This window comes from Pseudomonas sp. SWRI68 (genome assembly GCF_014269165.1).
GTDB classification, from domain to species: Bacteria; Pseudomonadota; Gammaproteobacteria; order Pseudomonadales; family Pseudomonadaceae; genus Aquipseudomonas; species Aquipseudomonas capeferrum.
Genome location: NZ_JABWRU010000008.1, coordinates 57,672 through 264,504, shown reverse-complemented (window position 1 = coordinate 264,504; position 206,833 = coordinate 57,672). Strand labels below are relative to the sequence as shown.

General features: G+C 62.9%; 194 protein-coding genes, 5 tRNA genes and 1 pseudogene (1 of these 200 running past the window's edge). 68 read left to right on the top strand and 132 right to left on the bottom strand.

Annotated features, from left to right (window positions below):
• A partial coding sequence (locus tag HU770_RS14890; protein WP_186653653.1) for an IS3 family transposase occupies positions 1–83 on the top strand: 83 nt, incomplete at its 5' end.
• 89 nt (positions 84–172) lie between these two features.
• Here HU770_RS14890 and HU770_RS14885 read toward each other — a convergent pair.
• Positions 173–613: a heme-binding protein gene (locus tag HU770_RS14885; RefSeq protein WP_186656401.1), complete on the bottom strand. Its 441-nt coding sequence runs from the start codon at positions 611–613 to the stop codon at positions 173–175.
• Between the two features lie 257 nt (positions 614–870).
• Between HU770_RS14885 and gcl the strand changes: the two genes are divergently transcribed.
• The 9 genes from gcl to HU770_RS14840 all read left to right on the top strand — a co-directional run bounded on the left by gcl (position 871) and on the right by HU770_RS14840 (position 12,655).
• On the top strand, positions 871–2,646 hold the full coding sequence (gcl, locus tag HU770_RS14880; RefSeq protein ID WP_033699393.1) for a glyoxylate carboligase: 1,776 nt from the start codon (positions 871–873) through the stop codon (positions 2,644–2,646).
• Positions 2,647–2,712: 66 nt separating this feature from the next.
• The gene (gene hyi / locus HU770_RS14875) at positions 2,713–3,495 is read left to right on the top strand and encodes a hydroxypyruvate isomerase (RefSeq protein WP_033699395.1); all 783 of its coding nucleotides are present in this window, start codon (positions 2,713–2,715) and stop codon (positions 3,493–3,495) included.
• A gap of 199 nt (positions 3,496–3,694) precedes the next feature.
• The gene (locus HU770_RS14870; RefSeq protein ID WP_033699398.1) at positions 3,695–4,588 is read left to right on the top strand and encodes a 2-hydroxy-3-oxopropionate reductase; all 894 of its coding nucleotides are present in this window, start codon (positions 3,695–3,697) and stop codon (positions 4,586–4,588) included.
• Between the two features lie 166 nt (positions 4,589–4,754).
• Complete coding sequence (locus HU770_RS14865; protein ID WP_033699399.1) at positions 4,755–6,029, top strand: glycerate kinase; 1,275 nt, start codon at positions 4,755–4,757, stop codon at positions 6,027–6,029.
• Positions 6,026–7,441, top strand: coding sequence for a pyruvate kinase (gene pyk / locus HU770_RS14860; RefSeq protein ID WP_186664029.1), 1,416 nt, complete (start codon positions 6,026–6,028; stop codon positions 7,439–7,441). Before HU770_RS14865 ends, pyk begins: the two co-directional genes overlap by 4 nt.
• A gap of 193 nt (positions 7,442–7,634) precedes the next feature.
• Complete coding sequence (locus HU770_RS14855) at positions 7,635–8,510, top strand: urea transporter (RefSeq protein WP_186664027.1); 876 nt, start codon at positions 7,635–7,637, stop codon at positions 8,508–8,510.
• A 55-nt stretch (positions 8,511–8,565) separates the two neighbouring features.
• Entirely contained in the window at positions 8,566–9,390 is an 825-nt protein-coding gene (locus tag HU770_RS14850; protein ID WP_186664025.1) for an ion transporter, read from the top strand.
• A gap of 92 nt (positions 9,391–9,482) precedes the next feature.
• Positions 9,483–10,481 (top strand): sulfate ABC transporter substrate-binding protein, encoded by a 999-nt coding sequence (locus HU770_RS14845; RefSeq protein WP_186664023.1) that lies wholly within the window; start codon positions 9,483–9,485, stop codon positions 10,479–10,481.
• 149 nt (positions 10,482–10,630) lie between these two features.
• A complete protein-coding gene (locus HU770_RS14840) occupies positions 10,631–12,655 on the top strand; it encodes a mechanosensitive ion channel domain-containing protein (protein ID WP_186664021.1) in 2,025 nt (674 codons plus the stop codon).
• A gap of 56 nt (positions 12,656–12,711) precedes the next feature.
• On the opposite strand, the gene HU770_RS14835 is transcribed toward HU770_RS14840, so the two are convergent.
• A complete protein-coding gene (locus HU770_RS14835) occupies positions 12,712–13,638 on the bottom strand; it encodes a class I SAM-dependent methyltransferase (RefSeq protein ID WP_095063714.1) in 927 nt (308 codons plus the stop codon).
• 48 nt (positions 13,639–13,686) lie between these two features.
• Positions 13,687–14,583, bottom strand: coding sequence for a DMT family transporter (locus HU770_RS14830; protein WP_186656382.1), 897 nt, complete (start codon positions 14,581–14,583; stop codon positions 13,687–13,689).
• 134 nt (positions 14,584–14,717) lie between these two features.
• On the opposite strand from HU770_RS14830, the gene HU770_RS14825 reads away from it, so the two are divergent.
• The 3 genes from HU770_RS14825 (at position 14,718) to HU770_RS14815 (ending at position 17,903) form a co-directional block, all read left to right on the top strand.
• Positions 14,718–15,155: an Lrp/AsnC family transcriptional regulator gene (locus HU770_RS14825; protein WP_033699412.1), complete on the top strand. Its 438-nt coding sequence runs from the start codon at positions 14,718–14,720 to the stop codon at positions 15,153–15,155.
• 470 nt (positions 15,156–15,625) lie between these two features.
• Positions 15,626–17,158 (top strand): NCS1 family nucleobase:cation symporter-1, encoded by a 1,533-nt coding sequence (locus HU770_RS14820; protein WP_186656379.1) that lies wholly within the window; start codon positions 15,626–15,628, stop codon positions 17,156–17,158.
• A gap of 16 nt (positions 17,159–17,174) precedes the next feature.
• Complete coding sequence (locus HU770_RS14815; RefSeq protein ID WP_033699415.1) at positions 17,175–17,903, top strand: aspartate/glutamate racemase family protein; 729 nt, start codon at positions 17,175–17,177, stop codon at positions 17,901–17,903.
• Between the two features lie 121 nt (positions 17,904–18,024).
• Here the strand turns inward: HU770_RS14815 and HU770_RS14810 are convergent, their stop codons facing one another.
• The 15 genes from HU770_RS14810 to ccmA all read right to left on the bottom strand — a co-directional run bounded on the left by HU770_RS14810 (position 18,025) and on the right by ccmA (position 30,230).
• On the bottom strand, positions 18,025–19,215 hold the full coding sequence (locus tag HU770_RS14810) for a D-amino acid dehydrogenase (RefSeq protein ID WP_186664019.1): 1,191 nt from the start codon (positions 19,213–19,215) through the stop codon (positions 18,025–18,027).
• 48 nt (positions 19,216–19,263) lie between these two features.
• Positions 19,264–19,926 carry a histidine phosphatase family protein gene (locus HU770_RS14805; RefSeq protein ID WP_186656375.1) on the bottom strand — a complete coding sequence of 221 codons (663 nt, stop codon included), beginning with the start codon at positions 19,924–19,926 and terminating at the stop codon, positions 19,264–19,266.
• A gap of 275 nt (positions 19,927–20,201) precedes the next feature.
• Complete coding sequence (locus tag HU770_RS14800; RefSeq protein ID WP_047583653.1) at positions 20,202–20,540, bottom strand: FKBP-type peptidyl-prolyl cis-trans isomerase; 339 nt, start codon at positions 20,538–20,540, stop codon at positions 20,202–20,204.
• 449 nt (positions 20,541–20,989) lie between these two features.
• Positions 20,990–21,778 (bottom strand): PhzF family phenazine biosynthesis protein, encoded by a 789-nt coding sequence (locus tag HU770_RS14795; RefSeq protein ID WP_186664017.1) that lies wholly within the window; start codon positions 21,776–21,778, stop codon positions 20,990–20,992.
• A 51-nt stretch (positions 21,779–21,829) separates the two neighbouring features.
• Positions 21,830–22,768 (bottom strand): 2-hydroxyacid dehydrogenase, encoded by a 939-nt coding sequence (locus tag HU770_RS14790; RefSeq protein WP_033699420.1) that lies wholly within the window; start codon positions 22,766–22,768, stop codon positions 21,830–21,832.
• Between the two features lie 107 nt (positions 22,769–22,875).
• Positions 22,876–23,295, bottom strand: a complete 420-nt coding sequence (locus tag HU770_RS14785) for a hypothetical protein (protein ID WP_186664015.1) — start codon at positions 23,293–23,295, stop codon at positions 22,876–22,878.
• A gap of 12 nt (positions 23,296–23,307) precedes the next feature.
• Positions 23,308–24,498 (bottom strand): c-type cytochrome biogenesis protein CcmI, encoded by a 1,191-nt coding sequence (gene ccmI, locus HU770_RS14780; RefSeq protein ID WP_186664013.1) that lies wholly within the window; start codon positions 24,496–24,498, stop codon positions 23,308–23,310.
• Positions 24,491–24,979, bottom strand: a complete 489-nt coding sequence (locus HU770_RS14775) for a cytochrome c-type biogenesis protein (protein WP_033699425.1) — start codon at positions 24,977–24,979, stop codon at positions 24,491–24,493. The genes ccmI and HU770_RS14775 overlap by 8 nt, the downstream gene beginning before the upstream one ends.
• Positions 24,976–25,512 (bottom strand): DsbE family thiol:disulfide interchange protein, encoded by a 537-nt coding sequence (locus HU770_RS14770; RefSeq protein WP_095063717.1) that lies wholly within the window; start codon positions 25,510–25,512, stop codon positions 24,976–24,978. The genes HU770_RS14775 and HU770_RS14770 overlap by 4 nt, the downstream gene beginning before the upstream one ends.
• Complete coding sequence (locus HU770_RS14765) at positions 25,509–27,482, bottom strand: heme lyase CcmF/NrfE family subunit (protein ID WP_186664037.1); 1,974 nt, start codon at positions 27,480–27,482, stop codon at positions 25,509–25,511. The genes HU770_RS14770 and HU770_RS14765 overlap by 4 nt, the downstream gene beginning before the upstream one ends.
• An 11-nt stretch (positions 27,483–27,493) precedes the next feature.
• Complete coding sequence (gene ccmE / locus HU770_RS14760) at positions 27,494–27,949, bottom strand: cytochrome c maturation protein CcmE (RefSeq protein ID WP_186664011.1); 456 nt, start codon at positions 27,947–27,949, stop codon at positions 27,494–27,496.
• Positions 27,946–28,122, bottom strand: coding sequence for a heme exporter protein CcmD (ccmD, locus tag HU770_RS14755; protein ID WP_033699430.1), 177 nt, complete (start codon positions 28,120–28,122; stop codon positions 27,946–27,948). The genes ccmE and ccmD overlap by 4 nt, the downstream gene beginning before the upstream one ends.
• Positions 28,119–28,886, bottom strand: coding sequence for a heme ABC transporter permease (locus HU770_RS14750; RefSeq protein WP_033699432.1), 768 nt, complete (start codon positions 28,884–28,886; stop codon positions 28,119–28,121). The genes ccmD and HU770_RS14750 overlap by 4 nt, the downstream gene beginning before the upstream one ends.
• A 46-nt stretch (positions 28,887–28,932) precedes the next feature.
• Positions 28,933–29,601 carry a heme exporter protein CcmB gene (ccmB, locus tag HU770_RS14745; protein ID WP_027592998.1) on the bottom strand — a complete coding sequence of 223 codons (669 nt, stop codon included), beginning with the start codon at positions 29,599–29,601 and terminating at the stop codon, positions 28,933–28,935.
• Positions 29,598–30,230 (bottom strand): cytochrome c biogenesis heme-transporting ATPase CcmA, encoded by a 633-nt coding sequence (gene ccmA / locus HU770_RS14740; RefSeq protein ID WP_186656347.1) that lies wholly within the window; start codon positions 30,228–30,230, stop codon positions 29,598–29,600. The genes ccmB and ccmA overlap by 4 nt, the downstream gene beginning before the upstream one ends.
• A gap of 132 nt (positions 30,231–30,362) precedes the next feature.
• Here ccmA and HU770_RS14735 point away from each other — a divergent pair, with 132 nt between their 5' ends.
• The 3 genes from HU770_RS14735 to HU770_RS14725 all read left to right on the top strand — a co-directional run bounded on the left by HU770_RS14735 (position 30,363) and on the right by HU770_RS14725 (position 35,120).
• Positions 30,363–31,919, top strand: coding sequence for a flagellar hook-length control protein FliK (locus tag HU770_RS14735; protein ID WP_186664008.1), 1,557 nt, complete (start codon positions 30,363–30,365; stop codon positions 31,917–31,919).
• The gene (locus HU770_RS14730) at positions 31,916–32,260 is read left to right on the top strand and encodes an EscU/YscU/HrcU family type III secretion system export apparatus switch protein (RefSeq protein ID WP_033699435.1); all 345 of its coding nucleotides are present in this window, start codon (positions 31,916–31,918) and stop codon (positions 32,258–32,260) included. Before HU770_RS14735 ends, HU770_RS14730 begins: the two co-directional genes overlap by 4 nt.
• Positions 32,261–32,387: 127 nt before the next feature.
• Positions 32,388–35,120 carry a DUF6543 domain-containing protein gene (locus tag HU770_RS14725; RefSeq protein ID WP_186664006.1) on the top strand — a complete coding sequence of 911 codons (2,733 nt, stop codon included), beginning with the start codon at positions 32,388–32,390 and terminating at the stop codon, positions 35,118–35,120.
• A 33-nt stretch (positions 35,121–35,153) separates the two neighbouring features.
• Here HU770_RS14725 and HU770_RS14720 read toward each other — a convergent pair whose 3' ends face one another.
• The 55 genes from HU770_RS14720 to HU770_RS14450 form a co-directional block, all read right to left on the bottom strand.
• Complete coding sequence (locus HU770_RS14720) at positions 35,154–35,549, bottom strand: DUF2802 domain-containing protein (protein WP_033699438.1); 396 nt, start codon at positions 35,547–35,549, stop codon at positions 35,154–35,156.
• A gap of 1 nt (position 35,550) precedes the next feature.
• Positions 35,551–36,030: a chemotaxis protein CheW gene (locus HU770_RS14715; RefSeq protein WP_003254393.1), complete on the bottom strand. Its 480-nt coding sequence runs from the start codon at positions 36,028–36,030 to the stop codon at positions 35,551–35,553.
• Between the two features lie 42 nt (positions 36,031–36,072).
• A complete protein-coding gene (locus tag HU770_RS14710; RefSeq protein ID WP_186664004.1) occupies positions 36,073–36,939 on the bottom strand; it encodes a CheW domain-containing protein in 867 nt (288 codons plus the stop codon).
• Positions 36,939–37,727 carry a ParA family protein gene (locus HU770_RS14705; RefSeq protein WP_033699440.1) on the bottom strand — a complete coding sequence of 263 codons (789 nt, stop codon included), beginning with the start codon at positions 37,725–37,727 and terminating at the stop codon, positions 36,939–36,941. The genes HU770_RS14710 and HU770_RS14705 overlap by 1 nt, the downstream gene beginning before the upstream one ends.
• 77 nt (positions 37,728–37,804) lie before the next feature.
• Positions 37,805–38,662, bottom strand: a complete 858-nt coding sequence (motD, locus tag HU770_RS14700; RefSeq protein WP_033699441.1) for a flagellar motor protein MotD — start codon at positions 38,660–38,662, stop codon at positions 37,805–37,807.
• 3 nt (positions 38,663–38,665) lie between these two features.
• A complete protein-coding gene (locus HU770_RS14695) occupies positions 38,666–39,406 on the bottom strand; it encodes a flagellar motor protein (protein WP_033699443.1) in 741 nt (246 codons plus the stop codon).
• A complete protein-coding gene (locus HU770_RS14690) occupies positions 39,406–40,527 on the bottom strand; it encodes a chemotaxis response regulator protein-glutamate methylesterase (RefSeq protein ID WP_033699445.1) in 1,122 nt (373 codons plus the stop codon). Before HU770_RS14690 ends, HU770_RS14695 begins: the two co-directional genes overlap by 1 nt.
• Before the next feature lie 46 nt (positions 40,528–40,573).
• Positions 40,574–42,769 carry a chemotaxis protein CheA gene (locus tag HU770_RS14685; protein ID WP_186664002.1) on the bottom strand — a complete coding sequence of 732 codons (2,196 nt, stop codon included), beginning with the start codon at positions 42,767–42,769 and terminating at the stop codon, positions 40,574–40,576.
• Positions 42,770–42,781: 12 nt separating this feature from the next.
• Positions 42,782–43,570 carry a protein phosphatase CheZ gene (locus tag HU770_RS14680; RefSeq protein WP_033699448.1) on the bottom strand — a complete coding sequence of 263 codons (789 nt, stop codon included), beginning with the start codon at positions 43,568–43,570 and terminating at the stop codon, positions 42,782–42,784.
• Between the two features lie 20 nt (positions 43,571–43,590).
• Positions 43,591–43,965, bottom strand: coding sequence for a chemotaxis response regulator CheY (locus HU770_RS14675; RefSeq protein ID WP_161775562.1), 375 nt, complete (start codon positions 43,963–43,965; stop codon positions 43,591–43,593).
• 119 nt (positions 43,966–44,084) lie between these two features.
• Positions 44,085–44,825, bottom strand: coding sequence for an RNA polymerase sigma factor FliA (fliA, locus tag HU770_RS14670; RefSeq protein ID WP_033699449.1), 741 nt, complete (start codon positions 44,823–44,825; stop codon positions 44,085–44,087).
• The gene (fleN, locus tag HU770_RS14665; protein ID WP_027593013.1) at positions 44,822–45,655 is read right to left on the bottom strand and encodes a flagellar synthesis regulator FleN; all 834 of its coding nucleotides are present in this window, start codon (positions 45,653–45,655) and stop codon (positions 44,822–44,824) included. The genes fliA and fleN overlap by 4 nt, the downstream gene beginning before the upstream one ends.
• Positions 45,656–45,748: 93 nt before the next feature.
• The gene (flhF, locus tag HU770_RS14660) at positions 45,749–47,056 is read right to left on the bottom strand and encodes a flagellar biosynthesis protein FlhF (RefSeq protein ID WP_033699450.1); all 1,308 of its coding nucleotides are present in this window, start codon (positions 47,054–47,056) and stop codon (positions 45,749–45,751) included.
• Positions 47,057–47,067: 11 nt separating this feature from the next.
• Complete coding sequence (flhA, locus tag HU770_RS14655; protein ID WP_033699451.1) at positions 47,068–49,197, bottom strand: flagellar biosynthesis protein FlhA; 2,130 nt, start codon at positions 49,195–49,197, stop codon at positions 47,068–47,070.
• Positions 49,198–49,588: 391 nt separating this feature from the next.
• Entirely contained in the window at positions 49,589–50,731 is a 1,143-nt protein-coding gene (gene flhB, locus HU770_RS14650; RefSeq protein ID WP_033699452.1) for a flagellar biosynthesis protein FlhB, read from the bottom strand.
• A gap of 2 nt (positions 50,732–50,733) precedes the next feature.
• Positions 50,734–51,510, bottom strand: a complete 777-nt coding sequence (gene fliR / locus HU770_RS14645; RefSeq protein ID WP_033699454.1) for a flagellar biosynthetic protein FliR — start codon at positions 51,508–51,510, stop codon at positions 50,734–50,736.
• A gap of 7 nt (positions 51,511–51,517) precedes the next feature.
• The gene (gene fliQ / locus HU770_RS14640; RefSeq protein ID WP_033699456.1) at positions 51,518–51,787 is read right to left on the bottom strand and encodes a flagellar biosynthesis protein FliQ; all 270 of its coding nucleotides are present in this window, start codon (positions 51,785–51,787) and stop codon (positions 51,518–51,520) included.
• A 21-nt stretch (positions 51,788–51,808) separates the two neighbouring features.
• Positions 51,809–52,564: a flagellar type III secretion system pore protein FliP gene (gene fliP / locus HU770_RS14635; protein ID WP_186664000.1), complete on the bottom strand. Its 756-nt coding sequence runs from the start codon at positions 52,562–52,564 to the stop codon at positions 51,809–51,811.
• Positions 52,564–52,998, bottom strand: a complete 435-nt coding sequence (gene fliO, locus HU770_RS14630) for a flagellar biosynthetic protein FliO (RefSeq protein WP_047583666.1) — start codon at positions 52,996–52,998, stop codon at positions 52,564–52,566. The genes fliP and fliO overlap by 1 nt, the downstream gene beginning before the upstream one ends.
• A gap of 12 nt (positions 52,999–53,010) precedes the next feature.
• Complete coding sequence (gene fliN / locus HU770_RS14625; RefSeq protein WP_027593021.1) at positions 53,011–53,475, bottom strand: flagellar motor switch protein FliN; 465 nt, start codon at positions 53,473–53,475, stop codon at positions 53,011–53,013.
• 47 nt (positions 53,476–53,522) lie between these two features.
• Complete coding sequence (gene fliM, locus HU770_RS14620; protein WP_027593022.1) at positions 53,523–54,491, bottom strand: flagellar motor switch protein FliM; 969 nt, start codon at positions 54,489–54,491, stop codon at positions 53,523–53,525.
• A 9-nt stretch (positions 54,492–54,500) separates the two neighbouring features.
• The gene (fliL, locus tag HU770_RS14615) at positions 54,501–54,998 is read right to left on the bottom strand and encodes a flagellar basal body-associated protein FliL (protein WP_033699458.1); all 498 of its coding nucleotides are present in this window, start codon (positions 54,996–54,998) and stop codon (positions 54,501–54,503) included.
• A 210-nt stretch (positions 54,999–55,208) separates the two neighbouring features.
• Positions 55,209–56,459, bottom strand: a complete 1,251-nt coding sequence (locus HU770_RS14610; RefSeq protein ID WP_033699460.1) for a flagellar hook-length control protein FliK — start codon at positions 56,457–56,459, stop codon at positions 55,209–55,211.
• Between the two features lie 71 nt (positions 56,460–56,530).
• On the bottom strand, positions 56,531–56,878 hold the full coding sequence (locus HU770_RS14605) for an Hpt domain-containing protein (protein WP_186656334.1): 348 nt from the start codon (positions 56,876–56,878) through the stop codon (positions 56,531–56,533).
• Positions 56,879–56,954: 76 nt separating this feature from the next.
• A complete protein-coding gene (locus HU770_RS14600) occupies positions 56,955–58,646 on the bottom strand; it encodes a fused response regulator/phosphatase (protein ID WP_186663998.1) in 1,692 nt (563 codons plus the stop codon).
• 8 nt (positions 58,647–58,654) lie between these two features.
• Positions 58,655–58,960 carry an STAS domain-containing protein gene (locus tag HU770_RS14595; protein ID WP_186663996.1) on the bottom strand — a complete coding sequence of 102 codons (306 nt, stop codon included), beginning with the start codon at positions 58,958–58,960 and terminating at the stop codon, positions 58,655–58,657.
• A 108-nt stretch (positions 58,961–59,068) separates the two neighbouring features.
• Positions 59,069–59,521 carry a flagellar export protein FliJ gene (fliJ, locus tag HU770_RS14590; RefSeq protein WP_186663994.1) on the bottom strand — a complete coding sequence of 151 codons (453 nt, stop codon included), beginning with the start codon at positions 59,519–59,521 and terminating at the stop codon, positions 59,069–59,071.
• Positions 59,522–59,527: 6 nt separating this feature from the next.
• On the bottom strand, positions 59,528–60,886 hold the full coding sequence (fliI, locus tag HU770_RS14585) for a flagellar protein export ATPase FliI (RefSeq protein ID WP_033699466.1): 1,359 nt from the start codon (positions 60,884–60,886) through the stop codon (positions 59,528–59,530).
• Entirely contained in the window at positions 60,876–61,646 is a 771-nt protein-coding gene (gene fliH, locus HU770_RS14580) for a flagellar assembly protein FliH (protein ID WP_186656325.1), read from the bottom strand. The genes fliI and fliH overlap by 11 nt, the downstream gene beginning before the upstream one ends.
• Positions 61,647–61,816: 170 nt before the next feature.
• Positions 61,817–62,836: a flagellar motor switch protein FliG gene (fliG, locus tag HU770_RS14575; protein ID WP_027593031.1), complete on the bottom strand. Its 1,020-nt coding sequence runs from the start codon at positions 62,834–62,836 to the stop codon at positions 61,817–61,819.
• Entirely contained in the window at positions 62,829–64,607 is a 1,779-nt protein-coding gene (gene fliF / locus HU770_RS14570) for a flagellar basal-body MS-ring/collar protein FliF (protein ID WP_186656322.1), read from the bottom strand. Before fliF ends, fliG begins: the two co-directional genes overlap by 8 nt.
• A gap of 15 nt (positions 64,608–64,622) precedes the next feature.
• Positions 64,623–64,955 carry a flagellar hook-basal body complex protein FliE gene (fliE, locus tag HU770_RS14565; RefSeq protein WP_033699469.1) on the bottom strand — a complete coding sequence of 111 codons (333 nt, stop codon included), beginning with the start codon at positions 64,953–64,955 and terminating at the stop codon, positions 64,623–64,625.
• A 243-nt stretch (positions 64,956–65,198) separates the two neighbouring features.
• Positions 65,199–66,563, bottom strand: a complete 1,365-nt coding sequence (locus HU770_RS14560; protein ID WP_186663992.1) for a sigma-54 dependent transcriptional regulator — start codon at positions 66,561–66,563, stop codon at positions 65,199–65,201.
• Complete coding sequence (locus HU770_RS14555; RefSeq protein WP_033699472.1) at positions 66,560–67,780, bottom strand: ATP-binding protein; 1,221 nt, start codon at positions 67,778–67,780, stop codon at positions 66,560–66,562. Before HU770_RS14555 ends, HU770_RS14560 begins: the two co-directional genes overlap by 4 nt.
• 242 nt (positions 67,781–68,022) lie before the next feature.
• Positions 68,023–69,498, bottom strand: coding sequence for a transcriptional regulator FleQ (gene fleQ / locus HU770_RS14550; protein ID WP_186663990.1), 1,476 nt, complete (start codon positions 69,496–69,498; stop codon positions 68,023–68,025).
• A 168-nt stretch (positions 69,499–69,666) separates the two neighbouring features.
• Entirely contained in the window at positions 69,667–69,960 is a 294-nt protein-coding gene (locus HU770_RS14545) for a flagellar protein FliT (RefSeq protein ID WP_186663988.1), read from the bottom strand.
• Between the two features lie 16 nt (positions 69,961–69,976).
• Positions 69,977–70,372 (bottom strand): flagellar export chaperone FliS, encoded by a 396-nt coding sequence (gene fliS / locus HU770_RS14540; protein ID WP_047583429.1) that lies wholly within the window; start codon positions 70,370–70,372, stop codon positions 69,977–69,979.
• 78 nt (positions 70,373–70,450) lie between these two features.
• Positions 70,451–71,806, bottom strand: a complete 1,356-nt coding sequence (gene fliD, locus HU770_RS14535) for a flagellar filament capping protein FliD (protein WP_186663986.1) — start codon at positions 71,804–71,806, stop codon at positions 70,451–70,453.
• Between the two features lie 80 nt (positions 71,807–71,886).
• Positions 71,887–72,237 carry a flagellar protein FlaG gene (locus tag HU770_RS14530; protein ID WP_186663984.1) on the bottom strand — a complete coding sequence of 117 codons (351 nt, stop codon included), beginning with the start codon at positions 72,235–72,237 and terminating at the stop codon, positions 71,887–71,889.
• A 76-nt stretch (positions 72,238–72,313) separates the two neighbouring features.
• On the bottom strand, positions 72,314–74,005 hold the full coding sequence (locus tag HU770_RS14525) for a flagellin (RefSeq protein WP_186663982.1): 1,692 nt from the start codon (positions 74,003–74,005) through the stop codon (positions 72,314–72,316).
• 372 nt (positions 74,006–74,377) lie between these two features.
• Positions 74,378–75,307 (bottom strand): ketoacyl-ACP synthase III, encoded by a 930-nt coding sequence (locus HU770_RS14520; protein ID WP_186663980.1) that lies wholly within the window; start codon positions 75,305–75,307, stop codon positions 74,378–74,380.
• Between the two features lie 282 nt (positions 75,308–75,589).
• Positions 75,590–77,155, bottom strand: coding sequence for a flagellar hook-associated protein 3 (locus tag HU770_RS14515; RefSeq protein WP_186663978.1), 1,566 nt, complete (start codon positions 77,153–77,155; stop codon positions 75,590–75,592).
• A gap of 13 nt (positions 77,156–77,168) precedes the next feature.
• Positions 77,169–79,211 carry a flagellar hook-associated protein FlgK gene (flgK, locus tag HU770_RS14510; protein WP_186663976.1) on the bottom strand — a complete coding sequence of 681 codons (2,043 nt, stop codon included), beginning with the start codon at positions 79,209–79,211 and terminating at the stop codon, positions 77,169–77,171.
• Between the two features lie 10 nt (positions 79,212–79,221).
• Entirely contained in the window at positions 79,222–80,376 is a 1,155-nt protein-coding gene (flgJ, locus tag HU770_RS14505) for a flagellar assembly peptidoglycan hydrolase FlgJ (RefSeq protein ID WP_186663974.1), read from the bottom strand.
• Positions 80,377–80,385: 9 nt separating this feature from the next.
• Positions 80,386–81,501, bottom strand: a complete 1,116-nt coding sequence (locus HU770_RS14500) for a flagellar basal body P-ring protein FlgI (RefSeq protein WP_162181145.1) — start codon at positions 81,499–81,501, stop codon at positions 80,386–80,388.
• A gap of 6 nt (positions 81,502–81,507) precedes the next feature.
• Positions 81,508–82,203, bottom strand: coding sequence for a flagellar basal body L-ring protein FlgH (gene flgH / locus HU770_RS14495; protein ID WP_033699509.1), 696 nt, complete (start codon positions 82,201–82,203; stop codon positions 81,508–81,510).
• Positions 82,204–82,251: 48 nt separating this feature from the next.
• On the bottom strand, positions 82,252–83,037 hold the full coding sequence (gene flgG, locus HU770_RS14490) for a flagellar basal-body rod protein FlgG (RefSeq protein ID WP_033699511.1): 786 nt from the start codon (positions 83,035–83,037) through the stop codon (positions 82,252–82,254).
• A gap of 46 nt (positions 83,038–83,083) precedes the next feature.
• The gene (locus tag HU770_RS14485) at positions 83,084–83,824 is read right to left on the bottom strand and encodes a flagellar basal body rod protein FlgF (RefSeq protein ID WP_033699512.1); all 741 of its coding nucleotides are present in this window, start codon (positions 83,822–83,824) and stop codon (positions 83,084–83,086) included.
• Positions 83,825–83,983: 159 nt separating this feature from the next.
• Positions 83,984–84,175: a hypothetical protein gene (locus HU770_RS14480; RefSeq protein WP_186663972.1), complete on the bottom strand. Its 192-nt coding sequence runs from the start codon at positions 84,173–84,175 to the stop codon at positions 83,984–83,986.
• Positions 84,176–84,332: 157 nt separating this feature from the next.
• On the bottom strand, positions 84,333–85,655 hold the full coding sequence (gene flgE, locus HU770_RS14475) for a flagellar hook protein FlgE (protein WP_186663970.1): 1,323 nt from the start codon (positions 85,653–85,655) through the stop codon (positions 84,333–84,335).
• Between the two features lie 27 nt (positions 85,656–85,682).
• The gene (gene flgD / locus HU770_RS14470) at positions 85,683–86,384 is read right to left on the bottom strand and encodes a flagellar hook assembly protein FlgD (RefSeq protein ID WP_186663968.1); all 702 of its coding nucleotides are present in this window, start codon (positions 86,382–86,384) and stop codon (positions 85,683–85,685) included.
• Between the two features lie 12 nt (positions 86,385–86,396).
• Positions 86,397–86,840 (bottom strand): flagellar basal body rod protein FlgC, encoded by a 444-nt coding sequence (gene flgC, locus HU770_RS14465; RefSeq protein WP_033699519.1) that lies wholly within the window; start codon positions 86,838–86,840, stop codon positions 86,397–86,399.
• Between the two features lie 2 nt (positions 86,841–86,842).
• A complete protein-coding gene (gene flgB, locus HU770_RS14460) occupies positions 86,843–87,250 on the bottom strand; it encodes a flagellar basal body rod protein FlgB (protein WP_033699522.1) in 408 nt (135 codons plus the stop codon).
• A gap of 296 nt (positions 87,251–87,546) precedes the next feature.
• Positions 87,547–88,374, bottom strand: a complete 828-nt coding sequence (gene cheR, locus HU770_RS14455) for a protein-glutamate O-methyltransferase CheR (RefSeq protein ID WP_047583440.1) — start codon at positions 88,372–88,374, stop codon at positions 87,547–87,549.
• Positions 88,375–88,425: 51 nt separating this feature from the next.
• Positions 88,426–89,355 carry a chemotaxis protein CheV gene (locus tag HU770_RS14450; protein WP_033699526.1) on the bottom strand — a complete coding sequence of 310 codons (930 nt, stop codon included), beginning with the start codon at positions 89,353–89,355 and terminating at the stop codon, positions 88,426–88,428.
• 77 nt (positions 89,356–89,432) lie between these two features.
• On the opposite strand from HU770_RS14450, the gene flgA reads away from it, so the two are divergent.
• The 5 genes from flgA to HU770_RS14425 all read left to right on the top strand — a co-directional run bounded on the left by flgA (position 89,433) and on the right by HU770_RS14425 (position 92,761).
• Positions 89,433–90,185, top strand: coding sequence for a flagellar basal body P-ring formation chaperone FlgA (gene flgA, locus HU770_RS14445; RefSeq protein WP_156310990.1), 753 nt, complete (start codon positions 89,433–89,435; stop codon positions 90,183–90,185).
• Positions 90,186–90,341: 156 nt separating this feature from the next.
• Positions 90,342–90,656, top strand: coding sequence for a flagellar biosynthesis anti-sigma factor FlgM (gene flgM, locus HU770_RS14440; RefSeq protein ID WP_033699529.1), 315 nt, complete (start codon positions 90,342–90,344; stop codon positions 90,654–90,656).
• 50 nt (positions 90,657–90,706) lie between these two features.
• Complete coding sequence (locus tag HU770_RS14435; protein ID WP_033699531.1) at positions 90,707–91,174, top strand: flagellar protein FlgN; 468 nt, start codon at positions 90,707–90,709, stop codon at positions 91,172–91,174.
• Between the two features lie 79 nt (positions 91,175–91,253).
• Complete coding sequence (locus HU770_RS14430; protein WP_186656238.1) at positions 91,254–91,997, top strand: flagellar brake protein; 744 nt, start codon at positions 91,254–91,256, stop codon at positions 91,995–91,997.
• A gap of 185 nt (positions 91,998–92,182) precedes the next feature.
• Positions 92,183–92,761: a hypothetical protein gene (locus tag HU770_RS14425; protein ID WP_186663966.1), complete on the top strand. Its 579-nt coding sequence runs from the start codon at positions 92,183–92,185 to the stop codon at positions 92,759–92,761.
• Between the two features lie 72 nt (positions 92,762–92,833).
• On the opposite strand, the gene HU770_RS14420 is transcribed toward HU770_RS14425, so the two are convergent.
• From HU770_RS14420 to bkdR, 3 genes are all read right to left on the bottom strand, one after another.
• Positions 92,834–94,174, bottom strand: coding sequence for an MFS transporter (locus tag HU770_RS14420; RefSeq protein WP_033699534.1), 1,341 nt, complete (start codon positions 94,172–94,174; stop codon positions 92,834–92,836).
• A 127-nt stretch (positions 94,175–94,301) separates the two neighbouring features.
• Entirely contained in the window at positions 94,302–95,543 is a 1,242-nt protein-coding gene (locus HU770_RS14415) for a glutamine synthetase family protein (RefSeq protein WP_077068544.1), read from the bottom strand.
• A 196-nt stretch (positions 95,544–95,739) separates the two neighbouring features.
• Positions 95,740–96,225, bottom strand: a complete 486-nt coding sequence (bkdR, locus tag HU770_RS14410; RefSeq protein WP_027593063.1) for a Bkd operon transcriptional regulator BkdR — start codon at positions 96,223–96,225, stop codon at positions 95,740–95,742.
• 197 nt (positions 96,226–96,422) lie between these two features.
• Between bkdR and HU770_RS14405 the strand changes: the two genes are divergently transcribed.
• Genes HU770_RS14405 through lpdA form a run of 4 tightly spaced genes read left to right on the top strand, consistent with a single transcriptional unit; the run spans position 96,423 to position 101,384 of the window.
• Positions 96,423–97,655 (top strand): 3-methyl-2-oxobutanoate dehydrogenase (2-methylpropanoyl-transferring) subunit alpha, encoded by a 1,233-nt coding sequence (locus HU770_RS14405; protein ID WP_047583445.1) that lies wholly within the window; start codon positions 96,423–96,425, stop codon positions 97,653–97,655.
• 1 nt (position 97,656) lies between these two features.
• Positions 97,657–98,715 carry an alpha-ketoacid dehydrogenase subunit beta gene (locus tag HU770_RS14400; RefSeq protein WP_033699538.1) on the top strand — a complete coding sequence of 353 codons (1,059 nt, stop codon included), beginning with the start codon at positions 97,657–97,659 and terminating at the stop codon, positions 98,713–98,715.
• Entirely contained in the window at positions 98,716–100,002 is a 1,287-nt protein-coding gene (locus tag HU770_RS14395; protein ID WP_033699540.1) for a dihydrolipoamide acetyltransferase family protein, read from the top strand.
• 2 nt (positions 100,003–100,004) lie between these two features.
• Complete coding sequence (gene lpdA, locus HU770_RS14390) at positions 100,005–101,384, top strand: dihydrolipoyl dehydrogenase (protein WP_186663964.1); 1,380 nt, start codon at positions 100,005–100,007, stop codon at positions 101,382–101,384.
• 72 nt (positions 101,385–101,456) lie between these two features.
• On the opposite strand, the gene HU770_RS14385 is transcribed toward lpdA, so the two are convergent.
• Positions 101,457–102,491, bottom strand: a complete 1,035-nt coding sequence (locus tag HU770_RS14385; RefSeq protein ID WP_186656219.1) for a sensor domain-containing diguanylate cyclase — start codon at positions 102,489–102,491, stop codon at positions 101,457–101,459.
• A 281-nt stretch (positions 102,492–102,772) separates the two neighbouring features.
• Here HU770_RS14385 and HU770_RS14380 point away from each other — a divergent pair, with 281 nt between their 5' ends.
• The 5 genes from HU770_RS14380 to HU770_RS14360 all read left to right on the top strand — a co-directional run bounded on the left by HU770_RS14380 (position 102,773) and on the right by HU770_RS14360 (position 107,129).
• Positions 102,773–103,393 carry a GntR family transcriptional regulator gene (locus HU770_RS14380; protein WP_152604616.1) on the top strand — a complete coding sequence of 207 codons (621 nt, stop codon included), beginning with the start codon at positions 102,773–102,775 and terminating at the stop codon, positions 103,391–103,393.
• Positions 103,394–103,578: 185 nt separating this feature from the next.
• Entirely contained in the window at positions 103,579–104,952 is a 1,374-nt protein-coding gene (gene abaF / locus HU770_RS14375; protein ID WP_272998680.1) for a fosfomycin efflux MFS transporter AbaF, read from the top strand.
• 31 nt (positions 104,953–104,983) lie between these two features.
• Positions 104,984–105,934 (top strand): dihydrodipicolinate synthase family protein, encoded by a 951-nt coding sequence (locus HU770_RS14370; protein ID WP_186663962.1) that lies wholly within the window; start codon positions 104,984–104,986, stop codon positions 105,932–105,934.
• A 128-nt stretch (positions 105,935–106,062) separates the two neighbouring features.
• Entirely contained in the window at positions 106,063–106,806 is a 744-nt protein-coding gene (locus HU770_RS14365) for an AzlC family ABC transporter permease (protein WP_186656191.1), read from the top strand.
• On the top strand, positions 106,803–107,129 hold the full coding sequence (locus HU770_RS14360; RefSeq protein WP_033699548.1) for an AzlD domain-containing protein: 327 nt from the start codon (positions 106,803–106,805) through the stop codon (positions 107,127–107,129). The genes HU770_RS14365 and HU770_RS14360 overlap by 4 nt, the downstream gene beginning before the upstream one ends.
• 24 nt (positions 107,130–107,153) lie before the next feature.
• Here HU770_RS14360 and HU770_RS14355 read toward each other — a convergent pair.
• From HU770_RS14355 to HU770_RS14345, 3 genes are all read right to left on the bottom strand, one after another.
• Positions 107,154–107,230 (bottom strand) — tRNA-Arg (locus tag HU770_RS14355).
• An 87-nt stretch (positions 107,231–107,317) separates the two neighbouring features.
• Positions 107,318–107,947, bottom strand: coding sequence for a phosphonate metabolism protein/1,5-bisphosphokinase (PRPP-forming) PhnN (gene phnN / locus HU770_RS14350; RefSeq protein ID WP_186663960.1), 630 nt, complete (start codon positions 107,945–107,947; stop codon positions 107,318–107,320).
• 12 nt (positions 107,948–107,959) lie between these two features.
• The gene (locus HU770_RS14345) at positions 107,960–108,223 is read right to left on the bottom strand and encodes a hypothetical protein (protein ID WP_186664039.1); all 264 of its coding nucleotides are present in this window, start codon (positions 108,221–108,223) and stop codon (positions 107,960–107,962) included.
• 72 nt (positions 108,224–108,295) lie between these two features.
• On the opposite strand from HU770_RS14345, the gene HU770_RS14340 reads away from it, so the two are divergent.
• The gene (locus tag HU770_RS14340) at positions 108,296–108,622 is read left to right on the top strand and encodes an Arc family DNA-binding protein (protein ID WP_033699552.1); all 327 of its coding nucleotides are present in this window, start codon (positions 108,296–108,298) and stop codon (positions 108,620–108,622) included.
• A gap of 96 nt (positions 108,623–108,718) precedes the next feature.
• Here HU770_RS14340 and mgtE read toward each other — a convergent pair whose 3' ends face one another.
• From mgtE to alaS, 8 genes are all read right to left on the bottom strand, one after another.
• A complete protein-coding gene (gene mgtE / locus HU770_RS14335) occupies positions 108,719–110,161 on the bottom strand; it encodes a magnesium transporter (protein ID WP_033699555.1) in 1,443 nt (480 codons plus the stop codon).
• Positions 110,162–110,562: 401 nt separating this feature from the next.
• Positions 110,563–110,639, bottom strand: a tRNA-Arg gene (locus tag HU770_RS14330).
• A gap of 73 nt (positions 110,640–110,712) precedes the next feature.
• A tRNA-Arg gene (locus tag HU770_RS14325) sits at positions 110,713–110,789 on the bottom strand.
• A gap of 72 nt (positions 110,790–110,861) precedes the next feature.
• Positions 110,862–110,938 (bottom strand) — tRNA-Arg (locus tag HU770_RS14320).
• 107 nt (positions 110,939–111,045) lie between these two features.
• Positions 111,046–111,136 (bottom strand) — tRNA-Ser (locus tag HU770_RS14315).
• Between the two features lie 72 nt (positions 111,137–111,208).
• Positions 111,209–111,397: a carbon storage regulator CsrA gene (gene csrA, locus HU770_RS14310; protein WP_003254503.1), complete on the bottom strand. Its 189-nt coding sequence runs from the start codon at positions 111,395–111,397 to the stop codon at positions 111,209–111,211.
• 163 nt (positions 111,398–111,560) lie between these two features.
• Positions 111,561–112,796 (bottom strand): aspartate kinase, encoded by a 1,236-nt coding sequence (locus HU770_RS14305; protein ID WP_033699557.1) that lies wholly within the window; start codon positions 112,794–112,796, stop codon positions 111,561–111,563.
• Positions 112,797–112,879: 83 nt separating this feature from the next.
• Positions 112,880–115,504 (bottom strand): alanine--tRNA ligase, encoded by a 2,625-nt coding sequence (alaS, locus tag HU770_RS14300; RefSeq protein WP_186657945.1) that lies wholly within the window; start codon positions 115,502–115,504, stop codon positions 112,880–112,882.
• Between the two features lie 424 nt (positions 115,505–115,928).
• Between alaS and HU770_RS14295 the strand changes: the two genes are divergently transcribed.
• Positions 115,929–116,765 carry a hypothetical protein gene (locus tag HU770_RS14295; protein WP_186657947.1) on the top strand — a complete coding sequence of 279 codons (837 nt, stop codon included), beginning with the start codon at positions 115,929–115,931 and terminating at the stop codon, positions 116,763–116,765.
• Between the two features lie 5 nt (positions 116,766–116,770).
• Here HU770_RS14295 and astE read toward each other — a convergent pair whose 3' ends face one another.
• The 13 genes from astE to acs all read right to left on the bottom strand — a co-directional run bounded on the left by astE (position 116,771) and on the right by acs (position 131,281).
• Positions 116,771–117,778, bottom strand: coding sequence for a succinylglutamate desuccinylase (gene astE, locus HU770_RS14290; protein ID WP_186657949.1), 1,008 nt, complete (start codon positions 117,776–117,778; stop codon positions 116,771–116,773).
• 10 nt (positions 117,779–117,788) lie between these two features.
• Positions 117,789–118,079, bottom strand: coding sequence for a topoisomerase II (locus tag HU770_RS14285; protein ID WP_033699561.1), 291 nt, complete (start codon positions 118,077–118,079; stop codon positions 117,789–117,791).
• A 14-nt stretch (positions 118,080–118,093) separates the two neighbouring features.
• Positions 118,094–119,443, bottom strand: coding sequence for an N-succinylarginine dihydrolase (gene astB, locus HU770_RS14280; protein ID WP_186657951.1), 1,350 nt, complete (start codon positions 119,441–119,443; stop codon positions 118,094–118,096).
• 23 nt (positions 119,444–119,466) lie between these two features.
• Positions 119,467–120,930 carry a succinylglutamate-semialdehyde dehydrogenase gene (gene astD, locus HU770_RS14275; protein WP_186657953.1) on the bottom strand — a complete coding sequence of 488 codons (1,464 nt, stop codon included), beginning with the start codon at positions 120,928–120,930 and terminating at the stop codon, positions 119,467–119,469.
• A complete protein-coding gene (gene astA / locus HU770_RS14270; protein ID WP_186657955.1) occupies positions 120,931–121,959 on the bottom strand; it encodes an arginine N-succinyltransferase in 1,029 nt (342 codons plus the stop codon). It abuts the gene before it with no gap.
• Positions 121,960–122,045: 86 nt separating this feature from the next.
• Positions 122,046–123,065 carry an arginine/ornithine succinyltransferase subunit alpha gene (gene aruF, locus HU770_RS14265; RefSeq protein WP_047583454.1) on the bottom strand — a complete coding sequence of 340 codons (1,020 nt, stop codon included), beginning with the start codon at positions 123,063–123,065 and terminating at the stop codon, positions 122,046–122,048.
• A gap of 142 nt (positions 123,066–123,207) precedes the next feature.
• Positions 123,208–124,428: an acetylornithine transaminase gene (locus HU770_RS14260; protein ID WP_186663958.1), complete on the bottom strand. Its 1,221-nt coding sequence runs from the start codon at positions 124,426–124,428 to the stop codon at positions 123,208–123,210.
• 264 nt (positions 124,429–124,692) lie between these two features.
• Positions 124,693–125,673, bottom strand: a complete 981-nt coding sequence (gene argR / locus HU770_RS14255; RefSeq protein ID WP_033699568.1) for a transcriptional regulator ArgR — start codon at positions 125,671–125,673, stop codon at positions 124,693–124,695.
• 102 nt (positions 125,674–125,775) lie between these two features.
• Positions 125,776–126,540 carry an arginine/ornithine transport ATP-binding protein AotP gene (aotP, locus tag HU770_RS14250; RefSeq protein WP_186657974.1) on the bottom strand — a complete coding sequence of 255 codons (765 nt, stop codon included), beginning with the start codon at positions 126,538–126,540 and terminating at the stop codon, positions 125,776–125,778.
• Positions 126,541–126,562: 22 nt separating this feature from the next.
• Complete coding sequence (locus HU770_RS14245) at positions 126,563–127,261, bottom strand: ABC transporter permease (RefSeq protein WP_186657978.1); 699 nt, start codon at positions 127,259–127,261, stop codon at positions 126,563–126,565.
• On the bottom strand, positions 127,258–127,947 hold the full coding sequence (locus HU770_RS14240) for an ABC transporter permease (protein WP_186663956.1): 690 nt from the start codon (positions 127,945–127,947) through the stop codon (positions 127,258–127,260). Before HU770_RS14240 ends, HU770_RS14245 begins: the two co-directional genes overlap by 4 nt.
• Positions 127,948–128,035: 88 nt before the next feature.
• Positions 128,036–128,821, bottom strand: a complete 786-nt coding sequence (locus HU770_RS14235) for an ABC transporter substrate-binding protein (protein WP_033699573.1) — start codon at positions 128,819–128,821, stop codon at positions 128,036–128,038.
• 498 nt (positions 128,822–129,319) lie between these two features.
• Entirely contained in the window at positions 129,320–131,281 is a 1,962-nt protein-coding gene (gene acs / locus HU770_RS14230; RefSeq protein WP_033699574.1) for an acetate--CoA ligase, read from the bottom strand.
• Between the two features lie 32 nt (positions 131,282–131,313).
• On the opposite strand from acs, the gene HU770_RS14225 reads away from it, so the two are divergent.
• Both HU770_RS14225 and HU770_RS14220 read left to right on the top strand, forming a co-directional pair.
• Positions 131,314–131,571 carry a hypothetical protein gene (locus tag HU770_RS14225; RefSeq protein WP_143500693.1) on the top strand — a complete coding sequence of 86 codons (258 nt, stop codon included), beginning with the start codon at positions 131,314–131,316 and terminating at the stop codon, positions 131,569–131,571.
• Positions 131,572–131,687: 116 nt separating this feature from the next.
• Positions 131,688–131,942: a DUF2790 domain-containing protein gene (locus tag HU770_RS14220; RefSeq protein WP_033699576.1), complete on the top strand. Its 255-nt coding sequence runs from the start codon at positions 131,688–131,690 to the stop codon at positions 131,940–131,942.
• Positions 131,943–132,022: 80 nt separating this feature from the next.
• Here the strand turns inward: HU770_RS14220 and HU770_RS14215 are convergent, their stop codons facing one another.
• The gene (locus HU770_RS14215) at positions 132,023–133,582 is read right to left on the bottom strand and encodes a sigma-54-dependent phenylalanine hydroxylase transcriptional regulator PhhR (protein WP_033699577.1); all 1,560 of its coding nucleotides are present in this window, start codon (positions 133,580–133,582) and stop codon (positions 132,023–132,025) included.
• A gap of 251 nt (positions 133,583–133,833) precedes the next feature.
• On the opposite strand from HU770_RS14215, the gene phhA reads away from it, so the two are divergent.
• The 5 genes from phhA (at position 133,834) to HU770_RS14195 (ending at position 141,036) form a co-directional block, all read left to right on the top strand.
• Entirely contained in the window at positions 133,834–134,622 is a 789-nt protein-coding gene (gene phhA / locus HU770_RS14210; RefSeq protein ID WP_033699579.1) for a phenylalanine 4-monooxygenase, read from the top strand.
• A 37-nt stretch (positions 134,623–134,659) separates the two neighbouring features.
• The gene (locus HU770_RS14205; RefSeq protein ID WP_033699581.1) at positions 134,660–135,016 is read left to right on the top strand and encodes a 4a-hydroxytetrahydrobiopterin dehydratase; all 357 of its coding nucleotides are present in this window, start codon (positions 134,660–134,662) and stop codon (positions 135,014–135,016) included.
• Between the two features lie 234 nt (positions 135,017–135,250).
• On the top strand, positions 135,251–135,379 hold the full coding sequence (locus HU770_RS27280) for a hypothetical protein (protein WP_077068497.1): 129 nt from the start codon (positions 135,251–135,253) through the stop codon (positions 135,377–135,379).
• Between the two features lie 151 nt (positions 135,380–135,530).
• Positions 135,531–139,730, top strand: coding sequence for a deaminase domain-containing protein (locus HU770_RS14200; RefSeq protein WP_186663954.1), 4,200 nt, complete (start codon positions 135,531–135,533; stop codon positions 139,728–139,730).
• 103 nt (positions 139,731–139,833) lie between these two features.
• On the top strand, positions 139,834–141,036 hold the full coding sequence (locus HU770_RS14195) for an MFS transporter (RefSeq protein WP_047583456.1): 1,203 nt from the start codon (positions 139,834–139,836) through the stop codon (positions 141,034–141,036).
• A 59-nt stretch (positions 141,037–141,095) separates the two neighbouring features.
• Here HU770_RS14195 and HU770_RS14190 read toward each other — a convergent pair whose 3' ends face one another.
• Positions 141,096–144,116, bottom strand: coding sequence for an FAD-binding and (Fe-S)-binding domain-containing protein (locus tag HU770_RS14190; protein ID WP_186657991.1), 3,021 nt, complete (start codon positions 144,114–144,116; stop codon positions 141,096–141,098).
• Between the two features lie 151 nt (positions 144,117–144,267).
• Here HU770_RS14190 and HU770_RS14185 point away from each other — a divergent pair, with 151 nt between their 5' ends.
• A complete protein-coding gene (locus HU770_RS14185; RefSeq protein WP_186658002.1) occupies positions 144,268–145,152 on the top strand; it encodes a LysR substrate-binding domain-containing protein in 885 nt (294 codons plus the stop codon).
• A gap of 78 nt (positions 145,153–145,230) precedes the next feature.
• Here HU770_RS14185 and HU770_RS14180 read toward each other — a convergent pair whose 3' ends face one another.
• The 6 genes from HU770_RS14180 to HU770_RS14155 all read right to left on the bottom strand — a co-directional run bounded on the left by HU770_RS14180 (position 145,231) and on the right by HU770_RS14155 (position 151,828).
• Entirely contained in the window at positions 145,231–146,652 is a 1,422-nt protein-coding gene (locus tag HU770_RS14180; RefSeq protein WP_186658004.1) for an amino acid permease, read from the bottom strand.
• A 643-nt stretch (positions 146,653–147,295) separates the two neighbouring features.
• Positions 147,296–148,426, bottom strand: a complete 1,131-nt coding sequence (gene rluB / locus HU770_RS14175) for a 23S rRNA pseudouridine(2605) synthase RluB (RefSeq protein WP_186658006.1) — start codon at positions 148,424–148,426, stop codon at positions 147,296–147,298.
• A 275-nt stretch (positions 148,427–148,701) separates the two neighbouring features.
• Positions 148,702–149,487 (bottom strand): SMC-Scp complex subunit ScpB, encoded by a 786-nt coding sequence (gene scpB / locus HU770_RS14170; RefSeq protein WP_186663952.1) that lies wholly within the window; start codon positions 149,485–149,487, stop codon positions 148,702–148,704.
• Entirely contained in the window at positions 149,474–150,232 is a 759-nt protein-coding gene (locus tag HU770_RS14165) for a ScpA family protein (RefSeq protein ID WP_186664033.1), read from the bottom strand. The genes scpB and HU770_RS14165 overlap by 14 nt, the downstream gene beginning before the upstream one ends.
• Positions 150,233–150,324: 92 nt before the next feature.
• A complete protein-coding gene (locus HU770_RS14160; protein WP_186658025.1) occupies positions 150,325–150,954 on the bottom strand; it encodes an L-threonylcarbamoyladenylate synthase in 630 nt (209 codons plus the stop codon).
• Between the two features lie 13 nt (positions 150,955–150,967).
• Positions 150,968–151,828, bottom strand: coding sequence for a PHP domain-containing protein (locus tag HU770_RS14155; RefSeq protein WP_033699594.1), 861 nt, complete (start codon positions 151,826–151,828; stop codon positions 150,968–150,970).
• Between the two features lie 67 nt (positions 151,829–151,895).
• Between HU770_RS14155 and HU770_RS14150 the strand changes: the two genes are divergently transcribed.
• The 5 genes from HU770_RS14150 (at position 151,896) to HU770_RS14130 (ending at position 155,569) form a co-directional block, all read left to right on the top strand.
• On the top strand, positions 151,896–152,489 hold the full coding sequence (locus tag HU770_RS14150) for a septation protein A (protein ID WP_033699595.1): 594 nt from the start codon (positions 151,896–151,898) through the stop codon (positions 152,487–152,489).
• 1 nt (position 152,490) lies between these two features.
• A complete protein-coding gene (locus HU770_RS14145) occupies positions 152,491–152,790 on the top strand; it encodes a YciI family protein (RefSeq protein WP_033699597.1) in 300 nt (99 codons plus the stop codon).
• Positions 152,791–152,935: 145 nt separating this feature from the next.
• On the top strand, positions 152,936–153,613 hold the full coding sequence (locus tag HU770_RS14140) for a response regulator transcription factor (protein WP_186663950.1): 678 nt from the start codon (positions 152,936–152,938) through the stop codon (positions 153,611–153,613).
• A 141-nt stretch (positions 153,614–153,754) separates the two neighbouring features.
• A complete protein-coding gene (locus tag HU770_RS14135; RefSeq protein WP_033699600.1) occupies positions 153,755–154,171 on the top strand; it encodes a Spy/CpxP family protein refolding chaperone in 417 nt (138 codons plus the stop codon).
• 60 nt (positions 154,172–154,231) lie between these two features.
• Complete coding sequence (locus HU770_RS14130; protein WP_186658030.1) at positions 154,232–155,569, top strand: HAMP domain-containing sensor histidine kinase; 1,338 nt, start codon at positions 154,232–154,234, stop codon at positions 155,567–155,569.
• Between the two features lie 39 nt (positions 155,570–155,608).
• Here HU770_RS14130 and HU770_RS14125 read toward each other — a convergent pair whose 3' ends face one another.
• The gene (locus HU770_RS14125) at positions 155,609–156,166 is read right to left on the bottom strand and encodes an NAD(P)H nitroreductase (protein ID WP_033699602.1); all 558 of its coding nucleotides are present in this window, start codon (positions 156,164–156,166) and stop codon (positions 155,609–155,611) included.
• A gap of 102 nt (positions 156,167–156,268) precedes the next feature.
• Here HU770_RS14125 and HU770_RS14120 point away from each other — a divergent pair, with 102 nt between their 5' ends.
• A complete protein-coding gene (locus tag HU770_RS14120; RefSeq protein WP_033699604.1) occupies positions 156,269–157,723 on the top strand; it encodes a TrkH family potassium uptake protein in 1,455 nt (484 codons plus the stop codon).
• Here the strand turns inward: HU770_RS14120 and HU770_RS14115 are convergent.
• The gene (locus HU770_RS14115; protein ID WP_047583458.1) at positions 157,680–158,741 is read right to left on the bottom strand and encodes an AraC family transcriptional regulator; all 1,062 of its coding nucleotides are present in this window, start codon (positions 158,739–158,741) and stop codon (positions 157,680–157,682) included. The genes HU770_RS14120 and HU770_RS14115 overlap by 44 nt on opposite strands.
• Before the next feature lie 153 nt (positions 158,742–158,894).
• On the opposite strand from HU770_RS14115, the gene HU770_RS14110 reads away from it, so the two are divergent.
• Positions 158,895–159,206 carry a DUF962 domain-containing protein gene (locus HU770_RS14110; protein WP_033699608.1) on the top strand — a complete coding sequence of 104 codons (312 nt, stop codon included), beginning with the start codon at positions 158,895–158,897 and terminating at the stop codon, positions 159,204–159,206.
• Positions 159,207–159,246: 40 nt separating this feature from the next.
• On the opposite strand, the gene HU770_RS14105 is transcribed toward HU770_RS14110, so the two are convergent.
• Positions 159,247–160,059: a UDP-2,3-diacylglucosamine diphosphatase gene (locus HU770_RS14105; RefSeq protein ID WP_186663948.1), complete on the bottom strand. Its 813-nt coding sequence runs from the start codon at positions 160,057–160,059 to the stop codon at positions 159,247–159,249.
• A gap of 127 nt (positions 160,060–160,186) precedes the next feature.
• Here HU770_RS14105 and HU770_RS14100 point away from each other — a divergent pair, with 127 nt between their 5' ends.
• Positions 160,187–160,960, top strand: coding sequence for an AraC family transcriptional regulator (locus tag HU770_RS14100; RefSeq protein ID WP_186663946.1), 774 nt, complete (start codon positions 160,187–160,189; stop codon positions 160,958–160,960).
• A gap of 96 nt (positions 160,961–161,056) precedes the next feature.
• Positions 161,057–161,947, top strand: a complete 891-nt coding sequence (locus HU770_RS14095) for a DMT family transporter (protein WP_095063756.1) — start codon at positions 161,057–161,059, stop codon at positions 161,945–161,947.
• On the opposite strand, the gene HU770_RS14090 is transcribed toward HU770_RS14095, so the two are convergent.
• Positions 161,948–162,229, bottom strand: coding sequence for a SelT/SelW/SelH family protein (locus HU770_RS14090; protein WP_156310953.1), 282 nt, complete (start codon positions 162,227–162,229; stop codon positions 161,948–161,950).
• A 67-nt stretch (positions 162,230–162,296) separates the two neighbouring features.
• Here HU770_RS14090 and HU770_RS14085 point away from each other — a divergent pair, with 67 nt between their 5' ends.
• Positions 162,297–164,483: a patatin-like phospholipase family protein gene (locus HU770_RS14085; protein ID WP_186658051.1), complete on the top strand. Its 2,187-nt coding sequence runs from the start codon at positions 162,297–162,299 to the stop codon at positions 164,481–164,483.
• Between the two features lie 30 nt (positions 164,484–164,513).
• Here the strand turns inward: HU770_RS14085 and HU770_RS14080 are convergent, their stop codons facing one another.
• Together HU770_RS14080 and recQ are read right to left on the bottom strand one after the other, a co-directional pair.
• Entirely contained in the window at positions 164,514–164,951 is a 438-nt protein-coding gene (locus tag HU770_RS14080) for a MarR family transcriptional regulator (RefSeq protein ID WP_033699619.1), read from the bottom strand.
• 150 nt (positions 164,952–165,101) lie between these two features.
• A complete protein-coding gene (gene recQ / locus HU770_RS14075; RefSeq protein ID WP_033699621.1) occupies positions 165,102–167,246 on the bottom strand; it encodes a DNA helicase RecQ in 2,145 nt (714 codons plus the stop codon).
• Between the two features lie 246 nt (positions 167,247–167,492).
• Between recQ and HU770_RS14070 the strand changes: the two genes are divergently transcribed.
• The 3 genes from HU770_RS14070 to HU770_RS14060 all read left to right on the top strand — a co-directional run bounded on the left by HU770_RS14070 (position 167,493) and on the right by HU770_RS14060 (position 170,203).
• Positions 167,493–168,080: a YecA family protein gene (locus HU770_RS14070; protein WP_033699623.1), complete on the top strand. Its 588-nt coding sequence runs from the start codon at positions 167,493–167,495 to the stop codon at positions 168,078–168,080.
• Between the two features lie 7 nt (positions 168,081–168,087).
• Positions 168,088–168,453, top strand: coding sequence for a YbaN family protein (locus HU770_RS14065; protein WP_033699624.1), 366 nt, complete (start codon positions 168,088–168,090; stop codon positions 168,451–168,453).
• A gap of 376 nt (positions 168,454–168,829) precedes the next feature.
• Positions 168,830–170,203, top strand: coding sequence for a TolC family outer membrane protein (locus tag HU770_RS14060; RefSeq protein ID WP_186658061.1), 1,374 nt, complete (start codon positions 168,830–168,832; stop codon positions 170,201–170,203).
• A gap of 18 nt (positions 170,204–170,221) precedes the next feature.
• Here HU770_RS14060 and HU770_RS14055 read toward each other — a convergent pair whose 3' ends face one another.
• The 3 genes from HU770_RS14055 to HU770_RS14045 form a co-directional block, all read right to left on the bottom strand.
• On the bottom strand, positions 170,222–170,821 hold the full coding sequence (locus HU770_RS14055; protein ID WP_186663945.1) for a DTW domain-containing protein: 600 nt from the start codon (positions 170,819–170,821) through the stop codon (positions 170,222–170,224).
• 53 nt (positions 170,822–170,874) lie between these two features.
• Positions 170,875–172,440, bottom strand: a complete 1,566-nt coding sequence (locus HU770_RS14050; protein ID WP_186658066.1) for a PAS domain-containing methyl-accepting chemotaxis protein — start codon at positions 172,438–172,440, stop codon at positions 170,875–170,877.
• 135 nt (positions 172,441–172,575) lie between these two features.
• Positions 172,576–173,469 (bottom strand): LysR family transcriptional regulator, encoded by an 894-nt coding sequence (locus HU770_RS14045; protein WP_033699632.1) that lies wholly within the window; start codon positions 173,467–173,469, stop codon positions 172,576–172,578.
• A gap of 224 nt (positions 173,470–173,693) precedes the next feature.
• On the opposite strand from HU770_RS14045, the gene speB reads away from it, so the two are divergent.
• Positions 173,694–174,644: an agmatinase gene (gene speB, locus HU770_RS14040; RefSeq protein WP_027593127.1), complete on the top strand. Its 951-nt coding sequence runs from the start codon at positions 173,694–173,696 to the stop codon at positions 174,642–174,644.
• Between the two features lie 159 nt (positions 174,645–174,803).
• Positions 174,804–176,183, top strand: coding sequence for a sodium:solute symporter (locus HU770_RS14035; RefSeq protein WP_033699635.1), 1,380 nt, complete (start codon positions 174,804–174,806; stop codon positions 176,181–176,183).
• Between the two features lie 76 nt (positions 176,184–176,259).
• Here the strand turns inward: HU770_RS14035 and HU770_RS27275 are convergent, their stop codons facing one another.
• Both HU770_RS27275 and HU770_RS14030 read right to left on the bottom strand, forming a co-directional pair.
• Positions 176,260–176,388 (bottom strand): PA1414 family protein, encoded by a 129-nt coding sequence (locus HU770_RS27275; RefSeq protein WP_256214945.1) that lies wholly within the window; start codon positions 176,386–176,388, stop codon positions 176,260–176,262.
• A gap of 125 nt (positions 176,389–176,513) precedes the next feature.
• Positions 176,514–177,407: a LysR family transcriptional regulator gene (locus tag HU770_RS14030; protein ID WP_033699637.1), complete on the bottom strand. Its 894-nt coding sequence runs from the start codon at positions 177,405–177,407 to the stop codon at positions 176,514–176,516.
• A 105-nt stretch (positions 177,408–177,512) separates the two neighbouring features.
• Here HU770_RS14030 and HU770_RS14025 point away from each other — a divergent pair, with 105 nt between their 5' ends.
• On the top strand, positions 177,513–178,694 hold the full coding sequence (locus tag HU770_RS14025) for an MFS transporter (protein WP_186663943.1): 1,182 nt from the start codon (positions 177,513–177,515) through the stop codon (positions 178,692–178,694).
• 9 nt (positions 178,695–178,703) lie between these two features.
• Here HU770_RS14025 and HU770_RS14020 read toward each other — a convergent pair whose 3' ends face one another.
• Both HU770_RS14020 and HU770_RS14015 read right to left on the bottom strand, forming a co-directional pair.
• Entirely contained in the window at positions 178,704–179,630 is a 927-nt protein-coding gene (locus HU770_RS14020; protein WP_186663941.1) for a DMT family transporter, read from the bottom strand.
• 106 nt (positions 179,631–179,736) lie between these two features.
• A complete protein-coding gene (locus HU770_RS14015; RefSeq protein ID WP_186663939.1) occupies positions 179,737–180,132 on the bottom strand; it encodes a transcriptional regulator in 396 nt (131 codons plus the stop codon).
• A gap of 127 nt (positions 180,133–180,259) precedes the next feature.
• Between HU770_RS14015 and HU770_RS14010 the strand changes: the two genes are divergently transcribed.
• From HU770_RS14010 to HU770_RS14000, 3 genes are all read left to right on the top strand, one after another.
• The gene (locus tag HU770_RS14010) at positions 180,260–180,562 is read left to right on the top strand and encodes a type II toxin-antitoxin system RelE/ParE family toxin (protein WP_095063759.1); all 303 of its coding nucleotides are present in this window, start codon (positions 180,260–180,262) and stop codon (positions 180,560–180,562) included.
• The gene (locus tag HU770_RS14005) at positions 180,555–180,848 is read left to right on the top strand and encodes an addiction module antidote protein (RefSeq protein ID WP_095063760.1); all 294 of its coding nucleotides are present in this window, start codon (positions 180,555–180,557) and stop codon (positions 180,846–180,848) included. Before HU770_RS14010 ends, HU770_RS14005 begins: the two co-directional genes overlap by 8 nt.
• Before the next feature lie 112 nt (positions 180,849–180,960).
• Positions 180,961–181,233, top strand: coding sequence for a hypothetical protein (locus HU770_RS14000; protein WP_033699650.1), 273 nt, complete (start codon positions 180,961–180,963; stop codon positions 181,231–181,233).
• Positions 181,234–181,287: 54 nt separating this feature from the next.
• Here HU770_RS14000 and HU770_RS13995 read toward each other — a convergent pair whose 3' ends face one another.
• Positions 181,288–182,649, bottom strand: a complete 1,362-nt coding sequence (locus HU770_RS13995; RefSeq protein ID WP_033699652.1) for a DEAD/DEAH box helicase — start codon at positions 182,647–182,649, stop codon at positions 181,288–181,290.
• A 104-nt stretch (positions 182,650–182,753) separates the two neighbouring features.
• Here HU770_RS13995 and HU770_RS13990 point away from each other — a divergent pair, with 104 nt between their 5' ends.
• On the top strand, positions 182,754–184,055 hold the full coding sequence (locus tag HU770_RS13990) for a mechanosensitive ion channel family protein (protein ID WP_186658075.1): 1,302 nt from the start codon (positions 182,754–182,756) through the stop codon (positions 184,053–184,055).
• A gap of 50 nt (positions 184,056–184,105) precedes the next feature.
• On the opposite strand, the pseudogene HU770_RS13985 reads toward HU770_RS13990, so the two are convergent.
• The 4 genes and pseudogenes from HU770_RS13985 to HU770_RS13970 all read right to left on the bottom strand — a co-directional run.
• Positions 184,106–184,291: pseudogene (locus HU770_RS13985) on the bottom strand (AEC family transporter); the annotation flags it as partial.
• A 22-nt stretch (positions 184,292–184,313) separates the two neighbouring features.
• Positions 184,314–185,189 carry a carboxylate/amino acid/amine transporter gene (locus HU770_RS13980; protein ID WP_186663937.1) on the bottom strand — a complete coding sequence of 292 codons (876 nt, stop codon included), beginning with the start codon at positions 185,187–185,189 and terminating at the stop codon, positions 184,314–184,316.
• A 420-nt stretch (positions 185,190–185,609) separates the two neighbouring features.
• The gene (locus tag HU770_RS13975; protein WP_033699661.1) at positions 185,610–186,209 is read right to left on the bottom strand and encodes an FMN-dependent NADH-azoreductase; all 600 of its coding nucleotides are present in this window, start codon (positions 186,207–186,209) and stop codon (positions 185,610–185,612) included.
• A 109-nt stretch (positions 186,210–186,318) separates the two neighbouring features.
• Entirely contained in the window at positions 186,319–186,633 is a 315-nt protein-coding gene (locus HU770_RS13970) for a hypothetical protein (RefSeq protein WP_033699663.1), read from the bottom strand.
• A gap of 48 nt (positions 186,634–186,681) precedes the next feature.
• On the opposite strand from HU770_RS13970, the gene HU770_RS13965 reads away from it, so the two are divergent.
• The 4 genes from HU770_RS13965 (at position 186,682) to HU770_RS13950 (ending at position 190,877) form a co-directional block, all read left to right on the top strand.
• On the top strand, positions 186,682–187,605 hold the full coding sequence (locus HU770_RS13965; protein ID WP_033699665.1) for a LysR family transcriptional regulator: 924 nt from the start codon (positions 186,682–186,684) through the stop codon (positions 187,603–187,605).
• A 13-nt stretch (positions 187,606–187,618) separates the two neighbouring features.
• Entirely contained in the window at positions 187,619–188,431 is an 813-nt protein-coding gene (locus tag HU770_RS13960) for an alpha/beta hydrolase (protein WP_186663935.1), read from the top strand.
• The gene (locus HU770_RS13955; protein ID WP_186663933.1) at positions 188,425–188,982 is read left to right on the top strand and encodes a peptidylprolyl isomerase; all 558 of its coding nucleotides are present in this window, start codon (positions 188,425–188,427) and stop codon (positions 188,980–188,982) included. Before HU770_RS13960 ends, HU770_RS13955 begins: the two co-directional genes overlap by 7 nt.
• Before the next feature lie 62 nt (positions 188,983–189,044).
• Positions 189,045–190,877: an ABC transporter ATP-binding protein gene (locus HU770_RS13950; RefSeq protein WP_186663931.1), complete on the top strand. Its 1,833-nt coding sequence runs from the start codon at positions 189,045–189,047 to the stop codon at positions 190,875–190,877.
• A gap of 27 nt (positions 190,878–190,904) precedes the next feature.
• Here the strand turns inward: HU770_RS13950 and HU770_RS13945 are convergent, their stop codons facing one another.
• A complete protein-coding gene (locus tag HU770_RS13945) occupies positions 190,905–192,032 on the bottom strand; it encodes a GNAT family N-acetyltransferase (protein ID WP_186658081.1) in 1,128 nt (375 codons plus the stop codon).
• 262 nt (positions 192,033–192,294) lie between these two features.
• Here HU770_RS13945 and HU770_RS13940 point away from each other — a divergent pair, with 262 nt between their 5' ends.
• A complete protein-coding gene (locus tag HU770_RS13940; protein WP_047583807.1) occupies positions 192,295–193,539 on the top strand; it encodes a putative porin in 1,245 nt (414 codons plus the stop codon).
• A 139-nt stretch (positions 193,540–193,678) separates the two neighbouring features.
• Here the strand turns inward: HU770_RS13940 and HU770_RS13935 are convergent, their stop codons facing one another.
• Positions 193,679–194,800 (bottom strand): beta-ketoacyl-ACP synthase III, encoded by a 1,122-nt coding sequence (locus tag HU770_RS13935; protein ID WP_186663929.1) that lies wholly within the window; start codon positions 194,798–194,800, stop codon positions 193,679–193,681.
• 177 nt (positions 194,801–194,977) lie between these two features.
• The gene (hrpA, locus tag HU770_RS13930; RefSeq protein ID WP_186663927.1) at positions 194,978–198,883 is read right to left on the bottom strand and encodes an ATP-dependent RNA helicase HrpA; all 3,906 of its coding nucleotides are present in this window, start codon (positions 198,881–198,883) and stop codon (positions 194,978–194,980) included.
• Positions 198,884–199,328: 445 nt separating this feature from the next.
• Here hrpA and HU770_RS13925 point away from each other — a divergent pair, with 445 nt between their 5' ends.
• Both HU770_RS13925 and HU770_RS13920 read left to right on the top strand, forming a co-directional pair.
• A complete protein-coding gene (locus HU770_RS13925; protein WP_033700192.1) occupies positions 199,329–200,693 on the top strand; it encodes a glutamine synthetase family protein in 1,365 nt (454 codons plus the stop codon).
• Positions 200,694–200,718: 25 nt separating this feature from the next.
• Positions 200,719–202,026 carry an FAD-binding oxidoreductase gene (locus tag HU770_RS13920; protein ID WP_186658102.1) on the top strand — a complete coding sequence of 436 codons (1,308 nt, stop codon included), beginning with the start codon at positions 200,719–200,721 and terminating at the stop codon, positions 202,024–202,026.
• Between the two features lie 167 nt (positions 202,027–202,193).
• On the opposite strand, the gene fadD1 is transcribed toward HU770_RS13920, so the two are convergent.
• Both fadD1 and fadD2 read right to left on the bottom strand, forming a co-directional pair.
• Positions 202,194–203,891: a long-chain-fatty-acid--CoA ligase FadD1 gene (gene fadD1 / locus HU770_RS13915; protein WP_186658103.1), complete on the bottom strand. Its 1,698-nt coding sequence runs from the start codon at positions 203,889–203,891 to the stop codon at positions 202,194–202,196.
• A gap of 265 nt (positions 203,892–204,156) precedes the next feature.
• A complete protein-coding gene (gene fadD2, locus HU770_RS13910; protein WP_186658104.1) occupies positions 204,157–205,845 on the bottom strand; it encodes a long-chain-fatty-acid--CoA ligase FadD2 in 1,689 nt (562 codons plus the stop codon).
• Between the two features lie 224 nt (positions 205,846–206,069).
• On the opposite strand from fadD2, the gene HU770_RS13905 reads away from it, so the two are divergent.
• A protein-coding gene (locus tag HU770_RS13905; protein ID WP_033699684.1) for an alpha/beta hydrolase crosses the window boundary here: on the top strand, positions 206,070–206,833 show its 5' portion. Its footprint extends 181 nt past the window's final position; 764 of the gene's 945 nt are visible here — the first part of the coding sequence; it begins with the start codon at positions 206,070–206,072; its stop codon lies off the right edge, out of view.

The window sequence follows — 206,833 nt, the reverse complement described above, 5'->3', positions numbered from 1 at the left end:
TCCACTACTACAACCATGACCGCATCAAGCTGAGGCTCAATGGCCTGAGCCCTGTCGAGTACAGGACCCAGGCGGCAGCATAGAACTGTCCAACTTTTTGGGGGCAGTCCACTCCTGTAGGAGCGGCCTTGTGTCGCGATGGGCCGCAAAGCGGCCCCAACAATCTAAGTTATTACGCCACCACCCCCGCATCCGCCGTCAACCCAACCTCCTCGATCGCACTGATCGCGCACTGCTCGTCGATATCCGACGTATCGCCGCTGATCCCTACCGCACCCAGCACCTTGCCGTCCTGATCACGAATCAATACGCCACCCGGCGCCGGCACCACCGGCCGCTCCCCTAACCCATTCAGCGCGGCAAAGAACGCCGGCCGTTGCTGCGCATCCAGTGCCAGCAAACGCGAGCCCTTGCCCAAGGCAATCGCACCCCAGGCTTTACCGGTGGCCACTTCCGGGCGAATCAGGCTAGCGCCATCTTCCCGCTGCAGCGCCAGCAAGTGCCCGCCCGCATCCAGCACCGCCACGGTCAGTGGCGCCGCATTGATCTTGCGGCCTGCGGCCAGCGCGGCATTCACCAGGCTTACCGCGACTTTCAGGTTCAGAACGTTCATGAAAAGGTCCTCTTCTTGTTGTGAGAAGCCCTGAGGGCAGTTGAAAACCGATGACCTAAATAGAACACAACGAAAGATATTTTTGTATACAATATTTTTAAACGATCGTACCAGATCCGACAGAACCCAGTTTTCACGGGCTCTCCGACGAAAGCCACCTTCCCCGATGAAAATCCATTGACCTAGCCCGCCAGGCGTGAATACACTCTGTCGCAAAGCAAGTTGTATACAATTACAAAATCGATGAGGCACAACCCATGAGCAAAATGAGAGCAATCGATGCAGCCGTTCTGGTCATGCGCCGTGAAGGTGTAGATACCGCGTTCGGCATCCCAGGGGCTGCCATCAACCCGCTGTACTCAGCCCTGAAAAAAGTCGGTGGCATCGATCACGTCCTCGCTCGTCACGTCGAAGGTGCCTCGCACATGGCCGAGGGCTACACCCGTGCCAACCCGGGCAACATCGGCGTGTGCATCGGTACCTCCGGCCCTGCCGGCACCGACATGGTCACCGGCCTGTACAGCGCGTCGGCCGACTCCATTCCAATCCTCTGCATCACTGGCCAAGCCCCGCGTGCACGTCTGCACAAGGAAGACTTCCAGGCCGTCGACATCACCAGCATCGTCAAGCCGGTCACCAAGTGGGCCACCACCGTACTGGAGCCAGGCCAAGTGCCTTACGCGTTCCAGAAGGCCTTCTATGAAATGCGTACCGGCCGCCCAGGCCCGGTACTGATCGACCTGCCGTTCGATGTGCAGATGGCCGAAATCGAATTCGACATCGACGCCTACGAGCCACTGGCCGTCAACAAGCCATCCGCCACCCGCGTCCAGGCCGAAAAAGCCCTGGCCCTGCTCAACGATGCCGAACGCCCACTGCTGGTTGCAGGTGGCGGCATCATCAACGCCGACGCCAGCGACAAGCTGGTCGAGTTCGCCGAGCTGACCGGCGTACCGGTGATCCCGACCCTGATGGGCTGGGGCACCATCCCGGACGACCACGCCCTGATGGTCGGCATGGTCGGCCTGCAGACTTCGCACCGCTACGGCAACGCCACCCTGCTGAAATCCGACCTGGTGTTCGGTATCGGTAACCGTTGGGCCAACCGCCACACCGGCTCCGTCGATGTTTACACCGAAGGCCGCAAATTCGTGCACGTGGACATCGAGCCCACCCAGATCGGCCGCGTGTTCACTCCCGACCTGGGCATTGTCTCGGACGCCGGCAAGGCGCTGGACGTGTTCCTCGAAGTGGCCCGCGAGTGGAAAGCCGCCGGCAAGCTCAAGGACCGCAGCGCCTGGCTGGAAGACTGCCAGCAGCGCAAGGCCAGCCTGCAGCGCAAGACCCACTTCGACAACGTGCCGGTCAAGCCGCAGCGCGTGTACGAAGAGATGAACCAGGTATTCGGCAAGGACACCTGCTACGTCAGCACCATCGGCCTGTCGCAGATCGCCGGTGCGCAGTTCCTGCACGTGTACAAGCCACGCAACTGGATCAACTGCGGCCAGGCCGGCCCGCTGGGCTGGACCATCCCTGCCGCCCTGGGCGTGGTCAAGGCCGACCCATCGCGCAAGGTTGTCGCCCTGTCGGGTGACTACGACTTCCAGTTCATGATCGAAGAACTGGCTGTCGGTGCGCAGTTCAACCTGCCGTACGTTCACGTGCTGGTGAACAACGCCTACCTCGGCCTGATCCGCCAGGCGCAGCGTGGCTTCGACATGGATTACTGTGTACAACTGGCGTTCGAGAACATCAACTCGACCGACGCTGCCAGCTACGGTGTCGACCACGTTGCCGTGGTCGAAGGCCTGGGCTGCAAGGCCATCCGCGTATTCGAACCAGGCGAAATCGCCCCTGCCCTGCTCAAGGCGCAGAAGATGGCCGAAGAGTTCCGCGTGCCGGTCGTGGTCGAGGTGATCCTCGAGCGTGTCACCAACATTTCCATGGGTACCGAGATCAACGCCGTCAACGAGTTCGAAGACTTGGCACTGGTCGGCAACGACGCGCCAACCGCGATCTCGATGCTCGACTGATTGCCTGACGCCCCCGTGCATCCCGCCTATGTGGCGCCGGGGGCTTTAATCTGCAAGGAGACAACCATGCCTCGCTTCGCTGCCAACCTGTCCATGCTGTTCACCGAACAGGACTTCCTGGCCCGCTTCAAGGCCGCCGCCGATGCTGGTTTCAGCGGTGTCGAATACCTCTTCCCGTACGATTTCAGCGCTGCCGAAATCAAGCAACAGCTCGACGCTCACGGCCTGACCCAGGTGCTGTTCAACCTGCCGGCCGGCGATTGGGGCAAAGGTGAACGCGGTATTGCCTGCCACCCGGACCGCGTCGAAGAATTCCGCGCCGGCGTCGACAAGGCCATCGAATACGCCAAGGTACTGGGCAACACCCAGGTCAACGCCTTGGCCGGCATTCGCCCGCAGGGCCTGCAGTGCGCCGACGTGCGCAAGACCTTCGTCGACAACCTGCGCTTTGCCGCCGACAAGCTCAAGGCTGCAGGCATTCGCCTAGTCATGGAAATGATCAACACCCGCGACATCCCGGGCTTCTACCTGAACACCACCCAGCAAGCGCTGGACATCCAGGCCGAAGTCGGCAGCGACAACCTGTTCCTGCAGTACGACATCTACCACATGCAGATCATGGAAGGTGACCTGGCCCGCACCATTGAGGGCAACCTGAAACTGATCAACCACATCCAGCTGGCCGACAACCCGGGCCGCAACGAACCAGGCACCGGCGAGATCAACTACCGCTTCCTGTTCGAGCACCTGGACCGCATCGGCTACCAGGGCTGGGTGGGCGCAGAATACAAGCCACTGACCACGACCGAAGCAGGTCTGGGCTGGCTGAAGACCCATAACGCAATTTAAGGGCGAATACGCACTTTGTAGGAGCGGCCTTGCGTCGCAATGGGCTGCGCAGCAGCCCCGGCAATCTTTGCTGTGGCCGAAATTCTGGGGGCGCTGCGCCCCCTTTCCGACCGGTCCGGCGCCCCGGCAAGGCCGCTCCTACAATGGGACGCGTCGCCTGCTCCATCGAGATTCAACAAATACAACGAGGTAATCTCTCATGGCTAAAATCGGTTTTATCGGCACCGGCATCATGGGCAAGCCCATGGCTCAGAACCTGCAAAAAGCAGGTCACAGCCTGTTCGTCTCCACCCACCACGATGCTGCCCCGGCCGACCTGATCGCCGCCGGCGCCGTGGCCCTGGCCAACCCGAAAGAAGTTGCCCAGGAAGCTGAGTTCATCATCGTCATGGTCCCCGACACCCCACAGGTCGAAGCCGTCCTGTTCGGTGAAAACGGCGTGGCCGAAGGTGTGGGCCCGAACAAGGTAGTGATCGACATGAGTTCGATCTCCCCTACCGCCACCAAGGCCTTCGCCGAGAAGATCAAGGCCACTGGCGCCGCCTACCTGGACGCCCCGGTGTCCGGCGGTGAAGTCGGTGCCAAGGCTGCGACCCTGAGCATCATGGTCGGCGGTTGCCCGAAAGCCTTCGAGCGCGCACTGCCGCTGTTCGAAGCCATGGGCAAGAACATCACCCGCGTGGGTGGCAACGGCGACGGCCAGACCGCCAAGGTCGCCAACCAGATCATCGTCGCCCTGAACATCCAGGCCGTCAGCGAAGCGCTGCTGTTCGCCGCCAAGAACGGCGCCGACCCTGCCAAGGTGCGTGAAGCACTGATGGGCGGCTTCGCTTCGTCGAAAATCCTCGAAGTACACGCCGAGCGCATGATCAAAGGCACCTTCGACCCAGGCTTCCGCATCAACCTGCACCAGAAGGACCTGAACCTGGCCCTGCAGGGCGCCAAGGAGCTGGGCATCAACCTGCCCAACACCTCCAACGCCCAGCAAGTGTTCAACACCTGCCAGGCCCTGGGCGGCGGCAACTGGGACCACTCGGCGCTGATCAAAGGCCTGGAGCACATGGCCAACTTCTCGATCCGCGACGAGAAATAAGCTTCAAGCTGTAAGCCTCGAGCGGCAAGCAAAAGCAGGTCTGCTTTTACTTGTGGCTTGTAGCTTGAAGCTTGCAGCTCTGGGGACCGCCCCTGGTTCGGCCTGCACGGAGGCAGTTCCAGGGGCGTTTTCGATTCTGCAGAACAACAATAATTGGGAGCCTGCCATGTCGGTCGATCCGCAAAAAATTCTTCGCGAGCTGTTCGACACAGCCATCGCCGCCGCCCACCCGCGCCAAGTCCTCGAACCCTACCTGCCCGCCGACCGTAGCGGTCGGGTCATCGTCATCGGCGCCGGCAAGGCCGCAGCCGCCATGGCCGAAGTGGTCGAGAAAAGCTGGCAGGGCGAAGTGTCCGGCCTCGTCGTCACCCGCTACGGCCACGGTGCCAACTGCCAGAAGATCGAGGTGGTCGAAGCGGCCCACCCGGTCCCCGATGCCGCCGGCCTGGCCGTGGCCAAACGCGTGCTGGAACTGGTCAGCAACCTGAACGAAGACGACCGCGTCATCTTCCTATTGTCTGGCGGCGGTTCCGCCCTGTTGGCCCTGCCTGCCGAGGGCCTGACCCTGGCCGACAAGCAGCACATCAACAAGGCACTGCTCAAGTCTGGCGCCACCATCGGCGAGATGAACTGCGTACGCAAGCACCTCTCGGCGATCAAGGGCGGCCGCCTGGCCAAAGCCTGCTGGCCGGCCACCGTCTACACCTATGCGATTTCCGATGTGCCTGGCGACCTGGCCACCGTCATCGCCTCCGGCCCCACCGTCGCCGACCCGAGCACCAGCGCCGACGCCCTGGCCATCCTCAAGCGCTACAGCATCGACGCGCCCAAGGCGGTTATCGACTGGCTCAACAACCCGGCTTCGGAAACCGTCAAGGCCGATGACCCGGCCCTGGCTCGCAGCCATTTCCAATTGATCGCCAAGCCCCAGCAGTCGCTGGAAGCCGCTGCGGTCAAAGCCCGCCAGGCCGGTTTCAGCCCGCTGATACTCGGCGACCTGGAAGGCGAATCGCGCGAAGTGGCCAAGGTGCACGCCGGTATTGCCCGGCAGATCGTGCTGCACGGCCAGCCGCTCAAGGCGCCCTGCGTGATCCTCTCTGGCGGCGAAACCACCGTCACCGTGCGCGGCAACGGCCGTGGCGGGCGCAACGCCGAGTTCCTGCTCAGCCTCACCGAGAACCTCAAGGGCCTGCCAGGCGTGTACGCCCTGGCCGGCGACACCGACGGCATCGATGGCTCCGAAGAAAACGCCGGTGCCTTCATGACCCCGGGCAGCTACGCCCGTGCCGAAGCCCTGGGCCTTTCGGCCAGCGACGAGTTGGACAACAACAACGGCTACGGCTACTTCGCCGCGCTCGATGCGTTGATCGTCACCGAGCCGACGCGCACCAACGTCAACGACTTCCGCGCCATCCTGATCCTCGAGACTCCGCAATCATGACGCCTGATAAAAAAGTCAAAATCCTCGCCACCCTCGGCCCTGCGACCCAGGGTATCGACGACATCCGCCAGCTGGTCGAAGCCGGGGTGAACATCTTCCGCCTCAACTTCAGCCACGGCGAGCACGCCGACCACGCCATGCGCTACCAGTGGATCCGCGAAGTCGAGCAGCAACTGAACTACCCGCTGGGCATCCTCATGGACTTGCAGGGGCCGAAGCTGCGCGTTGGCCGCTTTGCCGAAGGCAAGGTGCAACTGCAGCGCGGCCAGGCCCTGCGCCTGGACCTGGACAAAGCCCCGGGCGACAACCGCCGGGTCAACCTGCCACACCCGGAGATCATCGCCGCGTTAGAGCCAGGCATGGACCTGCTGCTCGACGACGGCAAGCTGCGCCTGCGGGTGACCGCCAAGCACAGCGATGCCATCGACACCGAAGTGCTGGCCGGTGGCGAGCTGTCCGACCGCAAGGGCGTCAACGTGCCGCAAGCAGTGCTGGCGCTCTCCCCGCTGACTGAAAAAGACCGTCTCGACCTGGCCTTTGGCCTTGAACTGGGCGTGGACTGGGTGGCCCTGTCGTTCGTGCAGCGCCCGGAAGACATCACCGAAGCGCGCCAGTTGATCGGTGACCGCGCCTACCTGATGGCCAAGATCGAGAAGCCGTCCGCCGTCGAACAACTGCAAGCGATCGCCGAGCTGTCCGACGCGATCATGGTGGCCCGTGGCGACCTGGGCGTGGAAGTGCCGGCCGAAAGCGTGCCGCAGATCCAGAAACGCATCATCGACACCTGCCGCCAGCTGGGCAAACCGGTGGTGGTGGCCACGCAGATGCTTGAGTCGATGCGCTTCTCGCCAGCCCCGACCCGTGCCGAAGTCACCGACGTGGCCAACGCCGTGGCCGAAGGTGCCGATGCGGTGATGCTGTCGGCCGAGACTGCGTCGGGCGATTACCCGCTGGAAGCTGTGCAGATGATGAGCAAGATCATCCGCCAGGTGGAGAACGGCCCGGACTACCAGGCCCAGCTCGACGTTGGCCGGCCAAAAGCCGAGGCCACCGTGTCGGACGCCATCAGCTGCGCGATCCGCCGTATCAGCGGCATCCTGCCGGTGGCGGTGCTGGTCAACTACAGCGAGTCCGGCGCCTCGACCCTGCGCGCCGCCCGCGAGCGACCACGGGCACCGATCCTCAACCTGACGCCGAACTTGAACACCGCGCGCCGCCTGAGCGTGGCCTGGGGCGTGCACTCGGTGGTCAACGACCGTCTGCGCCAGGTTGACGAGATCTGCTCGACCGCGCTGGAGATTGCCCAGGCCCAAGGCATGGCCAGCCGCGGTGACACGCTGCTGATCACCGCTGGTGTGCCTTTCGGCAAGCCAGGCTCGACTAATACGCTACGGATCGAGACCTTGGTCTGATCCCGGGCCCTTTCGCGGGGCAAGCCCGCTCCCACAGGGACTGCATGGCATTCAATTGCCTTGCGCCTGTGGGAGCGGGCTTGCCCCGCGAATGGAGGGCAAAGCCCTCCCCGAACACCGTTACACCAGACCTGCGGAAAACCCGAGGCCCAAAGAGGCCCACCGCTCAACCCTCAACCTTACCGACTGCCCCATGTACACCAAAAATTTCGTCAACCCGTGCCCTGACTGGGCCACGGCGCTGCTCAACGGCTTCAGCCAAGTGCTGCTGCTGCGCAACCCCCTGTGCGGCCTGTGCTGCCTGCTGGCCATCCTGCTGACCGCCCCCAGCCTGGTCGGTGGCGCCCTGCTCGGCGCCCTCGCCGGCCTGCTCACCGCACAACGGCGCGGCTACGACCGCACCGACCGCCAGGCCGGCTTGTACTGCTACAACGGCGTGCTGATCGGCATCCTGATCAGTGCGGTGCTGCCATGGTCGGCCATCCTGCCGCCGCTAATCATTGCCGCTGGCGGGCTGTCGAGCATCATCACCCACCAGTGGCGCAAGCGCGGCGGCAAGTTGCTGGTCGCCTACACCGCCCCCTTCGTCCTGCTCGGCTGGGGTACCCTGCTGCTGGCCGAGCCCTCGACCGCACTCCCTGTCGAAGCCGACCCGCTGTCTGCGCTGCTGCGTGGCGTGGGCCAGGTGTTCTTGCTCGACAAGCCAATGGCGGGCCTGCTGATCGTCATCGGCATGTACCTTGCCAATCCTTATGCAGCAACCTGGGCGGTGATCGGCTCTGCCATCGGCGGTGGCGTCGCATTACTGACCGACCAGACGCAGGTAGCCTGGATGGGTTTGTACGGCTTCAACGCCGCATTGGCAGCGTTGGCGTTCAGCAGGCAAGGCGAGCGACCAGGGGTGACACTGCTGGCGATTGCACTGGCCCTGCTGCTGCAACCCCTGTTCGCCTTGTTGCCGGTGGCCGGGCTGACCGCCCCCTTCGTCACAGCCTGCTGGCTCATGCACCTGGGCAACTACCTGGCTCAACTCAATCAGCGGCGCAATGCATCCCGCTTGCACAGCTGAAACGCAGCCCCTAGGCTCAGCCCATCGCTTTCTTTATCGCTTTGTGGACGAGCCAATGAACAACCCTGCGAGCCTGCGCGAGCGGCTCTACATCATCGTCTTCCAGACCGACACCGTGGCTGGAAGACGCTTCGACAAAACCCTCCTGCTGATCATCCTCGCCAGCCTGGTCACGGTGATCCTCGACAGCATCGACGCTGTCCATCAGGGCTACGCCGGCCTGCTGGCGGGCATCGAATGGGGTTTTACCGCGATCTTCCTGGCCGAATACCTGACGCGCCTGTACTGCTCGCCCAAACCCTTGCGCTACGCCTTCAGCTTCTACGGCCTGGTCGACCTGCTGGCGATCGTGCCGGGCGTGATCGCCATCTATTACAGCGATGCCCAGTACCTGCTGATCATTCGCGTGATCCGCATGCTGCGGATCTTCCGCGTGCTCAAGCTCGGCCAGTACCTCAAGCAGGCCAACTACCTGATGGCGGCGCTGCGCGGCAGCAAGCAGAAGATCATCGTGTTCCTGGTCACCGTGTCGACCCTGGTGACCGTGTTCGGCACCATGATGTACGTGATCGAAGGGCCGGAGCATGGCTTTACCAGCATTCCCAAAGGCATCTATTGGGCGATTGTCACCCTGACCACTGTAGGCTTTGGCGACATTGTGCCGAAGACCCCGCTGGGCCAGGTGCTGTCGTCGCTTGTGATGATTACCGGTTACTCGATCATTGCCGTGCCTACCGGCATCTTCACCGCAGAGCTGGCCAACGCCATGCGTGGTGAACAGTTGCAGCATGACTGCCCCACCTGCCGCAAGAACAGCCACGAACACGGCGCCGCATTCTGCTCGCGTTGTGGCAATGCGCTGTTTCCCAAGCGGGAATAACCAAAGCGTTTTTTGTTCTTTAAACAGCAGCAAGGCACCCGCTATAGTCGCTGGCACTCTGCCCAATACTGTTCAAGAACAAGGAATGCGTCGTGAAAAAACTGCTCACTGCTTCGCTGCTGGCCGCGGGCCTTGCCCTGGGCAACTTCGCCCAGGCGGCCCCGACCCTGCTCAACGTCTCCTACGACGTGATGCGTGACTTCTACAAGGACTACAACTCAGCGTTCCAGAAGCACTGGGAGGCCGAGCACAACGAGAAGGTCAACGTGCAGATGTCCTTCGGCGGTTCGAGCAAGCAGGCGCGTGCAGTCATCGATGGCCTGCCGGCCGATGTCATCACCATGAACATGGCCACCGACATCAATGCCTTGGTCGATCACGGCAAACTGGTGCCGGACAACTGGGTGACCCGCCTGCCGAACAACAGCGCGCCGTTCACCTCGGCCACCGTGTTCATCGTGCGCAAGGGCAACCCCAAGGCACTGAAAGACTGGCCCGACCTGCTCAAGGACGGCGTGCAGGTGATCGTGCCCAACCCCAAGACCTCGGGTAACGGCCGCTATACCTACCTGTCGGCGTGGGGCTATGTGCTCAAGCAAGGCGGTGACGAGGCCAAGGCCCGTGACTTCGTCGGCAAGCTGTTCAAGCAGGCGCCAGTCCTTGATACCGGTGGCCGCGCCGCCACCACCACCTTCATGACCAACCAGATCGGTGACGTGCTGGTGACCTTCGAGAACGAAGCCGAAATGATCGCCCGCGAGTTCGGCCGCGACCAGTTCGAAGTGGTCTACCCAAGTGTGTCCGCCGAAGCCGAGCCACCGGTGAGCGTGGTCGACAGGGTGGTGGCGAAGAAAGGTACCCAGGCAGTGGCCGAGGAGTACCTGAAGTACCTGTGGTCGCCAGAAGCCCAGGAAATCGCGGCCAACAACTACCTGCGCCCACGCGATGCGGCAGTGCTGGCCAAGTACACCGACCGCTTCCCGAAAGTGGACTTCCTGTCGGTGGAGAAGACCTTTGGCGACTGGCGCACCGTGCAAAAAACCCACTTCAACGACGGGGGCGTGTTCGACCAGATCTACACCAATCAGTAATTGACCCAGCCAGTGCCGGCCTCTGTGGCAGCGGGTTTATCCGCGCAGAGGCCAGTGCTGGCAACACACCCCATCGAACTTTCCCCACCCCCACCAATCAGTTCCTTGAGTAACCCTGCCCCGCTCACCCCGGCCGAAGGAGTACTCCAGTGCTGCGTTACCTCTCCACCCTGCTGCTCGGCTGCCTGCTGAGCACCCATCTGCTGGCTGCAGACCCTGCACCTGCCGAAGAACAACCCACCGAACCGGAACCGGTCCTGCAAGGCGGGCTGCTCGGCGCCCTGGCCGACGGCCTGGACAGCGCCGCCCAGGAGCTTGACCTCGATGCCCACCTGGTCGATGCCTGGCGCCTGCGCACCGACCGCGCGGCCAAGGAAATGGAACGCCTGGTCGACCGCCACTCGGCCAGCGATTCGCTGCAGTTGGCGGCCAACTTCATCTTGCTGACCCTCACCTGGGCCGCCAGCTTCGCGGTGCTTACCAGCCTCGGCCGCTGGCTCAGCAAGCGCGCTTCGGCCACCCCATGGCTGAACGAGCGCCAGCGCGCCAGCAGCCTGCTCGGCTACCTGCTGCCCTATACCCTGCCGGCGCTGGCCAGCCTGCCGCTGACCCTCTACATCAGCCGTTTCCTCGACCCCTCGGTAGCCCGTGCCCTGGGCCTGAGCCTGGCCTACGCCACCAGCAGCGGCCTGTTCTCGACCTCGATCATCCTGTGCTTGATTACGTTGTTTGATGCCGGCCACAAGCGCCCGGCCGTGGCCGTGATCAAGCGCCTGGCCCCGCAACCGCTGTTTCTGATCGGCTTCCTGGCGGCCTGGAGCGATGCCTTGACCAGCCCGCAGATCGCCCGCCAGTTGGGCGGTAACATCACCGCCAGCATCGCCGTGTTCACCGGCCTGGCCGCCACGTTCATCTTCGCCAGCCTGGTGATCCGCCTGCGCCGCCCGGTGGCCCATCTGATTCGCAACCGTGCGCTCTGGGACCGCGTGCAACACCGGGCCGTGCAGGAAACCCTGCGGATCTTCTCGGTGCTGTGGTACCTGCCGATCCTGTTGATGATCCTGGTCTCGGCGATTCACCTGATCGGCGCCGGCGAAGAAAGCCAGAAGGCGCTGCAAAAGGCTTTGCTGACTACCGTGCTGCTGGTGTCCACGGTGTTTCTCAGCACCTTGCTACAGCACCTGCTGGCGCCCCGCGAAGCGGATGCCGGGCAACGGGTTCGGCCTTACAAGGAACTGCTGCGCAGCCTCGCCCACGCGCTGTTGCGCATCGCCATGGCGGTGGCTTTCATCGAGCTGCTCGGGCGCATCTGGGGCGTTTCGGTGATCGGCTTCGCCCTGAGCAACAGCCTGGGCCAGGCGATCAGCAATTCGCTGTCGAGCATCGGCCTGATTCTGCTGGTGACCTGGCTGCTGTGGGTGGTCCTCGACACCGCCATCCAGGAAGCGCTGAAACCCGCCGTCGGGCGCCGCGCGGCGCGCCAGCCGAGTACCCGGGTGCGGACCATCCTGCCGATGCTGCGCAATGCCGTAAAAGTGGTGCTGATCGTCATCTGCACCATCACCACCATGGCCAACCTGGGCATCAACGTCGCACCGCTGCTGGCCGGTGCCGGGGTAATCGGCCTGGCCATCGGCTTCGGCTCGCAGCAACTGGTGCAGGACGTGATCACGGGGCTGTTCATCTTGATCGAAGACACCATCTCGATCGGTGACTGGGTAGTGCTCGACTCAGGCCACGCCGGCACCGTCGAAAGCCTGACCATCCGCACCCTGCGCCTGCGCGACGGCAAGGGGTTCGTGCACTCGGTGCCGTTCGGCCAGATCAAGGCAGTCACCAACCAGTCGCGCCAGTTCGCCTATGCGTTCTTCTCGGTGCAGTTCACTTACGACAGCGACGTCGATGAATCGCTGGCGCTAATCCACGAGGTGGGGCAGTCGATCAGCCACGACCCGCTGCTGCGCATCAACCTGCAGGGGCCGCTGCAAGTGTTCGGGGTGGACCGCATGGACTTGAACGGGTTTGTCCTGACGGCGCAGTTCCGTACCATTTCCGGCGGGCAGTATGCGGTTAGCCGGGCGTTCAATGAACGGCTCAAGAAACGTGTGGACCAGACCGAGAAGGTGAGCTTTGCCCAGGTGTACCCGCTGCCGGTGCGTGCCGTTACTGCTTGATGCAAGCAGGCCCGGCCCCTTCGCGGGGAAACCGCGAAGGGGCGCAACAGGAAGACTCAGGCCTGGCGGAATACCAAGGCCTTCAAGCCCCCCGCTGGGTCCGCATCAGGAAACTCCGGCGGGTTCTCCAGCCGCTCGACGAAGGCCAACGTCGGCGCCTGCTCGGCCATGCCCTCGATCAGAAACTCCGGGCCGATTGCCGGGTCGTTCACACATGCCAGCACCGTGCCGCCCTCGTTCAGCAACTCGGGCAAGCGCCGCAAGATCTTCGCGTAGTCCTGGGTCAACACAAAGCTGCCCTTCTGGAAGGTCGGCGGGTCGATGATGATCAGGTCATAAGGGCCGTACTTGCGCACCTTGCCCCACGATTTGAACAATTCATGCCCCAGGTACGCCACCCGCGACGCATCGTGGCCATTGAGCCGGTGATTGTCGCGCCCGCGGGACAACGCCGACTTGGCCATGTCCAGGTTCACCACCTGTTCGGCGCCCCCGGCGATGGCCGCCAGCGAAAAACCACAGGTATAGGCGAACAGGTTCAGCACCCGCTTGCCCGCCGCCTGCTCGCGCACCCAGCGCCGGCCATAGCGCATGTCCAGGAACAGGCCGTTGTTCTGGCGCACGCCCAGGTCCAGCAGGTAGGTCAGGCCATCCTCGACCACCTCGCGTTGCTGGCACGGCTCGCCCAGCAACCATTGGCCGGGGCTGTCCGGCAGGTAGCGGTGCTGGATGAGGATGGCCTGGCCGGCCCATTGCGGGCGCTGGGCCAGGCTCTGCAGCATGGCCTCCAGCTCGGCCAGTTGGCCCTCCGGCGGCTCGCGAAACAGCGCTACTGACAGCACGCCCTGGAGCCAGTCCACAGTCACTTGCTCAAGGCCCGGCCAGCAGCGGCCGCGGCCGTGGAACAGCCGGCGGGTTTCCTGCGGGGCGGGGTCGAGGGCGGTGAGCAGGTGTTGCTCGAGGGTCTGGATCGGCGAGGTCATGGCGGGTCGCAAGCTGGAAAAAGCGGCATTCTACCCTTGTCCGCCTCTTCAATGCTTGACTGCAACCCGTGCAGGGCGGAACCACCAGCCTTGCTGCATCCCTGCCGCCGCCAGCAGGATCAGCGCCACGCCGAGCCATTGCAGGGGTGCCAGCCGATGCCCGAAGGCCACCCAGTCGACCAGGATCGCGGCAATCGGGTAAACGAATGACAGCGCGCCGGTCAGCGCCGTAGGCAAGCGCTGGATGGCGCTGTACAGCAGCACATACATCACCCCGGTGTGCACGATACCCAGGGTCACCAGGCTGGCCAATGCCGAAGTTTCGCCAGGCAGACCGCCCAACTTGACCCACGGCGCCAGCAGCAGCACACCGGTTGCCACCTGGATCAAGGCGATGAGGTGCGGCGGCGTGCCTTTGAGGCGCTTGATGATCAACGCAGCGATTGCATACAAGAACGCCGCGCCCAGCGCCAGGCCGATGCCCAGCAAGTAATCCTCGCCACTGCCCTGCCCCGCACCGTGGGCACTGACAATAGCCAACATGCCAAGGAAGGCGACACTCAGCCAGGTGACCTTGGCCAGGGTGATCTTCTCCCCCAGAAACAACGCCGCCAGCCCCACCAGGATAAACGGCTGCACGTTGTACACCGCCGTGCCGATGGCAATCGAAGCGCGCGAATAGGAGGCGAACAGCAACACCCAGTTGCCAACGATGGCCACGCCGCTGGCAATCGCCAGCAAAAATGCGGTGCGGCCGATCACCCCCGGTTTGAGGAAGCCCAAGGCCGCACAGATCACCAGCAACGTACCGGTGCCGAACACACACCGCCAGAACACCACATCGAGCACCGGCTGGCCCGACACCAGCACGAACCAGCCGATGGTCCCGGAAATCAGCATGGCAGCGACCATTTCCAGCGAGCCACGGCGCAATGAACTGTCCATCTCACACCTCCCGTTGACGATGGCAACAGTATGCAAAGGCCGGAGGGTGACCTTCCAGCGGATATCAAAGGCGTATCAGACAACCTGCCTTTACTATCAAGGCAAATCAATCGAACAGCCTGACGAGGTGAAGCATGACCGATGCAATCGACCAACTGCTGATCAATGCACTGATGGAAGACTCGCGGCGTTCGCTCAAGGCCCTGGCGCAGATCAGCGGGCTGTCCGCCCCCAGCGTCAGCGAACGCTTGCGCCGCCTGGAGGAGCGCGGTGTGTTGCGCGGCTACACGGTGGATGTCGACCCGCGCAGCTTCGGTTATCAACTGCAGGCGATCGTGCGTATCCGCCCGCTGCCGGGGCAGCTGCAGGAAGTGGAGCGGCAAATCATTGCGCTGCCCGAATTCACTGAATGCGACAAGGTGACCGGCGAGGACTGCTTCATTGCCCGCCTGCATGTGCGCTCGATGGAACAGCTCGACACCCTGCTCGACCGGATCAATGTGCTGGCCGAGACCAATACCGCGATCATCAAGAAAAGCCCGGTGAAGCGACGCCTGCCGCCGATGGATTGAATCTGCGTCCTAAAGAAAGCCACAGTGGAAAGCTGACTATTTTTTGTACACAAGAATGTCACCTTAGGTGCCATTTTTGTGTGCACTTTTCTCAACCCTGCCCCAATACGTTACAACCTTTTCAGCGCCATTTCTGACCATTTGATCAACTAACAAGCGCACGCAAAAATAATAGCTGTTCAACTGGTCAACTTATATCGACGTTATTTCATTAACTTACCGTTCAACAAGACAGATTCATAATAGTGGCAACTTCGATGTCGCTATTCGCCTGGCATGGAACTCGCTTTTGTGTGTTCGTGTTTTGTATACAAGTTGAGCAAAACATAAATACACAAGAACTCGCGACGCCGACCAGAACCCGGCCGCCGCGCCCAGAACCCAGTGATGCCAACGCTGCACCGACGAGATGGCGAGCCCGTGCGCATTGCCCGCTCATCGCAGTCCACGTGCATCAGGAGCCTGCCGGAATGAGTACCAGCCTCAACCTTGCCCCTGACCTTTCCGTCGCCAGCAGCAACCCCGCGTCCACCCTTGCCGGGCCTGCGCCAGCACTCGACCTGAGCCCGCGCCTGCACAACCGCGACCTTGCCCCGACACGCCTCGAAGGCCGGCGCTGGGGCGGTTACAGCATCTTCGCGTTATGGACCAACGATGTGCACAACATCGCCAACTACTCCTTCGCCATGGGGCTGTTCGCCTTGGGGCTGGGCGGCTGGCAGATCCTCTTGTCGCTGGGCATCGGCGCTGCGCTGGTGTACTTCTTCATGAACCTTTCCGGCTACATGGGGCAGAAGACCGGCGTACCGTTCCCGGTCATCAGCCGCATCGCTTTCGGTATCCACGGCGCGCAGATACCGGCGCTGATCCGCGCAGTCATCGCCATTGCCTGGTTCGGTATCCAGACCTACTTGGCCTCGGTGGTGCTGCGCGTGCTGCTTACGGCCGTGTGGCCGCAACTGGCCGTGTACGACCATGACAGCATCCTTGGCCTGTCGAGCCTGGGCTGGGTGTGCTTCGTGGCGATCTGGCTGGTGCAACTGGTGATCCTCGCCTACGGCATGGAGATGGTGCGCCGCTACGAGGCCTTCGCCGGCCCGGTGATTCTGCTGACCGTGGCCAGCCTGGCGGTGTTCATGTACTTCAAGGCCGACGCGCGCATCGCCTGGTCGGTGGCAGCGCCCCTGACCGGCTACGAGATGTGGCGCAACATCTTTGCCGGCGGTGCGCTGTGGTTGGCGATCTACGGCACTCTGGTGCTCAACTTCTGCGACTTCGCGCGTTCTTCGCCGTGCCGCAAGACCATCCGCGTCGGTAACTTCTGGGGCCTGCCGGTGAACATCCTGGTGTTCGCGATGATCACCGTGGTGCTGTGCGGCGCGCAGTTCCAGATCAACGGCCAGATCATCGACAGCCCGACCCAGATCGTCGCCAGCATCCCCAGCACACCGTTCCTGGTATTGGGCTGCCTGGCCTTCCTGATCGTCACGGTGGCGGTGAACATCATGGCCAACTTCGTCGCCCCGGCCTTCGTGCTCAGCAACCTGGCACCCCGCCACCTGAACTTCCGCCGTGCCGGCCTGATCAGCGCCACCCTTGCGGTGCTGATCCTGCCCTGGAACCTGTACAACAGCCCGCTGGTGATCGTGTACTTCCTGTCGGGCCTCGGTGCCCTGCTCGGCCCGCTGTACGGGGTGATCATGGCCGACTACTGGTTGCTGCGCAAAGGCTGCATCAACGTGCCGCAGCTGTACAGCGAAGACCCGGCTGGCGCCTACCACTACACCAAGGGCATCAACCTGCGCGCCGTGGCCGCCTTCGTGCCGGCCGCACTGCTGGCCATCGTCCTCGCCCTGGTGCCCAACTTCCACAGTGTGGCGCCGTTCTCTTGGTTGATCGGTGCCGGTATTGCTGCCGCCGTCTATTTGCTGATCGCGCCCCGCAACCGCCATTACCTGGATGTCAGCGGCGAGTGCATCGCCGTCGACCACAGCAGCCACTGATCAGGGAGAACCGTCCATGCGTATTCTGATTGCCAACGTCAACACCACTGAAGCCATCACCGAGGCCATCGCCGAGCAGGCACGCGCCGTTGCCGCGCCGGGTACCGAGATCATCGGGCTGACCCCGTGGTTTGGTGCCGAGTCGGTGGAAGGCAACTTCGAAAGCTACCTGGCCGCCATCGCGGTGATGGACCGGGTGCTGGCCTACGAGGGCCCCTACGATGCCGTGATCCAGGCCGGCTACGGCGAGCACGGCCGCGAAGGCCTGCAGGAGCTGCTGAACGTGCCCGTGGTGGACATCACCGATGCAGCCGCCAGCACTGCCCTGTACCTGGGCCATGCTTACTCGGTGGTGACCACACTAGACCGCACCGTGCCGCTGATCGAGGACCGCCTGAAGCTCTCTGGGCTGTATGACCGCTGCGCCTCGGTGCGCGCCAGTGGCCTGGCGGTGCTTGAGCTTGAAGCCGACCCGCAGCGCGCCGTCGAGGCCATTGTCGAACAGGCCGAACGCGCCGTGCGGGAGGACAAGGCCGAGGTCATCTGCCTGGGTTGCGGTGGCATGGCCGGGCTGGATGAGCAGATTCGCCAGCGTACCGGTGTGCCGGTGGTCGATGGTGTGAGTGCAGCGGTGACCATTGCCGAATCGCTGGTGCGCATGGGCTTGAGTACCTCCAAGGTACGCACCTATGCCACGCCGAGGGTAAAGAAGGTGGTGGGCTGGCCGATGCGCTTCGGGCGGTAAGGGGGCTTCGTCAAGACCAGCCACTTCGCGGGGCAAGCCCGCTTCCACAGGTGCGCGCTATTCTCCAACGCAGCGCAAATACCTGTGGGAGCGGGCTTGCCCCGCGAAGTGGCCGGTGCAGTCAGCGCAACATCCTGGCCAACCGCTCCCCACTGCCACAGGCCAAGGTAAAGCCTAGAGCCCCATGCCCCAGATTCAGCCACAGGTTTCGGTAAGCCGTAGCACCAATGATCGGCACCCCGGTAGGGGTCGCCGGCCGCATCCCCGCCCACTCTACCGCCCGCCCGTAGTCGGCGGCATCGGGCAACGTATCGAGTGCCAGACGGCGCATGCTGTTGAGCCTGCGCGCATCCACCAATTCGTCGAAGCCGACGATGTCCACCATCGCTGCAACCCGCAATTGCCGGTCCAGGCGGGCATAGACGATCTTGCGCTCGTAGTCGGTAAGGCTGAGTTCTGGCGCCCGATGTTCCGTGTTGATCGGCGCTGTCAGGCTGTAGCCCTTCAGCGGATAGACCGGCAGCCTCAAGCCCGGTAGCGCCAGCCCTGCACTGCGATGCCCCGCGCACAGCACCAGGCGCTGAACGTCAACCTGCTCGCCCCCCAGGTGCAGCGCAACGACCTGATCCTGATGGGCGACCAGCCGCGTCACGGGCCTGCCAAGCAGGAACCGGCACTGCCCGGATGCGCGCAAGCGCTCGGCCAGGCGTTCACAAAAACGGTGACAGTCGGCGACTTCCTCGTCAGGCGTCAGAACCCCGCCCACGAACGGCGCCTCGGCCAATGCCGGCTCCAAGGCGCGCAGTTCGGCGGCATCGAGTACCCGTTGGCTGCTCCGATCAAGCAGGCGCTCACGCCCATGGGCGAACGCCCGCTCGCTGCGGAAGGCGACCAGTTTGCCGTTACGCCGCCAGGCGAAATCGGTGAGCCCATCGGCCTCGCGCCAACGCGCCAGGGCGGCCTGGCTTTCCAGCGCCAACGTCAGCAGTTGTGCACCGTTGCGGCGGTTGACGCTGCGCCGGCAGGCCAGCATGAACGCCATCAACCAGCGCCACTGCGCCGGGTCCAGGCGCAACCGCAAGCGCAGCGGCGAGTCCCCCTGCAGCATCCAGCCCAACGCCTGCCAGAGCACACCGGCGTCGGCCAATGGCGCCACATAGCGGTAAGACAGCTGCCCGCCGTTGGCGAAACTGGTGGCAGACGCCAGGCGGTCCCGCGCCTCGATCAGGTCCACAGCCAGCCCCTCGCGCACCAGCGCATAGGCTGTCGCCAGGCCAATCACCCCGCCGCCAATGATCGTGACTTTTTGCATCTTGCAGTGCCCCTGTTTCGGCTTCCCTGCCAAGACAGTAACAGCGGATCAGGTCGGGCAGCTATGCGCGCCGTCGTTGAGGCCTTGGCGCACGTTACGGCTGAGCAGGCTGGCCTTGCCGTCGTGCCAGGTCAGGGTCAGCACGTACAGCGTGTCGAAATCATCGCCGTTCCAGTCCTCGGTGATCACACGCTCTTCACCCAGGGCCTTGCCGGCCACGGTATTGATGAGTTCGGGAAGGTACCCGTGGGACCAGGCCGTGTAGACCGTCGCGTTGCGGTATTTGTCGCTCAGCAGTTCTTCGGCCAGCTCGTCGGTATCGTTGGCGCCGTAGTCGATGTTCACCGGCAGGCCCTGGCGGATGGCGCTGGGGGTGATGGTCATCAATGGGCGGATATAACTGTAGCTCTCGTCCTTGCTGCCTTCCTCGACATGCCGCGACGGGTTGGCGGCGAATACGTAGTCGGCATTGCCGAAACGCTCCGGCAGCAACGTGGCCAGGTCCAGTGCACGGTTGAGGCCTTGGCAGTTCAGTTGCCCCAGCCCTTCGCCGGGTTTCTCGGCATGGCGCAGAAACACCAGGGTCTGCGTGCCATCGGCCGGCTGGGCGCGGCTTTCGACAGCTTCCAACGCCAGCGGTATGGCTACGGCTGTGAGCACTAGGCTTAGCAGCAGGTGGCGACGACGGCGGAGAAACGTTGGCAGCTTCATCAAGGCAGGCTCATGTGGCAGAGAGAATCGAGTTGACCCGCCACCTTGCCCGGCGCCGCAGCCGCGAGGCGTCCTTGTAGTGAGTGCCATCCTTGGCAACGAGTGAGAGTCAGAGTGCCTTCAACCCGTTTGGTTCCTCCCTGGCGTGTGATTGCCGATCCTTGAGCAAGGCTTAGGTTAGGGGATGGGTGTTGCTGAAATATGTATTCCTTGCGAATTTTTCGGGGGTGGTGTGCATGCCTTGAGGTTTGCACACCGAAAACCACATCAATCACTCAATCATCCCGCGTCAGCACTTCCAGCAGTTCGATCTCAAACGTCAGGTCCGAATGCGGCGGAATCGCACCCACACTGCGCTCGCCATAGCCCAACTGCGCAGGCACCTGCAATTTGCGCTTGCCGCCAACGCGCATGCCCATCAGGCCTTGGTCCCACCCTTTGATCACCCGACCGGTACCGATCACGCACTGGAAGGGCTTGCCGCGCGACCAGGACGAATCGAACTCGCTGCCGTCGGCCAACCAGCCGGTGTACTGAGTGGTGATGAGGGCGCCTTTGACGGCGGCCTTGCCGTCGCCTTCGACGAGGTCGATGATCTGCAGTTCGCTGCTCATGGCATGCTCCAACGCTGAAAAATCAAAGCCGCCCTTTTCTCAGGAATGCACAGGTTTGGCAAGCGCAGTCGGTGTTTCATGCTGGCGCATTGACTGCATATTCGCCCGAGAGACAATGACTGGGGATGGCTTTGGGGTTTATAGGTGCATGTCTGGGGTTTTGCAGCGCCTATGAGATCGAGCGCCGCCCGCGCGGCGCATCGCGACGCAAGGCCGCTCCTACATTTGTTTCGGGCCAGTTATTCCTGGGGGAATGGCGCGCGGCCTCTTGGTGCCCACCTCGATATCGCGTCGTACAAACAAGGCGGTCGCGCGCCAATGGCACAGGCCTCACTGGCCCGAAACAGATGTAGGAGCGGCCTTGCGTCGCGATGCGCCGCGCGGGCGGCGCTCGATCTCATAGGCGCTGCAAACCCCAAGGCCTACACCTTTAAACCCACACACCCAACTCAGATAAACACACTCCCCCGCAGGTACAACGCCCCCCGCCCGCTAATGATCACCCGGCCATTGCCCGGCACTTCGCAACGCAGCTGCCCCTTGCGCGCCCCACCCTGCTCACAGCTCAAAACACCCTTGCCCAACCGTTCGGCCCACAACGGCGCCAGCGAGGTATGCGCCGACCCCGTGACCGGGTCCTCATTCACACCAACCCGCGGACCAAACCAACGGGTGACAAAATCATACCCGCGCCCCGGCGCAGTCACGGCGATACCGCGCACGGCAAAAGCCGACAGCGCAACGAAGTCCGGCTTCAGCGGGTCAAGCAGCGAGGCGTCATCGATCATCACCACATAGTCGTCGGACTGGTACACCGCCCCCGCACCGCTCAAGCCCAACGCCTCCAGCAAGCCTGCCGGCACCTCCACCGCAACCGGCTGCTTGGCCGGAAAATCCATCGCCAAAAGCCCATCGACACCTCGGCTGACGCGCAATTCGCCACTGCGGGTATTGAAACGCAGCACTGGCGCCTGTTCACCCAACTGCTCGAACAGCACATACGCCGAGGCCAGGGTGGCATGGCCACACAGGTCGACTTCGACCGTCGGGGTGAACCAACGCAGGTCGTAACCCTCGCCGGTGCGCACGAAATAGGCGGTTTCGGACAAGTTGTTCTCTTCGGCGATACGTTGCAGCACATCGTCTGGCAACCAGCTTTCCAGCGGGATCACCGCCGCCGGGTTGCCACCGAAGGGTTCAGCGGAAAACGCATCGACCTGGAAGATCTCGAGTTGCATGCACACACTCCTTGTTGGCCGGGCCGCTGCCGGGCACCTGTATGAAAAGGGTCAGTCGCGTACCGGGGTCAGCACCGGCTCGCCGGCGAAGAACGCCTGCAGATTGCCCAGCACCAACATCACCGTGTCCCGCGCAGCCTCTGGCGACTGGCCAGCCACGTGCGGGGTCAATACGGTGTTGCCGAGGGCCTTGAGGGCATCGGGCACCTCGGGTTCGTCATCGAACACGTCCAGCGCAGCGCCGGCAAGCTGCCCGCCCGCCAGCGCCACCACCAGGGCCTGGGTGTCCACCACGCTGGCACGGGCGATATTCACCAGGTAACCCTCGGCACCCAGGGCTTCAAGCACCGCAGCATCGACCAGATGACGAGTAGTGGCGCCGCCAGGCGTGGCCACCACCAGGATGTCGACGGCATCGGCCAGGTGCAGCGGGCTGTCGTACCAGGTGTAAGGCACGCTCTGACGAGGGGTGCGGCTGTGGTAGCTGATGCTCATGTCGAACCCGAGGTTGGCACGTTTGGCGATCGCCAGCCCCACTGCGCCCAGGCCGAGAATGCCCAGGCGCTTGCCGCTCACCGAAGGGCTGATTACCCGGTTCCACTCGCCGCGGCGGGTACTGGCGTCGGCACGGGGAATGTCGCGCAGCAGCGCCAGCAGCATGGCCAGGGTATGGTCGGCGACTGCGCTGGCATTGGCCCCGGCGCCGTTGGTGACGGTAATACCACGGGCGGCGGCGGCGGCCAGGTCGACCTGCTCGTAGCCGGCCCCGATCACGCAGATGATCTGCAATGCGGGCAGCGCATCGATCTCTGCGGCAGTCAGGCCCAGCGGGCCACGGGTGAGCACCGCATCGATTTCATGGGCGTGGCGCTGGATGGCATCGGCACGCAGTTGCGGCGAGGGGGCGCGAATCAGCCGATAACCCGCCTGTTCCAGCAAGGGCAGGTAATCGTCGACGGTTTCTACCAACACCAGGACTGTCTTGCTCATGCCACCTCCGCGTCTGATCGAAGGGGCATTATGCGGAGTCAGCGGTCGGTACAGTCAATCGGTAATTGAGCAGGCAACTGTACTGTACCGGGAGGGCATCTCTGAGCCTATTGGGCGAAGGCGCGCCCGAGGCCACCCGGCACACCGCTGCTGTCGGTGCCCTGCCATGGGCCATCCGGGCTCAGCGACCAGCTCCAGCCGCCGTCGTAGCGGTAATAGGTGCGCTGGCGATAGAAGGTGTTGGGCTTTTTCTCCAGCACGTATACGCCCAGTTTCGGGTCCCAGTGGCTGGCACCCCCTGGCGGCGGGGCGAAGCTGGCAGAGGTGCGTGGCATCGGCTTGGGGGTGGCCGCAGGTTTGCTTGGCGAGGTCGAAGGCTGCCCGCCCGGCAGCGGCTTGACCACCGGCCCCTGGTGCGGCGGCACCCGCTCGATCGGCGGCGCCGGCTGGTCATAAGGCTCATGCACCGTACACGCGGACAAACCCAGGGCAAGGGTGATCAGGGTCAGGCGGACGGTGCTGTGCATGGCAATGCTCTCTTACGGGTCAGGGCTGTCGATGGTGAGGTGTTGCGTGGCTTGGGTGGCAGTGGCCAGTGGCGAACCCTGGCCGATCCACTCGCCGTGGGTCGGTTGGCCGGCACGCGAGACACGGGCAACCAGTTGGACTTCGGTAAAGTCCGACAGTTTCATCTGCGGCATCATGGCGTCGGCGTCAGACAACTCCACCTCGATCGGCAACTGCGCCACGGTCACCCGCTTGGCCGCCAGCGGCATGGGCGGGCCGTTGCTGGCACGGGCGAAGATGAACACCGTGTCGTCAGGCTTGACCTTGTCCTTGAGCGCCGCAGCCAGCTCCACCCGCACCGTCAGGCGGGCAGCCACCGGCGCCACGGCCGGGCCAGGCTCACTTCCCAGGCGCTCGGCAGCACGGTCGATACCCCCCTGCAAGGCGGCACGCGATGCATCGCCTTCGGGCAGTTGCGCCAGCAGGCGCTTCCAGTAGTCGATGGCTTCCTGGTAGCGCTCCCCCTCGAACGCGGCAATACCGCACAGCCCCAGGCTGGTCACTTCGTTGGGGTCGGCCTTGAGGGCTTCGTCGGTCAGTGCCTGCAGCTGCGGGCTCCATTGCTTGTCGGCAGCGAAGTACTGCGCCTGGGCCCACTGCCCGAGCAACTCGGGCTGGCGCCCGGCCAAGGCCACCGCACGCTCGAACGTACGCGCCGCATCGGCGGGACGCTGCTCGGCCATGTAGGCACGGCCCAGGAAATACAGGGCCTCGGCCGAATCTGGCTGGGCCTTCACGACCCGTTCAAGGCGTGTGGTCATCTCCTCCATGGTCTTCGGCGCCTGGGCAAACTCCTGGGTCAGCTCAACCTTGTCGGCCGCGCCAAAATGCAGGTACAGCCCCAATGCCATCAGTGGCACCAGCACCGCCGCCAGCAGCGGCAGGGTTTTGCCCAGATGGCCCTGGCGTGGGGGCTCGCTGCCTTCGGTGTCGGCCAGCAGCTCGCGGGCCGCCTCGTCACGGCCCTTGGCCAGTTGCGCCTCGTCGAGCACGCCAGCGGCCTGCTGGGCCGCCAGTTCGGCAACGCGTTCCTGGTACAGGGCAACGTTCAGGGCGGTGCGGTCTTCCTCTTGCTGACGGCGACGGCCACGCAGGATCGGGATCAGCAGAAAGCTGAGGGCAGCGAGCAGCAGGAGGCCCGCGCTAAGCCAGAATTCAATCATGGGTCTGTTCTTTTTCCAGCAGTTTGGCGAGACGCTCGCGTTCTTCGACGGACAGCTCATTGGCACCGTGGGCCACCGTGGCGCGGCGGCGACGCACAATCACCGCCAGCACCACGAAACCGCCGGCCAGCAAGACCCCCGGGCCGAACCACAACAGCCAGGTACGCGCGCTGAGCGCCGGCTTGTACCGCACGAAATCGCCGTAGCGGTCGACCATGAAGTCGACGATCTGCGCGTTGTTCTTGCCTTCGCCCAGCATGCGGAAGATCTCACGGCGCAGGTCGGCGGCAATCGGCGCGTTGGAATCGGCAATGTCCTGGTTCTGGCACTTGGGGCAGCGCAGTTCCTTGGTCAGTTGCTGATAACGCTCACGTTCGGCGTCGTCACGGAACTGGTAGGTATCGATGGCCGCCCTGGCCACACCGGCCAGGCCCAGGCCAAGGGCCAACCCCAGCACCACGGCTGCCAGCCCCCGCCTCATGGCTTGGCCTCATCGACCAGGCCCTGGTAAAGCGGCGCCAGCTGTTCGCGCCAGACGCTGGCATCGACGATACCCACGTGCTTGTAGCGGATGATGCCCTTGGCGTCGATCAGGAAGGTTTCCGGCGCGCCATACACGCCCAGGTCCAGGCCCAGGGTGCCCTGCTCGTCGCGGATGTCCAGCTGGTACGGGTTGTGGTATTCGGCCAACCACTTCAACGCGGCACCATTGTCGTCCTTGTAGTTGACCCCATGAATCACCACGCCTTGCTCGGCCAGCTGGTTCAGGTACGGGTGCTCGACCTTGCACGACGGGCACCAGGTGCCCCACACATTGACCAACGCCGGGCGGCCCAGCAGGTCGGCCTGGGTCAGGTTGCGGTCACCCTGCACCGAGGCCAGGGCAAACGCCGGGAAGGGCTTGCCGATCATCGCCGAGGGCAGCTCGTCGGGCTTGAGGAACAGCCCCTTGTAGAGGAAAACCGCCACCAGCAGAAACACCGCCAGTGGCACCACCATGATCCAACGCTTCATGCAGCTGCTCCAGACACGCCCAGGACATCACGCACCCGGGTCTTGACCTTGACGCGGTAACGCCGGTCGAGGGCCGCCAGCAACCCGCCCAGGCCGGTCAGCAGACCGCCCAGCCAGATCCAGCGGACGTATGGCTTGATATGCACGCGCACCGCCCAGGCACCGTTTTCCAGCGGCTCGCCCAGGGCGACGTACAGGTCGCGGGTGAAGCCTGCGTCGATGCCAGCTTCGGTCATCATCGACTGCTGCACGGTGTACAGCCGCTTCTCGGGGTGCAGCGTGGTCACTTCACGGCCATCGCGGGACACCACCACGGTGCCTTTGTCGGAGATGAAGTTCGGCCCCTCGAAGTGCTTGGCGCCCTGGAACAGGAAGTGATAACCACCCAGCTCGACACTTTCGCCCGGCGCCATGCGCAGGTCGCGCTCGGCACTGTTGTTGCTCGACAGCACCACGCCCAGTGCGCACACTGCCAGGCCAAAGTGCGCCAGCTGCATGCCCCAGTAGCTGCGGGTGAGGCCACGCATGCCCTTGGCCAGGCCCTTGTGACGGGTTTTTTCGAGCACATCACGCAGCCCGCTGAGCACCACCCAGGCCGCGAGGGCAAAGGCGGTCAACGTGGGCCAGTCGAAGTCGTCGACGATAAAACCGGCGACCGGGGCCAGTACCGCACTGCCGATCAGCACCGGGGTCATCATGCTCGCCAGCCACTTGCCGGGGGTGTCCTTCCAGCGCACCACCACACCGAAGCCGAGCACAATCATCAACAGTGCCATCAGCGGCAGGAACAACGCATCGAAGTACGGCGGGCCGACCGACAGCTTTGCCCCGGTCAGGGCATCGAGCACCAGCGGGTACAGGGTGCCGAGCAAAATCATCGACGCCGCCACCACCAGCACCAGGTTGTTGGCCAGCAACAGCGTCTCACGCGACCACAGGGCAAAGCCGACCTGGCTCTTGACCACCGGCGCGCGCAGGGCGAACAGGGTCAGCGAGCCGCCCACCACAAACAGCAGGAAGATCAGGATGAACACGCCGCGTGACGGGTCGGCGGCGAACGCATGCACCGAGGTCAGCACCCCGGAACGCACCAGGAAGGTGCCCAACAGGCTCAACGAGAAGGCTGCGATCGCCAGCAGCACGGTCCAGCTCTTGAACACCCCGCGTTTCTCGGTCACCGCCAGCGAGTGGATCAATGCCGTGCCCACCAGCCAAGGCATGAACGAGGCGTTTTCCACCGGGTCCCAGAACCACCAGCCACCCCAGCCCAGCTCGTAGTAAGCCCACCATGAGCCCAGGGTGATGCCCACACCGAGGAAGGCCCAGGCGACGATGGTCCACGGCCGCGACCAGCGCGCCCAGGCAGCGTCAAGGCGCCCGCCGAGCAACGCGGCGATGGCGAAGGCGAAGGCCACCGAAAAACCGACATAGCCCATGTACAGCATAGGCGGGTGGACGATCAGGCCGATGTCCTGCAGCAGCGGATTGAGGTCGCGACCGTCGGTCGGCACTTGCGGCAGCAGGCGCTGGAAGGGGTTGGAGGTGATGATCAGGAAGCTCAGGAAGCCCACGCTGATCATGCCCATCACCGCCAGCACACGGGCCAGCATCACTTGCGGCAGCTGGCGCGAGAACACCGACACGGCGAAGGTCCAGCCCCCCAGGATCAACGCCCAGAGCAGCAGCGAGCCCTCGTGCGCGCCCCACACGGCACTGAACTTGAAGTACCAGGGCAAGGCGCTGTTGGAGTTGCTGGCCACATAGGCGACCGAGAAGTTGTCGGTCATGAAGGCATGGGTGAGGCAGGCGAAGGCAAAGCTGAGGAAGGCAAATTGCCCCCAGGCCGCCGGCCGCGCCAGGCTCATCCACAGGCTGTCACCGCGCCACGCGCCGAGCAGCGGCACGCTGGCCTGCACGGCGGCAAAACAGATGGCCAGGATCATCGCCAACTGGCCGAGTTCGGGAATCACCAGCGCCGCGTTCATGGCTTGGCCTCCACGCCCGCAGCGGCCTGGCCGCTTTCCTTCAGGGCCTTGGTGACCTCGGGCGGCATGTACTTCTCGTCGTGCTTGGCCAGCACTTCATCGGCCACCACCACACCTTCACCATTGAGCTTGCCCAGGGCAACGATGCCCTGCCCTTCACGGAACAGGTCGGGGAGGATGCCGCGGTAGGTGATCGGCACCGACTTGCTGAAGTCAGTGACCACGAAGCGCACGTCGAGCGAGTCAGCCGAGCGCTGCACCGAACCTTTTTCGACCATGCCGCCAGCCCGAATACGGGTATCCAGGGGGGCTTCGCCATTGGCGATCTGAGTCGGCGTGTAGAACAGGTTGATGTTCTGCTGCAATGCGCTCAGGGCAAAGCCGACGGCAATCCCGACACCGACCAGCAGGCCGGCAATGAGCAACAGGCGTTTCTTGCGCTGCGGATTCACTGGTTGTTCTCCCGGCGCAAGCGGCGCGCCTCATCTTGCAGGTAGCGACGGCGGGCCAGCAGTGGGGTGGCGACGTTCAGCGCCAATACCGCCAGGCAAATGCCATAGGCCGTCCACACGTACAGGCCGTGGTGGCCCATGGCGAGGAAATCACCGAACGAGGCGAAACTCATTGCGCGGCCCTCCGCCCCAGGCTGTTCAACACTTCCTCCTTGACCCAACTGGCGCGTGCCTCGCGCTTGAGCACCTCCAGGCGCATGCGCAACAACAGCACCACGCCGAAGAAGCAGTAGAAGCCCAGTGCCGTGCACAGCAGCGGCAGCCACATCTCGGCAGGCATCGCAGGCTTTTCGGTGAGGGTGAAGGTGGCGCCCTGGTGCAGGGTGTTCCACCACTCCACCGAGTACTTGATGATCGGTATGTTGATCACCCCGACGATGGCCAGCACCGCGCAGGCCTTGGCCGCGCTGTCACGATTACTGATTGCCTGGCCCAGCGCAATAATGCCGAAGTACAAGAACAGCAGGATCAGCATCGACGTCAGCCGCGCATCCCACACCCACCAGCTACCCCAGGTCGGCTTGCCCCAGATAGCGCCGGTGACCAGCGCCACGGCGGTCATCCAGGCGCCGATGGGCGCGGCGCATTGCAGGGCGACGTCGGCCAGTTTCATCTTCCACACCAGGCCCACCACCCCGGCCACCGCCAGCAGCACGTAGCACGATTGCGCCAGCATCGCCGCCGGCACATGGATGTAGATGATGCGGAAACTATTGCCCTGTTGGTAATCCTGGGGCGCGAACGCCAGGCCCCAGGTGACGCCCACCAGCAACAGCACGATGGCGCAGACCGTCAGCCATGGCAGCATGCGGCCGCTGATGGCATAGAACCATTTGGGAGAACCGAGTTTGTGGAACCACGTCCAACTCATTTTCATCAGGGTACATCCAGGGTATTAGCCGGGCTTGAGAGCCCAGGACTCGTTATTCGCCGACGCTGATCTTCAGGCCGGCCGCTATCGCAAAGGGTGCCAGTGTCACCGCCAGGGCCGTGAGGCTGGCAAGCCAGAGCAGGTGGCCAGTGGCGGGCATATTCTGCAACGCCGCCTGCAACGCACCACTGCCCAGGATCAATACAGGGATATACAACGGCAGAATCAGCAACGCCAGCAGCAACCCACCACGTTTGAGACCGACCGTCAGCGCCGCACCCACTGCACCCAACAGGCTCAGTACCGGCGTGCCCAGCAGCAAGGAGGCGAGCAGCACCGGCAGGCAATGGCTCGGCAACCCCAGCATCAGCGCCAGCAGTGGCGCCAACAATACCAGCGCCAGGCCGGAAAAGATCCAGTGCGCCAGCACTTTGGCCAGCACCAGCAACGCCAGTGGATGCGGCGACAGCACCCATTGCTCCAGCGAGCCATCCTCGAAATCGCTGCGGAACAGGCCGTCCAGCGATAACAGCACGGCCAGCAAGGCCGCAACCCACACCAGGCCAGGTGACAAGGTTTGCAACAATTGGCTTTCAGGGCCGACCGCCAGCGGGAACAGGGCAACGACGATGGCGAAGAACACCAGCGGGTTGGCCAGTTCTGCGGGGCGGCGGAACAACAGACGCGCTTCGCGACGCAGCAACAGGATGAATACGCTCATGCTGCCCATTGCCCCAGGTTCAGTTCACGGTAGCCCGACGGCTTGCGTTCAAGGCTGTGGTGGGTGGTCAGCACCACCGTGCCACCCTGCTCGCAATGCGCCGCCAAGTGCGCTTCGAGCTGCGCCACACCTTGCTTGTCGAGGGCGGTGAACGGTTCGTCGAGAATCCACAAGGGCGGGCTGTCCAGGTACAGCCGGGCCAGGGCTACACGGCGCTGCTGGCCGGCCGACAAGGTATGGCACGGCACGTCTTCGAAGCCGCGCAGGCCGACTGCCGCCAGCGCCGCCCAGATGCGCTCGGCGCTGGCGGGCTGGTGCAGGGCACAGAGCCAGGTGAGGTTCTCCTCGGCGGTGAGCAGGTCTTTGATGCCCGCAGCGTGGCCGATCCACAGCAGGATGCTGGCCAAGGCATGGCGCTGGTCGGCCAACGGCTTGCCGCCCAGCAGGATCTGCCCGGCGGTCGGCTGCATCAACCCAGCCAACAGGCGCAGCAAGCTGGTCTTGCCGCTGCCGTTGGGGCCGCTGATCTGCAGCATATCGCCGGGCCGCAGCTCGAAATCGAGCTGCTCGAACAGCAGGCGCCAGTCGCGCTCGCAGGCCAGGCCTGCGGCTTGGAGATGAAGGGTCACGGTTTCGCCTTATCCAGTTTACGGCTCAAGTCGCCCCCCTCGCTGCCGTTATACTGGCAGTGGCGGGCGGGCGGCATTATTACATGCACGGCCTCGCTGCCAAGAGGCGGGTTCGACAGGTTGTATACAATCATGACTGAAATCAATAGTCTCGGCGCACAAACCGCGATCAGCGCCCAGGCCATCAAGGCGGGCATGACCGGCGAACTGCTGCGCCTGACCCAAGCACAGCCCGGCTTGCTCGCCCCTGGCGAAACGGCGCAAGCCGAGGTCGTGTCGCTACGCCAGCTGGGCCGGGAGTTCCAGGTCGTTCTGCGGCTGATCCAGGCCAACGGCGCCCAGACCCAATTGCAGGCCAGCGCCAGCCAGCCGTTACCCCCCGGCAGCCAAGTCACCGTCAGCCAGACCGAGGGCAATCGCCTGGCGATCATGCTGCAACAGGCCAGCGCCAGCAACATCGCCACCCTCACCCGCCTGGACACGGCCAAGGTGCCGGTCGGTACCCTGCTGCAAGGCAAGGTCCTGACCAACCAGCCCATCCTACAAGCGCCGGGCCAAACAGCCGGTTACCGGGCACTGGTGAGCCTGCTCAACAGCGCGCAGGCCGGTGCCACCCTGACCATCGACAGCCCGCGCCCGCTGCCCGTAGGCAGCCTGCTCAGCGCGCGGGTGCAAGGCGACCAGTCGCTGCAATTCGTGCCGCTCAGCGGTCGGCAAGACCAGCTCAGCATCGCCCAGCAACTGCTCACCCAGCAAAATCGCCAGGCCTCGTTAACCGGCCTGCTCAGTGCATTGCAGCAGGTCGCCCGCGACCCCGGCGCCGACGGTAGCCTGCGCAGCAGTGCCGAGCGTTTGCTGGCCAGGCTGCCGGACGTGCGCCAGCTCGGCGATGCCAAAGCCGTCGCCCAAGCCCTGAGCAACAGCGGTACCTTCCTCGAAGCGAAGCTGCTGGGTGGCTTCCCAGCCAGCGTGGCCACTGATCTCAAGGCCCACCTGCTCAGGTTGATCACCCAGGCCTCGGTCACCGCGCCCGGTGCACCGGCCCTGATGCCAAGCACCTTGGCCCTGACCCTGCCGGCCCTCGCCCGTGGCGCCCTGGGCATGCTCGACCGGGTCAGCCCGAAACCACAGCCAGGGGCGTTTCCGCTGCCTTCGCGGCTACTCAAGGCCATGGAAGACGAAGGCGACCTGCAACAGTTGCTGCGCCTGGCCGCGGCGGCCGTTTCACGCCTGCAGAGCCATGCCATGAGCAGCCTGCAGCAGAGCGGCAACCTTGAAAACGGCAACCTGCAGACCACCTGGCAGACTGAAGTGCCGATCCGCCATGGCCAGGAGTTCATCCCGCTGCAGGTAAAGCTGCAACGCGAAGAAACGCCGCAACAGCAAGCTGACCGCCAGCACCAAGAGCATGACCCGCTACAAGCGCTGTGGCGTATCGAGTTGGCCTTCGACCTCGCTCCGCTTGGCCCTTTGCAAGTGCAGGCACAACTGAGCCAGGGCCGCCTGAACGGGCAACTGTGGGCAGAACAGGAACAGACCGCGCGGCTGATCGACAGCCAGCTTGGCACCCTGCGCGAGCGCCTGCTGGCCAGGGGCCTGGACGTCGGCGACCTGGAATGCCACCCCGGCACCCCACCCCAAGGCCCCCGCACGCGGGTCGAACAACGCTGGGTGGACGAAAACGCATGAGTGGCAAAACACCGCGCCAGGCCATTGCCCTGAGCTACGACGGCCAACAGGCCCCCACGCTCAGCGCCAAGGGCGACGATGCCCTGGCCGAAGCCATTCTTGAACTTGCCCGCCAACACGAGGTGCCGATCTACGAAAACGCCGAGCTGGTAAGCCTGCTGGCACGGCTGGAGCTGGGCGAGCAGATACCCGAGGCGCTGTACCTGACCATTGCCGAAATCATTGCCTTTGCCTGGCAGTTGCGCGGCAAGGTGCCCGTTGGGTTCAGCGACGTACCGGCCGGCGAACGGGACATCACCCCCAACCCCGCTCGCCTGCCGTTTGGCAACAGCATCGAGTAACGCAGCAGCAGCTACCACCACCTGCCAGGCGAGGTGCCTGCCTCGCCACGCCAGCCATAGCACTATGTAGCCCCCGCATGCACAACCCATCGCCATCCTGCGCTTCTCACTCCCCCAGGAACACAGCATGCACCCCATCCCCCTTTCCAACCTCAGCCTGGTGCGTCAGGCACTGCAGGACTTCCCTCGCCCCGATACCCTGGCCGTGGAACTGCTGAGCGGTTGGCTGCGCCAACACGGCATCACCGATTCGCCACTACTGATCGATGTGGTGACCCTTCACTACCAGGCTGCGCCTCGCGCCGACAGCCACACTGGCGCTGCGGACAATGCCGTCATTACCCAAAGAATGAACCTGGTCGAGGCATTGCTGGCCAACTGGCAAGGTGAAACCGCAGCCGGCTATGGCGGTTTCCACTACGGCAACTGGGCAGGGCTGCCACCGGCTGGTCAAGTGCTATTGGTCGACCGCCTGGTACCGCTGAGTATGTTGTCCAATGCCGCGCCCTACCTTGTCTTCAACGGCCTCTACCGACGCACCCAACCCAGCCGCTACGCACCGGACAACTGCCTGCCGATTCGCGCCGAGAATTTCCAGAGTTTTCTGTGGAACCTGCATTTTCACAACAGTTTCAAGGCCCGCCTGGATACCTATTGGGACAAGCGACAAGGGCACTATCAGCGCGCCCTGAAGATTGCCTTCATCGCCGCCTGCAACAAGCAGGTGTTGCTCAACAGCCTGTCCGGGCCTGGCCGCCAACTGCTGTGGGAGGCGGCGCAGTTGATCGCCCGCAGCAACGCGCGGTTAAGCATGCTCAATATCTACGGCTACATTTCCACTAGCATCGTGCAGATCCGTCACGCCAGCCAGCCGTTGGTAGTGCTGTACTTGCCTGGCAATACTTCGCCTTTCCATGAGTTCGCCGACTCTTCGGCGATGAAGCGCTGGCTGGCCATGCAATGCCAGGACGTCGCCAAACGCGATGCACTGATGGCCTGTTTCGCCCGTACCGACTGGCCGGACGGCCTCGATTTCAGCGGCCTGCGCACCGCACTGACAGGCCTGGGCCTTTACCCCAAAGCGCACCGCCTGAGCCATGACCATCCAGGCTTTGCCACCAGTGGTTTCTGGGACCCGCAATACATTATCGATTTTCGCCCCGACAAGTACGACAGCACCCTGGAGGGCGACCTGTTCACCCACCTGACCTTGCTGCAAAAGCGCCGTGCCTACGCCGATGCCGATAGCCAGATCACCAGCAACCATGCCGTCAACAAGGCCAAATGGGCCAACTACCTGAACCTTGCCACCAACCTGCTGCTACCCCTGATGGTGGTACTGCCCGAACTGGCCCCGTTGCTGGTAGCTGGCGGCCTGGCGCAGTTCAGCCTGGGCCTGGATGCCGCCATCAATGGCAAGACCCTCGAGGCAAAGGCACAAGGCGTGACAGACCAGGTGTTCGGCCTGTTCAATGCCCTACCCACCGGCACTGGCCAGGCGGTCAGGTACGCCGAGGTATTTCGCACGACCCGCCCAGGCTTCTTCCGTTCCCAACTGTTGGACACCTTGCTCAATGCCCGCGTCGGTGCGGCACCGCTGCTGGAGCAAACGGCACTGGAGCCCGCTGAACTGGCGTTCCGCGAGCCGTCGGTACAGGCGTCGACCCATGCAGCCGTGGTGACCACGATCGAGGAAAACCTTCGGCACCGTTTCGCCGCCTGGCTCAGCACCCGACAAGGCCTGGTCAACGAATGGGTTCAATACGAATTCGCCACCAACTGCTTCATCCGCACCCGGGATGCAAAGTTGATCAGCCCGCCGCGCTGGGCGCTGGGCACCGAAGGCGACCCTGCTTTGGTGCTGTCATCAAGCCAGAGCAGGGCCACCCCCACCCACCACCAGCGCATGGCCACGCTGCGCGCCTTGGGCATCAATATCGAGCTGCCGATCGACTACGAGCCTTACAACGGCCTGCAGCGCATGCCGCTGCCCAAGGTAGTCAGCAGTATCTGGGTGGGCGACCAGCCCTTGCAGGGCGAATACCTCGAGGCGCTGGTGCATAACGCACAGGTGATACGCAGCAGCGGCTATCGCTTCCAGATCCTGCTGTCGCGGCAAAACAACGCAGCCTACCTGCACAATCTGAAAACCCTGCGCGCGCGGAGTGAAAGCGCCCTGCTCATGCCCCTCGAAGACCAAGAGTTTTACCAGCATTTCACCCTGTCGCCCTACTACCCGCAGTATCGCGCCGCCCTTGACGGCAACCAGGGTCAGGGGCGCAACTTTGCCTCGGCCTGCGACATCCTGCGCTACCGACTGCTCGAACACTACGGTGGCCTGTACCTGGATGCCGATGACCGCTTGCTGGCGGCGAGCGGCGCGGAGGGCACCGCGCCGCTGGCCAGGCTCCAACTCAAGACCACAAGGGATGGCCTGCTGTTGTCACCGCCTGTTTCCAACGACCAGTTGGGCATGTACATCCAGTTCAACAGCAGCATGATAGGCAGCCACCCAGGCAATCCAAACCTGAGTGCCATCTCGGACGAAATCCTTCGCCGCTACCAGCTGGTGCCCGACTTCTATGCCAGCCGGCCGGACGCGCGCCTGGCGCCGCTACCTTTCCAGGCCTATGCAAGGCGGCTCAACCTGCTGACCGGCCCAGGCGTGCTCAACCATGTAATCGACGAGCGCCTGCCCTGGCTCAAGCAACTGCGCGAGCTCTGCACCCTGATGGTATCGCCGCTGTACGACCTCCATGCGACCCTGGAGTTGAGCGAGCTTCATCGGGTCATCCGTGACCATGTACCGCTGGATCAGGTAGCCGAGATGGGCCACGCCCACAGTTGGCAAGGCCCGTGAACTGGTCAATGACCGGGGCAGTGCAGCGCCGTACTACTCGCTGCGGTGCAGCTTGCTCATCAACTCCGCCTCGGCCCGGGTCAGGCCGCAGGTTTCAGTCAGCTCCGACACACTTGCGCCCATGCCGACCAGCTTGGCCGCCTGGCTGAAGGTGACGCTGCTGGGGTCGCGCTGCTCCAGGCGTTCCAGCCGGTCAGGCAGGGTGGCCAGGGTTTCGCGTAGGTCATGGATGGCCTCACCCATGCGCACCGTACCGTTCTGGTAGTCGTCCAGGCGCTTGCTCAGGTCTTTGATGCGTTGATCGCGCAGGGCATCGCCCTCGGCCTGTTGCGCGGCCAGCTCGCGCTGGCGCTTGCTGTGGTTGAGGAACATCCACAAGCTGAGCGCCCACAGCAGCGCCAGGAAGATGACAGCAACCTCGAAGATCAACTCAGATGTTCTCAAGCTCGGACCACTCTTCCTCGGTCATCATCTTGTCCAGCTCGACCAGTATCAGCAGTTCGCCGTTCTTGTTGCACACGCCCTGGATGAACTTGGCCGACTCTTCGTTACCCACGTTCGGCGCCGTCTCGATCTCGGACTGACGCAGGTAGACCACCTCGGCGACGCTATCGACCAGGATCCCGACCACTTGCTTGTCCGCCTCGATGATGACGATACGGGTGTTGTCGGTCACCTCGGTCGGCATCAGGCCAAAACGCTGGCGGGTGTCGATCACTGTCACCACGTTGCCGCGCAGGTTGATGATGCCCAGCACATAGCTCGGTGCGCCCGGTACCGGGGCGATCTCGGTGTAGCGCAGCACTTCCTGCACCTGCATGACATTGATCCCGTAGGACTCGTTGTCCAGACGGAAGGTTACCCACTGCAGAATCGGATCTTCGGAACCTTGTGCAGACGACTTTTTCATTCCCCTACCCCTTAAAGTCCGCCATAGGCGGTGTGTGCGGTGTCATTTGTGTTTGGCGTGCATCTGCTTGACCGCGCCACTGGCGATCAGCTCGGCCAGTTCGGCGACGTCGAGCAGGGCACACATGTGTTCGATCACCGTGCCGGCGAGCCACGGGCGTTGGCCACGCTGGCTGCGCCACTTGATCTCGGACGGGTCCAGGCGCAATGAGCGGCTGACCTGGTGCACGGCCAGCCCCCATTCGTAGCCCTGCACGGAAATCACATACTGCAGGCCCTGGCGGAAGTCGTCACGGTAGCGGTCGGGCATCACCCAGCGCGCGGTGTCGAGGACTTTGAGGTTGCCGGCCTGGCAGGTCAGGATGCCGAGAAACCAGTCAGGTTGGCCGAACAGCGGCGTCAGTTCCTGGCCGGCCAGGTTGTAAATCGAGCCCAGGCATACCAAGGGCACCGCCAGGGTCAAGCCGGCGACATCGAACAGCAGGCACTCGAACGGCTCCGCCGCCCAGGCCGGGCGGCCGTCGATGCTTGCCGGGGGCACCGGCAGGTTCGGCGCGGGCAGGTGCACATCCACCAACGGCACTGCCGGTTCCACGCTCTGTTCTTCGGTCAGGACCGGGACGCTGGCCTCGGCCAGCACTTCGCTCTCGACTACCGTGACCACCGGTTCTTCCACCGGCAGCACGCTGGGCAACACCTTCAGCCGCGGCTCGGCAAAGGGCCGCTGCGCGACAGCGGCGGGCTGCGCTGGCTGGCGTGCTTCAGGTGCCTGTTCCACGCGCACCGCATCGGCGACGTCTGCCGCCGGCTCGATCAGATCGTCGGCCTCAGTGGCCTCCTGCAACAGGCCATCGAGGTAGGATTGCAGGGCCATCTGCGGCCGCGTGCCGGTTTGCCGGGTCTGGGTCATCAGGCCACCTGCACTGCGTTTTTGTAAGTGAGCAAGTGCTTGAGCAGCGCCCGGTAGGCAATCAGGCCACGGCTCTTGCCATCGAACTGCGACGGCGTGACGCCCTTGCGGCTGGCATCGCGCAAGCGGGTATCGACCGGGATGTAACCCTGCCAGACATTCTGCTCATAGGTGTCGCGCAACAGTTTGAGCGTGCCCAGGGAAGCCTGAGTACGGCGGTCGAACAGGGTCGGCACGATCTGGTAAGGCAAGGCCTGTTTACGCGAACGGTTGACCATGGCCAAGGTCCCAACCATGCGCTCCAGGCCCTTCACCGCCAGGAACTCGGTCTGTACCGGTATCACCAACTGCTGGCTCGCGGCCAGGGCATTGACCATCAGCACGCCCAGCAAGGGTGGGCTGTCGATCAAGGCGAAGTCGAAGTCCTGCCACAGCTGCGCCAGACTCTTGGCGATCACCAGGCCCAGGCCGTTCTTGCCCGGCGACTGGCGCTCCAGCACCGCCAGCGCGGTGCTCGAAGGCAGCAGCGAGATACGCTCATCACTGGTCGGCAATAGCAACTGCCCAGGCAAACCCTCCGGCACGCTGCCCTGGTGCAGGAACAGGTCATAGCAGCTGTGCTCCAGCGCATCGGGGTTGTGCCCGAAATAACTGGTCATCGAACCGTGCGGGTCGAGGTCGACGACGACCACGCGCTTGCCCGCCTCAGCCAGCAGCCCAGCCAGGGCGATGGTCGTGGTGGTCTTGCCGACGCCACCTTTTTGATTGGCTACTGCCCAGACTCTCATCGTTCGTTGCTTCCTCCCGGTGTGGCCGCCTGCCCTGCCGGGAACGGTATGGTATTTGGTGACGGAGAATTGACGAGTTACTGCCCCGCCGCCATTGCTGGCGTAGCCGGTGCACTTTGTGTGCCAGCCCGGCGCAACGCAGCATCTGGCGTGGCATTGGCGCTGCCAGAGCCGGTCAGGCTGCGGCGCACTTCGAGGTTACGGGAAATCACCAGTACCACACGACGGTTGCGGGCACGGCCTTCGGCACTGTCGTTGCTGGCGACCGGCTGGTACTCGCCATAGCCCACCGATGCCATGCGCGCCGGGTTCACCCCCTCCATGGCCAGCAAGCGGACGATGCTGGCCGCCCGTGCCGACGACAACTCCCAGTTGGTCGGGTACTGCGCGGTGCGAATCGGCAGGTTGTCGGTAAAACCTTCGACATGCACCGGGTTGGCGAACGGCTTGAGGATGTTCGCCACCTTCTCGATGATCGCGAAGGCCTTGTCGCTAGGCATGGCATCGCCGCTGCCGAACAGCAGCGAGGAGTTGAGCTCGATTTCGATCCACAGCTCATTGCCGCGTACGGTCATCTGGTCGGTCTTGATCAGGTCGCCAAAGGCGTCGCGCACATCGTCACTGATGGTCTTCAGCGGGTCGACATTGGTTTGCGCAAGGCCCGCCTCGGTCTGCTCGCTTTCCCTCACCAAAGGCTCGGCCGGGCGCACGCTCAGGGGTTGCTCATCCCCGACCGGGATCGGCTTCATGCTCCGTTCAGGGTCGTTGAACACCCCGATCAAGGCCTGCGAGATGACCTTGTACTTGCCCTCGTTGATCGAGGAAATCGAATACATGACCACGAAAAACGCGAACAGCAAGGTGATGAAGTCAGCGTACGACACCAGCCAGCGTTCGTGATTCTCGTGTTCCTCGGTATGACGACGGCGACGCATGGGTTACTCCATGAAGCCTTGCAGCTTCAGTTCGATCGAGCGCGGGTTCTCACCCTCGGCAATCGACAACAGGCCTTCGAGCAGCATCTCGCGGTAGCGCGACTGGCGCATGACGATGGCCTTGAGCTTGTTGGCGATCGGCAACAGGATCAGGTTGGCGCTGGCCACACCGTAGATGGTGGCGACGAACGCCACGGCGATGCCGTTACCCAACTGCGACGGGTCGGCCAGGTTGCCCATGACATGGATCAGGCCCATGACCGCACCGATGATGCCGATGGTTGGCGCATAGCCGCCCATGCTCTCGAACACCTTGGCAGCCTGGATATCACGGCCCTCCTGGGTCAGGAAGTCGACTTCAAGGATGCTGCGGATGGCTTCTGGCTCGGCGCCGTCGACCAGCAGTTGCAAGCCCTTGCGCGCATACGGGTCGGGCTCGGCATCGGCCACCCCTTCCAGGCCCAGCAGGCCTTCCTTGCGCGCCGTCAGGCTCCAGCTGACCACCCGATCGATACCACCGGCCAGGTCGACGCGGGGCGGAAAGAGGATCCAGCGCAGGATCTGCAAGGCCCGCTTGAAAGCCGGCAATGGCGACTGCAGCAAGGCCGCCGCCAAGGTACCGCCCAACACGATCAAACCCGCCGGGCCGTTGATCAGCGCGCCGACATGCCCGCCTTCGAGGAAGTTGCCGCCGACAATCGCGACGAACGCCAGGATCAGGCCAATCAGGCTTAGTACATCCATCAGACGCAGGCCTCGACCAGGTGCTTGCCGATCTCGTCCAGGCTGTACACCGCGTCGGCCAGGTTAGCCTTGACGATGGCCATGGGCATGCCATAGATCACGCAGCTGGCTTCATCCTGGGCCCACACGGTACTGCCACCCTGCTTGAGCAGGCGCGCACCTTCACGACCATCGGCGCCCATGCCGGTCAGCACCACCGACAGCACCTTGTCGCCGTACGACTTGGCCGCCGAGCCGAAAGTGATGTCCACGCACGGCTTGTAGTTCAGGCGCTCGTCGCCGGGCAGGATCTTCACCGTGCCGCGGCCATCGATCATCATCTGCTTGCCACCTGGGGCCAGCAGCGCCAGGCCTGGGCGCAGCACGTCACCGTCCTCGGCTTCCTTCACGCTGATCTTGCACAGCTTGTCCAGGCGCTCGGCAAAGGCCTTGGTAAAGGCCGCCGGCATGTGCTGGATCAGCACGATCGGCGCCGGGAAGTTGGCAGGCAGTTGCGTCAGTACCCGCTGCAGCGCCACCGGGCCACCCGTGGAGGTACCGATGGCCACCAGTTTGTAGGGTTTGCGCTTGGGTGCCGGGGCATGTGCCGCTGGCGCTGCCGCCGCGCGCACCGGCGCGGCAGTGCGCACCGGTGCGGGGCTGGCGAAGCTGCTGGTTGGCGCAGCGCTGCTCGCGGCGGCCGGTGCGGCGGCTGGCGCGGGGCTGTAGCTGCCGAAACGGCGGTTGCTGCGCGACAGGGTGTGCACCTTCTCGCACAGCAGTTGCTTGACCTTCTCCGGGTTGCGCGAGATGTCCTCGAAGTTCTTCGGCAGGTAATCCACCGCACCGGCATCCAGTGCGTCCAGGGTCACCCGGGCACCTTCGTGGGTCAGCGAAGAGAACATCAGTACCGGCGTCGGGCAGCGCTGCATGATGTGCCGCACCGCCGTGATGCCATCCATCATGGGCATCTCGTAGTCCATGGTGATGACATCGGGCTTGAGCGCCAGCGCCTGGTCGATTGCTTCCTTGCCATTGGTCGCGGTACCCACTACCTGGATCGTCGGGTCCGCCGAGAGGATTTCCGAGACGCGGCGGCGGAAGAAACCGGAATCATCCACCACCAGGACCTTGACTGCCATAAACACTCCATTAGGCGGCGCAACCCGCCAGGGTGCGCCACCGAAATCAAATACGCCGCGCGGCGTAACGCTTGAGCATGCTCGGGACGTCGAGGATCAACGCGATGCGACCGTCGCCGGTGATAGTGGCCCCGGACATGCCCGGCGTGCCCTGCAGCATCTTGCCCAGCGGCTTGATTACCACTTCTTCCTGGCCCACCAGTTGATCGACGACAAAGCCAATGCGTTGGGTACCAACCGAGAGGATCACCACGTGGCCCTCATGCTGCTCTTCGTGCACCTGGCCCTGCACCAGCCAGCGCTTGAGGTAGAACAGTGGCAGCGCCTTGTCGCGCACGATCACCACTTCCTGGCCATCGACCACATTGGTGCGCGACAGGTCGAGGTGGAAGATCTCGTTGACGTTGACCAGCGGGAAGGCGAAGGCCTGGTTGGCCAGCATCACCATCAGGGTCGGCATGATCGCCAGGGTCAGCGGCACCTTGATGACGATCTTCGATCCCTGGCCCTTGGCCGAGTAGATGTTGATCGAGCCATTGAGCTGGGAAATCTTGGTCTTCACCACATCCATGCCGACACCACGGCCGGACACGTCGGAAATCTCGGTCTTGGTCGAGAAGCCCGGGGCGAAGATCAGGTTGTAGCAGTCCGACTCGCTCAGACGCTCAGCGGCGTCCTTGTCCATCAAGCCCTTCTCCACGGCCTTGGCGCGCAGGATGTTGGGGTCCATGCCCTTGCCGTCATCGGAGATCGACAGCAGGATATGGTCGCCTTCCTGCTCGGCTGACAACACCACCCGGCCGGTCCGCGCCTTGCCGGACGCTTCACGCTCGTCGGGCATTTCCACGCCATGGTCGACCGCGTTGCGCACCAAGTGCACCAGCGGGTCAGCCAGGGCCTCGACGAGGTTCTTGTCGAGGTCGGTCTCTTCACCGACCAGCTCCAGGTTGATCTCTTTCTTGAGCTGGCGGGCCAGGTCGCGAACCAGACGCGGGAAGCGGCCGAAGACTTTCTTGATCGGCTGCATGCGGGTCTTCATGACCGCGGTCTGCAGGTCGGCGGTGACCACGTCGAGGTTCGACACGGCCTTGGACATGGCCTCGTCGCCGCTGTTCAGGCCCAGGCGGACCAAGCGGTTACGCACCAGCACCAGTTCGCCGACCATGTTCATGATCTCGTCCAGGCGCGCGGTGTCGACGCGCACAGTGGTTTCGGCCTCGCTGACGGCATGCTTTTCTGCCGCAGGGGCCGGCGCCCGTGGTGCAGGCGCAGGCTTGCTGACAGGCGCCGGTGCGGGCTTGGCCACTGGCTTGCTTTCGACCTTGGCAGCGACAGGCGCTTCGACCGCGACGGCGTCGCCAGAGAACTTGCCCTTGCCGTGCAACTGGTCGAGCAAGGCTTCGAATTCGTGCTCGCTGATAGCGTCACTGGCCGTGGCGGCCGGTGCAGTGCTCACGGGCGCAACTGCAGCGGCGGCGGGCAAGGCGTCGGCCTGGAACGTGCCCTTGCCATGCAGTTGATCGAGCAACGACTCGAACTCTTCATCGGTGATTTCGTCGCTGACCGGCGCCGGGGCGCTGGCCACTGGCTCAGCGACGACTTCGGCGCTGAACTGGCCTTTGCCATGCAACTGGTCGAGCAGCGATTCGAACTCGGCGTCGGTGATCTCGTCACTGGCACCGCTGATGCTCTCGCCTTGCAACTGCTCATCGGCAGCGGCCTGGGCCTTGACCGCGTCAAGCGAGTCGAGCAACTGCTCGAATTCGCTGTCGGTGATGTCCGGCTCTTCGACAGGCGCCGCGGCCAGCGGTTCAGCGGCCGCAGGCTCGGCAGCGGCGACTTCGTCAGCAGCGGCAGGCTCGGCCAGGCGCGACAACGCGGCCAGCAGCTCCGGGGTGGCCGGGATGACTTCGCTGCGCTCGCGGACCTGGCCAAACATATTGTTGACCGTGTCCAGCGCTTCGAGCACCACGTCCATCAACTCGGCGTCGACCCGGCGCTCACCTTTGCGCAGGATGTCGAACACGTTCTCGGCGATATGGCAGCACTCCACCAGCTCGTTGAGCTGGAGGAAGCCGGCGCCCCCTTTTACAGTGTGGAAACCGCGAAAAATGGCATTGAGCAGGTCGGCATCATCCGGTCGGCTTTCCAGCTCGACCAATTGCTCGGACAGTTGCTCAAGAATTTCGCCGGCTTCTACCAGGAAATCCTGAAGGATTTCTTCATCGGCGCCGAAGCTCATTAAACGTGCTCCTTAAAAACCCAGACTGGACAGCAGATCATCGACATCGTCCTGACCGGACACGACGTCTTCACGCTTATCGGCATGAATCTGCGGACCTTCACCCCGAGTCGGATGTTTTTCTTGATCTTTTTCAGCGCGAAGCTGCTGGTGGTCATGTTCGATGCCGGCAAAACGGTCGACCTGACTGGCCATCAGCACGAGCTTGAGCAGGTTGCTTTCCACCTCGGTGACCAACGCGGTGACCCGCTTGATCACCTGGCCGGTCAGGTCTTGGTAGTCCTGAGCCAGCAGAATGTCGTTGAGGTGGCCGGAAACCTTGCGGTTGCCTTCGGCACTGTGCGTCAGGAAACTGTCGACCCGTTTGACCAGGTCACGGAATTCTGGCGCAGCGACTTCGCGGCGCATGAAGCGCTGCCAGTCCACGCTCAGGGCCTTGGCCTCACCCGCCAGGTCGTTGAGTACCGGCGTGCTTTCCTCGACCAGGTCCATGGTGCGGTTGGCCGCACCCTCGGTCAACTTGACCACATAGGACAGGCGCTCGGTGGCGTCGGTGATCTGCGAGACTTCCTCGGCCTGCGGCATGTTCGGGTCGATCTGGAAGCTGACGATGGCGCTGTGCAGCTCTCGGGTCAGCTTGCCGACTTCCTGGTACAGGCCACGGTCGCGGGTCTGGTTCAGCTGATGAATCAGCTGCACCGCCTCGCCGAAGCGACCCCGCTCCAGGCTCTCGACCAATTCCTGGGCATGTTTCTTCAGGGTCGTTTCGAACTCCCCCAAAGACGTTTGTGATGAATCCATGGCGCGCCCCCTGACGTGACTCAGCCGTTGACGCGTTCGAAGATCTTCTCGATCTTTTCTTTGAGCACCTGAGCGGTGAACGGCTTGACCACGTAACCATTGACGCCGGCCTGGGCCGCTTCGATGATCTGGTCGCGCTTGGCTTCGGCGGTCACCATCAGTACCGGCATGGTTTTCAGCTTCTCGCTGGCGCGGACTTTACGCAGCAGGTCGATACCGGACATGCCCGGCATGTTCCAGTCGGTCACCAGGAAGTCGTAGTGACCGTTTTCCAGCATCGGCAACGCCGTGGTGCCGTCATCGGCTTCTTCGGTATTGGTGAAGCCCAGATCACGTAGCAGGTTCTTGATGATCCGCCGCATCGTCGAAAAGTCGTCAACGATGAGGATTTTCATGTTCTTGTCCAATTAGACCTCCAAGCAGTCTCAAACGCGCTCGGCCCCCGAGCACGCATTCATTCAATTCGGCACAACGTGAAACGACTGCAGCGTCTTCAAAGGCGAACGGTTGGCACTCAGCGCGCCCGCCATTCACCCAGACGGCTGCGCAAACGTGCGGCGCACTGGCTGTGCAGCTGGCTTACGCGCGACTCGCTGACCCCCAGCACCTCACCGATTTCCTTGAGGTTCAGCTCTTCGTCGTAGTACAGCGCCAGCACCAGCCGCTCGCGCTCTGGCAGGTTGGCAATGGCATCGGTCAGGGCAGCCTGGAAGCGCTCGTCTTCAAGATCGCGCGACGGCTCGACCTGGCCACTGGCGCCGTCCTCGTGCAGCCCTTCGTGCTCGCCGTCCTGCAACAGGTCGTCGAAGCTGAACAGCCGGCTGCCCAAGGTATCGTTCAAAATCCCGTAGTAATCGTCGAGACTCAATTGGAGTTCGGCCGCAACCTCGTGATCTTTAGCGTCGCGACCGGTTCTTGCTTCAACAGCGCGCATTGCGTCACTGACCATGCGTGTGTTGCGGTGCACCGAACGCGGTGCCCAATCGCCTTTGCGCACCTCATCGAGCATCGCGCCGCGGATGCGGATACCGGCGTAGGTTTCGAAGCTGGCGCCCTTGCTGGCGTCGTACTTGTTGGCCACTTCCAGCAGGCCGATCATGCCGGCCTGGATCAGGTCTTCGACCTGGACGTTGGCCGGCAGCCGCGCCAGCAGGTGGTAGGCAATGCGCTTGACCAGCGGGGCGTAGCGTTCGATCAGCTCGTACTGGGCGTCTTTCGACGCCCTGCTGTACATCTTGAAGCCGCTCGCACTCATAGTACCGGTCCTGCGCTGGTGGGCTGCACCAGACGCTCGACGAAGAACTCCAGGTGCCCGCGCGGGTTGGCCGGCAACGGCCAGCTGTCGACCTTCTGCGCAATGGCCTTGAAGGCCAGCGCGCACTTGGAGCGCGGGAACGCTTCGTAAACTGCCCGCTGCTTCTGCACCGCCTTGCGCACGCACTCGTCGTACGGCACGGCGCCGACATACTGCAGGGCCACGTCGAGGAAGCGGTCGGTGACCTTGGTCAACTTGGCGAAGAGGTTGCGCCCTTCCTGCGGGCTCTGGGCCATGTTGGCCAGCACGCGGAAGCGGTTCATGCCGTAATCGCGGTTGAGCAGCTTGATCAGCGCATAGGCGTCGGTGATCGAGGTGGGCTCGTCGCAGACCACCAGCAGCACTTCCTGGGCCGCGCGAACGAAGCTGACCACCGAGTCACCAATACCTGCAGCGGTGTCGATCACCAGCACGTCGAGGTTGTCGCCGACATCGCTGAAGGCCTGGATCAGGCCGGCGTGCTGGGCCGGCGCCAGGTGCACCATACTCTGGGTGCCGGAGGCCGCCGGCACGATGCGCACTCCGCCCGGCCCCTGCAGCATCACATCGCGCAGCTCGCAGCGCCCTTCGATGACATCGGCCAGGGTGCGTTTGGGGGTAAGCCCAAGCAATACGTCGACATTGGCCAGGCCCAGGTCGGCGTCCAGCAACATGACCCTGCGGCCAAGCTCGGCCAGCGCCAGAGACAGGTTCACTGAAACGTTAGTTTTGCCGACGCCACCTTTGCCACCGGTCACGGCGATCACCTGTACGGGATGCATGCTACCCATGTCTGTTCTTTACCTTGTCTCGCTGGGACTCAGGCCACACGTGAGGCAATTCTGCGTGCCCCTTGGCATAGCTACTTTGCACACGCTTCATCATCAACCCGCTCGCCGTGGGTTGTGGTAGAGATCAGCGAACATGTCGGCCATGGCCTCTTCGCTGGGCTCATCCTGCTGTTGCACATTGACCGCGCGCGTTACCAGTTGGTGCGCCCGTGGCAAGTGCAAATCGTCAGGAATACGTGGCCCATCGGTCAGGTAGGCCACCGGCAATTCATGACTGATGGCAAGGCTCAGCACATCGCCGAGGCTTGCCGTTTCATCGAGTTTGGTCAGGATGCAACCGGCCAGGCCACACCGCTTGTAGCTGTGGTAGGCGGCCGTCAGCACCTGCTTCTGGCTGGTGGTTGCCAGCACCAGGTAGTTCTTCGAGGCGATGCCGCGGCTCGCCAGGGTTTCGAGCTGCATGCGCAGGGCCGGGTCGCTGGCCTGCAGGCCGGCGGTATCGATCAGCACCACGCGTTTGCGCAGCAGCGGCTCCAGCGCTTGGGCCAGCGACTGGCCCGGGTCGACGTAGGTCACCGGCACGTTGAGGATACGCCCCAGGGTCTTGAGCTGCTCCTGGGCACCGATGCGGAAGCTGTCCATGCTCACCAACGCCAACTGCGGGGCGCCGTACTTGAGCACGTAACGCGCGGCCAGCTTGGCCAGGGTGGTGGTCTTGCCCATGCCGGCCGGGCCGACCATGGCGATCACCCCGCCCTCTTCGATCGGCTCGACCTCGGGAATCTCGATCATCCGCGCCAGGTGCGCCAGCAGCATGCGCCAGGCCTGGCGCGGCTCTTCGATCTCGGTGGTGAGTTCGAGCAGCTCGCGGGCAATCGGGCCGGACAGGCCGATGCGCTGCAGGCGGCGCCAGAGGTTGGCTTGCTGGGGCTTGCTGCCTTGCAGCTGGCTCCAGGCCAGCGAGCCGAGTTGCACTTCTAGCAGCTCGCGCAGGCCCGACAGCTCCGAGCGCATGGCATCGAACAGCCGTGGGTCGACCGGCGCCGGGCTGGGTGCAGCGGCAGGCGCCGGTGCATCCACGTGCGGCTCGACCAAGGGTTCCGAGGCGGTCAGCGACTGCCCGGCGAACAATTGGCGGTTGTTGTCGCTGCTGTCGCTGCGCTGGTCCAGTTCGGCCTGGGCCGTGGCGATACGCGTGTGGGTCTTGCGCAGCTCTTCTTCAAGCTCGGCGTTGGGTACGCGCGGGGCCAGTGCGGACAGCTTGTAGTCCAGCGCCGCCGTCAATTCGACACCACCGGCAATGCGGCGGTTACCGATGATGGCGGCATCGGAGCCAAGCTCATCCCGGACCAGCTTCATGGCCTGACGCATATCGGCGGCGAAAAATCGCTTAACTTGCATTATCCACTACCTCAGCCGTTAGGGCCCACGGTGGCAACGATGGTGACTTGCTTGTTGTCAGGTATTTCCTGATACGCCAGAACATGCAAATTCGGTACAGCCAGGCGACCGAAGCGCGACAGCATGGCGCGGATCGGGCCGGCGACCAGAAGAATGGCCGGCTGGCCCTGCATCTCTTGGCGCTGGGCCGCGTCAATCAGCGAACGCTGCAGCTTTTCGGCCATGCTCGGTTCCAGAAGAACACCGTCTTCCTGACCCTGCCCGGCCCTTTGCAGACTATTGAGCAAAATCTGTTCCAACCTTGGCTCCAGGGTAATCACCGGCAGCTCCGACTCAACGCCGACAATGCTTTGCACGATGGCGCGACACAATCCGACGCGCACCGCCGCGACCAGCGCGGCGGTATCTTGACTCTTGCCGGCGTTGTTGGCGATAGCCTCGGCGATGCTGCGGATGTCGCGCACCGGCACCTGCTCGGACAACAACGCCTGCAAGACCTTGAGCAAGCCCGACAAGGAAATGACACCCGGCACCAGCTCTTCTGCAAGTTTAGGCGAAGCCTTGCCCAGCACCTGCAGCAGTTGCTGGACCTCTTCGTGGCCGATCAGTTCGTGACAGTGCTTTTGCAGGATCTGGTTGAGGTGGGTGGCCACCACGGTACTGGCGTCCACCACGGTGTAGCCCAGCGACTGCGCCTGGGAGCGCTGGCCAACGTCGATCCACACCGCCTCCAGGCCAAACGCGGGGTCGCGCGCGGCAATGCCGTTGAGGGTGCCAAATACCTGGCCAGGGTTGATCGCCAGCTCGCGGTCCGGGTAGATCTCCGCTTCGGCCAGAATCACCCCCATCAAGGTCAGGCGGTAGGCACTGGGCTGCAGGTCGAGGTTGTCGCGAATGTGCACGGTGGGCATGAGGAAGCCCAGGTCCTGGGACAGCTTCTTGCGCACGCCCTTGATCCGCGCCAGCAACTGGCCACCTTGGTTGCGGTCGACCAGCGGGATCAGCCGATAGCCCACTTCCAGGCCGATCATGTCGATCGGGGTAACGTCGTCCCAGCCCAGCTCCTTGGTTTCCAGCGCACGCTGCGGCGAGGGCAGCAGGTCCTGCTGGCGCTGCACCTCTGCCTGGGCCTTGGCCTTGACCTGCTGCTGTTTCTTCCACACCAGGTAGGCGCCGCCGCAGGCCATCAGGCCGAGGCTGAGGAAAGCCACGTGCGGCATGCCCGGCACCAGGCCCATGACGATCATCAGGCCGCCGGACACCGCCAGCGCCTTTGGCGAATCGAACATCTGCCGGTTGATCAGCTTGCCCATGTCTTCCGAGCCCGAGGCGCGGGTGACCATGATGGCTGCGGCGGTGGACAACAGCAGTGATGGCAATTGCGCCACCAAACCGTCACCGATGGTCAGCAGGGCATACACCTTGCCGGCTTCGCTGAACGGCATGCCGTGCTGGAGCATGCCGATGAGCATGCCGCCGATGAGGTTGATGAACAGGATCAACAGGCCGGCGATGGCATCGCCGCGCACGAACTTGCTGGCACCGTCCATCGAGCCGTAGAACTCGGCCTCCTGGGCCACCTCGGTACGGCGCGCCTTGGCCTGGGCCTGGTCGATCAGGCCAGCGTTGAGGTCGGCGTCGATGGCCATCTGTTTGCCCGGCATCGCATCGAGGGTAAAGCGTGCGCTTACCTCGGAAATACGCCCGGCGCCCTTGGTGACCACCACGAAGTTGATGATCATGAGGATGGCAAACACCACCGCACCGACCACGTAATTGCCGCCGATGACCACTTCACCGAAGGCCTGGATCACCTTGCCTGCGGCGCCGTGGCCCTCCTGGCCGTGGAGCATGACCACCCGGGTGGACGCCACGTTCAGCGCCAGGCGCAGCAATGTCGCCACCAGCAGGATGGTGGGGAATGCGGCGAAGTCGAGCGGGCGCAGGGCGTACACGCAGACCAGCAGCACCACGATCGACAGGGCGATGTTGAAGGTGAAGAACACGTCGAGCAAGAACGGCGGTATCGGCAACATCATCATTGCCAACATCACCAGCAGCAACAGCGGCACGCCCAGGTTGCCCCGACCGAGACCGGCCAGGTTGTGGCGGGCGTTGCTGATTAACTGAGTGCGATCCACCGCGAGTCCTCTTGATGCAAAACTTTGACGCCCAGGGGGCGCCTGGGCGTGGCTCTGCAAGAAGCCTTCCAACTTTGCTATTTGGATGTACGCCGGGGATTTGGATGTATGCCGTGGGATTTCCGAATGCAGTTAGATCGAGCGCCGCCCGCGCGGCGCATCGCGACGCAAGGCCGCTCCTACATTTGTTTCGGGCCAGTTATTCCTGGGGTATTGGCGTGCGACCCTTTGGCGCCCGCCTAAATATCGCGTCGTACTAACAAGGCGGTCGCGCGCAAATGCCACAGACCTCACTGGCCCGAAACAAACGTAGGAGCGGCCTTGCGTCGCGATGCGCCGCGCGGGCGGCGCTCGATCTCACAGGCGCCAAAACCCCATCGCCTGGCGCCTGTCAGCCATCACGCCGCAAATCCGGCGGAATCGGCAAATCGTCTTTCAAAGGCTCCGGCCGCTTGCCCTTGCCCGACCGGTACTGACGTATCTGGAACACATACGCCAGCACCTGCGCCACCGCCAGGTACAACCCCGCCGGGATCTCATGCTCAAGCTCGGTGGAGTAATAGATCGCCCGCGCCAGCGCCGGCGACTCAAGAATCTGCACCTTGTGCGCAACGCCGATTTCGCGAATTTTCAATGCCATGAAATCAGTACCCTTGGCCAGCAACAGCGGCGCCGCCCCGCCCTTCTCCGGGTCGTATTGCAGCGCCACCGCATAGTGCGTCGGGTTCGTGATGATCACGTCCGCCTGCGGCACCGCGGCCATCATGCGCCGCTGCGATGCTTCGCGCTGCAACTGGCGAATACGCTGCTTGACCTCAGGCTTGCCCTCCGAGTCCTTGTACTCGTCACGCACTTCCTGCTTGGTCATCTTCATTTTCTTGTGCGTCTGCCACAGCTGGAACGGCACGTCCGCTGCCGCGATCAACAGCAACCCTGCCGACATCCACAACGCACTCCAACCCACCACCTGCAAACTGTGGATGATCGCCTGCTCCAGCGGCTCGTTGGCAATCGACAACAACGCCTGGCGGTCACTGACCAGCACCACCACCGCCACAATCAGGATCGCGAAGAACTTGACCAGTGCCTTGAGCAATTCGGTCAGGGAATTCATCGAGAACATCCGTTTGATCCCCGACAGCGGGCTCATACGGCTGAATTTCGGCTGTAGCAGGCTGCCGGAAAATACAAAACCGCCCAGCGCGATCGGGGCAACGAACGAGATCACGAACAGCAAAATCAGCACCGGCTGCACCGCCCAGATCGCCATCTTGCCGGAGGCCAGCAGGAATGCGCCCATCGACCGCTCGTCGACGATGATCTCGCGGGTCAGGCTGAAGTTCATGCGCATCAGGTTCAGCAGCGTCTCGGCCAGGTGCCCGCCAAACATCAGCAGGCCACCGGCACCGGCCAGGGTCACCGCCACGGTGTTCAGCTCCTTGGAGCGGGCAACCTCGCCTTTTTCACGCGCGTCGCGTTTGCGCTTTTCGGTGGGGTCTTCTGTTTTGTCCTGACCGCTCTCGCTTTCAGCCATGCTCAGCGCGCCCTCGCCAGATCACGCAGCCATTGCAGCGCATCGCTGGCCAATGCCTGGTAGTGGGAAAGAATATCGGCCAGGCCTATCCAGAAAATCCCCATGCCCATGACCAGGGTCAGCGGGAAGCCGATAGAGAAGATGTTCAACTGCGGCGCCGCCCTCGTCATCACGCCAAAGGCGATGTTCACCACCAGCAAGGCTGCGATCACCGGCAAGATCAGCAATAGCCCGGCGCCAAACACCCAGCCCAGGCGCCCGGCCATTTCCCAGAACTGATTGACCACCAGCGCGTTGCCCACCGGCAAGGTGGTGAAGCTTTCGGTGAGCACCTCGAACACTACCAGGTGCCCGTTCATCAACAGGAACAGCACGCTGATCAGCATGGTCATGAACTGGCTGATCACCGTGACGTTGACACCGTTGGCCGGGTCGACCATCGAGGCGAAGGCCATGCCCATCTGCACCGCGACGATCTGGCCGGCGATGACGAAGGCCTGGAACAGCAACTGCAACGAGAAACCGAACAACGCCCCGACGATGACCTGCTCACCACACAGCAGCAGCCCCTGCAGGCTCAACGGGTCGAATTCGGGCAACGGCGGCAGCGCCGGCACGATCACCACGGTGATGGCCACCGCCACGTACAGGCGCACCCGCGCCGGCAGCATGCGCGTGCCGAAGATCGGCATGGTCATCAGCACCGCCGTCACCCGGAACAACGGCAGGATGAAGGTGGCGACCCAGGTGCCGATCTGCGCGTCGGTCAGCTCCAGCATGGCCGTGTCAACCGATCAACTGCGGGATGCTGGTGTAGAGGGTGGTGATGTACTCCATGAACTTCTGCACCAGCCACGGCCCGGCGACGATCAGCGTAACCAGCATCACCAGCAGGCGCGGCAGAAAGCTCAGGGTCTGTTCGTTGATCTGCGTGGCAGCCTGGAACATCGCCACCATCAGGCCCACCAGCAGGCTCGGCACCACCAGGATGGCGACCATCAGCGTGGTCATCCAGAGGGCATCGCGGAACAGGTCGACAGCAACTTCAGGGGTCATGCGTGGCTCTCCTTGGCAGCGTCAGACGCCGCCGAAACTACTGGCCAGGGTGCCCATGATCAGCGCCCAGCCATCGACCAGGACGAACAGCATGATCTTGAACGGCAGCGAAATGATCAGCGGTGACAGCATCATCATACCCATCGCCATCAGCACGCTGGCGACCACCATGTCGATGATCAGGAACGGGATGAAGATCATGAAACCGATCTGGAACGCGGTCTTGAGCTCTGAGGTGACGAAGGCCGGTACCAGGATGGTCAGCGGCACCTGGTCGGGGCCGGCGATGTCGGTGCGCTTGGACAGGCGCATGAACAGGTCCAGGTCGCTCTGCCGGGTTTGCGCCAGCATGAAGTCCTTGAGTGGCCCCTGGGCTTTGTCGATGGCCTGCTGGGCGGTCATCTGTTCCTTCAGGTACGGCTGCAGGGCATCCTGGTTCACCCGGTCGAACACCGGCGCCATGATGAACATGGTCAAGAACAGCGCCATGCCGGTCAGGATCTGGTTCGAAGGCGTCTGCTGCAAACCCAGGGCCTGACGCAAAATCGAGAAGACGATGATGATGCGAGTGAAGCTGGTCATCAGGATGACGAACGCCGGGATGAAACTCAGCGCCGTCATGATCAGCAGGATCTGCAGGCTGACCGAATACTCCTGCTGCCCGTCCGCCCCATTGGACAGGGTAATGGCCGGGATCGACAGCGGGTCGGCGGCCAGGGCCAACGGCGCGGCCAGCAGCAGCGCCATAGTCAACATCATGCGCAGCACGCCGATCATCACTTGTTGTCCTTAGGGTCCTTGCCCATCAGCTCCATCAGCCGCTGGGCGAACTCCGGCGTCGCCTGACGAGCAGTGGCGGGCACTTCCACGGGTTCGGCCAGCACATGCAAAGCCTCGATACTGCCTGGGGTATGGCCGATCAGGATCTGCTCCTTGCCGACCTGCACCAGCAACAGCCGGTCACGCGGGCCGATGGCCCGGCTGCCGACGATCTCGATCACCTGCCCACCCTTGACCGCCGTGCCTTGCATACGGCGCAACAACCAGGCCAGGAAGAAGATCAGGCCCACCACCAGCAGCAGGCCAAAGACCATCTGCGCCAGTTGCCCACTCAGGCTGCCGGGTGCGGCGGCGGTGGTCGCCGCAGGGCTGGCCGCCGCACAGGCCAACTGGCTGGCGAACAGCCCGGCAAAGGCGGCGCTGGCGCGCATCGAGCCCTTCACTCAGCGCAGCTTCTTGATACGTTCGCTGGGGCTGATCACGTCGGTCAGGCGGATGCCGAACTTTTCGTTGACCACCACCACTTCGCCATGGGCGATCAAGGTGCCGTTGACCAGCACGTCGAGCGGCTCACCGGCCAGGCGATCGAGCTCGATCACCGAACCCTGGTTGAGCTGCAGCAGGTTGCGGATGTTGATCTCGGTGCTGCCCACTTCCATGGAAATGTTCACCGGGATATCCAGGATCACGTCCAGGTTGGGGCCTTCCAGGCTGACATTTTCGTTCGGCCGCGGCGAGCTGGCGAACTCTTCCATCGGCAGGCGGCCCGCGCCGCTGTTGCCGGTGTCACCGCCCAGCAGCGCATCGATATCGGCTTGGCCGGCGTCACCGGTTTCCTCCAGCGCCGCGGCCCATTCGTCGGCCAGGGCCTGATCCTCTGGGGAGGTGATCTCGTTTTCGTTAGCCATGATTTCCTCGACAGGCATTCAATTCGTAGTGAGCGACCGGCACGCCGTCAGCGGCGTTCGATCGGGTCGATGATCTGCAGCGCCAGGTTGCCCTTGTGCGAGCCCAGGCGCGCCTTGAACGACGGCACGCCGTTGGCGCGCAACACCAGGTGTTCGGGCAGCTCCACCGGGATCACATCGCCCGGCTGCATGTGCAGGATGTCACGCAGCTTCAGCTGGCGGCGGGCGACGGTGGCGGTCAAGGGCACGGCAACGTCCAGCACGTCCTCGCGCAGGGCCTTGACCCAGCGCTCGTCCTGGTCGTCCAGGTCAGACTGGAAGCCGGCATCGAGCATCTCGCGCACCGGCTCGATCATCGAGTACGGCATGGTCACGTGCAGGTCGCCGCCACCGCCGTCCAGCTCGATGTGGAAGGTCGACACCACCACCGCCTCACTGGGACCGACGATGTTGGCCATGGCCGGGTTGACCTCAGAGTTCATGTACTCGAAGTTGACCGGCATGATCGCCTGCCAGGCTTCCTTGAGGTCGACGAAGCACTGGTCAAGGACCATGCGCACCACCCGCAGCTCGGTCGGGGTGAACTCACGGCCTTCGATCTTGGCGTGACGGCCGTCACCCCCGAAGAAGTTGTCCACCAGCTTGAACACCAGCTTGGCGTCGAGGATGAACAGCGAAGTGCCACGCAGCGGCTTGATCTTGACCAGGTTGAGGCTGGTCGGCACATACAGCGAATGCACGTACTCGCCGAACTTCATCACCTGCACGCCGCCCACCGCCACGTCGGCGGAGCGGCGCAGCAGGTTGAACATGCTGATGCGGGTGTAGCGGGCAAAGCGCTCGTTGATCATTTCCAGGGTCGGCATGCGACCGCGCACGATCCGATCCTGGCTGGTCAGGTCGTAGCTTTTGATACTGCCTGGCTCGGAAGCGCTTTCGGTCTGCACCAGACCGTCGTCGACACCGTGCAACAGCGCATCGATTTCATCCTGGGACAGCAGGTCCTGTACGGCCATTGCGGACTCCTACTGCAATACGAAATTGGTGAACAGCAACTGGTCGATGACCGGCTTGCCGACTTCCTTCTGTGCGACTTCCTGGACCACGGCGGTGGCTTTCTGACGCAGCATTTCCTGCCCGACCGGGCTGCTGGCCAAGGTATCGAAGCCTTGCCCGGAGAACATCATCACCAGGTTGTTGCGAATCACCGGCATGTGCACCTTGAGGGCGTCCAGGTCGGCCTGGTTGCGGCCTTGCAAGGTGATGCTCAGTTGCATGTAGCGCTGGCGACCGTTCTGGTTGAAATTGACCACGAAGGCTGGGGTGAGGGCTTCGTAGAGGGCCGCGGGCTTGGCGTTGGCCGCGGCCGGGTCGGCTGCGGGGGCCGGCTCGCTCTTGTGCATGATGAACCAGGTGGCGCCCACCGAAAGGCCGATTGCCAGTACCAGGCCCAGCACCAACAGCAGGATCAGCTTGAGTTTGCCTTTTGTGGCGGGGTCTTTTACTGCTTCGGTTTTCGCCATGCCAATAATCCGTCGTCCATCGGGGGTTCACAGGAGGATGACGTGGCTTGAGCAAGTGTTATGCCAGGTTTTGGGGAGGAGGATGGAATGAGGTTCGGAGGGATTTGTCGTTGGGCTTGTCGTTGGATGTGCAGCGCCTGTGAGATCGAGCGCCGCCCGCGCGGCGCTCGATCTCACAGGCGCTAAAACCTAACGACATGCACCCTGCTCTCACGCGTAATAATCAACCGCACTGTCGCCAATCACCACCTGCTGTTCAACCGCGCCAGCACTCTCGCCCTGTTCTACGCCGCCCTGCCCGGCCCCCTGCCGCGCCGCAACCCCCGACAGATTACTGCCCTGCTCCTGCGCCTGCTGGTGTTGCTGCTGCCCCCGCGACTGGTCAGCAACGTTGACATCCGGCTGCGCCAAGCCCTGCTGGGCAAACAACTCCCGCAGCCGGTGCAGCTGGCTGTCGAGCGCATCACGCACGCCGGCGTGGCCGCTGATGAACGTCACCTGGGTCGACTGGTCCGTCGCCACATTGACGCGAATGTCCAGCCGCCCCAACTCCGCCGGCTCCAACTGGATATCCGCCGATTTGAGGTTCTGGCTGGACAAGTACATGACCCGATTGACCAGGCCCTCGGTCCAGGCGCTCTGGTTCATTGGCAGCGGCTGGTGCAATGGGCTGGCATTCGCCGGCACGGCATTGGCGGTCTTCGCCGTGGCCGCCTGGGTCAGGCTGGCCAGGCGATCGGCAAAATCGTCGATGCGCGTGTCGCTGCTGGCAGCCTTGGTGTCTTTCAAGCCATCTTCGAGCAGCGCGCCAAAGGCCTTGCCACCCGGCTCGCCCGCCTCACCCTCGGCGTTGTCGATCAGGTTCGCCAAGGTATTGACGCTAGCCTCGTCGCCCTGGGCCTGCGAAGGGTCCACAGCGTGTGCCGAGGTGGTGCCCTTGGCCTGAGCGCTCTGCTCCAGCGCCAGGCGCAAGGTCGGCAGGTTGGCCAAGGGGTCGGCGTCAGGGTCGAAGGCTTCTTCGGCGGGCGCCTCTTCTGGCAGCGCGGCGCTCGCCAGCGACTGCGCAGCGGCAGCTTGCAGCACCGGCGCGACCGCCTCGGCCTGGGCTTGAATCAATTGCGCACCGGGTTGCGCATCGGTGACCTGGCCGGCCACCAGGTTGGCGTCGCTCAGCCCCGTATCGGCCTGATCATCGCTTGGCAATTTGTTGCCGTCATCGGCAACCGCTGGCTTGTCGGCAGCCTCTTTTTTGCCGCCTTGCGCCGGCTCTGGCTTGTCCTTGGGCTTGGCCTGGGCGACCTTGTCGTCCTGCCCGAAGGTTTTCTGTTTGGCCATGACCTGATCGAAGCCGCCGCCCGCGCCGCCCAGCGCCTGTAACGGCTTGTCCGCCATCGAGCTGGCCGCTCGCGACGACTTGCCTACGGCATTTGCTTGCAACAAAGGATTGGGTGCGACAGGCATTGAGCGGTCTCCGCGCCAGAAACTGAGTAATCATCCGGGCAAAGACAGGCAAGACTCAGGCCAAGTGTGCATCAGCCTGCCGAGATGCGGTGTTCCTCACCGCGGTAGAAGCGCCGAACCTCCACATATTCAAGGTCGATGCGGTTGATCAGGTCCTCGATGCCATACAAGGGTGGCTGCCGTACGCGGTCTTCCAGTTGCTGACACAAACCGGCCAGGGCGACAGCCCCCATGTTGCTGCTGCTGCCCTTGAAACTATGCGCGGCCGAACCCAGCTCGTCGGCACTCTTGGCGGCGTGCAGTTCGCTCAGGCGCCGCTCGGAGTCATCCAGGAATGTCTGCACCAGATGCAGGTAGCCATCCTCCATGACCTCACGCAGATCACTGAGCACCTTGTGGTCGATATGAATCTCAGTCACTTGTTCACTCCTTGATCAAGCCAGATTATGCCTGAGCCAGGGCGTGGCCCTCTACAAAACCGCTCACCCCAAGCACTCACCAGACAAACTCGACCCGCGCACAGCGGCCACCTTCGCACCACTGAGCGTCGCTGCCGAGCCGCCGCACCAGGTTCACACCCCGGCCACTCAAACACTGCTCCTGCGCTGGCCGCGACAATACCTGCTGTACATCGAACCCTGCGCCACTGTCACGCACCTCAATCATCAGACGCCCGCCTTGGGCATGGGGTTCAACCTTGAGGTCGATGCGCACGAAGCCGTCAGCCAAAGCCCCCAATCGCCGGGCACGCTCTCGATAGTAGTCGGCAAAGCCCTCAACATCGCGCTTGAGCCGCGAATCCAGGCCCAGCACCCCATGCTCCAAGGCATTGGAAAACAGCTCGCTGAGCACACTGTGCAGGCTGCCGGTGCGCGAGCGCAGCGGGTGTATCTCTTGCAACAGTTGCACCAGGTACGGCACCGGGTTGAACCACCTCAGGCTTTCGCCGCGCAGTTCGAAGCCGAGCGACCAGTCGAGCGGGCTGGGCCGGCCGCGTTCAGCGTAGATCATTGGCGCCGGCACCCGCTCATCCGCCGTGAACATGCGGATGTCACACAAGCTGATGTCGTCCCGAGGCCGCCCACCGAAACGCTCAAGGGCCTGCATCACCTCATCGAACAGGCGCACAGGGTCTCGGTTGCCGGCCAACACCTCATGCAGGCGCTCGACACCGAACAAGCGTTCTTGGTCATCGGCCGTGTCGAGCACCCCGTCCGACAACAACAGCAAGCGCTCCCCTGCCGCCAACGGCAGCACTTCGGTGCTGTCATCGAAGCGCTCGGGCGCAAGAACGCCCAGCGGCAGATGGCGCGAGACCAACGCCGACAGCACCTCACCGCCCGCCGACAAGCGATAGCCGTCAGGCATGCCGCCGTTCCACACCTCCACCGAACCGCGCTGCACGCTGAGGTTGAGCATCAACGCACAGCAGAACATGTCCACCGGCAGGATGCGCTTGAGCTTGGCGTTCATCTCGCGCAGGGTCTGCGCCAGGCCATAGCCCTTGGCCGTCATGCCGTAGAACACCTCGGCCAGGGGCATGGCGCCGACGGCGGCAGGCAGGCCGTGGCCGGTGAAATCGCCCAGTAGCACCTGCATGTCCCCAGACGGCGTGAACGCTGCCAGCAGCAGGTCACCGTTGAACAGCGCATAGGGCGATTGCAGGTAGCGGATATTGGGCGCGGCCAGGCAACCGGCATGGGCCACCTTGTCGAACACGGCCTTGGCCACCCGCTGCTCGTTGAGCAGGTGGTGATGGTGGCAAGTGATCTCGTCGCGCTGGGCCAGCACGGTCGCCTGCAACCGGCGTAGGCGGTCCATGGCGCGTATCTTGGCGGCGAGGATCACCGCCCGGTAAGGCTTGGCCATGAAATCATCGCCGCCAGCCTCCAGGCAGCGCACCAGGGCGTCTTCCTCGTTCAGCGAGGTCAGGAAAATGATCGGCACCAGCGCTTCGCCGGCCAGGGCCTTGATCTGCCGAGCCGCCTCGAACCCGTCCATCACCGGCATCAACGCATCGAGCAGTACCAGTTGCGGCCGCCGCTCGACAAACAGCGCCACCGCCTGCTCGCCGTTTTCGGCCGTGAACACCTGGTGCCCTTGGCGCCGGACGATCTGCGCAAGCAGCAGGCGGTCGGCCGCCCCGTCTTCGGCAACCAGCACGGTCAATGCCTGTTCGGCAGCCATCACACGGCTCAACTGATATCGAACAGTTTGTCGAAATTGGAGATGGCGAGGATCTTGCGAACGTCGGAGCTGGCATGAATGACGCTCACGTCGGCCTCGTCGCCGCCTGCATGGTCACGCAATAGCAACAGCATGCCGAGCGCGGAGCTATCGAGGTAGGTGGCGTCCTTCAGGTCGACCACCACCGAGTCAGGCTGGTCGTTCTGGCGCTCGTAGGCATCACGAAACTCCTGATACTTGCCGAAATCGAAGCGCCCTGTGATCTTGATCGTCAGCTTTTTCCCGTCCTGCGAAAAATCAGTTTCGACTGCCATGCTAGCGATTCCTTCGATGATGGCGGATGCAACTCTTCTAAGGTTTAGCAGGCGATGGCATGGGTGGCAAGCACACGGCCCCGCCTGCGGCGCGCAGGCCGGTGCAAGTTAAAAGTGGCTTTGCCGCGGCAGGCGCTGGGACAGTTCGTCGAGCAGTCGCTGTTCGCGTTTGTCTTCGGCCCGCCGTGCTTCGTCCAAGTAACGTTGCACCAACTTGCGCAACCCCTCCACCCGGGCGTAGGCCTGTTGCCAGGCGCCGCGGGCGTTGTTCAGGTTGTTCTGGTGCCAGGTAAGGCTCTGGCGCTGCTGGGTCATGGCCGTTTCCAATTGCCCGAGGAAGCGCTGGTAGTTGACCAGCCAGTTGCCATCGACGCCCTGCCCGCCGCGGTTGATCCACTGCAGTTGGTAGTCTTCACGAAAGCGCTCGAGCTCGGCCAGCTTGACCTGCGCCTGGGCCACCTGCAGCTGGAAGTGCCCAAGGCGCTGGGCAGCCTTGCGCTCGGCCTCTTCGGCCATGGTCACCACCGGCGCCAGGCGCGCAGCACGTCCAGGCAGCGCCATGGCCTATCAGCCCGCCGCCGGAGGCGTGAAGATCGCCCCCAGCTGCTCGCGGCTCTGCGCCATGCCGACGTTCTCGTCCAGGCCTTGGCGCAAAAAGTCCACCAGCCGCGATTGCAAGGCGATGGCCAGGTCCGTCTCCGGGTCGCCACCCGGCACATAGGCACCCACGCTGATCAGGTCGCGGCTCTGCGACAGGCGCGACCACAGTTGCTTGAATTTTTGCGCCTGGCGCAAATGGTCGCTATCGACCACCTGGGGCATGACCCGGCTGATCGAGGCTTCGATGTCGATCGCCGGGTAGTGGCCTTCCTCGGCCAGGCGGCGCGACAGCACGAAGTGGCCGTCGAGCACACCCCGCGCCGAGTCGGCGATTGGGTCCTGCTGGTCATCGCCTTCCGACAAGACCGTGTAGAACGCGGTGATCGAGCCGCCACCGGCCTCGCCATTACCGGCGCGCTCCACCAGCTTGGGCAGCTTGGCGAACACCGACGGCGGGTAACCGCGGGTGGCCGGCGGCTCACCGATGGCCAGGGCGATTTCACGCTGGGCCTGGGCAAAACGGGTCAGCGAATCCATCAACAACAGCACATTCTTGCCCTTGTCGCGGAAGTACTCGGCGATACGCGTGCAATACATGGCAGCACGCAGGCGCATCAGCGGCGCATCATCGGCAGGCGATGCGACCACCACCGAGCGCTTGAGGCCTTCTTCACCGAGAATATGCTCGATGAATTCCTTCACCTCGCGGCCCCGCTCGCCGATCAGCCCGACGACGATGATCTCGGCTTCGGTGAAGCGCGTCATCATGCCCAGCAACACCGACTTACCCACGCCGGTACCGGCGAACAGGCCCAGGCGCTGGCCGCGACCGACGGTGAGCAGGCCATTGATGCTGCGAATGCCCACATCCAGCGGCACGCTGATGGGGTCGCGGTTGAGCGGGTTGATGACCGGGCCGTCCATCGGTACCCAGTCTTCGGCCTTCATGCCGCCTTTGCCATCGAGGGCGCGCCCGGCGCCGTCCAGCACCCGCCCGAGCATGCTCATGCCCATCGGCAGGCGGCCGCCGTCATCCAGCGGCACCACCCGTGCGCCGGGGGCGATACCGACGATGCTGCCAACCGGCATGAGGAACACCTTGGTGCCGGAAAAGCCCATGACTTCGGCTTCGACCTGCACCGGGTGGTAGCTGTCGTCGTTGATCACCAGGCAGCGGCTGCCCACTGCGGCGCGCAGGCCTTCGGCCTCCAGGGTGAGGCCGACCATGCGCAGCAGGCGGCCTTCGACGATGGGTTGCGCCGGCAGTTCGATCGCCTCGGCGTAACTGCCCAGGCGCTTGCCGAAACTGGTGCGATCAAGGCGCATCGGGGTGGTCCAGGTCGATGGACATATCCGCTGGCGCCGGGTGCAGGGAATGGTCGTGAAGCTGGTCGAACAACTGCGCCACGGCCTTCTCGATACGCGTCTCCATGCTGGCGTCGATGCGGCTGTGCGCCGTCTCGATGCGGCAGCCACCCGGCAGCAGGGCTTCGTCTTCAAGCAGGCGCCAGTTTTCTTCATGGCGTTCGCGCAGGGCCTTGGCCAGTTCGAAATCCTGGGGGTTGAGATGGATGCGGATGTTGTCGGCGCCCATCGGCAGCAGCTTGAGGGCTTCGCGCAGCACCTGGGTGATCTGGCTGGAGTCATTGCGCAACTCGCGGCCGATCACCTGGCGGGTCATGTGCGCGACCAGGTGCACCAGGGTTTTCTCGATTTGCGTGTCCTGCTCGGCAATGGGCTCCATCAGGTTCGCCATCAACTGCTCGAGGCTGCCCAGCTTGGCTGCCAGGGCCTGTTCGGCCTCCTGGCGCACCTTCAGCTGGGTGCTGTGAAAGCCCTCGCGCTCACCGGTGGCGAAGCCTTCGTTGTAGGCCTCCTGGCGAATCGCTTCGAGCTCTTCGAGGGTCAGCGGCTGGACTTCTTCCAGCGGCACTTCCTCGACTTCTTCCTCGATGGCTACCGGTTCCGGCTCAGGCTCGGGTTGCGGCTCAGGCTGCGGGTCGAAGCTGGGAAGCGCCCAGACGTCGACGCCCTCGAGGTCGCGGGCGCGAATCAGGTCGCTGGGGTGGTGCTCTTTGCTGGACATGTTCTCAGGTACTCAAAAACCATCTGCAAGCAACGCGGCCCCGTGTAGGAGCGGCCTTGCGTCGCGAAAGGGCTGCGAAGCGGCCCCTGGATCTCAGCGTCGCAACCTATATCGCCGGGTCCGCTCTGCGGCCCTTTCGCGACGCAAGGCCGCTCCTACACGAGGATGGATCAGATCATTTCCTCGGCGCCCTTGCCACCGAGCACGATCTCGCCAGCCTCGGCCATGCGGCGAGCGATGGTGAGGATTTCCTTCTGCGCCGTTTCCACGTCGCTGACCCGCACCGGCCCCTTGGCCTCCAGGTCGTCGCGCAGCAGTTCCGAGGCACGCTTGGACATGTTCTTGAAAATCTTGTCCTTGACCCGCTCGTCGGCACCCTTGAGCGACACCACCAGCACGTCGGAGGACACCTCGCGCAACAGCGCCTGGATACCGCGGTCGTCGACATCGGCCAGGTTGTTGAAGACGAACATCAGGTCTTCGATCTGCTCCGACAGGTCGTTGTCGACCTCGCGGATCGAGTCCATCAGCGCACCTTCCACCGAGCTGTCGAGGAAGTTCATGATGTCAGCGGCACGCTTGATACCACCCAAGGTGGTCCGCGCGGCATTGGAGTTGCCCGAGAACTGCTTCTCGAGAATCTGGTTCAGCTCCTTGAGCGCTGCCGGTTGCACGGTGTTGAGCGAAGATACGCGCAGGATGATATCCAACCGCACCTTGTGGTCGAAGTTGCTCAGCACTTCACCGGCCTGGTCAGGGTCCAGGTAGGCGACCACGATGGCCTGGATCTGCGGGTGCTCGTAGCGGATCACATCGGCCACGGCACGCGGCTCCATCCACTTGAGGCTGTCCAGGCCGCTGGTGTTGCCGCCCAGCAGGATGCGGTCGATCAGGCCGTTGGCCTTGTCTTCGCCCAGGGCCTGGTTGAGCATCTTGCGGATATAACCGTCGGAGCCCACACCCAGGCTGGTCTGGTCGCCAACGATGTCGACGAACTCGCTCATCACCTGCTCGACCTGATCGCGGTGCACGTTGCCCATCTGCGCCATGGCCACACCCACCCGCTGCACTTCCTTGGGCCCCATGTGCCGCAGAACCTGGGCAGCATCGGTTTCGCCCAGCGAGAGCAGGAGGATCGCCGCTTTGTCGACACGGCTCAGCTTGGCGGTAACGGCTCGGTTATCACTCATCGGCGTTGATCCAGTCTTTCACGACCTGGGCCACGCGGCCCGGGTCTTCGGCCACCAGGCCTTTGATTGCGTTGAGCTGTGCCTCGTAACCCTCGCTCGGGCTTGGCAACAGAATGCTTGTCGGGCCACCCAGACTGACGCGGTCGTTGGCCAGTTCGCCATCCAGACCGATCATGCCGCCCAGCTCCATGTCGCTATCCGAGGCAGCCTGCTTGCCGCCCCCGGTGATGTTGTTGAGCACCGGCCGCAGTACGCCGAACACCAGCACCAGGATGAACACCACGCCCAGCACTTGCTTGACGATGTCCCAGAACCACGGCTGCTGATAGAAGGCGATGTCGGCGATTTCTTCGCCACGGTCGGCGGCGAACGGCACGTTGATTACCGTCACGCTGTCGCCGCGGCTGGCATCGAAGCCGACCGCGTCCTGCACCAGGCGGGTAAAGCGTGCCAGGTCCTCGGCACCCCATGGGGCACGGGTGGCTTCGCCGCTGGTAGGGTCGACCTTGAGCTGGTCGTCGACCACCACCGCTACCGACAGGCGGGTCATGCGGCCCTGCTGCTGACGGGTGTGGCTGATGGAGCGGTCCAGCTCGAAGTTCTTGGTGCTCTGCTGACGCTTGTCCGACGGGTACGGCGCGAGCATTGGCTGGCCGGTGGCCGGGTCCATGATCTGCTGGCCGTTGGCATCCACCAGCGGTTGGCCAGGCTGGATGGCAGGGGCCGGGGTGGCGGCTGCGGCGGTGGTTTGCGGTGCAGAGGCAGCACCCGGTGGCTGGTTGCTCAGTGCACCCGGCACGCCTTGTGGGCCCTGGCTGCTGGCGCGCTGCTCGTCGACCGACTGCTCGCTGCGCAGCGCCGGCTGGTCCGGGTTGAACTGCTCGGACGTCGATTCCACCGCACTGAAGTCCAGGTCGGCGGACACTTCGGCCTTGTAGCGGTCATTGCCCAACACCGGCTGCAGGATATTGTGCACGCGCTGGGTGAGCATGCTTTCCATGCGGCGGCTGTAGTCGAACTGCTTGCCCGCCATGGTCAGGGCGGTGTCCTGCAACTGCTCGGACAGCAGGTTGCCCTTCTGGTCGACGACGGTGACCTGCGACTTGTCCAGCTCTGGCACGCTGGTGGCGACCAGGTTGACGATCGCCATCACCTGCCCGGCTTCCAGCGCGCGGCCTGGGTACAATTCGACCAGTACCGAGGCGCTAGGCTTGCGTTCGTCACGCACGAACACCGAGCTTTTCGGGATCGCCAGGTGCACGCGTGCGCCCTTGACGTTGTTCAGGCTGGACACTGTGCGCGCCAGTTCACCTTCGAGGCTGCGGCGATAGCGGGTGGCCTCCATGAACTGGCTGGTGCCCAGGCCCTGCTCCTTGTCGAGCAGTTCGAAACCGACATTGCCATCGCTCGGTGCCACGCCTGCGGCCGCCAGTTTCAGGCGCGCACGGGAGAGGTCGTCGGCCTTGACCAGCAGAGCGCCGGAATTGGGCTCGACGTTGTAGGGAATGTCTGCAGCGGCCAGGGTTTCCATGACCTGCTTGGTGTCCATGCCCGACAGGCTGCCGTACAGCGGCCGGTAGTCGGGCTGTTGCGACCACAGCACCACGGCAAAGCCGATGGCCACGCTCGCGGCCAAGCCGACCATGAGGCCGACCTGACGCAGCATGGGCATCTGCGAGATGTTTTCCAGAAACGCCATACCGAACAGCGGCGGCTTGGACGCTGGCTGGCCGCTCTTGGCGGGGGCGTTGTCGACGACTGCTTCAGCCATGGGTTACGTCCGTCCTCAAACCGGCATCTGCATGATGTCCTGGTACGCCTGGACCAGCTTGTTGCGCACCTGGGTCATCGCCTGCATGGAAACGCTGGCCTTTTGCGAAGCGATCATCACGTCGGTCAGGTCGACGCCGCTCTTGCCAATCTCGAAGGCGTTGGCCAGCTGGGTGGAGGCCTGCTGGGTCTCATGCACCTTGCCGATGGCCTGGCCGAGCATGTCGGCAAAGCTGCTCTGGCCCGGCGCCAGCTCAGGCGCGGCGGACACCTTGGGCAACGACATGGCGTCGGCCTGCATGGCCCGCATGTCCAGCATCAGACGATTGAATTCAACACCTTGGCTCATGACCTTCTCTCTCCGGCGGCCGCATTTTTTTGACACTCATGCGGCGGATAGCTCGTGTAAAGCAACAAAGGTGCCAGCCTTGCCACCCTTCTGATTTGACGCGCCGTTGTAGGAGCGGCCTTGTGTCGCGAAAGGGGCGCGTAGCGGCCCCAGGTGCTGTGGCGCAGCAAAAATCGCCGGGGCCGCTACGCGCCCCTTTCGCGACACAAGGCCGCACCCGACATAGCCCGCACCTGCGGCTTATCAGCCGAAGAGGCTGGCCTCGACGTCAAACCCGGCATCGCGCATTTGTGCCAGCTTGTAACGCAAGGTGCGCGGGCTGATGCCCAGCCGCTCGGCGGCCTCCTTGCGGCGGCCACGCTCGGCGCGCAAGGTGTCGATGATGGTCTGGTATTCATGGCGACGCAGGTCATCACCCAGGCCACCCGCCTCGACCGCCACTTCGGGCAATGAAGGCGCCGCGCTCGCCGACAAGGGAATGGCGCCGGCCAGACAAAAATCCGCCGCCTCGATCACCCCGCCCTGCTGCAGGATCAACGCCCGCTGCAAGGCGTTGTCCAGTTCGCGCACGTTACCCGGCCAGGCATACGCCTGCAGGCAGGCCCGCGCTTCGGCAGACAAGCGCACCGGCGCATGCTTCATCTTGCCGACATGGCGGGCCAGCAGGCGTTCGGCCAGTTGCAGGATGTCGCCCTTGCGCTCGCGCAACGGGCACCAGGCCAGGGGGAACACCGACAATCGGTAATACAAGTCTTCACGGAACCGCCCCGCCGCCACTTCGCCCGCCAGATCGCGGTTGGTGGTGGCCAGCACGCGGATGTCCAGGCTGATCGGCTTGCGCCCGCCTACCCGCTCCACCTCACGCTCCTGCAACACCCGCAACAGCTTGGCCTGCAACGTCAGCGGCATCTCGGAGATTTCGTCGAGCAGCAAGGTGCCGCCCTCGGCCTGCTCGAACTTGCCGGCCTGGGCCGCGATGGCGCCGGTGAAAGCGCCCTTCTCATGGCCAAACAAGGTGGCTTCGAGCATGTTGTCGGGGATCGCCGCGCAGTTGATCGCCACGAAGGGCTGGCCTGCCCGCGGGGACTGCTGGTGAATGAAGCGTGCCAGCACTTCCTTGCCGGTACCCGACTCACCCGAGATCAGCACCGTCGAGTCGCTGCGCGCCACGCGCGCGGCCAGCTCCAGCAATTGTCGGCTGGCCGGCTCACAGGCTACCGGCCCCTCCTCGTCCACCGCACTCACGCGCCCGGCAGCATGGCGCTGCACCAAACACAGCAGCGCCTTGGGCTCGAACGGCTTGACCAGGTAATCGGCTGCGCCCTGGCGCATCGCTTCCACGGCACGTTCCACCGCAGCATGCGCGGTCATCAGCAACACCGGCAGTTGCGGCTGCTGGCGGCGCAACTGCGCCAGCAACTGGTGCCCATCCATACCCGGCATGTTCACGTCACTGACCACCAGGCTGAACGCTTCGCTCAGCACAGCCTCCAGTGCCTCTTCGGCACTGCCCACGGCGCGGTAGGCGAAACCGCCGATTTCCAGGGTATCGCCAAGCGCCTGGCGTAACACGCGGTCATCCTCGACCAGCAGCACCTTGATGGTCATCCGTGCGCCTCCGCCAGTTGCCCATCGATCAACGGCAGCTCGACCCGCACGCAGGTGCCGCGCCCGACCTTGGAACGCACGCTGAGCGTACCCTGGTGCGCCCGCACCACGGCCTTGACCACGGCCAGGCCCAGGCCGGTGCCGGTGGCCTTGGTGGTCAGGAACGGCTCGCCCAGGCGGCCCAGCACGTCGGCGTCGATGCCGCTGCCGGCGTCACTCACGCACAGGTGCAACACCTGCTGGCGACGGAACACGTGCACCTTGAGCCGCGCCGGCGCCTCGCTCGCTTGCAGGGCATTCTCGATCAGGTTGAGCATGGCGCCGACCAAGGTGTCGCGGTTGCACAGCAGCTCGCCCAGGTGGCTGTCGCACTGCCAACGCACGGCATGCCCTTGCACGTGCGACTGCGCGGCCTGCTGCAAGGCCTGGAACAGCCCTTTGGGGCTCACCCGATCGCCGAGCGGCAGCTCGCCACGGGCGAACACCAACATGTCGCGCACCTGGTGCTCCAGCTCGTGCAGGCGCTCCTTCAAGGTACCGGCGAAGCGCTGGCGGGTTTCCACGCTCAGGTCTTGCTCGCTATCGGCCAGGTGGCTGGCGTAGAGCATGGCTGCCGACAGGGGCGTGCGGATCTGATGGGCCAGCGAGGCGACCATGCGCCCCAGCGACGACAAGCGCTCGTGGCGAGCCAACTGGTCTTGCAGGCGACGGGTTTCTGTCAGGTCGTTGAGCAGCACCAACTGGCCGGGCTCGGCATCCAGCGAGCGGGTGGCGATGGACAGGCGGCGGCCGTCGCGCAGCGAGACTTCATGGCCGTCGTCCTTGCGCGGGGCGAAGCTGCGGGCAATCACCTGGCGCCACAGCTCGCCGATCAGCGGCTCGCCGAGCAGTTCGCAGGCGGCCGGGTTGGCTTCGCGCACCAGGCCGTGGCCATCGATCACGATCACCCCGCCGGGCAGCAGGTCCAGCAGGTTCTGCAGGCGGTTGGCCAGGCGTTCCTTTTCGCTGAGTTCGGCGATGCGCTGGGCGCTGACCACCGCCAGCTCGCCCTTCAGTTCGCTGACCCGCGCTTCAAGCAGGCTATAGGACTGGCTCAGCTGGCTGGAGACCTGGTTGAACAGGGCGAAGGCTTGCTCGACACCCTGTCGGCTTTCCTGCTCGATCAGGGCATGCCCCTGCGGATCGGGGGCTCGGGAAACGTGGGCGGCCTGGGGCATCGTGCTCTCTCGCGTGGCTGACCGTCATAAAAACGGTATGTTGCCAGCGGTGTAGCAATAGCCGTGCCGGAGATAGGGTTTTACCGCACTGTGATGCCTATCGCGCGACCTGCGTAGGAGCAGCCTAGTGCTGCGAAGAGGCCGGCGCATGCACAGACCCTTCCTGTGCTGCCACCGGCCTCTTCCCAGCAAGGCTGCTCCTACACGGGTTTACCGACTGCCTGAAACAGGCGAAAAGGGGGTCAATCCTCCGCCTGCTCCTCGCCACCCTGACGGCTCATGCCGTACTTGCGCATCTTCTCGACCAGGGTAGTACGGCGGATACGTAAACGTTCAGCCGCGCGTGCAACAATACCGTTGGCATCGTCCAGCGCCTGCTGGATCAGGCCCTGCTCCAGGCTGCCCAGGTAGTCCTTGAGATCAAGGCCTTCGGGCGGCAGCATCGCCGGGTTGGCGAAGTTTGGTGCATGGCCGTTGATGGCCACGCGCTCTTCGAGATCACTGCGCAGGTGGTCGACCATCTGCTCGTCTTCATCATCGACGTAGCGGAATTTTTTCGGCAGTTCGGACACGCCGATCACCCCGTACGGGTGCATGATCGCCATGCGCTCGACCAGGTTAGCCAGCTCGCGCACGTTGCCCGGCCAGCCGTGCCGGCACAGCGACATGATCGAAGCGGAATTGAAGCGAATGGAACCGCGCTTTTCATGCTCCATGCGCGAAATCAGCTCGTTCATCAGCAGCGGGATGTCTTCTACCCGCTCACGCAGCGGCGCCATCTCGATGGGGAACACGTTCAACCGGTAGTACAGGTCTTCGCGGAAGGTACCGTCCTCAATCATGCTCTCGAGGTTTTTGTGCGTCGCGGCGATGATGCGTACGTCGATGCTTTGGGTCTTGTTGCTACCCACGCGCTCGAACGTACGCTCCTGCAGCACCCGCAGCAGCTTGACTTGCATCGGCAACGGCATGTCGCCAATTTCGTCGAGGAACAGGGTACCGCCATTGGCCAGCTCGAAACGCCCGGCACGGCTGGTGATTGCCCCGGTAAAGGCGCCCTTCTCGTGGCCGAACAGTTCGCTTTCGAGCAGCTCTGCCGGGATCGCGCCACAGTTGACCGGCACGAACGGCGCTTCGCGGCGCTTGGAGTGGTAGTGCAGGTTGCGCGCCACCACTTCTTTGCCAGTGCCCGACTCGCCGAGGATCAACACGCTGGCATCGGTGTCGGCCACTTGCTGCATCATCTGCCGCACATGCTGGATGGCACGGCTGGTGCCGACCAGGCTGCGGAACAGATTCGGCTCGCGCTGGCGCCCGCGCTCGCGTGCCTGGTCGTACATCTCGCGATAGACCTGGGCACGGTGCAGCGAATCGAGCAACTGGCTGTAGCTCGGCGGCATCTCGAGGTTGGAGAGAACCCGACGGCGAAGCTCTTCCGGCAACTCTGCAGGAGAAATTTCACCTAACAGCAGCACCGGAAGGAACTCATCCCACCCGGCCACTGTCTTAACGAGCCCAAGGAGATTGCCCGGAGCATTTACGGCACCGACAAGCACGCACAGCACTTCCCGACTCGAAGACAACGACTCCACCGCTTGCTGCCAGTCCTGGCTTGAGCACGCGAGGTTTTCTTCGCCTAGAAAATTCAGGACCACCGCCAGATCGCGGCGGCGGGCGCTGTCGTCATCGATCAGAAGAATCTTGGTTTCACGCCACATGCAATAGCAACTTCCCTAGTCATATCGGCGCCCAGTTGGGCGTGCTCGACATCATTCCGACTGAATGGTCAGTGTTAGGACGTCTGAAATTCGAAAACAGCCACTAGTAAAGTCAAAAACTTAGAAGCAGTCAAATTTATGGCGCCGAGCTTTGCGTTCTGCTCAGCGTCAGCTGAACAGATGGTATACCTTTGTGGCCTGTTTCGCTTGATTGATGTTGGTCATTTGCTCGACCAACGATTGACGTTCGTCACTTGCAACGTGGATTAGCTGGCGATAAACGTCCATCAACGCTTCCAGGTTCACCCGAACCGCTGCTTCATCATCCACCGCACCTTGCAGCAGCTCGTCCATCTGCGCCCTGCAGGCCAGGTCTAGCTCGCCAATGGCGGCCCAATCGCGCGCTTGCAATGCCTCGTTCAGGGCCTGACGGGTATCTTCGATTTGCTGCAACGCGTTCATGTGGCCTCCTGGCGTTTCACTGCTGGGCTGTGGCGATGGCGTCCCAACCGCTTTTTACGGTGATCATCAACTGGGCGACTTCGTCGATGATGGCGGGGTCGCTGTCCAGGTTGGCCTGGATCAGACGGGTGGCCATGTAGGCATACAGGCTATCGAGACGATCCAGCTCGTCTGGGTTGTCGGTCTTGTCCTTGTCCAGCCCTTCACGCAGGCCACCGATGATGTCGATGGCCTTGCCCAGCATCACACCCTTCTGCGCCACGTCGCCACGGCTGATCGCGCCCTTGGCCTGGGCCATACGGTCCAGCGAACCTTCCATCAGCATCTGCACCAGGCGGTGCGGGGTCGCTTCGGAGATCTGGGCATGGGAATTGACCTTCTGGTACTGGCGAAGGGCTCTCATCGGGTGCATGGGGGATCCTCAGTGAACGGGGCAGAACAGTGGCCGTATACCTAGGTAATCGGCCCTGGCCTGGGTTTCTTTAGGCGATCAATCGTCGCTGTTGGATTTGTTCAGCGCGTTTAGGGTGGCCATCACGCTGTCGCTACTAGCTTTGAGCTGAGCCACCAACGCATCCATGGCATTGTACTTTTTGGTCAGGGTATCGGTCAGCGACTCGATGCGCCGGTCCAGGGCAACCTGCGACTCTTCCAGCTGCTTGAGCTGCGTGGTCAGGCTAGCCTGGCGCGACGCGAGGATACCATCGGTCTTGACGTATTCGTCGGTGGCAGCCGTCATGCGGCTGAGCAAGCCTTCCTTACCGGTGAACAGGCCGCTGATGTCAGCACCCATCGTTTTGACGGCGGCATCCCACTTATCGTTGTTAAGTTCAAGCAACCCCGTCTTCTGTACGGTGTTGATACCCAGCTGCGACAGCGTGCGCAGGCCGCCAGTACCGACACTGCGCGTGAGCTCGCTACGGATCGAGCTGACCAGCGAACGCATGGTCGCATCCCCTGTCAGCGATGCGCCCGAGGCACTGCTGTCGTCGGCGCCGGTGGTGACCTTGGTCTGGCTATTGATAGAGGTCATCAAGGCGTTGTAGGCGGTGACAAACGATTGCACCGAAGTTTTCAGCGTGTCGTTGTTGCTCGCCACCACCAGGCTCGACTTGCCTTCTTTGGCCAGAGTGATATCCACGCCACTGACCGCACCTGTTACGGTATTGGAGGCCGATTCCAGCTCCAGGCCGTCGAGCTTGTACTTGGCATTCTGCGGTTCGGCGATGGTCGTCACGCCGGTGGCCATGTCGGCAGTGCCACCCAAGGTCAGCTCGGTGCCATCGCCCATTTTGGTCGACGAGAAGATCAGCCGCGAACCACTGGCGTCAGTGACGATGTTGGCAGTGATGCCCTTGGACTGCAGCTGATCGTTGATCGAGTCGCGCGCCTGCTGCAGCGTTGCGCCCGTTGCGATCGAGACGCTGTGCGTGGCGTTGCCCTGGCTGATCGTCAGGGTTTGCGACTCACCCGAATCATTGACGATGGTCGAGGTGTTTTTGTAGACCTGAGTCGAAATCTTGGACGCAGTCGCCAGCTGGGTCACTTCAAGCGAATACGTGCCTGACGACGCGCCATCGCCCAGCTTGATCTTGGCGATAGCCTCGTCAGACGACGAACCGGACAAGCCATTGAAGCTCGCTGCGGTATTAAGCTTGGTCAGTGCCGCGCGGTACGTTTCCAGCGCACTTTTGACCGTACCGATGGCCGACAAGGTGGTGGTGGCGGTGGCGGTCTGCTTATTGATCTGGCTTTGCTTGGGCGCCTTCTCGGCATCAGCCAGTGCCTTGACCAACTCGCCAATTTTTAGACCCGAACCCAGTCCGGTAATAGTAGAACTCGCCATCTTCACACTCCTTATCCGGTGACCGTCGAAAATCCGACGAAAACGCGTCCGTGCGGCTTTACAACAAAAGCCGTGCCAACTTAAGCCTTCAGATCGAACAACAGGCTGTTGGCATCCTTCAGGTTTTCCGCCAGTTTCAGTGCCACTTCGGAGGGCAGCTGGCGGATGACTTCGCCGCTCTGGCGGGCGATGACCTTGACTACCACCTGGCCGGTGGAGTCATCGATCGAAAAATCGAGTTGTCGCTCTGAAGCCTTGACGAAGTCCTGGATGGCATTAACGGCCGTTTCCAGGGTTTCTCGTGCTACAGGTTGGGATTCTTGCTTGGCCGGCTCGTTGGCCGCCAGCTCGTTCTCTTGCCGCTTGCTCGCTGTTGCTTCGGGAGCAGCGGAGGCGGGATAGGACATGCCCAGTTTCACGCTCATATCCATTTCTGGCACCTCTTGTTCTCGGAAAGACGAAAGGGTACGTCACCGTACCCTTCGTCAAACTACTTAGCGATCAGGATCAGCCCAGCAGTTTCAGTACCGACGACGGCAGCTGGTTAGCCTGGGACAGGATCGCGGTGGAAGCCTGTTGCAGGGTTTGCTGCTTGGTCAGCTCGGCGGTTTCCGAAGCGAAGTCGGCGTCCTGCACACGGCTGCGGGCAGCGGTGGAGTTTTCCGAGATGCTGTTCAGGTTGGCAACGGTGCTGTCGAAGCGGTTTTGCACAGCACCCAGCTGAGCGCGCTGGCTGTCGATTTGGGCGATAGCGGCATCCAGAGCCTGGATGGCTTTCTGCGAATCGGCAGCACTGGTGATGCTCAGGTTGGAAACGGTGGTTTCCTGGGTGATGGCTACGGTGCTGTTGGTGGTAGCCAGGCCCAGAGCGGCCAAGCCGGTGCCTTGGCTGCCGTCGGCAACGGTGATGTTCTCTTTCGAGAACAGCTTCAGGGTGTTGTCGGCGTTCTTGCTGGCGGTGACGCCGGTGCTCGCGGTGTTGATCGCCGAGATGATGCCGTCCAGGGTATCGCCCTTGGTGAACTTGACTTCAGTGCCGTTCAGGGAGATGGAGGTATCAGCGACCAGCTTGGCTTCGGTAGTACCGGCAGCCAGACCAACCTTGGCCAGCGCGCCTTGGCCAGCGGCACCGGTGCCGTTGGTCAGGTTGATGGCTTTGCCATCGGCGGAGCTCAGTTGCAGACGGCCTTCGGAGCTCAGGGTTGCCGCGACGCCGGTTGTAGCAGTTTCAGCGTTGATGGCAGCGAGCACATCAGTCATATCCTGGCCAGCAGTTGCGCCGATTGCGGTGCCATTGATATTGAAGGAAATGTCGCTGTCGAAGCCCGCTGCAACGGTCGCAGTGGCGGCGAAGCCAGCAGTACCGCCAGCGGTGGCGGCTGCAGTTGCAGTGAAGGTTGCCGACGAGCTCATGACGATATCGCCGTTGCCATCGATGGCCGCGGTTACGCCAGTGTTGGAGGCGGTGTTGGCAGCGTTGATCTTGCCGACAGTGGTAGCTGCAGTGTCGGTGTCATCGAGCGCAACAGCAGTGCCATTCAGGGTCAGCGTAACAGTTTCACCAGCAGCAACGGGTGCGAAGGTTACAGGGTCAGCGCGGAAGGTCGAGGCGCTGGTAGCGACTGCACCAGTAACAACTGCGGACAGGTCAGTAGCAACACCATCAGTCTTAGCTTCGCTGAACGAACCTTTCAGGCCAGTCGAGCTGATGTCGGTCATGCCGAACGAGATGGTTTCGTTAGCGCTGGAACCGATCTGGAAGCTGACGTTCTGGAACGAACCGTCGAGAATTTTACGACCACCGAAGGTGGTGGTGTTGGCGATACGGGTCAGTTCGCCCGACAGCGCGGTGAATTCTTGTTGCAGGGAAGTACGGTCGTCATCGCTGTTCGAGCCGTTGGCGGACTGCAGGGACAGTTCGCGCATACGCTGCAGGATGCTGGTCGATTCTTGCATCGCGCCTTCAGCGGTCTGGGCGATGGAGATGCCGTCGTTGGCGTTTTTCACGGCAACGCTCAGGCCTTTGATTTGGCTGGTCAGACGGTTGCCGATCTGCAGGCCAGCGGCGTCGTCTTTGGCGCTGTTGATTTTCAGGCCGGAAGACAGGCGGGACATCGAAGTACCCAGCGCGTCGGAAGCACGGTTCAGGTTCTTCTGAACGCCCAAGGAGGTGATGTTAGTGTTAACGGTCAAAGCCATGACGAATTCCTCGTTGAATGGATACAGCGGCTTCCGGCCCTGGCAACCGCCGGGTGTGGCCTAGAGAACCTTCGTAATGGTTATCGTCGGGTGCGCGGGTTGCTTGAGGGGTTTTTCAAAAAAAAAATGGTGGCACGCTGCCAGCCCAGTGAAATCAGGGGGTTAAGGGCGAATTTCTGACGTCAAAATCTGTGCACAAAAACCTGTTGGCACTTCCAAGCCCGCTCCCACAAAGATTGCGCAGGCTTCAAAAACTGGCCCCTGCAGCTGGATCTACAAGGATCTTGAGTCATCCACGGCTCTACACTAGATCGGCATAAAAAAAGCGCCGGGCAGTGGCCGCCGGGCGCTTTTTCTTGAGGCTGCTGAGGGTCAGTCGCGATAAAGAATTGCCGAACCCCACGACAGGCCCACACCGAACCCGCTGATCGCTACACGCTTCCAGCTGCCGTCAAGCATGTGTTTCTGTAACAGCAACGGCACGCTGGACGACACGGTATTGCCGGTCTCCAGCATGTCCTTGACGAACTTCTCCGGGTGTTGCTCTTCGAAGCGCCGGGCCACGGCATCGACAATCGCCGCACTGCCCTGGTGAATACAGAAGGCGTCGATATCCGCCGACGTCAGACCACTGGCATCGAGCAGCTCATGCAAATGCGCCGGCACTTTGACCAAGGCAAAGTTGAACACCTGGCGGCCGTTCATGAAGAACTTGCCGTCACTGATCTTCAAGTGCTCAGCGCCGGAACCATCGGTACCGAAACGTGCCTGGCCCAGGTTCCACACTGCATCTTCGCCCATCCAGGTGGCCGTGGCGGCATCGCCGAACAGCATGGTGGTGTTGCGATCTTCCGGGTCGACGATTTTCGAGTACGGGTCGGCGGTGATCAGCAAACCATTCTTCAGCCCTGCTGCTTCCATGAAGCCCTTGATCGCATACAGGCCGTATACGTAACCCGAGCAGCCCAGCGACACATCGAACGCCGCCACGCGGGTCGACAGGCCGAGCTTGCTCTGGACGATGGCGGCCGTGTGCGGCAGGCCTTCTTCGTCACCGTTCTGGGTGACCACAATCAACGCATCGATCGATTGCGGATCAAGGTCAGGGTTGGCGGCGAACAGCGCTTGGGCCGCTTCGACGCACAGGTCCGAGGTTTCTTGGTCTTCGGCCTTGCGCGGCAAGAACGACGCGCCGATCTTGCCGAACATGAACTCTTCGTCCTTGCCGAACTTCGCACCCTGGACATAGTTGTCCAGGCCAGCGGTGGGCACGTAACTCGCGATGCTTTTGATGCCAATCATTCTGGCTTCCCAATGAAAACAGCCAAAGACCACCACTCGATAAATTGAGGGCGCCAAATACCGGAGCGTCACCGCCAAGGGTTGAAAACAGAGCTCGCCTGCGCACCGGTAACAAAATGCTGCAACAGCTGCTGCATAGAATACAGGGAAGATGAGCGTTTTGACTCATTGGTCACATTGAAATGCTACGAAAGCCAGGCAGGAGGATGTGGGGACAAGGAAGTTTTGCGGGGAGATTAAGCGCCCGGGGGCGCTTGACGCCCCCAGACTTGCACAGCCAACTCAAAGCTTGTTGAACAGGCTCAACTGCGAAATCCGCGCAAATGCCAGCTGCGAGGCTTCGAGCATCGCCTGCTGCAGGGTCAGCTGGATGGTCGCCGACGCCATGTCGGTATCGCCAATGGCGCTCTGGGTGGTCTTGTTGGCCAGGCCCAGGCTGATGTTCTCCTGCTCCTGGATCTCCAGCGAGTTACCGCGCGCACCAATCGAACCGCGGGTAATGTCGATACGCTCACGGGCACTGGCCAGGTTGGAGATCGCCGAGTCGGTCGCCGTCTTGAGTGCTGCCTGCGCCTCTGGGCTGTCGACCGGCTTGCCCAGCGCCGTGCGCAATTGACCGAGGCTGTCGAGCACGTTCTGCGTGCGGTGCGTGTTGGTCGTCACCGAGAACTGGTCGCCTTCACCAGGTGCACTGTCGAGCTGGAAGGTCACGCCCGCCACCGTCACCGCGTTATCCGCCCCGACCGTGCCCGAAGCCACCGGCTTGCTGTCGGCACTGTACGGCTGCGCATACAGCGAATACTCGGTCGCACTGGTGAACTTGATCACCGCACCATTGCTGGGGAAGGTGCTGCGATAGGCATCGGCATCGGTGATGCTGCTGCCGGTAACCTGCGCGGTCGATGGGTTACCCGCACTGCGCGTGGCATTCAGGGTGTCGGGCTTGGCTTCGAGGGTGAACACATGGCCCGCCACCGCCGCGTCGGCATCGTCACCTTCCTGCAGGTTCAGGTTGATCTCGAAATCGACACCGCGCAGCGAAATCATCTTGCCGCCTTCGGTGTTGACGTCGAACTTGCCGTTGCTCGCGGTTTCGCTGGTGATGTCCTTGCCGGTGGCATCCTTGACGCTGTACTCGGTGGCACTGGTGAAGGTGATGGTGTACGGCTGGCCGCCAGAGAACTGGTTGTTGTAGGTGTTCGCCGAGGTCATCAGGCCACCGGACAACAGTACTTTGCCATCGTCCGGGGTCGGCGCCTGCAGGCTCGACTGCGTACGACTGTTGTTGGTCGCCTGGTCGAAGATGCTGAAACCGCTGTCATTGGTAGCCAGGCTCAAGGTATCGGACACCTGCAGGCTAAGCTGGGTCTGGTCACCCTGGTAGCTGTAGGTACCGTCGCTATTGCGCACATAGGGCGGCGTTGACGACTTGGAGCCGCCGAACATGTAGTCGCCATTGGCGTCGCGGGAATTGAGCAGGCCGAAGACGTTCGCCTCGATCTCTTTGATCTCGCTGGCGATCGATGCGCGGTCGGCATCGCTTTTGCCACCGTTACCCGCCTCTAGCGCCAGCTCGCTGGCACGCTGCAGGGCATCGTTGATGGTCGAGAGCACGCTCTCTTCCTGCAGCAGGGCATTCTTGACCGTGGTCATGTTGCCGTTGTACTGGTCCAGCAGGGCGCTCTGCTGCTGCAACAACAGCAGGCGCGCGGCGCCGACCGGGTCGTCGCCCGCCGTCTGGATGCGCGACTTGGAGGTGATCTGCTCGGTGGTCTTGGCCGTGTCCGAGAAGTTCTTCGAGTAGGTGTTGGCGCTGGTCTCATAAAACTGAGCAGTAGAAATACGCACGGCCAGCTACTCCTTAAAGGGCGTTGATCAAGGTCGAAAAGGTTTCTTGCGCCGCCTTGATGATCTGCGACGACGCGGTGTAGTAATGCTGGAACTTCACCAGGCTGGCCGCCTCGTCATCGAGGTTGACCCCCGACACCGCACTGCGGCTTTCGGCGGCGGACTTGAGCACTGCCTGGGTCGCCGTGGTGTCGATGGTGGCCTGGCTGGCCTTGGCCCCCACGCGCTCGACCAGCGAGGCATAGGCCGAGGTGAAGCTGGTGCCACCGCCGGAGCCGGTGGCCACGGTCGACTTGGTCTGCAGGTCCAGCAGCGAGGTGGCGTTGCGGTTGTCGGCCTTGCCGTCGGCATTGAACGACAGGGTGAAGCTGTCGTTGGCAGACGGGCTGCCGCCGATGGTGGTCTCGACATTGAAGCTGCGCGGCTTGCCGTCGCCATCAAGGATCGGCTTGCCAGCGGCATCGAGCATTGGCACGGCGATGGACAATTTGTTGTCCTGGCCGGGCACCACGCTGCCGGTGCCGATCTGGGTGCCCTTGGCATCGAACAACTTGTAGCCCTGGGAACCGCCGTTGGCGGCATCGAACACCACACGTACCGGCATCGAGTCACGAATCGACTGCTGCACCAGGGCGGTGTCGGCACCCCCGTAGATATCCAGCGAATCACCCAGCACCGGCTGAGTGATGGTGCCGGTGCCCCCGTTGCCGCTGCCCGCCGCGGCGCTGATCGGCCCGGCGAAGGCCAACTTGTTGGCATCGGTCATGATGGTTGTGATGTTGCCCGCCGCGGAGCGGGTCGGGATCACCTTGAAGCTGTCACCTGCCGCCAGGCCGCCGCCCTTGAGCGACAGGCTGAAGCCGTCGATCACCGGGGCCGGGTCGGCGCTCAGGTCGAAGCTGCCCATGTCGGTGCCATCAGAGCGGCGCACGCTGTACTGGTTGGCGCTGGTGAACTTCACTTCGTAGTCGTAGGTGGTCAGCGCGCCGCTGTCGGCAATGGTCACATCGAGGTTGCCGGACCCGGCACTGTTGCTCGACGAAGCCAGGCTGCGCTGGGCCAATGCACTGGCGCTGTTGATGCTGGAGAACAGCGCGCTGCCGAATTGGGCGTTGGCATCAAGGCCTTGGCCCAGTTGGCTGTTGATGCTGTCGGCGACCACCAATGCCACGCGGCCGAGTTCGTTCATCGATGGCATCAGCACGTCCTGGCGGTAGCGCAGCAGGCCGCCGATCGTGCCGCCGGTCACCACCGAGGTCACATCGGAGCTGAACGACTCGTAGTTGATACGCAGGCTCGCCTGGCTTTTGTCAGCCACACCCGGCTGCACCGACAAGGTGTTGGCCTTGACCCCGGTGACCAGTGACTGGCCACTGCCCAGGTAGACGTCGTAGTTGCCGTCACGTTCCTGCACCGTGACCCCGACCAGCTCGTTGAGCTGGCGCACGGCTTCGCTGCGCGCATCCAACAGGCTGTTAGGGGTATTGCCGGTGGCGGTGGCCGCAACGATCTGTTTGTTGTACTCGGCGATGTTGGCGGTGAGCTTGTTCACCTGGCCTGCGAGCGTGCCGAGCTGAGAATTGATCGTTTCGTTTTGCTGGGTCAGCTGAGTGCCCACCGCGTTGAAACGGTTGCTCAGGGTTTGCGCCTGGGTCAGCAGCAACTGCCGCGAGGCGACATCACCCGGCTTGGCCGAAGCGGTCTGCAAGGCCGAGAAGAACGCGGTCAGCACCGAGCTGATACCGGTATCACGGTCGGCCAGCAATTTGTCGACGCTGGTGATCTGGTCCTGGAACGCCACCGAGTCGGCCTGCAACGAGGTCGCGGTCTGCAACTGATTGTCCAGGTAGGCGCTGTAGATCCGGCGCACATCCGAAAGCGTGGTGCCTGTACCCAGAAAGCCCGCGCCGATGTTGTGCGAAGGGCCCGCGACCTGAACCGCCTGCTGGCGCGAGTAGCCACTGGTTGCGGCGTTGGCAATGTTGTTACTGGTTACCGACAATGCCGCCTGGCTGGCACCAAGGCCACTCAGACCGATCGAAATCAGACTCGACATGTTTTAGTCCTTATAGATTCGTAGTTCTGCCAGCCATGGCGTATTGCGGGGTTGCTTGCATTTGCTGGGCGATGCTGATGATCTTCTTCGCATAGCCCGGGTCGGTCGCATAACCTGCTTTTTGCAGCTCTCTTGCAAACTGCTCAGGGTTATCGGCCGCGTCCAGCGCACCTTGATAGCGGGAATTGCCCTGTAACAGGTTCACCAGATCATGGAAGCTGTCCTGGTAGGAATCGTACGAGCGGAACGCCGCCGTTTCCTTGACGAATTGGCCATCACGGAATTCGCTGGTGATCGCCCTCGCCTGCTCGCCCTGCCAGTTGCCACTGGCCTTGATGCCGAACAAGTTGTGGCTGCTGCTGCCATCGGTGTTGCGCATGACCGACTTGCCCCAGCCCGTTTCCAGGGCCGCCTGGGCCACCAGATAGCGCGGGTCGATACCGATGCGCTTGGCGGCCTGCTCGGCCATCGGCAGCATGGTGGCGACAAAGGCGTCGCTGTCGGCGAAAGCCTTGTTCGGCGCCAGCGGCGGCTGGGCCACGGCACGCCCGACAATGCGCAGGCCGTTTTCCGGCACGGCAAAGGCCTTGGCCACTTGCTGGCCGTCACGGGCCGGCACGGCGGCGCCGTTGCTGGTCGCGGCCGACGGCACGATGCCGGCCAGCAGGCGGTCGGTGAGCTTGCTCGGCAGCGCCAGGCGCCGCGCATTGAGGGCCGCGACGTCGTTGCGGGTGGCACCCGACTCGGTGGCATGCACCGGCTCAGCCACCTTGTTGCCCCACAGCGCCGGGCCACTGCCCTCGCCGCGCGCAAACGGGCTGCTGGCGCCTGCCGTGCTCTTGCTCTTGGTCAACTGGCGCACCAGCACGTCCTGCAGGCCGATACCGCCACCCTCGCGGGACATGCTCACCGCCAGTTGCTGGTCATACATGTCGCGGTACTGCTTGACCGTCTCGGTGTTCATCGGGTTGTCGGCGGCCAGCACATCGCTGGCCTTGCGCGAGGCCTTGAGCATTTCGCTGATGAACAGCGACTCGAACTCCTGGGCCACCTTGCGCACGTTGGCTTCGCTGTCGCGGTCGCCGTGCTTGAGCGAGTTGAGGCGGTTGAGGTCGGTGTAGGCGCCGCTGTCGACGCTGCCGGATACCAGGCTTTTGCTGTTCATCCTGCGTCCTCAGATCACGATCAGGTCGGCTTGCAAGGCGCCGGCCTGTTTCAGGGCTTCGAGGATCGCCATCAGGTCGCTGGGCGCCGCGCCAACCTGGTTCACCGCGCGGACGATTTCATCCAGCGTGGTCCCTGGGCCGAACTTGAACATCGGCTTGGCTTCCTGCTCGGCGTTGACCCGCGAGCGTGGCACCACGGCAGTCTGGCCATTGGAGAACGGCCCCGGCTGGCTGACGATCGGGTCTTCGGTAATGGTCACGGTCAGGCTGCCGTGGGTCACCGCGGCCGGCGACACCTTGACGTTCTGGCCAATGACGATGGTGCCGGTACGCGAGTTGATGATGACTTTCGCCACTGCCTGGCCCGGGTCGATCTCGAGGTTTTCCAGGATCGACAGGTAATCCACACGCTGGCTTGGGTCCATCGGCGCACTGACACGTACCGAGCCACCGTCCAAGGCCTGGGCGACGCCCGGGCCGAGCAGTTCGTTGACCTTGTCGACGATGCGCTTGGCGGTGGTGAAGTCTGGGCGGTTGAGGTTCAGGGTCAGGCTGTTGCCCTGGTTGAACCCGCTCGGCACGGCCCGCTCGACGCTGGCGCCGCCCGGGATACGCCCGGCCGACGGAACGTTGACGGTGATCTTCGAGCCATCGCGGCCTTCGGCATCGAAGCCGCCGACCACCAGGTTGCCCTGGGCGATCGCGTAGACGTTGCCGTCGATACCCTTGAGCGGGGTCAGCAGCAGGCTGCCGCCGCGCAGGCTCTTGGAGTTACCGATCGACGAAACGGTGATGTCCACCACCTGGCCGGGTTTGGCGAAGGCGGGCAGGTCGGCATGCACCGACACCGCCGCGACGTTTTTCAACTGCACGTTGCCGGAACCGGCCGGCACCTTGATGCCGAACTGCGACAGCATGTTGTTGAAGGTCTGCAGGGTGAACGGCGTCTGGGTGGTCTGGTCACCCGTGCCGTTGAGCCCCACCACCAGGCCATAGCCGATCAACTGGTTGGAACGCACGCCAGAGATGCTGGCGATGTCCTTCAAGCGCTCGGCCTGGGCCGCGAAGGCACAGGACAGGAGCAGGGTTGCGGCAATCAGCTGCCTCACGTTGAACATGGTCATCCGTACTCAGAAAGGCCAAAGCGGGCTGATGAAGAAGCGGTCCAGCCACCCGGGCTGGCTGGCATCGGCAAACGAGCCAGTCCCCGAATAGGTGATGCGCGCATCGGCCACGCGGGTGGACGGCACGGTATTGTCGGTGGCGATGTCGTCGGCGCGGATCATGCCGGCAATGCGCACCAGCTCTTCGCCGGTGTTCAGGGTCAGCCACTTCTCGCCGCGCACGGCGATGATGCCGTTGGGCAGCACTTCGGCCACGGTCACGGTGATCGAACCGGTCAGGGTGTTGCCCTGGGTGGCCTTGCTGTCGCCCTTGGTGGCACGTTCGCCGCTGTAGCCGGCCTCCAGCGAAAGGTCACCGCCGCCGAACGGGTTGTTGGTGTTGGGTGTGCTGCCGAACAACGAGCTTAGGCCGATGTCGGCCTTGCTGTTTTTCTGGATCTGCGAACCGGCGTTCTTGCTGGCCGAGGTGCGCTCGTTGAGGGTGATGGTGATGATGTCACCGACCCGGAACGCCTTGCGGTCGCTGTACAGGTTCTGCTCGAAACCGGCCTGGTAGATCGAACCGTTGTTGGCCGCCGACGGCAACGGGGTGCGCGGCAACACCGGCGCATAGTACGGGTCGTTGGGCTTGGGCGTCGGCGCGACGCAACCTGCCAGCAACACCGCCCCCCCCAGGGCGAAGACGGACAACAGACGATTCATGACGCTACCTCACGGTGTAACTGGGCTACGTGGATCAGGTTCAGGGTGTTACAGCTGCTGGGTGACGAACGACAGCATCTGGTCGGCGGTGGAGATGACCTTGGAGTTCATCTCGTAGGCACGCTGGGTGGTGATCATGTTCACCAACTCTTCCACGGTGCTGACGTTGGAGTTTTCCAAGGTCTGCTGCAGGGTGGTGCCGAAGCCGTTCAGGCCTGGGGTACCGACTTGCGGCGCACCGCTGGCGGCGGTTTCCAGGAACAGGTTGTCGCCGATTGCCTGCAGGCCGGTCGGGTTGATGAAGTCAGCGGTCTGGATGTTGCCGATGACCTGGGCCGCCGGGTTGCCGGCAGTGGTGATCGACACGGTGCCATCCTGGCCGACGGTGAAGGTCTGCGCGTCGTTCGGCACCACCACCGCAGGCTCCAGGGCAAAACCGTTGGCCGTGACGATCTGGCCATCGGAGTTCAGGTGGAAGGTGCCGTCACGGGTGTAGGAAACCGTGCCATCGGGCTGCAGAATCTGGAAGAAGCCACGGCCGTTGACCGCCATGTCCAGCGGGTTTTCGGTGGTCTGCAGGCTGCCGGCGGTGAAGTTCTTCTGGGTGCCGACAATGCGCACACCGGTACCCACTTGCAGGCCCGAAGGCAGCTCGCTGTCCTGGGTCGACTGGGCGCCAGGCTGACGCTTGATCTGGTAGAGCAGGTCCTGGAACTCGGCGCGATCACGTTTGAAGCCGGTGGTCGAGACGTTGGCCAGGTTGTTGGAAATGACCGTCAGGTTGGTGTCCTGGGCGGACAGGCCGGTTTTAGCGACCCAAAGAGCCGGAAGCATGCTGTTCTCCTCGTGCGCCTGTTTTACGGCACCCGTTCAAATGTGATTAGCCGATTTGCAAAACACGCGCCATGGCTTCGTCGCCTTCCTTGGCCGTGTTCATCATCTTGACGTGCAGCTCGAACTGACGGGACAACGCCAGCACCGAGGTCATTTCCTCGACGGCGTTGACGTTGCTGCCTTCCAGGAAGCCCGACACCACGCGCACATTGACGTCGGCGTCGGCCGGTTGGCCATTGCTGGTATGGATCATGCCGTCCAAGCCCTTGGTCAGGCCTTTGGTGTCGGGGTTGACCAGCTTGATACGGTCGACCTCGGCCATTACCCGCGGGTCTTCACCCATGGCGCGGATGCTGATGGTGCCGTCGGCGCCCACTTCAACCTTCTGCTCCGGGGGGATGGCAATCGGGCCACCGTTGCCGATCACCGGCATGCCGTTGCCGGCACGCAGCACGCCCAGGGCATCGATGTTCAGGCTGCCGGTGCGCACGTAGGCTTCGCTGCCGTCCGGGGCCTGCACGGCGATGAAGCCCTTGCCGGTCACGGTGACGTCCAGCTCGCGACCGGTCTCGATCATCGGGCCTTCGCTGAAGTCAGTGGCCGGGCGCTCGGTCATGGCAAAGGCGCGCGCCGGAAAGCTGTCGCCAAACACCGGCATCGAGCGCGCCTGTTCCAGGTCGCGCTGGAAGCCGTTGGTGGAAATGTTCGCCAGGTTGTTGGCATGGGCCTTCTGCGCCAGCGCGTTCTGGCTGGCGCCGGTCATGGCCACGTAAAGCATCTTGTCCACAGCATCTCCTCTGCGCGTACCTGCCGCGCTGTCACTGAGCAGGGATAAGCAATAATCGAACCAGGTCTTAAGCCCAATGATTACAGGGGTTGTAGCACGCCGAGAGGCAAAAACCGTCAGTTTGTCGGCGGATGTTTGCCGCCAGCGGCAAGGCAGTGCTCAGTACGCCCGGCAACCGGCGTTGTTGTAGGGGCCGGAAAAGCGCACCCAGCCTTCGCCTGGGTTGGTGGCCGAGCACATGAAACGGCCGGTGGTCAGGCTTTGCCATTGGTAGAAGGGGGCGGGGGCAGCGGCGAGCAAGGGGGCCATGGCGAGGACGGGGAGAATCGCTAGTAGCAGCAGCCTTTTCATGGGGTAAACCTTTGGGATTTTGGGGCCGCTTTGCGGCCCTTTCGCGACGCAAGGCCGCTCCTACAGGGATCGCGTCGACCTGTAGGAGCGGCCTTGCGTCGCGAAAGGGCGCGAAGCGCCCCCTATTGCAGACAACACTCCACCAAACCAACCACCATCAGCTCATCTGGATGATGGTCTGCATGATGGTGCTTTGAGTGGAAATGGTCTTGGCGTTTGCCTGGTAGTTGCTCTGCGCCTTGATCAGGTTGACCAGCTCGCCGGTCAGGTCGACGTTCGAGTCTTCCAGCGCGCCGCCGGTGATCTGCCCCAGCGTCCCGGTATCCGGCTGGCCGACAACAGGCACGCCCGATGTGTAGGACTCTTTCCAGGCAGTGCCGCCCACCGGCGTCAGGCCTTGGAGGTTGGCGAAGTTGACCAGTGCGACCTGGCCGATCACCTTGTTCTCACCGTTGGTGAAATTGGCGAACATGTTACCGCTGGCATCGATGCTCAGCCCAGACAACTCACCCGTCGCAAAACCATCCCCGCTCTTGGCGGTGGTGGCGGACGCGGCGTTGTATTGCGTGGTGGCGATCATGTCCAGCTTAACCCCGGAGGCATGCGCGTTGGCGCCGTTGGCGGCCCACACACCTGCAACAGTCTTCTGCGCCGGCACCCAGCCGTCCAGATTGAAGGTCTTGTCAGCGTTGATGGTGAGCCCACCTGGCACCGCACCTGCGCTCATGCCAGCGGTGTTCAAGGTGCCGTCACTCTTGAATGGCAGCGTGTTTGCCAGCGGGGTGGTCGAAGTCGGGTCGGCTGGGTTGCGGCCGTCGATGGTGGTGTACATGGTCCAGGAGTTGGTACCAGCATCCTTCATGAAGTACTGGTTCATCTGGTGCAGGTTGCCCTGGCTGTCATACACATCGGTGTTGAAGGTGTAGTTGTAGGTCTTGACGTTGCCCGGGTCGAACGGCGCCTCGGCCGGGGCGGTATCGCTGGACTTGAGGTTGAGCGTCTCAGTGATGAGACCGGTAGGGTTGGGCGTCAGGTTGGACGTGTCGATCTTCAGGTCGGTCAGCGCACCCGGGACAACATTGCCATTGCCATCAACGCCATAACCTTGCAGCTTGGCGCCCGACGAGCTGATGACATTACCTTCCTTGTCGCTGTAGAACATGCCGGCACGGGTGTAGATCTTCGAACCATTGTCATTCAGGGCGAAGAAGCCGTTACCATCAATCGCCATGTCCAGAGCTTGGCCGGTACCATTGATATTGCCCGGCGTAAACATCTGCGACACCGCAGCCGTTCTCACGCCAGTGCCGACGACCGTCTTGCCGCCGCTGGTGCCGCGAATGGAGTTGGAGTACTGATCAGCGAACTCGGCACGCGATGCTTTGAAGCCGGTAGTGGCGACGTTGGCAATGTTATTGCCAGTGACGTTCAGGGCCTTGTTTGCTGCATTGAGGCCGCTAAGGCCGGTATTGAAAGACATGTGCTACTCCTGTCGTTAGCTTAGGCCCTAGATGCCAATGGTTTGAACTTTGGACAGCGCAACGCTGCCCAGCCCGGCGAGATTGAGCGTCATTTCTGCGCCGTTGGTACCCATGGTCACACTGGTGACCGTGGCCGGCAGGTTGGTGGTCATGGCTTTGGCAGTGCCATCGATGCTGGCGGTAGCCTTGAAGGTGTAGGTACCCTCCTCCAACGCCTCGCCATCGTCGTCCAGCCCATCCCAGGTGAAGTCGGCCTTGCCGGCGGCCTTGGAGCCCAGGTCCAGGGTGCGCACCAGCTTGTCGTCTTTGTCATAGATGCCGACAGACGTTGCAGTACTCGACGATGTCAGGTTGACCGACCCTTTCATCTCTTTGCTGGTGTCGACCAAGGCCTTGTCGGTCTGGACGATCACATTACGCCCTACTAGCGACGACGCCTGCAGCGCCTGCGAGGACTGGAACGACCCGGCGATGTAGTTCACCGTATCGTTCAACGTCTGCATGCTTTCAAGGCTGCTGAACTGCGCCAGCTGCGCCACGAACTCGCCGTTTTCCTGCGGGTCGAGCGGGTTCTGGTTTTTCATCTGCGTTACCAGCAACTGCAAGAACGCATCCTTGCCCAGCGCACTGCCGGCAGCGCCGGTGCTGCTGTCGGTCTTGCTGGTCTGCTTTTGCAGCGAGGTCAGGTACGCGCTGCCGACGTCACTGGTGGAATTGGTCGTGGTCATGTCGGCTTCCTATCACTGACCCAAGGTCAAGACTTTCTGCATCATGCTTTTGGCGGTGTTCATCAGCTCGGCGTTGGTCTGGAACGCACGGCTGGCAGAGATCATGTCAGCCATCTCCTCGACCACGTTGACGTTCGGGTAGTAGACGTAGCCGTCCTTGTTCGCCGCCGGATGGTTGGGCTCGTAGCGCGCTTCCAGGTTGCTCTGGTCTTCGACGATACCTTTGACCTGCACGCCCTGCCCGGCTTCGCCCTGGTCCTCGAACAGCGACTGGCTGGTACCGCCTTGCGCGTCCTGGAAGGTGGTGGCGAATACCGGATGGCGTGCGCGGTAGGTCTGGTCGATGCTCGACGACACGGTCTCGGCGTTGGCGATGTTCGAGGCCACGGTGTTGAGGCGAGTGTTTTGCGCGCTCATGCCGCTGCCGGCAATGTTGAAGACACTGGATAGGGACATGGTTACTCTCCGCGCAGGGCCGAAACCAGCCCTTTGAATTTACTGTTGAGCAAGGTGAAGCTGGCCTGGAAACCGATGGCGTTTTCCGTGTAGTTCGATTGCTCGATCTGGGCGTCCACGGTGTTCTGGTCGATCGACGGCTGCAGCGGCGTGCGGTACTTGAGCGCCTCGTCGCTCAGGGCCAGGCCATCGGCCTCGATGTGCCGGCTGTTGGTCCGATCCAGAGCGAAGCGGCCGCTTTGCTGTTTTTCACTTTCGGCGGCGAGCACCGAGGAGAAGTCCATGTCACGCGCCTTGTAGTTGGGCGTGTCGGCGTTGGCGATGTTGTTGGCCAGCACTTCGGCGCGCTGGGCGCGGAAGTCCAGGGCCTTTTCGTGAATGCCAAGCGCCTTGTCGAAGCTGATGCTCATGTCGGGGAAACCTTCGAAGGTTGACCGGAGTGTCGTTGAGCAAGGCATAGCAAGGGCTGTGCCAACCAGCGGAAAGGCCCGGAAATACGGGCTAGCAAGACGGAATGCTGTCAGGGTGATGCCAGAAAAGCGGCAAAGGTCTTCCGCTTGAAGGGGCGCAAGCGGCAATTGCCGGTCGGCATAGGCGGCAAAACAAAAAATTGACGTGTTTGGCGATAGCGGTGTGGCGCCTACAAGATCGAGCGCCGCCCGCGTGGCGCTCGATCTCGTAGGCGCCACAACCCTCAAGGCAAACCCTACTTGGCCTGGTAGATAATCCCCGGGCTGCACTGCACCATCTGGTAATGGTCCGGCAACCCGTTCAGCGCCTCGGAGGCGCCAAGGAACAGGTACCCGCCCGGCTTGAGCGTGCTGTGGATACGCAGCAGGATGTCTTTCTTCACCTGGGCCGAAAAGTAGATCAACACGTTGCGACAGAACACGATGTCGAACTTGCCCAAGCTCGCGTAACTGTCGAGCAGGTTGAACGAGCGGAACTCGACGCGGCTGCGAATGGCCGGCTTGATCGCGTAACGCCCCGCCCCCTTGGGGTCGAAGTAGCGCTGCAGGCGCTCCTGCGATAGGCCGCGGGCAATCGCCAGGCTGTCGTATTCGCCGGTCTTGCAGTTGGTCAGCATGGTCCCGGACAGGTCGGTCGCGACAATCTGCGCGCCCATCTTCAACTGGCCCAGGTTGCTGCGCTCGAACTCATCGATAGCCATCGAGATGGAGTACGGCTCCTGCCCCGACGAGCAGGCCGCCGACCACATGCGCAGGCGCTGGCCCGGGTTGTTCTTGATGAACTCGGGGATGACCTTGTTCTTCAGCACCTCGAACGGGTAGGTATCACGGAACCACAGGGTCTCGTTGGTCGTCATCGCGTCGACCACCTGTTCGCGCAAACCGCTGCGCGGCTGGGTCTGGATGCGCTGCACCAGCTCGCCCAGGCTCTTGATACCTTGTTGCTCCATCAGCTTGTTGAGACGGCTGGAGACCAGGTACTGCTTATTCTCGCCCAGCAGGATGCCACAGGCTTTCTCCAGGAAGACCCGGAACTGTTCGAAATCCAAATTACCCGTAGACACTACTGCCGCCTCTTTTCAATCGCTGGTGCCGGGAGCGGGCTCCCGGCTGCTTCAATGTGTTGCCTTGATCCGGTCGACCACGCGCTGCGCCAGGTCGTCCGGTTTGAACTTGGCCAGGAAATCATCGGCGCCGACTTTCTTGACCATCGCCTGGTTGAATACCCCGGACAGCGAAGTATGCAGGACGATGTGCAATTTTTGCATGCGCGGATCGCTGCGGATCTCCGCGGTCAGCGTGTAACCGTCCATTTCTGGCATTTCAATGTCCGAGATCATCATCAGGAACTCTTCTTCCGGCCTTTTGCCCTCCTCCACCAATTGCCGGAGGTAGTTGAGCGCCTGGCGGCCATCGTTGAGCGCCACCACTTCGACGCCGACGGTTTGCAGGCAGCGGCTGACCTGCTTGCGCGCCACCGATGAATCGTCGACGGTCAACACCCGCAGCAACACGGCCTTGTCCTGCACCTCGGCATCGACCACACCGGCAGACACCTGCTCGGACGACGGCGCCACTTCGGCCAGCACCTTTTCCACGTCGATGATCTCGACCATGCGGTTATCCACCCGGGTGACCGCAGTCAAGTAGTGGTCACGGCCGGTGCCCTTGGGTGGCGGATGGATTTCTTCCCAGTTCATGTTGACGATGCGCTCGACCGAGTGCACCAGAAAGCCCTGGGTCTTGGTGTTGTACTCGGTGATGATCACAAAACTGTTGCGCGTGTCCTCCTGCAGTGGCGCCAACCCAGTAGCCATCGACAGGTCGAGGATCGGGATGGTCGCCCCGCGAATGTTGGCCACGCCGCGCACCACCGGGTGGGACTTGGGCAGCACGGTCAGCGCAGGGCACTGCAGCACCTCCCTGACCTTGAACACGTTGATACCGTAGAGCTGGCCGCCATTGAGGCGAAACAGCAACAATTCCAGGCGATTCTGCCCCACCAGCTGTGTGCGCTGGTTGACCGAATCCATAACACCCGCCATGCCAGACTCCTTTACGTTTCAGCCTTTCGTTGCAAATCAGGTACCGAGTCGGCACGGGCTTTGCTTTTTTGAGCGCCATGTACACGAAAACGACATTTTTCCGACGATTGACGCACCTGCTGACTGGCTCGCTGGCCACGCTGTGCCTGCTGGTGCCCGGCGTTCGCACGCTGGCGGACGCGTTTACCTTGCCTGAACAGCTTATCGGTGTCACCCAAGGGTTTCTTGAATTCACCGTAGAAGATTATCTGGCCACCACCCAAACCGTCGGCCGTTACGAGATCCAGGTCAGCACCCTCGACCCGCGCTTGCGCATGCCATTGTGCAGCCAGCCACTGGACGCTTCGCTGGAAAGCCCCGCGCAGCCACTGGGACGGGTCACGGTGCGGGTGCGTTGCGACAGTGCGGCACCGTGGACCGTGTTTGTGCCGGCAACGGTGCGGCTGTTTCGCGATGTGGTGGTGGTCACCCGCCCGCTCAAGCGTGACAACGTGGTCGGCGAAGGTGACGTGGCCCTGCGCGAGCGTGATGTCGGCACCCTCGGCCAGGGCTTTCTCAGCGAGCTGGACCAGGCGGTGGGCATGAAGATGCTGCGCCCTACGGTCATCGACCAGGTGCTCACCCCGCAGCACCTTGAGCAAGCCGAAGTGGTGCGCAAGGGCGACCACGTGGTGATCATCGCCCGCAGCGGCAGCCTGAGCGTGCGCATGCCAGGCGAAGCGCTGAGCAAGGGTGGCCTGAGTGAACAGATCCGGGTGCGCAACCTCAACTCTAAACGGGTGATCAAGGCCCGGGTGACCGGCCCCGGCCAGGTTGAGGTGACGATGTAGCAGGATTGCGCTGGCAGTGTGGAACCGCTTTTCCTAAACTGTGTCAGAACACGGGTTCGCGAGCTTGCTGACAGGCGGCTATGCATTTGTGCCTAAAGTTTCTTTCGGGGTGGCCGAAAACAAGGCAAGCGTCCAAATACCCAGGGGTTTCTGATCATGGTCATCGACTTCAGTCGTTTGAATAACTCTCCGTCCGTCACGGGCGGCGTTCGCGGCAATGCCGCGCCCGGCACCGCCGAAAAGCCCGGCGCGAGCCAGGAAGCGCCTAAAAGCACCAGCGCCAGCGGAGAAGCCGTACACCTCAGCCAAGAGGCACAGCAGTTGCAAAAGATCAGCGACACGCTGCGCGAACAGCCCGTGGTCAACAGTGCCCGCGTGGCCGAGTTGAAACAGGCGATCGCCGATGGCAGCTACCAGGTCGATGCCGGCCGGGTCGCCAGCAAACTGCTCGATTTCGAAGCCCAGCGCTGACCGTTCGGCGCGCTGACTTCACGGACGCTTAACAAAGCCAAGAGTTAGCCATGCACGACACCACCTTGCTGCAACTGATCGAAGATGACATCGCCCCGATGCAGGAACTGCTCGACCTCCTTCATAAAGAAGCGGTCGCCCTGCATGGCCGCGAGATGGCACTGCTGGAACAGATCCTGGCCCGCAAGCAGTCATTGATCATCTTGCTCGAGCAGCATGGGCAGCGGCGCAGCCAGTTGCTCACCGGCCTCGGCCTTAGCGCCGACCGCGCCGGTGTGCAGGCAGTGGCAGCGCAGTCGCAGCATGGCGAAACAATGCTGCAACGGCTCGATATGCTCTCGCAACTGATGGACACCTGCCAGCAGATCAACGAGACCAACGGGCGCATCATCCAAGTGCAGCAACACGTCACCAACAACCAGATCAGAATCCTCATGGGTGGCGATTCTCCGTCGCTCTACGACAGCCGTGGCGGCACCTCGCTGCTGGCCAAGCCGCGCGCCCTCAGCCAAGTGTGATACCTCTATCAAGGCACGGAACATACTGGCAAAATGCCGTTACTTGCGTGTGTCGTTTTTGCCTGGAGATTGATTAGCCGTGTTCAATGAAGCCGATGCCCCGCAGCCGCCGAAGGTGCTGAGTACACCTTTGGAGATCGCAGCCAACCTGCGACAGCTGCAGGAAAGCCATGACCCCCTGATCATCACCTTCCATGATCGCAACCAGCGGTTCCAGAGCTACGTGGTGAATGTTGACCGCGACAGCAATACCCTGGCACTGGACGAAATGATCCCCCGCGACGGCGAAAAATTCATCGAGAACGGCGAACCGTTCCGCGTCGAAGGCTTCCATGATGGCGTGCGCATCGCCTGGGAATGCACTGCCCAGCTGACCATCAGCGAAGTCGACGGCCACCGCTGCTACCGCGGCGCGATGCCGGAAGAAATGACCTACCACCAGCGCCGCAACGCCTTTCGCGCCGCGTTGAAGCTGTCGCAGCTGGTCGATGTCATCCTCGACGGCACCCACCTCAAAGGCAACGGTGCCCTGCGCGGCAAGCTGCTGGACATCTCTGCCACCGGCTGCAAGCTGCGCTTCGAAGGCAACGTCGAGGACCGCCTGCAACTGGGCCAGGTGTACGAGCGCTTCAAGGCCGGCAACCCGCTGGGCCTGATCGACACCATGGTCGAGCTGCGCCACCTGCACTTCGAGGAGCGTATCAACACCACCTTCGCCGGCGTGCGCTTCCATAACCTCAACGGCCAGGCGCAACGCAAGATCGAAAGCTTCGTCTACCAGTTGCAGCGTGAAGCGCGACGGTTCGATAAAGACGACTATTGAGGTCATCGCCTGATGCGCCAACGCCACCCAAACGGGTGGCGTTTTTGTTGGCGCCCATTACCCGACCTTGCATGCGGGCAACCGGGTTTGCTGACCAGCAAGGTTTCCCGCTTACCGCTGTTTTGGCGGCTGCTTAATGTGGTTTTGTACCGCCCGGCTGGGCGGGTCAGAGGAGCAGACAGCGCATGATTCGTTCCACATTTACCGCAGAATTGCATAGCCAGTTTGGCCGGATCGGGGTGGTTGATACACCTTATTGGGCCTATCCGCCTTTTGCTGCAAACCAGGACGGCTGGTTGTGTACCGACGACGAACGAGGTGATTCAGTCAGTTTCAAACCGCTCACATTCAAATTCACCTTCATCGAAGAAACGGCGAACCGCCTCATTTATCGAATCAACAGCACCGCAGACGCCAAGTTCAATAACGCAAGGCTTGAGCAAAACAGCAACGGCTGGCTGGGTATGTACGGGTACGGGCTGACATATGAGCTCACCAGCGGACTCAATCCTTCGGCGCTGCTGAACAAGGCCCCCTTCTTCCAGGATCAATGGAAGATTGAATTACTCGACAAATGGGACGGCAACCTGACGGGCGCCGAAGACGTCGAGTTTTACTTACGTGACAAAGACGGCCATCGGGTCTCGCAGGTTATGTCGGTCTACAAAGACCGATTCGAGACACTCCGTCACTGGTTCTTGCACGCAGGCACCAAGGACGGAACGATACTGAAATTCCACCTGCACGCCATCAAGGTGTTGTGATCTGCGGTGAGTCACCGCGACGCCCAGCGACGGATACGGCTCACTCGGCCTTCAACGCTGGGCGGCCTGACCTCACACAGACTTGTCGACTTCAGGTTGCGCCTTGGCTTCGCGCTCTACCGAGCCTTGGTCCGCTTCCGTATCCTCCGCCGCCACCGGCGCCTGCATCACATCCTGCACCGTCTGCTCATCGACCCGTGGGTCGAGCGCTGCCGACAACGGCGAACCGGCCGCCGGCATTGCCACGTGGCCCAGCGGCGCGTCCTGCACCTGGTGCAGCCCGGTGACCGCTTTCGGCCGAATGCGCCACACCAGCACCAGCGCGAAGAACGTGAAGAACGCATACAGCATCTGCGCCCCCAGCACTTTCATCAATACGCCCGCCGCCAGAGGGCCGATACAAGCGCCCACACCATAAGTGACCAGCAGCATGGCGGTCAGCGAGACCCGCCGCTCGCTTTCCACGTGGTCATTGGAGAACGCAACTGCCAAGGGGTACAGGCAGAACTGCAACAATGAAATGACAAAGCCGATACCGAACAGCAACTCCAGCGGCACGCTGGGCAAGAGGGCCAGCGGCGCAGAGGCCACTGCCAGGCCCACGGCAGCACTGCGGATCAGTAACGCGCGGTCGTAGCGGTCGGACAGCCAGCCCAACGGCCACTGCACCAGCAGCCCGGCAAAGATGCAGCTACCCATGAACAGACCAATCTGCTCGGTGGACAGCCCCTGATTGGAAGCGTACAGCGGCGCCAGGCCGTAGAACGAACCGACGATCAGGCCCGAACCGAGCACCGTGCTCAACGACTGCGGCACCCGCTTGATGAAGAACTTCGGCTCCATCGGGGCCGGGCGCAAAGGCGCCGGGTGAATGCGCCGGGTCATCGCCACCGGCACCAGGCACAGGGCGAAGCACATGGCGACCAGCATCAGCAGTTCAGGGCCGAGCTCGGGGTGCACCACCAGAATCAGCTGGCCGAGCACCAGCCCCAGGTAGGAGGCGATCATGTAGCCACTGAATACCGCACCGCGGTGCTTGGCATCGGCCTGTTCGTTGAGCCAGCTTTCGATGACCATGTACTGGCACATCATCCCCAGGCCCACCACCATCCGCAGCCCGACCCAGGCCGGCAACCAATTGGTCATGCCATGGCCGAGCACCGCCGCGCAAACGATACCGGCGCAGGTGGCATACGCGCGAATGTGCCCTACCCGGCCGATCAGCCGGTGGCCGACCTTGCCGCCCACGGCCAAGCCGAAGTAGTTGGCCGCCATCAACGCACCGACCCACAAGCTGTCGACATGGTCGGCCGCCAGGCGCAGTGCCAGGTAGGTACTGAGCAGGCCTGAGCCGATAAGCATCATCAAGGCAGCGAAATACAGCGACTGAAACGGCTTCCAGATGTTTCGCATACGTCCCGTCGGGCTCCCTGGTCAGGTGGCGTTGGCCTGGCAAGCATAAAAGCAATTGTGTTGCAGCGCAGTCCCTTGCCTGCGAAATAGCGTGCAGGGGACGCGTCCAGTAGCGGTTGTGTCGCGATCAGGCCTGTGCTGCCAGCACCCGACGCTCCCACGGCGTGATCTCGTCGAAGAAGTCGGTCAGCTCCAGCGTCTTGCTGGCAACGTAGCCTTCGATGAACTCGTTGCCGAACAGTTCCCGCGCCAGCGCGCTGCGCTTGAGGCGCTGCAGTGCTGCGTGCAGGGTGCACGGCAGGCTCAGGTGCTCTGGCACCTCGAACTCACCCTGGATGGCCGGCGCCGGCTGCAAGCGTTGCTCGATGCCGTGCAACCCGGCAGCCAGGCTTGCGGCAATCGCCAGGTACGGATTGGCATCGGCGCCGGGCAAGCGGTTTTCCACGCGCCGGGCCACGGGGGCGCTGGCCGGTATGCGCAAGCCCGCCGCGCGGTTATCCTCGGACCAGCAAGCGTTGTTGGGCGAGGCGTACGGGTGGCACAGGCGCTGGTAGGAATTGACATTGGGCGCAAACAACGCGGTGAAGTCCGCCATGCACGCCTGCAGGCCACCGATGAAGTGCAGGAAGGTGGCGGTCGGCTGTCCCTGCTCATCGCTGAACACGTTACGCCCGCTGCCGATCTCCACCAGGCTCTGATGAATGTGCATGGAACTGCCGGGGGTCTTGGCCAGGGGCTTGGCCATGCACACCACGGTCAGACCATGCTTGAGCGCTACTTCCTTGAGCAGGTGCTTGAACAGGAAGGTCTGGTCGGCCAGCAGCAGCGGGTCGCCGTGCAACAGGTTGATCTCGAACTGGCTGATGCCCATCTCGTGCATGAAGGTGTCACGTGGCAGGCCGAGCGCTGCCATGCACTGGTAGACCTCGTTGAAGAACGGCCGCAAGCCATTGTTGGAGCTGACACTGAACGCCGAATGGCCAAGCTCCCGGCGGCCATCCTTGCCCAGGGGCGGCAGAAAGGGCTGCACGGGGTCGGTGTTGGGTGCAAAGACAAAGAATTCGAGTTCGGTGGCCACCACCGGGGCCAGGCCCAAAGCTGCGTAGCGGGCGATCACCGCCTTGAGCTGGCCGCGGGTGGACAACGCCGACGACCTGCCATCCAGTTCGTTGGCGTCGCAGATGGCCAGGGCGCGGCCATCCTCGCTCCAGGGCAGGCGGTGGATTTGCGTGGGCTCGGCCACCAGCGCCAGGTCGCCGTCATCACTGCCGTAGAACCTTGCCGGCGGGTAGCCGCCCATGATGCATTGCAACAGCACGCCACGGGCCATCTGCAGGCGCCGGCCTTCGAGGAAGCCCTCGGCAGTCATCACTTTGCCGCGCGGCACACCGTTGAGGTCGGGGGTGACGCATTCGATTTCATCGATGCCGTGAAGGTGTTCGGCAAGGGTGTTCTGGCCTGCGGTGGTCATGACGCTTGTCCTTGTTGTTATTGGCTGACAACAACATAGGCTGGGGGTGTTTAAAATATCAAGCACCTACTGGGTTGCCAGTGCTGGCAACCCTTTACTCGCGCAGGGTCATGCCATTGGCCGGCAACGGCAAGGCGGTCTTGTAGCGCACCTGCTTCAAGGCAAAACTCGAGCGAATGTTCGCCACTCCCGGCAACCGCGTCAGGTAATCGAGAAACCGCTCCAGCGCCTGAATGCTCGGCAACAGCACCCGCAGCAGGTAGTCCGGGTCGCCGGTCATCAGGTAGCACTCCATCACCTCGGGGCGCTCGGCGATCTCCTCCTCGAACCGGTGCAGCGACTGCTCCACCTGTTTTTCCAGGCTCACATGGATGAACACATTCACATCCAGCCCCAGCGCCTCCGGTGACAACAAGGTCACCTGCTGGCGGATCACCCCTAGTTCCTCCATGGCCTTGACCCGGTTGAAACAGGGGGTGGGCGACAGGTTAACCGAGCGCGCCAGCTCTGCATTGGTGATGCGGGCGTTTTCCTGAAGGCTGTTGAGAATGCCGATATCGGTACGATCGAGTTTGCGCATGAGACAAATTCACCGGTTTTTTGTGTTTATGCGGAATGTTTATCTGCGCTCGTCGGCAAAGGCAACCAACTTGAGAGAAATATTCTTCTGCCGTGCCACTAAGATGTAGGGGACGCTGACTTGCCAGTCACGAGCCGGTACTCAGCGGCGGCCGCTTCAGAGCTCACAAAAACAACATTCGAGCGAGCGTAAAAAGCATGAACGAGTACGCCCCCCTGCGTTTGCATGTGCCCGAGCCAACCGGCCGGCCAGGCTGCCAGACCGATTTTTCCTACCTGCGTCTGAACGATGCAGGTATTGCCCGTAAACCTTCGATCGACGTCGACGCTGCCGACACCGCCGAGCTGTCCAACAGCTTGATCAGGGTGCTGGACGAGCATGGCGACGCACTCGGCCCGTGGGCCGAGGACATCGACCCAATGGTCCTGCGTCAAGGCATGCGCGCCATGCTCAAGACGCGTATCTTCGACAGCCGCATGGTGGTTGCCCAGCGCCAGAAAAAGATGTCCTTCTACATGCAGAGCCTGGGCGAGGAAGCCATCGGCAGCGCCCAGGCCCTGGCGCTGAACCGCACCGACATGTGCTTCCCCACCTACCGCCAGCAAAGCATTCTCATGGCCCGCGACGTGTCGCTGGTGGAGATGATCTGCCAGCTGCTGTCCAACGAGCGTGACCCGCTCAAGGGCCGCCAACTGCCGATCATGTATTCGGTGCGCGAGGCAGGTTTCTTCACCATCAGCGGCAACCTGGCGACCCAGTTCGTGCAGGCGGTCGGCTGGGCCATGGCCTCGGCGATCAAGGGCGATACCAAGATCGCCTCGGCCTGGATCGGCGACGGCGCCACTGCCGAGTCGGACTTCCACACCGCCCTGACCTTCGCCCATGTGTACCGCGCGCCGGTGATCCTCAACGTGGTCAACAACCAGTGGGCGATCTCCACCTTCCAGGCGATTGCTGGCGGTGAATCGACCACCTTCGCCGGCCGTGGCGTAGGTTGCGGCATCGCCTCGCTGCGCGTCGACGGCAACGACTTCGTCGCTGTCTACGCCGCCTCGCGCTGGGCTGCCGAACGCGCCCGCCGGGGTCTGGGACCTTGCCTGATCGAGTGGGTCACCTACCGTGCCGGCCCGCACTCGACCTCCGACGACCCATCCAAGTACCGCCCCGCCGATGACTGGAGCCACTTCCCGCTGGGCGACCCGATCGCCCGCCTGAAGCAGCACCTGATCAAGATCGGCCACTGGTCCGAGGAAGAACACCAGGCCGTCACCGCCGAGTTCGAAGCTGCGGTCATCGCGGCGCAGAAGGAAGCCGAACAGTACGGCACCCTGGCCAACGGCCACATCCCGAGCGCAGCCTCGATGTTCGAGGACGTGTACAAGGAAATGCCCGAACACCTGCGCCGTCAACGCCAGGAACTGGGGGTTTGAGATGAACGACCATAACAACAGCATCAACCCGGAAACCGCCATGGCCACCACTACCATGACCATGATCCAGGCCCTGCGCTCGGCCATGGATATCATGCTTGAGCGTGACGACAATGTCGTGGTCTACGGCCAGGACGTCGGTTACTTCGGCGGCGTGTTCCGCTGCACCGAAGGCCTGCAGAACAAATACGGCAAGTCGCGCGTGTTCGACGCGCCGATCTCCGAAAGCGGTATCGTCGGCACCGCCGTGGGCATGGGTGCCTACGGCCTGCGCCCGGTGGTGGAAATCCAGTTTGCCGACTACTTCTACCCTGCGTCCGACCAGATCGTCTCGGAAATGGCCCGCCTGCGGTATCGCTCGGCCGGCGAGTTCATCTCGCCGCTGACCCTGCGCATGCCGTGCGGGGGTGGTATCTACGGCGGCCAGACCCACAGCCAGAGCCCGGAGGCGATGTTCACCCAGGTGTGCGGACTGCGCACGGTCATGCCGTCCAACCCCTATGACGCCAAGGGCCTGCTGATCGCCTCGATCGAATGCGACGACCCGGTCATCTTCCTCGAGCCCAAGCGCCTCTACAACGGCCCGTTCGACGGCCACCACGACCGCCCTGTGACGCCGTGGGCGAAGCACCCGCACAGCGCCGTGCCGGATGGCTATTACACCGTGCCACTGGACAAGGCGGCGATCACCCGCCCGGGCAATGATGTCACCGTGCTGACCTACGGCACCACGGTCTACGTGGCCCAGGTGGCCGCCGAGGAGACCGGCGTCGACGCCGAAGTCATCGACCTGCGCAGCCTGTGGCCGCTGGACCTGGAAACCATCGTCGCGTCGGTGAAGAAGACCGGCCGCTGCGTGGTGGTGCATGAGGCCACCCGTACCTGTGGTTTCGGTGCCGAGCTGGTGTCGCTGGTTCAGGAACACTGCTTCCATCACCTCGAAGCGCCGATCGAGCGCGTCACCGGCTGGGACACCCCCTACCCCCACGCACAGGAATGGGCTTACTTCCCAGGGCCTTCGCGGGTAGGTGCGGCATTGAAACGGGTCATGGAGGTCTGAATGGGCACGCACGTCATCAAGATGCCGGACATTGGCGAAGGCATCGCACAGGTCGAGTTGGTCGAGTGGTTCGTCAAGGTCGGCGATGTGATCGCCGAGGACCAGGTAGTGGCCGATGTCATGACCGACAAGGCGACCGTGGAAATCCCCTCGCCGGTCAGCGGCAAGGTGCTGGCCTTGGGTGGCCAGCCGGGTGAAGTGATGGCGGTCGGCAGCGAGCTGATCCGCATCGAAGTAGAGGGCAGCGGCAACCATGTCGACGCGCCGCAGGGCAAGCCGGCCGACACCAAGCCGGCCGAGGCAGTTGTCGCGCCAGTCGCGAGCACGCCGCAGCCGCGTGCCGCAGTGCCAGCGCCCGCCTGCCAGGGCGCAGCCCCCCACACCGCCGCGCCCATCGTGCCGCGCCAGGCCGGCGACAAGCCACTGGCCTCCCCAGCCGTGCGCAAACGTGCGCTGGATGCCGGTATCGAACTGCGCTACGTACACGGCAGCGGCCCGGCCGGGCGCATCCTGCACGAAGACCTCGACGGTTTCATGAGCAAACCGCAGACCGCAGCCGGGCAAGCCCCGAGCGGCTACGCCAAGCGTACCGACAGCGAGCAGGTGCAAGTCATCGGCCTGCGCCGCAAGATCGCCCAGCGCATGCAGGACGCCAAGCGCCGGGTCGCGCACTTCAGCTATGTCGAGGAAATCGACGTCACCGCCCTGGAAGCCCTGCGCCAGCAGCTCAACCAGAAGCACGGCGACAGCCGTGGCAAGTTGACCTTGCTGCCGTTCCTGGTCCGCGCCCTGGTCGTGGCCCTGCGCGACTTCCCGCAGATCAACGCCACCTATGACGACGAAGCACAGATCATCACCCGCCATGGCGCGGTGCATGTGGGCATCGCCACCCAGGGTGACAACGGCCTGATGGTGCCGGTGCTGCGCCATGCCGAAGCCGGCAACTTGTGGGGCAATGCCAGCGAAATCTCGCGCCTGGCCACGGCCGCGCGCAGCAACAAGGCCAGCCGCGAAGAACTGTCCGGCTCTACCATCACCCTGACCAGCCTCGGTGCGTTGGGCGGCATCGTCAGCACGCCGGTGGTCAACACCCCGGAAGTGGCGATCGTCGGCGTCAACCGCATGGTCGAGCGGCCGATGGTGATCGACGGCCAGATCGTCGTGCGCAAGATGATGAACCTGTCCAGCTCGTTCGACCACCGGGTGGTCGATGGCATGGATGCCGCGCTGTTCATCCAGGCCGTGCGTGGCCTGCTTGAACAACCCGCCTGCCTGTTCGTGGAGTGAGCATGCAACAGACTATCGAAACCACCCTGCTGATCATCGGCGGCGGCCCTGGCGGCTATGTGGCCGCCATCCGCGCCGGGCAACTGGGTATCCCCACCGTGCTGGTCGAAGGCCAGGCGCTGGGCGGCACTTGCCTGAACGTCGGCTGCATTCCGTCCAAGGCATTGATCCATGTCGCCGAGCAGTTTCACCAGACCTCGCGGTACACCGCGCCGTCGGCACTGGGCATCAGTGTCAGCGCGCCGCGCCTGGACATCACCCAGAGCGTGGCCTGGAAAGACGGTATCGTCGACCGCCTGACCAGTGGGGTTGCGGCCTTGCTGAAAAAGCACGGGGTCAAGGTGATCCACGGCTGGGCGAAGATCCTCGACGGCAAGCATGTCGACGTCGATGGCCAGCGCATCCAGTGCGAGCACCTGCTGCTGGCCACAGGCTCCAACAGCGTCGAACTGCCGATGCTGCCGCTGGGCGGGCCGATCATTTCCTCGACCGAGGCACTGGCACCGGCGGCCTTGCCGCAGCACCTGGTGGTGGTAGGCGGTGGCTATATCGGCCTGGAGCTGGGTATCGCCTACCGCAAGCTGGGCGCACAGGTGAGCGTGGTGGAAGCACGCGAGCGCATCCTGCCAACCTACGACAGCGAACTGACCAGCCCGGTGGCCGAGGCGCTGAAGAAGTTGGGCATCGCCGTGCATCTGGGCCATAGCGTCGAAGGTTACGACAATGGTTGCCTGCTGGCCCGCGACGGCCAGGGCGAGCAACTGCGCCTGGAAGCCGACCGGGTACTGGTGGCCGTGGGCCGCCGCCCCCGCACCCAGGGTTTCAACCTTGAATCCCTGGCGCTGAAGATGAACGGCGCCGCCATCGCCATTGACGAGCGCTGCCAGACCAGCATGCACAATGTCTGGGCCATTGGCGACGTGGCCGGTGAACCGATGCTCGCGCACCGGGCCATGGCCCAGGGCGAGATGGTCGCCGAGATCATCGCCGGCAAGGCGCGGCGCTTCGAACCCAGCGCAATCGCTGCGGTGTGCTTTACCGACCCGGAGATCGTGGTGGTTGGCAAGACGCCTGAGCAGGCCAGCCAGCAGGGCCTTGACTGCATCGTCGCGCAGTTCCCGTTCGCCGCCAACGGCCGGGCCATGAGCCTTGAGTCCAAAGCCGGCTTCGTGCGCGTGGTAGCGCGCCGCGACAATCACCTGATCCTGGGTTGGCAGGCGGTGGGCGTGGCCGTTTCGGAATTGTCCACGGCCTTTGCCCAGTCACTGGAAATGGGCGCATGCCTGGAAGATATCGCGGGCACCATCCACGCCCACCCGACGTTGGGTGAAGCGGTGCAGGAAGCGGCATTGCGTGCGCTGGGCCACGCCCTGCATATCTGACGCTGAAAGGGCTCAGGCCGATTGAGTCCCTGGGGGTGCGGGTAAACCCGCTCCCCTCAGGCACCCGCTAAATCAGCAAGATCCGTGTTGTTCTGCAAGCGCAGTCAGGTCATCCGCTATTGCGTTCTTGCCCGCCCCCTTGGCCCGGTACAGGGCCTTGTCGGCACGGGCCAGCAGGTCATCCGGCGCATCACCGTCCTGCCACTGCACCACCCCATAGCTCATGGTCAGGCGACACTCGCCGACCGGCTCCACCTTCTCCATCACCTGGCGCAACCCTGCAGCCACTTCAAGCGCCTCGTCCAGCAGCGTCTGCGGCAGCACAATGACGAACTCATCGCCGCCCCAACGCGCCAGCAGGTCATATTCGCGCAGGCAGGTACGCAGGTTGTCGACCACCTGGACCAGCGCCGCATCGCCACGGGCATGGCCATAGCGGTCATTGATCGGTTTGAAGTCATCCACGTCCATGGCAATCAGCGACAACGGCTGGCGGAAGCGTTGGCTCCGCTCGCATTCCTGCTGCAGCACCTTGTCCAGCCGATAGCGATTGGCGATCCGGGTCAACGCATCGCGCTCGGCTAATTCGCGGTTTTCATCCAGCTGGCGCTGCAACTGCTGGTTGACCCAGGACAACTCACGGGTGCGTTCGGCCACCAGGCTTTCCAGCGACAGGTTCTGTTGCTCAAGCTGCGCTACCCGCCGCTTGCCGGCATCGATGTTGCGGTGGGCGCCAAGCATGCGCGCCACCGAGCCGTCGCTGTTGCGGGCGATGATGTAGCCGCTGTCTTCGACCCACAGATAACTGCCATCCTGGCAACGACATCGGTACTCGATCAGGTAGCGCTCGTTGCGTTGGGTGATGTAGGCCTCGAAGTGCGCCATTACCCGCGGATAGTCCTCCGGGTGGATCACGCTTTCCCAGGTCAGCACCGAGTTGGCCATGGAATGGCTGGCGTAGCCGAGCATGGCGTACCAACCCGGGTTGCGATAGACGTAGCCGGTGTTGGCATTCCAGTCCCAGATGCCGTCGCTGATCAATTCGAACAAGGTATGCAGCTGCTGCTCACTGAAGCCGGCGGGTGCCGGCCTGGTGTTGTGACTCATGGACGCTCTCCCTGATGTCCAGCAACTGCGCCCCGGTCAAGGAGCTGCCGACAGTTTTGATAGGTGCCGCAGGCGGCAAGGCAATGCCGCTGACGGGCAAGCATATGCCCGCCAGGGGGCAACCGGAATAGGACCAAGGGGCTATTTCTCGATGGGCCTCGCGGCGGCGGCTGGTTTGGCTGGCATTGCGTTTCGTATAAGATATCCACAAAGCCTGATTGCTGGAAAATCCCGTGCCGCTGCCGTCGTTCAAAGCTACCAACCTGGGTGCCACACCTTCGATGTCCGAAATCATCGCCAAGCACCTGCGCGAGGCGATCATCTCGGGGCAGCTCGCCGAAGGCGAACCGGTGCGCCAGGACGAGGTGGCGCAGGCCTTCAATGTCAGCAAGATTCCGGTGCGCGAGGCGTTGAAACGCCTTGAAGCGGAAGGCCTGGTGGACTTTCATCGCAACCGTGGCGCCCTGGTTACGCGCATTTCCGAGCCTGAGCTGGCGCAGATGTTCGAGGTCAGGGTGCTGCTGGAGGTGAAGGCGATTCGCCTGGCGATCCCCAACATGACCGAAGCGCACTTTGCCCGTGCCGAAGCCATCTGCGCGGAGTTCATCGGCGAGGACGATATCGGCCGCTGGGCCGACCTCAACTGGGCGCTGCATGCGTGTTTGTACGAGCCCGCAAAACGCCCCTACCTGATCGGCCTGATTCGCTCCATCCATGACAAGGTCGAACGCTATCTGCGCATGCAGATGAGCTTGTCGGCCGGCAAGGACCGCGCGGATCACGAGCATCGCGACATTGTCGCCGCCTGCCGCGCACGGGACGTGGAGCTGGCTGCCCGGCTGATCGAGACGCACATCAATGGGGTGTGCCAAAGCCTTTACGATCATCTGCCCCATAACTGAGCAGCCCTGCCTTGATTTTTAGGGTGGCGTATAGCGAGCGCCGCCCGCGCGCGACCGCCTGTCCTTGGCTTCGTTTTTGCTTATCTAGATATCGTATACGAAATACAATATAAGGAATGGGCGGCACACAACGATGCCGAACTGCCTACTCCTTCTTCCAATAATACGTATCGGAGTGCAAAACGATGGCCACACCCACAACTGCGGCATCAGTGAGTGCCGCGAACACAGCAGAAAAGGCGCCTGCGGGCATCAAACGCGTGGTGGCAGCCGCCATGGCGGGCGCCGTTGCCGAGTGGTACGAATTCTTCCTGTATGGCACCGCGTCCGCGCTGGTCTTCGGCCAGTTGTTCTTCCGCCAGACCGGCAGCGCGATGGACGGCATCATCGCGGCATTCGCCCTCTATGCCGTGGGCTTTCTCGCCCGCCCCATCGGCGGCCTGGTATTTGGCCACTACGGTGACAAGGTCGGGCGCAAACACTTGCTGCAGATCAGCCTGATCGTGGTCGGGGTGACCACCTTCCTCATGGGCTGCCTGCCCACCTTCGAACGCATCGGCTATGCCGCCCCCATCCTGCTGGTGGTATTGAGATTGATCCAAGGCTTTGCCTTTGGCGGCGAATGGGGTGGGGCCGTGCTGCTGGTGTCCGAACACAGCCCGGACAACCGTCGCGGCTTCTGGGCCAGCTGGCCGCAAGCGGGCGTGCCGGCTGGCAACCTGATTGCCACGGTCATCCTTCTGCTGCTCTCGACCAACCTGTCCGAAGCGCAATTTCTCGACTGGGGCTGGCGCGTCGCCTTCTGGTTCTCGGCCGTGGTGGTGCTGATTGGCTACTGGATCCGCACCCGGGTCGATGATGCCCCCATCTTCAAAGAGGCCCAGGCCCGCCAGCAGCGGGTGGAAAGCCAGCAACTGGGCGTGGTCGAGGTGGTCACCAAATACTGGCGCGAAGTGCTGATCGGCATCGGCGCCCGGTTTGCGGAAAACATCCTCTACTACATCGTCGTCACCTTCTCCATCACCTACCTGAAGCTGGTGGTGCACAAGGACACGTCAGAAATCCTGCTGCTGATGTTTGGCGCTCACCTGCTGCACTTCTTCATGATCCCGCTCATGGGCTACCTCTCGGACATCATCGGCCGCAAGCCTGTGTACCTGATCGGCGCCGTGCTCACCGCGTTCTGGGGCTTCGTCGGCTTCCCGATGATGGACACCGGCAACGACTGGCTGATCATGGCGGCCATCACCCTGGGCCTGGCCATCGAGTCGATGACCTACGCGCCCTACTCCGCCCTGATGGCCGAACTGTTCCCGACCCATGTGCGCTACACCGCCCTGTCGCTGTGCTACCAGGTGGCGCCGATCCTGGCCGGTTCGCTGGCGCCGCTGGTCGCCGTGACCCTGCTGAAGGAATACAACAGCTCAACGCCGATCGCCTGGTACCTGGTGGCCTCCGCCGTGATCTCGATCATTGCCGTCGCCGGTGCCAGGGAAACACGTGGCAAGTCGCTGCGGGCGGTGGATGAAGAATCCCTGGCACGCACCGCCGACCGCTGACAGACCAACAAGAACGATAACCCTCGAGGTAATGACCATGAGCAACATCTTCACCGGCACCATCCCCGCACTGATGACCCCGTGCACCCCCGAGCGCAAGCCCGATTTTGACGCCCTGGTGAGCAAAGGCGGCGAACTGATCGAAGCTGGCATGAGCGCCGTGGTGTATTGCGGCTCCATGGGCGACTGGCCGCTGCTCACCGAGGCAGAGCGCCAGGAGGGGGTGGCACGCCTGGTAGCGGCCGGCATCCCGACCATCGTCGGCACCGGTGCGGTCAACTCCCGCGAAGCCGTGGCCCATGCCGCCCATGCGGCGAAGGTTGGCGCCCAGGGGTTGATGGTGATCCCCCGTGTGCTGTCCCGTGGTGCGTCGGCAGTGGCCCAAAAGGCCCACTTCAAGGCCATCCTCGATGCCGCCCCGCAGCTGCCGGCGGTGATCTACAACAGCCCGTACTACGGGTTCGCGACCCGCGCCGACCTGTTTTTCGAACTGCGCCGCGAGCACCCCAACCTGATCGGCTTCAAGGAGTTCGGCGGCGCTGCGGATATGCGTTATGCCGCAGAGTTCATCACCGCCAAAGATGATGACGTCACCTTGATGGTGGGCGTCGATACCCAGGTGGTGCACGGGTTCGTCAACTGCAATGCCACCGGCGCCATCACCGGCATTGGCAATGCGCTGCCGCGCGAGGTGCTGCACCTGGTGGCGCTGGCCAAACGTGCAGCCCAGGGCGATGCCAAAGCGCGGCGCCTTGCCGGGGAACTGGAAGCAGCCCTGGCCGTGCTGTCGTCCTTCGATGAAGGCTGCGACCTGGTGCTGTACTACAAGCACCTGATGGTGCTCAACGGCAACCCGGAATACGCCCTGCACTTCAACGAAACCGATGCATTGACCGACGCCCAGCGCCGCTATGCCGAACAGCAGTACGCGCTGTTCCGCGCCTGGTACGCCGACTGGTCGGCGGCCAACAACGTAGACTGACAACGCGCAGCCATGCCCCCTTCCCCTGGGCAGGGGGGCAGTGTGCAAGATCTACCCTTGCGGCCAGCTTTCACGGGCATTACCTTGGCAGCAACCCTCGCCCTCCCGGACATCGTCAAGGACTTCAAATGCCGTACCCCAGCGCGACCCAAGCGTTCAGACAGGGCGCCCACAGCGTCCTGCCGTTGACCTCCGGGGTCGTGCCGTTCGGCTTGATCACCGGGGTCACGGCCATCGGCATGGGCCTGTCGCCCGCCGATGCCATCGGCATGACCTTGCTGTTCTATTCAGGCTCGGCGCAAATGGTGGTGATGCAGTTGATGCAGAACAGCGCCCTGCCGGTAACCATGGTGGTCACGGCGCTGGTGATCAACCTCCGCTTCCTGATGTACAGCGCCAGCCTGGCCCCGCACCTTGGCCACCTGCCGCGGCGGCGCAAGTGGCCGATGGCCTACCTGCTTTCGGACCAGTCCTTTGCCTTGTGTTCGTTGAAAATGGCCTCGGGGGAACTGGGCCGTTTCGCCTTCCACTACTACGCCGGCACGGCCATCACCATGTGGTTCGGCTGGAACCTCTCGGTGCTAGCCGGCATATACCTGGGCGCGGGCATCCCGGAAGACTGGTCCCTGGGCTTTGCCATCCCCTTGTCGTTCCTGGCGCTGCTGATCCCCAGCCTGCGCAGCCCGGCGACCATTGGCGCGGCATTGACCGGTGGTGTACTCGCCGTGCTGGCGGTAGACCTGCCCTATAACCTGGGCCTGTTGGCAGGTGCACTGGGCGGGATCATCGCCGGCCTGCTCCTCGAGCGCCTGCAAAAAGGCAGAACCGTGCAGCCTGTGGCTGATGAACACCGCGAACAGGAAGCATCATGAGCGAAATGACCCCATGGATGACCTTCTTGCTGATCGGCCTGGGCACCTTCGCGGTGCGCTTGTCGTTCATCGAGTTCTACGCCGTGCTGCGCATACCGCCGCTGTTTCGCCGCGCCCTGGCGTATGTGCCGGCCAGCGTGCTGGCCGCACTGGTACTGCCGGCCGTGGTGCTGCCTGACCGGCAGGCCGACTTCGACTGGCTGAACCCGCAGATACCGGCCGCGATACTCGCGGGCCTGGTGGCCTGGCGAACGCGCAGCACGCTGCTGACGCTGGGCGTGGGCATGGGCGCGCTGTGGGCGTTGAAGCACTGGGGGCTGTAGGCTTTGGCGAAGGGCGTGAAGAAATGGCGTCCCAGGCAGGAATTGAACCTGCAACCTTCCCCTTAGGAGGGGGATGCTCTATCCAATTGAGCTACTGAGACGCAAACACCGGCAGTGAGCACTGCACGGTTGGACGGCCAGCATGTTAACCAGCATGCTGGCGTTTGTCATGCTGCAACAGGCCTTTTTCACGTAATCCTTTTCTGTGGGCCGGTGCCGGGCGCGTCTGGCCCGGCAATCACGCCTTCATCGTGCAGCAGTTTGAACAACTTGGTCACCGCCGCTTCGAGCGTAGTGGAGTTGTCCAACACATGCACTGACGAATCGGCGACCGCCTGCAGCCCGCTGTTACGCGCCAGGCGCTGCTCGATCTCTTGCGCGGTCTCCCGGCCTCTGGCAAGCAAGCGCTCGCGCAGCACCTGCGGTTTCACGTCGATGAGCACCGGCAGAAGGCCCGGGTAGCGCCGCCGCGCTTCGCTCAGGTAGGCCCGGGAACCGTTGACCAGTACCGGCCTGCCCGCCTGCAGCCATTGATCGACCTGTAGCGGGATGCCGTAACCCAGGCCATTGGCACGCCAGTGCATGGCGAAAGCACCTTGGGCACACAGCGCTTCGAACTGCTCGGCAGTGACGCCATGGGCAGCTTCACCCTTGGCTTCGGCCGAACGGGTGATGACGCGACGGGCGATTTGCACCCCGGCTGCAACAAGTTGTTCGCGCGCGGCATCGATCAGGGAATCTTTCCCGGAACCCGAGGGTCCTATGAGAAATATCAGCCGGCCTGTCGCTGATCGACGAGCGCTTGCGTCATGTTGCATAGCCACTATGCTCTAAGGAAGGAAACCCGCGCATTCTAGGTGTTTTCTTGGCCTTTTGCTGCGTTTTACCAGTTTTTGACGGCAGAAGAATGACAGCAGGGCAAGTTGGGGCAGGTAAAACTTTTCAAACCAGTGCTCATTTCTGATAATTGGTACTGGCATAAAGCCTTTATCCAGCTCACTATTTGTCACAGAATTGACGCCAAGGAAACGGCGAGCATGAGGCAAGATGAGCATCCAATTTTCCATGTCGGTTGAACATTTTGTCGTCGTCACGGTCGTACTTCCACCCCCGTGCGGCCAATTTGACAACCGCGTCCCCTGAACCAGAAAATCCGGTCAATTTATATGCGCCCATTGAAACAGGCTATTTATTCGAGCCGCACTGCTGACAAGTTTGTCGTCCGCCTGCCAGACGGGATGCGTGAGCGCATTGCCGAGGTAGCGCGCAACCATCACCGCAGCATGAACTCCGAAATCATCGCGCGCCTGGAACAGAGCCTTATCCAGGAAGGTGCGTTGGGTGACGAGCTGAGCATGCGCCTGGACAGCCCTGAACTGTCCCTGCATGAGCGCGAGCTGCTGCAGCGCTTCCGCCAACTGTCGCACCGACAGCAGAACGCTCTGGTCGCCCTCATCGCTCACGATGTGGAAATGGCCGCAGACGCTTCCTGACGTCAGCTTGCAATCGAGTACAAAAAAGCCAGCGTAAGCTGGCTTTTTTGGTTCTGCCTGTGGGAGCCGGGTTCACCCGCCCCCACACGCCGGGGTTCAGAGCAGGAACAGCGTCGCCAGCCCGAGGAAGATGAAGAACCCGCCACTGTCGGTAACCGCAGTGATCATCACACTCGACCCCATCGCCGGATCGCGCCCCAGACGCGTCAGCGTCATCGGGATCAACACGCCCATCAGCGCGGCCAACAGCAGGTTAAGCGTCATCGCCGCGGTCATCACCAGGCCCAGCGACCAGCTGTCATACAGCCAGAACGCCACCACGCCGATTACGCCACCCCAAATCAGGCCGTTGAGCAGCGACACCGCCAGCTCCTTGCGCATCAACCGACTGGTATTGCCTGGCGACACCTGGTCCAGCGCCATGGCGCGCACGATCATGGTGATGGTCTGGTTGCCCGAGTTACCCCCAATACCTGCCACGATCGGCATCAGCGCAGCCAGCGCCACCAGCTTCTCGATCGACCCCTCGAACAGGCCGATCACGCGCGAGGCCAGAAACGCCGTGATCAGGTTGATGGCCAGCCATGCCCAGCGGTTGCGCAGCGAACGCCAGACCGAAGCGAAGATGTCTTCTTCTTCGCGCAGACCTGCCATGTTCAGCACTTCGCTCTCGCTCTCCTCACGGATCAGGTCCACCATTTCGTCGATGGTCAGACGGCCGATCAAGCGATCGCTCTTGTCCACCACCGGGGCGGATACGAGGTCGTAACGCTCGAAGGCTTGAGCAGCGTCGTAGGCATCTTCATCGGGGTGGAAGGACACAGGGTCGGTCGCCATGACCTCCGCCACCTTCTTGTCCGGGTCATTGACCAGTAGACGCTTGATAGGCAGCACGCCCTTGAGGATGCCGTCATAGTCGACCACGAAGAGTTTGTCGGTGTGGTTCGGCAACTCTTTCAGGCGGCGCAGGTAACGCAACACGACTTCGAGGCTGACGTCTTCGCGGATGGTGACCATCTCGAAGTCCATCAGCGCACCCACCTGCTCCTCGTCGTAGCTCAACGCCGAGCGCACACGCTCGCGTTGCTGGGCATCGAGGGTTTCCATCAACTCGTGAACGACGTCGCGCGGCAGCTCCGGCGCCAGGTCGGCGAGTTCGTCGGCGTCCATTTCCTTGGCAGCAGCGAGCAGTTCGTGATCGTCCATGTCGGCGATCAGCGACTGACGAACCGAATCGGAAACTTCAAGCAGGATGTCGCCGTCGCGGTCCGAGCGCACCAGCTGCCAGACCGTCAGGCGGTCTTCCAGGGGCAATGCTTCGAGGATGTAGGCGACGTCGGCGGGGTGCAGGTCATCGAGCTTGCGTTGCAGCTCGACCAGGTTCTGGCGGTGGACCAGGTTTTCCACCAGGTCGTGGTGAGCACCCTCCTGGCGGTGGGTGAGGTCTTCGACCACACGCTGACGCTGCAGCAGTTCGACCACCTGGGCCAGGCGATCCTGCAGGCTCTCTTGCGCTTTCTTTACTTCTACTTCAGTCATAGGCGAGCTCCACTCCCAGCAGCGGAGCACGCCGGGGGAATCAATCGGTCAGATCTTTCTGTATGAAACTTGTTAAGGAGTAACTACTGGGTAAGTCCATGGTGGTATTCCACAAGCCCCGGCGGGGCTGACGGGCGCAATCATACACTGCCTCGGCGGGCAGATCGCTTAAATTTTTGGCCAGAACAATCGTTTGCGAGATAAAGCTAGGACAACGCTCGAAGCTATCAGTGCGACGGCTGTACTGGATCAGGAAGCACATTTGTTTTCTTGGCAGGCGGCGCGCCAGCTTCTGGCGGCACCCCAGCGATTACAGAAAAGCTTAGTTGGACATCGCCGACAATTCAGCGAAACAGAAAAACAAAAAGCCCGCTTGAATAAGCGGGCTTCTTGTTTGTGTGTGGCGGACTCAGCAGGATTCGAACCTGCGACCGCTCGGTTCGTAGCCGAGTACTCTATCCAGCTGAGCTATGAGTCCGCAATGGGTAGTTTTAGACCAGATTACCACTGGTTGTCTGAAGTAGCTTTGCAAGCAGAGCCACTTCAAAAAGTGGCGGACTCAGCAGGATTCGAACCTGCGACCGCTCGGTTCGTAGCCGAGTACTCTATCCAGCTGAGCTATGAGTCCGCAATAGGTAGTTTTAGACCAGATTACCACTGGTTGTTTGAAGTAGCCTTGTAAGCAAAGCCACTTCAAAAGTGGCGGACTCAGCAGGATTCGAACCTGCGACCGCTCGGTTCGTAGCCGAGTACTCTATCCAGCTGAGCTATGAGTCCGTGTCTTGCCGCGCATTATAGGCCGCTGAATCATTTTAGCAAGAACTTTTTTCGTTTAATTTCAACGACTTAGCGTTCTTACCGATTACAGCGCCCTAAGCGAATAATGGCGGTGAAGGGGGGATTCGAACCCCCGATACCCTTATGAGGTATACTCCCTTAGCAGGGGAGCGCCTTCGGCCACTCGGCCACCTCACCGCAACACGAGGCGAATATTAAAGAACCTCTTTCACCTTTGCAACCCTTTTTTTGAAAAAAACTTCAAAAAAATTAAAGGCTTGGCTCTTCATCCTTCTCCTTCTTGATCCGCAGGTAGATTTCCTCGCGGTGAACAGCCACTTCTTTAGGGGCGCTGACGCCAATACGCACCTGGTTGCCTTTGACGCCAAGCACCGTCACGGTGATCTCGCCGTCTCCAATGATCAGGCTCTCGGCGCACCGACGAGTCAGAATCAACATAGCTTTCTCCTTACGCATAACTTTCAGGGGTAACAGTCTTGGGTATCAGGGCCTGGCCGTGGACGACGACCCAGGCCCTGGTTGTTCGCCACGCAGGGCAAGCGCCTGCCTGGCGAGCAGAAACGCGAAGGGCGCGGCAAGCCGCGCCCTTCCAGGCAGCGCCTTACTCGCCCTGTCGGGCAGGAGCGTCGAGCTCGAACGCGGTGTGCAGCGCGCGTACGGCCAGCTCCAGGTACTTCTCTTCGATCACTACCGACACCTTGATCTCGGAGGTGGAGATCATCTGGATGTTGATGCTCTCCTTGGCCAGGGCTTCGAACATGCGGCTGGCAACGCCGGCGTGTGAGCGCATGCCAACGCCAACGATCGAGACCTTGGCGATCTTGATGTCGCCGATCACTTCACGGGCACCGATTTCGCGGGCGGTGTTTTCCAGCACGCTTTGCGCCTTCTCGTACTCGTTGCGGTGTACGGTGAAGGTGAAGTCGGTGGTGTTATCGTGCGCAACGTTCTGCACGATCATGTCGACTTCGATGTTCGAGGCGCTGATCGGGCCGAGGATCTTGAAGGCCACGCCCGGGGTGTCCGGCACGCCGCGAATGGTCAGCTTGGCTTCATCACGGTTGAAGGCGATACCGGAAATGATCGGCTGTTCCATGGATTCCTCTTCATCAATGGTAATGAGGGTACCTGGACCCTCCTTGAAGCTGTGCAGCACGCGCAGCGGGACGTTGTACTTGCCGGCGAACTCCACCGAACGGATCTGCAGCACCTTGGAGCCGAGGCTGGCCATTTCCAGCATCTCTTCGAAGGTGATCTTCTCCAGGCGCTGCGCCTGCGGCACAACGCGCGGGTCAGTGGTGTAGACGCCATCGACGTCGGTGTAGATCTGGCACTCGTCGGCCTTGAGCGCCGCCGCCAGGGCCACGCCGGTGGTGTCGGAGCCACCACGGCCAAGGGTGGTGATGCTGCCGTGCTCGTCGACGCCCTGGAAGCCTGCAACCACGACCACGCGCCCTTCCTTGAGGTCGTTACGAATCTTCTGGTCGTCGATCTGCAGGATGCGCGCCTTGTTGTGCGAGCTATCGGTCAGAATGCGTACCTGATTGCCGGTGTAGGACACCGCTGGCACACCACGCTTGATCAAGGCCATGGTCAGCAGGGCAATGGTGACCTGCTCACCGGTCGACACGATCACGTCCAGCTCACGTGGAACCGGCTGATCGGTGATCTGCTTGGCCAGATCGATCAGGCGATTGGTTTCACCGCTCATGGCCGACAGCACAACCACCAGGTCGTCGCCTGCCTCACGGTGTTTCTTGACCTTTTCGGCTACCTGCTCGATCCGCTCGATGGAACCGACAGAGGTGCCGCCAAATTTCTGTACGATCAACGCCATTTCAATGGTGCCTCAGCCCATACAGGGCCCCAAAAAACAATCCAACATGAAGGGGCCGGCGACTACCCGCCGGCCCCCTCATCTCAAAGTCCCTGCTCTGCGAACGGCACGGCCAGCGCCAGGGCCTGGTCCAGCGCAGCGACGTCGACGCCACCACCCTGGGCCATGTCCGGACGGCCACCGCCCTTGCCACCCACTTTTGCTGCGGCTTGTTTCATCAGATCGCCAGCCTTGAGTTGGCTGGAGAGGTCTTTGGTCACGCCGGCCACCAGCACGACCTTGCCCTCATGCTCGCTGCCCAGCAGGATCACTGCGTGGCCGAGCTTGTTCTTCAGCTGATCGACCAGGGCCAGCAGGGCCTTGCCATCCTGCCCATCCAGGCGAGCGGCAAGTACCTTGGCACCTTTGACCTCAACGGCCGCGTTGGAGAGATCATCCCCGGCGGCGCTGGCGGCTTTGGCCTGCAGCTGTTCCAGCTGCTTCTCCAGCTGACGGTTGCGCTCGAGCACAGCCGACAGCTTGTCGATCAGGTTGTCACGATTACCCTTGACCAGTTGCGCGGCTTCCTTGACCTGCTCTTCGGCAGCGTTCAGGTAGGCCAGCGCAGCCGCGCCGGTAACCGCTTCGATACGACGTACGCCAGAGGCCACGCCGCCTTCGCTGATGATCTTGAACAGGCTGATATCACCCGTGCGCTTGGCATGGATACCACCGCACAGCTCCACCGAGAAATCGCCACCCATGCTCAGCACACGCACGGTGTCGCCGTACTTCTCGCCGAACAGGGCCATGGCGCCTTTGCGCTTGGCGGTTTCGATGTCGGTCACCTCGGTCAGCACTTCGGTGTTGCGGCGCACTTCACGGTTGACGATCTCTTCCAGCGCCTTGATTTGCTCTGGCTTGACCGCCTCGAAGTGGCTGAAGTCGAAACGCAGGCGCTGGCTGTCGACCAGCGAGCCCTTCTGCTGTACGTGGTCGCCCAGCACCTGGCGCAGCGCTTCGTGCAGCAGGTGGGTGGCCGAGTGGTTCAGCGAAGTGGCGTGCTGCACTTCGGCATCGACCTTGGCCTCGACCTCGGCACCCACGCTCAGCGCACCGCTGGCCACCACACCGTGGTGCAGGAAGGCACCGCCGGTCTTGGTGGTGTCGCGCACGTCGAAGCGCACGGCGCCAGCCTGCAGGTAACCGCAGTCACCGACCTGGCCACCGGACTCGGCGTAGAACGGCGTGCGATCGAGGACCACTACACCCTGTTCGCCCTCGCCCAGTTGCTCGACGGCCTGGCCGTCCTTGTACAGGGCGATGACCTTGGCCTGGCCTTCAGTGGTGGTGTAGCCCAGGAAGTCAGTGGCGGTGTCGACCTTGACCAGGCTGTTGTAGTCCATGCCGAAGGCACTGGCAGAGCGGGCACGCTCACGCTGGGCGTCCATTTCGCGCTCGAAACCGGCTTCGTCGATGGTCAGCTCGCGCTCACGGGCGATGTCGGCGGTCAGGTCCATGGGGAAGCCGTAGGTGTCGTACAGCTTGAACACCACGTCACCCGGGACCACGTCACCCTGCAGTTGCGCCAGGTCCTGTTCGAGGATGCGCAGGCCTTGCTCCAGGGTCTTGGCGAACTGCTCTTCTTCAGCCTTGAGCACGCGTTCGATATGCGCCTGCTGGCTTTTCAGTTCAGGGAAGGCTTCACCCATTTCGGCCACCAGCGCGGCAACGATCTGGTAGAAGAAGCTGCCCTTGGCACCCAGCTTGTTACCGTGGCGGCAAGCGCGGCGGATGATGCGGCGCAGCACGTAGCCACGGCCTTCGTTGGATGGCAGCACGCCATCGGCAATCAGGAAGCCGCAAGAACGGATGTGATCGGCGACCACTTTCAGCGACGCCTGGCTGTCATTGCTGCAACCGATGGCCTTGGCCGCCGCGCTCAGCAGGTTCTGAAAGAGGTCGATCTCGTAGTTCGAGTGAACATGTTGCAGTACCGCACTGACCCGTTCCAGGCCCATGCCGGTGTCTACCGACGGGGCTGGCAGCGGGTGCAAGACGCCATCGGCGGTGCGGTTGAACTGCATGAAGACGTTGTTCCAGATCTCGATGTAACGGTCGCCGTCTTCTTCCGGGGAGCCGGGTGGGCCGCCCCAGATGTCGGCGCCGTGGTCGTAGAAGATCTCGGTGCAGGGGCCGCACGGGCCGGTATCGCCCATGGTCCAGAAGTTGTCGGACGCGTAGGGGGCGCCTTTGTTGTCACCGATGCGCACCATGCGCTCGGCCGGCACGCCGATTTCCTTGGTCCAGATGTCGTAGGCTTCGTCATCGGTGGCGTACACGGTAACCCAGAGCTTTTCCTTGGGCAGGTTAAGCCACTTGTCCGAGGTCAGGAAGGTCCAGGCGTAGGTGATCGCGTCACGCTTGAAATAGTCGCCGAAGCTGAAGTTGCCCAGCATCTCGAAGAACGTATGGTGACGCGCGGTGTAGCCGACGTTTTCCAGGTCGTTGTGCTTGCCGCCGGCGCGTACGCACTTCTGGCTGCTGACCGCGCGGGTGTAGGCGCGTTTTTCCTGGCCGAGGAAGCAGTCCTTGAACTGGTTCATGCCGGCGTTGGTAAACAGCAGGGTCGGGTCATTGCCCGGAATCAGGGAGCTGGAGGCGACTCGGGTATGCCCCTGCTCCTCGAAGAAGCGAAGGAAGGCTTCACGGATTTCTGCGCTTTTCATAGGTTCTTCCACGGAAACGGCGGCCCTGATGGGCAAACGCGTCGACGAAACGACGGCAAAGGGCCGCATTATATCGGTCCTGCAAGCTCGGTGCAGTGTGTTTATGCGATGGAAAACGTCGATTAGACGGTTTTCAGGCGGTTGCAAACGAAAATGACATGACCGGATGCTAATTGCAGCCTTTCGCCACTGGCAAGCCCATTACGGCCGAAGGGAAGGGAAAATGGAATAGACGGTGAATTAAAAGGTTTTCATTCGAAATCGGATCCAAACCGACTCTCTCACTGGCGGCGGGTTGGCCGCGCCGACCGGCAAGCGGCACCCTCCATAGCACACTGAAGAATGTCTCAGCGCTATCTGTGTAGCGCCCTGTGTCCTGCGTTCATACCTAGTCTGGCCAACCCTTTTCCCAGAGCACATGCACATGACTACCCATGCAGTAACTGCGCAGCGCGTGGACGGTAATGACAGAAGCAAAGGCGCCGGTTTCGGCGAAATGGATGAAGCAATCGGCTATGACAACCCGTCGCCTTCAGGGCTCGGCGTCTCACGGGTGTATTTCAATTACGAGCTGTTCGATCTCTACAAGGCGCCCTTGGTACATTTTCAGCGCAGGGTCATCGAGGCCATCGATGACGAGGAAAACGTCGGTAACCTGGACGAGATTCTGGTCTGGTTGAGTACCGCCAATGTGAAATTGAGCCAGGGCAGCGATATCACCCTGGAAGTCGAAGGCGAATCTTTCATCATTCAGCAGGCCTCACCTGAGCAGCGGCTTCATTTGCTGTTCATGGGCACAACGCTGCCAGAAACGATTGGCGCTGGCGTCACGTGCCCGCTGCGCATTGACGCCAGCGCCGACCCGGACAGGCATTTTGAAATCACCGCCATCGAAAACCTGTACCTCTACGGCACCCCACAGTTCCTGGCACGCGTCTTCGAACAGCTGGCCCTTCTGCCGGGCTACCCCGAACTCAAGCGGCTTCTGGATACAGCGCGCCAACAGTACGCCAGCGTGCCTGATATCGTGCTCATGCAGCGCCATGCCGGGCCGCCGCAACAGGGCCCGGGCTTTGACCTGCAACGCGTGATCCCTGCCAAGTATTCACATCTGCTGCCGGGCAGCTACACCGCTGTGCTTTACGACCCCTATGACGCCAGCGGCCTCGACGGACTGACCACGTTGGCGAGAATCCTGCAGCAGGCCTATGACGCACTGGCACCAGACATGCTGGCCCCTGCCCCAACGTCAGCCGACTGACCGGTTCAGGCCAGACTACGCCCTTCATCAGGCACGATGAGAATCCCTGCCCTGAGGCCATTCCTGACCTTGGGGTTGGGGAAGATGATGCGCGCACCCTCCTCTTCGACTACCCAGCGCATCTCGGCCAGGTCTTCAGCCAACAGGTAACCTTTGCTCAACTCGGAGAAGTTTTCGATATCCGCCGGCAAGTGCAGGCGGAAGCCCTCGCTGTGCTTGATGATCTCGCGGGCGACACTGAACAGTTTCAGGCCATCGAGCGAGTCTTGCGCCTCGGGTTCGGTGCCTTCGATGATCTGGATCAGGCGCTTTTCCAGCTTGTCCAGATTGACCTCTTCGTTCTGCCCGAACGGCCGCGCCCTGCCCAACTCCAGGGTAAACGCCTCGGCATCGAGCTGCTCATAGGTGAATGCACTGAAGGTGATGGACGACTTGCTCTGCAGCAGCACCGCCTCCATGCCGGCTGCCGCCAGGCGCGCCAGCTCTCGACGAGAATGTTTGCGCCCTTCCTTGTACGGGTACAGGGCGAACTGCTCGATCTTCGAACCACGGATGGCGGTATGCAGGTCGTAATGCAAGCGCAAGCGCTCGGGCTTGCTGAAGAACACCCGGGCAAACTGCTCAAGCTCCGCGGCGCGCAGCGCCTCGAAACCACTGGAAAGCTCGTGACGGCCATTGAACAGGCGGTTGATGTCCTGCTCGATGAAGCGCTCGCCCTTGCGGATGGCCGCCGGGTTACCGAACAGGAACAACACCCGCGCGCACGGTTTGATCTTGCCATTGGCCACGCCATGCAGCAGCCGTTCGAGCAATTCGATCGGCGCTGTTTCGTTGCCATGGATGCCGGCCGACAACAGCAGGTCGAGCCCGCAATCTTCAGCCTCGGTCGGGCGCACTTCGAGTGCGCCCTCCCCCAGCCAGCGCAAACGCACGCCCTTGGGTGTAACTTGGGTCTTCTCGGCCGGTTCGTGATCGGTCAAGGTCAGCTCAAGCAATTTGCCGAGGGCGAGCATAGGCACTTCCTTAGTGTTGGTGGCCGCAGTCTGGGCCATGGACGTGATCGTCGCCGTCAGCGACTTCGGCCGGCTCCATCTCCAGCTGCAGGCTGACCAGGTTGGTGGCCATCGGGCGCAGCAGCAGGTTGGCGTACTCGGTGTCGTCTTCCTCGACGTCCACGCCAATCAGCAACTGGCCGCGGCCGTCCTGCTGAATCCACACTTCCTTGCCTTGCCAGACAACGGCAAAGCGAGTGCAGGAAGTTTCCAGCTGGGTGCCGTCTTCGTCTTCGAGGATCAGGCGCAGGGCATCGGTCATTACTTAGTCTCTCTTCAAGGTTGGCGTTGGAACGGATAGACCGAACCCAATTGCAGAATCTGAGTCAACTCATCCAGTGCCGTACGGCATTCGACCAACAACTGCGGGTCGGCAAGGTCCGCTTCGCCCATGCGGTCGCGGTAATGCTTGTCTACCCACTGCAGCAGCGTGTCGTACAGCGGCGCGGTCATGATAACGCCTGGATTGACCGCCGCCAGTTCCGATTCCTTCAACGCTACGCGAAGACGCAGGCAAGCAGGGCCCCCGCCGTTCTGCATGCTTTGCTTGAGGTCGAACACCTTGACCTCGCTTACCGGGCCGCCCTGCTGGGTCAACTGGCCAAGATAAGCCCAGACCCGCTCGTTGCTCCGGCATTCTTCCGGCACCACCAACAGCATGGAGCCGTCATCGCGGCTGAGCAGCTGACTGTTGAACAGGTAGGAACGCACCGCATCCTCCACCGCCACTGCCGCACGCGACACACGGATGGCCTGGAAGTTGCCACCCTTACTGGCCAGTTTAGCTTGCAGCTGGCCAAGCACCGCATCGGTCTCGAGGAAGGCGTCTTCGTGGTAGAACAGCACCTCGCCGTTACCCACCGAAATCACGTCATTGTGGAACACGCCCTGGTCGATCACCGCCGGGTTCTGTTGAGCGTAGACCACGCCGTCGTCGCTCAGGCCGTGCAGCCGGGCCACGGCTTGGGACGCTTCCAGGGTCTGGCGCGCCGGGTACTTCTGCGGCGCGGGGTAGCGGCTGTCGAACGCGCTGCGGCCGTAGACGAAGAATTCGACGCCCGCTTCGCCGTAGCGACGGCAGAAGCGTGTGTGGTTGGCCGCACCCTCGTCGCCGAACTGCGCCACCGCCGGCAACGCCGGGTGGTGAGCGAAGTGCCTGTCATCGGCGAACATCGCACCCAGCACACGGCTGGTGGTCGGGTGCTCGATACTGCGGTGGTACTTGCAGTTGAGGTTGGCGGCCGTGAAATGCACGCGACCATCGGCCGTGTCGGCACTGGGGCTGACCGTGGCGGCATTGGCCACCCACATGCTCGACGCCGAGCAACTGGCGACCAGCAAGGGCATGGCTTCCCTGGCTGCGCGCTGGATCACCTCGGCATCGCTGCCTGAGAAGCCCAGGCGGCGCAACGCGGCCACGTCTGGCCGTTCCTGCGGGGCCAGCACGCCCTGCTTGAAGCCCATGTCGGCCAGGGCCTTCATTTTTGCCAGGCCCTGGCGCGCGGCTTCGCGCGGGTTGGACGACTGCTGGCTGTTGCTCTGCGAAGCCACATTGCCGTAGGACAAGCCGCCATAGTTGTGGGTTGGCCCCACCAGGCCATCAAAATTCACTTCGTAGGATTTCATCGGCTAGGCTCCGAGACCGTTTGTTATAGGGTGACGCCCGGCGTCAGGGTTGCCGGCAAGGCGAGGCTGGCGGTCTCCAGCGAGGCCACGGGGTAAGCGCAGTAATCGGCTGCATAGTAGGCACTGGCGCGGTGGTTGCCGCTGTTGCCGACGCCACCGAACGGCGCGCTGCTGGCGGCACCGGTCAGCTGCTTGTTCCAGTTGACGATGCCCGCCCGGCTGCGCAGCCAGAAATACTGGTAGCGCGCGCGGGAGTCGGAGAGCAACCCGGCGGCCAGGCCGTACTGGGTGTTGTTGGCCTCATCGATGGCGGCATCGAAGTCGGTGTAGCGAATCACCTGCAGCAACGGGCCGAAGAACTCTTCGTCAGGGCGCCCGGCAACGGCGCTGACATCGAGGATGCCAGGCGTCAGCAGTGCGGCGTCGGCCTGCGGCTGAGTCATCTCCAGCAACTTCACGGCGCCCTTGCCCACCAGGTCGGCCTGGGCTGCAAGCAGCGCCTGGGCCGCCTGCAGCGATATCACCGAGCCCATGAACGGCGCTGGCTGCTGGTCGAATGCGCCCACCGTGATGCTTCTGCACACCTCGACCAGCCGCGCGATCAGCGTATCGCCCCAGGCCCCTTGCGGCACCAGCAGGCGACGCGCGCAGGTACAGCGCTGGCCAGCGGAAATGAATGCCGACTGGATGATGGTGTACACCGCAGCGTCGAGGTCCTTGACCTCGTCCACCACCAGCGGGTTGTTACCGCCCATCTCCAGCGCGAGAATTTTGTCCGGGCGCCCGGCGAACTGCTGGTGCAGCAGGTTGCCGGTGCGACTGGAGCCTGTGAAGAACAGCCCGTCGATCCCCGGGTTGGCCGCCAGCGCCACACCGGTTTCGCGCGCGCCCTGCACCAGGTTGAGCACACCGGCGGGCAGGCCGGCAGCGATCCAGCAGTTGACGGTCAGCTCGGCAACCTTGGGCGTCAGCTCGCTGGGCTTGAACACCACGCAGTTACCCGCCAGCAGCGCCGGCACGATATGCCCATTGGGCAAGTGGCCCGGGAAGTTGTAAGGCCCGAACACCGCCACCACACCATGTGGCTTGTGCCGCAACACGGCGGTGGCATCGGCCAGCGGGCCGCTTTTTTCGCCGGTCCGCTCGCGGTAGCTCTGCACCGAAATCGCCACCTTGTTGACCATGCTGGTGACTTCGGTCGCAGACTCCCACAGCGGCTTGCCGGTTTCTTCACCGATGCAATGCGCCAGCGCCTCGGCATGCTGCTTCAGCTGTTCGGCAAATTTTTCCAGCACGTCGATACGCGCTTCCAGGCTCAGTTGTGCCCAGGCCGGAAAGGTCTGGCGAGCGGCCCGCACGGCGGCATCAACCTGGCTGGCATCGGCACCCTGCCCTTCCCAGACTACGGCCTGGCTCACCGGGTTGAGCGATTGCAGGGCGGCGCCCTGGCCGGCCTGCCAGTTGCCGGCGATGTAATGCGTGGTCATTTACTGGGCCTCCCGGCTAGCCGACAGCGGCACGGCCCGCACGTTGTCGCCAGCCCCCATGCGCAGGCGCTTGGCGGTCAGCGGGTCGACCACCAGAGTGCCTGCCGCCAGGCGTGCGGGCGCGGCGGTGATGCGGCAGTCGTCGCGTTTGCGGTTGTGGATGATGTAAGGCGTCGCGTCATCGCCGGGGGTGCCGACCGCCAGCACCAGGGTCTGGCTTTCGCGCACGGCGCGAATTTTCGCGGTCTCGCATTCGATGGCAGGGCCGGCGTCGAAGATGTCGACATAGCCTTGGTAGCTGAACCCTTCCTGCTTGAGCATGGCCAGCGCAGGCTCGGTGTCGGTGTGCACACGGCCGATCACATTGCGCGCCGCCTCGGACAGGAAGCAGGTGTACAGCGGGAACTTGGGCATCAGCTCGGCGATGAACGACTTGTTGCCCACCCCGGTCAGGTAGTCGGCCTGGCTGAACTCCATCTTGAAGAAGTGCCGGCCCAGGCTTTCCCAGAACGGCGAACGCCCCTGCTCGTCGGACATGCCGCGCATCTCGGCGATGATCTTCTTGCCGAACAGCTCCGGGAATTCGGCGATGAACAGCATGCGTGCGCGTGACAGCAAGCGGCCGTTGAGGCCAGAGCGGTGGTCGCTACGCAGGAACAGCGAGCACAGCTCGGAGTTGCCGGTCAGGTCGTTGGCCAGGAACAGGGTGGGGATCTCGCGGTAGATGTTCAGCTCCTGCGAGGCGCTGACGGTCAGGCCGACCCGGTAGTTGTACCAGGGCTCACGCAGGCCGACGGCACCGGCGATGGCGCTGATGCCCACCACCATGCCTTCGTCATTCTCCAGCACGAACAGGTAGTCGGTATCGCCACGTTCAGCTTCACCACGGAAGCTCTTTTCGGCCCAACCCACGCGATGCCCGAGGCGTTCTTCGTTGGCCGGCAGCGTAGTCAGCCCAGTGGTGCCGGTGCTGCGAGCCAGTTCGATCAGCGCGGGTAAATCGCTGCTGCGTACGGGACGAACGATCATGCTATCTCCTTGAGCGGCGACCTCTGCCACCGCGAAACGCTTCGTTTCGAGCTTGCTGTTACGAGCGGTCTGCGCAGGCTCGCGCCTCAGACGGCAACCAGACGCACACTGCCACCCTCACCAATGCCCAGGGCGTCGGCCGCATCGCGCCCCAGGCTGACCGGTTTGCCGGGCACCCAGTCGAGCTCCAGCAACACTGCACGGTAGTCCTGCAACTGGCCGTTGCACACCAGGTACGGGCGCCCGCCCTTGACCGGGGCATCTTCAAGCTTGACCGGCACCACACGGCTCTGGGCAATCGAGCGAATGCCCGAAGCCCGCGCATGCAAGGTCGGCCCGCCGTCGAAGATGTCGATGTAGTGCTCGGTCTCGAAACCTTCACGCATCAGGATGTCGAAGGTGATCTGCGCCCGCGGATGAACCTGGCCCATGGCTTCCTGGGCTTCGTCGGGCAGCAGCGGCACATAGATCGGGTAGTGCGGCATCAGCTCGGCCAGGAACGTGCGGCTCTTCAACCCGCACAGGCGCTCGGCGTCGGCGTAGTTGAGGTCGAAGAAATTGCGCCCTATGGCATCCCAGAATGGCGATTCGCCCTGATCATCGCTGTAGCCAACGATCTCGGTCACCACCGAGTCGGCGAAGCGCTCCGGGTGCGCGGCCATGAACAGCAGGCGGCCACGCGAGTTGAGCTCGGCCCAGCCACTGCCGACCAGTTCAGGCAAGACGTAGAAGCTGGTCAGCAGGCTGTTGCCGGTCAAGTCATGGCACAGCGACAGGACATGGATCTTGTTGTGGATCTTCAGCTCGCGCGAGGCGTGCACGAAGGTCTCGTTACGGAAACTGTAGAACGGCTCGGAGTAGCCGGCCGAGGCGACGATGGCCGAACAGCCGGCAAGCTTGCCGGTGACGCTGTCTTCGAGCACGAAGAAGTAGCTTTCTTCGCCATTGAAGCTGACCTCGGCGGCGAAGGAGGTTTCCGACGCGGCGATCTTGTCGCCCAGACGGGCAGAATCGTCCGGCAGCGAGGTGACACCAATGGGGCTGTCGGCAGCCATGCGCTGCACTTCGTTCAGGTCAGCCATTTGCGCGGGGCGCATCACCAGCATGGTGTCACTCCTTTGGTAAAGCGGGCCGCTTAAGGCGGCACGAAAAAACGGCGGGCGCGCGATTGACACTGCAAGCACGCGCCCGCGCTGGAATTCAGGTATCGCCGGCCCCTTCTGGGCCGACGACAGGACCGCAGGCTTATCAGCCCTGGGTCAGTGTGGCCACGGCGCGTTCGAAGCGGTCCAGGCCTTCATCGATGTCGGCGTCTTCAACCACCAGGCTAGGCGCGAAACGCACCACGTCCGGGCCGGCTTGCAGCACCATCACCCCTTCTTTCTCGGCGGCGTTGAGCACGTCCTTGGCCTTGCCCTTCCAGGCGTCGGTCAACACGCAGCCAATCAGCAGGCCAACGCCACGCACCTGGGTGAACAGGCTGTACTTCTGCCCGATCTGCTCCAGACGGGCCTTGAAACGCTCGTGCTTGGCCTTGATACCGGCCAGGGTTTGCGGGGTGTTGATCACGTCCAGCACGGCGCAGGCAACGGCGCAGCCCAGCGGGTTGCCACCATAGGTGGTGCCGTGGGTGCCGACAGCCAGGTGCTTGGCCAGCTCGGTGGTGGTCAGCATGGCGCCGATCGGGAAACCGCCGCCCAGGCTCTTGGCGCTGGTCAGGATGTCGGGGGTCACACCGTAGTGCTGATAGGCGTACAGCGAACCAGTACGGCCGACGCCGGTCTGCACTTCGTCGAAGATCAGCAGTGCATTGTGCTCATCGCACAGCTTGCGTGCGCCTTCCAGGTAAGCCTTGTCGGCCGGGACCACACCGCTCTCGCCCTGGATCGGCTCGATCACCACGGCGCAGGTCTTGTCGGAAATCTGTGCCTTGAGCGCTTCCAGGTCGTTGTACGGCACATGGCTGATGCCGGTGATCTTCGGCCCGAAGCCGTCGGAGTACTTCGGCTGGCCGCCGACGCTGACGGTGAACAGGGTGCGCCCGTGGAAGCTGTTCACGGTGGCGATGATTTCGTGCTTTTCAGGGCCGAAACGGTCATGGGCAACGCGACGGGCCAGCTTGAAGGCGGCCTCGTTGGCTTCGGCACCGGAGTTGCAGAAGAAGGCTCGGTCGGCAAACGTCGCGTCCACCAGTTTGTGGGCCAGGCGCAGCGCCGGCTCGTTGGTGAATACGTTGGATACGTGCCAGAGGGTGTTGGCCTGCTCGGTCAGTGCCTTGACCAGTGCCGGATGGCAGTGACCCAGGGCGTTGACGGCGATACCGCCAGCGAAGTCGATCAGCTCGCGACCCGACTGGTCCCAGACTCGGGAACCCTCGCCTCGCACAGGAATGAAGGCCGCCGGCGAATAGTTGGGGACCATGACCTGGTCGAAATCGGCACGTTGCACCGGGGCTTGCTCAACGGACATCTGAGTCTCCTGAAGAGGAACGCTGGCCTGGAAGTGGCGAGCGATGGGGGGATTGTAAGGACTGATGGGCGCCTGTCCTTGCGGCCAAGCGACAACTTGTTACAGCGCAAAACCCTGTTTTACCCAGGCTTTCGGCAATGCGACAAACACTGTCGCAATCGCGCAGTGTAACGGGAGTGGGTGGCTGGGTGAACGGGTGTTCACACCGGGATTGGATGCTGCCGGCACCGACCCATTCGTGGGGCCTGCACCGTCAGACAAGCGTCAACCCTTCTCGGCGGGCGCCGAACTCAACTCGAACGGGCTGCTGTTACGCCGCTGGTTGCGGTCTTCACGCGGCGTCGCGCCAAAGAAATTGCGGTACGCACTGGAAAAATGCGGCCCCGAGGAGAACCCGCACGACAAGCCGATCTGGATGATCGACTTGCTGGTCTGCATCAGCATCTGCCGCGCTTTGTTAAGCCGCAGCTCGAGGTAATACTGGCTGGGTACCCGGTTCAGGTACTGCTTGAAGATGCGCTCCAGCTGCCGACGCGACACGCACACATGCTGAGCGATCTCGTCGGTGGTCAGCGGCTCTTCGATATTGGCTTCCATCAGCAATACGGCCTGGGTCAGCTTGGGGTGGCTGGAGCCCAGGCGGTTCTGCAACGGAATACGCTGACGCTCGCCCCCCTCGCGGATACGCTCGACCACCAGTTCTTCAGACACCGCCCCCGCCAGCTCCGCACCATGATCACGGGCCAGCACGGCCAGCAACAGATCAGTCACCGCCATGCCACCACAGGCGGTCAGGCGGTCACGGTCCCAGTCGAACAGGTGGCTGGTGGCGATGACCTTGGGGAAGCGCTCGGCAAAATCGTCCTGCCAGCGCCAGTGCACCGCCGCACGATAACCGTCGAGCAGGCCAAGCTGGGCCAGCGGATACACACCGGCCGACAAGCCACCGATCACGCAACCACTTCGCGCCTGCTGCTTGAGCGCGGTCGACAGCACCGAGCCGACGGCCTGCGGTGGCTCGTCGGCCAGCAACAAGAGCTTCTGACAGCCCTCCAGGCGGCCATTCCACGGCTCGCCCGGCAGGCGCCAGGCACCCTCAACGGCAGGCTCGGCCTGAAGAAAGGCCAATTCGTAGACCACATCCGGATGCACCCGCTGGGCCACCTGCAACACTTCCTCGGCCAGCGCCAGGGTCAAGGGCTTGGTGCTGGGCCAGATGAGAAAACCAATTCGCTGGGTGGTCATAGGGTGCGGTCCGAAACCTGGGGTCGTTCGAGTCTGTGGCGCAGGGTCAGGCTGCGCTCGCTGCGCAGCATGCCCTATTCTGGTGCAAAGATGCAGCGTTCTTTACTTGAGGCTGCCGGAGAGGAACTGCTTGAGCCGCTCCGATTGCGGGTTGGCCAGCACCTCGCGCGGGCAACCGGTCTCTTCCACCAGGCCCTTGTGCAGGAATACCAACTGGTTCGACACCTCGCGGGCAAAGCCCATCTCGTGGGTCACCACCACCATGGTCCGGCCTTCCTGGGCCAGTGCCTGCATGACCTTGAGCACATCACCCACCAGCTCGGGGTCGAGCGCCGAGGTCGGTTCGTCGAACAGCATCACTTCAGGCTCCACGGCCAGGGCACGGGCAATCGCCACGCGCTGCTGCTCGCCACCGGACATGTGCCCCGGGAAGGCATCCTTGCGGTGGGCGACACCGACTTTGGCCAGGTAGTGCTCGGCCTTTTCCAGGGCCTCTTTCTTGTTCATCCCGAGCACGTGCACGGGGGCCTCGATGACGTTTTCCAGCGCAGTCATGTGCGACCACAGGTTGAAATGCTGAAACACCATCGACAGGCGCGAGCGCATGCGCTGCAACTGACGCGGGTCGGCCGCCTTGAGTGCGCCATCCTTGCCGGCGACCAGCTTTAACTCTTCGTTGTTGAGCAGGATCTTGCCGGCGTGGGGCTGCTCGAGCAGGTTGATGCAGCGCAGGAAGGTCGACTTGCCCGAACCGCTGGAGCCGATGATGCTGATCACATCGCCAGCCTTGGCCGCCAGGGACACGCCCTTGAGCACTTCATGGCTGCCGTAGCGCTTGTGCAGGTCTTGGACTTCGAGTTTGTACATGCTGTCGATTCTCACAGAGCGGTCAGTGCTTGCGCGGCGCCAGGTAGCCGAGCCAGCGGCGTTCGGCCATCTTGAACAGGCGCACCAGGATGAAGGTCAGGCACAGGTAGAACACGCCCGCCGTGATGTAGGCCTCGAAAGGCAGGTAGTACTGGGCATTGACCGTGCGCGCCGCGCCAGTGATGTCGATCAGGGTAACGATCGAGGCAAGGCTGGTGGTCTGCAGCATCATGATCACTTCGTTGCTGTACTGCGGCAGCGCCCGGCGCAAGGCCGACGGCAGCAGGATGCGCCGGTACATCTTGAAGCGCGACATGCCCATGGCCTTGGCTGCCTCGATCTCGCCATGGGGCGTGGCCTTGAGGCTGCCGGCGATGATCTCTGCGGTGTAGGCACTGGTGTTGACGGCAAAGGCCAGGCAGGCGCAGAAGGTGGCACTGGACAGCATCGGCCAGAAGATACTCGCGCGCACCGCTTCGAACTGGGCCAGGCCGTAGTAGATCAGAAACAGCTGCACCAGCATCGGCGTGCCGCGAATCACATAGGTGTACAGCCAGGCACTGAGGTTAACCAGCGGCTGCTTGGACACCCGCATCAAGCCCAGCGGAACCGCTGCGAGCAGGCCGAAGAACAGCGACAGCGCCAGCAGCTTGAGGGTGGTCAGCAGCCCGCCGAGGTACAGCGGCATGGCCTCCCACACCACGTTGTAGTCGAAGATCATAGTTCAACCACCTTGACGCCCACCGAGTAGCGTTTTTCAAGATACTTCAAGGCCAGCAGCGAGACACTGGTCAGTACCAGGTACATGGCCGCCACCGCCAGAAAGAAGGTGAAGGGTTCGCGGGTGGCGTCAGCCGCCTGCTTGGCTTTGAACATCATGTCCTGCAGGCCGACCACCGAGATCAGCGCCGTGGCCTTGGTCAGCACCAGCCAGTTGTTGGTGAAGCCCGGAATGGCCAGGCGGATCATCTGTGGCACCTGGATGCGGAAGAACACCTGAAGGTTGCTCATGCCATAGGCCACGCCGGCTTCGGCCTGGCCCTTGGGGATGCCGAGGAAGGCGCCACGGAAGGTTTCCGACAGGTACGCGCCAAAGATGAAGCCCAAGGTGCCGATGCCCGCAGCCAGCGGGTTCAGGTCGATGTAGTCTTCGTAGCCAAACAGCGGCGCTACCCGGTTGATGATGTCCTGCCCGCCGTAGAACATCAGCAGGATCAGTACCAAATCCGGAATACCACGGATCACCGTGGCATACATATCGCCCAACCAGGCCAGCCAGCGCACCGGCGACAAGCGCAGCGCCACGCCAATCAGGCCGAGCACGATGGCCAGGGCCATCGACGACAGGGCGAGCTGCAGCGTCAGCCACGCCCCGTCGAGGATGACTGCCCCGTAGCCTTTCAACATGATGAGGTCCTCGACCTAAAGAATGAAAAATGGTGCAAACCTCAGAGCCTCTGCTGTTTGCACCATTGCACAGGTGAAACCCGACGTCTTAGTTCGAGTCTGGACCGTAGATGTCGAAGTTGAAGTACTTCTTCTCGATTTCTTTGTACTTGCCATTGGCACGGATGGCGTCGATGGCCGCGTTGATGCGGTCGACGTTGGCCTTGTCACCCTTGCGCACGGCAATGCCAATGCCGTCGCCGAAGTACTTGGCGTCGGTGAACGCTGGGCCAACGAAGGCGAAGCCTTTGCCTGCGTCAGTTTTCAGGAAGCCGTCTTCCAGCAGGGTGGCGTCAGCCACCGTGCCATCGAGGCGGCCGGCAGCCACATCCAGGTAGATTTCGTTCTGGGTGCCGTAAGGAACCACGGTGGCACCTTTGGCGCCCAGCACTTCCTTGGCGAAGCGGTCATGGATCGAGCCGCGCTGCACGCCGATCTTCTTGCCCTGCAGTTCGCCCAGGCTGTCGCTGACGGTGGTGCCTTCCTTCATCACCAGGCGTGCTGGGGTCAGGTAGTAGCGGTTGGTGAAGTCGACCGACTTCTTGCGGTCTTCGGTAATCGACATGGACGACAGAATCGCGTCGATCTTGCGCACCTTCAGTGCCGGGATCAGGCCGTCGAACTCTTGCTCGACCCAGGTGCACTTGGCTTTCATCTCTTCACACAGGGCATTGCCGATGTCGTAGTCGAAACCGGCAATGCTGCCGTCGGGCTGCTTGAAGGCAAAGGGTGGGTAGGCGGCTTCGATACCGATTTTCAATGGTTTTTCATCGGCCTGCGACACCAGGGAAAACACGGACAGCGCCAGGGCGCCAAGCAGTGCGAGCTTCTTCATCAGGTAACTCCATCGGTACGGGGCAATACAAGGCAGGTAACGGCTGCCCGATATGCGAATGGGTACAACGCGAGCCGCGCAGGGTCGGTCGGAGACCACGAGCGAGTGAGTGGCATTTTAACGACAGCCCGGTAGTCGATATTTCTTCAAAGCGACAACTACTTACAGAAGCGCTTGAAACCGCTGCGGGCGATGTTGACAGCCATTGCAAGATATGCAAGAGCGCAAGAATTAGAACCCATTGAACTAGCAAATACTGGGCCTATTATTGGCAAAGCCTTGTGTCACGGCAAGTGCAGCGTACCACCCAGGCAAAAATGCCTGCAAAAATGCACCGAAAGTGGGCCGAACTGTTTCCTCGCGCCCCGTTTGCGATCACCCAAGGTGACAGAAGAGTTACCGATGAATGTCGGGTAACAGTAAAGCAAAAACCCCGCCGGTTGCCCGAGCGGGGTTTTTATCAGGGCCTCAGGGGGGCGTGCTACAACCCCCTGCGCATCACGCCGAAGCCAGGTTCATCGCTTTGTGCGTGTCGATCAGGTGCTGCACCACACCCGGGTCGGCCAGGGTCGAGATATCCCCCAATGAGCCGTACTCCGCCGTGGCGATCTTGCGCAGGATACGCCGCATGATCTTGCCCGAGCGGGTCTTCGGCAGCCCAGGCGCCCACTGGATCACGTCCGGCGAAGCAATCGGCCCGATCTCCTTGCGCACCCAGTTTTTCAGCTCCAGGCGCAGTTGCTCGCTGGGCTCCACGCCGGCATTGAGGGTGACATAGACATAGATGCCCTGCCCCTTGATGTCGTGCGGCACACCCACCACGGCCGCCTCGGCAACCTTGGCGTGGGCAACCATGGCACTTTCGATTTCGGCAGTGCCCATGCGGTGGCCGGACACGTTGAGCACGTCATCCACACGGCCGGTGATCCAGTAGTAACCATCTTCGTCGCGGCGCGCGCCGTCACCGGTGAAGTACATGCCACGGAAGGTCTTGAAGTAGGTGTCGACGAAACGGTCGTGATCGCCATACAGCGAACGCGACTGGCCCGGCCAGGAATCGAGGATCACCAGGTTGCCTTCGGCGGCGCCATCGATGAGGTTGCCCAGGTTGTCCACTAGCGCCGGCACCACACCGAAGAACGGACGGGTTGCCGAACCCGGCTTGAGGCCGGTGGCGCCTGGCAACGGGCTGATCAGGATGCCGCCAGTTTCGGTCTGCCACCAGGTATCGACGATCGGGCAACGCTCTTTGCCGACCGCCTTGTAGTACCAGTTCCATGCCTCGGGGTTGATCGGCTCGCCGACCGAACCCAGCAGGCGCAAGCTGGAACCATCGGCGCCGTCAACGGCCGCCTGCCCTTCGGCCATCATGGCGCGAATCGCGGTAGGCGCGGTGTAGAGGATGTTGACCTTGTGCTTGTCGATGATTTTCGACACCCGGGTGATGTCCGGGTAGTTCGGCACACCCTCGAACAGCAAGGTGGTGGCGCCGTTGGCCAGCGGGCCGTAGACGATGTAGCTGTGGCCGGTGACCCAGCCCACGTCTGCGGTGCACCAGTAGACCTCACCCGGGCGGTAGTCGAACACCCGCTCATGGGTCAGCGCGGCATACACCAGGTACCCCCCCGTGGTGTGCAGCACGCCCTTGGGCTTGCCGGTGGAGCCGGAGGTATAAAGGATGAACAGCGCTTCCTCGGCACCCATTTCTTTCGGCGCGCAGTGGCTGGAAGCCACTTTCATCAGGTCTTCGTACCAGATGTCGCGGTGCTGGTGCCAGGCAATCTCGCCACCGGTGCGCTTGCACACGATGATCTTCTGCACGCTGTTGGTTTCAGGGTTGGTCAGGGCCAGGTCGACGTTGCCCTTGAGCGGGGTACGACGGCCGCCGCGCAAACCTTCGTCGGCGGTGATCACCACCTTGGACTTGCAGTCGATGATTCGGCCGGCCAGCGCCTCGGGGGAGAAGCCGCCGAATACCACCGAGTGGATTGCACCGATGCGGGCACAGGCCAGCATGGCGACCACGGCCTCGGGGATCATCGGCATGTAGATGGTCACCACGTCGCCGCGGTGCACGTCCTGGCCACGCAAGGCGTTGGCAAACTTGCAGACCTGCTCGTGGAGCTCGCGGTAGGTGATGTTGCGGTGCTCGGAAGGGTCGTCGCCTTCCCAGATGATCGCCAACTGGTCGCCACGCTCTTCAAGGTGGCGGTCCAGGCAGTTGGAGGAAACGTTCAGAGTGCCATCGGCAAACCACTTGATATCGACATGGTGGTCATCGAAGGAGGTCTGCTTGACCTTGGTAAACGGCTTGATCCAGTCCAGACGCTGGGCCTGCTCGCGCCAGAAGCCGTCCGGATTGATCACCGATTGCTGGTACATGGCCTTGTAGGTGGCCTCGTCGGTCAGGGTAGTGGCCGCAACCTCGGGACGAACGGGATACAGTGGAGCCGCACTCATCTGTGTTACCTCGGTGTAATAGTTGTTTTTGTATGGAACCGTTTGTAACTGTACCAGAGCGACAAAAGCCATTCGACGTTGGTAGTAAAGCGGCCGAATTTGGTACTGACGTACGAGCAGAGCGCTCTAGCTCGCGGCTCGTAGCCCTGGCCCGAAAAAAGCAGGGTGCTTTTGGGGTGATTGTTACAGATTCTGTCAAAACACTTTATCAAAAGGCCTACTGTTTCAGCGCAAGCCGCCCCCCTAAAATTCATCTCGCCAACAACGGCAAGGCGATTAACTTCTGGTAACAGCCCCCACGAAGGCAAGCGTTAATCCCCCTCTACTTCGATAGTTAAAACCCGCAGCACGTGCGGCGTTACAAACGCCGCGCACCCCCTCACGACCTTAGACAGGTAAATAGAAAATGAAAGCTTTACTGGTATTGGTACTTGGCAGTCTTTGCGGCGCGGCAATGGCCGGCGAAGCAAACGATGCCGAGCAGATTCCGGTTGAACAGTACAGTTATTCGCAGCACCTGGACATTGCCCGCGTCATCTCCATGAGCGAAGTGCCCAACGTCTGTGAAGTCGTGCCCGCCCGCATGACCTACGAGGACTCCAAGGGCCAGACGCACATTCTTGAATACCGCGTGATGGGGAATGGCTGCTCTAACGGCTAACCCTTGAGATCAGGGCCCCGCTGGGGCCCTTCGCGGGCAAATCCGCTGCCACCCGCCATTCAAACTTACATCGACGACTATTATTCTGGCGTCTTGCCCAGCGAATAATCGCGCAACTTGTTGGCAATGGTCGTGTGCGAAACACCCAATCTTTTGCCCAATGCGCGGCTACTTGTAAATTCCCCCATCAAACTTTCCAGTACGGCCTTTTCAAAGCGCCCGACAATCTGCGAAAGGTCCCCTTCCAGGGAAAATTCCCCCAGCGGTTGACGCACGCCATAATCAGGCAAACGAATATGCTCGCTTTTAACCACACCGCCTTCACATAACGAAACCGCCTGGAACAATACGTTTTCCAGTTGCCGTACATTACCGGGCCAGTGGTACTGGCTGAGTTTATCCATCGCTGCCGGCAGCAGGCGTGGCAACGCACAGCCAATTTGTCGGCTGGCCTGATCGAGAAAGTGCTGCACCAGCCCTTCCAGCCCATCCATGCACTCACGCAAGGGCGGAATGTGCAAAGACAACACATTGAGGCGGTGATACAGGTCCTGGCGGAACTCGCCGCGTGCGCACAACTCGGACAAGTCCACCTGGGTCGCGCAAATGACCCGCACATCCAGGTACACCTCTTCATCACTGCCTACCCGGCGAAAGCAACCGTCCTGCAGAAAACGAAGCAGCTTCACCTGCAGCCGCGGGCTCATCTCCCCGACCCCATCGAGAAACAGCGTACCGCCAGCCGTCAGCTCCAGCAGCCCCAGCTTGCCTTCGGCCCGCGCCCCTTCGAAGGCACCGGGCCCGTAGCCAAACAGCTCGGTCTCGGCCATCGACTCGGGCAACCCCGCGCAATTGAGCGCCATCAGCGGCGACTGCCCACGCGGGCTGGCCAGGTGACAGGCGCGCGCCAGCAGCTCTTTACCGGTGCCCGTCTCGCCTTCGATCAGCAAGGGTGCATCCAGGGGCGCCATGCGCCGCGCCTCACGCACCACCGCCGCCATCACCCGCGAGCTCTGGAAGATACTGTCAAAGCCGCGCAACTCCTGCTTGCGCACGTTATAGATACGCTCACCGATACGGTCGGCGCGGTGCAAAGTCAGCACCGCGCCGGCCAGCGCCTCGCTGTCGTCATGCTCGGATTGCAACGGCGCGATATCGGCGAGAAACACGTCGCCCTTGACCTTGACTCGCAAGCCGTTGATGCGCGACTTGTTGGCCCGCACCAGTTCGGGCAGGTCGAAGTCTTCGACATAACGCGCCAGCGGCATGCCCGGCACCTCGTCGACGCGCACCCCGAGCAACTGCGCCGCCGTGCGGTTGGCGGCAACGATGCTGCCGCCCATGTCGATCGACAGCACAGGGAAGTCCAACGCGCCCAGTAAAGCATTCAGCTCCATGTGCCGACGCTCACTGGGCATCAAACCCACGCGCTTGACGCCAAACACCCCGGCAATGGCCTCGAATTTCGGCCGCAGGGCCTGGAACTGCAGGTTGATCAGGTTCGGGCAGTGCAGGTAGATGGCATTGCCATGATCCCCCCCCACCTCGCCGCGCAGCACGTTGATGCCGTACTCCACCAACAGGTTGAGGATGTCGCGAAGGATGCCGATGCGGTTCTGGCAATGCACTTTGATACGCATGAGAGCTCTCTAAGCGCCGATGTTTTTCACCTGGGCGCGGAAAATTCGTAAAGATAAGCTGACAAAAACAGGCAAACCATCAGCCCTATGCCCCGGATTTTCCGTCACGCGCGTCGTTTTGTAAAATTTTCGTTACGAACAGCTGCCAACCCAACACCTGACAGAAACACCTACCCCCGTGCAAATTGCCGGATGAGGGGATATTCCTAGGGTAAGCACATAACAAGAAAAGCCCTCACCAGGAGAGCCACATGAAACAGACGCAATACGTGGCACGCGAGCCCGATGCGCATGGTTTTATCGACTACCCGCAGCAAGAGCATGCGGTGTGGAATACGCTGATCACCCGTCAGTTGAAAGTCATCGAAGGCCGTGCGTGCCAGGAATACCTGGACGGCATCGACCAGCTCAAGCTGCCCCACGACCGCATCCCGCAACTGGGCGAGGTCAACAAGGTGCTGGGCGCCACCACTGGCTGGCAGGTCGCCCGCGTACCGGCACTGATCCCCTTCCAGACCTTCTTCGAATTGCTGGCCAGCAAGCGCTTCCCGGTTGCCACGTTCATCCGCACCCCGCAAGAACTGGACTACCTGCAGGAACCGGACATCTTCCACGAGATCTTCGGCCACTGCCCGCTGCTGACCAACCCCTGGTTCGCCGAGTTCACCCACACCTATGGCAAACTCGGCCTGGCCGCGAGCAAAGAGCAGCGCGTGTACCTGGCACGCCTGTACTGGATGACTATCGAGTTCGGCCTGATGGAGACCCCGCAAGGTCAGAAGATCTATGGCGGCGGCATCCTTTCCTCGCCGAAAGAAACGGTCTACAGCCTGTCGAATGAACCGGAACACCAGGCGTTCGACCCGATAGAGGCGATGCGCACGCCGTACCGCATCGACATCCTGCAGCCGCTGTACTTCGTCTTGCCCAACCTCAAGCGGCTGTTCGACCTGGCCCATGAAGACATCATGGGCATGGTTCAGCAGGCCATGCAGCTGGGCCTGCACGCCCCCAAGTTTCCACCCAAGGTTGCTGCCTGAAGCCACCCTGATAACAACTCGAACTGGAAAAGTAATCATGAATGCCTTGAACCAAGCCCATTGCGAAGCCTGCCGCGCCGATGCACCGAAAGTCAGCGACGAGGAACTGGCAGAGCTGATTCGCGAAATCCCGGACTGGAACATCGAAGTGCGCGACGGCCACATGGAGCTGGAGCGCGTGTTCAAGTTCAAGAACTTCAAGCATGCCCTGGACTTCACCAACGCCGTGGGTGCAATCGCTGAAGCCGAAGGCCATCACCCTGGCCTGCTGACCGAGTGGGGCAAAGTCACCGTGACCTGGTGGAGCCACTCGATCAAGGGCCTGCACCGCAACGACTTCATCATGTGCGCGCGTACCGACAAGGTTGCCGAGTCGGCTGAAGGCCGCAAGTAACACCTGAAGACGGGGCCGCTGTGCCCCCCCTATACGGCGTTCCGGCGCGAAGGGGGGGGGCACAGCGGCCCCGTTTTTTTGTAAGACAAATGTCCGTTATTCGCCCGTAAACCCGACAAGCGAACGGGAAAAAGTTCAAACTGTCATCCAGACTGCTGTATCCTGCCCCAGCTTTCCGAAGCCCTAAACGCGCCTGGCGCAGCCTTTTCACTCACACTTGCGAGGAACGACGAGATGCATGAAATCCCGAATCTTCCCTTCCCAAGCTTGAACCCAGAAGAGCAAACCGTTTCCGTCCACGCCGAGCCGACGCCTGCCGTCGACCAGGATGGTGACGATCAATCCAGCGCTGATCAGGAATAAACCGCGCATCACAACTGTGTGAAAACGGCTGACCTGCGGGCCACCGCGGTCAACACGTTTTCACACCGTTCAGCCTCAGGCAGTAGCCTGCTACCCCCCGCTCACCTGCCAGGCTATGCATCGTTGCGGCTCCCTTACCGGAGATTGCACCATGCATTCACCCTCCCCCGCTCCCGACGAGTACCGCCGCCGCATAGAGGCGATCACTGCCCAGGACATCCTGCTGGCGAATGATACGTCCGGCCCCCTCGACCTGAAGACTTCGCTGAGCCTGCACTTTGACCGGGCATTCGACTTGGACGACCTGTTTCCGCGTCAGCTCCAGGACCATGAGTTGCGCGACGCCCTGAACCAGGCTTTTGCCAGCCAGGCAGCCGCGAGCCACCTCAACGCCTTTTTCAAACGCCCGCCAGCCACCCCCTTGGCCACCGGCGAGTGTGCCTATTTTTTCAGAACCTTGGTGGCACGGGCACTTCCCGACGACCTTACTAGCCCATCGGGTGCCGCTGCCTATCAAAGCTGCAGCCTGGCCCAGACACTCTGGGCCAGGCACCTTTGCCACAAGCGCCGTGACGCCTTCCTCATGGCGGCCCTGCTGCTTCACAACGACCTGCCCGACGAGGCCCCGCTACCCCTTGCGCCGGCAACGACAGTGGAACTTGCGCATGCCCTGGACCTCAATGCCTTGTCACACCACCTGCTGGCCACCCCGGCCGGCACCAACCCAGCCGAGCACCTGTTCGCGACACTTGAGGCAGACGTCTACTACCAGGGGCTGCGCTATCGCCCCCCGACCCTGCGTGAACGCGAAGCCGGCCATGAGCCCAACCAATACGGCAAAGTCACCTTGCCGGGTGCAGCATTGAATGCCCCCGTCGCCCATGTACTGGATGCATTGCTGCACGCCCAAGCGTTCAGCCAGTGGGCCGCTCGCCTGGCACAAGCCCTGCAATTGCCCGAGGCAATCAACAGCCGTGACCTTGCCGAGCAGGCCATGACCGATTGGCTCTACCCACCGCATGCGCGACGTGCCGGCTATGTATTGGACTTCGAACTGTTCAACCCGCAGAACCAGAGGCTGCCCTATGCCGACATACGCCTGGACCTGACCAACAGTGTGCAGGCAAGCCTCGGCTGCCGCCCCGCCGTTGCCGAACTGGCCGCCGAGTTACTGCTGCGCCATTTCGCCCCCGAACTGCTGCTCGACGACACCCCCACAGCGATACCTTATCGGCCCGACCTGAACTGGGCCATTCTGCGCCAAGGGGTCATGCTGCTGCGCGACCTGCAGCGCCCGCTGAGCCATGAACAGGCAGAGCAGATACTCAGCCAGACCGTCCAAGACTCCGCTGGCAGCAGTGAAGCCCTGCGCGACACGCTCGCCCAGTGGGGGCCGCTGCAAGGTCACATCGCGTACATGCCGCCGTGGTCGGCCCAGCAATGGCGCACGGTCTACGATCACTACCTGATTGCCTGGGATGTGGCGCAACTGCAGCAGCGGCCAGACCGCATTGCCGAAGCGTGCAGGTTGCTGGAGGCGGCCAACATCGACCCGGCCGGGCACAACGCCGATGGCCAGCTTCACCTTGAAGCGTATCTCGATCTACAAACCCGCTACAGCGCGAAAGGCCTACCAGACGTCACGCAATGGTTCGAAGAGGCATTTGACCGCTGGCTGGCCTCAGCCCGAATACTCCATGAAGGCCTGATGCAACGGCTGCTCAGGCATCTACCGGAAGATTATCTGCAGGCACTGCGCGAAGGCCCGTGGACCTGTTACGCCGCGACCTGGCCACGTTATCGGCAACCTGGCCCGGTCCCGCCCTATGGTGACAGCCCCGAGGAACACTGGCAGCAAGAGGTAGGCACACTGGGCATGCTGGTTTTGTTGCAAGGTGAACACGACCACACGTTGCTGGAACTGTTCCCGCAGCGCTTGACATGGCACGAGCGCGCCATCCCCTCGGCTGCCGCCCACCGCCTCTCAGACATTGTGACACTGCCCTATCAGGCCTATAACGAAGCGCCCCCTACCTGGGATGTCGCCACGTTCCATTCCAGCCCGAGCACCATCATCCAAGCGCCGGCGCAGCACAGACTGGAGGCGCTGACCAACGCCTACGTCCAATACGTCGGGCTAGGTAACAGCGCAGCGTTGCATGCCGTCAGCAAAGGCGCCACGCGACACGAGGCATTTCTTGCCGAAAAGCGCCAAACCAGCAACTGGGGTTACCTGTGGAAGCTGATCAAGCACACTGTGCCGGGGGCTGCGTGCATCGATGCCCAGAACGGGCAGGATGCAGTGAGTTGCATACTGGACGTGGTGGCCGGCGCAGGCTCGGCAACCCGTGCGATCCGTCGCGCAGCCAACCCACTGGCGCGCCTGTCCGCTGCCAACAGCCAAGCCGCTCAGGCGATGCGCCTAGGGCTGGTCAAATCAGCCAGGCGCTGGTCCGAGTTATCCGAATTGCCGCCTGCGGTCTATGCCCGAACCGTTGGGCCCAGGCGCTGGCACAGTCAGCCTGAACTTCCCACTCATGCCACTTGGCCGGACAACTTCAGGCTCGATCAGCCGCCCCCGCCCGGCCTGACCCCCGGCCAGTTCATGCGCGACCGCCTGACACCGCCGGATGCACCTTTGGCGTGGCAAGGCCATCCCCGCCCCCTGTCAATTGCCAGGAGCGATGGCCAGGTGGATACACTCATCAACGGCGCTACCTATCGCCATCACCCCGGCGAACTCAGCAATACGCTTCGCCGCATCGACAACCAGAAGTTGTCGTCTGCACCTGCCCCAACCCTGCAAAACGCGCCGTACCGTAACGAAGGTGACAGGCATATCGCCTTGAGCTTCTCCCCGGCCGCCAACGAAGCGCATACCCCCCTGTTCGGCCAGCAGGTAAGCCATGCCTTCCAGCATGTGCGTATCGAGCCTGCGCCCATACGCATGCACGGAGGCGACAGCCGGTTTGACGCCTGGACACAGGCCATGGTGCATGAGGGCAAGGTGGTGAACTACACCGGCCAGCCGTCCAAACCGCTCGCCCCGATAAAGGCACTGGAGGCTCAGGTTCGCCTGGGCATCATCACCCCCCCAGTTTACCACCGACGCATCACTGCCGACCCTTTGGCGGAATTCTGGTTTGGCTTGCCCGAAACGTTTTCAGCCGCCCAAGTGCAACTGATCGCCCGCGTCTGCCCACCGGTGCGCCTGGGCGGGCTGGCCAGAACCGTGCCCGACCGCCGCACGTTGAGGGCGGCAATCATCGCGTGGCAAGGCCGCGACTGGATAATCGTCGAGGCCGATGTCGGCGTCTTCTATGCAGCGCAGTGGGTGATATCGCCCTGGCAAGCACGCCAGTTGAACGCGCTTGCAGCCGGTACATTGCGGCCAGGTGACCTGCCCACGCCACCCTCCAGCACGCGACAAACCCTGTCGCGGGTGCGCGACGACAAGATGATCGAACGTTATCTGCAGGTCAGCGAAACCTACCGGATCGTCGCGACTCGCCCCAATCTGCAGCGTGACATCGACAACCTGACCGCCCTCCTGCGCGACTGGCTTGAACACAGCCGCGCCAGCCACCCGCCCGCGCCCAGCGTGTTCAAGGAAGTACTCGATGCCGCCGAGGCGCGCATGCTGCCGGAATACGCCAAGAGCATTCTCACGGCTCCCAACGCCCAGGATGCCCTCACCGGTGTCGCCAAGCTCAACCTGGCAGGTCTGAACCGGGAAATCATTCCCGCCTGGCGGCCACTGCGCCAAGCCGCGCTGACTGAGCAGGATCACGTAGCCCTTGTCCTCAATACCTTGCTGCCCGCCACCGGCACCGACGCGCCCTTCATGCCGATGAGCGTGGCCGAACTACTCAGCGAAGCTGGCGCGCTGCAACTTCGCCGACACTTGCCTGGTGCTAACCTGGCTTTCGCTACCGCGACACTGGAAGATGGCAGCCGCCGGGTCTACTTTTCGCTGTCCGGTGGCTGGAAAAACCGCAAGGTAGGCATACCAACACCGCCAGCCGAACCGCACACACGCGTTACCTACATCGATGCACGCGCGCGCATGGAGGGCCAGCCACCGTCCCCCCGCTTTACTGAGCTGCCCACATTGCGTCGCCCCGACCACTTCAATATCGTCGAGCATCATAGGCACCTGGACTCCGAACGCTTGATCGCCACAGTGCTCAACGACGACCTGCTTGCCACGCACGCCAGCGTGCGCAGCATATACGTCTTCACCCTGTTCAGTACTTGCCGCTCATGCGGAGGCTACGTGCTGCCGCGGCTGCGACTGGACCATGGCGCAGCATCCTTCAGTGTCAGCTGGCTGGTGGACTACAAGGAGTAACCGTGCGCCGTGGGCAGGCTTGTTCATCAAAGACCTGCCCACAGGCCGGGCCAGGGTGGATATGATTACACCGTTCTCGCCCGTCTAGCCCAATGGATCTGCCATGCCCGCCAAATCCACGTCACACCTTGCGATCACCGCGCAGGTGGTGTCCATCGTCCTTTTCACGTTCATCGGCTACCTGAATATCGGCATCCCCCTGGCCGTGCTGCCGGGTTATGTGCATAACGACCTGGGCTTCAGCACCGTGATCGCCGGCCTGGTGATCAGTGTGCAGTACCTGGCCACATTGCTCAGCCGCCCTACGGCCAGCCGCATCATCGATAACCTCGGCAGCAAGAAGGCAGTGATGTACGGCTTGGCCGGATGCGGGCTCAGCGGCGTATTCATGCTGGCCTGCGCCTTCCTCACCCACTTGCCCTGGCTGAGTTTGACCTGCCTGCTGGTCGGCCGCCTGGTGCTGGGCAGCGCCGAAAGCCTGGTGGGTTCTGGCGCAATTGGTTGGGGGATCGGCCGAGTGGGCGCCGAAAACACGGCCAAGGTGATTTCCTGGAACGGCATCGCCAGCTACGGCGCGCTGGCCATCGGCGCCCCACTGGGTGTGCTGATGGTCAAGAGCCTGGGGCTGTGGAGCATGGGCGCAAGCATCATCCTGTTGTGCGTGCTCGGCCTGCTGCTGGCCTGGCCGAAGCGCGCCGCGCCAGTGGTCAGCGGGGTGCGCCTGCCGTTCCTGCGGGTGCTGGGCAAAGTGTTCCCGCATGGCTCGGGGCTGGCACTGGGCTCGATCGGCTTTGGCACCATCGCCACCTTCATCACCCTGTACTACGCCAGCCGTGGCTGGGCGAATGCGGCACTGACCCTGAGCCTGTTCGGGGCCAGTTTCATCTGTGCGCGGCTGCTGTTCGGCAACCTGATCAACCGGCTGGGCGGCTTCAGGGTGGCGATCGCCTGCCTGGCGGTGGAGACGCTTGGCCTGCTGATGCTGTGGCTGGCGCCCAGCGCCGAGCTGGCATTGGCCGGGGCGGCGCTCAGTGGTTTTGGCTTCTCGCTGGTGTTCCCGGCACTAGGGGTCGAGGCGGTGAACCAGGTGTCGGCGGCCAACCGCGGGGCGGCGGTGGGCGCGTATTCGCTGTTCATCGATTTGTCGCTGGGCATTACCGGGCCGTTGGTGGGCGCGGTGGCGGCGGGGTTCGGGTTTGCTTCGATGTTCTTGTTTGCGGCGGGGGCTTCGGGGTGCGGGCTGGTGTTGAGCCTGTACCTGTATCGGCAGGCGCGACATGGCCGCAAACAGGCCCAGGATGCTTGAGCTTGCAAGGCCTGGACTGCCCTCTTCGCGGGCAACACCGCGAAGAGGGCCTTACAGGTTTACCGCTGCGCGTATTGCAACACCACTTCCAGCGGATGACGCATCTGCCGCTCGGTCATGCGCTTGACCTGGCTGCGGCACGAGTAACCTGTCGCCAGCGCCTCGCCTTCCTTGTCCAGCTTGGTCGCCCAGGACTGCTCGAAGATGGTCCGTGAAGTCGCCTGGTTACGCGCTTCATGCCCGTAGGTGCCGGACATGCCGCAGCAACCGGTAGCCTCGGTCACCAGCTTCAGGCCCAGGCGCGCGAACACCTGCTCCCACTGCCGGGTACTGGCCGGTACGTTGGTTTTCTCGGTGCAGTGGGCCATCAAGCGGAAATTGCCGGGTGCGGTCGGCGCCTGCTCGGGCAGCACATCCATCAGCCACTCCTGCGGCAACAGCACGTTCGGGCAGCCTTCCAGGCCCGGCACCTTCTGGTACTCCTGGCGGTACACCAGGGTCATGGCCGGGTCCAGCCCCACCAGCGGCACGCCGCAATCGGCCAGGGCCTTGAGCTGGGTACCGTTGCGGATCGCCGCCTTGGCGAAGGCCCCCAGGAAGCCCTGCACATGCAAGGGCTTGCCGTTGGCACTGTATGGCGCCAGGAATACCCGGTGGCCCAGGCGGTGAGCCAGGTCGATGAAGGCAGCCAGCAGCGGCGTCTCGAAGTAACGGGTGAAGGCATCCTGCACCAGTACGATGCTGCGCTCACGCTGGGCCGGCGTCAGCTCGCGCAGGGCCGGCACGCTGGCCACGCCGACGCGGCAGCGGGTCAAGGTGGCCTGGAAGTTGAAACGGCTGATCAACGGGCTGTCGACCATGCCGACCTTGTCGGCCAGCAGCTTGCTGACCCACTTCGAGCCCATTACCGCGTTGTACAGCCCCGGCGCATGCGCCAGGTACGGGATGGTGAACTCCAGCGAGCCGATCAGGTAATCACGCAGCGGGCGCTGGTAGCGGCCGTGGTAGAGCTCGAGGAAACGCGAGCGGAAGTCCGGCACGTTGACCTTGATCGGGCATTGCCCCGCGCACGACTTGCACGCCAGGCAACCGGCCATGGCGTCGTAGACTTCGTGGGAGAAGTCTGCCTGCCCCTGGTCGCGCCCGCGGTTGTTGCGCAGCCGCGCCGGCAGGCCCTTGAGCCAGGACACCTTGTTGCGCGCTGCCGCCAGCACATCGATATCCGCCGCACCTTGCAGGCGCAACCATTCACGCATCAACGAGGCACGGCCCTTGGGTGAGTGCTGGCGCTCACGGGTGGCCTTCCACGACGGGCACATGGCGTCGTTGGGGTCGTAGTTGTAGCAGGCGCCGTTGCCGTTGCAGTGCACGGCGCTGCTGAAGTTCTGCCAGACGCGCTCGTCGATGGTGCGGTCGAGGTCACCGCGCAAGGTCACGCCATCGACCTTGGTCAGGCCTTCGGCGCTGTCTGGCGGTGTGCAGATTTTTCCGGGGTTGAGCTGGTTGCGTGGGTCGAATGCACCCTTGAGGCGCTGCAACGCCGGGTACAGTTCGCCAAAGTAATCGGGCACGTACTCCGAACGCAGGCCCTTGCCGTGCTCACCCCAAAGCAGCCCGCCATAGCGCTGGGTCAGCGCCGCCACGGCATCGGAAATCGGCTTGACCAGTGCGGCCTGGGCCGGGTCTTTCATGTCCAGCGCCGGGCGCACGTGCAGCACGCCGGCGTCGACGTGGCCGAACATGCCATAGGCCAGGCCATGGCCGTCGAGCAGCGCGCGGAAGTCGGCAATATAGTCGGCCAGTTGCTCTGGCGGTACTGCCGTGTCTTCGACGAATGGCTGCGGGCGCACCTCGCCCTCGACGTTGCCAAGCAGGCCCACCGAGCGTTTGCGCATGGTGTAGACGCGGGTGACGGCCTCGGCGCCCTCGGCCAGGGTGTGCCCAAGGCGCTCGACGCTGGTGTCGCTTTGCAGGTGCTGGATGAACGCCTGCACCCGCGCATTGACCTCGTCAGGCTGATCGCCACAGAACTCCACCAGGTTGATACCCAAGGTCGGGCGCTCGGGGTCGGCGGGGAAATATTCGGCGACGCTGTGCCAGACGATGTCCTTCATCGCCAGCATCAGTACCTTGGAGTCGACGGTTTCGATCGACAAGGGTTTGTGCGCCATCAAGGCATTGGCATCACGCAGGGCATCCATGAAGCTGGTGTAACGGACGTTGACCAGTACCGCGTATTTCGGGATCGGCAGCACATTGAGCTTGGCTTCGACGACGTAACCCAGCGACCCTTCGGCACCGCACAGCACGCTGTTGAGGTTGAAGCGCCCCTGCTCGTCGCGCAGGTGCGCCAGGTCGTAACCGGTCAGGCAGCGGTTGAGCTTGGGGAAGGTGCTTTCGATCAGTTCGGCCTGGGTTTCCTGGATTTCGCGGGCCACCCGATAGACTTCGCCAACCCGCCCCGGCGCGGCGCAGGCCTGGGCCAGCGCGGCGTCATCGATGGGCAGGCTGTGCAGGCGTTCGCCGCCGAGCAGTACGCTGTGCAATTCGAGCACGTGATCGCGGGTCTTGCCGTAGGTGCAGCTGCCCTGGCCGCTGGCGTCGGTGTTGATCATGCCGCCGACGGTGGCGCGGTTGGAGGTGGACAGTTCAGGCGCGAAGAATAGCCCATGGGGCTTGAGCGCGGCATTGAGCTGGTCCTTGACCACACCGGCCTGGACCCGTACCCAACGCTGTTCGACGTTGATTTCGAGGATGCTGTTCATGTGCCGCGACAGGTCGACCACGATGCCGTCGGTCAGCGACTGGCCGTTGGTGCCGGTACCGCCGCCACGCGGGGTCAGCTTGACCTGCGCAAAGCGCGCCTCTCCCATCAGCGCGGCGACCCGCGCCACGTCATCGGCGTCACGCGGGAACACCGCCGCCTGGGGCAGGCGCTGGTAAATCGAGTTGTCGGTGGCCAGCACCGTACGGGTCGCGTAATCGGCACTGATCTGGCCACGGAAGCCGCTGTTGCGCAGGGCTTCGAGGAATTCTGGGTAGTTCGCGGACGGTGCACTGGTCGGCAGCTGGGCGATCATCGAAGGATGGCCTCTTGATATGGGCTAATTCACGGAAATCCTGTCACACCGGCATGAGTCGTTTCACACCTGATGACGAATAGGCCAATGTTCCTGTACTTTCGCGCCAGGGGCAAACGGATAATCCTGCCGCTATCGATGACTTTTATGAATGAATTACCGCCACCTGACACCGTCCATGTCACTGCTGCTGGCATTCGAAGCCGCCGCGCGGCATGAAAGCTACACCCGCGCCGCCGCCGAACTGTCACTGACCCAGAGCGCCGTCAGCCGCCAGGTGCAGGCGCTGGAGCAGCAATTGGGGCTGACGCTGTTCCGCCGCGAGGGCCGCCAGGTGCAGTTGACCGACGTCGGCCGGCTGTACCAGCGCGAGCTGAGCGAGGCATTGGGCCGCATCCGCAGCGCCACGCTGCAGGCGCTGGCCTACCAGTCGGGCGTCGGCACGCTGCGCTTGGCCACCCTGCCCACCTTCGGCTCGAAATGGTTGCTGCCGCGGCTGCATGCGTTCTACAGCGCCCACCCGGGCATGTTGGTGCATATTCATTCACGGATCGAAGCGATCAACTTCGACACCAGCGAGATCGATGCGGCCATCGGGGTGGCGAGCCACGACCTGCCAGGGCTGATCTGCCACCGCCTGCATGCCGAGGAGCTGCTGGTGATCCTGCCGCCAGAGGCAGCCGCCGACCCGCATGGCTGGAGCCCCGCCCGGGTCAGCGAGGAAGTGCTGCTCAATGTCGCCAACAACCCGCATGCCTGGGGCGAGTGGTTCTCGCATCACCAGCTGCCGCATCGGGCGATGCGCCTGGGGCCGAGTTTCGAGCTGACCTCACACCTGATCCAGGCGGTGCGGGCCGGCATCGGCATTGGCCTGGTGCCGCGGATTCTGGTGCAAGAGGAGCTGGCCAAGGGCGAGCTGTTCAGCCCCGGCGCAGCATTTGCCAGCCAGCGCAGCTATTACCTGATCTACCCGCCGCGCAATGAAGCGCTGCCGTCGTTGCGGGCGTTTCGCAGCTGGTTGCTCGAGCAGATCTGAGTTTTTGACAGCTTTATTGGCAACAAAAAACCCGATGCCAATGACCTGACATCGGGTTTGCGTTATCGCCTGCAGCGCTTACTTGGCAACAGTACCGGCAGCGGTGCCATTGGCCTGTGCATCACGCTTGGGCTTGAAGATGTAGAAGATGAACATCACCAACAACCACACCGGGATCGCATACACCGAAATATTGATACCCGGAATCTGCAGCATGATGCCGAGGATCAGCACCACGAACGCCAGGCAGATGTAGTTGCCGTAGGGGTACCACAGCGCCTTGAACAGCGGCTTCTGGCCAGTGCGGTCGAGGTGCTGGCGGAATTTCAGGTGCGAGTAGCTGATCATCGCCCAGTTGATCACCAAGGTCGCCACGACCAGCGACATCAACAGCTCCAGCGCATTCTGCGGAATGAAGTAGTTGAGCAGCACTGCAATCAGGGTCACTGCAGCCGACACCAGGATCGAACGCACCGGCACACCGCGCTTGTCGACCTTCGCCAGGGCCGCCGGGGCGTCACCTTGCTCGGCCATGCCCAGCAGCATGCGGGCGTTGCAGTAGGTACCGCTGTTGTACACCGACAGCGCTGCGGTCAGGACCACGAAGTTCAGCAGGTGGGCGGCCACGTCGCTGCCCAGCAGGGAGAACACCTGAACGAACGGGCTGCTGCCGTAGCTGCCGCCAGAGGCGTCGATGCTGGCGACCAGGTTGTCCCACGGGGTCAGCGACAGCAGCACGACCAGCGCACCGATGTAGAAGATCAGGATGCGGTAGATGACCTGGTTGATGGCCTTGGGAATCACGGTCCTCGGCTTGTCGGCCTCGGCTGCGGTGAAGCCGAGCATTTCCAGGCCACCGAAGGAGAACATGATGAACGCCAACGCCATCACCAGGCCGCTGACGCCATGCGGGAAGAAGCCGCCGTGCGCCCACAGGTTGGTAACCGAAGCCTCGGGGCCACCGCTACCGCTGGTCAGCAGGTACGCACCCAGGCCGATCATGCCGACGATGGCCACGACCTTGATGATGGCGAACCAGAATTCTGCCTCGCCGAAGACTTTCACGTTCATCAGGTTGATGAAGTTGATCAGCAGGAAGAAGCCCGCCGCCGTGACCCAGGTCGGGATCTCTGGCCACCAGTAGTGGATGTACTTGCCGACCGCCGTCAGCTCCGACATGCCCACCAGGATGTACAGCACCCAACAGTTCCAGCCCGACATGAAGCCGGCGAAGCCGCCCCAGTACTTGTGGGCAAAGTGGCTGAACGAACCGGCCACCGGCTCTTCGACGATCATCTCGCCCAGCTGGCGCATGATCATGAAGGCGATGAAGCCGCAGATGGCATAGCCAAGAATCATCGACGGGCCGGCGGATTTCATCACGCCTGCCGAACCCAGGAACAGGCCGGTACCAATCGCTCCGCCGAGGGCGATCAACTGGATATGGCGGTTCTTCAGGCCCCGCTTTAGCTCGCCTGAATGCATGTTTTGTCCACTCATGAACGAAGTCACCTGCATTGTTTTTATCTGTGACGAAATCGGACCCACCGCGCTCGTGGCGCAGCGGAATGGGCAAGGTGGTTACCTTGGGTTTCTTGAACGCGGGCGCCGCCAGGGCGGGTCAGCCGGGTGTGATCAAGAGTGCGCGGTACGCAAGAGGGTCACAGGTAAAACGCGGCGCACTGTATACCCCTGCAAGCGCGCAGGCGTCAACGCGTTGCGTCATTTCCCCGGGGAAAAACGCAGCGATCCTGTGGTAAAGGCCTTGAAAGGCGAAGTGATCGGCGTACATGGCGCCTCCATTTGTTGTTTTGTCAGCACGCCTCTCTGGGCGGGCTTTTGCACACGGCAATGGCCGCTATATCAGCGTGCGGCGGGGGTTTGGGCAATAGGGGGCGCGAGCGACAGGGGTGCCTCGCCGCGCGGGGTGCGGCAAGTTATGTTTACACAGGTAGGGGAAATCTGAATTCAGGGCGTATTTTGCCTGCATCCGTATAAATTTCTTTACAGGCCGGTTTGAAAACTTGCCAGTCGTCAGAAAAATTCTTTTTGTTCAATATCTTGGCGACAGCCTAAGGTGCCGCCGCTGAATCCAAAGCAAAAAAAACCAGCCCGGAGGCTGGTTCTTATCTAGCGCTGCTGATCAACCGCGCGGCTTGCCGCGACCACGGCCTGCCGGCTTGTCGCCGTCTGGCTTGGCGGTACGCTTGCGCATCTCGCTCGGGCGCTCGGCCACCGCGCTGCCACGGTTGCCTTTACGCGCGTCGTCACGCGACTGGCGCGCAGGGCGCTCACCGGTGGTATCACGCGGTTGGCGGGCTGGGCGCTCACCCGCGCTGTCACGCGGTTGGCGTGCTGGGCGCTCGGCAGCCCCTTCGCTGGCAGGGCGCAGGTTGCGCACGCGCTCGCCACGGCCCATCGGACGGCTCGACTTGCGCTGCATGCGCTCCATCTTGTCCTTGGCCTTGAGGTTCAAGGTCGGCAGCGCAACTGGCTGCAGGCCCACTTCAGCGGCCAGGATGTCGATTTCACCCTGGGTCATTTCGCGCCAGCGGCCCATCGGCAGGTCGGAGTTGAGGAACACCGGGCCGAAGCGCACGCGCTTCAGGCGGCTGACCACCATGCCCTGCGACTCCCACAGGCGACGCACTTCACGGTTACGGCCTTCCATCACCACGCAGTGGTACCAGTGGTTGAAGCCTTCGCCGCCCGGTGCCTTCTGGATGTCGGTGAACTTGGCCGGGCCGTCTTCGAGCATCACGCCAGCCTTGAGGCGATCGAGCATCTCGTCGTCGACCTCGCCCCGCACACGTACCGCGTACTCACGGTCCATCTCGTAGGAAGGGTGCATCAGGCGGTTGGCCAACTCACCGTCGGTGGTGAACAGCAACAGGCCGGTGGTGTTGATGTCCAGGCGGCCGATGTTGATCCAGCGCCCTTCTTTCGGCCGCGGCAGGCGGTCGAACACCGTCGGGCGGCCTTCCGGGTCGTCACGGGTGCAGATCTCGCCGTCGGGCTTGTTGTACATGATCACCCGGCGGGTGGCCTCGGCGGCTTCTTCGCGCTTGATCAGCTTGCCATCGACAGCGATGGCGTCGTGCAGGTCGACGCGCTGGCCGAGGGTGGCGGCCACGCCATTGACCTTGATGCGGCCCTGGCTGATCCAGGCCTCGACGTCACGGCGCGAACCGACGCCAATGCGCGCCAGTACTTTCTGCAGCTTTTCGCCGGATGGAGGGGTAATTTCGGTATTTTGCAGGTCTTGCTCACTCATCTGGGCACCTCCCGGTGTAGGAATGAAAAAGGGGTCTTGGCGACGAACGCGCCAAAGGGCCGCGCATCATACGCGGTTCGTATCAGGAACGCACTCGAGCGTAGTGGGTTTTGCGGGGGCCGGCAGGGTTTTCTGCCCAGTGGTTTTGCGCTGTTAGTGCGGGCCTCTTCGCGGGGCAAGCCCGCTCCCACCGGTTTGTGGGCTCTGACGGTGAGCGGCCAAACCTGTAGCAGCGGGCTTGCCCCGCGAAGAGGCCCGCACTGCCAGCATAAGCCTCAGGTCTGCAACTTGCCCTCGTCGTCCAGTGAAGCCTCGGGTTCAACCACCTCCTCTTCTTCACGCAAATCATCGAAATCGGTCTTCAGCCCCTCTTCCATCGCATCCAACTCCACCAGCAGGCTGCGGAAGCTGGTCTCATCCTTCGGCACCTCGGCCTCGGCTTCGCCCTCGCCAAGGCTGGCATCGGCCAGCGCCTGCAGGTGCGCAGGTACTGGCGCGTCATCGGGGTCGAGCAACGGCTCCGGTTCCATCTCGCGCAGTTCGGCCAATGCCGGCAGCTCCTCAAGGCTCTTGAGATTGAAGTGGTCGAGAAATGCCTTGGTGGTGGCGAACATCGCCGGCCGCCCCGGCACTTCGCGATAACCCACGATGCGAATCCACTCGCGCTCCATCAAGGTCTTGATGATATTGCTGTTCACCGCCACGCCGCGCACGTCCTCGATCTCGCCACGGGTGATGGGCTGGCGGTAGGCAATCAGCGCCATGGTTTCAAGCAGCGCACGGGAATAGCGCTGCGGCCGCTCTTCCCACAGGCGCCCAACCCACGGAGCAAAGGTTTCGCGGATCTGCAGGCGATAGCCGGTGGCAACTTCCTTGAGCTCGAAGGCACGCCCGCTGCAGGACTTGCCGAGCACTTCCAGGGCCTTCTTGAACACCTTGGGCTCCGGGCGCTCGGCCTCCTCGAACAGCTCGTACAAGCGCTCCAGGGACTGCGGCTTGCCCGAAGCGAGCAAAAAAGCTTCGATCAGCGACGCCAGGTCGCGGGGTTCATTCAGGTTCATCAGGTTCTTCAACAAACTCGGCGCGAAGCCGGACGTGGATCGCGGCGAAAGGCTCATTCTGCACCAGTTCGACCAGTGATTCCTTCACCAGCTCAAGAATCGCCATGAACGTCACCACCACCCCCAACTTGCCCTCTTCTGCGCCGAACAGCTCGACGAAGGGCACGAAGGCGCCGCCCTTGAGGCGTTCGAGTACTTGGCTCATGCGCTCACGGGTAGACAGCGTTTCGCGGGTGATCTGGTGGCTTTCGAACAGGTCATTGCGGCGTATCACCTCGGCCATCGATACCAGCAGCTCCTCCAGGCTGACCTGGGGCAGCAGCTTGCGCACCTTAGCCTGCGGTGCTTCCAGGCGCGGCACGACAATGTCGCGACCCACCCGTGGCAGTGTATCGATCCCTTCTGCAGCGGCCTTGAAGCGCTCGTATTCCTGCAAGCGGCGGATCAGCTCGGCGCGCGGGTCGCCCTCTTCCTCTTCGATCTCGGCCGAGCGGGGCAGCAACATGCGCGACTTGATCTCGGCCAGCATGGCCGCCATGACCAGGTACTCGGCTGCCAGTTCCAGGCGCACGCTCTTCATCAGCTCGACATAGCCCATGTACTGGCGGGTGATCTCCGCCACCGGGATGTCGAGGATATCGATGTTCTGCTTGCGGATCAGGTACAGCAGCAGGTCCAGCGGGCCTTCGAACGCCTCGAGAATGACTTCAAGCGCATCCGGCGGGATGTACAGGTCTACCGGCATCTCGGTCAGGGCTTCGCCATAGACCAGGGCCAGTTGCAACTGTTGAGGCGACTCGGCCTCCTCGGCCGGCGCCTCGGGCGCCTCCACCTGGCTCACGCATTGACCATGAATGGCGTGGGGTCGCCACAACCTTCGCGGATCAGCTCGGGCTCGTCGCCGGACAGGTCGATGATGGTCGATGCCTTCAGATCACCGAAACCGCCGTCGATCACCAGGTCCACATGATGCTCCAGCCGCTCACGGATCTCGTAGGGGTCGGTCATCGGCTGGTCGTCGCCCGGCAGGATGAGGCTGACACTCATCAGTGGCTCGCCCAGTTCAGCCAGCAGCGCCAGGGTGATGGCGTGGTCCGGCACGCGCAGGCCGATGGTGCGGCGTTTCTCGTGCAGCAGCAGGCGCGGCACTTCACGGGTGCCGTTGAGAATGAAGGTGTACGGCCCCGGCACATGCGCCTTGAGCAGGCGGAAGGTACCGGTATCGACCTTGGCATACAGCCCCAGTTGCGACATGTCGCAGCACATCAGGGTGAAGTTGTGGGTCTTGTCCAGGCCACGCAGGCGCCGTACGCGCTCCACCGCGCCCTTGTCGCCAATCTGGCAACCCAGCGCATAGGCCGAATCGGTCGGATAGACCACCACCCCGCCCTTGCGGATGATCTCCACCGCCTGGCGGATCAGCCGCTGCTGCGGATTCTCCGGATGTATCTGGAAAAATTGGCTCACGTAGTCTTCCTGTTCATACCGCCAAAGGCTGTTCATGGCTGAATCGGCGCCACAGAGGTGGCAGGTCCTCGGGCAAAGGCCGGTAGGCACCGATTTCGCCCCAGGTGCCGGGGCCGTGGAAGTCACTGCCAGCGCTTGCCAGCAGGCCGAACTCGCGGGTGAGGATGGACATCGTGCCCACCTGCTCGGCCGGCATCATCCCGTTGACCACCTCAAGCGCCTGCCCGCCTGCCTGAATATAGTCGGCAATCAGCCGTCTGCGCTTGCTGCGGGTCAGATCGTAATGCATCGGATGCGCCAAGCTTACCCAAGCGTTGGACTGGCGCAGCGTGGCGACAGTTTCATCCAGGGTCGGCCAGTGCTGCTTGACGTCACCCAGCTTGCCGGCGCCCAGCCACTTGCGGAACGCTTCGCCGCGGTCCTTGACGTGACCGGCACGCACCAGAAACTCGGCAAAGTGCGGGCGCGCCGGGGCGTTGCCACTGTCGCCCAACGCTTGCTGCACGGCCCTGGCACCCTCAAGCGCGCCGGGCATGCCCTTGGCAGCCAGCCGTTTGTCGATTTCCTCGGCACGCAGCCAGCGGCCACGGTGCAGGGCTTCGATGGCTTCGAGCAACGGCGGTGCGTCGAGGGGGAAGTCATACCCCAGCACATGGATGGTCGCCCCACCCCACGTGCACGACAGCTCTACCCCGCTAACCCAGTGCATGCCGCGCTCGCGGCAGGCCTGGCGCGCTTCGGCCAGCCCTTCGAGGGTGTCGTGGTCGGTGAGTGCCAGCGTTTGCACCCCGTGCTCATGGGCCCGGGCGACCAGGACCGTGGGCGACAGGGCGCCATCGGAGGCCGTGCTGTGACAGTGCAGATCAACATTCATGGAGGAGCGCTTTCGCTGGAATCGATGTTTGTTATTATGCCGTCACATCCCGATTCTGGCTGCCATTGTGAAACAATTCATCGATTTCATCCCGTTGCTACTGTTCTTCATCGTCTACAAGCTCGACCCGCGGCCCCTGGAGGTTGCCGGCCACAGCTTCGAATTCGGCGGTATCTACAGCGCCACGGCCATGCTCATCGTCAGCTCCCTGGTGGTCTACGGTGCCCTGTTCCTGCGCCAGCGCAAGCTGGAAAAGGGCCAATGGCTGACCCTGATCGCCTGCCTGGTGTTCGGCGGCCTGACCCTGACCTTCCACAGCGAAACCTTCCTCAAATGGAAAGCGCCGGTGGTCAACTGGCTGTTCGCCCTGGCCTTCGCCGGCAGCCACTTCATCGGCGACCGGGTGCTGATCAAGCGCATCATGGGCCACGCCCTGACCCTGCCCGATGCCATCTGGGCCCGCCTGAACCTGGCCTGGATCTGCTTCTTCCTGGTCTGCGGTGCGGCCAACCTGTTCGTCGCCTTCACCTTCCAGGCCTTCTGGGTCGACTTCAAGGTGTTCGGCAGCCTGGGCATGACCGTGATCTTCCTGGTGGCCCAAGGTGTGTACCTGTCACGCCACCTGCACGACGACCCTACTACCTCCAAACCCAAGGATTGACATGCTCTACGCCATCATCGCCAGCGACGTCGCAAACTCCCTGGAAAAGCGCCTGGCTGCCCGCCCGGCACACATCGAGCGCCTGCAGCAGCTCAAGGCCGAAGGCCGCGTGGTGCTGGCAGGCCCACATCCGGCCATCGACAGCAACGACCCAGGTGAAGCCGGTTTCAGCGGCAGCCTGATCGTGGCCGAGTTCGACTCCCTGGCTGCGGCACAGGCCTGGGCCGATGCCGACCCGTATATTGCTGCGGGCGTGTACGACAACGTCATCGTCAAACCCTTCAAGCAAGTCCTGCCTTGACCCGACACCGCGCGGCCCTTTTCGCGGGTAAAGCCGCACCCACAGGGCCGCGCGGTACTGGCGGTTATACGCTTGCCATCAGTCTGCGGTATCTTTGCCACTGGCGGGCCGAATACTCGCCGTCAATGGTTGAATTGAGTGAGTCATGAGCGAGCTGTTACTGATTGATGATGACCAGGAGCTGTGCGAGCTGCTCGGCAGCTGGCTGACCCAGGAAGGGTTTACCGTCCGCGCCTGCCATGATGGCCTGAGCGCACGCCAGGCCCTGGCCGAACATGCCCCGGCCGCCGTGGTGCTGGATGTGATGCTCCCAGACGGCAGCGGCCTGGAACTGCTCAAGCAATTGCGCAGCGAACATGCCGACCTGCCTGTGCTGATGCTCTCGGCACGGGGCGAACCCCTGGACCGCATCCTCGGCCTTGAGCTCGGCGCCGACGATTACCTGGCCAAACCCTGCGACCCGCGCGAGCTCACGGCCCGCCTGCGCGCCGTGTTGCGCCGCAGCCACCCGGCAGCCACCACCACCCAGGTAGAGATCGGCGACCTGGCCTACAGCCCGGCACGTGGCGTGGCCAGCATCGATGGCCGCGAGATGACCCTGACCCTGTCCGAAAGCCGCATCCTCGAAGCCCTGCTGCGCCAGCCGGGTGAGCCGCTGGACAAGCAGGAACTGGCGCAGATCGGCCTGGGCCGCAAGCTGACCCTGTACGACCGCAGCCTGGACATGCACGTCAGCAACCTGCGCAAGAAGATCGGGCCGCATGCCGATGGGCGCCCGCGCATCGTTGCGCTGCGCAGCCGCGGCTATTACTACAGCCTGTGACGTGCCGGGGCCGCCTCGCAGCCCCAACACGCTCGGCAACTCATCTTTACCCAGCCTTTACCCTCCCCTGACCGCCCTTGACGGTCAGTTGCGTAGACTGTGCTCATCCGGTAACCACCGGCCTATGAAAGGAGAGACACCATGCGCAAGACCCTTATCGCCCTGATGTTCGCCGCCGCCCTGCCGACCGTGGCCATGGCCATGCCTGAAGGCGGCCCGCGTCACGACGGCCCGCATCATCGCGGTGATGCGCCTTTCGCCCAACTGGACCTGAGCCGCGACCAGCGCCAGCAGATTGGCAAGCTGATGGGCGAGCAGATGAAGCAACGCCGCGACATCACCGAGCGCTACCTGTCCAAGCTGCCGGCCGCCGACCAGAAGGCCATGAAGGACGAACTCAAGGCCAGCCGCGACAAGACCGACAGCCAGGTCCGCGGCCTGCTCAAGCCTGAGCAACAGAAGCAGTTCGACGAGCTGCAAAAAGAACGCGCCGCGAAGAAAGCCGAATGGCAAGAGTTCCAGGCCTGGAAAGCTGAAAAAGGCGGCAAGGCCCAGTAAGCTGTCCGCCCCACGCCCGGCCCGCACCCCTGCGGGCCGGGCTTTTCCCGTTTGCAGGAGGTGCACTTGCGTTCACTGTTCTGGCGCATCCTGGCCAGCTTTTGGCTGGCCATTACCCTGGTTGCGGGCCTGTCGATCCTGCTCGGCCACATGCTCAACCAGGACGCCTGGATCCTCAGCCGCCACCCGGGCCTCAACACCCTGGCCAGCCATTGGGCCAAGCACTACGAACAGGAAGGCATGGACTCGGCGCAGCACTTTCTCGAACGCCGCAAGCAACGCTTCAAGATCGACGTGCAGGTGCTCGACGACAGCGGCGACGCTGTCGTGCCCGGTACCTTCCCGCGCCGCGCCGCCGCGTTCGAGGCACGCCAGCACAATGACGAGCGGCGCCTGCCGTGGCGCCGTCTGACCGAGGAATACACCAGCCCCTACAGCGGTGAAACCTACCTGCTGATCTACCGAATCCCTCATCCCGAACTGGACGCCTGGCACCGTGAGAGCCTGCTCTGGCCGCTCAGTGCGCTGGGCATCGCCCTGGTGGTACTGACCCTGTTCAGCCTGCTGGTAACCCTGTCCATCACCCGCCCTTTGAGCCGCCTGCGCAGCGCCGTGCACGACCTCGGCCAGACCAGCTACCAGCAGAACAGCCTGGCCCGCCTGGCCGCCCGCCGCGATGAGTTCGGGGTACTGGCCAACGACTTCAACAAGATGGGCGCCCGCCTGCAGAGTACGATCGGCAGCCAGCGCCAGTTGCTGCGCGATGTGTCTCATGAACTGCGCTCACCGTTGGCACGGCTGCGCATTGCCCTGGCATTGGCCGAGCGTGCCGAGCCCGAGCAGCGCCAGGCCTTGTGGCCACGGCTGACCCGTGAATGCGACCGGCTCGAAGACCTGATCAGCGAAATCCTCGCCCTGGCCCGCGTCGATGCCGAGCAGGCCCACGCCGAGCCGGTCGACCTCAACGCCTTGCTGGGCGGCGTGCGCAAGGATGCGTTGCTCAGCGCACCGGAGCAGGAGGTGCGGCTGCAGGCGCAAGCAGGGCTGACCTTGCAGGGTTGGCCAACCCTGATCGAGCGCGCCGTGGACAACCTGCTGCGCAATGCCTTGCGCTTCAACCCGGCCGGGCAGCCGATCGAAATCAGCGCCGAGCGTGAGCAGGACCGTATCGTGTTGACAGTACGCGACCATGGCCCCGGGGTAGCGGCTGAGTACCTCGCGCAGCTGGGTGAGCCGTTCTTCCGTGCGCCGGGGCAGCAAGCAGCTGGGCATGGGCTGGGGCTGGCGATTGCGCGCAAGGCGGCGGAGCGCCATGGCGGCAGCCTGGTACTGGCGAATCATCCGCAGGGCGGGTTTGTGGCCAGGCTGGAGTTACCTGTAACGGAGGTCATGGTTTGAGATTGCCGGGGCCGCTACGCGCCCCAGCATTCTCAGCGGTTACTCACCCCAGGCACTGACGAAATCAGCAGTCTCCAGCACTGGCGCCGTACGCGGCTCGTTCACCGGCGTGCCCACATACAGGTAACCGATCAACTCCTCGCTCTCGGCCAACCCCAGCCCCTTGTGCACATGCGCGTCAAAGGCCATGTCACCGGTACGCCACACCGCGCCAACCCCCTGGGCATGCGCCGCGATCAGAATGCCATGGGCCGCACACCCCGCCGCCAGGCGCTGCTCGGACTTGGGCACCTTGAAGTGGTCCTGCAGCTTGGCGATCACCACGATCAGCAACGGCGCACGCAGCGGCATGGCGCGAGCCTTGTCCAGCGCTGCCTGGCTGGCATCACCCTTGTTCTGTACCGCTTCGGCGAACAACTCGCCGAGCTTCTCGCGGCCCTGGCCTTCGATGGTCAGAAACCGCCACGGGCGCAGCTGGCCATGGTCCGGTGCACGCAATGCGGCCTGGAATAACGCCTCGCGCTGGGCATCATTGGGCGCGGGGTCGGTCAGGCGTGGCACGGAAACACGGTTGAGCAATGCGTCGAGAGCCTCCATCGGCTACCCTCCTGGCAGGTGAATGTGCGGCCATTCTAGCGTTTACATCACCAGACCCATAGGTAGAATGGCGCCCTTCCGTTTCGAGTCAGAGCAGATCACATGGCGTTGCCGACCTTAAGGATCATTGGTTTCATCATCGGCATCTTTCTGATCACCCTGGCCGTCAGCATGGTCGTGCCCATGGCCACCCTGGTGATCTTCGAGCGCACCGGCGACATGCCGTCGTTCCTCTGGTCCAGCCTGATCACGTTCATTGCCGGCCTGCTCATGGTCGTACAGGGCCGCCCCGAGCATGTGCACCTGCGCCCGCGCGACATGTACCTGCTGACGGTCAGCAGCTGGCTGGTGGTGTGCGTGTTCGCCGCCCTGCCGTTCCTGCTGACCCAGCACATCAGCTACACCGACGCCTTCTTCGAGAGCATGTCCGGCATCACCGCCACCGGCGCCACGGTGCTCAGCGGCCTGGACAGCATGTCGCCGGGGATCTTGATGTGGCGCTCGATGCTGCACTGGCTCGGCGGCATCGGCTTCATCGCCATGGCGGTCGCGATTTTGCCGCTGCTGCGCATTGGTGGCATGCGCCTGTTCCAGACCGAGTCCTCGGACCGTTCCGAGAAGGTCATGCCCCGTTCGCACATGGTGGCCAAGTCGATCGTCGGCGTGTACGTCGGCTTCTCCGTGCTCGGCGCGCTGGCCTTCTGGTGGGCCGGCATGCGGCCGTTCGATGCCATCAACCATGCCATGTCGGCGATTTCCACCGGCGGGTTCTCGACCTCCGACCAGTCGCTGGCAAAATGGGATATCCCTGCCGTGCACTGGGTCGCGGTGGTGGTCATGATCCTCGGCAGCCTGCCCTTCACCCTGTATGTGGCGACCCTGCGCGGCAACCGTAGGGCGTTGCTCCGCGACCAGCAGGTTCAGGGGTTGCTCGGCATGTTGGTGGTCACCTGGCTGGTGCTGGGCTCCTGGTACTGGGCCACCACCAACCTGCACTGGCTGGATGCCTTGCGCCACGTGGCGCTGAACGTGACCTCGGTGGTGACCACCACCGGCTTCGCCCTGGGCGACTACAGCCTGTGGGGCAATTTCTCGCTGATGCTGTTCTTTTACCTGGGCTTCATCGGCGGCTGCTCTGGCTCGACCGCAGGCGGTATCAAGATTTTCCGCTTCCAGGTCGCCTACATCCTGCTCAAGGCCAGCCTCAACCAACTGATCCACCCGCGCGCAGTGATCAAGCAGAAGTACAACGGGCACCGCCTCGACGAAGAAATCGTGCGTTCGATCCTGACCTTCTCGTTCTTCTTCGCGATCACCATCTGCGTGATGGCGTTGCTGTTGTCGCTGCTGGGCGTGGACTGGATGACCGCACTGACCGGTGCTGCCGGCACGGTATCGGGCGTAGGCCCGGGGCTGGGCGAAGTGATCGGCCCGGCCGGCAACTATGCCACGTTGCCGGACGCCGCCAAGTGGATCCTCGCCGGCGGCATGCTACTGGGCCGCCTGGAGATCATCACGGTGCTAGTGTTGTGCATGCCGGCGTTCTGGCGTCACTGAGCCCCTCAGGCTCCGCGCCCAGACGGGCGCGGTACTCGCTGGGTGTGGCATCGAACCAGCGACGGAACGCCCGGTAGAAATTACTCGGGTCGGCAAAGCCCAACAGGTAGGCGGTTTCCAGCAAGGTCATGCCCGGCTGGGCGAGGTACTGCTCGGCCAGCTCACGCCGGGTATCGTCGAGCAAGGTCTGGAAGCTGGTACCTTCTTCTTGCAGGCGCCGCTGCAAGGTACGTTGAGACAGGTGCAGGGCCTGGGCCAGGGTTTCGCGCTTGGGCTCGCCCTGGGGCAATATGCGGCACAGCACCTGGCGGACCCTGTGGGTCACCCGGCTTTCCGAGAAGCGCGCCAGGTACTCACCGGCAAAACGGTCATGCAGCACCGCCATCGCCTCGTTGGCAGTCGGCAGCGGCGCCTCCATGTCGGCACGCTCGAACACCAGTGCATCGTGCGGTGCGTCGAACACCAGCGGTGAGTGGAACGCCACCTTGTAAGGTTCGACGTTCTTGGGCTGCGGCCCCTGAACCAGCACACGTCGTGGCTGAATGTCACGCCCGCTGAGCCAGGTGCACAACGCAAGCGCACACGCCAACGACGCTTCGGCGCTGTGCCGGGTTGGCGGCAGATGGTCGCCATGCACGGTCAGAACCAGCGAATAGCCCTCTGGGCCAAGGCGAAAGCTGAGGTCGGAACTTTCGGCAATGATGCGCTGGTACCGCACCAGCCGCTCGAAACCTTCGGCCAGGGTGCGGCTGGACATCAACGCATAACCCACCACATGGAACGACGCCGGGCGCACCACCCGCGCCATGTTCAGGCCGATGGCTTCGTTGCCCGACAGCTCTACCGCCAGTTGCCAGAGCCGGGTCATGGCGTCCTGGGGGAAACGCGCGTCGGGGTCATCGAGGGCAGCGAAGTCCAGCCCTAGCTGCTTGAACATGGCCGGGCAGTCGAGCCCTTCCAGCTCGAGTGCCTTGACGATCCCTGATGCCCAGCTGGCTGACGTGGTTCTTTCACTCATGACAGGCTTCTTATGCTGACCGCTCCTGCGGTGAACCCCAAGGATACTCAATTGGCGCCTATTGTCACTGGTAGGCCCCGCCAATGACTCTAGACTCGATTCAGGCTCCACGCCGTGCATCTTATCCACAAGTATTAATCCCGGAGCACTGCCATGACCCGCACAGCGCAGTTTCGCAGTTTTGCCGAGTTCTACCCCTACTACCTGGGCGAGCACAGCAACCCCACGTGCCGCCGCCTGCACTTTGTCGGGACGAGCCTGGTAATTGCCCTGCTGGCGTACACCATCGGCAGCGGCAAATGGTTGCTGCTGCTGGCCGTGCCGCTGTTCGGCTATGGGTTTGCCTGGGTCGGGCATTTTTTTTTCGAGAAGAACCGGCCGGCGACGTTCACCTACCCGTTCTATAGCCTGATGGGTGATTTCGCCATGTTCCGCGATATTCTGCTGGGCAAGATCAGCCTGTAAATCGCCGGGGCCGCATCGCGCGCCCCATGCCCCTCAAGCCTCACGCCGATTCGCGCACCGTCGCCACCTTCTGCGCGCTCTGCGCCTGCACATCCGCCAGCCGATACAATTCGATGCTGCCATCCCAGTGCTCGATCAACGCCGTGCACGACTCCACCCAATCCCCGCAATTGAGGTACTCGACCTCCCCCACCTTGCGCATTTCGGCATGATGAATATGCCCGCAAACCACCCCATGAAAGCCTCTGCGGGTGCACTCATGGGCAATGGCAGCCTCGAAGTCACTGATGAAGTTCACCGCGCCCTTGACCTTGTGCTTGAGGTAGGCCGACAACGACCAGTAGCCATAGCCGTAACGGGCACGCCAATGGTTGAGCCAACGGTTGAGCACCAGGGTGGACTCATACGCGCGGTCCCCCAGAAACGCCAGCCAGCGGTGGTAGCGGGTAATCACATCGAACTGGTCGCCATGGATCACCAGCAGGCGTCGGCCATCGGCAGTCAGGTGCTCGGCCTCGTCCACCAACTGGATATTGCCCAGCATCAGCTTGGAATAGCGGCGCAGGAATTCGTCATGGTTGCCGGTGACATAAATCACCTCGGTGCCCCGCTTGCTCATGGTCAACAGGCGTCGGATCACGTTGGTGTGGGCCTGCGGCCAATAGATGCCACCGCGCAGCTTCCAGCCATCGATGATATCGCCCACCAGGTAGATGCGGTCGGCCTGGTAGCCCTTGAGAAACCGCGACAGATGCTCGGCCTGGCAGTCACGGGTGCCCAGATGTACATCGGATATCCATAAGGTGCGCACGCGCTGCTTGCGCGAAGGACGGGAGAGTTCGGCATGGGTCATGGGCGGGCTCCGGCGCAGTTTGCTGGAGCCTGGCAGGTGCAGATGACAGTGCAGTGGCAAAACGGTTACCGGTGATGGCCTGCCGTGAATGAGGCACAATGCGCACCTGCCCTGCGAGGACGCCCCCATGACCACCGGCCCGATTCTCTCGCTGCGCCGTTACCGGAACAGCCTGATTACCCACAGCCACGAACATCCGCAACTGGTGTTCGGCTTGGCTGGACGCTTGCACTTCGAGGTCCAGGGCCACGGGGCACGGGTTGATCGCCAGGGCCTGATGGTGGTGCCGGCAGGCGCACATCACACCTGCGCCAGCGATGCTGGCAGCGATTGCCTGGTGCTGGATGTGCCCGGCGAGCACTGGTTGCGTGAACAGCTGGGCGAGCATGCCGATGCCAGCCGTCGCCTGCTCGATCGCCCCGCTGCCTTGGGCCTGGATAGCCGCCAGCAGCAGCTGGTCGACTGGCTGGCGACCAGCCCCATCGACGACCCGCTGATTGCCCGGCAAGGCGCGGCGCTGCTGTTGGCCAGCCTCAACCCCGCAGCAGCCGCAAGCATCCGGCCCAGCCAGCGCCTGCCTTATGCCGCCTTCGATGCGCATATCGAGCAACATGTCGCCCACCCCTTGCAGGTGGCCGACCTGGCGCGCCTGGCCGGCCTGTCCACTGCGCGGCTGCATGCGCGCTTCATCGCCGAATGCGCGATGACGCCGATGGACTACATTCGCAAGCGGCGCCTGCTTAAGGCGCGGCAGCTGGTGGAGCGGACCTTGCTGCCGTTGGGCGAGATTGCGGCGCAGGTGGGGTACAGCTCGCAGAGTGCGTTTTCGGCGGCGATGCTACGGGCGTTTGGCTGTACACCGCTAGCCTTGCGGCGAGCGTCTGGCGACAACGGACGCTAGGTGCGCGACAGATCCTATTGGCCTGAGGACTTACACTGTGCCTGCACTGGCCCTTTCGCGGGGCAGTGCTGACCTGCTCTTGCTCAAGGACCCACCATGAACCACCGCACTGCCCTAGGCGCCCTGCACATCGGCGCGCTGTTTTTCGGCCTCACCGGGGTGTTTGGCAAACTGGCCGCCAGCGCCAGCCCGGCGATCATCGTCTTCGGCCGCGCGGCCTTCGCCGTCATCGCCCTGGCGCTGTTCGCCCAGTTCGCCCGCAAAGGCTGGCACCGGCTGACGGGCCCGGATGTGCGCCGCTTGCTGCTAGGCGGGGTACTGCTGGCGGGTCACTGGGTCAGCTTCTTCATTGCCGTCAAGGTCGGCGGTGTAGCCATCGCCACCCTGGGCTTTACCAGCTTCCCGGCCTTTACCGTGATCCTTGAAGGGGTGCTGTTCCGCGAACGCATCCGCCGCAACGAAGCCGTGCTGGTCGTGCTGGTGTGCATCGGCCTGGTGCTGGTCACCCCGGCATTCGACCTGGCCAGCCAGGCCACCGGGGGCCTGCTTTGGGCAATGCTGTCGGGGCTGCTGTTCTCGCTGCTGTCGCTGACCAACCGCGCCGGCTCCGGGCGCTTGCCAGCAGTGCAGGCAGCGCTGTGGCAGAACCTGGTGGTCAGCCTCTGCCTGTTGCCGTTCGCAGCGTCGGGGCTGGCGGCGGTGACGCCGATGGACTGGGTGTGGATCGCCCTGCTCGGCATCTTCTGCACCGGCGTGGCCCACAGCTTGTTCGTCGCCAGCCTGGCCGTGATCAAGGCGCGTACCGCCGCCGTGGTGTTCGGTATGGAGCCGGTGTATGGCATCGCCGTGGCCTGGGCGGTGTTCGCCGAGACCCCTACTGTGCGCATGCTGCTGGGGGGCGCGCTGATCATTTTCGCCATCGTGCTGTCCAGCCGCCTGGCTGCCGAACAACCCGCCAAGCCCCGGCCTTTGGCAGAGGGTACGTAATCAGCGGTCGTTGTGGCCCAGGTCGCGCTGCGGGTCGATCTGGTCGCGTACCCGCTGCTTGAGCACCTTGGCCTCCGGGAACCCACCGTCGGCCTTGCGCTCCCAGATCTGCACGCCATTGCAGGTGATGCGGAAGATGCCACCGGTGCCAGGCTCCAGCGCCACCCGGCCGAGGTCGTCGGCAAAGGTACTGAGCAGCTCCTGGGCCAACCAGGCGGCGCGCAGCAACCACTGGCACTGGGTGCAATAAATGATGACGATTTCCGGCTTGCTGATGGCCATGGTGAAGCATCTCCAGGTAAGGGGCCGCTTATACTAGCGGTCTTTCGCCCACGGTTTGAGACTCACGATGCGCCGTTTGCTGTTCTGTTTGTTGTCGATATTCGTTGCTATTACGGCACATGCCGCCGAACAGGCTCGGCCCAAGGTCGGCTTGGTGCTGTCTGGCGGCGCGGCCCGTGGCCTGGCCCATATCGGCGTGCTCAAGGCCCTGGAGGAACAGGGCGTGCGCATCGACGCCATCGCCGGCACCAGCATGGGCGCGGTGATCGGCGGGCTGTACGCCTCCGGCTACAGTGTCGAAGAACTGGAAAAGCTGGCCACCACCCTGGATTGGCAGCAGGCGCTGTCCGACGCGCCCCCGCGCAAGGACATCCCCTTCCGGCGCAAGCAGGACGACCGCGACTTTCTGGTCAAGCAGAAGCTGAGCTTTCGCGACGACGGCAGCCTGGGCCTGCCCCTGGGCGTGATTCAGGGCCAGAACCTGTCGCTGCTGCTTGAAAGCAAACTGGCCCACACCGCCGACACCCGCGACTTCGACAAGCTGCCGATCCCTTTCCGTGCGGTAGCTACCGACATCGCCAGTGGCGAAAAGGTGGTGTTCCGCCGCGGCCACCTGCCCCAGGTGATCCGCGCCAGCATGTCGATCCCTGCCGTGTTCGCCCCGGTCGAGCTGGATGGCCGGCTGTTGGTGGATGGCGGCATGGTCGACAACATTCCGCTGGACGTGGCCCGCGACATGGGGGTGGACCTGGCCATCGTGGTCGACATCGGCACGCCACTGCGTGACCGCAAGCAACTGGCCACGGTGGTCGATGTGCTGAACCAGTCGATCACCCTGATGACCCGGCGCAACTCCGAAGAGCAGCTGGCCAGCCTGCACCGTGATGACATCCTGGTGCAGCCACCGCTGGCCGCGTTTGGCGTGACCGACTTCGGCCGGGCCCGCGAAATGATCGAAGCCGGCTACCGTGCCACGCGCCTGCTCGACCCGCGTCTGGCGGCGTTGCGCCAGCCCGAAGGTGACAGCAGCCTGGCCATTGCCCGCTCGCCGCACCAACGCACCCCGGTGATTACCGCCATCAGGGTAGAGAACGACTCCAAGGTCAGCGACGACGTGATCCGCTCCTATATCCGCCAGCCGATCAATGCGCCGCTGGAGCTGGACCGCCTGCAGACCGACATGGGCACGCTGTATGGCCTGGACTACTTTGACCGGGTGCAATACCGTGTGGTGCACAAGGGCGCCGACAACACGCTGGTGATCAATGCCCGTGGCAGACGCGGCGGCACCGACTACCTGCGCCTGGGGCTTAACCTCTCGGACGACCTGCGCGGCGACAGTGCCTTCAACCTCGGCGCCAGCTACCGGGTCAACGGCATCAACAGCCTGGGCGCCGAATGGCTGACCCGCGCGCAGATCGGCGACCAACAGGAGCTCTACAGCGAGTTCTACCAACCGCTGGACGTAGGCTCGCGCTTCTTCATTGCCCCCTACCTGGACGTGGGCTCGCGCAACATCGAGGCGACCCTGGACAACGACCCGGTCGCCGAGTACCGCCTGGAGCGCTACGGTTTCGGCCTGAATGTGGGCCGGCAGATCGGCACCTACGGCGAGGTGCGACTGGGTGCGGGCAAGGCCTGGGGCGAAGCCGAAGTGCGCATCGGCGACCAGGACCTGCCCAAGGTCAGCTTCAATGAAGGCTTCTACGAGCTTAAGTACTCGTTCGACACCCTCGACAACGTGTACTTCCCGCACAGTGGCGAAGACATCGGCCTGACCTTGCGCAAGTACGACAAATCGCTCGATTCCGACCAGGACTATCGCCAGTGGCTGTTCAGCCTGGACAAGGCCATCAGCAGTGGCCCGAACACCTGGGTGCTGGGCGGGCGCTACGGGCGCACACTGGATGAAACGGAGGTGGTGACGTCGAGCTTCGTGATGGGCGGCGCACGGGAGCTGTCAGGGTTCCGCCAGGACTCGGTGTCGGGGCAAAACGTCAGCTTGCTGCGCATGGTCTACTACCGCCGCCTGACCCCGCGGGCCTACGTGCCACTGGACTTCCCGCTGTATATCGGCGGGTCGCTGGAGCGTGGCCGGGCGTGGAACAACGACAACGAATTTGACAGCGGCTATATCAATGCAGCGAGCATCTTCCTGGGGATGGAGACGCCGCTGGGGCCGCTGAACCTGAGCTACGGGGCCAACAGCGCACATGAGCAGGCGGTGTATCTGAACCTGGGGCATACGTTCTGAAACGAGGGGCCGCTGTGCGGCCCACAAAAATCAGGGCTTTTCGAGGTTGCCGAGGATTTTCGCATGCACGCGCATGCACACCTCCAGGTCCGCTTCATCCACGCCGGTGAACAGCTCAAGCCGCAATGCATTGGCAATGGTCTCGATCTGTTCGATCAGCGGCTTGGCCGGTGGGCATAGCAGGATTTTCTTCGCCCGCCGGTCTTCAAGCACCGCTTGGCGCCGCACCAGGCCCTGCGCCTCTAGGCTGTCGAGCAAGCGTGCCAAGGTCGGGCCTTCGACCCCAACGCTCTGGGCCAATTCACGCTGAGTGGGGGCCTCCTCGAAACGGGCCAGGTGCAGCAACACCAGCCAGCGCGCCTGGGACAGGTTGAGCCCGGCCAGGCGGCGATCCAGCTCGGCACGCCAACCCCGGGACATCTGGGCCAGCTGCATGCCGAAGCGGTGTTGGTTGTCGGTCAGGGGCATAAGCAACTCATTGGATAGATCTAATTATTAGGCAGCTAACCATGACCCGGACCACGTGGCAAGGCTCGGGCCCTTGCCAGTGTCCGATAATCGTCAAAAAACATGACAAAGGTCAGCAGTTGGCGGGTCTGGCCTGGAACCTTGTCGCGCTCAGAGCTCGAACTCCGCCGCCAACGCGGCGCGCACGCAATACAGCACACCTTCAGGTATGCGCGACCCGAACAGCGGCGCGATGGTCGATACCGGCGGCAGTTCGCCCTCCCCGTCAAGGAAGGCGTCCTGCACCTCCGCCAGCAAGTCTTCTGGCAGGTCGATGGCTTGATCAAGGCTCAGTTCCTGGCGGCCGAGCGCCTCGGCCAGCAGGCTATAGACGTTCTTTTCACTGCAATTGAGTTGCCCGGCGATCTGCGCCGGGGTCATCCCCGCGCGTGCCAGGCTGACCAGCTCGTGACGCAGGTCCAGCACCACTTTCGGTGCCTCGTCAGTGCCACCGCTGTTGTTGAGCACCTCAAGGAACGCCTGGCCATAGCGCTCAAGCTTGCGCGCGCCCACGCCGCTGACCTGGGCCATGTCGCTGAGGCTGGCCGGCTGGCTGCGTAGCATCTCGAGCAGCGTCGAATCGGGGAAGATGACGTAAGGCGGCACGCTGTGCTCCTCGGCCAGCTTGCGCCGCAGGGTACGCAGTGCTTCCCACAGTTCGCGCTCTTCGGCACGCACCAACTGGCTGGCCGGGCTGCCGCCGCCTGAGGCGCTCTTGGCTACGGTCTGCGGCTTGAGGTCACGGCGCAACTGCAGGTTCACCTCGCCGCGCAGCAGCGGCCGGCAGCTGTCGGAGAGGCGCAAGCCGCCGTAGCCTTCCAGGTCGATATCCACCAGGCCGCGCGCGACCAACTGGCGGAACAACGAGCGCCACTCGGCTTCGGCCAGCGACTTGCCGACACCGAACACCGAGAGCTTCTCGTGGCCGAAATTGCGCACCTTCTCGGTGTCCTTGCCCAGCAACACATCGACCAGGTGCCCGACCCCATAGCGCTGACCGGTACGGAACACCGCTGACAGCGCCTGGCGAGCCGGCTCCGTGGCGTCCCAGGTCTGTACCTGGTCGATGCAGTTGTCGCAATGCCCGCAGGGCTGCTCCAGGGTTTCGTCGAAGTAGGCCAGCAGCGACTGGCGGCGGCAGCGGGTTTCTTCACACAGGGCCAGCATGGCATCGAGCTTGTGCTGCTCGATGCGCTTGTGGCGCTCGTCGCCTTCAGAGTTCTGCAACATCTGCTTGAGCATCACCATGTCCTGCAGGCCGTAGGCCATCCAGGCATCGGACGGCAAGCCGTCACGCCCGGCACGGCCGGTTTCCTGGTAGTAGGCCTCGAGCGACTTGGGCAGGTCGAGGTGGGCGACAAAGCGCACGTTGGGCTTGTCGATGCCCATGCCGAAGGCGATGGTGGCGACCATGATCAGCCCTTCCTCGTTGAGGAAGCGGTGCTGGTTGGCAGACCGCGTCTCGGCCGCCAGGCCGGCGTGGTAAGGCAGCGCAGGGAAGCCTTGATCGCAGAGAAAAGCAGCGGTCTCGTCGACCTTCTTGCGCGACAGGCAGTAGACGATGCCTGCGTTGCCACGACGCTCGCCGAGGAAGGCCATCAGCTGCTTGCGCGGCGCTTCCTTGGGCACGATGCGGTAGAAGATGTTCGGCCGGTCGAAACTGGAAAGGAAACGCTCGGCGCCCTGCAGGTGCAGGCGCTGGACGATCTCTTCGCGGGTGCGCATGTCGGCGGTGGCGGTCAGGGCGATGCGCGGCACATGCGGGAACAGCTCGGCCAACTGGCCCAGTTGCAGGTATTCCGGGCGGAAGTCATGGCCCCATTGCGACACGCAGTGGGCCTCGTCGATGGCGAACAGCGAGACGTCCAGCTCGCGCAAGAAATCGAGCATGCGCGGCTGCACCAGGCGCTCGGGTGCCAGGTACAGCATCTTCAGCTCACCGCGGCGCATGCGCCCGGCCAGCTCACGTTGCTGCTCGGCGTTCAGGGTGGAGTTCAGCGCGGCCGCAGCCACCCCAAGCTCATCGAGCGTGGCGACCTGGTCGTCCATCAGCGCGATCAGCGGCGAAACCACCACCGTGAGGCCGGGGCGCAACAGCCCAGGCACCTGGAAACACAGCGACTTGCCGCCGCCGGTGGGCATCAGTACCAGCGCATCGCCGCCGTTGGCCACGCATTCGATGATTGCTGCCTGGCGCCCACGGAAACTGTCGTAGCCGAAGATATCCTTGAGAACGCGCTGAGCCTGTTCGAGCATGTGCAACTCCACAAATCGCCGTACCATCCTGGATACAGGCTGGACGAAAAACCCGCCCCGCACACGCCGAATGCGTAAGCGGTTTTTGCCAGACGGCCGCAACAGCCCGCCCCTGGATGAAAAATCGCGGATTATACCCCAGTGCCAACCCCCGCAGGAGGCTGCGGTGACAGACGTTCCCTTTGCCCTGCTTTCGCCGCAAGATGCTAGAATTCGTTATCGTTTATTCCCCAAGGTAGCCCTGTAATGTCCTTCGCCGAGCAACTCACCCGCCTGCAAGCCTTCCTCGACGCCGACGAGCTGCACGAAGAAGCGCTGGACTACGTCGCCGCCCACGGCTACCTCACGGCACTTTCGATCAATGCCGAGGACGTTCCCGAGCGCGAGTGGATCGACGCCCTGTTCGCCGAAGAGCCGCACTACGCCAGCGATGCCCAGCGCACCGAGATCGAAGCGACCCTGGTGGCGCTCAAAGCTCACATCGCCCGCCAACTGGCCAGCGACGAGGAGTTCGACCTGCCATGCGACCTGGACCTGACCGACGAGCCGGACGATTCCGACCTGCGCGGCTGGTGCATCGGGTTCATGGAGGGTGTGTTCCTGCGTGAAGAGGCCTGGTTCGAGAGCGCCGAGGAAGAAGTCAGCGAGATGCTGCTGCCGATCATGGTCGGTTCGGGCCTGTTCGACGAACAGCCAGAGTTTGCCGACATCGCCAGCAATGCCAACCTGCAGGACGACATGATCGTGCAGATCCCAGAGGCACTGAGCGCGCTGTTCCTGCTGCTGCACGCCCCTGACGAGAAGCCGGCGCTGCTCAAGCCACGCCACCACTGAGTCGGCTGTGCGCTACCTGCTGCTGGCCATCGGCTGGCTCAGCGTCGCGCTGGGGGTGCTGGGGATATTCCTGCCGGTGTTGCCCACCACCCCTTTTCTGCTACTGGCGGCAGCCTGCTTTGCACGCAGCTCGCCGCGCTTTCATCACTGGCTGGTCCATCACCCGAAGCTCGGGCCGTGGATTCGCGATTACCTCAGTGGCGAAGGCATCCCCCTCAAAGGCAAGGTCTACGCTATCGGCCTGATGTGGGCCAGCATCGGCCTGTCGTGCTACCTGGTACCGCTGTTCTGGGCACGCGCCTTCATGCTCACCAGTGCGGTACTGGTGAGCCTGTATATCCTCAAGCAGAAGACCCTGCACAGACCACGCTGAATGCGGCGCGCCAGTAAAGGCACCCTCGCAGGGCGTGCCGTGGCCGTTGAAAAGCACAGGCAGTCAATTTTTTGTCGCCAAATATCTATTTCGCCTATCCAGGCTTTTTTTTAGCTACAAAAGTTCTGGAACTCGCTGTAAACCTTGAAAAACGAGACTTTCAGCAGCTTTCAATTTCGCTGTTGTGGATCAGCTCCCGCTTGTTCTTAGACCACATAAATCAGATAACAGCATTTGTTATGAGAAAATCTTCTTACGACTTTGATTGAATGTTCTTAGCTCTGTTGTTAAAAACCTGACACGATTTGCAGGATAACTATATCGTCATTTTTTTGGCGACAAGCAGGACTTATTTTAGGATCAGGGAGAGGTACCCATGCGCGTTTTGAACCCCATCACCAGTGCATTACTGTTGGCCATGGCGTGTGCCAACGTACAGGCGATGTCGATTACCGAGGCTGTCCAGAGCGCCGTGGATTACCATCCGCAGATCAGCTCCAACCGCAACAGCAAGCTGTCCGCTGATGAAGACGTGAAATTCGCGCGTGGCGGCTACTACCCTTCCGTGGACCTGGTTGCAGGTTATGGTCGCCAGCGTTCGGACAACCTCAGCACCCGCGGCACCAATGCCGACGGTACGCGCAGCCACGACAAGGCCACCCTCAGCTACACCCAGTCGGAACTGCGCCTGCGCCAGATGCTGTTCGACGGCTTCAACACTTCGAACGAAGTAGGCCGCACCGAAGCGGTCGCCACCTCGCGCGCCTACTACACCCAGGCCGTCGCCCAGGATGTTGCCCTGCGCGCGGTAGAGGTGTACCTGGAAGTACTCAAGCGCCGTGAGCTGGTGACGCTGGCCAAGAACAACCTGCAAGCGCACCTGCGGGTCAACGACCAGATCGGCCTGCGCACCGAGCGCGGCGTCGGCAGCACCGCCGACCTCGATCAGTCCCGCGCCCGTCGTGCACTGGCAGAAAACAACCTGGACACCGCCGAAGTCGACCTGGCCGATGCCGAGGCCAACTTCTTCAGCGTCATCGGCCGACAGCCCGATGAACTGGAGGGGCCGCAATCGATCAAGGTAGAGATCCCCGGCACCCTCGACGATGCCCGTGAAGGCATGCGCCAGAACAACCCGTACATCAAGTCTGCCCAGGCCGACGTCAATGCTGCCGAGCAGCAGTACGAAGTGGCCAAGTCGACCTTCTACCCACGCCTGGACGCGATACTGGCCACCGGCGCCAACAACAACCTCGGCGGCGAGAAAGGCCACAGCAACAACGACTGGCAGGCCGGTGTCGAGCTCAACTACAACGTGTTCCGCGGCGGCAGCGACAAGGCCCGCCTGCAGTCCGATGCCCACAAGATCAACCAGGCACTGGACATTCGCAACAACGCCCTGCGCGAGCTGACCGAGAACCTGAGCCTGGCCTGGAACGCCATGAACAACGCACGCAAGCAGACCCCGACCGCGCGTGAATACGCCGAGACCACCAAGCGTGTGCGTGCTGCCTACCAGGACCAGTTCGGCCTTGGCCAGCGTACCCTGCTCGACGTGCTGGACAGTGAGAACGAGCTGTACAACGCCGACCGCCGTTACACCGAAGTGCGCTACACCGAGGAGTTCTCGATGTACCGGGTACTGGCAACCATGGGTGAGCTGCTGAGCAAGCAACGTATCTCGCTGCCGCCGGAAGCCATTGCCAGCAATGAGGTGAAGACCGAAGCCAGGCTGCCTGACATGCGCTGAGTGCAAGCCTCAGAGCGCCTATGAAGGGCCGTGATTGCGCTGGAAGGTCTCGGCGCCCATGGCCTTTATCTGCCCCTCGATCAGCGCGTCGAACGGTTTGAGCAGCGCGTCAAAGCTGACTGGCTGCTCCAGCACGTTCAGCGCCTCGACCACCGCCTCCAGGGTCGACAACGCCCCCGCCTCCGGCGCCTTGCGCAGCCGGTAGCGCGAAGGCGCAACCGCGCCCAGCGTCACCCGCGGCAATGCCGCAAGCATTGGGTTCAGGTACAGCAGCTTGCGGGCCTTGCGCCAGGTACCGTCGGGTACGATCAACAGCAACGGCTGGTCATCCACTTCGGTATAAGCCGTCAGCACCTGGGCTTGATCGCCCGGGAACAGCAACGCGGCACGGTAACCGGGCGTGGCAAGCAGCTCATCCAGGCCCTCGAACACCTCCCCGACCCGCAACTCGGCATTGTTCAGCCCCAGGGCCGCCAGGCGCGCGGTATTCAGGGCATGGGCGGTTTCACTGGGGTGCTGCAGCAGGACGATACGGGTGCGGCTGCCGAGCGAGGGGATCAGTGGGCATAGGCAGTGGTCAAGCGGGCGCTGGCAGCGCTCGCAGCGGGGTCTGGGCATAGGGCTCTCCTTACCGGGCGCAGTGTGCCACAGCTTGTTCGGAATCCCCTGCCTCAGCGGTTGAAGCGCTCAGCCAGGCTGTGCAGGTATTCGGCCATACGCTCCAGGTCCTGGCTGATTTGCGCACCCTGCCTGGCCTGCCCCGCGCTCTGGTCACACAGGTGTGCAATCCTCACGATCTGCTGGTTGATATCCTCGGCAACATGACTTTGCTGCTCCGAAGCCGTCGCCATCTGCTGGCTCATGCCGGTAATGCGGCTGACCGCCTGGGCGATACCGGCCAACGCCACTTGCACCGCCTCGACACTGTGCACGCTGTCGCGCGAAATCTGCTCGCCGCGGGTGGCGGTACTCACTGCCCGCTCTGCCCCCACCCGCAACGAGGCGATGATCTGATGAATCTCTTCGGTCGAGGCACGGGTGCGCTGGGCCAACGAACGCACCTCATCAGCCACCACGGCAAACCCGCGCCCCTGTTCACCGGCCCGCGCTGCCTCGATGGCGGCATTGAGTGCCAGCAGGTTGGTCTGGTCGGCAATCGAAGTGATCGTGTCGACCACGCTGCCAATCGACTGGGTCTGCTCGGCCAGTGCATTGACTGCCTGGCCGATATCATTCACCGCATCGCTCATGCTCCCCATCGCCTTCAGGCTCTGCTGGGCCAACTCGCTGCCATGCTGCGCCAACTGGTCGGCATCGCCTGCGGCATGGGCGGTGCTTTGCACGTTATGGGTAACCTCCTGGATGGTCGCTGCCATTTGCGCGATCGCCGTGGCGGACTGGTCGGTTTCGCTGCGCTGGCGGTCAAGCATCTGCGCCTGGGCGTCTGACAGGTCGGCCGACTGCGCCGCACGTGACTTGACCCCGACTCCTGCATCCACCAGGCGGGTCAAGGCGGTTTGCAAGCGCGCCTCTTCACTGATGATGGCCAGGTCCAGCTGGCCTTGCAGCCCCGGGTTGTCGCTGTAGGTCAACGCCACCAACGGGCTGGTGAAGGCTTTCGGGTGCTCGCCCAGGGTACGCCGGATGGCCTGGCTCTGCCGGTGTTCGATCAAGTACCAGGCCAGCAGCAGGCTGGCCATCAATACCCCCAGCGCCGCATACGGCGGCAACCACAGATAACCTGCGGCCGAGAGCAGGCCTGCGCCAATCAGCGGCCAGCCGCGGCCCAGCTGATGCCCTAGCCGCGCGGCCCAGGGTACCGCTGAGCGGCCGGCACGCAGGCGCGCGTATAGCGCTTCGGCACGGCGAATCTGCTCGCGCGTCGGCACCGAGCGTACCGACTCGTAGCCGCTGACCCGCCCTTGCTCGTACACCGGGGTGACGTAGGCGCTGACCCAATAATAATCGCCGTTCTTGGCGCGGTTCTTGACCACGCCCATCCAGGGTTTGCCTTGTTTGATGGTGTCCCACATGTGGCCGAAGACGGCCGGAGGCATGTCGGGGTGGCGCACCAGGTTGTGGGGCTGGCCGACCAGTTCGTCGTAAGTGAACCCGCTGATCGCCACGAAGGCGTCATTGCAGTAGGTGATGCGGCTGTTGAGGTCCGTCGTGGAGATCAGGCGTTGATCGCTGGAGAAGGTTCTTTCGTGCTCAGTGACGGGCAAATTCATGCGCATCTTGGGCGATCCTTGCAGGATGAAGAGGGGGAAATCATCAGCGCAAGTTGATATTTAGCAGAGCGCTATCAGGTTAGCGGTCCTGTTTTGTAGGAATTGAGCCCGTCCCGACGGAATGCATGAACACACTGTGCATCAGCCGACGTTGAGTTGGCTTTTAAGCAGGTCGCGGAAGGTTTGAATCAACGGTTCGCGGCTACGGCCGCGGCGAACGATCAGCGAAAATGGCGCCTGATAGCCGAAGGTAGACGGCGACAAGACGCGCAGGTCGCCCTTGTCCACCCATGCCTGGGCGTAGTGCTCTGGCAGGTAGCCGATGTAGGCACCCGACAGGATCAGAATCAGCTGCGCCTCCATGCTCTCCACGGTCGCCGCACTGTGCTTGAAGCCGTGCCGGGCCAGTTCTGCCTGGCTCCAGTAGCCGCGCCCGACCATGCGCTGCTGGGTCACCACCTGCTCGGGGATGCGCCGCTCGGCGAACAACGGGTGGCGGCTGCTGCAGTACAGCCAGTGCTGCTCACGGTACAGGGGCTGATAGACCAGGCCACTCATGCGCGACGAAAACGCCCCGATGGCCAGGTCGAGGCGGTTGTCCTGCACCCCCAATTGCAGCTCGTAGGGGCTGGACACCGACAGGTGCAGGTGAACCCCCGGGTGCTCCTGGCTATAGGCACCGATGGCTTCGGCCAGTGGCAACGCGCGGTCACCCACGGTCGAGTCAATCACCCCCAGGTTGAGCGTGCCCCGCAGCTCGCCCTTGAGCGCCGCGGCATATTGCTCGAAGCCATCCAGCTCGGCCAGCAGGCGCAGGCTCTCCTGGTGGAACAGTTCACCTTTGCTGGTCAGGCTGAAACCGCCGCGCCCACGGTGACACAGGACAATCCCCAGCCCGCCCTCCAGCTGGCTCATGTAGGTGCTGATGGCCGACGTCGACAGGTTCAGCTCGCGCTGGGCGTTGGCGAAGCCCTGGTGGCGCACCACGCTGACGAAGATGCGCAGCAGTTTCAGATCGGGCAGGGTCGAGGCCATGGTGCAACGGTTCCGCAAAGTTAATGGCGGCAAGTCTAACCGGTTGCGCAGGCATTAGTTCAGAAATTCCTGAAGTAAGTATTTGCCGGTAGCGATTCTTCCCGGGCACTACCTTGCGCAAACTCGGCCGAAATGTCCTGCCCGCCGGCACAACCAAAGCAAACAGGCGCGCCGCGGCACAGGTTCGAACAAACACAACAATCGACCGACTGATGAGGCCCACCGTGGACAAGACTCTCCACCAACCACTGGGCGGCAACGAAATGCCGCGTTTCGGCGGCATCGCCACCATGCTCCGCCTCCCCCACCTGCAAAGCGCCGCCGGCCTGGACGCCGCGTTCATCGGCGTGCCGCTGGACATCGGCACCTCCCTGCGCTCCGGCACCCGCTTCGGCCCACGGCAGATCCGCGCCGAATCGGTGATGATCCGCCCGTACAACATGGCCACCGGTGCTGCGCCGTTCGACTCGCTGTCGGTAGCCGACATCGGTGACGTGGCCATCAACACCTTCAACCTGCTCGACGCCGTGCGCATCATCGAAGAAGCCTACGACGAGATCGTCGAGCACAACGTCATCCCGATGACCCTGGGTGGCGACCACACCATTACCCTGCCAATCCTGCGCGCCCTGCATAAAAAGCACGGCAAGATCGGCCTGGTGCACATCGATGCCCACGCCGACGTCAACGACCACATGTTCGGCGAGAAGATCGCCCACGGCACCACCTTCCGCCGCGCCGTGGAAGAAGGCCTGCTCGATTGCGACCGCGTGGTACAGATCGGCCTGCGCGCCCAGGGCTATACCGCCGACGACTTCAACTGGAGCCGTCGCCAGGGCTTTCGCGTAGTTCAGGCCGAGGAATGCTGGCACAAATCGCTGGAACCGCTGATGGCCGAAGTACGCGAAAAGGTCGGCGGTGGCCCGGTTTACCTGTCGTTCGATATCGACGGCATCGACCCTGCCTGGGCACCGGGCACCGGCACGCCGGAAATTGGGGGCTTGACCACGATCCAGGCGATGGAGATCATTCGCGGCTGCCACGGCCTGGACCTGATCGGCTGTGACCTTGTCGAAGTCTCCCCGCCTTACGACACCACCGGCAACACCTCGCTGCTCGGCGCCAACCTGCTGTTCGAAATGCTCTGCGTGCTACCTGGCGTAGTGCGTCGCTGAACCAGGCCTGCGCCGCGCCAACCGCGATACCCGCTATACCCTGGCAGGAGCCATGAGGGAGGGCCATTGAGGCCCGTCAACACAAGACAAGACCGCCAGGTGCCGTAAGGTGCCCGGACGGTCGATCTCGCCATAATAAAGATAATCGGGAGACTCCCAATGGCCTTGGACATCATTGTTGTAATGATCTATACCGCCGGCATGCTCGGGCTTGGCTGGTATGGCATGCGGCGTGCGAAAACCCACGAAGACTACCTGGTGGCCGGACGCAACCTCGGCCCCACCCTGTACATGGGCACCATGGCCACCACCGTACTGGGCGGCGCGTCCACCGTCGGCACCGTGCGCCTGGGCTATGTCCACGGTATTTCGGGCTTCTGGCTGTGCGCTGCGCTGGGCCTGGGCATCATCGCCCTCAACCTGTTCCTCGCCAAACCGCTGCTGCGCCTGCGCATCTTCACCGTCACCCAGGTGCTGGAGCGTCGGTACAACCCCATGGCACGCCAGGCCAGTGCAGCGATCATGCTGGCCTATGCGCTGATGATCGGCGTCACCTCGACCCTGGCCATGGCAACCGTACTGCAGGTGCTGCTGGAATTGCCGTTCTGGATGTCGTTGCTGCTCGGCGGTGGCGTGGTGGTGCTGTACTCGACCATCGGCGGCATGTGGTCGCTGACCCTGACCGACATCGTCCAGTTCGTGATCAAGACCGTCGGCCTGATGTTCATCCTGCTGCCAGTCTGCCTGTACAAGGCCGGCGGCTGGGACACCCTGGTGGCCAAGCTGCCAGCGTCGAGCTTCCAGCTGACCAGCATCGGCTGGGACACCATCATCACCTACTTCCTGATCTACTTCTTCGGCATCCTCATCGGCCAGGACATCTGGCAGCGGGTGTTCACCGCCCGTGACGAGAAGGTCTGCCAGCGCGCCGGTACCACCGCAGGTGTGTACTGCGTAGTGTACGGCCTGGCTTGCGCCCTGATCGGCATGGCTGCACACGTGCTGATGCCAGACCTGGCAAACCCGAACAATGCCTTTGCCGAGATGATCAAGAGCACCCTGCCCGATGGCATCCGCGGCCTGCTGATGGCGGCGGCCCTGGCAGCCATGATGTCCACCGCCAGCGCCGGCCTGCTGGCCGCGTCCACCACCCTGACCGAAGACCTGCTGCCCAAGCTGCGTGGCGGCAAGCAATCGAGCCTGGGCATCAGCCGCCTGTTCACCTTGCTCACCGGCCTGGTGGTGCTGGGTATCGCCCTGGTGGTGAACGATGTGATCAACGCCCTGACCCTGGCCTACAACCTGCTGGTCGGCGGCATGCTGATCCCGCTGATCGGTGCGATCTTCTGGAAGCGCGCAACCACCGCAGGCGCAATCGCCAGCATGTCGCTGGGCTTCGCCACCGCGCTGTTGTTCATGTTCAAGGATGGGTTGGAAGCCAACACGCCGATTTACTACAGCCTGACGATCGGCCTGGTGAGCTTTGTGGGGATCAGCCTGATGACGCGTAAATCGGTGGCAGCGATGAAGCTGGCCTGATAGCCGATACACCCTTAGATAACACCGGCAACAAAAAGGCCGCCGCATCAGCCATGATGCGGCGGCCTTTTTCATTTCAGCGACGACGCGGCTGGCGCTTGCGCTGCTCTTCGTCAGTCGGGATCGGCACCGGCTGCAAGGGTGGTGGTATCAGCCCCAGTGCGACAGCCAAGTCGTGGAGCCAGTTGAACAGTGGTTTCTTCATAGTGCCCCCTTTGACGGGTCAGCCTCACGGTCAATCAATCCAGTCATGTTTCATACAGATCATAGCCCGATGTCCTGTATTGCGCTTGTATCTGTTCCTAGAGATAGGGGCCATTTTGACGCGGATCAAGGGGAAACGCCGCATTCCGACGACTGGCTAATCGTTTCGCTTTGTTGCAGATCGATCCACGCCTGCAAATTCGCCCCTCGCATCCCTTGGCGCCACATCAACCAGGTCACCGCCTGATCGAACGGCGCCTGCAAGCGATGAACCCGCACCCGGTCACGCCCCGGCAGGCTGTCGAGCATGGACTGCGCCATCATCGCCACGCCGGCGCCGGCGATGACGCAGGCCAGCATACTCTGGTAGGACTCGATCTCCATCACCCGCCCCATCGGCGTATGCGCGTGGGCATACCAGGCTTCAAGGCGCATGCGGTACGAGCAGCCTTGGCGGAAGGTGAACACCGCCTTGCCTGCCACGTCTTTTGCCGTGTGCACGGGCGGGTGTTCGGGGCTGGTGATCAACACCAGTTGCTCTTCGCACAGTGGCACGCCATCCAACCCGGCCAGGCTCGGCGGGCCATCCACCAAGGCCGCGTCCAGGCCATGGCTGAGCAAACCCTCGAACAACTCGCCGCTGGGCGCCGCGCGCACCTGCAGGTTCACCGCCGGGTACGCCTGGTGGTAACGCGCCAGCAAGGCCGGCAGGTGGGTCGCTGCAGTGCTGTACATGGTGCCCAGCACAAACTCCCCGGCCGGCTGGCCACCCTGCACAGCCGCCATCGCCTCGTCACGCAGGGCCGACAGGCGATTGGCGTAGTCGAGCAACACCTTGCCCGCAGGTGACAGCTGCAAGCGCTGGCGCTCGCGCAAAAACAGCTCGACGCCCAGTTGGTCTTCGAGCTGGCGCAGGCGCGTCGACAGGTTCGAGGGCACCCGATGCAAGCGCTCGGCGGCGCGGGTCACCGAGCCTTCCTCGGCAACCGCCTGGAAGATGCGCAGTTGGCTGAACTCCATACCATTCTCCAAAACAGAATAACTTCATCATCATTATTCAATTTTATTGAATATAAAAGCCCCTTAACCTGCCAGCCATCGCTTACCTCGTGCAGGAGTCCTTCCATGTCACCGCTCATACAACTGCTGGCCAGCGCCGTGGCGCTGATGATGGCCATGGGCATAGGCCGCTTCGCCCTGACCCCGCAACTGCCGCAATTGATCGCTGAAGGCCAGTTCGACCTCACGGCCGCTGGGTTGGTCGCAGCAGCCAATTACCTGGGTTACTTCCTGGGTGCAGTGGATGCCATGTTCGCCCGCACCCCTGCCCAGGTTCGCCTGCGTCTGCATGGCGGGCTGTGGCTGTGCGTGCTGTTGACCCTGGCCTCTTGGGCCGCCGGTGGCTTCTGGAGTCACCTGCTGCTGCGTTTCGGCACCGGCGTGGCCAGCGCCTGGGTACTGGTGATGATCACCAGCCTCAGCCAGCAGGTCGCCAATGCACACCAGCGCCAGCGCCTGGGCGCGCTGGTGTTCGCAGGGCCCGGGGTGGGTATCGCCGTTAGCGGACTGTTGGCGCTGGGTGCGCATGTGCTGGGGCTGGGTTCGGCAGCGCTCTGGCTGATCTATGCCACCGCCGCGTTGCTAATGCTGCTGGCAGCAAGGCCTTGGTTGCCACGACCGCAGGCGCCGGCAATGATCCCGGCCACTGTGCAGCCAGGTACAAGGCACGGTGCCGGTATTGGGCGCCTTGGGCTGGTGTATGCCTTGTACGGCGTCGGTTACATCCTGCCGGCCACCTTCTTGTCACAGATGGCCAACCAGCAGTTTCAAGGACAATGGCTGGCCGACCTGTTCTGGCCTGCGTTTGGCGTGGCGGCAGCGCTGGGCGTGGTGCTGGTGAGCCTGCGCCGGGGCGGCCGGACCTCTGCCTGGCTGACCGCCACCCTGTGGCTGCAAGGGCTGGGCGTGCTGGCTTGCTTGTGGGGCGGCGGCCTTGGCCTGGCCTTGGGCGTGGTGCTATGCGGTGCGCCGTTCCTGGCCTGCATGCAGCTGGTGATGCAACGTTCGCGGGAGCTGGCGCCGCAGGCGACGCAGCGTAATGCCGGGCTGCTCACTGCGTGCTTTGCACTCGGGCAACTGAGCGGGCCGTTGTTGGCGGCCGTCAGTAACCACTACACGGGGAGTTTGCAGCCCGCATTGCTGCTGGCCGCCAGTGGTCTGGCAGTGGCCGGGGGGCTGGTGCTGGCTGGCGCCCAAGCCCATCGCACCTGCCCTGCCCAACACTCGGCGGATGCGCGCTCGGTGTAGGTGCAACCGTCACCCCACCCACTTACGCAATTGCTGCTTTACCCAGGGCTCGGCACTCACCAGCACCACCCCAAGCAACACCATCACTGCGCCGAGTACGAAGTTCACGCTCAGTGGCTCATCCAGCAGCAGCACTCCGAACGTCACGCCGAACAACGGCGTGATGAACGAAAACACCGCCAGGTTCGACGCCAGGTATTTGCGCAATAGCCAGAACCAGGTCAGGTAGCTGACAAACGACACCACGATCCCCTGGAACAGCACACTGCCAATCGCCAACGGCGTCAGCGACACCGCCCCGATCTGGCCACTGAGCAAGGCAATCAGCAGCAACCCGGCAAAACCGACGGCCAGCTGATAGAACAAGGTCAAGGTCGCTGGCGCTTCCGACAATCGCGAACAGCGCACCACCACCGTCGTCGCGCCCCAGGCCAACCCTGCCACGACGCCGAAGGCATCGCCCAGCAAGGTGCGGCTGTCCATCTGCTCGAACGACATACCGCCGGCAAATGCCGTGGCAATCCCCCCGAACGCCAGCAAGATCCCCAACCACTGCAGCAGGCGCAGCCGCTCGCTGGGCAGCATGAAGTGCAGGCCCAAGGCAGTAAACACGGGTGCCGTATACAGGAACACAGACATGTGCGCTGCCGACGTCAGCTTCAGGCCCTCGGCGATGAACAGAAACTCCACCCCGAACAGCCCGCCGGCCAACAGCCCGGCGCGCCAGGTAGTGCCCACCTGCTCCCAACCACCGCGCCAGCAGATCATCAGGCCCACCAGCACTGCAGCAATACAGTTACGCAGGGCGGCCTGCATCACCGGTGCGATGTCGACCGCGGCCGTCTTGATCAGCACCTGCTGGCAGCCCCAGATCAGGCACAGCCCGAGCATGACCTGGAAAGCAAAGGCGTCGGGGTTCTTCCGGGCCGCGCTCATGAGCGGGCCTTACGGATAATCGATGGCATCGGCGTCAACTCGGCAGTCTTCAAGAATTACCGATTATCGGTTTTCCTTGGCCACCCGTGCCACCCTCAAAACGACCTCAAGCAATCTGCGCCTTGGAGGACACCTGCTCAAAGGTCGCCTCATCCAGCGCGTCTTCCTGTTCTTCAAGCACTTGGCGGGGGTGCTCGAAGCCTGGGATGCTGCTGTCGATCAGGCTCAACAGGCGTGATCCGCGCTCGGTGAGGACAAAGTTTTCACCGTTGCCACCGTCTTCTGCTGGCCGGGTTTCGATGAAGCCGCGCTCGAACAGCAGCTTTTCATACTCGCAAGCGCGGGTCTTCAGGTGGTCAAGGTCGCCAACTGGCTGGCCTTCGGCGGCCAACGCTGCGGCGTGCTGCTCGGCATAGGGGCGTGGCGTGAAGCTGTGACCGGCGCTGTTCTGGGCTTCATGCAGCAAGCGCTCGATCAGGTCCCAGTCGTAGGTGATGCTCATGGCGGCAGGCTCCTGCTGTGGACGGAAGGGGTACACAGGGTGGACCTGTCGACAGTGAGCCATGTTCAGAAAAAACAGAAACCATTTGATGCGTTGCTCCGTGTGATTTATAAACTACATTCGCCCAATGAAGAAAATCGAATCCAGCAGTTTCAGGCATTGGGTGCATGGACTCCGGGACGACACGGCGCGTATCCGGATTATTGCTCGTATCAACCGCTTGATGGAGGGCCTGCCTGGCGACGTTTCAGCAGTTGGCCATGGTGTAAGTGAATTGAGAATTCACTATGGGCCGGGCTACCGCGTGTACTTTCACCAATCAGGCGATACGTTGGTAATTCTGCTCTGCGGCGGGCACAAAAGCAGCCAACGGCGGGACATCAAAGCGGCTCACGAAATCCTGCGCTCCTGGAGGATGCAACATGACTGAAACATTTTTTGACTTCGATGCGGCTGATTACCTGACCACCCCGCAAGCCATCGCGCAGTTCATGTCCGATGCGCTTGAAACGGGCGATGCCAGCTACGTGGCCAAGGCCGTTGGTGTGGTAGCACGTGCCAAAGGCATGAGCGAATTGGCGAAAGAGACGGGTTTGTCACGTGAACAACTTTATCGCTCGTTCAGCGAGCACGGTAATCCGACGTTAAAGTCGTTTCTTGCCGTCATGAAGGCGCTGGGAATAGACATGACCGCCAAACCTCATCTTGCCCACTGACAACATCAGTTGTACTGCAGGTACGGATTGCAGAGCCCGCCGGTCGCTGAAGCTGAACTTCGATGCATCGACTGCCCTCCATCACGCATAGCCAACGCGAGAGGTAAGAAGGATGAAACCGCTGCTAAGCATTGCCTGCGCCACCGCCCTGCTCTGCGCCCTACCCGCCTGGGCCTGCACACCGGAAGAGGCCACGCAGAAGCGTGAAGAACTGGCCGGCCTGGTCAGCCAGCTCACTGAGCAGAACCCGCAGAAGGCCAAGGAAATCAATGATGAGCTCCAAGGGATGGAGCTGGGGACGGCGAGCAAGGACTTGCCCGACAAATGCCAGTTGATCGATACACGGATCAAGGAACTGAAGACAGCGGAGAAAAAAGCTGACTGATGCGAGGTTGTGAAGCCCTATCGCCGGCAAGCCGACGATAGGGCACAAGTCGATTTACTCAGCTGCAGGCTGACGCTTTCTCAGCGGAGCCATGCCGTCGGAACTGGCCAGTGGCGCGTTGGCCTTTGGCTTGGCGGTTGGCTTGCGCTTGGCGGCAGCCTTCTTGTCACCCGACTTCTTCTCGACCTTTTTCTTCTTGGTCCCGGCAGCCTTGCCCGAGGCCTTGACCTTTTTCGGCCCGTTGTAGGTACCTTTGACTTCCTTGATAACCCGGCGCTCGAACTGCTGCTTGAGGTAGCGTTCGATGCTCGACATCAAATTCCAGTCGTTGTGGGTGATCAACGAGATGGCCAGGCCTTCGCCCCCGGCACGGCCGGTACGGCCAATGCGGTGCACGTACTCGTCGCCACTGCGCGGCATGTCGAAGTTGATCACCAGGTCCAGGCCGTCGATGTCCAGGCCACGGGCCGCCACGTCGGTCGCCACCAGCACCTTGGAGCTGCCCTGCTTGAAGCGGTCGATGGCCAGCTTGCGGTCTTTCTGGTCCTTTTCACCGTGCAGTACGAAGACCTTGACGTCCTTGGCCACCAGGTGACCATAGATGCGGTCTGCCAGGGCACGGGTGTTGGTGAAGATGATCGCCTTCTGGTAGGTCTCGTTTTCGAGCAACCACTGGACGATCTTCTCTTTGTGCTGGTCGTGGTCAGCCATGATGATCTGCTGACGCGTGCCCTCGGCCAGTTGCGAGACGCTGTTGAGCATCAGGTGCTCAGGGTCTTTCAACACTTTGCCGATGATGTCGCGCAGTGCTGCGCCACCGGTGGTGGCGGAGAACAGCAGGGTCTGCTCGCGGTTCTCGCACTCCTTGCACAGGCGCTCCATGTCTTCGGCAAAGCCCATGTCGAGCATGCGGTCGGCTTCGTCGAGGATCATCACCTTGACATGGGACAGGTCCAGGTTGCCGGCATTGAGCTGTTCGAGCAGACGGCCCGGGGTGCCGATCAGCACGTCCGGTACCTTGCGCAGCATGGCGGCCTGTTCCTTGAAATCTTCACCGCCGGTGACCAGGCCAGCCTTGATGTAGGTGAACTGGGAGAACAGCTGCACCTGCTTGAGGGTCTGCTGCGCCAGCTCGCGGGTAGGCAGCAGGATCAGCGCGCGGATTTCCACGCGTGGGCCGCTCAGGTCGACCAGGCGGTTGAGCATCGGCAGGACGAATGCCGCGGTCTTGCCGCTGCCGGTTTGCGCGGTCACACGCAAGTCACGCCCTTGCAGGGCCAGGGGGATGGCCGCTGCCTGCACCGGGGTCGGCTCGACAAATTTAAGCTCGGCCACGGCTTTAAGCAGGCGTTCGTGCAGGGCGAATTGGGAAAACACGGAGGTAACCTCAGGCAAGTGCGGGAAATTCAGTTGCATAGGGTAACGTTTTCTGCCGCCATAGCCGAATTTCTTTTGGCAACTTTATCGGCTTCCGCGCTCTAATGGCGCTTCGTTTGGCAATACAGACCGCTCACAACCCCATGGATATCCAACGAATCTGGCGTGACTCCCTCGACCTCTGGGGCACCCTCGACCAACATCCCATGCTCCACGCCGCGATTGGCCTGGCCGTCCTGCTGCTGATTTCCCTGGTGGTCGGCCGCCTGGCGCGCTTCCTGATGCTGCACGGTACCCGCCTGCTGGCACGCCAACAGGCGCTGAAATGGCTGGATGACCTGCGCCACAATAAAGTCCTGCACCGGCTGGCCCAGACCACACCGTCGCTGGTGCTGCAGTTTGGCCTGAAACTGGTGCCGGAGTTGTCCGACACGGCGCAGCACTTCCTCGGCAACGTCGCCCTGGCCTTCACCCTGCTGTTCATGACCATGGCCCTGTCGTGCCTGCTCGATGCCCTGCTCGACATCTACGCCCGCACCGAGCACGCCCGCACCCGCTCGATCAAGGGCTATGTGCAACTGGCCAAGATGATGCTGTGGATTTTTGCCTCCATCGTCATCGTCGCCACCCTGATCGACCGCTCGCCATTGCTGCTGCTGTCGGGCCTGGGTGCCATGTCGGCGGTGCTGCTGTTGGTCTACAAGGACACGCTGCTGTCGTTCGTGGCCAGCGTGCAGCTGACCAGCAACGACATGCTGCATGTGGGTGACTGGATCGAAATGCCCCAGGTGGGCGCCGACGGTGACGTGGTGGACATCACCTTGCATACAGTGAAGGTGCAGAACTTCGACAAGACCATCGTCTCGATCCCGACCTGGCGCTTGATGAGCGAGTCGTTCCGCAACTACCGCGGCATGCAGCAGTCGGGCGGCCGGCGCATCAAGCGCAGCCTGTTCATCGACGCCGCAGGTGTGCGCTTTCTCACACGCGAAGAGGAGCAGCGCCTCACCCAGGTGCGCCTGCTGGGCGACTACCTGGCCAGCAAGCGCCAGGAACTGCAAACCTGGAACGAAGCCCTGGGGCCGGTGGCCGAACTGTCCGCCAACCGGCGCAAGCTGACCAACATCGGCACCTTCCGCGCCTTTGCTCTGGCTTACCTGAAGAACCACCCCAACGTGCATCAAGGCATGACCTGCATGGTTCGCCAGATGCAGACCACCGCCGAAGGCGTGCCGCTGGAGATCTACTGCTTCACCACGACCACGGTGTGGGCGGAGTATGAGCGGATCCAGGGGGATATCTTCGATTACCTGTTGGCGGTGTTGCCGGAGTTCGGGTTGAGCTTGTACCAGCAGCCTAGCGGTAATGACATGCGGGCGGGGTTGGCGGGGCGACTGTCAGCTGAACCTGTGCCGCATCGTCTGGAAGACCTGAGCGAGGCTTGAGATTGCCGGGGCCGCTTTGCGGCCCATCGCAGGCAAGCCAGCGCCTACTCGAGTTTCAGCCCCACCAACGGCCACGGGCTGGCTTGCCCCATGCCCCGTTTCTCGGCCAGGAACGCCCCCAGTGAAATCAACGCGCACGGGGTGGTCGCCAGCGCCAGCATGTCGAGAAAATGCAGCACCGGCTGCGCCAGGCCCAAACCAGAAACCGCCCAGGCCGCCGACGCACAAGGGGATACCGATGTAGCCATGCGGGTTCATTCACGCCTTGTTGCCAAGCGGTACCTGAGCACGGCTGCCCAACCGGCTCAGCCACACCGATGCCAGAATCACTGCACCGCCGATGAACAGCCGCCCTAGCGGCTCGTGCTGGCTCCAGATCAACAGGTTGAGCAACAGCCCCACCGGCACATGCAGGTTGTTCATCACCGCCAGTGTCGCCCCGGAGACCAGGCACGCGCCCTTGTTCCACCAGTACAGGCCCAATGCAGTAGGGCACAGCCCGAGGAACAGCAGCACCAGCCATTGCACATCGGTGCTCGGCAAGTGCTGGGCATTGCCGAACAGCACAAACGCCGGCAACACCACGATCAAGGCCCCCAGGTAGAAGTAGCCGAAGCGCGTGTAGTGCGGCAGGTTGCTGGGGTTTCGGGCGACCAGATGGCGGTACAGCACCTGGCCGGCGGCATAGGTGAAGTTGGCCAGCTGCAGCAGCAGGAAGCCGATGAAGAACTCGCCGCTGATGCTGTCGAAGCGGATCACCGCGGCCCCGGCCACCGCCACCAGCGCCGCGAGCAACGCCCACGGGTTGAAACGCCGGTTCAAGGCGTCCTCGATCAAGGTGACGTGCAACGGTGTGAGGATGGTGAACAACAGCACTTCCGGCACGGTGAGCACGCGAAAGCTCAGGTACAGGCACACATAGGTGATGCCGTACTGCAGCGCGCCGATCAGCAGCATCGAGCGCATGAAGCGCGGCTCGACCTGGCGCCAGCGGGTCAGCGGCAGAAACACCAGGCCCGCCAGCAGCACCCGCGCGAGCACGGCAAAGTAGCTGTCGACGTGCCCGGCCAGGTACTCGCCGATCAAGCTGAAGGAAAACGCCTGGATCAGCGCGACGATAATCAGGTAGCCCATGGTTGCCTCTCGTGGATCAAGGCGGCGACCTTAGCGGGTTGCGGCCGCTGTGTTCAACCATGAGGAATGTAGGGATGGCAGCGCACGCGGCCGTTCCGGCACTAAAAGCAGACCGCCTTGGCCACGGCAAAATAGGTTCTTCACAGAATGTTGGGGAAGTGGGGCTGCTATGCGCTTGTCGGGAGATAGGGTGATGGCGGCTAGCTGCCTGTCTTGGATTTGGAGGTGGGGCGGAAATCGAGCGCCGCGCGGGCGGCGCTCGATCTCATAGGCGCTGCAAAACCCAAGACGGGCACCTGGTGGCCCCGAATCCAATCTCCAGGCATCCACAACCTCCCCCCAAAAAAAAGCCCGGCCATTGGCCGGGCAGATACACCCAAAGGAGCAAACAAGGTGTCAGGGTTGGGAATTCGTTGACGCTCAGGCCACCGCAGCCAGTTTGGCCTTGGCCTGGTTGAGGCCCTTCTCGAAGAAGTCGCCGCTCATGTTCAGGCCCTCGGCATGGATGAAGTTCACATCGTGAATGCCGATGAATGCCATCACCTGGCGCAGGTACGGTTCCTGATGGTCGCTGGTGGCGCCGGCATGAATACCGCCGCGGGCAGTCAGGACGATGGCGCGCTTGCCGGTCAGCAGGCCTTGCGGGCCGGTCGGGGTGTACTTGAAGGTGATGCCGGCGCGCAGTACATGGTCCAGCCAGGCCTTGAGGGTGCTGGGGATGGTGAAGTTGTACATCGGCGCGGCCATCACCAGCACGTCGGCCGCCAACAGCTCATCGGTCAATTCGTTGGAGCGGGCCAGCGCGTCCAGTTCGGCGGCGCTGCGCTGCGCCTCGGGTTTCATCCAGCCTCCGAGCAGGTTGGCATCCAGGTGGGGCACCGGGCTCACGGCCAGGTCACGTACGTTGATCTCGTCGGCCGGGTGGGCCGCCTGCCATTGCTGGATGAAGTCGCGGGTCAGTTGACGGGAAACGGAATCCTGCTGGCGGGCGCTGCTTTCGATGATCAGTACGCGGGACATGGGGTGCCTCCATCGGCAAATAGGGTGCGATTCGATGGAGGTGAGATTAAGGCTTGACCTATCGATAAAAAAGCGTAAAAAGTGGGTTCAATCAATCGATTAATCAGTTTTATTCGGCCGCGCAGTTCACGCCGATCCGCAGCTTGATGATCTGGCGATTGAACTTGGCGGTCACATCGACGCTTTTACCTGCCGGTACGTTCACCCGGCGCACCCGCGGCGCTTCCGGGCCGTTGCGGAACGTTACCTTGCAGGCTGCCGGTACCTGCCCGTAGTTGTTGAGGGTGATGGCACCAATATCGTAGGCAGTGTCGTAGGCGGTGTAGTCGAGTTTGACCCCGTCCAGCTGCTTCTCCACATCGATGGGGTAAGCCATGGCCCCGAGGGGCAGGCACATCAGTATTGCCGCACAACATTTCTTCATGGGGCGCTCTCCTTGGAAGAGCGCAGCTTAGGACAACAGGAGCGAAACATGAAAGCGCCGCGCGTAACCCTTGATCAGTGGCGAACCCTGCAAGCAGTGGTCGATCACGGGGGGTTTGCCCAGGCCGCCGAGGCACTGCACCGTTCGCAGTCATCGGTCAGCTACACCGTGGCACGCATGCAGGAGCAGCTCGGTGTACCGCTTCTGCGCATCGATGGGCGCAAGGCCGTGCTCACCGAAGCCGGCAACGTGCTGCTGCGCCGTTCGCGCCACTTGGTCAAGCAGGCCAGCCAGCTCGAAGACCTTGCCCATCACATGGAGCAAGGCTGGGAAGCCGAAGTGCGCGTGGTGGTCGATGCCGCCTACCCCAGCGCCCGGCTGGTGCGTGCCTTGAGTGCATTCATGCCGCAGAGCCGTGGCTGCCGGGTGCGTCTGCGCGAAGAGGTGCTGTCGGGCGTCGAAGAAGTGCTGCGTGAAGGCATCGCCGACCTTGCCATCAGCAGCTACAGCATCGGCGGCTACCTGGGTGCCGAACTGAGCGCGGTGGAGTTCATCGCCGTTGCCCACCCCGAACACAGCCTGCACCGCCTGGGCCGGGACATCACCTTCCAGGACCTGGAAAGCCAGCTGCAGGTGGTGATCCGCGACTCCGGCCGCGCGCAACCGCTCGATGTCGGTTGGCTGGGTGCCGAGCAGCGCTGGACCGTCGGCAGCCTGGGCACCGCCACCACCTTCGTCAGCAGCGGCCTGGGCTTTGCCTGGTTGCCCCGGCACATGATCGAACGGGAGCTGCGCGAGGGGGTGCTCAAGGCGCTGCCGTTGGACCAGGGTGGCAGCCGCCACCCACTGTTCTACCTTTATTCGAGCAAAGAGAAGACCCTGGGCCCGGCCACGCAGATTCTCATCGACCTGCTGCGCAACTTCGACACCGCGCCCCTGGACGTGCCCTTCGCAGCCCCCCCGCAAGCCTGAGAGGACCGCGCCCATGGCCTATTTCGAACACGAAGGATGCTTGCTGCATTACGAGGAATATGGCCAGGGCGAACCCTTGGTGCTGCTGCATGGCTTGGGCTCCAGCTGCCAGGACTGGGAGCTGCAGATACCCCTGCTGAGCCATCACTACCGGGTGATTGCCATGGACATCCGCGGCCACGGCCGCTCTGACAAGCCCCGCGACGGCTACCAGATCGCCACCTTCAGCGAAGACCTGCTGGCTTTACTCGAACACTTGCAGACCGGACCGGTGCACTTCGTCGGCCTGTCGATGGGCGGCATGGTCGGTTTCCAGTTCGCCGTCGACCACCCGCAGTGGCTGCGCAGCCTGTGCATTGTCAACAGCGCCCCCGAGGTCAAGCGCCGCACCCGCAGTGACTGGGCCTGGTGGGCCAAGCGTTGGGGCCTGGCACGCCTGCTCAGTGTCGAGACCGTTGGCAAAGGGCTGGCCCAACGGCTATTCCCCAAGCCCGGGCAAGCCGACCTGCGCCAGAAGATGGCCCAGCGCTGGGCACGCAACGACAAGCGCGCCTACCTCAAGAGCTTCGACGCCATCGTCGACTGGGGCGTGCAGGAACGCATCGGGCAAATCCGCTGTCCCACGCTGGTGATCGCCGCCGACCACGATTACACGCCGATACAACTCAAAGAGCGCTACGTCGCCCTGATGCCCCAGGCCAGGCTGGTAGTCATCGACGATTCCCGGCACGCTACGCCCCTCGATCAACCCGAGGTCTTCAACCAGACCCTGCTGCAATTCCTTGCAGCCGCTTCCACCTCTCAAGGATCTTTGAGCCCATGCTGAAAAAACTCCTGCTCACCGCCTGCTCGGTTGCCTTCGCCACCAGCGTCATGGCGTCCGACAAGACCCCTCACGTATTGCTGGACACCAGCTTCGGTCAGGTCGAAATCGAGTTGAATGCCGAGAAGGCGCCGATCAGTACCAAGAACTTCCTCCAGTACGTCGACAGCGGTTTCTACAACAACACCATCTTCCACCGCGTGATCCCGGGCTTCATGGTTCAGGGCGGCGGCTTTACCGACCGGATGGCGCAGAAAGACACCCAGGACCCAATCCGTAACGAGGCCAGCAACGGCCTGCTGAACACCCGCGGCACCCTGTCCATGGCCCGCACTTCGGACCCGAACTCGGCCACCAGCCAGTTCTTCATCAACGTGGCCGATAACGACTTCCTCAACCCCGGCCGTGACCGCGGCTATGCGGTGTTCGGCAAGGTGACCAAAGGCATGGAAGTGGTCGACCAGATCGTCAACTCACCGACCACTGTCAAGAACGGTATGCGCGACGTGCCGGCCGATCCGGTCTACATCAAGTCCGCCAAACGCATCGACTGACCGCAGGCTTCACAGGGATGTGAAACCGCCTGAGGGTCGGACGAACAGGAGTGTTGTCACCCATGCTGTACCGCCGTTTCGAAAGACTGATCGATATTTTCCGCGAGGCACCGAGCGAAGCGCCGCCGAGCACGGTGTGGCCGTTCTACCTGTATTACCTGCGCCAAGTCTGGCCCAGCTTTGTCGCCCTGCTGGTGGTAGGGCTGATTGCCTCGCTGATCGAAGTGGCGATGTTCAGCTACCTGAGCCGCATCATCGACCTGGCCCAGGGCACGCCCAATGCCAACTTCTTCAGCGAGCACAGCGGTGAGCTGATCTGGATGCTGGTGGTGGTGCTACTGTTGCGCCCGCTGTTCTTCGGCCTGCACGACCTGCTGGTGCACCAGACCATCAACCCAGGCATGACCAGCATGATCCGCTGGCAAAACCACACCTATGTGCTCAAACAGAGCCTGAATTTCTTCCAGAGCGATTTCGCCGGGCGCATTGCCCAGCGCATCATGCAGACCGGCAACTCGCTGCGTGATTCGGCGGTACAGGCGGTGGATGCGCTGTGGCACGTCCTGATCTACGCCGTCAGTGCACTGGTGCTGTTCGCCGAGGCCGACTGGCGCCTGATGCTGCCACTGCTGGCGTGGATCGCCTGCTACATCGGCGCGCTGTTCTACTTCGTGCCCCGGGTCAAGGCGCGCTCGGTGATTTCGTCCGACGCACGCTCCAAGCTGATGGGGCGCATCGTCGACGGCTACACCAACATCGCCACCCTGAAGCTGTTCGCCCACACCGATTACGAGCAGCAGTACGCCCGCGAGGCGATCCGCGAACAGACCGAGAAAACCCAGCTGGCCTCCCGCGTCATCACCAGCATGGACGTGGTCATCACCACCCTCAACGGCTTGCTGGTGGTCGGCACCACGGGCCTGGCGCTGTGGCTGTGGAGCCAGTCGCTGATCACCGTGGGCGCAATCGCCCTGACCACTGGCCTGGTGATCCGCATCGTCAACATGTCGGGCTGGATCATGTGGGTGGTCAACGGCATCTTCGAGAACATCGGCATGGTCCAGGACGGCCTGCAGACCATCGCCCAGCCGGTTACCGTCACCGACAAGCCCAATGCGCCTGCGCTGAAGGTAAGCCGTGGCGCGGTGCACTTCGACGACGTGGACTTCCACTACGGCAAGGCCAGCAACGTGATCGAGGGGCTCAACCTGGACATTCGCCCGGGCGAGAAGATTGGCCTGATCGGCCCGTCAGGCGCGGGCAAATCGACCCTGGTCAACCTGCTGCTACGCCTGTACGACGTGCAGGGCGGGCGCATCCTGATCGATGGCCAGGACATCGCCGAAGTGAGCCAGGCCAGCCTGCGCGCACAAATCGGCATGATCACCCAGGACACCTCGCTGTTGCACCGCTCGATCCGTGACAACTTGCTGTACGGCCGCCCCGAGGCCAGCGAAGCGGCACTGCACGAAGCGGTGCGCCGTGCCCGCGCCGACGAGTTCATACCACAGCTGTCCGACGCCCAGTGGCGTACCGGCTTCGATGCCCATGTGGGCGAGCGTGGGGTCAAGCTGTCTGGCGGCCAGCGCCAACGTATCGCCATTGCGCGGGTGCTGCTGAAGAATGCGCCGATCCTGATCATGGACGAGGCCACCTCGGCGCTGGACTCGGAGGTCGAGGCAGCGATCCAGGAAAGCCTGGAGACCCTGATGCAAGGCAAGACGGTAATCGCTATCGCGCACCGGCTTTCAACCATTGCCCGGATGGACCGCCTGGTAGTGCTGGACAAGGGGCATATCGTCGAAAGCGGCAGCCACAGTGAACTGCTGGCGCAACAAGGGTTGTATGCGCGGTTGTGGCATCACCAGACCGGGGGGTTCGTCGGGGTGGATTGAACCCGGCCGGTGCAGCCGAGGCAGGTTTCAATCCCTGCGGTAGGGCAACATCCCCCGCGCCTCCTCGGCATACCCCCGCACCCCTTCGCGCTCCTGCAACAAGAACCCCTCGACCGCCCGCCGCAACCCCGGGTGCAACAGGTAATGCCACGACCGCGTCAGCACCGGCTCGAACCCACGGATCAGCTTGTGCTCGCCCTGGGCCCCCGCATCAAAGCGCTGCAAGCCTTCAGCAATGGCAAAGTCCATGCCCTGGTAGAAGCAGGTCTCGAAGTGCAGCCGGTCGAATTCATCCAGGCACCCCCAGTAACGGCCATACAGGCTGTCGTCGCCCACCAGGCTCAGGGCCATGGCCACGTCACGCCCACCCTGCCTCGCCATCACCACCCGCAGTGCCTCGGGCATGCGCTCGGCCAGCAGGCTGAAGAATTCACGGGTCAGGTACGGGGCGCGCCTGCGTACCGCATACGTGTTGGCGTAGCACAGGTAGACAAAATCCCACTGCGCCTCCGTCAGTTGCTCCCCCCGGTACCACTGGAAGTCGATGCCCTGCCCGGCCACCTGTTCGCGCTCCTTGCGCATCTGCTTGCGCTTGCGCGAGCTGAGCGTGTCGAGGAAATCCTGGAAGTCTCGATAACCGCGGTTACGCCAGTGAAACTGGCAACCAAGGCGCTCCATCCAGCCTGGCAAGCTGGCCATCTGTTGGTCCAGGGCCGGGTCGGTGAAGTTGATGTGCGCACCAGAAAGCCCGCCCTTGCCCAGGTATTCGGGTAGCGCTTGCAACACCAGCAGGCCGTCGGCGGGGTCGGCAGCCAGCAGGCGCGGGCCGCTGACCGGGCTGAACGGCACCGCGCCGAGCAACTTGGGGTAATAGGCGATGCCTGCCCGCTCACAGGCATCGGCCCAGCCGTGGTCGAACACATACTCGCCAAACGAATGCCACTTGCGGTAGGCCGGCATGACCGCGCGCACCTGCCCTTCCCGTTCCAGCACCAAGTGCTCGGCCGCCCAGCCGGTCGACGGTGCAACGCTAGCGCTGTCCTCCAGCGCAGTGAGGAAGGCGTGGCGCAGAAACGGCTGGCCAGCGGGCACCAGGGCATCCCAGGTGGCCGCCGGAAGATCACGCAGATGAGCAAGGCTGTACAGGCTGGTCACGGTTTCGACTCGCTTTCTTGAGGCACTCAGTATCCCGGAAGAAGGGCCCATCACTCAAATGACGATCGCCCGGCCAACTCATTCATGCCCGATGGCTTAACAACAGTGCCACTAATTCGACATTAATCTGTAATCCCCCCTCGCAATACTTGCGCCTGTTTTCCGGAACCCCAGAACCTGTCTATTCAGGCCCTTTCCGAAGACATGCCAACACAGGGGCGGGCGCTGAGCCTCCCCCATTTTTTTCAGTAGGGAGAACCTTATGCGTCTTGTTTCCACACTTACCGGAGTGAGCCTCACCGGCATGATGCTGGCTCTGAGTACTCCGGCCAGTGCTGCTGTCGACGCCAAGTTGCTCGAAATGCTCCGCGCCAATGGCTCGATCAACCAGGCGCAGTACAACGAACTGCAAGGCGATCTGGCAAAAGAGACCAAGGAAAAGGCCGACCAGAAAGCTCAGTCCGAACGTATGAGTTCCTTTGAACAGAAAGTGGCATGGGCCGCCAAGACCCAGATCAAGGGTGATGTGCGCCTGCGCTACGAAGACGTCAACGTCGACGAGCCGAACAGCAGCAGCGGCAACCAGGACCGCCAGCGCGTTCGTGCCCGTGTCGGCTTCTACAGCGAGATCAACCCGCAAGTCGATGCCGGCGTACGCATCGCCACCGGCAGCAGCGCCGACCGCCGCTCCACCAACCAGAGCCTTGACAACTACTTCGACAAGAAGTCGCTGTGGGTCGACCTGGCCTACCTCGACTGGCACCCGACGGCGGTGCCGAACTTGCACCTGATCGGCGGCAAGATGCCCCAGCCATGGGTGAGCATGGGCGATATCATCTGGGACAGCGATATCAACCCCGAAGGCGTAGCAGCGACTTACAAGGCCGACCTGGGCGGCGCCGAAGTGTTCGCCAGTGCGGGCCAGTACACCCTCAAGGACAACGTCGACGGCGACGGTGTGCAGTACAAGCATGACGCGCAGGTCTACCACGGCCAGCTGGGTGCCAAGTTCGCCCCCGCCGACGTGCTGAAGGTCACCGTGGGTGCGAGCATCTATGGCTACGACAACGACAAGGAAGCGGCCATTCTGCAGTCGTTCGGCAACACCACCAACGAGTTCAACCTGGTGGAAGGCTTCGGCCAGCTGGACTTCACCGGCTTCGCCATCCCGCTGTCGGCCTACGGCCAGTACGTGAAAAACACCGAGAGCACCGACGGTGAAGACCAGGCCTGGCTGGCCGGTCTGAAGACCAAGGTTGGCGCCTGGAGCCTGGACTACAACTACCGCGATGTTCAGCGCAACGCCGTGGTCAGCCTGTTTACCGACTCCGACTTCGGCAACGGCTTCACCGGTTCGCGCGGGCACAAGTTCAAGGTCGGTTACGAAATCGACAAGAACTTCTCGCTGGGTGCGGCTTACCTGATGGCCAAGACCGATCTGTCGCAGTTGCCGAACAGCAATGCGGATGTCGATACGCTGCAGGTCGACCTGGAAGCCAAGTTCTAAGCAACCGCTTCTCTGTTTCACTCAAGGCGGGAAATGCCGACCCCATCCGGCATTTCCTGCCTTTTTTCGTCTGCCAGAAATGCGCCGGCCCCTTCGCGGGTAAAACCGCGAAGGGGCCGGTACAGGTCCTTACAAAAACCTAGCGCTTGCGCAGAATCACACTCCCCACCGAATACCCCGCACCAAACGAGCTCAGCACGCCCACCGCCCCCTCGGCCAAGTCATCCTGGTACAGGTGGAAGGCAATCACCGACCCTGCCGAACTGGTGTTGGCATAACGGTCCAGAATCACCGGTGCTTCTTCCTCGGTGGCTTCACGCCCCAGCAGCTTCTTGACGATCAGGTGGTTCATGCTCAGGTTGGCCTGGTGCAGCCAGAAGCGCTTGACGTCGCTCGGCTGCAGGTCGTTCGCCTCCAGGTGCTCACCGATCAGCTCGGCGACCTTCGGGCACACTTCACGGAACACCTTGCGCCCTTCCTGGATGAACAGTTTGTCTGCCGCCCCTTCACCCTCCTCCGCCGCGCGGTTGAGGAAGCCGAAGTTGTTGCGGATGTTATTGGAGAACCCCGTCCACAACTTGCTGCTGACAATCTCGAACTGGTGCTTGGACGTGGCCAGGTCGGCCCGCTCGATCAGCACCGCAGTGGCGGCATCGCCGAAGATGAAGTGGCTGTCGCGGTCGCGGAAGTTCAGGTGCCCGGTGCAGACCTCGGGGTTGACCATCAGCACCGAACGCGCCTGGCCCAGTTGCACACTGTTGGCGGCGGTCTGGATGCCGAAGGTGGCTGACGAGCAGGCCACGTTCATGTCGAAGGCGAAGCCCTCGATGCCCAGTTCCTTTTGCACTTCGATGGCAATGGCTGGATACGGGCGCTGCAGGTTGGAGCAGGCGACGATCACGCCATCGACATCGGCAGCGGTGCGGCCTGCACGCTCCAGTGCCTGGCGCGCTGCGGCCACGGCCATTTCGCACAGAACCGACGGCTCGTCATTGGAGCGTTCTGGCAGGCGCGGTTTCATGCGTTGCGGGTCGAGAATGCCGGCCTTGTCCAGCACGAAGCGGCTCTTGATACCCGAGGCCTTTTCGATGAAAGCAGCGTCGGACAGCGGCGCTGCCTCAATCTCACCGCGCTCGATGGCGGCGGCGTTGTCGCGGTTGAACTGCTGCGACCAGGTATTGAAGGACTCCACCAGTTCTTCGTTGGAAATGCTCTGGGCCGGGGTATACAGGCCGGTGCCGCTGATCACGACGTTATGCACGGTCGTTCCTCTGGTCAAAGGCCATCGCCACGGGGCGCTGGCTGGAAACATGACTGAATAATGGCACTTTAGTGCCAATTCAAAGGCGAGGGCCGCGCCCTTGTGGGCACGGGTTTACCCGCGAAGGGCCGCAATGCGGCCCCCAAACGCCTTGAAGTGTGCCACAAATCAAGGCAGTTAGCCTTCCACCTGGCTCCACTGTTTGCTCAATCGCTTGTCAGAAATCGGCACTTTCGTCCCCAGCTGCTGCGCGAACAACGACACCCGGTATTCTTCCAGCAACCAGCGGTACAACGTCAGTTGCTCATCGCGCTTGCCCTCCTGGGCGTGCTTGTCGGCGCGTTTCTTGTACTGGGCCCAGAGGTTGGCCAGCTCGCCGCTCCAGACGCGATCCTTCTGCACCTGCGAGCCCAGCTTCTCCAGGCGCAGCTCCACGGCCTTGAGGTAACGCGGCAGCTCCTTGAACCAGGCACCCGGGGTTTCGCGCACGAAGCCCGGGTACACCAGGTTGGCCAATTGTTGCTTGATGTCGTTCAGCGCCACCGCCTGGCTCAGGTCGATCTTGCCCTTGAAGCGCTTCTGCAGGCCATGCCACAGCTTGAGCACCTCCAGGGTCAGGCGCGCCAGGCGCTCGGCATGCTCGGCCCAACTGCCACGCTTGCGCTCAGCCAGCCCGGCCAAGGCCGCACCGTCACGGGGCAGCGGCTGTTCGCCTTCAAGGATGCAGCTGTCCAGGCTGGCCAGCAGAATGTCTTCGACCAGCGCCTCGACACGGCCCAGCTCGCGGTACAGCAAGCCCAGTTCGGTCAGCCCGGGCAGCTTGCCGCGCAAAAACTTGGCAGGCTCTGCCAACTGCTGCAACAACAGGCGCTGCAAGGCGCGGCGGTGCTGGAACTCGGCTTCGGCCTGGGTCGAGAAACGCCCTTCGCGAACAGTGCCGTTTTCCTCCACCAGCGCCGGGTACACGGTCATCGACAGACCGGCGATCTTCTGCTGGGTGGTCTGCGCCACTTCGCTGAACGCTTTCGCCTGCACCGGCCGTTCGGCGTTTTCGCTGCGTGGCACCGCCAGCGCGGCCTGGCTGGCAGCGGCGAAGCGCGCGGTCAACTCGGCCAGGTCGCGGCCTTCGCCAAGGAACTTGCCCTGGGCATCGACCACTTCGATGTTCATCCGCAGGTGGCCTTCGACCAGGCTGACAGATTCTGCCCAGGCCTCGTCGGAAACACGTGCACCGGTCATGCGCAGCAGCTCCTGGCCCAACGCCTGGGGCAGCGCGCCCTGGCCGAAAGTCATGCGGGCCAGCGAAGCTTTGACGAAGTCCGGCACCGGCACGAAATTCTTGCGCAGCGCCTTGGGCAGGTTGCGCACCAGCGCCACGCACTTGGCTTCGAGCAGGCCCGGCACCAGCCACTCCAGGCGCTCGCCCGGCAGGCTCGGCAACAGCGGTGCCGGTACTCGCACCGTCACGCCGTCGCGCGGGTGGCCCGGTTCGAAGTGGTAGCTCAACGACAGGCGCAAGTCCCCCACCTGCAGGCTGTCCGGGTACTGCGCTGCGGTGACTTCGCTGGCCTCTCGGGCCAGCACGTCTTCCTCGCGCATGATCAGCAGGTTGGCGTCCTTCTGGCTGGTCATGCGGTACCAGGCATCGAAGGTCGCGGTCTGGTGGATGTCCTCGGGCAGGCGCGCTTCGTAGAAGGCGTAGAGGGTCTCTTCGTCGGCCAGAATGTCGCGCCGGCGGGCCTTGGCCTCCAGTTCGTCGAGCTGTTCGAGCAGGCGCTTGTTGGCCGACAGGCACTTGGCCCGCGACTGGATTTCGCCGCCCACCAGCCCCTCGCGAATGAACAGCTCCCGCGATGTCACCGGGTCGATCGGGCCGAAGTGCACCGGGCGGCGGCCAACCAGAATCAGCCCGTACAAGGTGATCTGCTCGTACGCCACCACCTGCCCGCGCTTCTTCTCCCAATGCGGTTCGAAGTGGTTCTTCTTGACCAGGTGGGCCGCCAGCGGCTCGATCCAGTCGGGCTCGATGCGGGCGACCATGCGCGCATACAGCTTGGTGGTTTCCACCAGCTCGGCGGCCATCACCCACTGCGGACGCTTGCGGCCCAACCCCGAGGACGGGTGGACCCAGAAGCGCCGTTGGCGGGCACCTTGGTAATCGCCCTCCTCGGTCTTCTGGCCGATCTGGCTGAGCAGGCCGCTGAGGATTGCCTTGTGCATCCGTTGGTAATCGGACGGTTCCTTGTTGACCGTCAATTGCAGGTCACGGCAGATCAGCGCCAACTGGCGGTGGGCGTCACGCCATTCGCGCAGGCGCAGGTAATTGAGGAAGTTCTTACGGCACCAGTTGCGCAGCGGGCTGGCAGTCAACGCCTGGCGCTGCTCCTCGAAGCCCCGCCACAAATTGACCAGCGCGGCGAAGTCGGAGTCGACGTCCTTCCACTGGGCATGCGCCTGGTCGGCCGCCTGCTGGCGCTCCGGCGGCCGCTCGCGCGGGTCTTGCACCGACAGCGCACTGGTGACGATCAACACTTCCTGCAGGCTGCCCTGACGGGCGCCTTCAAGCAGCATGCGGCCTAACCGTGGGTCGATGGGCAAACGCGCCAGTTGCCGCCCGAGCGGGGTCAACTGGTTTTCGCGGTTGACCGCCGAGAGCTCCTGCAACAGGTTGAAACCATCGCTGATAGCCTTGCCATCTGGCGGCTCGATGAACGGGAACGCATCGATCGCACCCAGGCGCAGGTGCAGCATCTGCAGGATCACCGCCGCCAGGTTGGTGCGCAGAATCTCCGGGTCGGTGAACGCCGGCCGGCCGTTGAAATCCTCTTCGCTGTACAGACGCACGCAGATGCCAGGCTCGACCCGGCCGCAACGGCCTTTACGCTGGTTGGCACTGGCCTGGGATACCGCCTCGATCGGCAGGCGCTGGACCTTGGCCCGGTAGCTGTAGCGGCTGATGCGGGCGGTGCCGGTGTCGATCACGTAGCGAATGCCCGGCACCGTCAGCGAGGTCTCGGCAACGTTGGTGGCCAGGATCACCCGGCGCCCGGTATGCGACTGGAAAATGCGCTGCTGCTCGGCGGGTGACAGGCGTGCATACAGCGGCAGAATCTCGGTATGGCGCAGTTGCGCCTTGCGCAGGATCTCGGCCGCGTCGCGGATTTCCCGCTCACCCGGCAAGAAGATCAAGACATCACCCGGCCCCTTGCCCTGGCTGCGCTCGTGTTGCGCCAGTTCATCCAGGGTGGCGAGGATGGCCTGGTCGACGGTGAGGTCATCCTCGATCTGGTTGCCTTCCTCGTCCTGCTCGCTGGTCAGCGGGCGGTACCAGGTTTCTACCGGGAAGGTGCGCCCGGAGACTTCAATGATAGGTGCACCGTCGAAGTGCTTGGAGAAACGCTCGAGGTCGATGGTCGCCGAGGTGATGATCAGCTTCAGGTCCGGGCGGCGGTGCAACAGGGTCTTGAGGTAGCCGAGCAGGAAGTCGATGTTGAGGCTGCGTTCGTGGGCTTCGTCGACGATGATCGTGTCGTAGCGTTCGAGAAAGCGGTCGTGCTGGGTTTCAGCCAGCAGGATGCCGTCGGTCATCAGCTTGACCAGGGTGTTGGAATCACTCTGGTCCTCGAAACGCACCTGGTAACCAACCAGCCCACCAAGCGGCGTGCCGAGTTCTTCGGCGACACGGGCGGCGACGCTGCGCGCAGCAATCCGGCGTGGCTGGGTATGGGCAATCAGGCCATGGCTGCCGCGCCCCAGCTCAAGGCAGATCTTCGGCAACTGGGTGGTCTTGCCCGAGCCGGTCTCACCGGCGATGACCAGCACCTGGTGCTCGGCCAGCGCCTTTTTGATCTCGTCACGCTTGGCTGCAATGGGCAGGCTGTCGTCGTAACGCACGGTCGGCACGCTTTGCTGGCGCGCGGTAACCTGGGCGCAGGAGGCCTGGACCTTTTCCGCCCACTGGGCGAGCTTGGCTTCGTCGGGGCGCTTGCGCAGCTCATGCAGTTGCCGACGCAGACGATGGCGGTCGGCGATCATGGCGTGGTCGAGGTTTTTCAGGAGCTGGTCGATGGCTTGATCTGTCATGGGGCTTTTTAGTGATGCAGGTGGGCCTGCTTTTTCATGATCGGCATTTGAAGAGGCGCGATTGTCGCAGATTTGCCCGTTCTCTGCTGGCTCCTGCACCCAGCACCTCGCCGCAAATGTTTAGCCGACACCGATGTAAAGGTTGCCATTCACTGCTTTAATCAACCTTACGCCGCATGTGAGTATCAAAGGCATGATCCCTGCCCCGTTCACCGTGCCCCCGCAGTCCCGCCCTTCGCTCCCGAAGGCCCGGACCCGTGCCGGTGAAAATCCGCTGGTGCACATCATCCTCGCGTTCTGGGCCTTGTGGCACTGTCGCCACGCACGCCCACCGGATACTTCGCTCACGCATCACTGACCAAACCCGGCCCGCTGCTGGCCGATCGTTTCAGTTTGACCCCACGGTTGCCCGCGGCGGTCATGTGCGCCCATGAGCGAATCCGACATGCACTTTGCAAACCCCGAACACGCCAGCCAGTTCCTGGCCGACAACCCCGATATCGAGCTGATCGAACTGTTCATCCTCGACGCCAACGGTGTACCCCGCGGCAAGCTGCTGCACCGCGAGGAACTGCTGGCGGTGTACCAGACCGGTCGCCCGCTGCCCAGCACCATCATGGGCCTGACCCTCAACGGCGATGACGTCGAAAACTCAGGCCTGGTCTGGGATGTCGGCGACATCGACTGCCGCGCCTACCCGCTGGAGGGCAGCCTGGTACGCCTGCCGTGGCGGCGCGTGCCGACCGCCGCAGTGCAGGTCAGCATGCACCCCAGCGAGGGCCTGCCGGCCAGCATTGCCGACCCGCGCCATGTGCTGCTGCGCACCATCGATGCACTCAAGGCTGACGGCTACCACCCGGTGATGGCCTGCGAGCTGGAGTTCTACCTGCTCGACCAGAAGCGTGATGCCCAGGGCCGACCGCAGCCTGCCCTGGACAACGACGGCGGCCGGCCACGCAGCACCCAGGTGTATGGCCTGCGTGAGCTTGAGCAGATCGAGCCGTTTCTCGCGGACCTCTACGCTGCCTGCAAGGCCCAGGGCATTCCGGCCCGCACGGCGATCTCCGAGTATGCACCCGGCCAGGTGGAAATCACCCTTGAGCACGGCGATGCCCTGGCGGCAATGGACCAGGCCGTACGCTACAAGCGCCTGGTCAAAGGCGTGGCCCATGCCCATGGCATGCAGGCCTGCTTCATGGCCAAACCCTTCGCGCAACTGGCCGGCACCGGCATGCACATGCACCTGAGCCTGGCCGACAGCGCCGGCAACAACCTGTTCGCCAGCGAAGACAAGGCCGGTACGCCACTGTTGCGCCAAGCGGTGGCCGGCATGCTGCGCCACCTGCGCGATTCGCTGTTGTTGTTCTGCCCCAACGCCAACTCGTTCCGCCGCTTCCAGGCCAACAGCTACGCGCCACTTGCGCCGACCTGGGGGGTCGACAACCGCACGGTCAGCCTGCGGGTACCAGGCGGCCCGGCCAACAGCCGGCACGTGGAGCACCGCATCTGCGGCGCCGATGCCAACCCGTACCTGGCGGCAGCGGCAATCCTCGCCGCCAGCCACCGAGGTATTCGCGAACAGCTGGACCCTGGCGCCCCCGTTGAAGGCAACGGCTACGCCCAGGCCACCGAGCACCTGCCCACCGACTGGCTGACCGCCCTGGATGCCCTGCAGCATTCGGACTGGGCGCGCGAAGCACTGGGCGCGGACTTCCTCGGCGTGTACCTGAAGGTCAAGCGCGCCGAGTACCGCCAGTTCATGGCCGAAGTCAGCGAGCAGGACTGGCGCTGGTACCTGCACCAGGCTTGAGCCCCATTCATAACAAGGAACACCCATGAACGCAGCACTGAACCAGGGGCCGGCCCAACGTGCGCCGTCCTATTACAACGCCACCCTGAATGACCATACGCAGTACCCGACCCTCAAGGGCACCGAGCAGGTAGACGTGGCGATCATCGGCGGTGGGTTCACCGGCGTGGCCACTGCCGTGGAGTTGGCCGAGCGCGGCCTTAAAGTGGCTATCGTCGAAACCAACCGCATCGGCTGGGGTGCCAGCGGGCGCAATGGCGGGCAGGTGACCGGCAGCTTGTCGGGCGACGAAGCCATGCGTACACAGATGCGCAACCGCCTGGGCAGCGAGGTGGATGATTTCATCTGGCACCTGCGTTGGCGCGGGCACCAGGTCATCGAGCAACGGGTGGCCCGCTACGGTATCGACTGCGACCTCAAGCGCGGCCACCTGCATGCGGCGATGAAACCGTCGCACCTGAACGAGCTGCGCGGGTTCGAGGCCGAAGCCCAGCGTCGCGGCATGGGCGACCAGGTGCAGATGCTCGACCGTAACGCCATGGCCCAGCACCTGCAAAGCCCGCTGTACCTGGGTGCATTGAAGAACCGACGCAACCTGCACCTGCACCCGCTCAACCTGTGCCTGGGCGAGGCGCGTGCCGCCCATAGCCTGGGGGCACTGATCTTTGAAAACTCAGAGGTGCTGGACATCGTCCACGGCCCGCGCCCGGCAGTAGTGACAGCCCAGGGGCGGATCGAAGCCCGCCAGGTGATGCTGGCGGGCGATGTCTATCACAAGCTGGAACAGCGCAAGCTCAAGGGCAAGATCTTCCCGGCCATGGGCGGCATCGTCACCACCGCACCGTTGGGCGAGCTGGCCGAGCAGATCAACCCGCAGGACCTGGCGGTATACGACTGCCGTTTTGTCCTCGACTATTACCGCCTGACCGCCGACAAGCGCTTGCTGTTTGGCGGCGGCGCCAACTATTCCGGGCGCGACTCACGCGATATCGAAGCAGAGCTGCGCCCGTGCATCGAGCGCACCTTCCCGGCGCTCAAAGGGGTACCGATCGAGTTCCAGTGGAGCTGCGCCATGGGTATCGTGGTCAATCGCATCCCGCAACTGGGCAAGCTCTCGGACAATGTCTGGTACTGCCAGGGCTATTCCGGGCATGGCATTGCCACCAGCCACATCATGGGCGAGATCATGGCCGAAGCGCTGACCGGGACTCTGCAGAAGTTCGACACCTTTGCCCAGTGCAAGCATGTGCGGGTGCCAATGGGGGAACTGCTGGGGAATCCGCTGTTGGCGGCGGGAATGTGGTACTACCAGATGCTTGAAAAACTGCGCTGATCGACGCGCGTGCTGGTGTAGGAGCGGCCTTGCGTCGCGAAAGGGGCGCGTAGCGGCCCTAGATTTCAGCTTCGCCGCATAGTTTCAGCTTCGCCGCATAGATTGTCGGGGCCGCTTTGCGGCCCTTTCGCGACGCAAGGCCGCTCCTACATCGATCGCTGCGTGGGTTAGGCGATCTTTTTGAGGCCTTGCTTCTTCAGCTCTTCGTCACGCAATTCACGGCGCAGGATCTTGCCCACGTTGGTGGTCGGCAACGTATCGCGGAACTCGATGTAGCGCGGCACCTTGTAACCGGTGACGTTGGCACGCATGTGCTCCATCACCTGCTCCTTGGTCACGGTCATGCCCGGCTTGACCACGATGAACATCTTGATCACTTCACCCGACTTCTCGTCCGGCACACCAATGGCCGCGCACTGCAGCACACCGGGCAAGCCGGCGAGCACGTCTTCCAGCTCGTTGGGGTACACATTGAAACCCGAGACCAGGATCATGTCCTTCTTGCGGTCGACGATGCGCATGTAACCGTCCGGCTGAATCAACGCGATGTCACCGGTCTTGAGCCAGCCTTGGCTGTCGAGGATCTCGGCGGTGGCGTCCTCGCGCTGCCAGTAGCCCTTCATCACTTGCGGGCCTTTGATGCACAGTTCACCCACCTCGCCCAGCGGCAGTTCATTGCCACTGTCGTCGATGACCTTGCACAGCGTCGAGGGCACCGGGATACCGATGGTGCCGACCTGGTTGGCCTCGGACGGGTTTACCGCAGCCACCGGGCTGGTTTCGGTCATGCCGTAACCTTCGCAGATGGCACACCCGGTCACGGCCTTCCAGCGCTCGGCCACGCTCAGTTGCAGGGCCATGCCGCCAGACAAGGTGATTTTCAGCGCCGAGAAATCCAGGGCGCGGAACCCCTCGTTGTTGCACAGGGCGACGAACAAGGTGTTGAGGCCGACGAAGCCGCTGAATTTCCACTTGCCCAGCTCTTTGACCATCGCCGGCAAATCACGCGGGTTGCTGATGAGCACGTTGTGGTTGCCGATCAGCATCATCGCCATGCAATGGAAGGTGAAGGCGTAGATGTGGTACAGCGGCAGCGGCGTGATCAGGATCTCGCAACCTTCATGCAGGTTCGAGCCCATCAGCGCCCGGCACTGCAGCATGTTGGCCACCAGGTTGCGGTGGCTCAGCATCGCGCCCTTGGCCACGCCCGTGGTACCGCCAGTGTATTGCAGCACCGCAACGTCGCTGCCTTGCGGGTTGGCTTCGGTAACCGGCTGGCCCTTGCCCAGTGCCAGGGCGTCGTTGAAGCGCACGGCACGCGGCAGGTTGTAGGCCGGCACCATCTTCTTCACGTACTTGATGACACTGTTGATCAGCAGGCGCTTGAGCGGCGGCAGCAGGTCGGCCACTTCGGTGACGATGACATGCTTGACCTGGGTCTTGGGCAGCACTTTTTCAGCCAGGTGGGCCATGTTGGCCAGGCACACCAGCGCCTTGGCGCCGGAGTCGTTGAACTGGTGCTCCAGCTCCCGCGCGGTGTACAGCGGGTTGGTGTTGACCACGATCAGCCCTGCACGCATGGCACCGAATACCGCTACCGGGTATTGCAGGACATTGGGCAGTTGCACGGCAATGCGATCACCCGGTTTCAGGTCGGTGTGCTGCTGCAGCCAGGCGGCAAATGCCCCCGACAGCGCATACAGTTCGCCATAGGTGATAGTCTTGCCCAGGTTGCTAAAGGCCGGTTTGTCGGCAAAGCGTTGGCAGGATTGCTTGAGTACCGCCTGGATATTGGGGAATTCGTCAGGATTGATTTCCGCCGTAATCCCGGCTGGGTATTTATCCTTCCAAAAATGTTCGATCATGGAAGCCCACTCCTTCAGCAACAGCGAAGTTCGATTCACGCGTCGATGCGCTTATTATTGATATGTGATGACGGCTCATTGCAAACCGGATCATCTGAAAGCGGCCCGAGAGTAACAGCTTTGCCAGGGGTCGCCTAGAGGCCAAAACAGGCCTTACGGTCACAAAAATGACTCAATGAACAATACAGGTCATTTTTAGAGTAATTATCCAAAATGTCGCAAAACGGGCCGAAAGGCCCGCTCTAGAGGCGTATTTGCAGCCTTGTCAGGCAATGTCACGCAGCTCGCGCCGCAGAATCTTGCCCACCGGTGTCATCGGCAGCGAGTCGCGCAGCACAATGTGCTTGGGCACCTTGTAACCGGTGAAGTTGGCCTTGCAGTAAGCCTTGAGCTCATCCACGCTGACCCCGCCCTCACGCGGCACCACGAACAGTTTCACCGCCTCGCCGGAGCGCTCGTCGGGTACGCCGATGGCGGCGCAACTGGCGACTTGCGGATGGGCCATGATCACGTCCTCGATCTCGTTGGGGTACACATTGAAGCCCGAGACGATGATCATGTCCTTCTTGCGGTCGACGATACGGGTGAAACCATCCGGGTCGATCACCGCGATGTCGCCGGTCTTCAGCCAGCCCTGGGCGTCCAGGGTCTGCGCCGTGGCCTCCGGTTGTTGCCAGTAGCCCTTCATCACCTGCGGGCCCTTGATGCACAGCTCGCCCCGCTCGCCCAGCGGCAGCTCGTTGCCATCGTCGTCGATCACCTTGAACGCCGTGCCTGCCACCGGGATGCCTACCGTGCCCAGGCGCGCCAGCTGGCCATAGGGGTTGGTGCTGGCTACCGGCGACGTCTCGGTCAGGCCGTAGCCTTCGACGATACGGCAGCCCGTGAGGCTCTCCCAGCGCTCGGCGGTGGCCTTGACCAGCGCGGTGCCGCCAGAGTTGGTGACCTTCAGCGCGGAAAAGTCCAGTTGCCTGAAGCCTGGATGGTCCATCAGCGCGACGAACAAGGTATTGAGCCCCAGCAGGCCGGAAAAACGCCACTTGCCCAGCTCCTTGACGAAGCCGGCGATGTCGCGTGGGTTGGTAATCAGCACGTTGTGGTTGCCTGTGACCATCATGCACATGCAGTTCGCGGTAAACGCGTAGATGTGGTACAGCGGCAGCGGCGCGATCATCACCTCCTGGCCTTCCTTGATCATCTTCTGCCCGTCTGGCCCGTGCTGCGAGAAACACGCCAGCACCTGGAGCATGTTGGCCACCAGGTTGGCGTGGGTGAGCATGGCGCCCTTGGCCAGGCCAGTGGTGCCACCGGTGTATTGCAACACGGCGATGTCGTCGAGGCTCAGCGGCACCGGTTTGTGGCTCAGCGAACGGCCCTCACGCAGCACCTGCTTGAACGACACCGCCTGGGGCAATTGATAGGCCGGCACCATCTTCTTCACTTTGTCGACCACGGTGTTGACCAGCCAGCCCTTGGCGGTGGGCAACAGGTCGCCCATCTTTGCTTCGATGAGGTATTCGATGCCGGTATCGGGCAGCACTTCCTGCACGCGCTTGCCGAACATGTTCAGGTACACCAGGGCACGGGCGCCGGCGTCCTTGAACTGGTGGCGCATTTCACGCTCGGTGTACAACGGGTTGGTGTTGACCACGATCAGGCCCGCGCGCAACGCACCGAACACGGCGATCGGGTACTGCAGCACGTTGGGCATCTGCACGGCGATGCGATCGCCCGGGGCCAGGTCGGTATTGTGCTGCAGCCAGGCTGCGAAGGCCGCCGACTGGCGCTCCAGCGCCGCGTAGGTCAGGGTGACGCCGAGGTTGCTGAACGCCGGGCGGTCGGCAAAGCGCTTGCAGGAGCGTTCGAACACCTCGACGACAGAGGTATAGGCATGGATATCGATGGTGGAAGGCACGCCCGCAGGGCGCTTGTCATTCCAGAAGTCGGCTTGCATTTATTATTGTTCCTCTGCCTGGACCTGCTACCGGTAGCGGGTCATGTAATCCTTTGACCTGGTCGCCAATGGCAAACAGGCGTTGAACCGACGTTAGCAGGTAAGCCGAAGGCGGCATATACGCCAAGCTCCGCCATTAACATTGTGAATCTTATTTGTGCCCTTCCTGCAATCCAGCCGGTTGCGCATACACTGTGCGCGTACCCCTGCGCAAAGGACCGGCCATGCCCCACGACGCCTTCTGGCTACCCGCCAGCGAGCATTGCAGCCTCTATGTGCACCAATGGCTGCCGACAACCCCGGTGAAGGCCGTGGTGTTGCTGGCCCATGGCATGGCGGAGCACGCCGGGCGCTACCGGCGCCTGGGCCAGGCATTGAGCGAGGCCGGCTTTGCGCTGTTCGCCGCCGACCAGCGCGGCCATGGCCGCACCGCCGAGCTGGGCAGCCTGGGCCTGTTCGCCCGCAATCATGGCTGGAATGCCGTGGTCAATGACCTGGGCTTGCTCGCCCAGCACATCGGTCAGCAGTACCCCGGCACACCGTTGTTCGTGTTTGGCCACAGCATGGGCAGCTACATCGCCCAGGCGTACCTGCTGCACCACAGCGCCAGCGTGCAGGGGGCGATCCTCAGCGGCTCCAACTTCCAGCCGGCTGCGTTGTACCGGGTGGCGCGGCTGATTGCCCGGCTGGAGGCCTGGCGCCAGGGGCCGCTGGGCAAGAGTGCGCTGATAGACTGGCTGTCATTCGGCGCGTTCAACAAGGCCTTCAAGCCTAACCGCACGGCCTTCGACTGGCTTAGCCGCGACCCTGGCGAAGTGGACCTGTACGTGAATGACCCCCTGTGTGGCTTTCGCTGCAGCAACCAACTGTGGCTCGACTTGCTGCAAGGCTTGGCGCAGATCAGCCAGGCAAGTACCCTCGCGCAGATCGATCCGAACCTGCCATTGCTGGTGATTGGCGGCGAATGTGATCCGGTCAGTGCCGGCAA

Coding starts and splice junctions, on each gene's coding strand:
- HU770_RS14015 (WP_186663939.1), bottom strand. CDS start 180,132: ATGAGCATCACCTACGACTGGGACCTGATCGAGCGCTTGCTGCATGAA.
- scpB (WP_186663952.1), bottom strand. CDS start 149,487: ATGAACCTGAATGAACCCCGCGACCTGGCGTCGCTGATCGAAGCTTTT.
- recQ (WP_033699621.1), bottom strand. CDS start 167,246: ATGCTCGAACAGGCTCAGCGCGTTCTCAAGGATATCTTCGGCTACGAC.
- phhA (WP_033699579.1), top strand. CDS start 133,834: ATGAAACAGACGCAATACGTGGCACGCGAGCCCGATGCGCATGGTTTT.
- HU770_RS13980 (WP_186663937.1), bottom strand. CDS start 185,189: ATGGGCTACCTGATTATCGTCGCGCTGATCCAGGCGTTTTCCTTCAGC.
- HU770_RS14305 (WP_033699557.1), bottom strand. CDS start 112,796: ATGGCGTTGATCGTACAGAAATTTGGCGGCACCTCTGTCGGTTCCATC.
- HU770_RS14520 (WP_186663980.1), bottom strand. CDS start 75,307: ATGATTGGCATCAAAAGCATCGCGAGTTACGTGCCCACCGCTGGCCTG.
- HU770_RS14395 (WP_033699540.1), top strand. CDS start 98,716: ATGGGCACGCACGTCATCAAGATGCCGGACATTGGCGAAGGCATCGCA.
- HU770_RS14125 (WP_033699602.1), bottom strand. CDS start 156,166: ATGGAGGCTCTCGACGCATTGCTCAACCGTGTTTCCGTGCCACGCCTG.
- mgtE (WP_033699555.1), bottom strand. CDS start 110,161: ATGACTGAAGTAGAAGTAAAGAAAGCGCAAGAGAGCCTGCAGGATCGC.
- HU770_RS14525 (WP_186663982.1), bottom strand. CDS start 74,005: ATGGCTTTGACCGTTAACACTAACATCACCTCCTTGGGCGTTCAGAAG.
- HU770_RS14215 (WP_033699577.1), bottom strand. CDS start 133,582: ATGCGTATCAAAGTGCATTGCCAGAACCGCATCGGCATCCTTCGCGAC.
- lpdA (WP_186663964.1), top strand. CDS start 100,005: ATGCAACAGACTATCGAAACCACCCTGCTGATCATCGGCGGCGGCCCT.
- HU770_RS14530 (WP_186663984.1), bottom strand. CDS start 72,237: ATGGATATGAGCGTGAAACTGGGCATGTCCTATCCCGCCTCCGCTGCT.
- HU770_RS14450 (WP_033699526.1), bottom strand. CDS start 89,355: ATGGCGGGTGTTATGGATTCGGTCAACCAGCGCACACAGCTGGTGGGG.
- HU770_RS14110 (WP_033699608.1), top strand. CDS start 158,895: ATGACCCGCACAGCGCAGTTTCGCAGTTTTGCCGAGTTCTACCCCTAC.
- HU770_RS14260 (WP_186663958.1), bottom strand. CDS start 124,428: ATGTCCGTTGAGCAAGCCCCGGTGCAACGTGCCGATTTCGACCAGGTC.
- flgE (WP_186663970.1), bottom strand. CDS start 85,655: ATGTCTTTCAATACCGGCCTTAGCGGCCTCAATGCAGCAAACAAGGCC.
- HU770_RS14830 (WP_186656382.1), bottom strand. CDS start 14,583: ATGGACAGTTCATTGCGCCGTGGCTCGCTGGAAATGGTCGCTGCCATG.
- HU770_RS14145 (WP_033699597.1), top strand. CDS start 152,491: ATGCTCTACGCCATCATCGCCAGCGACGTCGCAAACTCCCTGGAAAAG.
- HU770_RS14105 (WP_186663948.1), bottom strand. CDS start 160,059: ATGACCCATGCCGAACTCTCCCGTCCTTCGCGCAAGCAGCGCGTGCGC.
- HU770_RS14090 (WP_156310953.1), bottom strand. CDS start 162,229: ATGGCCATCAGCAAGCCGGAAATCGTCATCATTTATTGCACCCAGTGC.
- HU770_RS14685 (WP_186664002.1), bottom strand. CDS start 42,769: ATGAGCTTCGGCGCCGATGAAGAAATCCTTCAGGATTTCCTGGTAGAA.
- HU770_RS27275 (WP_256214945.1), bottom strand. CDS start 176,388: ATGAAGAAACCACTGTTCAACTGGCTCCACGACTTGGCTGTCGCACTG.
- HU770_RS14805 (WP_186656375.1), bottom strand. CDS start 19,926: ATGAAGCTGCCAACGTTTCTCCGCCGTCGTCGCCACCTGCTGCTAAGC.
- HU770_RS14715 (WP_003254393.1), bottom strand. CDS start 36,030: ATGAAAAAGTCGTCTGCACAAGGTTCCGAAGATCCGATTCTGCAGTGG.
- HU770_RS14730 (WP_033699435.1), top strand. CDS start 31,916: ATGAGTGGCAAAACACCGCGCCAGGCCATTGCCCTGAGCTACGACGGC.
- flgG (WP_033699511.1), bottom strand. CDS start 83,037: ATGCTTCCGGCTCTTTGGGTCGCTAAAACCGGCCTGTCCGCCCAGGAC.
- ccmD (WP_033699430.1), bottom strand. CDS start 28,122: ATGAGTTTCGCCTCGTTCGGTGATTTCCTCGCCATGGGCCACCACGGC.
- HU770_RS14600 (WP_186663998.1), bottom strand. CDS start 58,646: ATGGCTGCCGAACAGGCATTGACCGTGCTGGTTGCCGAAGACGGGGCG.
- HU770_RS14870 (WP_033699398.1), top strand. CDS start 3,695: ATGGCTAAAATCGGTTTTATCGGCACCGGCATCATGGGCAAGCCCATG.
- ccmB (WP_027592998.1), bottom strand. CDS start 29,601: ATGAGCGTATTCATCCTGTTGCTGCGTCGCGAAGCGCGTCTGTTGTTC.
- fliS (WP_047583429.1), bottom strand. CDS start 70,372: ATGCACCCGATGAGAGCCCTTCGCCAGTACCAGAAGGTCAATTCCCAT.
- HU770_RS14115 (WP_047583458.1), bottom strand. CDS start 158,741: ATGAGTGAAAGAACCACGTCAGCCAGCTGGGCATCAGGGATCGTCAAG.
- HU770_RS14835 (WP_095063714.1), bottom strand. CDS start 13,638: ATGACCTCGCCGATCCAGACCCTCGAGCAACACCTGCTCACCGCCCTC.
- HU770_RS14690 (WP_033699445.1), bottom strand. CDS start 40,527: ATGGCAGTCAAGGTCCTGGTGGTGGATGATTCCGGTTTCTTCCGCCGC.
- aotP (WP_186657974.1), bottom strand. CDS start 126,540: ATGTACAAACTCGAAGTCCAAGACCTGCACAAGCGCTACGGCAGCCAT.
- fliO (WP_047583666.1), bottom strand. CDS start 52,998: ATGCGCGCCAGCGCCGCCTTTGCCGGGCTGTTCGCCAGCCAGTTGGCC.
- HU770_RS14850 (WP_186664025.1), top strand. CDS start 8,566: ATGAACAACCCTGCGAGCCTGCGCGAGCGGCTCTACATCATCGTCTTC.
- HU770_RS14225 (WP_143500693.1), top strand. CDS start 131,314: ATGGAACCGTTTGTAACTGTACCAGAGCGACAAAAGCCATTCGACGTT.
- HU770_RS14735 (WP_186664008.1), top strand. CDS start 30,363: ATGACTGAAATCAATAGTCTCGGCGCACAAACCGCGATCAGCGCCCAG.
- fliJ (WP_186663994.1), bottom strand. CDS start 59,521: ATGGCGCTGCCTGGACGTGCTGCGCGCCTGGCGCCGGTGGTGACCATG.
- HU770_RS13955 (WP_186663933.1), top strand. CDS start 188,425: ATGCTGAAAAAACTCCTGCTCACCGCCTGCTCGGTTGCCTTCGCCACC.
- HU770_RS14790 (WP_033699420.1), bottom strand. CDS start 22,768: ATGAGCAAGACAGTCCTGGTGTTGGTAGAAACCGTCGACGATTACCTG.
- flhB (WP_033699452.1), bottom strand. CDS start 50,731: ATGGCTGAAAGCGAGAGCGGTCAGGACAAAACAGAAGACCCCACCGAA.
- HU770_RS13940 (WP_047583807.1), top strand. CDS start 192,295: ATGCGTCTTGTTTCCACACTTACCGGAGTGAGCCTCACCGGCATGATG.
- rluB (WP_186658006.1), bottom strand. CDS start 148,426: ATGAGTGAGCAAGACCTGCAAAATACCGAAATTACCCCTCCATCCGGC.
- fadD2 (WP_186658104.1), bottom strand. CDS start 205,845: ATGCAAGCCGACTTCTGGAATGACAAGCGCCCTGCGGGCGTGCCTTCC.
- HU770_RS13995 (WP_033699652.1), bottom strand. CDS start 182,649: ATGCAACTGAATTTCCCGCACTTGCCTGAGGTTACCTCCGTGTTTTCC.
- motD (WP_033699441.1), bottom strand. CDS start 38,662: ATGCGTCGCCGTCGTCATACCGAGGAACACGAGAATCACGAACGCTGG.
- HU770_RS14030 (WP_033699637.1), bottom strand. CDS start 177,407: ATGGAGTTCAGCCAACTGCGCATCTTCCAGGCGGTTGCCGAGGAAGGC.
- fliR (WP_033699454.1), bottom strand. CDS start 51,510: ATGCTGGAGCTGACCGACGCGCAGATCGGCACCTGGGTCGCCACCTTC.
- HU770_RS14385 (WP_186656219.1), bottom strand. CDS start 102,491: ATGAGTCACAACACCAGGCCGGCACCCGCCGGCTTCAGTGAGCAGCAG.
- HU770_RS14085 (WP_186658051.1), top strand. CDS start 162,297: ATGCGCCGTTTGCTGTTCTGTTTGTTGTCGATATTCGTTGCTATTACG.
- HU770_RS13925 (WP_033700192.1), top strand. CDS start 199,329: ATGCACTTTGCAAACCCCGAACACGCCAGCCAGTTCCTGGCCGACAAC.
- HU770_RS14865 (WP_033699399.1), top strand. CDS start 4,755: ATGTCGGTCGATCCGCAAAAAATTCTTCGCGAGCTGTTCGACACAGCC.
- HU770_RS14825 (WP_033699412.1), top strand. CDS start 14,718: ATGACCGATGCAATCGACCAACTGCTGATCAATGCACTGATGGAAGAC.
- HU770_RS14020 (WP_186663941.1), bottom strand. CDS start 179,630: ATGAGCGCGGCCCGGAAGAACCCCGACGCCTTTGCTTTCCAGGTCATG.
- flgJ (WP_186663974.1), bottom strand. CDS start 80,376: ATGAACAGCAAAAGCCTGGTATCCGGCAGCGTCGACAGCGGCGCCTAC.
- HU770_RS14100 (WP_186663946.1), top strand. CDS start 160,187: ATGACCACCGGCCCGATTCTCTCGCTGCGCCGTTACCGGAACAGCCTG.
- fliQ (WP_033699456.1), bottom strand. CDS start 51,787: ATGACCCCTGAAGTTGCTGTCGACCTGTTCCGCGATGCCCTCTGGATG.
- fliM (WP_027593022.1), bottom strand. CDS start 54,491: ATGGCCGTACAGGACCTGCTGTCCCAGGATGAAATCGATGCGCTGTTG.
- fliN (WP_027593021.1), bottom strand. CDS start 53,475: ATGGCTAACGAAAACGAGATCACCTCCCCAGAGGATCAGGCCCTGGCC.
- HU770_RS13970 (WP_033699663.1), bottom strand. CDS start 186,633: ATGAAGAAATGTTGTGCGGCAATACTGATGTGCCTGCCCCTCGGGGCC.
- HU770_RS14185 (WP_186658002.1), top strand. CDS start 144,268: ATGAATTACCGCCACCTGACACCGTCCATGTCACTGCTGCTGGCATTC.
- HU770_RS14750 (WP_033699432.1), bottom strand. CDS start 28,886: ATGAAAATGAGTTGGACGTGGTTCCACAAACTCGGTTCTCCCAAATGG.
- astD (WP_186657953.1), bottom strand. CDS start 120,930: ATGACCACGCATTACATCGCCGGCAACTGGCAGGCCGGCCAGGGCGCC.
- HU770_RS14295 (WP_186657947.1), top strand. CDS start 115,929: ATGACTACCCATGCAGTAACTGCGCAGCGCGTGGACGGTAATGACAGA.
- HU770_RS14415 (WP_077068544.1), bottom strand. CDS start 95,543: ATGACTGCCGAGGGCTTCCTCGAAGGCCGGCGCCTGCAGATGGCCCGT.
- HU770_RS14800 (WP_047583653.1), bottom strand. CDS start 20,540: ATGAGCAGCGAACTGCAGATCATCGACCTCGTCGAAGGCGACGGCAAG.
- flgB (WP_033699522.1), bottom strand. CDS start 87,250: ATGAGCATCAGCTTCGACAAGGCGCTTGGCATTCACGAAAAGGCCCTG.
- HU770_RS14420 (WP_033699534.1), bottom strand. CDS start 94,174: ATGCGAAACATCTGGAAGCCGTTTCAGTCGCTGTATTTCGCTGCCTTG.
- abaF (WP_272998680.1), top strand. CDS start 103,579: ATGGCCACACCCACAACTGCGGCATCAGTGAGTGCCGCGAACACAGCA.
- HU770_RS14025 (WP_186663943.1), top strand. CDS start 177,513: ATGTCACCGCTCATACAACTGCTGGCCAGCGCCGTGGCGCTGATGATG.
- HU770_RS27280 (WP_077068497.1), top strand. CDS start 135,251: ATGCATGAAATCCCGAATCTTCCCTTCCCAAGCTTGAACCCAGAAGAG.
- HU770_RS14610 (WP_033699460.1), bottom strand. CDS start 56,459: ATGCCTGTCGCACCCAATCCTTTGTTGCAAGCAAATGCCGTAGGCAAG.
- HU770_RS14380 (WP_152604616.1), top strand. CDS start 102,773: ATGTCCGAAATCATCGCCAAGCACCTGCGCGAGGCGATCATCTCGGGG.
- HU770_RS14820 (WP_186656379.1), top strand. CDS start 15,626: ATGAGTACCAGCCTCAACCTTGCCCCTGACCTTTCCGTCGCCAGCAGC.
- HU770_RS14060 (WP_186658061.1), top strand. CDS start 168,830: ATGCGCGTTTTGAACCCCATCACCAGTGCATTACTGTTGGCCATGGCG.
- HU770_RS14050 (WP_186658066.1), bottom strand. CDS start 172,440: ATGCGCATGAATTTGCCCGTCACTGAGCACGAAAGAACCTTCTCCAGC.
- HU770_RS13990 (WP_186658075.1), top strand. CDS start 182,754: ATGGATATCCAACGAATCTGGCGTGACTCCCTCGACCTCTGGGGCACC.
- HU770_RS14785 (WP_186664015.1), bottom strand. CDS start 23,295: ATGCACAGCACCGTCCGCCTGACCCTGATCACCCTTGCCCTGGGTTTG.
- ccmI (WP_186664013.1), bottom strand. CDS start 24,498: ATGATTGAATTCTGGCTTAGCGCGGGCCTCCTGCTGCTCGCTGCCCTC.
- HU770_RS14200 (WP_186663954.1), top strand. CDS start 135,531: ATGCATTCACCCTCCCCCGCTCCCGACGAGTACCGCCGCCGCATAGAG.
- HU770_RS14885 (WP_186656401.1), bottom strand. CDS start 613: ATGAACGTTCTGAACCTGAAAGTCGCGGTAAGCCTGGTGAATGCCGCG.
- HU770_RS14340 (WP_033699552.1), top strand. CDS start 108,296: ATGCGCCCATTGAAACAGGCTATTTATTCGAGCCGCACTGCTGACAAG.
- flgD (WP_186663968.1), bottom strand. CDS start 86,384: ATGACCACGACCAATTCCACCAGTGACGTCGGCAGCGCGTACCTGACC.
- HU770_RS14725 (WP_186664006.1), top strand. CDS start 32,388: ATGCACCCCATCCCCCTTTCCAACCTCAGCCTGGTGCGTCAGGCACTG.
- HU770_RS14245 (WP_186657978.1), bottom strand. CDS start 127,261: ATGATCTTCGACTACAACGTGGTGTGGGAGGCCATGCCGCTGTACCTC.
- HU770_RS14815 (WP_033699415.1), top strand. CDS start 17,175: ATGCGTATTCTGATTGCCAACGTCAACACCACTGAAGCCATCACCGAG.
- HU770_RS14675 (WP_161775562.1), bottom strand. CDS start 43,965: ATGAAAATCCTCATCGTTGACGACTTTTCGACGATGCGGCGGATCATC.
- gcl (WP_033699393.1), top strand. CDS start 871: ATGAGCAAAATGAGAGCAATCGATGCAGCCGTTCTGGTCATGCGCCGT.
- HU770_RS13960 (WP_186663935.1), top strand. CDS start 187,619: ATGGCCTATTTCGAACACGAAGGATGCTTGCTGCATTACGAGGAATAT.
- astE (WP_186657949.1), bottom strand. CDS start 117,778: ATGCTCGCCCTCGGCAAATTGCTTGAGCTGACCTTGACCGATCACGAA.
- HU770_RS14400 (WP_033699538.1), top strand. CDS start 97,657: ATGAACGACCATAACAACAGCATCAACCCGGAAACCGCCATGGCCACC.
- fliD (WP_186663986.1), bottom strand. CDS start 71,806: ATGGCGAGTTCTACTATTACCGGACTGGGTTCGGGTCTAAAAATTGGC.
- astB (WP_186657951.1), bottom strand. CDS start 119,443: ATGAAATCCTACGAAGTGAATTTTGATGGCCTGGTGGGGCCAACCCAC.
- HU770_RS14240 (WP_186663956.1), bottom strand. CDS start 127,947: ATGTTGAAAGGCTACGGGGCAGTCATCCTCGACGGGGCGTGGCTGACG.
- HU770_RS14595 (WP_186663996.1), bottom strand. CDS start 58,960: ATGGCAGTCGAAACTGATTTTTCGCAGGACGGGAAAAAGCTGACGATC.
- fliA (WP_033699449.1), bottom strand. CDS start 44,825: ATGAGTGCGAGCGGCTTCAAGATGTACAGCAGGGCGTCGAAAGACGCC.
- HU770_RS14555 (WP_033699472.1), bottom strand. CDS start 67,780: ATGCCCCAGGCCGCCCACGTTTCCCGAGCCCCCGATCCGCAGGGGCAT.
- HU770_RS14545 (WP_186663988.1), bottom strand. CDS start 69,960: ATGAACGCGTTGCAGCAAATCGAAGATACCCGTCAGGCCCTGAACGAG.
- flgA (WP_156310990.1), top strand. CDS start 89,433: ATGTACACGAAAACGACATTTTTCCGACGATTGACGCACCTGCTGACT.
- HU770_RS14360 (WP_033699548.1), top strand. CDS start 106,803: ATGAGCGAAATGACCCCATGGATGACCTTCTTGCTGATCGGCCTGGGC.
- HU770_RS13965 (WP_033699665.1), top strand. CDS start 186,682: ATGAAAGCGCCGCGCGTAACCCTTGATCAGTGGCGAACCCTGCAAGCA.
- HU770_RS14205 (WP_033699581.1), top strand. CDS start 134,660: ATGAATGCCTTGAACCAAGCCCATTGCGAAGCCTGCCGCGCCGATGCA.
- HU770_RS14370 (WP_186663962.1), top strand. CDS start 104,984: ATGACCATGAGCAACATCTTCACCGGCACCATCCCCGCACTGATGACC.
- fliP (WP_186664000.1), bottom strand. CDS start 52,564: ATGATCGGCGTGCTGCGCATGATGTTGACTATGGCGCTGCTGCTGGCC.
- HU770_RS14010 (WP_095063759.1), top strand. CDS start 180,260: ATGAAGAAAATCGAATCCAGCAGTTTCAGGCATTGGGTGCATGGACTC.
- aruF (WP_047583454.1), bottom strand. CDS start 123,065: ATGCTGGTGATGCGCCCCGCGCAAATGGCTGACCTGAACGAAGTGCAG.
- HU770_RS14220 (WP_033699576.1), top strand. CDS start 131,688: ATGAAAGCTTTACTGGTATTGGTACTTGGCAGTCTTTGCGGCGCGGCA.
- fleQ (WP_186663990.1), bottom strand. CDS start 69,498: ATGTGGCGTGAAACCAAGATTCTTCTGATCGATGACGACAGCGCCCGC.
- flgC (WP_033699519.1), bottom strand. CDS start 86,840: ATGTCCCTATCCAGTGTCTTCAACATTGCCGGCAGCGGCATGAGCGCG.
- HU770_RS14195 (WP_047583456.1), top strand. CDS start 139,834: ATGCCCGCCAAATCCACGTCACACCTTGCGATCACCGCGCAGGTGGTG.
- HU770_RS14155 (WP_033699594.1), bottom strand. CDS start 151,828: ATGAATGTTGATCTGCACTGTCACAGCACGGCCTCCGATGGCGCCCTG.
- pyk (WP_186664029.1), top strand. CDS start 6,026: ATGACGCCTGATAAAAAAGTCAAAATCCTCGCCACCCTCGGCCCTGCG.
- HU770_RS14775 (WP_033699425.1), bottom strand. CDS start 24,979: ATGAGGCGGGGGCTGGCAGCCGTGGTGCTGGGGTTGGCCCTTGGCCTG.
- csrA (WP_003254503.1), bottom strand. CDS start 111,397: ATGTTGATTCTGACTCGTCGGTGCGCCGAGAGCCTGATCATTGGAGAC.
- flhF (WP_033699450.1), bottom strand. CDS start 47,056: ATGCAAGTTAAGCGATTTTTCGCCGCCGATATGCGTCAGGCCATGAAG.
- HU770_RS14120 (WP_033699604.1), top strand. CDS start 156,269: ATGGCGTTGCCGACCTTAAGGATCATTGGTTTCATCATCGGCATCTTT.
- HU770_RS14705 (WP_033699440.1), bottom strand. CDS start 37,727: ATGAGAGTCTGGGCAGTAGCCAATCAAAAAGGTGGCGTCGGCAAGACC.
- HU770_RS14855 (WP_186664027.1), top strand. CDS start 7,635: ATGTACACCAAAAATTTCGTCAACCCGTGCCCTGACTGGGCCACGGCG.
- HU770_RS14560 (WP_186663992.1), bottom strand. CDS start 66,563: ATGACCATCAAGGTGCTGCTGGTCGAGGATGACCGCGTGTTACGCCAG.
- HU770_RS14080 (WP_033699619.1), bottom strand. CDS start 164,951: ATGCCCCTGACCGACAACCAACACCGCTTCGGCATGCAGCTGGCCCAG.
- HU770_RS14480 (WP_186663972.1), bottom strand. CDS start 84,175: ATGAAAAGGCTGCTGCTACTAGCGATTCTCCCCGTCCTCGCCATGGCC.
- fliL (WP_033699458.1), bottom strand. CDS start 54,998: ATGGCGAAAACCGAAGCAGTAAAAGACCCCGCCACAAAAGGCAAACTC.
- fleN (WP_027593013.1), bottom strand. CDS start 45,655: ATGGGTAGCATGCATCCCGTACAGGTGATCGCCGTGACCGGTGGCAAA.
- HU770_RS14055 (WP_186663945.1), bottom strand. CDS start 170,821: ATGCCCAGACCCCGCTGCGAGCGCTGCCAGCGCCCGCTTGACCACTGC.
- HU770_RS14500 (WP_162181145.1), bottom strand. CDS start 81,501: ATGACCATGTTCAACGTGAGGCAGCTGATTGCCGCAACCCTGCTCCTG.
- HU770_RS14180 (WP_186658004.1), bottom strand. CDS start 146,652: ATGAGTGGACAAAACATGCATTCAGGCGAGCTAAAGCGGGGCCTGAAG.
- HU770_RS14425 (WP_186663966.1), top strand. CDS start 92,183: ATGATTCGTTCCACATTTACCGCAGAATTGCATAGCCAGTTTGGCCGG.
- hrpA (WP_186663927.1), bottom strand. CDS start 198,883: ATGACAGATCAAGCCATCGACCAGCTCCTGAAAAACCTCGACCACGCC.
- fadD1 (WP_186658103.1), bottom strand. CDS start 203,891: ATGATCGAACATTTTTGGAAGGATAAATACCCAGCCGGGATTACGGCG.
- flgM (WP_033699529.1), top strand. CDS start 90,342: ATGGTCATCGACTTCAGTCGTTTGAATAACTCTCCGTCCGTCACGGGC.
- HU770_RS14235 (WP_033699573.1), bottom strand. CDS start 128,821: ATGAAGAAGCTCGCACTGCTTGGCGCCCTGGCGCTGTCCGTGTTTTCC.
- HU770_RS14680 (WP_033699448.1), bottom strand. CDS start 43,570: ATGGATTCATCACAAACGTCTTTGGGGGAGTTCGAAACGACCCTGAAG.
- fliE (WP_033699469.1), bottom strand. CDS start 64,955: ATGAGCCAAGGTGTTGAATTCAATCGTCTGATGCTGGACATGCGGGCC.
- HU770_RS13975 (WP_033699661.1), bottom strand. CDS start 186,209: ATGTCCCGCGTACTGATCATCGAAAGCAGCGCCCGCCAGCAGGATTCC.
- HU770_RS14035 (WP_033699635.1), top strand. CDS start 174,804: ATGGCCTTGGACATCATTGTTGTAATGATCTATACCGCCGGCATGCTC.
- fliI (WP_033699466.1), bottom strand. CDS start 60,886: ATGCGCCTTGATCGCACCAGTTTCGGCAAGCGCCTGGGCAGTTACGCC.
- HU770_RS14795 (WP_186664017.1), bottom strand. CDS start 21,778: ATGCAACTCGAGATCTTCCAGGTCGATGCGTTTTCCGCTGAACCCTTC.
- flgK (WP_186663976.1), bottom strand. CDS start 79,211: ATGTCGAGTCTGATTTCGATCGGTCTGAGTGGCCTTGGTGCCAGCCAG.
- flgH (WP_033699509.1), bottom strand. CDS start 82,203: ATGAATCGTCTGTTGTCCGTCTTCGCCCTGGGGGGGGCGGTGTTGCTG.
- alaS (WP_186657945.1), bottom strand. CDS start 115,504: ATGAAAAGCGCAGAAATCCGTGAAGCCTTCCTTCGCTTCTTCGAGGAG.
- HU770_RS14810 (WP_186664019.1), bottom strand. CDS start 19,215: ATGCAAAAAGTCACGATCATTGGCGGCGGGGTGATTGGCCTGGCGACA.
- phnN (WP_186663960.1), bottom strand. CDS start 107,947: ATGCAACATGACGCAAGCGCTCGTCGATCAGCGACAGGCCGGCTGATA.
- HU770_RS14190 (WP_186657991.1), bottom strand. CDS start 144,116: ATGATCGCCCAGCTGCCGACCAGTGCACCGTCCGCGAACTACCCAGAA.
- HU770_RS14000 (WP_033699650.1), top strand. CDS start 180,961: ATGAAACCGCTGCTAAGCATTGCCTGCGCCACCGCCCTGCTCTGCGCC.
- HU770_RS14770 (WP_095063717.1), bottom strand. CDS start 25,512: ATGAAGCGTTGGATCATGGTGGTGCCACTGGCGGTGTTTCTGCTGGTG.
- HU770_RS14435 (WP_033699531.1), top strand. CDS start 90,707: ATGCACGACACCACCTTGCTGCAACTGATCGAAGATGACATCGCCCCG.
- HU770_RS14165 (WP_186664033.1), bottom strand. CDS start 150,232: ATGCCGGTAGACCTGTACATCCCGCCGGATGCGCTTGAAGTCATTCTC.
- HU770_RS13920 (WP_186658102.1), top strand. CDS start 200,719: ATGAACGCAGCACTGAACCAGGGGCCGGCCCAACGTGCGCCGTCCTAT.
- acs (WP_033699574.1), bottom strand. CDS start 131,281: ATGAGTGCGGCTCCACTGTATCCCGTTCGTCCCGAGGTTGCGGCCACT.
- HU770_RS14095 (WP_095063756.1), top strand. CDS start 161,057: ATGAACCACCGCACTGCCCTAGGCGCCCTGCACATCGGCGCGCTGTTT.
- HU770_RS14405 (WP_047583445.1), top strand. CDS start 96,423: ATGAACGAGTACGCCCCCCTGCGTTTGCATGTGCCCGAGCCAACCGGC.
- HU770_RS14045 (WP_033699632.1), bottom strand. CDS start 173,469: ATGGCCTCGACCCTGCCCGATCTGAAACTGCTGCGCATCTTCGTCAGC.
- HU770_RS14005 (WP_095063760.1), top strand. CDS start 180,555: ATGACTGAAACATTTTTTGACTTCGATGCGGCTGATTACCTGACCACC.
- bkdR (WP_027593063.1), bottom strand. CDS start 96,225: ATGCGCAAACTCGATCGTACCGATATCGGCATTCTCAACAGCCTTCAG.
- HU770_RS14135 (WP_033699600.1), top strand. CDS start 153,755: ATGCGCAAGACCCTTATCGCCCTGATGTTCGCCGCCGCCCTGCCGACC.
- astA (WP_186657955.1), bottom strand. CDS start 121,959: ATGATCGTTCGTCCCGTACGCAGCAGCGATTTACCCGCGCTGATCGAA.
- hyi (WP_033699395.1), top strand. CDS start 2,713: ATGCCTCGCTTCGCTGCCAACCTGTCCATGCTGTTCACCGAACAGGAC.
- fliF (WP_186656322.1), bottom strand. CDS start 64,607: ATGGCTGAAGCAGTCGTCGACAACGCCCCCGCCAAGAGCGGCCAGCCA.
- HU770_RS13950 (WP_186663931.1), top strand. CDS start 189,045: ATGCTGTACCGCCGTTTCGAAAGACTGATCGATATTTTCCGCGAGGCA.
- fliG (WP_027593031.1), bottom strand. CDS start 62,836: ATGAGTGATAACCGAGCCGTTACCGCCAAGCTGAGCCGTGTCGACAAA.
- HU770_RS14710 (WP_186664004.1), bottom strand. CDS start 36,939: ATGACCCAGACCCGGCAAACCGGCACGCGGCCGCAGATGGCCCTGCAA.
- HU770_RS14285 (WP_033699561.1), bottom strand. CDS start 118,079: ATGACCGATGCCCTGCGCCTGATCCTCGAAGACGAAGACGGCACCCAG.
- HU770_RS14695 (WP_033699443.1), bottom strand. CDS start 39,406: ATGGATGTACTAAGCCTGATTGGCCTGATCCTGGCGTTCGTCGCGATT.
- argR (WP_033699568.1), bottom strand. CDS start 125,673: ATGACCACCCAGCGAATTGGTTTTCTCATCTGGCCCAGCACCAAGCCC.
- HU770_RS14070 (WP_033699623.1), top strand. CDS start 167,493: ATGTCCTTCGCCGAGCAACTCACCCGCCTGCAAGCCTTCCTCGACGCC.
- HU770_RS14140 (WP_186663950.1), top strand. CDS start 152,936: ATGAGCGAGCTGTTACTGATTGATGATGACCAGGAGCTGTGCGAGCTG.
- HU770_RS14365 (WP_186656191.1), top strand. CDS start 106,063: ATGCCGTACCCCAGCGCGACCCAAGCGTTCAGACAGGGCGCCCACAGC.
- fliH (WP_186656325.1), bottom strand. CDS start 61,646: ATGTCCAGCAAAGAGCACCACCCCAGCGACCTGATTCGCGCCCGCGAC.